This is a genomic window from Corallococcus sp. AS-1-6 (assembly GCF_020037015.1).
Classification (GTDB): Bacteria; Myxococcota; Myxococcia; order Myxococcales; family Myxococcaceae; genus Corallococcus.
Genome location: NZ_JAIQDE010000021.1, coordinates 1 through 168,478, shown reverse-complemented (window position 1 = coordinate 168,478; position 168,478 = coordinate 1). Strand labels below are relative to the sequence as shown.

Genomic DNA, 168,478 nt, shown 5'->3' with positions numbered 1-168,478 from the left:
AAAAAATTGACTGCGGTTTCCGCAATCCATTACTGCTTGGGCTTGCTATTTGGTTTTCAAAGACCGAGCCGCTTGTTTTGCTTCGCGACTTTTGCTACCGTCTACTTCGTTGCCGGTTTCGTTTCAACCGGCGGGGTTGCAGCTTCTATTTCAGTTCGCAGTCAGCGTCAACTTCGCTTTTGCGTCCTGCGGGCTGCTTCGAAGTTCGTCGGCGCCGTCCAGTGACTTCCGCCGCTTCTTTTCGAAGGGGAGCGGCTTCTACTTCAGCGCCGCGTTCCCTGTCAACCGCCTGCTGTCAGCTTCCTTCACCGCTTTGCGTCCGTCGTGTTGCCTTCCGGACCGCTGCTTCTTCGGTGGGGCGCGGCTTCTATCTCTTCGCCGCGTTCGCTGTCAACCTGCTCGTTGACTGCCCTATTTTCTTGTCGGTGCTGCTCTCTCCACGAAGTTCCTTCCGCACCAGTGCGCGGGCTTCGTAGCGAGGGGCGCGGCTTGTACCACCACCGCATCCGCGATCAACCATTTTGGTGGCGACCGTTTGCTGCTGTCCGCTCTCTGCGTTCCGACCTGCTGCCTTCGGTCCGGTTCGAGCGGGGCGCGGCTTCTACCTCTTTGCCGCGTTCGGGATCAACAACCTTCGTCGATCCTTTTCTTCCCCCCGCGCTGACTTTCCGAGGCCCGGGGGCCAGCGGTTCGTTGCGCGGGGGTCCAGTCTCTAACGCTTCGATTCGGCCGCGTCAAACCCTGATTGATCCGGGCCTGATCATTCGTCCTCAGCCGCCGGGGATATGGGCACGCCGTCCCAAGGTGTGAACCCCCGGCTCCGGCTTTCCTCCTTCCCCGTCACTTCCCTCGGCGTGCCGCCTGCCCCTCATCCAATGGGGCGCGCCATCGTGTCCCGAAGAGCCCGTCCGCCAGGGGGAAGGTGATGTTGAAGTTGTGCCGGCCCATCCGGCTGGGATCGTGGTGCACCTGGTGGTGGCGCCGGAGGAAGGAGACGCCGGGCAGCCGGGCGCTCCAGTGGTTGCCCGGCAGGTGCGTGGCGAAGTGCACCCACTCGTACGCCAGGTAATAGCCGAGCGCCGTGGCGATGAAGAGCCAGCCCGCGTTGGGGGAAATCAGCAGGAAGCAGAGCGCTCCGAGCGGGGCGGCGATGGCTCCCAGGAAGAAGAGGAGCAGCACCGGCGGGAAGAGCACCATCTTGAAGTCCCGGGGGGACTCGTACGCCATCGCCTCGTGAGTGAAGAAGCGGTGGTGCTGGGCGGTGTGCCGCTCGAACATCAGGCCCAGGCCCCGGGTGCGGTGGTGCATGGGGCCCCGGTGGCCGAGGAACTCGACCGTGTTCGCGAACGCGATGAGCGCGGGGACTCCGAGCAGCTCCCAGAGACGGGGGGCCGCCACCTGGCTCAGCGCCAGGGCGATTCCCCCCAGACAGACGAGGCTGGTGAAGGCGAAGTGGACCTGCCCCCGGTAGCCGGGCCGGATGACCCGGGCCCGGTACTCCTCACGGAAGGCCTGGACCTTCTGGGGGACGGGGCGCGGTTCCATGCGTCAGGAGCGCTTCGTCCCCTTGCCTTCCGCGGGCTCTTCCTTCCGGCGCGCGAGCGACTTCTGCAGCTTCTTCATGCGGTCCAGGATGAGGGTGCGCTTCAGACTGGAGAGGTGGTCCACGAAGACGTGGCCGTCCAGGTGGTCGATTTCGTGCTGGAGCACGTGCGCGAGCCGACCGTCCGCCTCCAGCTCGTGCCACTGGGCCGTCTTGTCCTGGTAGCGGACCTTCACGCGCTCGACGCGGGGGCACTTCTCCCAGACGTCCGGCACGGAGAGGCAGCCCTCCTCCAGCTTCACGCTCCCCTCCTTCGAGAGCATCTGGGGGTTCACGATCTCGAACTGGGTGCCGTCCTCGCGGCCGACGATGGCCACTCGAAGGGGGATGCCCACCTGGTTGGCCGCGATGCCGATGCCCTTGGCTTCCGCCATGGCCTCCGACATCTCCTGGAGGAGCGTTTCGAGCGCCGGGCCGAAGTCGGTCACGGGCTGGGTGGCGGTGGTGAGTACCTTGTGGGGCCAGATGACGATGTCGCGAGCCATGTGGCGGACTCTGCCACGCGGCCCCTTCCATTGCTCGGCAGTTCCGCTAGACCGGCGGCATGCACCCGCACTCCCAGCTCATCACTGACTTCTATTCGGCCTTCCAGCGGCGCGACGCGGACGGCATGGCCGCCTGCTACCACCCGGACGTGGAGTTCAACGACGCCGTGTTCCAGGGCCTGCGCTACGCGGGGGTCACCTCCATGTGGCGCATGCTGCTGGAGCGCGGAAAGGACCTGGAGCTCGACTTCAGCCAGGTCCAGGCCGATGACCGCACCGGCAGCGCGCACTGGGACGCGCGCTACACCTTCAGCCAGACGGGCCGGAAGGTGCTCAACCGCATCGACGCGACCTTCGAGTTCGCCGACGGGAAGATTGTCCGCCACACGGACCGGTTCCCCTTCTGGACCTGGTCGCGGCAGGCGCTGGGCCCGGTGGGATGGGCGCTCGGGTGGACGCCGCTCCTGCGGAACAAGGTGCGTGCCCAGGGCGCGGCGGGCCTGCGCAAGTACATGAAGGAGCGCGGCGTCACCGGAGCTTGAGGAAGCCTGCCTCACTCCCTGACGTCGAGCGTCTTCAGCGTCACGGGCTCCCTGGGGCCCCGGCGTGACAGCGTCGCCTCGCAGCGCACCTGGCCCATCCAGTCCGTGTAGCGCAGCGACGCCCTGCCGTCCGCGTGCAGCCACAGCGTCGCGTGACCGTGGTTGCCGCGGTCCTGGCGCACGCCCGTCCACTCCGGGAAGCGCGGCCGGGATTCGAAGAAGCGGACCGGCGCCACCGGGTACTCCGGTGCGTCCCGGCGCTCGGAGGGGAAGCCTCCGTGGCCCAGGCTGGCGCCGAGGAAGGGCAGGCCCGGTGCGCGGTCATAGAGCGCTCCGGCCTGGGCGCCTCCCCAGCACCAGAGGTCCACCCATTCGCGCTCCACGACCAGGGGGCGCAGGTCCTCCGTCACCAGCGGGCCGAGCCGCTCCGCATCCGGGCCGTAGGGCGCGGCGTGGGTCAGCAGGATGTTCATCGCGCCCCGCCGGCGTCCCTCCGACAGGCGCTGCTCCAGCCATTGCAGCAGCGCGGGCTCGCGGTGGCGGCCCGCTTCGAACCACGCGGTGTCCAGGCCGATGAGCTGGAAGCGCTCCGCGGCGAGGCAGAAGTAGCTGCCCTCCTGCGGGTGACGGGGGCTCGCGCCCCGCCGCTCGTCCAGGTAGCGGAAGTAGGCGCCCGCGCCCGAGCGCATCTCCGGCGGCGCGTTCAGCGTCAGCAGCGCCGTCGTCCCGAGCAGCGGCTCCAGCGGCTCCGCCACATGCGCGTCGAATTCGCCCTGGCGGCCCGCGTAGAAGACGCCGCCCAGATGCACCGCGCAGTCCAGGCGCTCCCCGCGCATCACCAACTGCCGGGCGATGTACCGGGAGGCGTATTCGCCCGTGCCGAAGTCCCCGAAGAGCGCCACCTCCACCGGGTGGCCGGGCTCCGGCTCTCTCAGCGGGTAGACGAAGCGGCTCTTCGCGCCGAAGTGCCAGCGGAAGGGGGCCTGCCGCGCCGCCGCGCCCTGCTCCAGCCACACGGGGCCGCTGAACAACAGCCAGCCGCGCAGGTCCGCTCGCGGCTCGAAGCGCGTGCGCGTGGGGTCGATGGGGATCTCCTCCGTCCTCAGCGGGAAGGTGAAGTCCGGGGGCAGACCTCCCGTCCCCTGACGGGCGTGGCGCTCCGTGGCGTCCAGTTGCTCCTGGAGCTGGCCGGGGTCCGTGAAGAGCAGCTCGAGCTCTCGCAGCGCCTCCACGAACGCGCCCACCGTGACCTTCGCGCCCAGGCCGCTCTCCGTCCAGCGCAGCACGTCCTCCGGCTCCCTCAGGAAGGCGGACTTGAGCGCCTCCAGCTCCTCCGGGCCAAGGAGCGGCAGGTCCGTGTCCTCTGGCGGAGGGGCTTCCGGCGGCACGGCCCTTCCGCTCGCGGGCGGCCGGTAGCCGAGCGATTCGTAGAGCGGATTCCACCTGCGTTCCATGCGTCCCCCGGGTGATGGCGTCGGATGCCCAGGGACGCATTCTCCCAGGCGTCCCCGACATTCCTGCTCACCCCGGGGTGCCGGGAGCGGCGTCCGCGCTCAGGGCGGAGCGCTGCCCGCGCCTTCCTTGCGGAAGGTGTAGAGCGTGTAGTGCGAGCCCGTGGCGAAGCCGGGCAGCTTGAGCGGGTTGAACACGCTCAGGTTCGTCATCACGCCGCCCACGAAGCCCGGGGGCACCTCCACCAGCTTGAGCGCGCCTCCCGCGAGCACCACGCCCGACTCGGGCTGGTCGTTGCTCACGAGCACGCACTCGCCCTGCGCGGTGAAGGCGCCCACCGGCAGGAGGAAGCGTGCATGGAACGGCACCCGCGTGCCCGGGGTGAAGGCCCGGTCCGTCAGCCGGAAGCAGGCCGTGGCCGAGCCCACCCTTTCGTAGCCGCCGTCACCCGCGGGCACGTACAGGCCCGCGCCCAGCTTCACGGTGGGCGTGAAGGGCGCCGCCGCGCACACCGCTTCATCCGGTGGCGTCGCGGCGTCCTCCTGCGAGCGAAAGGCATACACCCACTCCGTGCCGGCTTGCAGCCGCACCGTGGCTCCTGCCTGTTCCCGGGCCATGTCCAAACCCATCCTCCGTCGGGCACCGCGAGGGTCTTGCTCCGGTCACTGCCAGGACAGCGCGTACTCCGTGTCCACCGGGCCCGTCTGCCGGCCCTTCACCTGGACGCCTCGGGCGCCCAGGGCTTCGATGACCGCCTGGAGCACGCCTTCGTGGTACGCGGGCGGCATGAAGTCCCGCTTCATCAGGAGCTTGCCCGCGCGATCGCCGGACCACTCCACGCTGCGGTCGCCGTAGCTCACCGCCGCGCGGTAGCCCGTGGGCAGGTTCGTCACCAGCCGCTTGGGGCTGTCACCCGCGAGCAGGAGCAGCGTCTTGCCCGCCGCCGACGACAGGAAGTCCGTGGTGGCCTGCGTGCCCATCTTGCGCAGCATCGCGTCGAAGCCGCCCAACTGCGGGCCCATCAACTGCGCTCCCGTGAAGGACAGCTTCAGGAAGCCCGACACCGGGTAGTTGAAGAAGTCCACGAACTTCTTCTCCTGCACCGCCGCCAGGCACTTCTCCACCGCGGCGTCGCCGCCCAGGATGCGCACCGCGTTCAGCGCGCCGTTGAAGAACATGCCCCGGGCCGTGTCGTCGGGGGTGGCCAGGGCCAGACGCTTCTCCAGGTCCTGGGAAATGGCCGGCTCGAGGACCACGACTGCCTTGCGCTGCTCACTCATAGAGGGGGGAATCTCCGGGGGGGAGGAGATGAACACCCGTGCGCGCTACAGCCGCACGAGCTGGGCCCCATAATGGACGTTGGCACCGACAGCCGCCACCACCACCAGGTCCCCACTGCCGAGTGCAACACGACCCTGCTCCAGGTCGTCCGCCAGGAGAATCAACATCCCGGCCGCGGACGTATTGCCAATCCGGTCCACGTTGCAGGCCACCGCGTCCCTGGGCAGGCCCGCGCGGGCCACGAACGAGTCCATCACCCGCTTGTTGGGCTGGTGGAAGTAGTAGCGCCGCACCTGCTCACGCACCGCGGGCGTGAGCACCGCGTCCAGGCACTTCTGCATGTACTCCGGGTAGCTGCGCGCGACCTTGAAGCCGTCCACCACGAAGGCCATCTCGGCCGGGCGCGTGCGACCCGGCTGGTAGGGCAGCTTCAACATGCCGCCGCCCCGGCGCGACACGAGCTCCGCGTATGCGTTGCCGGAGAACGAGGAGAGGATGCCCGGACCGTCCTCGGGGACCTCCTGATTGCGCAGCACCACCGCGCCCGCGCCGTCTCCGAAGACATACATGGACAGATAGGCGTTGAGCGCCTTGGGGCGGCCCGGCGTGGGCGGCAGCTCGTCCGTGTAGACCTCCCGGTTGAGCAGCGGCGAGGTGAACGCCGAGGCCACCACCGCCACCGTGCGGAAGCGGCCGCCCTCCATCATCTTGCGCACCAGGTCCAGCACGTAGGGCGTGCCGCCGCAGCCGTCGTCCACCACCAGCGCGAAGGCGTCCTCGCGCAGGCCCAGCCGCTCGTGCAGCACCATGGCGTCGTGGTTGAAGTGCGGCGCGTCCGGGGTGCACGTCACCACGAAGAGCGCGTCCAGCTCCTTCGGGTCCACGCCGCCTCGGGAGAGGGCCTGGCGCAGCGACACCTCGCACATGTCCGTGTTCGTCGCCGGATAGAAGCGCCCCAGCACGTCGTCCGGCGGCGGGATGGCGCGGCCCGTCTCATCGTCGAAGTCCCAGAGGAAGCGGCGCTCCTTGATGCCAATCTTCTCTTCGATGCGGGCGGCCGACCAGCCGGGGATCGCCTTCGCGATCCGCTCGTTGGAGATGGTCCGTGCTGGGACGAACGAACCCGCTCCCACCACACACACCCGTTCGGTCATTTCCATGGCCTCGCGATTTCACAGCCTCGCCGGACGGGATGGATTCCCTGTCACGTGTGCGTAGAGCACGTTCCAGGCCACCTCCTAAGCCCTTGGAAAGACGGAGTTCCTGTTCCTGGACGCGTCATTCGTGAAGTACAGGCCAGGACAGAACTGTCCCGGATGCCTGTGAAATCCGCAGGATGCGGAATGTTTCAGAAATGAAGCCATCGACGTGGAATGAATCACACGCGACGTGTCAATTCACGGACAGTGGACGCCGGAAAGACCCACGGTGTCTGCCATTGCACCCAAGATGTCAATGGTCCGTGCGTCGCGCAGCGGGTCCCGCGGGCTCCCCCTCTATTGCGCGGGACTGGACCGATTGGATCTTCCCGCGGCCGCTTTTCCGCGAGCCGCGGGAGCTCCGAAGCGCCCCTCAGAAGGGGATGTTGTCGTCGTCGTTGGGGGGCGGGATGTCGCCGTCGTCCGGCGGGTTGCCGTAGCCGTAGCCACCGCCCCGGCCTCCACCGCCGCCGCGCGCGGGGGGCTCGCCACCGCCGCCGCCCTCACCGCGCTGCCGGGCGATCTCCGCCTCGATGGCGGCCAGGAGCTGGCGCTCCTTGTCGTGCCAGCGCGACTTGCTGGGGTCCGCCAGGGAGCGGCGCGCGCCGTTGGCGTAGAACTCCAGGTCCTGGAGGCTGGCGCCGTAGACGGGGGCGCCCTTGCTGCGGCCGTAGTTGGGCAGGAGCGTGCCGTCGCCGCCTCCGCCTCCGCCTCCGCCACCACCGGACGGGGCGCCCGAGGACGCGGGACGGCGATACGCCGGGGCCGACGCCGCGACGGGCGTGGCGCTCATGGACAGCTCGCCCAGTTGAAGCGTGAAGCCTTCGCCGTTCCTGTACGCCGTGCCCACCCGGACCTGCTCCACCGAACCGTCGGGACGGCGGACCGCGACGGTGACTGGATATTGCTCGCTCATGGGGCCGGGATTCACACCTCCACGGCCCGCATGTCAATGGAAGGAAGCAACCCGTGTCGGGCCTGAGGCACGCACGGCGGGCCGCTGGGGGCGACCCGCCACGCGGGGAGGCGCGCGGACGACGGACGGCGTCAGGTCAGCGACACCATGCCGCCGCTGGAGCCCTTCTTGCGCACCCACGCCTTGGGCTTGGGCGGCGCCGCGGGCGCGGCCGGCTTCGCCGCTTCCTTCAGCGCCTGGCTGCCCGCGCGGCCCCGCGGCAGCGTGACGTCCTGGACCGACTGCGGCTTCGCGCCATCCACCCACGCGTCCGGGCGGCGGCCGGTGCGGATGAGCAGGCGCAGCTTCTGGTAGTGCGCCGAGCAGTAGCCCTTGGAGCGGCTCTGGCGCTTGCAGCCGACGACGGCGCAGGCCTGGGTGTCTTCCGCGGCGGCGGCCTTGGGCGGGCGGCCCGGAGACTTCGCGGCGGGCGCCTTCACGGGCGCGGCCTTCGCGGCGGGCGCCTTCACGGGCGCGGCCTTCGCGGCGGGCGCGGCCTTCGGCGGGCGACCCGGACGGCGGCGGGCCACCGGCTCCGGCGCCAGCGTGGGCGTGCGCACGCCCGCCACGGCCCCCAGGCGGCTGGACAGCGGCGCCAGGCGGTCGGTCACCGCGCGCAACGCATCCAACGCATCCAGCCCCTTGGCCATCCGGGCCACGGCCTTCTGAACGGGAGCCAGTTGCAGTTGCAACTCGCGGCGGACCATGTCGCGAAGTTCGGTCTCAAGGGAAAGTGGAGCCATGTGGGGCAGGATATACACCCAACCGCCTGGGGAGGGATGGAAACATTCCCCGGGATGTTAAAGGAACCAACCATGACTCCGGTTCCCACTCCTGTTCGATTCCGCGGCACCGACTCCTACCTCACGAGCGAGGGCCTGCAGGCGGCCGTCAACTGCGCCCTCACGCTCCAGCGCCCCCTGCTGGTCAAGGGCGAGCCCGGCACGGGCAAGACGCTGCTGGCGGAAGCGATTGCCCAGGGGCTGGGATTGAAGCTGCTCACCTGGCACGTGAAGAGCACCACGCGCGCGCAGGATGGCTTGTATGTCTACGACACCGTGCAGCGGCTGTATGACTCGCGCTTCGGGGACGGGGACGTGCGAGACATCCGGCGATACATCCGCATGGGGCCGCTGGGCGAGGCGTTCGCCGCTCTGGAGCGCGTGGTGTTGCTCATCGACGAGGTGGACAAGGCGGACCTGGAGTTCCCCAACGACCTGCTCCACGAGCTGGACCGGATGCGCTTCCGCATCTCCGAGACGAACGACGAGGTGGTGGCGAAGCACCGCCCCGTGGTGCTCATCACCAGCAACAACGAGAAGGAATTGCCTGACGCGTTCCTGCGCCGGTGCGTGTTCCACTTCATCGACTTCCCGGAGCGCGAGCTCATGCAGCGCATCGTGGACGTGCACCACCCGGGGCTGGACGCCGCGCTGGCGGACCAGGCGCTCAAGGTCTTCTACGAGCTGCGCGCGATGACGCGCCTGCGCAAGCGGCCGTCCACCAGCGAGCTCATCGACTGGATTTCCGTGCTCAAGGCCAACGGCGTGGTGGAGCTGAAGCTGGAGGAGCAGTTGCCGTTCCTGGGCGCGCTGCTCAAGAAGGAGCAGGACCTGGTGGCGGTGGCGGAGGCCTTTGGCCGCGGCCGGCGGACGCGCGCTTAAGGGACACGGGGACCACGCCATGTTCCTGCCGTTCTTCTACGAGCTGCGAAGGCGCGGGGTGAAGGTGGGCGCGCAGGAGGCGCTCGCCCTGGCCGGGGCGCTGAAGGCCGGGCTGCATGACAGCAGCCTGGATGGGTTCTACCACGTGGCTCGCGCGCTCCTGGTGCACTCGGAGACGCAGTTGGATGCCTTTGACCAGGCGTTCCTCGCGCACTTCCAGGGCGTCGCCTCCGACGCGCTGAAGCTCACCGAGGAGCTCTTGTCCTGGCTGGAGGAGGCGAAGGAGCGCACCGACCTGAGCCCGGAGGAGATTGCGCTGCTGGAGCAGTGGGACCCGGAGGAGCTGCGGCGGCAGTTGGAGCAGCGCCTGAAGGAGCAGACCGAGCGCCACGACGGCGGAAGCCGCTGGGTGGGCACGGGCGGCGCGTCTGCCTTTGGCAACAACGGCCTGGCCCGGCAGGGCGTGCGCATTGGCGGCGCGGGCGGGCGTCAGGGCCAGGCGCTGTGGCAGGCCGGGGCGCGCAAGTACGCGGGCTACCGCGACGACCTGGTGCTGGACACGCGGCAACTGGCGGTGGCGCTGCGCAAGCTGCGGGCCTTCGCGCGCGAGGGCGTGGCGGAGGAGCTGGACGTGGACGAGAGCATCGCCGCCACCGCGAAGAACGCGGGGGAGCTGGAGGTGGTGACGCGTCCGCCGCGCCGGCCCAACACGCGCGTGGTGCTGTGCATGGACGTGGGCGGCTCCATGGACCCGTACGCGCACCTGGTGAGCCGGTTGTTCAGCGTCGCCAGCCAGGCCACGCACTTCAAGGAGCTGCGCACCTACTACTTCCACAACTGCGTCTACGGGAAGCTGTACGCCACGCCGCAGCTCACCGGCGGCATCACCGTGCCGGAGCTCACCGCGCAGGTGGGGAGGCATCACAAGCTGGTGATGGTGGGGGATGCGTCCATGGCCCCGTATGAGCTGGGCATCCGCACGGATGCCAATGGCCAGTACCGGCAGGAGGGGCTGGAGGGTCTCACGTGGCTGATGCAACTGGCGCAGCACTTCGAGCGCAACGTGTGGCTCAACCCGGAGCCTCGCGGGTCGTGGCGCTCGGGGACCATCGCGGTCATCGCCAACGTGTTCCCCATGTTCGCCCTCACCGTGGAGGGGCTGGGTGAGGCGGTGAACCACCTGACCCGGGGGAAGACGCCCCGGGGGGCGATGGCGCGGCGGTAGTCATTGCTCCGGGCCGGAGAGGGGCTCGTCCTCCTTCCGGCCCAGGCGCCGCTCGATGGCCTTGCGGTGCACGCCCAGCAGCCGCGCGGCGGCGCTCTTGTTGCCCTCGGCGAGCGACATGGCTTCGGTGATCATCGCCTGCTCCAGACGCTCCAGCTTGTCTCCCGCGTCGGGCATCCGCAGCACCGTTCGCACGAGGTCCTTCATGGGGTCCTCACGCGCGGCGCCCTGGCTGGGACGGCCCGGCAGCTCGGCGAGGACGTCGGGGGTGATTTCGTCCGTTTCGGCGAACACCGCCAACCGGTCCACGAGGTTGCGCAGTTGGCGGACGTTGCCGGGCCAGGCCATCCGCGTGAGCTGGTCCACGGCTTCGGAGGAGAAGCGCAGGGAGCGCCGCTGCTGCTGGACGAAGTGGGCGAGCAGCGCCGGGATGTCCTCGCGCCGCTCCTCCAAGGAGGGCACCCGGACCTCCAGCACGTTGAGCCGGAAGTAGAGGTCCTCGCGGAACTTCCGCTGCCGCACCAGCTCCTCCAGGTCCGCGTGCGTCGCGGCCGCCACCCGGCCCTGGAAGGCCTGCTCCGCCGTCGCACCGATGGGACGGAAGTGCCCGGCCTCCAGCACTCGCAGCAGCTTGGCCTGGAGGCTCAGTGGCAGCTCCGCGATCTCGTCCAGGAAGAGCGTCCCCTGCCCTACCGCCTTCAGCAGGCCGTCCTGCCGCCGGTCCGCTCCGGTGAAGGCCCCCCGCTCGTGGCCGAAGAGCTGTGATTCCATGAGCTGTTCGGGGATGGCGCCACAGTTGATCTCCAGGAGTGGCGCGTCCGGCCTGGGTCCCAGGGCGTGCAGCGCTCGGACGGCGCCTTCCTTTCCGGCGCCCGTGGGGCCCAGGACGAGGACGGGGCGGTCCGACAGCGCCACCCGGCGCACCAGGGACAACAGGCGCTGGTGCGCGGCGGAGCTTCCCACCATCCCTGGCATCCGCTGGGTGCCTTCGCGCGCGCGGAGGACCTGCACCTCCTGCTCCAACCTCCGCCGGTCCCGGAGCCCTTCGAGGATGGGGACGATGAGCTCCGCGCAGAGGTCGTCCTTGAGGACATAGTCGTAGGCGCCCAGGCGCATCGCGGTGCGGATCTCCGCCATCTCGCTGGAGGCGGTGACGACGATGGGGACCGCGCTCGTGCGCTTGCGGATCTCCTCGATGAGGACGAGCCCGTCGCGGTTGCGTGAGTCCGCGCTCAGGCGGATGTCCACCAGCGCCACGTCGATGGACTCCTCGGCAAGGCACCTTCGCGCCTCGTCGAGGCTGGCGGCCTCCCGGAGCTCCAGGCCCGCCATGGAGGAAAGCACCGTCGTGAGGACCCGCCGTGCGCTGCGCTGGTCGTCGATGATGAGGATCTTCATGCACTCTCCAGCGAACGGGGGTCCGCGAGGCGGCGGGCGTGGATGCGGAAGCAGGTGCGCCCCTGCTCGCGATGGACGGCGATGTTCCAGCCGAAGCGCCTCACGATGCGCTGGGTGACGGACAGCCCCAGGCCCAGCCCCTCCTTGCGCGTCGTCACCCAGGGGTCGAACAGCGTGTCCTTCGCGGCCTCTGGAATACCCGGGCCCGAGTCCCAGACCTCCAGGAGCTGCTCCGGGCCCTCCTCCCAGGCTCGCACGCCCATCTGTCCGCCGTCCCCCGCGGCCTGTACGGCGTTGCGCAGGAGGTTGGCGAAGAGCTGCACCATGGCATCCGGCTCCGCGAGCAGTTGAAGCGACTCGGGGATGTCGACCGTGACGTTGATGCGCCTTGCCTGGACCTGATCCCGGATGAGGTCCAGGGCGCGGCGGGCTCGGGGAAGTACCGCCACTGGTTCCACTCGCGGCGGTGGCAATGACAGGCGGCGCAGAGACCCGAGCATGCGCTCCAGCCGTTCGATCTCTTCCCGGCCGATGTCGACGTCCTCGGCTTCCAGTGGCTGGGACTGACCGCCCTGGCGGAGCAGGTGGCGGAAGAAGTTCAGCGGATAGGCAATCTCGTGGGAGATCTCCGCGCTCAACACCGCGAGGGCGAGCCGCTTCTCCTCGTGCGCCGCGCCCACCTGCGCCTGGCGGAGCACGTCGAGTTCCTGGAGGACCTGGGCGTTGTGCAGCGCCACGCCACCCAGGCTGGCGATGGTCTGGAGCAGCTCCAGGTCCGCGTTCGTGTAGAGCGCGGCCTGATGCTTGGGGGCCAGCAGCAAGACGCCCCGCAACTCGCCTGACGAGCGCATGGGGACGAGAAGCCTCCGGTGCCAGGGGCCCTCCTGCGTCCACAGGTGCGTGCCCGCTTGAAGGGTGGCCTGCGCATTCTCTGGCAGGTGCTCCACCATCGACCATTCTCCCAGGTCGAGGACCTGGACCTGCCCCGTGGGCAACCAGCGCCGGACGACTCGCTCCAGCGTGTCCCGGAGGGCACCGGGCTCACGCGGGGCGGACAGCTCGTCGCTGAGCTGTTCCACGGTGGGGCGGAACTGGAGGGTGGCGGGGAAGAAGAGTCGGACCACGAGCGGTCTGCCGAGCAAGACCAGGGCCAGGAAGGTGGCGAACGCGACCAGCAGCGGCAGCGCCTGCGACACCGTGGAGACATCCAGGAACCGCCGCGTCGCGAGCCATGCGAAGGAGGCCGCGAGCAGTCCCGCCAGCACGAGGGGAATGGCCAGCAGGCGCCGCGTGAGCACCGCGGTCACCGCCAGCACGTTGTGCCGGATGAGGCCGTAGCCGATGGACAAGGGCAGCAGCGCGATGAAGCAGGGCACCACCAGGTAGAAGCCCCGGCCGGAGAACACAATCACCGCGAGCACGACCGGGAGCGCGGCGAGCCCCCAGGCCGCCGCGAGCAGCTCCGCCCGCGCGCGTCCGGTGCTGCCTCGGAGCCGGACGAGGATGGCCACCCCGCAGACCAACAGCGAGCCCTGGGACGCGACGTCCACCCAGTGGCGGACCCGGGCCGTGCCCAGGCCCAGGCCTGGAGCGAGGAGGAGCCACGCCGCCGCGAGCACGGCCGCCACCGCCAGCAGCCACAGCGCGCTCAGCCAGAAGCGACGCAAGCGCACGGGCCGCTCCGGGAAGGCGTATCCCAACCACACGCTGCCCACCGCCGTCCCCAGGCGCGACAGGATGAAGAGCGGCATGAAGGTGGCTTGCGTGTGGTAGTCGAACAGCGTGAGCAGGAAGACATGGCTGGAGATGCACAGCACGCCGTAGGCCAACGCCCCGTCCCTCCGGCCCGCGAGCAGCAACACCAGCAGGCCGGACCACAGCAGGAAGCCGCCCACCAGGGCGTAGACCCCGAACAGGAAGAGGCCTTCTTCCGCTCCGAAGTGGCGCAGGGGTTGGTTCAGGGTGAGGCGTTCGCCGCCTCGCCGGAGGAACGTCAGCGCCACGTGCGTGCGGCCCTGGCGCGCCGCCTCCTGGACACAGGCGCGCAGTTGCGTTCCAGGCAGCCCCGACCTCGCGACGTCTCCGTCCATGGGAGTTCCCTCGCAGGCCACGAGGAGGTCCGGGTGGCGCAAGGGCATCCGGTGGCCCTCGCTCCACGTGGGCAGGTAGACGGAGGAGAAGGCTCCGTAGGGGTCCACCAGCAGCGACGCGAAGGGGGTGCCCAGCGTGGCCGACACCCGCCATGCCACTGTCGCGCTCAGCCCCACGCCCAGGACGGCGAGGAGGAGGACGGTCCACCACCGGCCGCGCGTCACGCCAGACGTCATGTCCCCGGGCTCCTTGCCCCTGCGGGTTCATGGGTTCGTGACGGCGGGCCCCCCATAGAGCTGTGTCACGGCCGCCACCAAGGCGAGAGCGCTCATCTCCGCCTGGAGTGACGACTTCCCGGCATGGGATTCATCCAGGGAACGTGCCCGGTCCGCAAGCCAGGCGCTCAGTTCGTGAAAGCCGCCTTCGCGCGCCACGGCCGCCCCGAGCCGGGCCACGCCGGGCGCGGTCCGCAGCAGGCCTCGGGGCGGATGGCCCAGGGCCTCCGGGAAGCCGATGCCGTGGAGCCGGGTGTCCTCGTCCGTGTCGAGGGCGTCATCGAGGCATTGGGAGCTGAGCAGGAGCAGGTCGAAGGCGCGGCGGAACACAGGCAGCCGCGCGGGGGCGCCGTGGGCGAGCAGGAGGCAGAAGGCGCTGGTCCCCAGCCAGGACACCTTCTGGCTCACGAGGCAGGCGTACTGGGCCATGGACAGCCTGCGGCGGGACAGCAGGGCCTTCTCGTTGGACACGGCCTCGGCCCAGTCCTCCAGGGCCGCCTTGATGGCCTCGGTCGCGAGGACCTCGTTGCCGGTCGCCTCCGTCAGGGATTGCAGCCACTGGTCGAACAGGGCCTGACGGAGCCGGGGCCACTCCGGGCGCGGTGGGACCTGACCGTCGTCGAGCCGGTCGATGAGGAGGCCAAAGAAGCCTCCGCGGTGGTGGGCGCGGAGGTAGCGGGATTGGAGCTCCGGGGCGAGCCCGGGGCCCGGGCACTCGGACGCGTAGGCCGGCAGGCGCTGGAAGGGGGCCAGGGCGCTGTAGTCGTCCCAGCCTCCTTCGGGATGGGTGGTCAGGCCCAGGTGGAAGGGGAGCTCCTTGGCGAAGGGCTGGAGGTCCTTGGGCAGCGCTTCGAGCGTGACGGCGTATTCGAGGTCGCTGGGGCCCATGGGTCAGTAGCAGATGTTGCCCTTGTCCAAGGGAGCGCCAATGACACATACGCCTCCTTCCTCGTAGGGCTCCAACTCCGACAGCTTCCTGTTCGCCAACAGCGAAGCCATCTGCGCGACAACCGCCTCGTCGATGTCGAGCGTGACAAGCCTGGGCACGGCTTGTCCCTGCTTGTTCACCCGTGGCCACACGAAGCCCGTGAAGGCTTCGTCATTGAAGAGCACTCCCAGCACGACCTCAATGGCCATTGGCCATTCAGCACGGGCGGCTCTCTTCAACGCATGGAGATAGTTGTGCGCCTGGTGGCTGTTCTCATGCCGGAACAACCAGTGGTAGAGAAGCGCCAGCTCGTACGAACCGAACTTGAGGACGCCATACTCGTCCGGCTCGTTGGGTTTCATCGCGTTCGGGACCTGGATGTCTTGCAACAGCGCATACCTGGGTGAGAACGCCTCTTTGAGGCCCTCCCACTGCCTCAGGCTCAAGGACGTATTCGACGCCGTGCCAAACCCGGAGGCGACATAGAACTCCTTGAGCCGGGTGTCTGCCCTTCCGCGAGCCACCGTGTCGTTCGCCACGCTCCCCCGCGCGGCCCTCACGATGCCGCACATCTCCTCGCGGGCCTGGATTCCCGGGTCCTGGTCGGTCGGATCCAGTTTGTCCGCCGGCACGGGCATTCGGAAGAGCTGGCTGTAGATACCTCTCAAGACGTCTCGGGGGGCTCCCTCAGTCACTTCCTCATCCTTCGGCTTCCCGATTCCTGACATGGCATCACTCCTCAGGCTGTTTTGCGTTGATCATCCAAGCAACAGGCGTGCCTTTGCGTCCAGTCACGGTCAGATGACTGCCTCCGGGTCGTAACGCCTGCCTGGAGTGGACGAATCCGTCCACCCTGGCCGGGCAGTTGGCCGGGTTCGTCCCATGCCTCGGGGCCTTGCCCTGGCGCACGGGCGGCATGTGTCTTGCTCAACAGCGATTCCTGTCAGGCCGACACCGGAATTCCTGGCTCCGCGTCCGGCCGGACCCGCCCTTGAGGATCGCCATGCACGAACGAACTGGCGGGGCCGTGCTGCCCCGACTCCTGGCTGTGTTGTGTCTGCTCAGCGCATTGAGCGCCTCCGCTCAGCCCTATGAATACCTGGCCGTCTATGAACCCACCGTGGAGTCAGCCAAGCCGCTTCGACTGGAGGTCAGCCGGAACGGACTGCTGCCCGATGGCGGCGAACAGCACCGGCTCGACCGGCTCGTGGTGCACTTCAAGACCGACGGCGTGTCCTTGAGCGCCCTGTCCCTCTTCACCCGGCTGCGCTTCAAGGCGGAAGTCGGCGCCATCCAGGCAGAGAGCGAGGTCTTCAAGGAAGACATCAGCAAGCTCCCCGACCAGGAACATGTCCTCATGCGCTGGCGGGGGGATGACCGGACCGAACCCGTCGCCAACGTCAAGATCACCGTCGAGGCCGTCTACACCGCGGAGTTCCTCTGCCTCCAGGAGGGCGCGCTCCTCCAGAGCGAATCCGGCGTGGAGACGTCCCAGGTCCCCCACTTCTCCAAGGCCCCCAAGGACAGGGATCCGAAGAACCCCGAGGCGCCTTCCCCTCCCAGGGACTTCTCGCGACGGCTCATCCGGGACGGCGAGTCGAGTCCGCTGCTGATCTACACGTTCTGTTACGACTCCGCGGACAAGGACCGTGGAGGGGTCGCCTGGAGCACGGCCATCAAGAATCCGCGCTTCCTGTTCGACGACCAGGCGCCGTCCGTCAGTGCCTTCCGCCAGGCCCACAAGCGGGCGCTGTCCGACCGCATCGTCCGGCGGCTCAATGACCGCTTCTCCAGCTTCGGGCGTTCGCTGGTGTCGGAGACCTCCGAACCGGACTACGACAACGTCCGCGTCGAGGTGAAGGACTCCCTCTCGCTCGCCATCGTCAAGAGCGTGGGCTCGCTGTTGCTCGTCGAGGAGGCGGGCGGCGCGGTGCAGCCCCTGGCCGACCTCATCGACCAGGACGCCGAGGTGGCCCTCCGGCTGGGCTACCCCCACTGCTACCAGTTCCCCTATGGCTCCATCATGAAGAGCCCCTGGGTCTTCGAGCTGGAGGTCCCCGACGGCAAGGACGGCAAGACGCGCAAGGCGAAGGTGGACCTGGGCTTCCAGGACGGGTGCACCCGGAAGCTGCTGGTCCCCTGGAAGGACTACCTCAACCAGCGCGTCACCTTCCGCGTCATCTACCGGGTCCCCGAGCGCGCGGACATCGTCGTCTTCAACGACTCCTTCAACGTCTACAACCTGGGGCTCATCACCACCGCGCCCATCATCACGGAGATCGTCTCCGCCGCGCAGAAGGCCTCGCCCCGCGACGTCGAGGCCACGTCCAGCATTCCCGTCTCCTTCGCCCTGCCCGTCAGCCCCAATCGCTCCGCCTCCGTGGCGGTCACCTTCCCCTTCACTGTCAGCTTCAACACGCGCACCTTTCCCAACCTGGCGGAATACTTCGCCGTGGCCCCCTCCATCTCCCTGGTCGCGGGAAGCGCCTCGACAAGCTCCGGGGAAGAGGATGCCAACGTCCGGCTGGCCCTGGGCGTGGGCGTCAACCTGGCCCGGGCCTTCCACTTCGGCTACGCGTGGGCTCCCTCCGATGGCGGCCGGTACGTGCTCCTGGGGATTTCCATCCCGGACCTGCTCCCGCTGTTGAAGAAGGGCGAGTAATAGCCCCCCGCCCGACCGTCGGTGTGCCTGCCGACGGACGGGCGTGTTTGGTGCGGCGCGGCGGCTTCAGTTACGGCATGGTGCGCCCGCGACGCAGTCCTGCGCGGGAGGCCGCATGACGACCGAGAAGATCGATACCCAGGCAATCAACACCATCCGCACGCTGTCCATGGACGCGGTGGAGAAGGCCCACTCGGGCCACCCGGGCGCGCCCATGGCGCTGGCTCCCGTGGCCTACCAGCTCTGGCAGCAGGAGCTGCGGTACGACCCGGCCACGCCGAACTGGCCGGACCGCGACCGCTTCATCCTGTCCAATGGCCACGCGTCCATGCTGCTCTACAGCCTGCTGCACCTGGCGGGCGTGAAGCGCGTGAAGGACGCCCAGGTCCTGGACGTGCCCGCCGTGTCCCTGGACGACATCCGCAACTTCCGCCAGTTGGACTCCGCCACGCCGGGCCACCCGGAGTACCACTGGACCACCGGCGTGGAGACCACCACCGGCCCCCTGGGCGCGGGCGTGTCCAACAGCGTGGGCATGGCCATCGCCAGCAAGTGGCTGGGCGCCCACTTCAACAAGCCCGGCTTCGACCTGTTCACCCATGACGTCTACGCCCTCTGCGGCGACGGCGACATGATGGAGGGCGTGGCGTCCGAGGCCGCGTCGCTCGCGGGCCACCTCCAGTTGCCCAACCTGTGCTGGATCTACGACAGCAACCACATCTCCATCGACGGCAGCACCGACCTGGCCTTCACCGAGGACGTGGGCCGCCGCTTCGAGGGCTACGGCTGGCGCGTGCTCAAGGTCACCGACGCCAACGACCTGGACGCGCTGTCCAAGGCCTACACGTCCTTCAAGGACGAGCGCGGCAAGCCCACGCTCATCATCGTCAACTCGTTCATCGGCTTCGGCTCGCCCAAGAAGCAGGGCTCCGCCAGCGCCCACGGCGAGCCCCTGGGCGCGGATGAAATCAAGGCCACCAAGAAGGCCTACGGCTGGCCCGAGGACGCGCAGTTCCTGGTCCCCGACGGCGTGCGCGAGCGCTTCCAGGAGCGCATGGGCGCCCGCGGCAAGGCGCTGCACGACGCGTGGGAGAAGTCCCTGGCGGACTACCGCAAGCAGCACCCGGAGCTGGCGCGCGAGCTGGACGCGCTGCTCAAGCGCGAGCTGCCCGAGGGCTGGGACAAGGAGCTGCCCGTGTTCCCCGCGGACGCGAAGGGCATGGCCACGCGTGAGTCCGGCGGCAAGGTGCTCAACGCGCTGGCGAAGAACTACCCGTGGCTCGTGGGCGGCTCCGCGGACCTGAACCCGTCCACGAAGACGTACATCTCCGCGTCCACGTCCATGAAGCCGGGGGAGTACTCGGGGCGCAACATCCACTTCGGCGTGCGCGAGCACGCGATGGGCTCCGTCGTCAACGGCCTCAACCTGAGCCACGTGCGCGGCTACGGCGCCACGTTCCTCATCTTCAGTGACTACGAGCGCCCCGCCATGCGCCTGTCGTCCCTGATGGAGATTCCGTCCATCCACATCTTCACGCACGACTCCATTGGCCTGGGCGAGGACGGCCCCACGCACCAGCCCGTGGAGCAGTTGATGTCCCTGCGCGCGGTGCCGGGCAACGTGGTGCTGCGCCCCGGCGACGCCAACGAGGTGACCGAGGCGTGGCGCTACATCGCGCAGCAGAAGCACCACCCGGTGGTGCTGGTGCTGTCGCGTCAGCCGGTGCCCACCCTGGACCGCACGAAGTTCGCTCCCGCGTCCGGCGTGGCCCAGGGCGCGTACACGCTGCTGGAGGCGGAGGGCGGCACGCCGGACGTCATCCTCATCGGCACGGGCACGGAGGTGGCGCTGGTGGTGGAGGCCGCGGAGAAGCTCAAGGCCGAGGGCGTGAAGGCGCGCGTGGTGAGCATGCCGTCGTGGGAGCTGTTCGAGCAGCAGCCCCAGGAGTACCAGGACCGCGTGCTGCCCCCGGGCGTGAAGGCGCGCGTCGCGGTGGAGAAGGGCGCGGCGTTCGGCTGGGAGCGCTGGGTGGGCCACACGGGCAGCGTCATCGGCATGCGCAGCTTCGGCGCGTCCGCCCCCATCAAGGCGCTGCAGCAGAAGTTCGGCTTCACCGTGGAGAACGTGGTGAAGGAGGCGCACGCCACCATCGCCAAGGCGAAGAAGCACTGAGACGCCTGTAGAAAAGAGAAGTGCCCCGGACCCTCCCCCGAAGGTCCGGGGCACTTCAGACTTCCAATCCCCCCTACGACTTCACCTCAGGCCGCGTAGAACACGGGGCGCGTGGGGCGCGGGTTGCTGACGAACTTCATCTCGTTGATCATCTTCTTGAAGTCCTTCGGGTCGATGCCCGTGGAGCCCTGGGCCTGCGCGCGGGTGGCGTACTTCTCGTAGGTGTCGACCACCTTCTTCGCCTCCGGCGTGAGGCGGTCGTAGTTCTGGCGCGCCCACTTCATCGTGTCGGTGAACTCGGTGCCGGCCGCCTGGCCGTCCAGGTCGCCCGCGCCCTTCTCGATGGCGGCGGTCAGGTCGTTGCCGGAGATCTTGCCCTTCTTGGCGTCCAGGCCCTCCAGCGCGTCGCGCATGGAGCTGTCGTGGAAGGTCTTGAAGCCCTCCATCTTCTTGAACATGGCGTCCGCCTCCTTCTGGGTCATGCCCTCCGGGCCGGCCTTCTTCGCGGCCTGCTGGTAGGTCTTCAGGACCTCCTTCGCTTCGGGCGTGAGGCGGCTCTCGTTCTTGGCGGCCCACTTCTCGAACTCCTTCAGCTCGGAGGTGGAGGAGTGGCCGTCCGTGTCGGAGATGCCGTCCTTGATGGCCTTGGCGAGGTCCTCGCCGGAGATGGGGCCGCTCTGCTTGTCGAGCGCCTCCGTGGCCTTGCGGGCGCTCACGTCACCGGCGCCCACCTGGCGCAGCTCCTTGTTCATGGCGGCGGTCTCCGCGCCGGTGAGGCCGGTGCGGCCCTGGGCCTGCGCCGCCTTCGTGTGCTTGCGGTAGACGTCCAGGACCTCCTTGGCCTCCGGGGACAGGCGGCTCTCGTTCTTGGAGGCCCACTTCTCGAACTCCTTCAGCTCCGCGCCGCCGGCCTGGCCGTCGTGGTCCGCGGTGCCGGCCTTGATGGCGCGGGCCATGTCCTGGCCGGACACCGTGCCGCCGTGGGTCTTGCTGTCCAGGTGGGCGAGCGCCTTCTTCGCGCTGGCGTCCCCCACGTCGCGCATCTCCGCGAGCATCTTCTTGAAGTCGCCCTGGGGGATGCCGGACTCGCCGCGCGCCTGGGAGAGCGCCGCGTACTTGCTGTAGATGTCCATCACCTGGCGGGCCTCCGGGGTGAGGCGCTCGCGGTTGTTGGCGGCCCAGTCCGCGACGGCGCGGTACTCACCGGAGGCGGCCTGACCGTCCAGGTCGCCGACGGCGGCCTCGATGCTGTCCGCGAACTGCTCCGCGCCGATGGAGCCGGAGGTCTGGTTCAGCTTGTTCATCTCCACCATGGCGCCCAGGTCCTTGGGCTGCCAGTTGTCACGCGGGCCCACGCAGCCGTGGCCGCGCGAGGAGAAGCGGTCACCCAGGTGCGCGTGGCGGGACTGCAGGTCGTGGAGCTGCGACTTCAGGCCTTCCATCTGCGACTTCATGTTGTTGAGGGTGGCCTTCATCTCCGCCGCCTGCTTCGCCGGGGACGAGGTGCCGCGCAGGACCGCGAGCTGCTTGTCGTTGACGGACGCCTTGTTGATGTTCGCGGTGACGGTGGACTTGATGGTCATTTTTGATCTCCGGGTGGAGCGGCTTCCGTTGCGGAAGCGGTCATGCCGGGACCTATTGCTCGCGTCGTGCCAGCCCGCCGGGCCAGCACACCCTGAAGGATTCCCTGGGGTTACGCGGCGATGACGCGAAAGCCGGGGTGGTGACAACAGTCACCAGCGGTGATGACTGTCACCATCCCCCCGCCCCCGGGGTGGTGACGAAAGGCATCACTTCCGGCGCGAGGGCTTGAGCGCCTTGCGCACGCGCTGCTTGCCGGCGGGGCGGGCCGCGACGTGGACGTAGCCCCGCTTGAGGAAGAACGGGAGCGTGCCCGTGTAGGCCATGCCGTTGCTGATACGCGCCGAGCCCCGGGGCGGTTTCACCGGATAGCCTTCGAGGGTGGTGGCGCCTTCACGACGCACCACGGCCTCCACGGCGGCGAGCAGCGCGGTGGCCACGCCCTGGTTGCGCCAGTTGCGGTGGATGAAGAAGCAGGGCACGGAGGTGACGGCGTCCGCGTCGTCACACTTGAAGCTGGGGGCGCGGTCCAGGCGCGAGAAGTGGCGGCGCGGGCCGAAGGTGGCCCAGCCCACCGGTTCGCCTTCCGCGTAGGCGAGGATGCCTCTGGCTTCTCCGCTCGCGACCAGGGCCTTGAAGCGGCGCTTTGCTTCGGGGCCTCGGACGTCGTCGTAGCGCTCGCCCTCCGGGATGCGCCAGTACATGCACCAGCAGCCGCCGCAGGCGCCGTTGGGGCCGAAGAGCTTCTCGAGGTCGGGCCAGAGCTCCGGGGTGAGCTCCACGGTCTTCAGGTCGGGTGGGGCCATGGGGCGCCCGTTCTAGACGCCGCCGCGCAGCTCTGTCTCGGGCCAGAGGGCTCCGTCCCGGAGGGTGAGCAGGAAGGTCAGCTTCCCCTGGTGGAAGCCGCGCACGGGGCCCGGGGGCTCCGGGTAGCCCGGGGGCAGGCGCCAGTCCGGGGGCTGGAGCGGCGTGGCGGCGATGGACTGGCCCTGGCGCAGGGCGCCCACGTCCTGATCCGTGAGGGCTCGCGAGGACGTCCAGGGGAGCAGGTCTCGGCCGTGCCGTTCGATGCGCGCACCACCGGGGCCCGGGTCCTTCCAGGGGCCGATGGCCGTGCGCTTCAGCGCGGAGAGGTGCGCGCCGCAGCCGAGCGCGCGTCCCAGGTCGCGGGCCAGGGAGCGGACGTAGTAGCCGCCCCGGCAGGTGAGCTCCAACGTGCTGGCCCCGGGCAGGTCGTGCGCGAGCCAGCGCGCGCTGTGCAGGTACACGCGCGACGGAGGCAGGACCACGGCTTCGCCCCGGTGGGCCTTGCGGTAGGCGGGCTCGCCTCCGAGCTTCTTCGCGCTGGTCGCGGGGGGCACCTGCTCCGTCCAGCCGAGGAACGGGCGCAGTGCCTCATCGAGGCGCTCGGGGGTGAGCGCGGTGGGGTCTCCCTGGTGCACGGGGCGGCCGTGCAGGTCTCCGGTGTCCGTCTCCGTGCCCCACTCCACGCGGGCCTCGTAGACCTTGGGCGCCGCGTGCAGGTGTTCGAAGAGGTGCGTGGCCGGGCCCACCAACATGAGCAGCAGCCCTTCCGCGAATGGATCCAACGTGCCGCCGTGGCACAGCGCCGTGCGGCGGCCGGGCCGCGTCGCCTGTGCTTCCTCCTGGAAGGCCCGGACGGTGGCGAAGCTGGTGGCGCCCACGGGCTTGTGCGTGAGGTAGAGGCCAGGGGTCATGCGTCGTTCCCGCTCCGCTTCACCGTCGTCGCGCCCGATTGCTTCTCCAGGTGCACGGGCGAGGTGCCGGTCTTGTCCGCGATGACGCGCGCCAGGGCCTCCGCGTGCGTCGTCACCCAGACCTGGCTGTGCTCGGAGGCGCGCACGATGAGCCGGCCCAGCGGCTCCAGCAGGTCCGGGTGCAGGCTGGTCTCCGGTTCGTTCAGCGCGAGGAACGGCGGCGGCCTGGGGCTGAGCAGCGCCGCCAGCAGGCAGAGGTAGCGCAGCGTCCCGTCCGACAGCTCCGGCGCGGACATGGGCCTCGACAGGCCGGGCATGTGCAGGAAGAGGCTGAAGCGGCCGTCCTCCGCGCGCACCTCCAGCCTGGAGCCGGGGAAGGCGTCGTCAATGCCCTGCTCCAGGGCGCGGTCATCGCCAATCTCCCAGACGGTTCGCAGCGCCGCCGCCAGGTCGCGCCCGTCCGGCGCGAGCACCGGCGTGCGCACGCCCACCTGCGGGTGGCGGGGCAGCGCGTCCGGGTCCGTGCGGAAGTGGTGGTAGAAGCGCCACGCGCTCAGCGTGCGCTGGACCTCGCCCAGCCTGGGGAAGCGGTGCGGTTCGGAGAGCTGATCCATCACCGACTCCGCGCCCCACAGCTCCGTGGGGAACGTGATGCGCTTGCCGTCCGCGTCGCGGATGAAGGCCGTGCGGTCCTTGCGCTCCATCAACACCAGACGCCGGCCTCCGGCGTGCGCCCAGAGGTGCTCCTCCTTCACCTCCGGATCCAGGGTGAACATCGTCTGGGGTGGCGACGTGGGCACCACGCCGCACTGCAGTTCGTAGGTGAGGTCGTCCAGGTCCACCGTCACGCGCAGGCGCACCGGCTTCTTCGGGTCTCGCGGGCCGGCCCACATCACGCTGGGTGTACCGCCCTCCTCCGCCAGCGTGCGCGCGAGCCGGCCCTCCGCCGCCGCCGCGAGCAGGTACAGCGCGCGGTACAGGTTCGTCTTGCCGCTGCCGTTGGGCCCCACCACCACGGTCACCGGCCCCAGCTCCAGGTGGAGCTGACGCACGGAGCGGTAGCCTGCGATGTCCAGACGCGTGAGGGCCATGAGGTGCGCGCGAGCCTATCCGGCCCGGGGTGCTTCCGGGGGGGTCACGCGGCCGCGGCCGCCCCTGAGCTAGACTCCCCCGCGGCTTCGCGTCGGCCGTGGACCGCGAAGCCTTCGCGCAGGAGCCTCCATCCCATGACGTCTTCCCTTCGCCTCCTGGGCACGGGCCTGTTCGCCTGCGCCCTGTCCCTGTCCGGCTGTAGCGACGCCAACCCTCCCGGGCCGGGACCGTCGGATCCGAAGCCGGCCGCCGAGCTCACCGACTACGTCGACGTGGTCCCCGACGAGCCCTGCATGGACGCGAGCTACGTGGAGCCCCGCGCGAACTGCTCCGACCCGGCCAGCTTCAACCTGACCGGCTGCGACCTGGCGGCGGTGCGCGCAGTGGAGCCCTCCGGCGTCTACCAGGCCCTGCTGCGCTACACGTCCGCGAGCGCGTTCGGCGCGGGCTTCCGCCTGGACACCACGCCCAGCTTCCTGGGCAGGCCCCTGGTGCGAAACGAGGTGGGCCCCCAGGGGTTCTTCATCACCGGGGAGTACGTCACCTCCGCCAACAAGCATCAGCGGTACGCGCTCGCGGGCTGCCGCGTGCCGGAGCCCGGCCGCATCACCGGCTGCTTCGTGCGCTGCACCGACGGCGTGCCGGATTACTCCGGCACCTTCGACGCCCGGCGGATGAACCTGGCCCACGAAGCGGACACCGGCGCCCGGCCCATGCGCCTCGTCTCCGAGACCGCCGTCCCGGTGGGCGACCCCGTGGACGTCTACGTCACCAAGGGCCACGCCTACGTGGTGTCCCTGCCGCGAGGCAAGGAGGAGCCCGGCGGCCTGAGCGTCATCGACGTGAGAGACCCGGCCCACCCCGTCCTCGTCACCCGCCTGAGCCAGCCCAACGACAACTACTGGAACGGGGTCTGGGCCAAGGGTGACGCGCTCTACGTCGCCAGCGGCGACTCCGGCGTCATCGTCTACGACATCACGAACCCGGCGGACCCGCGGTACGTGCGCGCGCTGCCCGGCGGCGCCATCGACGTGCACACCGTGTTCGTGGACGGCGACCGGCTGTACGCCATGTCCCCGTCCCCCGGCGGCGTGACGCTCGTGTTCGATGCGTTCCTGCCGCTGGAGCCCTCCCTGGCCGGCCGCATCAGCGTGCCCCACGAGCCGGGCGCCTACCCGCATGACGCGTTCGCCCATCGGGGGCGGCTCTACATCAACCACTCGACCACCGGCTATGTCGTCGTGGATGTCACCCGCACGGACGTGACGCCCGTGCTGGGCACGTACGCCTTCACCGGCCAGTACAGCCACGCGAACGCGGTGGGGACCTTCAACGGGCGCACCATCGCCTTCGAGGGCGGCGAGCGCCCGGGCGCGCACCTGCGCGTGCTGGACGTCACCGACCCGGCGCGCATCCGCCTCCTCGCGGAGGTGCGCAAGCGCCGGCAGACGTCCATCCACAACATGGTGCTGGTGGGCACGAAGCTGTACGTGGCCTGGTACCACGAGGGCGTGCGCGTCTTCGACGTGGCCGACCCCGAGCACCCGAAGGAGGTGGCCGCCTTCGACTCCTTCCAGGAGGCGCACCCGCGCAGCACCGACAGCCTCTACCAGGGGGCCATCGGCATCCGCGTGCCGGGCGACGGGTACGTGTACGCCGTGGACCTGTCGCGCGGGCTGCTGGTGCTGGCGGAGCCGTGACGCGCGGACGTCACTCCGTTTCGATGCGGTTCCGGCCGTTCTCCTTCGCCCGGTAGAGCCGGGCGTCCGCGGCGCGCAGCAGCTCGTCCAGGGTGGTGCCGTCCCGCGGCGCCACCGCGAGCCCCGCGCTGAAGGTGACGTGGAAGGTCTCGCCCGCGTCGCCCTCGAAGCTCATCGCCGCCAGCTCCTCCGCCGTGCGGGAGAGGATGTCCTTCGCGCTCTCGGCGGACTCGCCCAGCAGCGCGACGACGAACTCCTCGCCGCCCCAGCGGGCGCGCAGGTCCTCGCGGCGGAAGCGCGCCCCCAGGAGCCGCCCCAGCCGCATCAGCACGCGGTCCCCCGCGAGGTGGCCGTGCTGGTCGTTCACCTTCTTGAAGTGGTCCACGTCCAGGAAGCACAGCGCCAGCGGCTTGTCGCTCCGGCGCGCCTCCGACAGGCGCGTGCCCACCGCCTCCACGAAGGGGCGGCGCAGCATCAGGCCGGTGAGCGCGTCACGCTCCGTGCGCTCGCGCGACAGCCGCGCCCGCTCCAGCCGCGCGTGCACGCGGGCGCGCAGCTCCTCCTTCAGCACGGGCTTGGCCAGGTAGTCATCCGCGCCGGCCTGGAACGCGGCCAGCCGGAACTCCAGCCCCACCTGCGCGGTGATGAGCAGGATGGGCAGGTCCTGCCACTCCGGCGTCAGGCGCAGGATGCGGCACAAATCAAACCCGCTGGGCCCGGGCATCTGCACGTCCAGGAGCAGCAGGTCCGGGCGGTGCTGCGCGAGCGCGTCCAGGAGGCCGTACGCGTTCTCCAGCCCCACGACCTCCACGGCGTCGCTCACCAGCACCTGGGAGAGGGCGCGCACCGCCTCCGGGTCGTCATCCACCACCATCACCTTCGCGCGCTCCAGCCGGCGCGTGGCCACCAGCCGCTCCGCCGCGGTGGCGAAGTCCTGCTGGGTGAAGGGCCGGGGCAGGAACAGCGACGCGCCCGCGTGCGCCGCGTGCACGCGCTCCTGGAGCCCCCCTCCCGAGCTGGAGAAGGCCAGCGGCAGGGACTGGTGGCCCTCCATCGCGCGCAGGGCGCTCGCGGTGGCGAGCCCCGCCGGGCCCATGTGCAGGAGCGCGCCGTCCACCCACTGCCGCTCCGCCGCGGCGCAGGCCTCCTGGGGCGTGGCGGCCGTCACCACGCGCACCCCTTCGCGCTCGCCCATCTGGCGCGCGTCCGCGAGCACGGCCGCGTCCTCGTCCACCACGAGCAGCGTGCCCATGGCGGAGACGACGGCCTCCTCCGGCTCCGGCTCCGGGGTGAGGACCGGCAGCGACACCCGGTCCTCCAGCGCGCGGAAGCCCGCGTCCACCCGGGCCCAGTCCAGCGCGCCCCCGGCCTTCACCGGCCGGAGCGCGTCCTCCAGCGCGCCCGCCGCGATGCTCACGTCGCGGAAGCCGTAGCTGCCCGCGGTGCCGTGCAGCTTGTGCACGGCGTTGTAGGCCTCATCCAGGGCCGCCGCGTCGCCGTGGCGCCCCTTGCCGAGCAGGGCCTGGAGCGTGGCCAGCCGCTCCGGCAGCTTCGCGCCGTAGTCCGCGCTCAAGAGGGCCAGGCTCGCCGCGAAGTCGTCCGCGGGCGCGGGGGCATCCGCCTCCAGGGCCTCCTGCGGCGGGGGCGGCGGCCGGGCCACCGCGAAGAGCTGCTCCAGCCACACCGCCAGCTCCTCCGGCCGGTAGGGCTTGTGCACCACGCGCGCCACGCCCAACTGGCGCGTGAGCAGCTCGTGGCTCTTCAGGTCCTTCCAGAAGGCGGAGGCGAAGAGCACCGGCAGGTCCGGCTTCGTCTTGCGCAGCTCCCGGATGAAGTCCGCGCCCGTCATGCCCGGCAGCAGGCCGTCCACGATGGCGGCGTCCACCGGCCGGGACCGGAGCACCTCGCGCGCTTCGTCGGCGGTGCGCGCGGGGGTCACCTGGTAGCCCCGGTCCCGCAGGAAGGTGCAGACCAGGGCCTGGAGGTCGCGGTCGTCCTCCAGGAAGAGGAGCGTCTTGTCACTGCGCGCGGTGCTCATGGCATCGCCTTTCGAGGCGCGGCCGCGGCGTCGCGGCGGGCCAGCAGTCCGTTGAGCAGCTCCCGCACGGAGGCCACCAGCTCCTCCTCCGAGGCGCGGGCCTTCGTCAGGTGCCGGGTGATGCCCAGCGTGAGCTGGCGCTGGTCGGTGCGCGACAGCTCGCGGCCGGTGAAGACGATGAGCGGCGTGGCGCGGCCCTTGCCCTGGCGCAGGATGTCCACCACCTCGAAGCCGTCCAGCCGGGGCAGCCCCACGTCCAGCACGATGAGGTCCGGGGGCGTGTCCCGCGCGAGCGCCACCGCGCTCTCCCCGTCCGCCGCCTCGATGCACAGCGCGCCCAGCCGCTCGAACTGCGCGCACAGCACCCGGCGCGTGGTGGCGTCGTCGTCCACCACCAGCACGCGCGCCTGGCCCGGCTGGCGCATGGCGTATCTCAGGGTCTTCAGCAACCGGGCTTCCTCCACGGGCGTGGGCAGCCAGTCCACCACCAGCGCGGTGCCCATGTCCTTCGCGCCCGGCTGCGAGCGCCCGGACAGGGCCAGCACGGGCAGCTCGCGCGTGCGCGGGTGCTCCCGCAGGCGGCGCACCCAGTCCAGCACGGGGCCGTCTGGCATCCGCGTGTCCACCAGCAGCGCGTCCGGCGGCGCGTGCTCCACCGCCTGCATGGCCTCCGCGAGCGTGGCGGCGCGCACCGCCCGGTAGCCCTCGTGCGACAGCAGGCCGCGCAGGAGGGCGGACAGCTCCGCGTCCGCGGTGACGATGAGCACGTTGTGGCGCGACTCGTCCCGGGGCAGCGGCGCGGCGGCGGGCGCGCGCAGGGCCTCCAGGGTGAAGTGGAAGGTGGCGCCCTGGCCCGGGGGGCTCGACACCTCGATGCGGCCGCCGTGCTGCTCCACGATGGCCTGCGAGATGGCCAGCCCCAGGCCGGTGCCGCCCTTGGAGCGGGTGTCGGACGCGTCCAGTTGCTGGAAGCGGCCGAAGAGGCGGGGGAGCTTCTCCTCCGGGATGCCGGAGCCCTGGTCCGTGACGCTGAAGCGCACCCGGCCGTCCGCCGTGAAGCCGGCCGCCACCATCACGGAGGCGCCCTGGGGGGAGAACTTGATGGCGTTGGAGACCAGGTTGGTGAGCACCTGGATGAGCCGGTCGCGGTCGCCCTTCACCTGCGGCGCGCCCTCCACGTCCGAGCGCAGGGTGACGTGCGCCGCCTCCGCCATGCCCTGCACGCCCGCGAGCGTGGCCTCCACCAGGTCCTGCGCCGGCTGCGGCTGGAGCTTCAGCTCCAGCATCCCGGACTCCATCTTCTCCAGGTCCAGGATGTCGTTGATGAGGCGGATGAGCCGCTCGGTGTTGGTGCGCGCGATGCGGACCATGTCCAGCGCCTGCGCGGGCAGCTCCCCCACGATGCCGTTCTCCAGGAGGCCCAGCGAGCCCCGGATGGAGGTGAGCGGGGTGCGCAGCTCGTGGCTCACGGTGGAGACGAACTCGTTCTTCATCCGCTCCACGGCCTTGCGCTCCGTGAGGTCGCGCACGAAGACGGTGGTGCGCGGCGGGCCGTCCGCGTGCACGCGCGCGAAGGTGAGCTCCGCGGGGAACACGTCGCCGTCCGCGCGCAGGCACGGCGTCTCCAGGCGCGCCGCGCCGCCGTCCTGGAGGAGCGCGGCGTGCACGGCCTCCCGCCGCGCGGCCGGCAGCGACGCGGGCAGCGCCAGCGTCAGGAAGTCCGCGCCCACCGCCCGCGTGGACGGCAGGCGGAAGTGGGCCTGCGCGGCGGGGTTGAACTCCGCGACGCGGCCGGACTCGTCCAGCACCACGATGCCGTCCGGTGACGCCTCCAGGATGGCGGCCTTGCGCGCGTCGCTGGCCCGCGCCTCCGCGCTCGCGGCGGACAGGGCCTGGGTGCGCTCCGCCACGCGCGCCTCCAGCCCCCGGTTGAGCTCGCCCAGCGCCGCGGACGCCCGCGCCAGCCGCACCAGCACCACGAGCACGTAGCCCACGAGCAGGAGCGACACGCCGAAGAGGACGATGCGCGTGCGCTCCGCGCGGGCCTGGGACTGCGCCTGGAGCTGGAGGTAGGTGGTGATGAGGCGCTCGGCCTCGCCGGTGGCGCCGGGGTCCAAGAGCGCCTGGAAGGACGCGTCCGTGGCGCGCTGGAGCGCCATCAGCTCCCGCGTGCGGGCCTCCAGGGCGTCCAGCGCGGCGAGCGCGGGGGCGGCCAACGGCTGCTCCTCCCGCGCCCGGGCCAGGCGCGCGAGCGAGGCCTCCACGCGGGTGCCCGACGCCTCTCCCGGCGCGCGCGAGGCGAGCAGCACGTCCACGTCCATGGCCTCCACGTGCGCACGCGCCGGGCCCGGGGGCAGCGCGGCGGCGGTGGCGGCGACGGCGCTGGGATGGGCCTCGCGCAGTCCAGCGAGCCGCTGCTCCTTCTCACGGGCCGCGGCCAGCAGGACGCGCGAGCCCTCCAGCGTGCGCAGGTACGTGTCCAGGGAGGCGTTGAGCGAGCGCAGGCCCTCCGCCGGGAGGGAGCCGGGCGCGGCGCGCAGTTGGCGGGCGCGGGCGGCCAGCGCGTCGAAGTCCCGGCCGGAGGCGCCGTGCAGTTGGGCCATGCCCACGCGCTGGCGCAGCACGTCCTGCTCCAGCTCCGACGTGGCCACGCGCAACTGCCGCAGTTGGGTGCGGTAGCGGTCGTGGTCGGCGGTGGAGCCCGGGCGGCCCAGGACGAACAGGGCGCACAGCAGCACCAGGGCGCCGGCGGCCAGCGCGGCGGAGCGCTTGGACAGGCGCGGTTCCATCAAGGCACCAGGAGGCGGATTTCCCGTGGCAGGGTCATGGGGTCGAACGGCTTGCCGATGACGCCCACCGCGCCCAGCTCCAGGTAGCGCGCCACCTCCTGCTTCTGGACCTTGGCGGTCATGAAGATGATGGGCGTGTTCGCGGTGGCGGGCTGGGCGCGCAGCCGGCCGAACGTGGTGGGCCCGTCCATGCCGGGCATCATCACGTCCAGCAGGATGAGGTCGGGGCCCTCCTGGCCCGCCTTCTCCAGGGCCTCCGCGCCGGAGGACGCGAGCACCGTCTTCCAGCCCCCCACCCGGCTCAGGCTCAACTGCCCGATGGTGCGGATGTCGTCCTCGTCGTCCACGAGCAGGACCTTCTCGATTTTCGCCATGGGAGGGGGTGCTCCGGGAAGCGGGGTTTGGATCGCGTTACGGAAGGCGGGGCAAAGTGGATGTCCCTCAGGCGGCGTCGGGCCCGGGTTCGCACTCCGGCAGGTCGAAGGAGAAGCGGGTGCCTTCACCGGGGGAGGTGGTGAAGCGCAGGGTGCCGCCCATGCGGGCCACCAGCCCGTGGGCGATGGACAGCCCCAGGCCGGTGCCGGGGCGCTTGCGGGTGTCGGACGCGTCCGCCTGGGCGAACTTCTGGAAGACGCGGGCCTGGAAGGCCTCCGGGATGCCGGGGCCGCGGTCCTGCACGCCCACGCGCAGCACGCCGTCCTCGCGGGTGAGGAACAGGGTGACGCGCTCGCCCTGGGGGGAGAACTTGATGGCGTTGGAGAGGAGGTTCGCCAACACCTGGATGAAGCGGTCCTCGTCCACGCGGGCGCGGGCGTGGGGGACGGCCACCTCCGCCTCCAGGCGCACGCCGTATTCGTCCGCGTAGCCCTGGTGGGCCTGGAGCGCCTGGGCGAGCAGCGGCGCGACCTCCGTGGGCGCCAGGTTCAGGTCCAGCCGGCCGGACTCCATCTTCTCCAGGTCCAGGATGTCGTTGATGAGGCGCAGCAGCCGTTCGCTGTTCTTGTGGGCGATGCCCACCATCCGCGCCACCTGCGCGTCCAGCGGTCCGACGATGCCGCCGCTGAGCAGGCCCAGCGAGCCCCGGATGGAGGTGAGCGGCGTGCGCAGCTCGTGGCTCACGGTGGCGATGAACTCGTTCTTCATGCGCTCCACGCGCTGGCGCTCCGCCTCCAGGAGGCGGGCCTGGGTGACGTCGCGGGCGACGGCGTAGAGCAGCCCCTCCTCCGGGTCCGGCACGGCGTTCCACTGCAGCCAGCGCCAGGAGCCGTCGCGGCAGCGGGCGCGGTGCTCGAACTGGAGGACGGGGACGCCTTCGTGCGCGCGGGCCAGGTGCCGCGCGGTGGCGGCGCGGTCCTCCTCCAGGGCCAGGTCCACCAGGGACGTGGTGTAGAGCTCCGCGTCGGAGAAGCCCAGGGTGCGGCTCCACGCGCGGGACAGGCGCAGGAAGGTGCCGTCCATGGCGGCGATGCAGAGCATGTCCACGGAGACCTCGAAGAAGCGCTCCTGCTGCTCCAGCGCCGTGCGGGCCTCGCGCTCGTCCAGGGCGTTGAGCTCCCCTTCCGCCCAGGCGGCCATGTCCGCGAGCGCGGCGCGGTCCGCGTCCGGGAAGTCCCGGGGCCGGGAATCAATGAGGCACAGCGTGCCCACGCGGCTGCCGTCCGCGGCGCGCAGGGGGTGGCCCGCGTAGAAGCGGATGAAGGGGGCGCCCAGCACGAGCGGGTTGTCGTGGAAGCGCGGGTCCTTCAGCGCGTCCGGCACGATGAAGGTGGCCGGCGACAGGATGGCGTGGGCGCAGAAGGACTGCTCGCGAGGCGTCTCCAGGACGTCCAGGCCGTGGCGCGCCTTGAACCACTGGCGGTCCTCGTCCACCAGCGACACGAGCGCGATGGGCACGCGGAACAGGTGCGCCGCGGCGCGCACGATGCGGTCGAAGCGCTCGTGGGCGGGCGTGTCCAGCAGACACAGCGAACGCAGCGCCTGGAGGCGCCGCGGCTCATCCGCGGGCGTCGGAGGTGGAAGCATGGCTTACCTCGCGTGCTACTCCACTTGTCTGCCATTGGGGAGAGGGCCTCCCCCGAGGCCCGGTCCCCGGCTCAGGAGGACAGGCAGGCGGACAAACGATTGCAGTCCGGGAGGATTTGTCTGCCCATGGCGCCGGACTAACCGGCGCGGCGCCCGCGGGCGGCCTTCGGCTTCTTCCGGGGCGTAGGAGTGGGCGCGGACCCGGGCACCGGCCTTGGGGGCATGACGGACACCACGGTGCGCACCACGCGCGCCACGGCCTTGAGCTGGCGGGGCTCCAGGTCGCGCAGCGTGCGGACCAGGCGGCGCAGCTCCAGCGAGTCCTCGGGGCCGGGCGGGGCGCGGGGCGGCACCGGCGGCGTGCCGGGCCCCACGCCCAGCAGCGTGTCCGAGGACACGGCCAGCACGTCGCACAGCCGCCGCAGGGTCTGGGCGCGGGGCAGCATGCGGCCGCGCTCCATGCGGCTGTAGACCTCCATGGCGATGCCCACGCGCTCCGCCACGTCCGCCTGCGTGAGTCCCAAGCGCAGCCGCGCGTCTCGGGCGGCGGCTCCAAACACCGTGTTCAGCTTTTCATTCACCGGGGCGGGCACGCGGCAAAACCTTGCACCTCTCCTCCGGGGCGCAAGTTTTCGAAGGCCGCCGGTCAGCGCTCCCGCAGCGCGAGCGCGCCCTGGATGATGAGCCCCATGGCCTTCAACGCCTCTTCATCCAGGGGCCGCAGGGCGCGCACCAGCCGGCGCAGGGAGGGGGAGTCCTCCTCGCGGTCCGCCAGGGCCAGGGTGAGCGCCTCGTCCGGGGGCGAGGGCCCGTCCAACCCCAGCAGCGTGTCCGCGCGGATGCGCAACACCATGCACAGGCGGCGCAGGGTGGTGGAGCTGGGCAGCACCCGCCCGCGCTCCATGCGGCTGTAGACCTCCATGGCGATGCCCACCTGGCTGGCGACGTCGCCCTGGGTCAGCCCCTGCCGCTCGCGGGCCTGTCGCGCCGCGGTGCCCACCGTGATGGCCAGCTCCTCGTTCATTGCCGCTCACCACCCCTGGCCGGACCGTGTCTCCCATGAAGTCAGGTGTCCGGCATCCTACCTGACACGGCACCAACACTACCCCAAGGGGTGTCCGCCATGCTATGGACCCTGGAGGTCCCGGACCTCCTTTCGCGAATGCATCCTCTCAGCCACCCTTTCCCTCTGAGATTCAACCCTCCACGTCCCGGAGCATCCGGGCCTTCCCGCCGCGCGGGAGGCGCCACGCCATGAGCCTGGAGGGAGGACATCCGCTGCTGCTCCAGCCCCAGGAGGTGGTGGGCAGCTTCCGGCTGCTGAAGCGCCTGGCCACGGGGGGCTACGGCACCGTGTTCCTGGCGGAGACGGGGGGCTTCCGCGTGGCGCTGAAGTTCGCGCTCCAGGGGCCGCAGGACTCCGAGGAGGGCTCGCAGGTGGACGCGCGCACGCTCAAGGAGGTGAGCGTGCTGCACCGCATGACCCACCCCAACGTGGTGGCGCTGCGCGGCTACCACCGCTGGCCGCACCCGCGCACGGGCTACCTGTTCCTGGTCATGGACTACGTGGAGGGTCCCACGCTGTCCGACTGGGCGGTGGCGGCGAAGCCCACGGCGCGGCAGGTGGCGCGGCTGTTCTCGGAGCTGGCGCTGACGCTGGACTTCGTCCACCGCGCGGGGGTGCGCCACCGCGACATCAAGGGCAGCAACATCATCGTGCGCGCGTCGGACGCGCGGCCGGTGCTGGTGGACTTCGGCTCCAGCGACCACGCCTGCGCGCCGTCCATCACGGACGGGCGGCCGCCGCCGGGCACGCCCAGCTACCGCAGCCCGGAGCTGTTGCGCTACTGGCTGAGCCACCCCCGGGGCATGGCCCGCTACGTCTACCAGCCCACGGACGACCTCTATTCGCTGGGGCTCACGCTCTTCCAGGTGCTCACCGGGGACTTCCCCTATCCGCCGGACGTGCCGGCCGCGGCGCTGCTGGGGGGAATCCAGAGCATCAAGGGGCGGTCCGCGCGGTCCATCAACCCGCGCGTGCCCCGCGCCCTCAATGACATCTGCGAGCGGCTGCTGCGCCAGGACGCCAGCCAGCGCTACCAGATGGGCGCGGACCTCTACGCGGACCTGAGCGCGGCGCTGGAGCGCGCCCCGGACAGTTGGGACACGCCGCTGTTCAACGCGCCGCCGCTCCACGAGGCCGTCACGGAGGAGTCCGACGCGTACTTCGACGGCAACGAGGAGGCCCGCGAGCTGCGCCGCTGGGCCCGCGCCTGGGAGCGGCGCATCCCCGGCGCCGCGCCCCACTCCAGCGCGTCCACGCCGCCCGTGCCGCCTCCGCCCGGCCCGTCGCTGGGGCTGGCCGCGCCCCTGCCCCCGCCCATGCCCTGGTGGGTGGCCCGGCGGCTGGCGTTGCGGCGGCGGTGGGAGCGGTGGCTCCGGCGTCTGGGATTGCGCCGGGACGGGTGAACGCTCCAGGTCCACCGCCCTTCACACAACCCTGGAGGTTTTCCCCACGACAGGGTTTGTGCTACCTGCGGGGTGGAGCGATTTCCGCTCCACCTGGGAGGTAGGAAGGCAGGACATGAAGACGCCCGATACGACGACGGAGGAGAACCCCGGCGTGCCCCGCCGGCCGCGCGTGCTGTTCACGGTGGGAGGCACGGCCTTCGAGTTCGTGCGCAAGCTGGAGGTGCGCTCCACCGGGGAGCTGCTGATGCTGGCGCGGCGGCGCTACCGGGGCGGGATGGGCGGCCCGGTGGTCATCAAGCGGCTGCGCAACCCGTCTGGCTTCGTGGAGCGGCGGCGGCTGGTGGAGGAGGTGGAGCTGACGTTCCGGCTCAACCACCCGGGCATCGCGAAGGTCTACCACCTGAAGGCGTACCGGGGCGTGCCGCACGTGGTGATGGAGTACGTGGAGGGCCGGTCGCTGGACACGGTGCTCAACCTGGTGGCCATGCGGCGCAAGCCCATGTCCCCGGCGTTCGGCGCGTGGGTGGTCTCCGAGGTGGCGGAGGCGCTGCACCACGCGCACACGCTGCGCGACGAGTGGAACCGGCCGCTGGGCATCGTGCACCGGGACGTGAGCCCCCGGAACCTGCGCCTGGGCGTGCATGGCGAGGTGAAGCTCACGAACTTCACCGCCGCGTTCTCCACGCTGCCGGGGCGGGAGATCACCAGCCGCCCGCTGGTGAAGGGGGACGTGGCGTACGCCTCGCCGGAGGCGCTGCGGCGCGAGCCCCTGGACGCGCGCAGCGACCTGTTCTCGCTGGGGCTGGTGCTGCTGGAGGTGCTGACGGGGACGCACCCGCTGGCGCAGGAGGGGGACGTGGCGCTCCCGCCCCCGCCGGACCTGCCGCTGGTGCAGGCGCAGGGGCCCACGTGGATGCCGCTGACGGAGGTGGCGGCGCGGATGGCGCTGGTGGGGCCCGGGGAGGTGGAGCGCCTGGCGCGCGACGTGCCGGAGGGCCTGCGCGCGGTGGCGGTGCGGGCGCTGCGCCAGTCCCCGGCGGAGCGCTTCGGCACGGCGGCGGAGCTGGCGGCGGCGCTGCGGGAGTGGCTGCGGGACCACGCGCCCGCGTACGGGCGGCAGGCCGCGGCGGAGGAGGTGGAGGCGGCGGCGCGGGAGGCCACGGGCCGCCGCAACCAGGCGGAGCTGCTGGAGGGCGGGCTGCACCCGGAGGAGCTGACCGCCGAGGAGGCCGCGATGGCGTCCGAGGCCGCGAGCCTGGAGGTGCCGCCGCCGTTCCTCGGGGGCGACGACGTGACGCCGGACCTGAATGACGAGCCCCTGCCCCTCCAGGACATGGTCGAGGACCTGGATGAGCTGGCCGGCCCCGACGAGGAGGCGCCGGGAGACGACCTCGAGGACGACGACGACGGCCACCAACCGGTGTGAGCGGGTGCGCCGGGACTTCCGCCACCCGAGTCCCCGGGGACCAGCGGGCTCCCGGATGGCGGCGACGACTGTCTTTTCCGGATTTCATGCGGACCGTGAAGCATTGCAGTGTTTGGCAAAGCTTCCGTGACTTGCTTGAATCCTCTCACTCAGCAACCCGGTGCGTCACCCCGCCGGGCCGTTCCTCCAGGCGGGGCTCCGAGGGGAATGACAATTCCTGTCACCGCGCGGGTCCTCCGCGACTGACACGCCTTGCACCCGCCAGTCAGCGCAAACCCAGACATTGACAGACTTTCACAGAAGCCAATAAAAGGCGTGACAGCATTTTCGCCCGCTGGCACCGTGATTTGAGTTTCCAGCCGTAGCCCAGACATACGCCGAGGGCCGGGAGGTCCCCCCCGGGTCGGCGTAGGCCTGTCCATCTCCTCCGTTCTCCACGGTGTCCCCCGGCCGTGCTCGCTCCGAGCGCGGCACGGGAAGCGTGTCTCCGGGCCCCGCCCCGGGCACGTGAGGCCGGCGTGTGCCCGCTGTGAGTCATTGCCCCTTCCCTGTCTGTCTTCCCAAGGAGTGTCGAGTGAAGCGAACGTCTCCCCGTTGGTTCCGGTCGCGCGGCATGCTGGGCGCGCTGCTGCTGTCCCTGTCCTCGCCGTGGATGGCCGCGTGTAGCTCGGGCCCGGGTGCGCAGGAGCCCTCCGCGCCCGCCGAGCAGACGCAGTCCCAGGTCACCGTCTCCATCGGCGCTCAGGACCTCTACGCCCAGGCCGTGAAGGGCCGCGTCTCCGCCCAGGCCTTCGCCTACTCCGACGTGAAGAGCATCCGCGTCGATGTCTCCGAGCAGGGCACCGACGGCCTCGTCATCTTCAAGAACTTCGACCTCTTCACCTCCGCCGGGGCGTGGACCGGGAAGCTGCCCTTCCTCCCCAAGGCCAAGGCCCTGACCTTCTTCGCTCGTGCGCTCGACGCCTCCGGCAACCTCCTCTTCTCCGGCTCGCTCGACGCCACGCTGAACCTCGACTTCGAGACGGTCACCATTCCCCTGGCTCCGGCCAACAACAACGCCGTCATCTCCCTTCCGCGCATCCGGAAGATCAGCATCCCCAGCGCCTTCGCCTCTTCGCAGTCGGGCAACATCACCTTCGCGGTGGAGGCCACCAACGGCGAATCGCTCCGCTACGCCATCACCTCCGCCGTCGCGGGCAGTGGCACCTTCTCTCCGCTCAACGGCGCCATCACGTTGCAGAACACGGCGGGCGCCTTCGTCTCCCAGTACACGCCGCCGACCGTCTCCACCGAGACGACCTTCAGCCACACGGTCACGGTGACCAACCCGGCGGGCCACTCCATCAGCACCACCTTCACCACCAAGGTGAAGCCCCCGGAGACCTCCAGCGGCGTCATCGACACCTCCGTCGCCGTCCTCTTCAACCCCGTCATCAACGGCCTCAACGGCCTGCGGGTTCGTGACACGCAGAACGTCATCTTCACGGCGGACGTGAGCGACGACGGCGCGCAGGAGGCGCTCAGCTACGCCTGGAGCTTCACCCCCGCCACGGGCACCAACTTCGACCCCGTGCCCGCCTTCACCGGGGACACCAACCCCTCCACGCTCCAGAACTACACCACCGCGGTGCAGGGTGACCTGAAGCTCTCCGTCACGGACGCCAACAACGGCGTCACCACGCTCACCTACAAGCTCACCCCGGATCAGTTCCCGGACAACCCCGTCGCCGAAGGACCGCTGGATGGCATCAACAGTATCCGCAACGGCCGGGACCACACGTGCACCCTCTTCAACAACGGCTCGGTGCGGTGCTGGGGCTACGGGGCCTTCGGGCAGTTGGGCTACGAGAACACCCAGAACATCGGTGACAACGAGCTGCCGTACACGGCCGGCGAGGTGAAGCTGCTCGGCAAGGCCACGAAGATCGCGATGGGCGGCAACCACTCGTGCGCACTGATGGACACGGGCCTGGTGCGGTGCTGGGGCCTGAACAACTACGGGCAGCTCGGCTACAACAACACGGTCAACCTGGGTGACGGCGAGCCGGTGGCCAGCTTCGGCTACGTCAACCTGGGCGGCCCCGCCACCCGCATCACCGTGGGCGAGACGCACTCCTGCGCGCTGATGGCCACGGGCAAGGTGCGCTGCTGGGGACGCAACCAGTACGGCCAACTCGGCTACGGGAACACCAACAACATCGGTGACGACGAGCAGCCGTGGCAGGCCGGCGACGTGGACCTGGGCGGCGCCACCGCCACGGACGTCGTCGCGGGCAGCAACCACACCTGTGCCCTGCTCTCCAACGACAAGATGCTCTGCTGGGGCTACAACCTGGAGGGCCAGCTCGGCTACACCCACGCCACCACCATCGGCGACAACGAGGTGCCGGGCAGCCAGACCGCGGTCGAGCCGAGCGGTCCGATCGCGCAGCTCGCCCTGGGCAACAACCACACCTGCGCCCTGCTGAAGACGGGCACCGTGCGGTGCTGGGGCTCCAACGGCCTTGGCCAGTTGGGCACCGGGCAGTCCGGCGGCAACTTCCTGTTCAAGGACTCCGGCAGCATCGACCTGGGCACCGGCGCCCTGCAGGTCACCGCGGGCGTGAGCCACACCTGCGCCCTGCTCTCCACGGGCAGCGTGCGGTGCTGGGGTCAGGCGAACTTCGGCCAGACGGGCTACGGGACCACGACGGCGCGCAACACGCCGGGCCCGGCCGTGAACCTGGACGGCGCCACCGCGTACCAGGTCGCGGCCTCCTCCTCCGGCAACCACACCTGCGCGCTGCTCTCCACGGGCAAGGCGCGGTGCTGGGGCCAGGGCAACTCCGGTCAGCTCGGCTACGGCAACACCAACCACATCGGTGACAACGAGCAGCCCTCCGCCGCGGGCGACATCCAGCTCCTGCCTCCCGCGCCGTAGCCGCCGTCCCCATCGCGGGCGCCCTCAGGACCGGGCGCCCGCCTCCCTTCGTCTGTCATTCCCTTCGCCTTCAGGAGTCTTCCGTGCAGAGAGCATCCCCTCGTTGGTTCCGGTCGCGCGGCATGCTGGGCGCGCTGCTGCTGTCGTTGTCCTCGCCGTGGATGGCCGCGTGTAGCTCGGGCCCGGGTGCGCAGGAGCCCTCCGCTCCCGCGGACCAGACGCAGTCCCAGGTCACCGTCTCCATCGGCGCGCAGGACCTCTACGCCCAGGCCGTGAAGGGCCGTGTCTCCGCGCAGGCCTTCGCCTACTCCGACGTGAAGAGCATCCGCGTCGATGTCTCCGAGCAGGGCACCGACGGCCTCGTCATCTTCAAGAACTTCGACCTCTTCACCTCCGCCGGGGCGTGGACCGGGAAGCTGCCCTTCCTGCCCAAGGCCAAGGCCCTCACCTTCTTCGCCCGCGCGCTCGATGCCTCCGGGAACCTCCTCTTCTCCGGCTCGCTCGACGCCACGCTGAACCTCGACTTCGAGACCGTCACCATTCCCCTGGCCCCGGCCAACAACAACGCCGTCATCTCCCTGCCCCGCATCCGGAAGATCAGCATCCCCAGCGCCTTCGCTTCCTCGCAGTCGGGCAACATCACCTTCGCGGTGGAGGCCACCAACGGCGAGTCGCTCCGCTACGCCATCACCTCCGCCGTCGCGGGCAGTGGGACCTTCTCGCCTCTCAACGGCGCCATCACGTTGCAGAACACAGCCGGTGCCTTCGTCTCCCAGTACACGCCGCCGACCGTGAGCACGGAGACGACCTTCAGCCACACCGTCACGGTGACCAACCCTGCCGGGCACTCCATCAGCACCACCTTCACCACCAAGGTGAAGCCTCCGGAGACCTCCAGCGGCGTCATCGACACCTCCGTCGCCGTCCTCTTCAACCCCGTCATCAACGGCCTCAACGGCCTGCGGGTTCGTGACACGCAGAACGTCATCTTCACGGCGGACGTGAGCGACGACGGCGCGCAGGAGGCGCTCAGCTACGCCTGGAGCTTCACCCCCGCCACGGGCACCAACTTCGACCCCGTGCCCGCCTTCACCGGGGACACCAACCCCTCCACGCTCCAGAACTACACCACCGCGGTGCAGGGTGACCTGAAGCTCTCCGTCACGGACGCCAACAACGGCGTCACCACGCTCACCTACAAGCTCACCCCGGATCAGTTCCCGGACAACCCCGTCGCCGAGGGGCCGCTGGACGGCATCAACAGCATCCGCACGGGTTGGGACCATGCGTGCGCGCTGCTGAATGACGGCTCCGTGCGCTGCTGGGGCTACGGGGCCTTCGGGCAGTTGGGCTACGAGAACACCCAGAACATCGGTGACAACGATCTGCCGTACACGGCTGGCGCGGTGAAGATCCTCGGCAAGGGGACGAAGCTGGCGGCGGGCGGCAACCACTCGTGCGTGCTGATGGACACGGGCCTGGTGCGGTGCTGGGGCCTGAACACCTACGGACAGCTCGGTTACAACAACAAGGACAACCTGGGCGACGGCGAGCCGGTGGCCAGCTTCGGCTACGTCAACCTGGGCGGTCCGGCCACGCGCATCGCGGTGGGCGCGGAGCACTCGTGCGCGGTGATGGCCACGGGCAAGGTGCGCTGCTGGGGCCGCAACCAGTACGGCCAGTTGGGCTACGGGAACACCAACACCATCGGTGACGACGAGCAGCCCTGGAGCGCGGGCGACGTGGACCTGGGAGCTGTCACGGCCACGGACGTCGTCGCGGGTGACGACCACACCTGCGCCCTGCTCTCCAACGACAAGATGCTCTGCTGGGGCCGCAACGGCCTGGGCCAGCTCGGGTACCCCCACCGCAACAACATCGGTGACAACGAGCTGCCCAGCAGCCAGACGCCGTTCGAGCCCAAGGGCCCCGCCGCCCAGCTCACCGCCAGCAAGCACAGCACGTGCGCCCTGCTGAAGTCGGGCAGCGTCATCTGCTGGGGCGACAACTACAGCGGCCAGACGGGCAACAACATCTTCAATGACTACGTCTGGTACTGCGGCGAGCACCCGACGGCCTACTGCTACTTCAACTTCCTCGCCAACTCGACGACGGTGAACCTGGGCGGAGCGACCGCGTTGCAGGTGACCTCGGGGGGCGAGCACGCCTGCGCCCTGCTCTCCACGGGCAGCGTGCGGTGCTGGGGGCTCAACAGCACCGGTCAGTTGGGCTACGGCAACACGGCGACCCTGGTGGTCCCCGGCGGCCCCGTGGACCTGGGCGGCGCGACGACCGCCTATCAGATCAGCGCCTCGTCGGGTGGCACCTGCGCGCTGCTCTCCACGGGCAAGGCGCGCTGCTGGGGCAAGAACAACGCCGGGCAGTTGGGCCAGGGCAACACGACGATCATCGGTGACAACGAGCTGCCGTCCGCCGCGGGCGACATCCAGCTCCTGCCCCCGACGCCGTAGCCGCTGAACACTCGCGGGCGCCCGGCACACGCCGGGCGCCCGCTTCGCTTTCCCTCCGTGTGAGCCATGACGAAGCCCGCCGCCCTCGCGCTCCTGCTGTTGTGCACCGCCGCCGCGTGTACGTCGTCGCCCACGACGGAGCCGGCCACGCCGGAGCCCATCACCTCCGAGGTGACGTTCAACATCACGGCGGACACCGCCGGCCCCCAATCCCAGACACGGCGGGCGCTGGGCTTCTCCTTCGCGGACGTGGCGCGCATCCGCGTGGACGTGGAGGACGCGACCCGCCACAGCGCGCTGTTCACGAACTTCGACCTGGTGCCGTCCCCCTCGGGCTGGTCCGGCACCCTGCCGTCCCTGCCGCGCCATCAGGCCCTCACCTTCATCGCGCGGGCCCATGACGGGAGCGGCGCGCTCCTCTTCCAGGGCAGCACCACGCAGACGCTCATCGCGGACCGGGAGTCCGTGGCCATCACGCTGGCGCCCTCCAACGACGGCGCGCCCATCACCCTGCCGCGCATCCCCCGCATCCAGCTCCCCGGTGAGCTCGTCTTCGGCCAGCCCGCCACCGTCACCTTCTTCGTCGAGGCCACCTCCGGCGAGGCCCTCACCTTCGCGCTCACCGCCGCGAGCAACGGCGGCGCCTTCGTTCCCTCCAGCGGGACGTTCACGCTCACCGGGACCTCCGGCGCCTTCGTCGCCCGCTACCTGCCGCCCTTCGGCGTCCCCAGCCCCACCGACTACACGCACTCGCTCACCGTCACGAACCCGGCGGGGCACTCGGTCAGCACCACGTTCGTGACGCGCGTGCTCCCCGCGGATCAGTCCACGGACTCGCTGGGCACCACCGTGCGCATCCTCTTCGCGCCCGTCATCCAGGGCCTGGCCGCGTCGCGGCTCGCGGGCACCTCCGACGTCGCGTGGTCCGCCACCGTGTCGGATGATCAACCCGCCCGCACGCTCGACTACACGTGGAGCTTCACCCCGGACGCGCCCGTGACGCCCGCGCCGGGCTTCACCACCCAGGCCAACCCCACCGTCCTCCAGCACTACGCGCCCGCGCTCCAGGGCCGCCTGTCCCTCCAGGTCACCGACGCCGCCGGGGCCCGCACCACCGCCACCTACCGCCTGGGCGCGCAGCAGTTCCCCGACGCCCCCGTGCAGACCGGCGGCCCCACCGACGTCGCCCAGCTCCGCGCCGGGGACAGCCACACCTGCGCCCTGCTCAACGACGGCTCCGTGCGCTGCTTCGGCGGCGGCGCGCAGGGCCGGCTCGGCTACACCGGCACCGCCAACGTCGGTGACGACGAGACGCCCGCGTCGAAGGGCCCCGTGCCGCTCGCCCCGGGCGAGAAGGCCGTGCAGTTGGCCACCGGCCTGGGCCACACCTGCGCGCTGCTCTCCACCGGGCGCGTGCGCTGCTGGGGCGCCAACGCCTCCGGCCAGCTCGGCCTGGGCCACACGCGCGCCATCGGCGACGACGAGCCCATCGCCACCGTGGGCACCGTCGACCTGGGCGGCGCCCGCGCGCTGCGCGTCACGGCGGGTGACCGCCACACCTGCGCGCTGCTCACCTCCGGCCACGTGCGCTGCTGGGGCGACAACACCCACGGGCAACTGGGCCTGGGCCACACCGACACGCTGGGCGACGACGAGCCTCCGCCCACCACCGACGTCCCCGTCGGCGCCCCCGTGCAGGACCTGGTCGCGGGCGGGGACCACACGTGCGCCCTGCTCTTCTCCGGCCGTCCGCGCTGCTGGGGCGCGAACGCCTACGGACAACTGGGTTACAACCGTGACGACGATGTCGGTGACACCGAGTTGCCGTCGTCAGCGGGGGACGTGGACGTGGGCGGCACCGCCGTGCAGCTCGCCCTGGGCACCCAGCACACCTGCGCCCTGCTGGACACCGGCGCCCTGCGCTGCTGGGGCGCCAACGCCTGGGGCCAGGTGGGCAACGGCAACCCCGACTACGCCACGCCCCTCACCGCGGTGGCGTTGCGCGCGGGCCTGCGCGCGGTCCAGGTCGCGGCCGGCGCACAGCACACCTGCGCGCTGCTCGAGTCCGGCCAGCTCCAGTGCTGGGGCAACGGCGCCCGGGGACGGCTGGGGTACGCCAACACGCGCTCCCTCTCCGCGCCCGGCGCCGCCGTCATCGACGTGGGCGGCGCTCCCGCCACGTCCGTCACCGCGGGCGGCCAGCACACGTGCGCCGTGCTCTCCTCCGGCCGTGCGCTGTGCTGGGGCTTCAACGCCTCCGGGCAGCTCGGCTACGGGCACGTGCGCGCCATCGGCGATGACGAGGCACCCGCGCTCGCCGGGGGCATCCTCCTCGTGTCGCCCTGACACCGCGCACGGGAGGGCCTCGATACCCGGCCGCATGTCAGACGTGTGTCTTTTGCTCTCCCTGGGAGGTGTCACTCCCAGGAGGCGTGGATGCGAATGACTCGAAGTGGGGCTGTCTGGCTGTGGCTGCTGTTGCGGGTCAAGGGCTTCATCCAGGTGGCGTCCACCGTCATTTCCAACGGAGGCGCGGAGTTCGGCCTCAAGCTGGGCACGCCCATGCGGTTGCGCCTCTGGGGCTGTGGGGGGGACGCTGACCTCGTGCGACGCACGGACGGACACCGGCACTCCTGCTGGGGCCAACCCGGTGCGCGGACTCAGGCTGGGCCCGGACGCGGCGCCCGTGGTCGCATGGCGGTGCAGTTCCTGGAGCGCAGCCTGGAAGTGGCGGTGAAGGGGCTGGGCGTGGGCCTGGATGTGGACAATGCGCGCTGACGTCCTGCTCGGGTGCGTGGCCCTCCTCTTCACCGCCTGCGCATCCGTGCCGCACGCGCCCGGAAGGACGCTGAGCTACGCGTCCCCCACGGCCACGGATGCCCCTGGGGCGTGGGTATCGAACGACGAAGCCCCGCGTGCATCCGCTCCGGTGCCGAGCGTCACGCCCGATGAGGAAGCACCGCCGCTGTACCGCCGCAAGGCCGTGCGCGAAGTGGTGACGGGGGCAAGCCCTGTTCGCAGGGTGGCCATGGCGGACGTCACCTCCCCTGACGATTCGCAGCCGGACGTCTGGGAGCGGTTGCTGACGAACGCGGGCCTGGAAGCGCGGGACGAGCGGCCTCTGGCAGGGGGGCTGACGCCCGCGCAAGCCGCGCGTCTGATGGACGTGTTGTTGGGCAAGCCCGTCACGTTGAGCACCTTTCCGCCTCGCATGGCCGCGGGCTTCATCCTGCGCGAGGTGATGGAGGGTGGCGAAGTCACGCGGCGGGAACTGCTGCGGCGGGTGGAGCGCTTCTCCCGGGAGCAGGTAGCGGTGCTGCGACCGGATGGCGCTCTGGCGTGGGCCCTCACCGGGCGCACACAGCAGAAGGTGGCGACGGTCGAGTGGAAGGACGGCGCCTTCCGAGCGCATGGCTTCGAGCTGGGCCGCTTCTACAGCGGCAAGGGCGGTGTCTTCCGCGCAGTGGACGCGCGGCTCCAGGCCTCGGATTGGAGGCCCCTGGCGGAGGTGTACGACGACGCGGACGTCCTCAGCCGCACCCTGGATGGAGCGGAAGACGCGCTCGTGGAGCTGTACCACGCGCTGGGCCAATTGCTGACGCGTCCCGTGGACAGCATCGCGGGGCTGAGCCACCTCCCAACGGGTGTGGCGGCGCTCATCGCGGCTTCACCCATGTACTGGGAGCGCTTCCAGTCCATGACCCGTGGCGAGCAGATCCGCGAGGTGTCGCGGCTCACGACGGGCCTGCTGATGACCGGAGGCGCGGCGTCTGCCACGACGCGGACGTTGAAGGGGATGGCGCTGGGCGCGGAAGTCTCGGTGCCGGTGCTCTCGCTATCTGCGGAGGGCGCGCTGGCGTTGGAGCGTGTCGCGGTGCCAGCAGGGCGCGCGGCGGCGGTGTTGAACGGAGGCCCAGGGGCAGCCATCATCCTTCAGCGGGCCAATACGGCCTCGAAGGGAGGAGCGCCCGCCAAGGGACCTGGACAATGGGGGCCCGCGAACGAGTCGATGTCCCCGCGCGCCCGGCGCTACCAGGAGCAGATCACCGGGCACACGGCGGATGAGGCGTATTGGGTCGGAGGCATGGGCCAGAGCAGTGGAGGCGTGAAGTTCGATGGCTTCAAGGACGGCGCACTGCTGGAGGCAAAAGGCCCCGGGTATGCCAGGTTCTTCGATGAACTGGAGCCCAAGGATTGGTTCCGCCACTCTGGGGCCAAGGACCTTATCGAGCAGGCGGAGCGACAGACCAAGAAGGCGCGGGGCCTGGGTGTCTGGATCGAGTGGCATGTCGCGGAGGAGAAAGCCGCTGCTGCTCTACGCTCACTACTGCGGGAAGCGGGTGTTGAAGGCGTGAAGGTTCTTCACACTCCGGCGCTCTGAGGGAAAGGTCATCGTGTCCGACACAATGGAAACCTTCGCGGACAGTTACTACGTGGGGGCGTACTGGGGACCTCGGAAGGAGTCACCCAAAGAATGCGCCGAGCGAACGGCAACATTTCTCAACCTGTTGGCGCAGAGCGACCCATTCCTGTCGCGCTGGTACAAGCCCACAAGGTCAAAAAAGGATGCGCACCAGCATCCGATCATGCCTCCCGACCTGGCCACGCTCACGGAGTTGTTCCGAAGCGGAGTCAATCGAGAGAAGGGGGGACCTGTTTTCGAGGATCTCGGCTTCAGCTTCTGGTTCGGCAATGGGGGAACCGGAGCCGACAGCGCGGAGCTACGCATCAAGTGCGGGGACTACTGCGGGGCTACGCCCAATTCATGTGTCCTGAAATTGCCACGTAAGGGCCACAATGCGGACCGCCTCCTGACCGCACCCATGATGGCCGCTCTGCTCCGAATGATGGAGGCCGCATGGGCGCCTGATTGGGCCGTGGCTACTTCAACGAACTTTCGTGACGTTCTGTCAGAGGACGGCTCGACGGGAACCTTCGTGGGATGGGCCACGTACCTGTCGCGGCATCGCGGAACGGTGCCACCGCTCCCTGCCCCTGTTCGCGTCGAGCCTGTTGAGGACAGAGGCGCGCTCGTCATCCTGACCCCTGCGCATTTGACCGCGAGTGATCCCGAGCACATCGCGCTGGCGAGGCGCGTGAGTGAACTGCTGGCCAGGGCTGGGCTGTTGCGCCCCGTCCTCACCTGTTGAACGTCAAGGTGGCTCTGCCCGCGGGCCCAGGGCTGCCATGTGCTCCCATGACACAAGCAGCGCTCCAGCGGTCGCCGCATCAAGCCAACGGAGGGATGGCTGACCATCCGCACTGACAGCACACGTAGACCCCGCGCAGGGGCCGGTGTTCTTTCAGAACATCGACCATGTGTGCGGGGAGACCCGCTCCTTGCCCGTGGACCGTCAGCGGAGTTTCCAGGCCTGTGGCTCCTGCCGGTTTGGTAGTTTCGCGAGCGGAGGCCGCCCCGCTTGCCCTTCCCCTTCTCCGCGTTGAACCTGCCCCTCGTGCTCGGGGGACTGCTTCTCTTCACGGCGGCCCAGGCTCAGTCGGCATCATCGGTCCGCGAGCGCAGGGACAGGCGGGTGGTGCTCCCACGCCCTGGTGAGCCCGTCCTGGAGGTTCCAGTCGCGGCGGGCATCCTGACGACCCTTGTTCTCGATTCGGCGCTGGACCGGGCCTCCCTGGAGTTGGAGGGCCGCACTCGCTTCAAGCTCGTGGACGTGGGCGAGCGCGCCATCAACCTGGAGCCCGTGATGGAGTTGGGCGCGGGTGAGCATCTGATGCTCCGCGTGCGCTTCGCGGATGGGGCCTTCCCAGAGCATGCGGTCTTCGCGCTCGTGTCGCACCCGGCAGTGGTGGACACCCGCGTGGAAGTGTCCCGTCGGCCACTGGCTCCCGATGCACTTCAAGCGGAGCTGTCCGAGGTGCGCGCCCAGCTTGCGGCGAAGGACGCCGAACTTGCCGCGCTCCGCGCACGCGGCGATGCGGGTAGCCCTGCGGCTCTCGCGCTGGCGGGGCTTCTTGACGAGGATGGGGTATCGACTAGCAGGGTTGACCTTCAGTCCAAGACGGAGATGCAGTCGTCACTGCGTATCCTGGACGGCGTCAGCTTTCGGGCCAACGCATGGGCAGTGGTGTCCATGAAGGTGAAGAACTACGGCAAGACGCCCTGGACGCCTACGGAAGCGCGCCTCATCCGTTCAGCGGGCGGTGTGCCGGTGCAGGTGCTCGGCGTTCACATGAAGCAGCCGCGGATTGGGCCCGGAGAGGTTGGCACCGTCGTGCTGGAGACGGAGAAGCCTGCCTGGGTGCGGGGTACGTTGCTCCGCTTGGAATTGGTGGATGCCACGGGCACACGTCCTCTTCTCGTTCCGTCTGTTGCGCTGTAGAGGTCGGCCATGTTGACGGTCATCCACCACCCCGCGCAGCTCCCGCCCGGGTACATGATTCACGGCTGGCGCGTGGTGAAACTGCTGGGCGCTGGCACCTACGGTGCCGTCTACCGCGTGGAGATGAACGGCCGCCCCTTCGCGATGAAGATCGCGATGCACCGGCCCGGGAGCGGCGACGCGGAGCAGGCGGACGCACGGCTGAAGCGTGAGCTGGGCTGCCTCGTTCACCTGACGCACCCGAACATTGTCGGCGTGCACGGCCACGGTCGCTTCCCGGACTTCGAAACGGGGTGGCTCTACGTCCTGCTTTCCTTCGTAGAGGGCTACACCTTGGCGGAGTGGGTGGAGCGGATGCACCCCACGGCTCAGGAGGTGGTCCGCGTATTCGAGAAGCTCGCAGGCGCCATGGAGTACATGCATGGGCGCGGCGTCTTCCACCGCGACTTGAAGCTCGCCAACATCATGGTACGCGCCAAGGACGGCGAGCCCTCCATCCTCGACTTCAGCGCTGGCGATTACACGCACGCCGAGGACTTGACGGATGCGCCCCTGCCGCCCGGCACCCGCCGCTATCGCTCGCCCGAGGCTGCGCGCTTCTTCAAGGAGCATGGAGACGAGAAGGGGGCGCGCTACGAGTTCAAGGTGACGGATGACGTCTACGCGCTGGGCGTCTGCCTCTATGACGTGCTGACAACGGCGGAGCCCGCGAGCGGTTCCCCGAAGGCGGCCGTGGAGGGACGCTGGGTGCCCAGGTCCGCCCGGGAATTGAACGCGCGGGTGCCGGCGGGACTCAGTGACGTGGCGATGCGCTTCATCGCGCGCGAGCCCGAGCAGCGCCCACCCACGGCGGAGGTGATGCGGCGCGAACTGGCGGCACTGCTGGGGGAGGCGGGGCCGGAGTGGACCGTGCCCGTTCATGCCCCTTCGCTGAGGCCACCGGCTGCTCCCGCCTCCAACACGGATGAGGAAACGCCCCCCGCCCGCCGCGTGAGGAGGGCTCGGGTAGTGGATGCCGGAGTGGCGCTCCTCGTCGTGGCGGCCGTGGCGGGGGCCTTCCTGTGGCTGCGTCCCGCATCGCCTCCAGTCTCCAGTCAGGGTGTGGCGCACCCGACCGCGCCCACTTCGCCTGGGGACGCGGGAGTCGCCTCCCTCGTTCCAGCGCCCCTGTCCCTCCAGGATGCGGGCCCCTCGCCTGACACGGGCGACATGCTGGCTGCGTCGTCCCCTGGGGTAGCTTTACCCCCTCTTGCTCCTGTCCGGAAGGAAAGCTCCGCCGTGAAGCGTGCTCCCATCGTCGCAAGCCCGTCCAAAAAGGAATTCACCTCCAGCACCAGGGCGGAGTTCCTCGCGAAGTGTGCTGCGGCAAGCGCTGTCGTCGCCTTGCAGCTAGGCTGCCCCAGCAGCTCCCAGGTGCGTCCTGAATCAGGGGCGTGCCCCGAGGAAGCGCGCACCGCCATGTTTCGAGGAAAAGACGAAGGATGGCTCGGTATGGTGCCGAACCAATCTTCCGTGCAGGTCACCGTCGACAGGAGCCAGCCGGGCGATCCTGGTGATGAAGGGGTGTTCAGGGATGGCCCCGTGACAGGGGTTGTCTTCACGGCGAGCTATGCAATCCCCGAGGGAACGGTGTTCTCCGGCCGGTTGTGGACGGGAGATGGGACGTTCCTGTTGGCCCGCTACACCGAAGCGCACCTCCCGGACGGACGCACGCTGCCGGTGTGCTTTGCCGTTGGGTTGAAGGGCCCACATAAGGCTTGGGAGGGCTCCGAGCCGGGGGCAGTTCGCCAATCGCGTGTCCAGGTGGCGTATGCCGTGGACCGCTGGCCCTGAGACCGGAACGTAAAGGCTCGTTGCGTTTCCGTCGCTGCGGGGCCCATTCCGGGGATAGCAGGAAAATTTGAAATAGATGACCCGTGGCGTCGTTCACGTGTGGAGGCAGCCGGGGGTAGTTTCCCGTCTGCCTTTGCGCGGCTCCCTCGCGCGGGCATTCAGGAGCCCCCTTCATGTCCCGTGGTGCTGACTCCCGGCTCGCCGGGGGCACGGTCCTCTTTTCCCACGCGGGAATCGCTTACGAGTTCTTCCAAGAACTGGGCATCGGCCGCAATGGCGAGCGCGTCCTCTTCGCCCGGCCCCGGACGCCCTCCGGCTACAAGGGGAAGGTCCTCGTGAAGTGCGTGCCCCTGCCGGAAGGGGCCGTGCCAGAGAAGTTCCAGCGTGCGCGTGCGCGGCTGGAAGAGGAGGTGCGGCTGGCGCAATTCCTCCAGCACCCCAACATCGCCCGCGTCCATGGCCTCTTCGAGATGAAGTTCGGGGAGGCGCGGGGCCTGGGCGCCGTCATGGAGTGCGTGGAAGGCTTCAGTCTGAACACCCTCCTCACCATCGCCCAACTGCGTGGGCGCTACTTCTCCGAGGCCTTCGTCCTCTACGTGGGCGCGGAGGTGGCGGCGGCCCTCGCGCATGCGCACACCCGCACGGACGACGCGGGCAACTCGCTGGGCATCGTCAACCGTGACATCAACCCCGGCTGCATCCGCCTGCGGCCTGGCGGGGGCGTGGTGCTGACGGACTTCGGCGTCGCTTGCTCCAGGCTGCAAGGGCGCCTGGCCACGACGCTGCCGCGTCCTCCAGGGGAAGTCATCTACGCTTCTCCCGAGGCGCTGGTGGGGGCGGTGACGGATGCGAGAAGCGACCTCTTCTCCCTGGGACTGGTGCTGTTGGAATTCGCCACGGGGCGACACCTCTACTACCCGGGGAACCTCAAGGTGGAGGACGAGTCTCCGCGGCTCTCGCGGGAGCAGAGCCAACGCGTGCTCGCTGCACTGGCCACGACGATGGACATGCACCTGCCGCCCGTCGTGGAGGACGCCGTCCAGCGCGCCATGGTGTTCAGCGGGAAGGACGTGAAGGAGGCCGCGTTCGGACTGTCCACCTCGCTGCGCTCCGTCTTCCTCCGGCTGCTGTGCCGGGAGCCGGCGTCTCGCTACCCGACAGCGGCGGCGCTGGAGCTGGAGCTGCGCGGGCAGCTCGCGCGGTTGGGGCCGTACAGCGCCGCGGATGCGGTGAAGGAAGTAGAGACCGCCCTCTTCGAAGGCGGCGAGGCCCTGGAGGAGCTGAATGTGCTGGAGGACGAGGGGGGCATCGTCCCGGCCTTTCCGCCGCGGAGTCAGGACGCCATCCCCACGGAGCCACACCCGCCGCGCAGCGCGGACGAGACGACGACGGAGCCGGGACCGGGCGCCCTGCGACTGACACGGCCTTAGCAGTCAGCCGACCTTCCCCCCTTGGGCAGGGGTGCGCGGCTGGTGGGTGCCGGGCTGAATGTCAGACGTATGTCCTTTGGTCACCTTGGGAGGTGTCACTCCCAGGGGGCGTGGATGCGAATGACGCGAAGTGGGGCTGTCTGGCTGTGGCTGCTGTTGCCGGTCGCCGCATGGGCCGGGGCCGTTCCGCGGGTGCCGCCCGTGGAGGAGGAACGGCGCACATGGGACGAGGCCTGGCGCAACCTGCTGCGCGTGGAGGCGACAACGCTGGCCTTTCTGCCGCGCGTGGGCGTCGGCTCGAGCGAGGGCTTCCTCCAGGTGGAGCCGACACTCATTCTCGACGGAGGCGCGGAGTTCGGCCTCAACCTGGGCGCGCCCGTGCGGTTGCGGCTCTGGGGTGGCGGAGGGGACGCGGGCTTCGTGCGACGCGAGGACTGGGACAGCCTCTCTGATTGGGGCCAGCTCGTGCGCGGCCTCAAGCTGGGCTCGGACGCGGCGCCCGTCGGCGTGTGGCTCGGGGCCCTGGAGGACTACAGCCTGCTGTCGGCGCATCTGGTGCGCCGCTACTCCAACCGGACGAACCCGGACTACCACCCGGCCGGGGGATTCCTCACCGCAACCGTGGGGCCGCTCTACACGGAGGCCTTCGCCTCGGACGTGTTGGGCGCGCGGTTGATGGGGGCGGAGGTCGCGCTGGACGTGGGGCGCGTTCTCCTTGGCGCCGCGCAGCCACCGGGGCGTTATTCGCTCGCTGTTTCCGCCGTGCACGACTGGGGACGGGCCGGAGGCCACGCGCCGTCCGTGACGCTGGCGCACCTGGACGCAACGGCGGTGGTGCTGAGGCGTCCGGGGCTGGAAGCGCACCTGCTGGCGGGCTGGGGAGGACGGCCGGGCGTTGGAGGTACCTGGGGCGCGGTGCTGGGCATGGGGGCGGACGCGGTGGCCCCCGCGTGGGATGTGTCGTTGCGCCTGGAGGCGCGCAGGCAGCACGGCGGCTTCCGGCAGGGCTTCTTCGGCCCGGACTACGAGCTGGCGCGATTCCAGGCAGTGGGCCCGGAGGGCGTGCCGCTGGCGTCCGTTCCCCTTCCGGACGGGTCCTCGCTCCAGGCCGAGGCTCGCGTGGGATGGGATGCCGTAGGCTATCGCGGCCTGCAACGGCACCTGATGGTGTCGCTGAGCGCGGAGGCCTTCTCCTGGGGCCGCCTGGACGCGGACGGGCGCGTGGCGGTGCAGCTCCTGGAGCGCAGCCTGGAAGTGGCGGTGAAGGGGCTGGGCGTGGGCTTGGGTCAACCTGGGGCGCGCTACCTGGGCGCGGCGGAAGCGCGCTGGCGAGTCATGGAGGGGAAGCTCTACGCGGTGGCCACGGGTGGCACGCTGCTGTTCCCAGTAGGTGACGGGACGCTGCGGCCGGGGGCTTTCGCGTCGGTGGGCCTGGGGGTGGACAATGCGCGCTGAAGTCCTGCTCGGGTGCGTGGCCCTCTTCTTCACCGGATGCGCTTCAGTGCCGCACGCGCCTGGAAGGACGCTGAGCTACGCGTCCCCCACGGCCACGGATTCCCCTGGGGGATGGGTATCGAACGACGAGGCGCCGCGTGCATCCGCTCCGATGCCGAGCGTCACTTCCCATGAGGAAGCGCCGCCGCTGTACCGCCGCAAGGCCGTGCGCGAAGTGGTGACGAGGGCAAGCCCCGTTCGCATGGTGGCCACGGCGGACGTCACCCACCCTGACGATTCGCAGTCGGACATCTGGGAGCGGTTGCTGACGAACGCGGGCCTGGAAGCGCGGGACGAGCGCCCTCTGGGAGGGGGGCTGACGCCCGCACAAGCCGCGCGTCTGCTGGAGGTGCTGCTGGGAAAGCCCGTCACGTTGAGCACCTTCCCACCCCGCATGGCCGCGGGCTTCCTCCTGCGCGAGGTGATGGCAGGAGGCGACGTCACGCGGCAGGAGCTGCTGCGGCGGGTGGAGCGCTTCTCCCGGGAGCAGGTAGCGGTGCTGCGCCCGGACGGCTACCTGGCGTGGGCCCTCACCGGGCGCACGCAGCAGAAGGTGGCGACGGTTGAGTGGAAGGACGGCGCCTTCCGTGCGCATGGCTTCGAGTTGGGCCGCTTCTACAGCGGCAAGGGCGGTGTCTTCCGCGCAGTGGACACGCGGCTCCAGGCCTCGGATTGGCGGCCCCTGGCGGAGGTGTACGACGACGCGGACGTCCTCAGCCGCACCCTTGATGGAGCGGAAGACGCGCTCGTGGAGCTGTACCACGCGCTGGGACAACTGCTCACGCGTCCCGTGGACAGCCTCACGGGGCTGAGCCACCTCCCAACGGGTGTGGCGGCGCTCATCGCGTCCTCGCCCGTGTACTGGGAGCGCTTCCAGTCCATGACCCGTGGCGAGCAGATCCGCGAGGTGTCGCGGCTCACGACGGGCCTGCTCCTCACGGGGGGCGCGGCGTCTGCCACGACACGGACGCTGAAGGGGATGGCGCTGGGCGCGGAAGTCTCGGTGCCGGTGCTCTCGCTATCTGCGGAGGGCGCGCTGGCCCTGGAGCGCGTCGCGGTGCCGGCAGGGCGCGCGGCGGCGGTGTTGAACGGAGGCCCAGGGGCAGCCATCATCCTTCAGCGGGCCAATATGGCCTCGAAGGGAGGAGCGCCCGCCAAGGGACCTGGACAATGGGGGCCCGCGAACGAGTCGATGTCCCCGCGTGCCCGGCGCTACCAGGAGCAGATCACCGGGCACACGGCGGATGAGGCGTATTGGGTCGGAGGCACGAGCACGAAGGCCGGCGGCGTGAGGTTCGACGGCTTCAAGGAGGGCGTACTCCTGGAGGCCAAGGGGCCGGGTTATGCGAACAAGTTCATGGACAACTTGGATCCGAAATTCTGGTTCAAGAGTTCAGGCGCGAAGAGCCTCCTCGATCAGGCCGAGCGACAACTCAGGGCAGCAGGGGGCACGCCGATTCGGTGGCATGTCGCGGAAGAGAAGACAGCCAACGCCATCCGGAAGCTGCTGGACGCCAACGAGGTTGAGGGGATTGAAATTGTCTTCACCCTGCCTCTTCCATGAGGAGCAGTGGACCGTGAGCGAGAGTTACTACGCAGGAGCCTACTGGGGACCCAGGCGAGAGTCGCCCGAGGAATGTGCTCGGCGAATGGGCGCCCTGCTTGCGGGACTCCCCAGTGTGGATCCATCCCTGGCGAGTTGGTACCAGCAGGGAAAGTCTCGCAGGGATGCCTTGAAGAAACCGCTTCGTCCCGACCCTGCCGAATTGGAGTTGTTTGTCCGGCAGGGCAAGGATCGGATCTTTGAAGATCTTGGTTTCAGCGTTGGTGGCTGGAGTGGAGCAAGTGATGACTACGAAGTCAGCGGATTCCTCGTCCGATGCGGGGCGTACTCTGAAGGTGGAGGGAACCGCTGTGTCTTCACGTTGCCAAGCAAAGGCCCAAGCCAGGACAGGCTCGTGACGGCATCTGCGCTGACTGCACTCCTGGGCAAGACGGCTGCGGCTTGGGAACCCGATTGGGGCGTGGCGATTTCGGAGCAACACCGGGACTTGGCAAAGCCCCGCCGTGCCAAAGGGGCTCCGCACGTCGGCTGGGTCACCTATCTGTCAGCCCGTCGAGGCACGGTGCCTCCGCTCCCTGCCCCAGTGCGCATCGAACCCGTGGAGGACAAGGGCATGCTCATCGTCCTGACCCCCGAGCGCTTCACGGTCAGCAACACGGAACACGTAGCGCTGGCCGAGCGAGTGCGCGAGTTGTTGGACCGAGCGGGGTTGTTGAATCCTCTCCAGCCCCAAGAGTAGGCGCATGGGAGCCGAGCAGCGGACGACTCGGCCCCCCCATTGCACGGCTTCACGCCCTGCCAGAGGACCGCGCCCCATTGCCCCCATATCGCCCCTCCCCGGGGGAATCCGGTGGTCGGGGACGGAACAGCGCGGGGGCGGGTATGTCGGACGCCCCAAAACATCACGTGCTTTCGCAAGAGCACCGCGAATGGTTCGAGCAACGCGGCTTCAGGGGTGACATGGACATCGACCCATTCTGCGTCCGGTTGGAGCAGGCCCACCATGAGGCGATTCACGGCGGGGGGAACTGGAAGCTGGGGCGCACCTGGCCCGGTGAGTGGAATCGGCAGATCATGGAGGTACTGCGCGACCATGAGCGCGTCCGCGAACTCGGCTTCGACTCACTCACTGACCTTGCCGAGGCCCACCCTACTGCTTCGCTGGTGGCGCTGGCCGAGGAGACTGGTCGAGAGGACCTTGCCGGTGTGCAGGTCTTCAGAGGACTGGTGGCCGAGGCGGAGCGCAGCCATCGGGTCACACGCCTCGTTCGCGGGCAGTTCGTGCGAGAACTGTGCGCATATCTCCCAAACGGCTGGCCGACCGTGCTGGATACACCCCAGAAACCCATTAGGGGAGGGTTCGACTGGCCAGGGAGGCACTTCGTGCCAATCCCCCCGCTGGATGGCGCCCGCTCGGTCCTGATGACGAGGTTCTCCGGACGCTCCTCCCCGACGACGAAGCCTGACCGGGACTGGTAGCTCCCAACTCAGGGTTGGATTCACCCTGTGGGCTTGATCCGGCGGGCCAGGCTCGCTCCTCGTGTCGCCCTGACGCCGCGCACGGGAGGGCCTCGACGCTCGGCTGCCTGCCCTCCAGGCCCGGGCGGGTGCTTCCGGAGCAGGTTGCCGGACGCAGGGGGCGATGAAGAACCTCCTCCGACGGAGGGCATCCTTCATGGCCAGCACCGACACGCATCCCGTACCCCCGCAGCCCGCCGAGGACTTCTACGGGCGTCCGACCCACCCGCGCCAAGGCCAGGGCTCCGCGCCGCACGAGGACCCGACGCCCCAGCGCTCCCGCGAGGACGAGGAGGAGGAAGACGAGCGCAAGCCCCGCCGCGAGCTGACCGAGGCCGACGAGAAGGGCGTCCGCCCGCGCACCGAGGAGGACGACAGCGACACGCGCCACGCCAGCGGCGTGCATCCGTATGACCCGCGCGAGCGCGCCCCGGGGGCATCGCTCGACGAGATGCCGGACGGCGACGGCCCTCGCAGCGACGCGGGCACCAACCCGGTGTCCGACGTGTACCGCTACGGCCACCCGGACCGCATGCCGGACCGCGAGCGCTGAGCCGGCCGCCGCGCACGGCGCCTGGAAACAGCGAGGGCCAGGACCCGGGCATCCGTCCCGGCCTGGCCCTTCGTCACGTCCGACAGTGAGGCGTCAGCCCACGCGGCGCGGGGCGTGATCCAACCGGTGGGCGTCCACCCACGCCTCCGCCTGCGCCATCGTGTCCACGAAGACCGTGTCGAAGCTGGACGCGTGGCCGGTGAGCAGCATGGCCACGGACATCGCCTTGCCCACCACGCGCTGTGACAGGTCGGACCCCACGTACACCACCGAGCGCATCCACTCCGCGCGCACGTTGTTGGCCAGGTACTTGCGCGACTCGGCGGGCAGCTCCGACCCCGGCACCTCCGCCACCAGGTAGAACGGCCCCTGCGCCGCCATCTCCTCGTAGACGCGCAGCGCCCACTTCGCGTCCTGCAGCCCCACCACGCCCGTGTACTTCGTGTGCAACACGTCCGGCGCCGTCATGCGGATGCGGTGCGCGCCACACGTCCACTCGCGAATCTGTTGCTCCATGCGGTCCTCCCCCCGGCTACTGGAGGAAACCCTACGCCGGACCCCACCACCCCGGGGAAGTGCCCGGACGCGCTCCTGCCCTTTCGTACAAGGCATCCCTGTCCATTGGATGTCAGACCCCCTCTGTACTGTGTACCCATTCCGACAGCATTCCTGAGGGGGAAACACCATGACGGAAACCCGTGAACTGCCGCGCGTCTCGGTGAACAAGCTGGGCGAGTACCTGGTCGCCACGCCGGCCCGCCGCAAGCGCATCATCCACGACCAGAAGCACCCGCCGGAGGCCCAGTACCTGCGCTATCCGGAGGCGTCCCAGGCCATCACGGAGTTCCTCTGCCGGGGCCTGGACCTGAGCGTGCTGCGGGAGTCCCAGCGCCGGTTCGCCTGCGCGGTGCCGCAGACGGAGTTCGAGGCGCAGCGCATGCAACTGTGCTCGGAGGCGCTGGAGCGCTTCGCGGACCTGGTGCCGTGGTTGGATCTGGACGACGCCATCATCAGCGCGGTGGGCGCGGAGCCGCCCGTGCTGGAGATGGCCGGCGTCACCATCAGCGTGCGCCCGGAGGTGGTGGTGCAGCGGCTGGACAAGCAGGGCAACCCGCGCGTGGGGTTGATGAAGCTCTACTTCTCCAAGACGCACCCGCTGGACGAGCGCAGCGGCCAGTACATTGGCACGCTGTTGCAGCGCTTCGCGGAGCAGCACCTGTGCCGGCTGGGCCCGGCGGACCACCGGCTGATGACGGTGGTGGACGTGTTCGCGGGCTCGCTGTTCGTCGCGCCGCGCGCGCACATCCGCCGGCTGGGGGACGTGGTGCTCGCGTGCGAGGAGATCGCCGAGCGCTGGGCCGTCCACTGAGGCGAGCGCCCCAGGCGCGGCTTCAGCGCGGCGCCGCTTCGTGACGGCGCCGGTGGGACTCCAGCCACGCGCGGGCCTGGGCCTCCGAGTCCACGAACTCCGCCTCCAGCTTCGTGTCGCGGATGAAGTTGAGCGCCACCACGAGCGCGCGCAGCACCTCCCGGTGGGTGCGCTTGGCGCCGAAGAAGACGGCCGCGCGGAACCACGTGGTGCTCACATGTTCGGCCAGGTACTTGCGCGGCGCGACCGACAGCCCCTCGGAGCTGCTCAGGTCCACGACGAGGTACAGGGGCTTCTCCGGGCTCGCCCCCAGCTCGTGGAACACGTCCACCAGCGCCCGCACATCCGTCTCTGAGAACGCTCCCCGGACCTTGATCCAGAGGATGTCGGAGGACTCCAGCGAGACACGCTGTGTCCCGAAGACCCACTCCCGCATCACCACCATGCCCTCTCCCACGCAGAGGGCCGCAGGGTACCCAAAACCCGGGGGCCGTCACCAGTCCGTGACCCCTTCTTTCCCCCGGCGTCCGCCCGTCCAACCCCCCGGGTCACGCGTGCGCGCACGCCACGTGTCCCTCCGGGCCGGGTCATTCCTCGCACGTCGCGTCATGGCGTTTGTGCGTGGCCGTTGTGTCACGGCCGGGTCAGCGCGGCGAAGGGGTGCGGGGGGTCGTGGACGGAAAGCCGCTATGCTCGTGGAGCGGGCGGCCAGACGGACGGTCGCCCCTGGGCGCATCGCCGGCCGGTTGTCGGGACGCGCTTCCTTGCTCACCGTGAAGGGTCGCGCCGCTGGCGCGGAGGATGGGGGCGTGGTGCTGGAGTCCTTGTGGAACAGACGCGCCGTGCTCGTGTCGGGCAAGGGCGGCGTGGGCAAGACGACGCTCTCCGCCGCGCTGGCGGTGGCGGCGGCGCGCGCGGGCCGGCCGGTGCTGCTGGCGGAGCTGTCCCCGGACGAGGGCGGCCCGTCCGCGCTCTCGGGGCTGGTGGGCGTGAAGGAGGCCGGGCCGCGCGTGGTGCCCGCGGGGCCGAACCTGTCCTTCGTGCGCCTGTCCGCGCAGGAGGGGCACCGGCTGTTCCTGGAGGAGACGCTGCCCGTGAAGTGGCTGGCGGAGGCGGCGCTGCGCTCGCGGGCGCTGCGGCGCTTCCTGGAGGCGGGCCCGGCGCTCAAGGAGATGGGGCTGATGTTCCAGCTCCTGGCGCTCCTGCGCCTCTCGCACCCGGACGGCCGCCGGGTGCACCCGCTCACGGTGGTGGACCTGCCCGCCACGGGCCACGCGCTGGCGCTGGCCACGCTGCCCCGGAGCATCCTGTCGCTGATGCCGGGCGGGCCGGTGGGGCGCGCGGTGCGCGAGGGGCTGGACCTGCTCCAGGACCCCGCCCGCACGGGCGTGGTGCTCACCACGCTGCCGGAGCCCCTGCCGGTGAGCGAGACGCTGGCGCTGGTGGGCGAGCTCCGGGACGTGGGCCTGCCCCTGTCCGCCGCGGTGCTCAACCGCATGCCGGAGGACCCCTTCACGCCGGAGTCGCGCGCGGCGCTGGAGCGGCTGCTGGAGACGCACGGGCCGCACCAGGGGCAGCGGGCCCTGGAGCGGCTGGAGCGCGCGCGGCAGGCCCGCCAGCGCCTGGCGGCGGGCGTGGGCGTGCCCCACTGGGGCCTGCCGGAGCTGGCGCTGACGGGCATGGCGCTGGTGGAGCGGCTGGCGGAGCTGCTGGAGTCCACACTCGAAGGGGCCGCGCCACGCGGCCGGGAGGCCACGCCATGAACCTGGACGGCATGCTGCGCGACAAGCGGATCCTCGTGCTGTGCGGCGCGGGCGGCGTGGGCAAGACGACGACGGCGGCGGCGCTGGGCGTGGCCGCGGCGCGCGCGGGGCGCAAGGTGCTGGTGCTCACCATCGACCCGGCGCGGCGGCTGGCGGAGGCCATGGGGCTGAAGGAGAACGGCGCGGAGCCCACCTCCGTGCCTCCGGAGCGCCTGTACGCGGACGGGAAGCGCGGCGAGGGGCGGCTGGACGTGTGGATGCTGGAGCCGCGCGTCGTCTTCGAGCGCATGGTGCGCCGGATGTCCGCCACGGAGAGCGCCGCGCGCGCCATCCTGGAGCACCGCCTGTACCGCTTCCTGTCGGAGCTGGTCGCGGGCGTGCAGGAGTACGCCGCCGCGGAGGCGCTGGACGGCTTCATCGCGGAGGGCCACTACGACCTCATCATCCTGGACACCCCGCCCAGCCGCCACGCGCTGGACTTCCTGGACGCGCCGGGCCGCCTGTCGCGCTTCCTGGATGAGCGGGTCATCTCCCTCTTCGGGCAGGAGCAGGGCCGCGCGGGCAGGCTGTGGCAGGGCGCGCAGGCGCTGGTGGGCAAGGTGCTGGACGGCATCTTCGGCGGCGGCTTCGCGCAGGAGATGCGCAGCTTCGTCGCCGCCTTCGGGGGCCTGTTCGCCGGCATCCGCCTGCACGCGGACCGGCTGCGCGAGCACCTGTCGTCGAAGGACGCGGCGTTCCTGCTCGTCACGTCGCCGGAGGCCGCCGCGCTGCGCGAGGCCACCTTCTTCCAGGAGGCGCTCCAGGCCAAGGGGCTGCCCTTCGCGGGCTACGTGCTCAACCGGAGCTGGGCGCGGGACGAAGGCCTGGCCCCGGCCGCCGCGCTGAAGCCGCACGCGAGCAACGCCGCGGACACGGACGCCGTCAGCGCGCTGGAGCACCTGGCGGGCATGGAGGACGCGCGCGCGAAGGCCCACCGCTCGCTGCTGGCGAGGCTGGCGGAGGGGCTGCCCCGGGGCGCGCTGGCCATCGCCGCGCCGGACGCGGGCGCGGACCTGGAGGACTTCCGGGGGCTGGTGCACCTGGGGGACGCGCTCACCATCGCCTGACGCCCCGCCCGGGCGGGCCTGCGCGCCAGGGCGGACGGGCGAGCGGCGCCGCACCTGGCCGGCTGGAGCTTTGCGCGTCCGGGCCCGCTTCCCATGTTCGCAAGTCGAGGAGGCTTGCGACGCACATGGGCACCAAGGACTACAGCAACGGAAACGGCAGGCATGACCTGGGGCGCGCGGACATCTCCACGCCTCCCACCGAAGCGATGGCCACGCACCGCTCGCCGGACGTGGCGCCGCCGGGCTCGCGCGAGCGCTCCGAGTCCGACGTGAGCGGTTGGAGCCCCGGGCGCGACGAGCTCCCCGCCGACCGTCAGGGGCGCTTCCACCGCGCCGCCGCGTGGCGCCTGGGCCGCGTGCGCACGGACGTGGACGACACCGGCACCTGGCGCAGGGACCGCGAGGGCGAGCGCGACGGCGGCACCACCGGCCCCTACGGCCGCGACGACCGGGACCCGCGCTACGCCAACGGCGCCGGCCCCCTGCGCACCCAGGGCGAGGACACCGTCCAGGAGATGCAGCCCCAGCGCGCGGACTACCGAGAATGGGACCGCAGCGGCTACGGCGGCGAGGAGCCCCTGCTGCGAGACCGCTCGCGCCGCGCCGCCTCGCGCGAGGATGCGCGGCCGCGCGACCGGCTGGCCCCGCGGCGGGAGGAGACCTTCCCCCTGGACCCGAGGCTCCGCGAGTCCCGCGCCACCTCCACCGCGGCCGGGGCCTCGCGCCGCCGCTGGAGGCGCGAGCCGCTCACCGCGCGCGACATCATGACCCGCCAGGTGCGCACCGCCCGCCGGGACAGCTCCCTGCGCGAGGTGGCGCAGTTGATGCGGGACGAGGACTGCGGCGTGGTGCCCATCGTGGACGCGCAGGGGCGGCTCCTGGGGCTGGTCACGGACCGCGACCTGGCGCTGCGCGCCTTCACCGGCCAGCGCGCAGTGGACGGCCTGCGCGCCGCGGACGTGATGACGGAGGAGCTGGAGGCGGTGCTGCCGGAGGAGGACCTGCACGGCGTCATCGAGCTGATGGGCCGCCACCAGGTGCGCCGCATCCCCGTGGTGGAGCCCGACGACCGGCTCGTGGGCATCATCGCGCTGGGGGACATCGCGAGCCGCGCGGATCAGGACGAGGAGCTCCAGGAGGCGCTGGAGCGCATCTCGTCCCGGCGCTCGTTCTGGAGCCGGCTGCGCTGAGCGGGCCGGCCCGTGAGGACGGGAGGCATGGTGGGCCTCCCGTCCGGGCCTCCGGGACTCAGGCGATGGTGACGACCACGGCGGACGCGTCCGCGGTCACCGTGAACTTCTTCAGGTCGCTGGTGGCGGGGCCCTTCGTGACGACGCCCGTCTTGGTGAACGTGGACGCGTGGCAGGGGCAGAGCAGCTCGTCGATGCTCGCCTCGAAGCCCACCTCGCAGTGCTGATGCGGGCAGTCCGCGTCCACCGCCGAGTAGGAGCCGTCGTCCAGCTTGAAGACGAAGATGCGCTTGCCGTAGCCGCTGGGCTTGCCGCTCACCATGCCGCCCGCGTTCTGGAGGTCCGGGAACTGGGCGAAGGTCAGCGTCACCTTGCCGCTCTCCACTGCGGGGAAGGAGTCGTCACCGGCCTTGATGTTGATGCTCAGCACCTGCGTGCCCGCGTTGTACGTGCACACGTACGTCTTGAGCGGCACCGTGGCGGGCTCCTGCGTCACCTTGCCGTCGAGTGAGAACTTCGACAGGTGGCAGGGGCACACGGCCTCCGTCCCGTCGAACCCCATGGGGCAGCCCACGTGGGTGCACGTCGCGGACAGCACCGCGTAGGTGTTCGCCGTGGGGTGCACCACCAGCAGGTTCTCCTGCCCGGAGCCGCCCGGAAAGCGCAGCGTCACCGCGCCGCCCTCGCGGGACAGGTCCGGGTAGCGCTGCACCACCAGCGCCACGATGCCGTCGTCACCGGGCATGGGCACGTCCAGCACCGGCGCGGGGTCGATGTTGGGCGCGCACGCGGGCGGCAGGCCCGCGACCACCACGCCCGTGCCCAGCAGCTTCTTGAAGAAGTCCCGACGCGACGAGCTCACGTGCCCTCCGTGAAGACGAGGTGCGGCTCCAGCACCAGCTCGTCTTCCACCTTCACGAGCAGCAGCGTGGGCCGTTCGATGTTGTAGCCCTCCAGGCTGATCTTGAAGGAGCCGTCCGCCGTCACCTGCTTCTCGGAGTCGAACCTCACCGTCATGGGGATCTCCACGTCCTTCGTCACGCCGTGGAAGGTGAGCTTGCCCTTGAGGGTCACCGGCACGCTGCCGGGGAAGGTGGCGGGCGGCTTCACGCCCGTGCCCACGGCCTTCACCTCCACCAGCGGGAACTTGGAGGCCTCCGTCACCTCCAGCATGTGCGTGTCGCGGTTGGAGTTCTGCGAGTCGAAGTCCTTCACCTGCGCGCGCACGGCCACCTGGAGGGTGCCGTCCGGCTTCAGCACGGCCTTGCCCTCGCTGGGCGGCGCCTTGCCGGACACGGTGTGCATCTTGTGGATGAGCTTGTAGGTGAGGGAGCTGGCGTCCTTCTTCACCGAGTACATCTTCGCGTTCTGCGCGGCGGCGGGCAGCGCGAGCAGCAGGGCAGCGGACAGAACGAGTCGTCGAGCAATCACAGCGGCCTCCAGAGGGGATACGGCTTGCCTCCGCACAACGGCCGGCGCGCGGAGACATTCACGACAGGGGGATGAGGGTCAGAAGGTGAGCGTGACGATGCCCGCGGCGACGCAACCCAACGTGGCATAGCCCACCACCTGGTGCGCGGTTGCGTACTTCGGCTCCGTGATTTCACCGTAGCTGTGGGTGGCCAGGATGCCCAGGATGGCCTGGGTGATCATCCCGGCGGTGGCCAGGCTCATGAAGATCTTGTGGAACGTCACCGTGTCCCACTGGAACGGGCGCTCCACCGGATCCGGCGCCAGCAGGCCCAGCGTCCCCACCGTGGCGAACAGCACCGACGTGCCGATGATGACGCCCCGGTGCCAGGCGAGCAGCGTGCGGTTGTCCCCGCCGCCCCGGAACGACTCGTTGAACTGGAGCTGCCCCAGCACCGTGGCCGCGGTGAGGCCGCCCGCCATGGCCAGGCCCAGGCCCTGGTGCAGCTTGAGCATGGTGCGGCGCGTCTCCAGGTCCTTCTGGAGGTCTGGATCCAACAGGCCCTTGGACGCCTCCGCCTCCGGCGTGAGCAGGTCGAAGTCCAGGCTGGGCTCCTCCGGGGACGGCGTGCCGCTGCCGGTGTCCTGCGGCGCGGCGGCGCCCGTCGAGCCGGGCTCCGGCGTGGCGGACACGGGCGGTGTGACGTCCGGTGTCATGGGCGGCGCGGCGGCGGGGGACGCCGCGGGGGCGGTCTCCTGCACCGTGCCCGACACGGGACGCGCCGGCTTGCGCTTCACGGGCTTGCGCTTGGCCGCGGCGACGAGCACGGGGGCGTCCGGCGCGAAGGCCGCGCCAGCGGGGGAGGCCGCCAGGAGCAGGACAGCCAGGAGAGGGGAAATGACGCGAGTCATCATGGGGTTCCTGGGGGACAACGCGGCCCGTCAGAGAAGGGCGGGCCATGCCATTCCAGGCTACCCCGGCTCCCGGTCCGGGTGCACGGCAGTGCACACCGGGTCCGGGTGAACCTTGCGCCGTCAGCGGGTCCCTGGAGGGGCGGAACCATAAGAACCCCAGGGAGCGCCGGAAGTCGCGCTCGGGGGTCAGGCCGGTGTCGTCGAGGGCACCTGCGACCGGGCCGCGGTGCCGTGCGCGAGCTCCTGGCCCAGGGCGTGCGGGTCGAAGTAGGCGAAGAAGCGACGGACGCGGTCGCCGTCCCACTCGATGATGGAGACGCCCTCGTAGGCGATGGCGGCCCCGTTGCGCGCGGTGCCCTGCGTCTCCCATTCGAGGGCCACGCGGTCACCGGACTCAATCATGTTGCGGAAGGTGGACTTCACCTGCCCGAGGGTGCCCTTGTACTCGGTCCAGAAGCGGCGGGCGCCGTCGATGCCGGAGAAGACGTTGGGTGACGCGACGTTGCTCACCTGCGCGTCCTCGGTGAAGAGGGCGACCAGCGGCTCGAGGTCGCCGTGCTCCTCCAGTTTCAACAGTGCGTCCACGAACCGCTGCGCTCGTTCCATCGGCATCGGGTGTCCTCGCTCGTCGCGAAAGAGGAAGTCAGGGGTGTGCCCGGAAAGGGTGCGCACGCGAGGGGCGGGTGGCCTGTCACCGGAGGCCGCTCCCTTGGCCCCCGGACGGAGGTACCACCCCCTTGCTCCCGGGCCTCCGCCGGAGGATGACTGCCCTCCAGGAGCACCCATGTCCCAGCAAGCCCTCCGTTCCGCGCCGCCGCTCGCTTCCGTCGACGAGGTGCCCGGCGACGTCGCCGCGCCCATCGCGGCGGAGTCGTCCCCGCCGCTGGCGCTCCTGCTGGAGGAGGTGCGCTCGCCGGGGGTGGTGCGCGCGGACATCGACGCGCTCATCGTGGGCCTGGGCCGGCCGGCCGCGCCGGACGAACCGCCGAGGGAGCGGGCGGACCTGCTGCTGGGGCTGCTGGACCGGAGCAACCCGGTGGGGGACTCCACGGGGTCGGGCGGGGTGAAGGTGCGGCACGCGGCGAAGGAGGCACTGCTCGCCATGGGCTACCCGTACGCGCTGGAGCTGCCGCCCGAGCTGCTGGAGACGAAGGGCGCGGACGGCAGGGAGCCGGGGCTGAGCGTGGGCAACGCCGTCCTGGCGCTGGGGAGCGCGCTGTACCAGTCGGCGGGCCTGGGGGTGGTGTGGTTCTTCCTCAGCTACTTGCGGATACCGGCGGCGGCCGAGGTGTCGTTCGGCACGGGCGCGGTCCTCTGGCTCTTCACGCTGCTCTCCCTGGTGGGCCACCACTCCCGGTCGCGGGACCTGCAGTCCATCGGTTCGGTGGTGCTGTGGGTGGCGGCGGTGCTGTGGATCATCGTCGCGCTCCCGATGGCCGTGTTCTCCTATGGCGTGGCCCTGCTCTTCGTCCCGTGGCACCTGGCGCTGTGGACCGCCATCTCCCTGCGCCCGGAGGCCGAGTCAGAGGACGCGCCGGTGAAGGGCCCTCGCCTTCCGTGAGCCCACCGCCCACCCTCCGTGCCGCCACACGGGAGGACCGCGCCTCCATCGCGGCCATCTACAACGCGGCCTCGCCGAGCGCGCCTCCACCTTCGGAGGCGGAGGGCGCGGGCTTCCACAAGCTGACGTCGCGGGTCTTCGCCACCAACGTGCTCAGCCGCGCGCTGCTGAAGCGGCTGGGGTTCCGGGAGGTGGGCGTGCATGAGAAGCACGCCCCGCTCGATGGCGTGTGGCACGACGTGGTGGTGGTGGAGAAGCTGTTGCTGGCGAACGTGCGGTAGTCAGCGCCGCGCGTCCTGGGACCACTCCTCGCGCGTCCAGCCCTGCCGTTCATAGAGGGCGCGGCGCTCCGCGGGCAGGGCCTCCCAGGCGACGCCGGGGTCCAGGTCCCCGGGGCGGCTGAAGAGGCCGGGGACGTCACCGCGGACGGCCTGGGAGGCGCGCTCCGGGGTGAGGCCGCGCAGGCCGTAGCTCAGCTTGAGGCCCGCGTGGCTCTGGCTTTCCTGGTGGGAGGCTTCGAAGGAGACGCCGCCGCCGAACTCCGCGGTGCGAGGGTTGAGGGACGCGTGGGCGCGGGCGTGAGGGCCGGCGCCCAGGGACAGCTCCACCTTGCCCTCCGAGTCGCGGCTCACGCTGGCGATGCCCAGCTCCAGTTGGAGCTGGGCCTCCGTCTTGCCGTGCGCGTCCATCATCACCTCCAGGCCCAGAGGCCCGGCCTTGGAGGCGACGCCCGCCTGCGTCTGGACGTCGGTGGTGCCGCGCGCGGAGACGTGGGCCGTGCGCTTGAAGTGGAGCATCTCGAGGGACGCGCTCGCTTCGGCGGAGACGAAGGCCCCGGCGGGGCGTTCGCCGGAGAGGACCTGCGCGCGGGCGGTGACGGTCCCGTAGGCCTGGACGAGCGAGTGTCGGGGGCGTCCCAGGCCGGCCTTCCACTCGGACTCGTAGCGTTCGCGCTGGGGGTCGGACCAGGAGAGGCCGAGCGACGTCTCACGCAGGTCCAGCGACCGGGGAGGCCCGAGCGCGCGAAGGGCCTGGAGGCTGCCGGCCCGGGCCACGGCGTCGCCATAGCGTTGCAGGTAGGCGTCGTAGGCGACGACGGTGGCGCGGCCGGTGTCGGTGGCGTGGGCGTTCACCGCGTCGCGAAGGGCGGCGGGCAGCTTCGGATCATTGACGAAGGTCTCCGGGTGTCCGGGCATGCCGAGCGGTCCCTCCACGCCGCCCGGGCGCCGCGAGACGACGCCGTTGGACGCGGCCTGTTCGAGGAAGGCCTGGCGAGCCGGAGCATCCATCCGGGACACATAGGCGGCGAGCAGCCCGTCACGGTCCATGCGCTCCAGCGTGGCGCGGTATGCCTCGCGAGGCACGGAGCCGAGCGCATCGTGCGTGGCCTGCACATCGCCGCCGGTGAGGAAGGGGCTCGACAGGCTGCGCGTCAGGTGCGAGCGGACCGAGGCATAGACGTCCTCCGGCACGGGAGCGGAGGAGGGACGCAGCCGGCCCCCCAGGGCCGCGAGTTCGCGCGCGGACACGGCGGGGCCGTCCGCCAGCGTGGAGGGACGGGGCGCGGTGGGAGTGACGGAGGGACCGTCATACGGCCGCAGCTCGTTGCGAGAGGGCGAGGACGCGCTGCTCTCACTGACGGAGGTCCTGCGGGACGCGGTCGTGCCCACGCGGAGCTCCGGCGCGGGTGCATCAGATTCAGGAAGCGGGGGCTCAGGGGACAGGGGGCTGCTACCGGGCGCATCGATTCGGGACATCAGGCTCGCTCCGAGGAAGGAGGAGCCCGCGCCCTGTGCAGCCGGTGCGCCACGGTCAGGTGCCCGGAATCACAGGCACCTCTTCGCGTCCATGTGCCCGGGCGTGGGACCCGGGTCCCACGCGCCAGACGGGCTCAGCCCAGCACGTCCTGCGCGCGGCGGTAGTACATCTCGCGGCTCGCGAGGCCGTTGTAGCCGCCGTTGATGCGGCGGGTGACCTCGCGGAAGTTGCCCGCGTCCGCGTAGCTGTTCAGGTTGCGCGAGCCCCAGTACCAACCCGCGATGCGGAACGCGACGTCCGGATCCTTCGCGCGCTCCGGGTGCCCTTCCAGGTCGATGCCCAACGCCTTGCCCGCCGCGCGGTAGTTCGCGCGGCCCGTCAACTGGATGGGGCCTCGGCCCTTGTAGCGCTTGCCGTCGCCCGGCTGCGTGTTGCCCAGGTCCTTGCGGCCCTCGTACGCGGCGCCGGAGGCGATCTCCTCCATGTAGCGCAGCTCGCCGCTCTCATGCGCCAGTTGGGCCAGGAACATCTCCTTGCGCCGGGGCGTGTTGATGTTCGCCTCCGCCATCGCCTTGTTCAGGTGCGGCAGGTACTGCTCCGCCTTCGCCTGCGACAGGTTCGGCATGATCCGCCGCAACTGCGCCACCGTCACCCCGCCCTTCCCTCCCGACGTGCCCGGCGTCCCACCCACGCCCCCCGTCGACGGAGGCGGCTTCGACGCCCCGCCCGTCCCGCCCGTGCGGCCCGGGATCGTCAGCTTCTGCCCGACGTAGATCTTGTTCGGGTTCGCGATGTGGTTCGCCTGCTGCAACGCCCCCACCGTCGTGCCGTACCGCCCCGCGATGCCGCTCAGCGTGTCCCCGCTGCGCACCGTGTACGAAGCGCCTCCGGACGGCGGCGGCTTCGACGTCACCGGCGCCGCGCCCCCACCCGCGCCCGGAATCGTCAGCCGCTGGCCCACGTAGATTTTATTCGGGTTCGCGATGTGGTTCGCCTTCGCCAGCGCCCCCACCGTCGTGCCGTGCCGCCCCGCGATGCCGCTCAGCGTGTCCCCGCTGCGCACCGTGTAGCTGCCCGCCTTCGACGGCGCCGCCTGGAACCCGTCCGGGACCGTCAGCCGCTGCCCCACGCGGATGAGGTTCGCGTTCGCGATGTGGTTCGTCTTCTGGAGCGAAGACACCGACGTGTTGAAGCGCTGCGCGAGGCCGCTCAACGTGTCGCCGCTGCGAACGGAATAGGTCGTCACGGGTGAAACTCCGGGAAAAAGAGGTAATCAGTGCCCGGATTTTCGCGACGCCTGGGAATTAGTTTCCCAGGAAGACCTACTTTTCAGGTTGCTGCATCTATCCGCTATTCCTGCACCTTCGAGTCACGCAACCGTTGCTGGAGGTCGCGGGCGGCGCGGGTGTCGTGCATCACGACGAGGCTCTGCACGTAGTACGTGAGCGCCCAGAGGTTCTCCTCCGGGATGGCGCCCTTCCATGACGGCATGGCCGCGCCGCCGACGCCCGCGGCCATCACGCGGTAGAGGTCCTCGCGCTGGGCCTGCGCGGTGTACGGCTGGCCCTCCACGCGCGTGCCCTGGGGCCACACCGTGCGCAGGCGGTGGAAGAGGAAGTCCGGCGGCAGCACCTTGGCCATCTGCGTGGCTTCCCCCTTCGCGTCCACGGTGAGCGAGTAGTCCGAATCCCGCTGCAGCGCCGTGTATGGATCCGCGTTCGCCAGGTTCACCTTGCGGCCGGTGACGCTCTCCGTGAGCGCGGCGAGCTCCGCGCGGGGCAGGTACGCGACGTGGCAACTGGCGCAGCCCGCGTTGCCCTTGCCGGCCACGTGGTAGACGGTGCGGCCGCGCTCCACGGCCTCGGCTTCGCGGCCCTTCCACGGGTCGTCCGACACGGCGATGGCCGCGCCGGGGGACTCCTGCGTCCAGCGCGGGCTGAACGTCTTCAGGTACTGCACCACGGCGTCCACGTCCGCCGGGGGCACGTCCCACGCGAACATGGGCGTGCCGTGCAGGCCCCGCCGCAGCGTGCGCTTCAGCGCGTCGTCGGTGGGCAGCTCGCCCGCCGCCACGCCGCCGAACTTGTAGAGGCCCTGGTGGAAGTTGCGCGGAGGAGGCCGCATCCCGGAGCCCGCGGGGCCCTGACCGTCGCCCTTCTCGCCGTGACAGGACGCGCAGTAGTGCGTGTAGACGTCGTATCCGCGCGCCAGCGTCGCGGCGGGGATGACGGTGCCGTCCGCGAGCTTCAGGGGCTCGAAGGTGGGCGCCTCCTTGCGGCACGCGGGAGCGAGCGCCCCCAACGCGAGCACGGCGAACAGGCGGAGCGAGAAGCAGGGAGTGGGCTTCATGGGAGGTACACCACCGCGAAGAGGACGCCGTACATCATCGTCGAACACCACCAGCCGGGCAGGGCGCGCCGCACCGGAGCGCTCGCGTCCTGTCCGCGCAGGACGCGGAGCCCCGCGCGCAGCAGTCCCAGGAGCACGACCGCCAGGTGCGCGGCGTGCACCGCCGACAGGCCATACAGCGCGGAGGCGAAGACGCCGCTGTCGGGGATGCGCAGGTCCCGGTACCAGAACAGCACGTGCAGCCAGGCCGCCTGCGTCGCCAGGAACCCCGCCCCGGCGCCCAGCACGCCCGCCAATGTGAGCCGGTCCGGCCGGGGCCGCCGGAGCGCGACGTGCAGCAACACGGCCCCGATGACGAGGAGCCCCCCGGCCAGCGCGGGGACGAGGACTCCCGGGCGCGCGGACGCGGGAGGCCAGAAGCCGCGCAGCCGGTAGAAGCCCGCGGTGAAGGCCATGGCGCAGAAGAGCATCGCCGCCGCGCCGTGCGCGATGACGGCCCCGAACCAGAGGTTCCCTTCGTCATGATGAGGGGACGGCGAGGCCCGTTCGTTCGTGCTCACGGGGCCGGACTCTCGCATGCCTGGGCCCGGCGCGAAGCACCAGGAAGCCGGGCGGCCCCCCGTCCCTCGGAGCGGCGCCCATCGACCGAATCACCTCCGCGCATCACACCCGTGATGCCGCCCTGGGCCCGCCGGTAGTAGCCTGCCGCGCTGACTCCGATGGAACCCGCGCCCACTCCGTCCCCGCCCGTCCCTCCTCGCGCCGCGCGGAGCCTGGACCTCTGGCCGTTGATCATCGTGGCGCTGGGCGCCTGGGTGCTGCGCGCGATGGCGTTCTTCCATCGCTCCGGCGCCATGGGCTACCCCATGGACTACGACGAGGGCGTCTACTTCTCCGCCGCGTCGCTCCTGCTGCGCGGGGACCTGCCCTACCGCGACTTCATCTTCGTCCACCCGCCCGGCGGCCTCCTGCTCTGGGCCCCCGGCGCAGCGCTCACGCTGGGGCTCGACGCGGCCACCGCCTACGGCATCACCCGCTACCTCGCCGCCGCCGTGGGCGCCCTGTGCGTGTTCCTCGCCGGCCGGGTCGCTTGGCGCGCCTGGGGTCCTGTCGCGGGCTGCGTGGCCGCGCTCGCCTATGCCGCGTATCCGGAGGCCGCCCTCGTGGAGCGCGGCACCTTCCTCGAACCGCTGCTCAACGTCCTGTGCCTGGGCTTCGCGAACCTCTGGCTCGCCTCCGGCCCGCCCTCCCGAGCCCGCCGCATCGGCGCGGGCGTGCTCCTGGGCCTCGCCATCTCCGTGAAGCTCCCGGGCGGACTGTGGCTCGTCGCCGCGCTGCTCTCGCGCCCGGGGAGGGAGTCCTGGCGTCACGCCCTCCTGCCCGTGCTGGTCGCGTCCGCCACCTTCGTCGCCGTCGTGGGCCCGCTGGCCGCGCTCGCCCCTTCCGAGTTCCTCCGCGACGTCATCACCTTCCAGGCCACGCGCCCGCCGGACGGGGAGCTGGACCGCTGGCTGCGCCTGCGCGACATCTTCCACGAGCGCCGGTGGGGCGAGGTCCTCCTCGCCCTCGTGGGCCTGGGCACCGCGTGCGTGCGCGCCTTCCGTGCCGCGCCGGAGCACCGCCCCGCCGCGCGCTTCTTCGCCTGCGCGTTCGTCCTCAGCGTGGCCCTGTTCCTCGCGTCGCGGACCTACTGGAACCAGTACAACGCGCACCTCGCCGCGTCGGAGGCCGTGCTCGCGGGCCTGGGCGCCTCCGTGCTCCACGCCTTCAGCACCCGCTGGGGCCGCGCGGCCTCACGCGCCGTGGCCGCGCTCCTGTTCGCCGCCGCGTTCCTCCCCGGCGCGAGGCACGTCCACCAGAGCGCCCGGCTTCAGGCCCCGGACGTGGTGGCGCTCGCGAAGCACATCCGCGCGGACGTGCCCCCCGATGCGTGCCTCTACTCCTTCGAGCCCGGCTGGGCGCTCGCGGCGGGCCGGCTCCCCACGGGCGCCACGCCCATCGTGGACGGCTACGCCACCATGCTCCAGGACGCCATGAGCACCGGCGACCGCTTCGAGACCACCGACGAGGCCCTCTCCGCCGATGAGGCCCAGCAGGCCCTGCGCATCATGCTGGGCTCCTGCCGCTTCGTCGTCCTCGGCTGGCGCGGCGAGTGGCAGCTCACGCCGCAGAGCCGCCCCTGGTTCAAGCAGCGCTTCGTCCGCCGCTTCCCCCAGGGCGACGCCGGCGGCGTGGACCTCTGGGAGCACCGCTAGACGGCGCCCTCCACCCCGGGCACCGGCGGCGCCACCGGCTCCGCCACGGGCACGCCCGGGGACAGCGGCTCCGCCTGGCCAATCCAATCGCGACCCAGTTGCTCCTGCACTTCCGGTTGCGACAGCGCATGCGGCCCGCGCAGCACCACCGCGCCGGGCGCCGCGTCCGTCCACTCCAGCGTGCCCACCCGCCACGGGTTCGGCTCCGCGGCCCGGCCCCACCCGAGCGTCCGCACCAGGTTCACCACGAACACCAACTGCGCCGCGCCCAGCGCGAACGCGGCCCAACTGGTCCACCGGTTCAACGGGAGCAGGTGCTCGAGGAACGTGTACTGGTACGGGTCATAGAGCCGCCGCAACTGCCCCGCGTAGCCCGCCACCAACTGGCCGCCGAAGACGGCGATGAACAGCACCGCGCTCAGCAGCACGTGCACCTTCGCCAGCCGCTCGTCCAACGCGCGCCCGTACATGCGGGGGAACCAGAAGTAGAGCCCCGCGAACACCGCGAGGAAGCTGGCCGCGCCCATCGTCAGGTGGAAGTGGCCCACCACCCACATCGTCCCGTGCAGCGGCACGTCCGTCGCCACCGCGCCCAGCGCCAGCCCCGTGATGCCGCCCAGGCCGAAGACGACCATCGTCGCCAGCGCCGCGAGCATCGGCGACGTGAGCCGCACGCTGCCCCGCCACAGCGTCATCAGCCAGTTGAGGAACATCACCTCCGCGGGCAGGGAGATGAGCAGCGTCAGCACCATGAACGTGCGCCCCAGCACCGGCGCCATCCCGCTGGTGAACAGGTGGTGCGCGTACACCGCGCCGCTCAGCGCCGTCACCACGCCCATGGCCCCCGCCGTCAGCCGGTAGCCATGCGCGGGCTTGCGGCTGAAGAACGCGACGAAGTCCCCCACCATGCCCCACGCGGGCAGGATGAGGATGTAGACCTCCGGGTGGCCGAACAGCCAGAACAGGTGCTGGTACACCACCGGGTCGCCGCCCCCGCCCACCGCCGCCGCGCCCGCGATGAAGAACTGCGTGCCCGCCACCCGGTCCAACAACAGCAGCACCGTGGCCGCCGCCAGCACCGGCACGAACAGCACGTTGAGCACCGCGCCGTAGAACAGCCCCCACACCACCAGCGGCATCCGGCCCCACGTCATCCCCGGCGCGCGGCAGCGCACCACCGTGACGACGAAGTTGAGCCCGTACAGGAACGCGGACGCGCCCACGAACAGCACCGCCACCGTCACCAGCGTCTGCCCCAGCCCCGGCGTGAACGCGGGCGTCGCCAGCGGCGGATAGGACGTCCACCCCGCGCTCGCCGGCCCCAGCCGCACCACGAACGACACCAGCATCAGCGCGCCGCCCACCGCGTAGGCCCAGAAGCCGAACGGCGACAGCCGGGGGAACGCCATCTGCTTCGAGCCAATCGCCAGCGGCAGCACGAAGTGCCCCAGCGCGCCGAAGAGCAGCGGCGTCACCGCGAAGAAGATCATCAACAGGCCGTGCATCGTGAACACGGCCGTGTACGTGGGCGGCGTGAGCGCGCCCTTCGACTCGGGCAGCACCCACGCGAGCCCCGGCACCGGCTGCCCGGGCCACGCCCACTGGAAGCGGATGAGCATGGCCAGAAGGCCGCCTATCAGCAGGAACAGGAACCCGCCCCACAGGTACTGCCGCGCCACGCGCTGGGGGTCCGTCGTCCAGAGCGACTTCACGAGCGCCCCCGCCTTCATGGCGTCCTCCACACCCAGCCCCAGTGGGCCGCCGTGTCATCCGGGTCGTAGGCCTGCACCGCCTTGAGGCTCGCCTCGCGCAGCCACGCCGCGTACGCCTCCGGGGACAGCGCCGTCAGCATGCCGCGCATCCGGTAGTGGCTGGTGCCGCAGTGCTGGTAGCAGGCCACCTCCCACGCGCCCTCGCGAGCGGCCTGGAACCACGTCTGGTTCACCCGGCCCGGGATGGCGTCCAGCTTCACGCGGAAGGCCGGCAGCGTGAACCCGTGCACCACGTCCGTGGAGACCAGTTGCACCCAGACGGGCACGCCCGCCGGGACGCGCAGGTCGTTCCACGTCACCACGTCGTCCTTCGTGCCGAACGCCCCGTCCGCGCCCGCGTACCGCGCCTCCCACGACCACTGGTGCGCGTTGAGCTGGATGCGCACCGTGCGCGGGTCCTCCATGGGGACGCGGAAGTTCCAGAGCACGTCGTCCAGGTAGCCCTGCGAGCCCAGGAACAGCGTCCCGTCCACCACGCCGAACGCGCACACGGCCAGCCCCAGCACCCACGCCCGCGAGCGCCGCGTGCCCCCGTCCGGCGCCACCTTCCGCGCGTTCCGGAAGCGCGCCACCGCCAGCAACAACCACCCGAGCATCACCGCCGCCAGCGCCAGGTCGAAGCTGTGGCTCGTGGCCAGCAGCGCGTCGATGCGGTCGCCCGTCGCGCTCGCGTTCTCCGGGGGCGCCAGGCTCCAGGCGCCACGCGCGGGCGGCACCGCCAGGGGCGCCTGCGCATCCGGCGGCGCGACGTCGCTCACGGACGACGGGGACAACGCAGGGGACTCCGCCATCACGGATGCTCCTGTTCCACGGGGGCCGAAGCCCGCTCTGCTCCCGGCGACGCTCGCCCCGCCCGCCAGGCCGCCCAGAGCCCCACGCCCACCAGCGCGAAGGGCACCAGCATCAGCGCCAGCAGCAGCTCGCCCGCCCCCCCCGGGGACTCCGGCGCCCGGGCCGTGCACGAGGGGCACGCCAGCGCCGCCGCCGGCACCAGCCCCCCGGCGAGCCCGAGCCACGGCCCGGAGCGACGGGAAAGCCTCCCCGCCAGCGACCGGAAGCCTCCCCACCCGCCCGGCGAAGCGCGTCCACACGGGGGCTGGAAGAGGGCCTGGGACATGGCCTCCGGGCTAGCACGCACCCAACGTCCCCTCAAGGAGCACCCCGCCCTCCGCGAAGCGGCCACTCTCCCTCATGCCTCGCATGCGGCCAGCCCCTACCCCCGGCGGGCCCGGCGCTTGTGCGTCCCCCGCCGATGCCGTACGTGCCGACGCATGTCCGTCGAATCTCCGTCCGCCGCCCCCCGCTCCCGTCCCGTCCGCCGCTCCTGGGTCTGGGCGGGCATCGCCGTGGCGTCGCTCGGCTTCATGGGGGTGGCGGTCCACGACCTGGTGAAGGGCCGCGCCCAGCCGCCGCCCCGCCTGGGCGCGCTGCCGGACTTCACCTTCACGCGGCAGGACGGGCAGCCCTTCGGACTGAAGCAGCTCCGCGGCCACCCGTTCATCGCCAACTTCATCTTCACCCGCTGCCCCACCGTCTGCCCCGTCTTCACGCAGAAGATGGCGCGCGTGCAGGAGCACACCGCGGAGCTGGGGACGGACCTCCAACTGGTGTCCTTCTCCGTGGATCCCGCCTACGACACCCCGGAGCGGCTGGCCGAGTACGGGCGGAAGTACAAAGCGGACTTCACCCGCTGGAACTTCCTCACCGGCGACTACGCCACCCTCAAGGACACCATCGTCCAGGGCTTCAAGATCAGCATGGGCCGCGAGGCCGGCGCCCCCGAGGACGACCTGCTCTCCATCTTCCACGGCACCCACTTCGTGCTGGTGGACGGCACGGGGGAGATCCGCGGCTACTACGACAGCGCGGACCCCGAGGCGACCCAGAAGCTGGAGGCCGACGCCCTCCGCATCACCCGCGAAGAGGGCTGAGCCCCGCCGCTCCCTGATCGCGCCCACACTCCGGGTGCGACACGCCGGGTCACGTCCAACCCGCCTCCAGGCCCGGGCCAGAGCCCGGCGCGAAGCCCGCAAAGCCGAAGGGCCGGCCCCCACCTGACGGTGAGTACCGGCCCTCGTGCCTGAGTCACGCCAGCTTCAGCGGGGAGATCAGTTGATGAGCGCAGCCTGCGCGTGGGCGAACAGGTTCTGCACGTTCTGCTGCGCGGGCTGGGAGGCCAGCGCGCCGACCTGGTCCGCGCCCTGCTTCACGGTGGTCGCGATGTCCGCGATGGACTTCACGGTGGGGGCGAACTTGGTGAGCTGGGACAGACCGGCCAGGGGGCCCTTGGCGAGCAGGGACGCGCCGGAGTCGATGAACTTGTCCACGAACGGCTTGGCCAGCTTGCCCAGGCCGAACGGGAGCTTGTCCAGGAGGCCGCCCGCGATGCCCTTCAGGCCGCCCGCGATGGCGCCCATGGGGTTCTGAACGAAGTTCAGCGCCTTGCCCGCGATGTTCGCGACGCCGCCCGCGATGTTGGAGACCGTCTTCGCGACGCTGCTGACAACCTTGCCGATGCCGCCCATGGTGAAACCCCCTGCTTAAATTTGGTTTGGAGAGTGTGAGCCGGAGTGAAGCTGCAAAAGGATTCTCGGAAGGGGGAGGAAAATGTTTCCTCCGAATTTCCGATCAATTTCACGCAGATTCCGGGCGGCCTCAGCCGCGGGTTCCGCCGCCGCCCTTCTTGAGCTGGTCCATCAGCTCCTGGCGCTTGGCCTCGTCCTGGGGCGCCTTGGGGGTCTCGGCCGCGGGGTTCAGGCTCGGCTTGCCGGCGCCGGCGCTCTTGCCGGCCTCGAACTCGGACTTGGCGAAGGGGTTGCCCTGGCCGGGCAGCTCACCCTTGGCGCCCGCGACCAGGAACTCCCCGACCTCCTCCACCGTGTGCACGGGGAAGCCGTTCGCCTTCAGCTCCTCGTCGGACACGACGTTGAGCATGGGCTCCTTGTCCTTGTCCTGCGCGTACTCGAGCACCAGCTCGACGTAGTCCTCCAGCTTCATGCCCACGGCATCCGCGATGCGCTTCGTCTCGGGATCCTTGAGGAGCTCCGCGCGGACGACTTCCACGGGACGGGACAGACCACGCTTCTTGCCAGGGGCTTGCTGGGACATTGCGATTTCGCTCCGGTGAGGAGAGGAAAGACGGCTGGGAACAACTCTAGCCCATCTTTCCAGTAGTACCCATTCCCCACCCCGGAACGCGCCCGCCCCCTCTGGGGCGCCCGGGTTTCAGCGGACCGCGTTGCGGGGCGTGCCCTTGCGCACGGGGGCCGCGGGCTTGCGCTTGGGCAGGATGCGGGTGACGGAGCCGGGGCGGCGGGCCGCGGCGGCGGCGCGCTCCTTCTCCTCGGCGGCCTTCAGCGCCGCGGCGCGCGCGGCCAGCGCCTCCGCCTGCTGCGCCCAGCGGCGCTTGAGCGCGTCCCGCAGGCCCTCCGTCTGCAGGTCCACCTGCGCCTGGTGGAGCCGGTAGTGCAGGTCCTCGCGCAGCGTGCCCCGGGTGAGGGCGGCCATCGCGGTGCCGGACACGCCCACCACCACCTTGGGCCGCTCCTCCTGCATCTGGAGGCAGCGCAGGATGAGGCCCTGGGCGTCCAGCGGCAGCTTGCCCACGTCCGGGATGAACACCACGCCGTTGGGCTGACGGAGCGCTCCGGCCAGCTCCGGCGCCTGGCGCACCTCCGTGAGCGGGACGCCGAAGTTGCGGGCGGCTTCCTCCGCCCAGGCCCTGCGCTCGTCCTCGGTGCCTCCGTGGATGAGCAGCGACGCACGGTTGGAGACGAGGTCCTCTTCTCGATAACCGCGAAGAGCCACGGGATGCCCTACCCTTCTGGGAAAGCGGGTCCTCCCAAAGTCTAACGCCCTCCTGGGTCGCCTGTTCAATCCATTACGCGCGGGAAAAAGCAGGGACCCGCGCCGCGGGGAGCCCCGCACTGGACGCCCGTTCCCGGGTCAAACGGAGGGCACCACCATCACGGGCCGGCGGCAGCGCACCACCAGCTCGCGCGCCACCGCCTCCTCCAGCACGTCCGGCGCCACCTCGCGGTGGGGGGACGTGCCCACGCAGACCAGGTCCACGCCCTCGCGCTCCGTGGCCTGGCAGATGGCGACGGCGACGTCCTCTCCGCTGACGCCCTCCACGCTCCAGTGCACCGCCCGCGCGACCGTGTCCCCGGGCACCTGCGCCCAGAGCCGCTTCAGCACCCGGTCCCGCTCGCTGTCGGGCTCCGGGAGCACGCCGTGGAAGTCCCGGGGGCCCCGCTCGCGGCCCCGGAGCCGGTGCACGTGCAGCAGGTGCACGCGGCCGCCCGGCCCCACCAGCGAGCACGCCTGCGCGATGGCCTGTCCGGAGGCCTGCGTGAAGTCCACCGGCACCAGCGCGCTCCGGGGCGGCGGCAGCCGGCGCGGCTCGCGCGCTCCGGGCGGGATGCACGCCACGGAGCGCTCCGCGTGGCGCAGCACCCCTTCCGACACGGAGCCGTGCCACAGCCGCTGCACGCCGCCGCGCAGGTGCATGCCCACCACCGTCAGCTCCACGCTGCGCGCGTGGGCCACGTGCAGCAGGTGGTCCGCCGGGCGGCCATAGCCGGGCTCCAGCACCACCTCCACGCGGCCCTCGCCCTCCAGGTCGCCCAGGCGCTCGCGCACCTCGCGCTGGAGCACGCGCTCCACCAGCGGCTCCAGCCCCTCCATGGTGCGCTCGCGCGCGTCCAGCCGCTCCACGTGCACGGGGGTGTGGATGCCCAGCCGCTCGCGCTCCTCCAGCGGCGAGCACACGTACGTGGCCAGCACGTCGCACCCGCCCACGCGCCGCAGCTCCCGCAGGAAGGTGATGGCCGCGTCGGACGTGGCGGAGCGGGGGTCCACCCCCACCATCACCAGCAGCCTGCGCCGGCCCCGGGCCCAGTCCAGGAGCGCCGTGTCCCGGCGCACCGCCAGCACCGGGGCGCAGCCGTGGCGGGCCAGGCGCTCCGCCAGGGACGTCTTGCGCCAGGGGGACGTGCGCCAGCCCTCCGCGGCCACCACCACCAGCCGGGCGCTCCTGCACTCCTCCTCCCCCAGCAGCGTCTCCACGGAGGCGCCCCGCTGCATGCGCGGCTCCACGGTGCCCACGAACGCCCTCAGCCGCGCGGCCTCCGCGGCCAGCCCCCCTTCCGCCGTGGACAGGGCGTCGGGGGCCTCCGCGTCAGGGACCTCGTCATCCACCCCCAGGAGCAGCAGGGGCTCTCCCAGGCGGCCGGCGAGCGTCGCCGCGAGGGTGGCCGCGTGCGCGGCGTCGGCGGACAGGTTGGTTGCGCAGATGATGGCCATGGCGGGGCCCCCTCGGAGGAGGCGATGCCCGCTGGAGCCCCCCCTCGCCACGAAGGATGCGCACGCCGGACGCCGGTGACGCGCCGCCCGCGCATGCCGGCCTGCCTGCCTGGCGGGGTGGGGCGGCCCGGCGGCGGGGCCCTCCCTAGCGCAGGAGCTGCTGGTGCCCGTCGTGGTTGGTGTGGTCCTGGTTGTCCCCCACGCCGCCGCGCTGGTTCTCGCGGCCGAAGCTGGACAGGAACACGCCCTGGTCGCTGCTGGCGTAGTGGTACGGCCGGCCCCAGGGGTCCAGGGGCACGGCGGGGAGGTAGCGGGGCACCAGCAGCGCGTTCAGGTCCCCCTCCTCCGGCAGCTTCCCTCCGTGGTCCGCGCGGTAGCGCTCCAGCGCGTCCAGGATGAGGGCGAAGTCGGAGTGGATGTGCTGGGCCTGCTCGGGGTCGCGGCGGCGGAAGGCGGTGAGCACCAGGGCCACGACGAGCGCCACCGCGAACACCACCGCCACCCAGGGCAGCGGGGAGCGGCGGGACCTCTCGGAGGGGGCGGACGGAGCGGGGGTGGCGGCCATGGCCCACCCACCCTACCGCGTCAGAGGGCGCGGTAAAGCGGCACCGGCTGCTGCTTGCCCTTCAGGCGCACCGGCGGCAGGTCCTCGAAGGCGGTCTCGTTCGCGTCCACCAGCTCGCGCGTGCGCTCGCCCACCAGGATCTCCCCCGGCCCGGCCAGCGCGCACAGCCGCGCGGCCACGTTCACCGCGTCGCCAATGCAGGTGTACTCGGCCCGCATCGCGCCGCCGATGTTGCCGGACACCACCACGCCCGAGTTCAGCCCCACGCCCAGCTCCAGCACCAGGGGCCGGCCCTCGCGGCCGTGGGCCACCCACTCGGCCTCCGCCACGGCGCGCAGCTCCGCCACGGCCTCCATCATCATCTTGGCGCACTGCAGGCCCCGGAGCGCGTCGTCCGGGCGGCCCACCGGCGCGCCGAAGACGGCCATCAGCCCGTCCCCCAGGAACTTGTCCAGCGTGCCGCCGCAGGTGAGCACCGCGTCCGACAGGCGGCCCAGCACCTGGTTGAGCACCGCCACCACCTGCTCCGGAGGCAGGCTCTCCGCCAGGCCGGTGAAGTTGCGGATGTCCGCGAACAGCACCGTCACCTCGCGCTTCTCCCCGGCGAGCACCGCCGCGTCCGCGCTCTTGAGGATCTCCTCCACCACCGCGTCGGACGTGTAGCGCGCGAACAGCTTGCGCATGCGCTCCGTCTCGTCCGTGCGGCGCACCACGCTCTCGATGCGCGCCGCCAGCTCGTCCATGGACGCGGACTTGTTCACGTAGTCGTCCGCGCCCGCGCGCAGGCCGCGCACGCGCTCCGCCTCGCGGTCGTTGGCGGTGAGCATGATGACGGGGATGGCGCTGCGCGGGCCCTCCTTCAGCCGCCGGCACAGCTCCACGCCGTCCAGCCCCGGCATCTCCAGGTCGCTCAGCACGATGGCCGGCTGCAGCCGCCCCATGCCCTCCAGGGCCTCGTACGGGTCCTGGAAGCAGAGGACCTCGTAGCCCAGGGCCACCAGCCCCTCCTGCACGAACGCGCACGCCAGGGGGCTGTCGTCCACCACCACCACGCGGCGGCGCCCCTCCGTCGCGGGGCGCGGCAGGTCCTGCCGGCCCACGATGCGGTTCTGCACGCCCAGCGCCTCGTAGATCTGCTTGTACGTGCAGTGGCCCAGCTCGACGAGGATCTCCCCCAGCCGCCGCCCGTCGCGCCGCTGCCGCGCCAGCGCTTCGTCCAACTGCGCGAGCGTCACGTACTTGAGCCCCACCAGCAGCTCGCCCAGGGGCGGCTGCGAGGGCCCCTTCTCCTGGTTCAGGCCCAGAGCTTCTCCCAAGGCGTCCTGAATCTGTTCGCGCGACACGTAGCCCAACGAGATGAGCGCCTCCCCCACGCGCTGTCCGGTGAGGGCCTGGAGCGCGAGCGCCTCCTGCACCTGTCCCGGCGTGACGACGCCCAGCTTGAGCAGCAAATCACCGAAGAGGGGGTTCGATGCACTCACGCGGAAGCCTCCGTCACACGCCCGTCCACGGAGCGTAGCGCAACCCCGGCCGCCGCGAACCCCTCACCCCGCCTTCCCCCACCCCGGAGTCCCCCACCCGACGGGACCGTCGTCCCTTCGGGCGGGCCCGGGGGAGCGCCGTCAGTGCTCGAACACGCGGCTGAAGGCCATGACGATCTCCAGGATGATCAACGCGACGATCATCACCTCCAGGACGTGCGAGCGGTCGATGTCCACCTCGCCCTTGAGCAGGCCGTAGGTCTGCGCGAGCAACTGCTGCTTGCGCGTGACGGAGGCCTGCCACGCGGGGATGCGCAGGCGGCGCACGGCGGCCTCGTAGACCTTGGCCAGGTAGAAGTCGCCGATGATCTTCAGGCTGTTCTCCACCCGCTCCACGAACTCGTTGAGGTCCACGAGCGTGCCCAGCGTCTCCCGGGCGAGGTTGCGGTACGGGCTGCGGAACAGCGTGAGCCAGCCGGGCTTCTTCTTCTGCACCTCGTCGTGGATGCGCGCGATGTGCTTGTCCAGGCGCTCGTCGTAGTAGCGGAACTCCAGGAGCTGCGCGTTGGCGATCTCCAGGAGGTCCGGGATGTCGCGCGAGCCGGACGGCTCGTAGACGAACGCGCTGTTCCAGTCCACGACGACCAGGTCGTGGGCGGTGTAGCTGAAGCGCACCTGGGTGACGGCCTCGCGCTCGCGCGGCGCGAGCGGCGCGGTGGTGCTCTCTCCCAACAGCAGCCGCGCGATGTCCGCGCGCTGGAACAGCTCCTCCGCGGAGGGGTTGCCCTGGATGCGCTCGGCGAAGATGACGGTGTAGCTCTCGCTCTGGTCCCAGAGGTGCGGCCCCTGCACGGCGGCGGCGATGGTGCGGCGCACGCCCTCCACCAGCTCCCGCGCCAGGTCCTCCAGGGCCTGGCTGTCATAGAGCTCGTCCGCGACCTGGGTGAGCGTCTCCCAGGTGGTGCCGGGCGCGACGGGGACCCTCAGGATGATGGACGCGGCGCCGTGGTCGAACAGGCGCGCGGTGGCGTCCACGGTGACGGGGCCGCCGCGCAGCGCGAGCGGCCTGCGGCCCAGCTCATAGGCCACGGGCGGGTTGGGCAGTTGGATGTACTGGCTGTTCTCTCGCGACAGCTTCAAGCGGCGCGAGTCCTCCGAGAGCGCCTTGCGCGCGCGCTCCAGGTCGATCTCCTCCGCGATGTCGAACGTGCGGTAGCAGAGGATGTGGGCCTGTTCGAAGAGCAGCGTCACTCCGGCGGGCGCGGACATGGTGCGGAAGAGCCTACTCGACGTCCTCCCACAGGACCTTCAGTTCCAGGGGAAGCGCCTCGAAGGGTTCAGCATGGACGGTCTCCGCGTCCTGATGGGTCCCCACCAGGAGGTAGTGGGAGCCCTCCAGACGAAAGACCTCCAGGGTGTACTGGAGCGGGTCCACCAACCAGACGTGCCTGACCCCCTCCCGGGCGTAGACGGGCAGCTTCCGGAAGCGGTCCAGCCGGGACGTGGACGGGGACAGCACCTCGCACAGCCAATCCGGCGCCAGGGTGAAGCCCACGACGTCGGGCACCCTGGGCATCCGCTCCCGGCGCCAACCCGCGAGGTCCGGCACCAGGACGTCCTGGCCCAGGTGCAGCTCCGGCTCGGTGAGGATGATCCACCCTCCGGGTCCGCTACGGCCCCGGTCGAAGGGAGCATAGAGCTCGCCTCCCAGATGCGACGCCGCGACGGCATGCCGCGATGCCGGCCGGGGGCTGGCGTACAGCTCGCCATTCACGATCTCCCCCACCTGGTTCGAGGGGAGCGCTTCCAGGTCGGCGTAGGTGGCGGGCTTTCGGGTCATCTCTGGGACGAAGAACCTAGCAGGTAGGGACATGCCCGGACACTCTCATGCCCGTCTGACACGTGTACCCCGGTGGCCGGGAGCCCTGGAAGGGCCCCGGGCCTGAAACATTTCCGCCGAAACATTTCCGGATGTTTCACTCAGTCGCCGCCGCCCTCGGGCAGCTTGATGCCAATGCCACCCGGGCCCTCGCCGTGGTCCGGCAGGTTGCCAATGTGGCCGGGCGTGGGGATGGGGCGGTCTCCCGCCTGACGCTTGTTGTCCTGTTCGTCTTCCGGAAGCTGCGGTTCCTTCCGGGGGCTTTCGTGCTCACCCATGGTGGCTCCTTCGCGCGTTGAGAGGGTTTGACCTCTCCCAAGCTAGGGAGCCCGCGCCCCGGCTGGCACCCCGCCCCTGCCGGTCCGCGGGGCATGCGGGGACACGAGCGGGGCGGCCCGGGGGCTCAGGCGCCCCGGGGCTTCGCGGGCGGCGCCAGCGCCGTGCGCACGTCCCACAGCTCCGGGAAGAAGCGCAGGTCCAGCGCCTTGCGCAGGAAGCCCACGCCCGACGAGCCGCCCGTGCCCTGCTTGAAGCCGATGATTCGCATCACCGTCATCATGTGCCGGTAGCGCCAGAGCTGGAACCGCTCCTCCGTGTCCACCAGCTTCTCGCACATCTCATACGCGTCCCAGTGCTTCTCGGTGTCCTCGTAGATGCGGCGGAACACCTCCATCACCTGGGGGCTCTTCTCATACGGCTGACGCCAGTCGCGCTCCACGTGGCTTCTGGGGATGTCGTGGCCCTTGCGCGCCAGGTGACGCAGGAACTCGTCGTAGATGCCGGGCGACACCAGCAGGCGCTCCAGCTCCGCGTGCACGCCCTGCACGTGCTTGAAGGGCCCCAGCGCCGCGTCGTCCTTGTTGCCCAGCAGGAACTCCAGCGCCCGGTACTGGAAGCTCTGGAAGCCTGACGCGTGACCCAGCGTGTCGCGGAACTCCAGGTACTCGTTGGGGGTGAGCGTCTCCAGCACGCTCCACTGCTCGAAGAGCATCCGCTGGATGTGCGCGACGCGCGCGAAGATCTTGAAGGACGGCTCCAGCCGGTCCGCCTGGATGTAGCGGATGCAGGCGGACAGCTCGTGGATGAGCAGCTTCATCCACAGCTCGCTCGTCTGGTGCTGGACGATGAACAGCAGCTCGTCGTGATGGGGAGGCTGGGAACGGGGCACCTGCGCGGACAGAAGGCGGTCCAACTGCAGGTAATCGCCATAGGTCGTCCGGCCCGCGAGGTCCGTGACGATTCCAGGCTCCAGGTCGCGTTTGTTCATGGCCCGGGCACTCATGCACACCAACCCCCTCGCGGCGCAAGCACATCCTCCGCGCGGTCACTCCTGCCACGTGCTTCCAGCCGGAAGAACGCGGTCCACCTCTGCCCGGGCCGGGGCAACAAATACTGCTTAAGCGTTCTTCTGAGCGGCTTCCGCGAGCGCCTTGGAGGCGGCGCGGCCACGGGGCAGCTTGATGTCCTCCACGCTGTTGGGGTTGGCGTAGTCCGACCACTCGGAAGGACGGCGGTTGGTCTTCTCCAGCATGCGCAGCTTCTGGTAGTGCGCCGCGCAGTAGCCCTTGGTGCGGCTGGGCTTGCCGCAGCCCTTGATGGCGCACTCACGGGCGCCGCCCTCCGCCGCCGCCGGCTTGCGGCCCCGGCGCTTGCCACCCGCCGCCGCCACCGGCGCGCTCACCGCGGCCCGGCCCGCCGGACGACCCGCGGGGCGACGACCGGCCTTGCCAGCCGCGGGCGCGTTCGCGCCGAAGAGGGGGCCCACCACCTGCGCCAGGGGCGCCAGCCGCTCGGCCACGTTGCGCAGCGCATCCAGGTCCGCCGTGCCCGACTCCAGACGAGACACCACGTCGCGCAGGGGCTTGAGCTGGACTTCAATCTCGTTGCGAATCATCTCGCGGAACGCCTTGTCAACTGACATTTCGAACAATCCTCGGTTTAAGGGGGGAGCATTGCCTTGGCGTGAACCGGCACGCCGGACTACCAATACCTTCCAGAAAGGCAATTGTCGAAGGAAGCGATAAAAAGTTGTGACGCGGCTGCGTATCAGCAGGCGAGAAAGGCCCGGGAAATGGGGCGCGGAGACGCTTTCAGCCGCTTCTCACGCATCCCAATGCAGGGGTTCCAACAACGCGCCACGACCGGAGGCGGGGGGGTGCTGCGAGCGATCCAGCAGTTCCTCGTACGTCAGTGCCAGGTCGTGTCCCAGTTCCTCCAATTCATCCGCGTCCAGGGACGCGGACAGGCGGGGGAGCACCCCGTGTTCCATGGCCTGAACATGCGCCACGACCTGATCCTCCAGCGTGAAGAGGCGCGCCTGCCACTCGACGCCGCGAGGTGTCAGCTCCTGCAACTCCTCCATCAGCTCACGCAGGGTGAGGTGGTCCTCGGCCTCCTCGCGGGCGCGGGCGCGGCCCTCCACGCGCGTCACGAGCGGCTGGACGCAGCGCTCCTCCAGGCGGGAGTGCAGGCGCAGGAGGCGCGCCAGGGACTCCTGGGCGTGCGCCAGCTCCTCCGCGTCCGCCTCTGAAGCCAGCCGCTCCAGCAGGTCCTCCAGCTCATGGTGTTGGTGAAGGAGGATGTCGAACGGGCCGGCCATGCCCCCAAGCATCAGCACGGCTCCGGAAGCAGACAACCGCACCCCTTCCCCCGCCGTGAAAGGCAGCCTGCTGGCGTGCATGCCCTTTTCCGGTGATGGCGGCGGTGGAGCCCCTGCCCGGCCGCCTGGTCCCAGGGTGCCGGCGCGCGAGGGCGGCCGCATCTTGGCTCCACCGTGGAAAACGCACTCGCGAGTGTCCGGCAGGCCGTGTTCCGTTTCGCGGAGGGTGGCGCCGCCCTGTCCGCGCGCTACCACCGCGCCCGACTGGTGGGAGCTGAACATCTGCCCGGACAGGGGCCGTTGCTGCTCGTGGGCAACCACGGTGTCTGGGGATACGAGACCCCCGCCTTCTTCCACCTGCTGCACCAGGCCACGGGGCGCTATCCGCTGGGGCTGGCGGAGCGGGGGTTCTTCAAGATTCCCCTCGTGCGCACGGTGCTGCCCTGGCTGGGCGGGGTGGAGGGGACGCGGGAGAACGCGCTCCGCTCGCTCCAGGAGGGGCAGCTCGTCGTGTGTTATCCGGGCGGCGCGCGGGAGACCTTCAAACGCAGTCAGGGCCGCTACCGGCTGCGGTGGGAGCGCGCGCTGGGCTTCGTCCGGCTGGCCATGCAGGCCGGGGTGCCGGTGGTGCCCTTCGCCGGCTTCGGGGTGGATGATACCTTCTTCTGGCCCCCGGACGAGGACCGCTGGTGCGTGCGCCTGGCCGCGGAGGACAAATACCGCATGCCGTTGGTGATGGGATTGGGCCCCCTGCCGCTGCCCGTCCAGCTCACCTTCGCCGTGGGTGAACCCCATGAACCGCCGCCGTCGGGTGCGTCGGAGTCGCGCGTGCGAGCCTTCCGCGACCGCGTGGCCGCCAGCGTCCGGCGCCTGCTGCTGAGGGCCTGCCATGCTTGATACCGCCTCCACTCCCGTCCCCGCCCCGCCCCGCCCGCCGCCGCTGGTGCCGGACGTGGAAGACATCCAGCGCGGCTATGAGCGGCTGGACTGCGAGGAGCGCGTCGTCCGGGGCACGCCGGCGCGGCTGTTCACCTTTCCCGGGGGCAACAGGGATGTATCACGCACGGTGGTCTGTCTTCCGGGGCTGGGCGCCAGTGGCCGGTCCTTCGCGCCCATGGAGCCGCTGGCCCAGGCGTGGAACCTGCTGTTGTGGACACCGCCGCTGAAGACGCCCGCGACACATACACCGCTGCAGTGGAACCTGTCGGTGCTCAACCACCCGGAGGCCGGGCTGCCGGAGCGCTTCGCGTTGCTGGGGTCGTCCTACGGCAGCCTGCTGTCCATCGCGTATGCGTTGGAGCACCCCCAGCGGGTGAAGGCGCTGGTGCTGGTGTCACCGGTGGCCAGCGTGCGCAAGGTGCGGCGGCTGGCGTTGACGCTGTCCACGCTGGTGCGGGCGCCCCGGCCGCTGGCGTATGTGTTCGCGCCCACGGTGGCGCGCATCCTGGGGGGCCGGTGGCTGCCGCCGGAGGGGCGGGCGGAGATCGTCCGCGAGGCGCGGCGCATGTCGTCGGTGGAGCTGATGCGGCGGCTGCGCGACATCCTGGCCGCGGACTTCCTGCACCGGCTGCGGGAGCTGCGCGTGCCCACGCTCATCATCGAGGGCGGCAGGGACCTGCTGGTGCCGCCCGCGGCCGCGCGCGACGTGGCGGCGCACGTGCCGGGCGCCGAGCTGGAGTTCCTGGAGACGGCCAGTCACCTGCCGTACATGAGCCACCCGGAAGCGTTCAATGCACGCGTGTCCGACTTCCTGTCGCGGCACCCGGACTGAGCAGGCGTTATCTCTAGCGGCGGGGGAACACACTCAGATGACCACTGCCTCGGATCAGTTGTCCCGCTCCGCGCTGCTGTTCCTGTCGCGTCAGTCCAACCTGAAGGACGTGGCCACGCGGCTCAAACCCTTTCGCCAGCTCGCGTCCCGCTTCATCGCGGGAGAGACGCTGGAGGAGGCGGTGGACGCGGTGAAGGCCCTCACGGCGAAGGGGCTGATGGCCAGCTTCGACCACCTCAACGAAGCGGTGCGCTCCCCGCAGGAGACGCGCGACGAGGTGAAGCAGTACCTGCGGCTGCTGGCGCGCATCGACCAGGTGGGCGTGCGGGCCAATGTGTCGCTGAAGCTCACGCAGTGCGGTCTGTTGTTCGACCGGAACCTGGCGCTGCAAAACGCGCGGGCGGTGGCGGCGGACGCGGCGGCGCGGGACTCCTTCGTGCGCGTGGACATGGAGGAGAGCGCCGTCACGCAGACGACCCTGGACATCGTGCGGGACCTGCACTCGGAGTTCGGCGAGCGGCACGTGGGCGCGGTGCTCCAGAGCTACCTGCGGCGCACGGAGGCGGACGCGAAGGCCCTGTGCGCCGAGCGCGTCCGCGTCCGGCTGTGCAAGGGGGCCTACCTGGAGGGCCCTGGCGTGGCCTTCCCGGACAAGAAGGACGTGGACGCGAACTTCGTGCGTTGCATGCGCATCCTGCTGGACAGCGGCGTGTATCACGGTATCGCCACGCATGATGAGCGGATGATCGACGCCACGTTGGAATACGCCGCGCGCCAGCATCTGCCCAGGGGCGCCTTCGAATTCCAGATGCTGTATGGCATCCGGCGCGACCTCCAGGAGCAACTGGTGAAGGCTGGCCATCCGGTGCGTGTCTATGTCCCGTATGGGAAGCACTGGTATCCCTATTTCATGCGCCGGCTGGCGGAGCGTCCGGCCAACCTGTGGTTCGTGATGCGCAACCTGCTGAAGGGGTAGGCCATGAGGAATCCCTACGCCGCCGCGTATGTCGCCGGGGCCGTGGGCACGGGCGCCCTGGGGGTGCTGGTCACCTTGCGCAATGCCTGGCTGGGCCACCCGCCGCCCTACGCCGCGCGCAACATCGCCCGGCACGTGCTGAGCCGGCTGTTCGGACGCAAGCTGTCCAGGCGTGAGGCGTCGCAGTGGGCCTTCGCGCTGCGCGCGGGCTACGGGCCGCTCCTGGGGATGGGCTGGGGCCTGGTGCGCAGGCGCACGTCGAAGTGGACCCTGCTGCACAGCGGCGCGCTGCTGGGCCTGGGGGTGCTGGCGTTCGAGCGCGCGGCCTTCCCGGTGTTCAAGGCGACGGCCGCGGAAGGGTCCTGGTCGCGCGCGGAGCACGTCTGGCTGTTCGCGCAGACGGCCCTGTTCGGCGTCGTCACGGAGGCGACGATGCGCTGGCTGGTGAAAGAGGAGGCGCCCGCGTCCCCGTGAGACGCGGGCTGAAGGCGTCACGTCAGGACTTGTTGCCCTTGTGGGGGAGGAGCGTCTCCACCACCTCCTTCATGGACTGCTTGAGGAAGCCGCCCGCGTCCGCGTCGCCCTTCACCACGGCGGAGGCGAACATCTTCGCCTGCTCCACGGTGATGTGCGGCGGCAGGGGCGGCACGTCCGGGTCGGTATAGGCCTCGAAGACGACGGGCCGGTCCGCGGCCAGCGCGTCATCCCAGGCGGCGGCGAGCCGGTCCGGCCGGTCCACGCGCAGGCCCTTGAGCCCCAGGGACTCGGCGTACTTCGCGTAGGGGAAGTCCGGCAGGTCCTGGGACGCGGCGTACTTCGGGTCGCCGGCCATCACGCGCTGCTCCCACGTCACCTGGTTCAGGTCGCGGTTGTTGAGCACCAGGATGATGAGGCGCGGGTCCTTCCACTCCTTCCAGTACTTCGCCACGGTGATGAGCTCCGCGTTGCCATTCATCTGCATGGCGCCGTCGCCCACCACCGCGAGCACCGGGCGGTGCGGGAAGGCGAACTTCGCCCCCAGCGCGTACGGCACGCCGCAGCCCATGGTGGCCAGGTTGCCGGACAGGGACGCCAGCATCCCCTGGCGCACCTTCAGGTCGCGCGCGAACCAGTTGGTGGAGCTGCCGGAGTCCGCCGTGAGGATGACGTCCGCGGGCAGCTTCGGGGACAGCTCCCAGAACACGCGCTGCGGGTTGAGCGGGTTCGCGCCGCTCATGGCGCGCGCCTCCAGCACCTTCCACCAGCGCGCCATGCCCTTCTCCACGCCCTCGCGCCAGCTCCGGTCCTCCTTGCGCTGGAGCTGGGGGATGAGCGCGCGCAGCGTCTCCCTCGCGTCGCCCACCAGGCCCACCTCCATGGGGTAGCGGATGGAGAGCATCCGTCCGTCCAGGTCGATTTGGACGCCGCGCGCCTGGCCCTCCGGCGGCAGGAACTCCGAGTAGGGGAAGCTGGTCCCCACCATCAGCAGCGTGTCGCACTCCTGCATCAGGTCCCAACTGGGCTTCGTGCCCAACAGGCCGATGGGGCCCGTCACGAAGGGCAGCGCGTCCGGCAGCACCGCCTTGCCCAGCAGCGCCTTCGCCACGCCCGCGCCCAGCCGGTCCGCGACCTCCAGCACCTCGTCCGCCGCGTTCAGGGCGCCCGCGCCCACCAGCATCGCCACCTTCCTGCCCGCGTTGAGGACGTCCGCCGCGCGGCGCAGGTCCGCGTCCTGGGGAATCACGCGCGGGGACGCGTAGCCCACGCTGGAGTGCACGGTGCCGTGCTTGCGCGCGGGCGGCTCGTAGGGCAGCTCCTGCAGGTCATTGGGCAACACCAGACACGTCACGGTGCGCTCGCACCGGGCGATTCTCACGGCGCGGTCCAGCGCGTGCCGGACGGCGGAGGGCGCGGTCACCATGGTGATGTACTCGCTGGCCACGTCCTTGAAGAGCGTGGTGAGGTCCACCTCCTGCTGGTAGTGGCCCCCCAGGGCCGTGCGCGACTGCTGGCCCACGATGGCCACCACGGGCTGGTGGTCCAGCTTCGCGTCATAGAGGCCGTTGAGCAGGTGGACCGCCCCCGGGCCGGAGGTGGCCATGCACACGCCCACCTCGCCGGTGAACTTCGCGTGCGCGCAGGCGGCGAAGGCGGCCATCTCCTCGTGGCGGACCTGGACGAACTTCATCTCCGGGTTGCGCCCCAGCGCGCCCATCACGCCGTTGATGCCGTCGCCCGGGTAGCCGTAGACGCGGCGCACGCCCCACTGGATGAGGCGGTAGATGAGGTAGTCGCTGACGGTGGCGCTCATGCGCGAGGCTCCTGGACAGGGGTGGGTGGAGGTCCCTCGCGCATCAAGCTAGTGACCACGAAGGGCCCTGGAGCCCGGAGGCATCCGGGTGCCCGTGCCGCCTTTCCGTGAGCGGGCCTGCGTGCGGGCGGCTACTCCCGCTCGGGCTTCCCGGGCCCGGGCCGGTGCCGCTGGCCCTTGTCGTGGGCGAGCTCCGGGCGCTTCTCCGCCAGCCAGGCGATGGCGTGGGCGGAGCTGGGGATGGTGAGCATCAGGAACGCGGCGACGAGCAGCCCTCGCAAGAGGAGCCAGCCGTCCCCCGTCGCCAGCGTGGCGCCGATGATGACCAGCACCCCGCCGAAGGGCACCGCGCCCGCCGCATGCACGCGGGTGAGCACCGAGGGCAGCCGGTACAAGCCGATGATGGCGGCGGTGATGAAGAACAGGCCCAGCGCCACCAGGGCGTCGGCCACCCACTGCACCCCGGCGGACATCATCGGGAGTCCTCCTCGTCGTGGAAGGTGCGGCCGTGGTGCAGGAAGCGCGCGCCGGCCACGGTCTGCACGTAGGAGAGCAGGGCCAGCACCAGGGCCGCGTCCAGGTAGCCGGCCTCGCCGCGGGTGGCGCCGTACAGCGCCAGCACCGCGCAGATGACCAGGCCCAGGGTGTCCACGGACATGAGCATGTCCGCCGAGGAGCGCTGGCGCGAGGCCAGCAGCACCAGCGCGCCCAGCAGGCCCACCATCCACACGATGGCCAGGGTGAAGAAGGTCTCGTGCATCGCCGGGCCGCCTCCCTACGGGAACACCGCGCGCTGGTAGCGCTGGTAGAAGTGGTCCTGCTGCCGGATGAGCTTGTCCGGATCCGACGCGTCCAGCGCGTGCATGCGCATCACGCGCCGCTCCCAGTCCAGCTCCAGCAGCACCGTGCCCGGGGCCAGGGACATGGCCCACGAGGACACCTGCACGCCGCGCGCGGTGCGCTCGCCCATGGGGACCTCCACCACGCCCGCGAGGTCCGCGCGGCCGGCGGGGCCGAAGATGGTGGTGAGCACGTGGAAGCAGCTCCGCGTCACCAGCACGGCCAGGGCCCAGCCGAAGCGGGGCAGGTGCAGCGCGCGGCGCCAGTGCTCGCGCGCCCCCAGGACCGGCGGCGCGCCGGCCAGGGGGAACAGGCGCATCACGCCCAGGGCCAGCAGCGCGCCCAGCGCCAGGTCCACCGGGTGGAAGCTTCCCACCATCAGCGCGTACAGCAGCGCCAGGGCCAGCATGTTCACCAGGGTGCGCGGACTCACGGCAGCGTCCCCAGGCCCTGGATGGCGTCGCGTCCGGCGCGCAGCAGCGGCTCCGGCCAGAGGCCCGCGGCGATGAGCGCCAGGGACAGCGCGTACACCACCGCGCCGGTGCCCCGGTGCAGGGCCGCGCCCTCCCTCAGCCACCGCTCGCGCTGGTAGGCGCGGAAGAGGGCCAGCAGCGACAGGGTGCTCGCCAGCACCACCAGCCCCGCGAGCCAGGCGTGCCCCTGCTCCAGCGCCGCGCGCAACAGCCAGGCCTTGGACCAGAAGCCCGCGGTGGGCGGCACGCCCGCCGTGCTGAAGGCCGCCACCGAGTAGGCGCGGCGCGCCCGCTCGCCGCCCCGGTCCTGCGCCAGGAACAGCGCCGTCTTGTCCAGGGAGCCCGCCAGCGCCAGCGCCACCGCCGCGCACAGGCCCTCGCGGCCCGCCAGGCTCAGCGCGGCGATGATGAGCCCCGCGTGCGAGATGGACGCGTACGCGAGCACCTCGCGCGTGTCCCGCCGGGAGAGCGCCAGCACGGAGCCGTAGAGGATGCTCGCCGCGCCCAGCAGCTCCAGCAGCGGCCGGGCCTGCGCCAGCACCTGCGGCATCACGTCCACGCCGAAGCGCAGCAGGCCGTAGCTGCCGATGTTCGCCAGCGCTCCCGCGAGCAGCGCCGCCACCGTGGGGCCCGCGTCCCGGTACACCGCGGGCGCCCAGAAGTGGAACGGGAAGAAGCCCAGCTTCACCCCGAACGCGCACAAGAGCAGCGTGCCCGGCACCAGCAGCGCGAACGGCGGCCCCGCCTGGCCCCACGCGATGATGGACAGCATGTCCAGCGTGCCGGTGGTCAGGTACAGCATCACCACCGCCGTGAGGAACAGCGTGGACCCCATCAGGTTCACCACCACGAAGGTGAACGCGGCGCGCAGGTTGCGGGGCTTCTCGCCATACGACGCCAGCCCGAACGCGGCCGTCATCGCCAGCTCGAAGAAGACGTAGAAGTTGAACGCGTCCGACGTGAAGAACACCCCGGTGAGCCCCGCCCCCATGAAGACCACCAGCGCGGGGAAGCTGCGCGACGTGATGCCCCCCGCCACGTGCTCGTACACGAGCGTGCCCAGCAGCACCGCCGTGGACACCAGCGCGAACACGATGGAGAGCTGATCCGCCCGCAGGCGGATGCCCACGCCCACCGGCCAGTCCCCCGTGACGAACTGGGGCGCCTGCGCGCTCCAGGCCTGGGGCAACAGCCACGCCGTGCACACGAGCGTGCCCCCAAGCCCCGCGATGGCCAGCCACGCCACCCACGCGCGGCGCCCATCCAGGAACGCCAGCACCGTGCCCAGCACCCACGGCAGGAGCAGCGGCCCCCAGAGCGGCATCAGTGCTCCTCCTCCGGCTCCACGGCGTGGACGCGCTTCAGCTCCGCCTCCACCAGCCGGTCCGTGCGCAGCGAGCCGTGCGCCCGCTGCGTGCGGTGCACCAGCGTGAGCAGCAGCGCGGACACCGCGAAGCCGATGACGATGGCCGTGAGCGCCAGCGACTGGAGCACCGGATCCGTCACCGGCCAGCCGGGCCGCACGCTCAGCGCCTCGCCCCGCTCCGGGAAGGAGCCCGCGAGGATGAGCAGCACGCTGGAGTTGGTGATGAGCACCGTGCCGCACGCCACGCGCACCAGCTCGCGCTCCAGCACCATGCGCACGCCGCACGCGAACAGCAGGCCCACCACCAGGGACGCGATGAGGATCATGGTCCGGACTCCCCTTCCGTCCCGGTGCGCAGGGCGAAGCGGTCGATGACGGTGACCACCAGCCCGAAGACGATGAGCATCAGCCCCCCCTCGAAGATGAGCGCGGTGTGCAGGTGGAGCCCGCCCACGCCCAGCTCCTGCTGGTCCGGGCGGGGGAAGAGGCTCATGGGCGTGTAGCCCGCGAGCACGGGCAGGAACGCGGTGCCCACCACCAGCAGCAGCCCCACGCCCGCCAGCGGCGCCGCGTACCGCACCGCCGCGTAGCGCCGGGTCTGGTCCCGGCCTATCACCACGTACTGGAGCAGCACCGCGAGCCCCGCGAGCGCCCCGGCCGGGAAGCCGCCGCCCACCGACGCGCCGCCCTTCAGCCAGAGCGCCAGCGCGATGATCAACGACGGCCACAGCAGCAGGCGCGACAGGGGCGGGACGAAGGAGATCATGGCCTCACCGCCTCCCCTTCAGGCGCAGGAGGCTGGTGACGCCCAGCAGCGCCGCGACCACCACGGTCATCTCCCCCACCGTGTCCAGGCCCCGGAAGTCCGTGAGCACCGCCGCCACGACGTTGGGCGAGTGCGCGGCCTTCGCCAACTGCACCGTGCGCGCGCCCACGCGCTCGGCGTGCAGGTGGGACAGGGCGCTCCAGCTCAGGAGGAAGGCGCTCGCGCCCGCGACCGCCGCGGCCAGTCGGTCCCGGCCACGGGGGTTCTGGGCCTCGTGCTGGGCGCGCTCGAGCCGGTCGCGGGGGAGCAGCGCCAGCAGGCCCGCGAAGAGCAACGTGAAGGTGGTCTCCACCAGCACGGAGGTGAGGGCCACGTCGGGCGCGGCGGCGAAGGCGAACACCATGGCCAGGCTGAAGCCCACGCAGGAGATGAGCAGCACCAGCCGCAGGTGGCCCTTCGCGCGCAGCGTGGCCAGCGCGGCGGCGGACGCGAACGCGAGCGCCATCACCAGGGTGATGTCCGCCCAGTCCACGGTGCCCACCTTGAAGCGGTCGCGCAGCGGCGTCACGCCCAGCACCGTCAGGCCCAGCAGGCCCGTGGGCACCAGCACGGACGCCACGCGGTCGCGCAGGTCGCGCACCTCCTTCTCGTGCAGCCACGTGGACAGCCGGTCCAACTGGTGCAGCAGCAGGCGGTAGCCCCGCTCGGCGCCCACGTGGGACGCGGCCTCCAGCACGCGGGCGAGCGCGGGCGTCCACGCGAGCCGGGTGGCGAAGAGCAGCGCGCCCAGGGCCCAGGCCCCCACGGCGAGCAGGTTCTCCACGCGCGCGTCCAGGTGGTACGCGAGCTCCAGCGTGGAGGGCTCGCCGCGCATCGCCTCCGCGGCGGCGCGCGAGGGCGCGACCAGGAGCCCCGGCACCACGCCGCCCAAAAGGATGCTCGCGGCGAGCACGACCACGGGGGCCACGAGGAGCGTGGGCGCGGCGGGCACGTCCTGGCGCGGCCCGCCGAAGAGGCCCCACCACAGGCGCAGCGTGTACGCGAGCGTCAGGCCCGCGCCCACGAGCCCCGCCGCCATGAACGCGGGGCCCTCCTTCGCGAGCGCGTGGAAGAAGACCTCGTCCTTGAAGAAGCCCATGGTGAGGGGCAGCGCGGAGAGCCCCGCCGCGGCGACGGCGCTGGCGCCCGCGAGCACGGGGAGCGAGTGGCGCAGGCCGCCGACCTGGGACAGCTTCTTCTTCCCGGTGACCTGGGTGACGGCGCCCGCGGTGAGGAAGAGGGCGGCCTTGCACGGCGCGTGGGCGGCCACGTAGAGCGGCGCGCCCTCGGAGCCCAGCGCCACCAGCACCAGCGCGTAGCCGTACTGCGCGATGGTGGAGTACGCGAGCACGCGCTTGAACGGATCCGCCACCAGGGCCATCAGGCTGCCCATGCCCATGGACACGAAGCCGATGGCGAGCAGGCCGTGGCGCACGTCCGTGGCGGGGGCGAACAGCGGGTAGAGGCGCTGGAGCAGGAAGACGCCCGCGGCGACCATCGCGGCCGAGTGCAGGTACGAGGACACGGGCGTGGGCGCGGCCATGGCGCGCGGCAGCCAGAAGTGGAACGGCACCTGCGCGCTCTTGCCCAGCGCGCCCACGGCCAGGCACACCAGGGCGCCGGTGGACGCGGGGGACTGCGCGGCGAGCTCGAAGACGCGCGGCAGGGAGAAGGTGCCGTACTGGACGCCCAGCGCCATGGCGCCCGCGAAGAAGACGACGGAGGTGGCGCCGGTGAGCACCAGGGACAGGAGCGCGGCGGCGCGCGACTCGGGGTCCTCGCGGTCGAAGCCGATGAGCAGGTAGGAGATGATGGTGGTGAGGTCCAGCGCCACGAAGAGCAGCAGCAGGTCATCCACGGTGACGAGCAGCACCATGGCGGCCATGAACGCGAGGAGCAGCCCCTGGAAGCGCACCTCGTCGCCCGGGGGGCGCCGCTCCTGCGCCAGGTGGTGCGGCATGTACGCGCGCGAGTACAGGACCACGAGCGCGCCGACGCCCAGCGCCAGCGCGGCGTAGAGGCCGGACAGGCCGTCGCGCGTGAACTCCAGCGACAGGCCCCAGGAGGGGGCCCAGGGGAGCACGAGGCGCGTGGTCCCCTGCATCCATTCGTAGACCAGCGCCCCCATGGCGGCGAGCGCGCCCGCGGCGCCCATCCAGGCCGCGGCGCCCGGACGCCACCGGCCCGCGACATAGGCGAGCGGCGCGCACGCCAGGGCCAGGAGGATGGGCAGGAGGAGGGGCATGGGCGAAGGGCCCACGTTAGGAGTGGCCCGCCGACGCAGGCGCACAACCGTCAGCCCCGCGCGCGGAGCGTCACCCCCAGGTCACTCGTGGAGCCGGAGCCGTGCGCTGGTGGACACAGCTCAGGACAACAAGCCTTCCAGCACGGTGAACAGCCGCTCGCAGTGCACGGAGCGGGCGCGAACGCGCGCGGGGTCCACCTTTCCCAACAGGTCCGAGCAGTGCTCGATCTTGTGGTACCGGCCCTTCTGCGTCCCCTGGGTCGCCTTGTCCAGGGCGCTTTCGAGGGCGGTCTTGGGAATGGCCTCGATGTTGTTCGTCTTGGGGAGGCTCCCGAGCGCGAAGCCCTTTCCGTAGTAACCCTGGAGCGCTTCGGGGTCCGCCATGAGCCATGCCTCGGCGGTCTGGACCATCAGTTGGCAAGAGTCGTCCGAAGCGTTCTCGGGACGCTGCCACGGGTCCCGCGTCGCGAGATGGGCCCAGGGCGGCTTGCTCACCGGACCTTCTGAATCGACGAGCAGGATGTTGAACGCGGAAGGATGCTCCTTGAGCGCATGCCTGAAGCCATCGAAGGCAGCGTCGCGCGGACCGCAGAGAATGAGGCGCCAACGGACGTTTCGTTTCCTGGCGCGCTGGACGATCTCCTCGAAGAACTGACCGAATCCAGCTCTCAGGCGGGCCTTGCCGTAGTCGGTATTTCCGCCTCCCTCGATGTAGAGCCGGATCTCCTTCACCATCGGGTTCCGCCCAACTCGCCCATCCGCCAGACCTCCCCCAGGCTGTACCGCGACAACCACTCCGACAGCTTGTCCTTCTCCAGGCGCCGCAGCACCGTTCCACCCTGCTCCTGCTCACAGACGACGACGGACTCCGGCACCTCCGAGAGCGCGGAGATCAACGTGTCCGAGTGCGTGGTCACGATGAGCTGTGTGCGTGTGCTCGCTTCGCGCAGGAGCCTTCCGATGACCGGTAGGATGTCGGGATGCAACCCGAGCTCTGGCTCCTCGATGCAGACCAGTGGCGGCGGCGTCGGGTGGCACAGCAGGGTGAGCAGGCAGAGGTAGCGCAGCGTCCCGTCGGACAATCGGGTCGCGGGAATCGGCGCGTTCAGTCCCTCCTCATGGAAGTACACCTGAAGCGTGCCACCCTGAATCCTGACCGAGAAGTCCTCCACCCTCGCATAGAGGAGCTTGAGGTTCTCCAAGAGCGTCTTCTTCACTCCTGGCCGGGACATCAAGTCGTTGAGGACGAGCCCCAGATTGCTCGCGTCCTCCAACAGGAAGTCTCCAGGGAGGTCCGCTTGCTGAGGCCGACGCGGAGGTGTGAATCGGCCGATACTCCACTCACGATGCAGCGAGATGCCTTCCAGGAAGGAACTCACGTAGGTCAACTCAGGATACAGATCCGGATCGCGTCGCTGCGACAAGATGGACTGCTCCGAACTGATCCGGGCATTTTCCAAAAGTCTGAATTCACGCCCCTGCCCAGAGCCAGGCCTGGCGCTCAAATTCTTCCTGAGGCTGATAACGGGTTGGCCCGCGTTGTACCGGTAGAAGCCTGACGACGTTTCAGCCGGCTCCACGGGGGGCTCAATCGAAACAACTTCGTCAACCAGGCTGAGATGCTGTCCTGCGACCGTGAAGGCCAGCTCGTAGCGCAGCGGCATATCGCCTTCGGGATACTCCAGGAGGATCTCCAACTGAGCCGTAGGCGGCTTGGGGTCCTGCCCTCCTCTCCACAACCACTCCGTCACGCCCCCCCCCTCGCGAATCGGAGCAAGGAGATTGCGAGGGGTCGCCCGCAGGAGTCCCAAGGCCTCGATGAGGTTGGACTTTCCGGACGCGTTCGGGCCAATCAGGACGTTGAGTGCCCGAAGAGGGAAGAGTTCGGAACCAGGTCCGAATGAAAGAAGATTCCGGAGGCGGATGCTGCGCAGCATTCCACCACTCTACCTGGGACCCCATCACTCCGGACCCATTCCGCTTCCCTCCCGTCTCCGGAAGGACGCTGCCCCCCAGTGCTACAGCGTGTCCAGCAGCTCCCGGCACTCGCGGCGCCAGTGGAGCGCGGTGGCGGGCACGGGGCTCACGCGCACGGAGCCGTCCGCGGGCTCTCGCGACAACAGGCGCACCTCTTCCGGGCGCACGTGCTCCAGGAGGTCCGGCGAGTGCGTGGCCAGCACCACCTGCACCGGCTGGCCTCCCGTGGACTCGCCTCGCGTCATGGCGCGCAGCAGCTCCAGCACCTCGCGCACCAGGCCCGGGTGCAGGGCGCGCTCCGGCTCGTCCAGCGTGAGCAGCTCCGGCAGCGGGCGCTGGTAGGGCAGCACCAGGAACGCGAGCAGCCACAGCACCCCGTCCGACACGTCGTCGGGGCCGAACCACACGTCCGGGCTCCAGCGGTCGCGGAAGCGCAGCCGGAAGGCGCGGTCCTCCAGGTCCCGCGCCACGTCCACCTCCGACAGCGACGGCACCCGCTTCGCCAGCTCCCGGGAGATGACGTCCCGCGTGGACATGGGCAGCGCCGCGAAGACGCTCGCGAGGTTGCCGCCCTTGCGCTCCAGCCACGTCGCCTTCGCGGATGAGCCTCCCGCCCGCAGCGCCTCCATGCTCAACGTCAACTGCTGCGTGGAGTGCCCCTGCCCGGGCAGGGTGTCCATCACGCTGAACGGATACTCCACGCGCGTGCGGTCGCCGTGCGCGTACGTCCACTCAATCGAGAGCGGGCGGGACTCGTCCCGGCGCCAGAAGTCCGACGGCTCGTACGCGAGCTGGTGCTGGAGCCCCTCCAGCACGGCCGTCTTCCCCGACGCGGAGGGCCCCACCAGGACGGTCAACGGCTCCAGGGCGAGCTGCACGCGAAGCAGACACCGGTAGTGCTCGAAGCGGACGGAGGCAATCACAGCCGGAAGCCTAGCGGCCTCCCCCCAGGGGCCGTCCATGGCTCCAGTCGGACCCACGCTCCGCGTGTGGGGCCTTCAGGCCCTCCAGGAGACCAGCCCCGCGGCCATCAACACCCCGCCCACCGCCAGGGCCGCGGACAGGCGCGGCCGGGCGGGCGCTTCGTCCGGCACGTCCTCGCCGCGCCGCAGCGCCTTCCGCAGCACCTGCGCCAGGTGCAGCGGCTGACGCCCCGTGGCCTGGCGGATCTGCTCCCGGCAACTGAACCCGTCCGCGATGAGCAGCGTGTCACGCGGCGCGGCGCGCACCCTGGGGAGGATGACCCGCTCGCCGCAGGCCTGGGACACGCCGTACTTGTCGCGCTCGTAGCCGAACGCGCCCGCCATGCCGCAGCAGCCCGAGTCCGGCTTCTCCCAGTCCAGCCCCGTGCGGTCCAACCACTGCTTCTCGTCGTGGAACTTCATCACCGCCTGGTGGTGGCAGTGCGCCTGCACCAGCGCCTTCCCCTCCAGCTTCGGGAGCTGGAAGTCCGGCGCCCGCTTCCGCAACAGCTCGCTCAAGACATACGTCTGCGCGGCCAGCCGCTGCGCGTCCTCGTCATGTGGGAAGAGGTTGAGCAGCTCGTCGCGGAAGACCGCCGCGCAACTGGGCTCCAGCAGCACGAAGGGGACCCCCGCGCGGATGTCCTCGCGGAAGCGCGTCAGCGTGTGCCGCAGCAGCGCCTTCGCGGTGTCCAGCATCCCGTAGTCGTAGAGCGGCCGGCCGCAGCAGACGAAGCCCTGGGGCACGCGCACCTCGAAGCCCGCCGCCTCCAGCACCTCCAGCGCCGCGGAGGCCGTGTCCGCGTGGAAGAAGTTGTTGAAGGTGTCCGGGAAGAGCACCACCGGGCCTCGCGGCCCCACCGCCGGGCGCCTGCCGCGCACGCGCCGCTGGAAGGGCGTCGCGGTGAAGCGGGGGACCTCGCGCGCGGGGTGCACGCCCGCGGCCGCCTTCGCCAGCGTCCGCAGCCCCGGCGCGTGCGTGAGGAGGTTCGCCAGCCACGGCACCCTCCCGCCCACGCGGGCCCAGAACATCACCAGGCCAAAGGCATACGCGTGCCGGGGACGCAGGCGGCCCCGGTAGTGGTGGCTCAAGAACTCCGCCTTGTACGTGGCCATGTCCACGTTCACCGGGCAGTCGGACTTGCAGCCCTTGCACGCGAGGCACAGGTCCAGCGCGTCCTTCACCTGCGGGCTCCTCCAGCCCTTCCCCACCACGTCGCCGCGCAGCATCTCGAAGAGCAGGTGCGCGCGGCCTCGCGTGGAGTGCCGCTCCTCGTGCGTGACCATGTAGCTGGGGCACATGGTGCCGCCCCCGGTGCGCCGGCACTTGCCCACGCCCACGCAGCGCGTGGTGGCGCGCGAGAAGCTGCCCTGGTCCTCCGGGAACTGGAAGTGCGTGCGCGGCTCGGCGGGGGCGTAGCGCGTGCCCAGGCGCAGGTTCTCGTCCAGCCGGTACGGGTCCACGACCTTGCGCGGGTTCATCCCGCCCTCCGGGTCCCACAGCCGCTTGAACTCCCCGAAGGCGCGCACCAGCTCCGCTCCGAACATCTTCGGCAGCAGCTCCGCGCGGGACTGGCCGTCGCCGTGCTCGCCGGACAGCGAGCCGCCGTGGCGCACCACCAGGTCCGCCGCCTCCTCCACGAAGCGGCGGTAGCGCGCGATGCCCTCGCGCGTGCGCAGCTCGAAGCTGATGCGGCAGTGCAGGCAGCCCTGGCCGAAGTGGCCGTAGAGCGACGCCTTGTAGCCGAAGCGGTCCAGCAGCCCGCGGAAGTCCCGCAGGTACAGGCCGATGCGCTCCGGGGGCACCGCCGAGTCCTCCCACCCCGGCCACGTGTCCGCCTCTCCCGGGATGAACGCCGTGGCGCCCAGGCCGGACTCGCGGACCTCCCAGATGAGCTCCTCCTGCGCCTTGTCGTCGTAGAGGTGCATGGACGGCGCGTGGCCTCTCGCCTTCAGCCGGTCCATCAGCGCGTGCGCCTTCGCGTCCGAGTCCGCCTTGGAGTCCCCGCCGAACTCCACCACCAGCCAGCCCTCGCCGTCCGGCAGCAGCGGCAGGTCCTGCACGTGCAGGTGCTTGCGCCGCATCCCGTCGATGAGCTTCGCGTCCATGCCCTCCAGGCCGATGGGCCCCGCCTCCACCACCTCCGGGACGTCGTCCGCGGCGCGGAACACGTCCGGGTAGCCCAGCACCAGCAGGGAGCGCGCCCCGGGCTCCGGCACCAGCTTCAGCGTGGCCTCCAGCACGGTGACGCAGGTGCCCTCGGTGCCCACCAGGGCGCGCGCGACGTGGAAGCCGTTCTCCGGGAGCAGCTCGTCCAGGTTGAAGCCGGACACGCGGCGGGGGATGCGCGGGTATCTGGCGCGGATGAGGCCGGCGTAGCGGTCGCGCAGCGCCTTCATGCCCCGGTAGAGTTCGCCCACGCGGCCCGGCTCGCGCATCAGGCGCGCCAGCTCCGCGTCGGACGTGCGGCCCACGCGCAGGCGCACGCCGTCGTAGGTGAGCACGTCCAGGGACTCGGTGTTGTCCGCCACGCGGCCGGCCATCTGCGCGTGCACGCCGCAGGAGTTGTTGCCGAGCATCCCGCCCAGCGTGCAGCGGTTGTGGGTGGCGGGGTCCGGGCCGAAGGTGAGGCCGTGGCGCTTCACGGCCTCCACGCGGAGCACGTCCAGCACGGTGCCGGGCTGCACGCGGGCGAGCCGCCGCTCGGGGTCGATGTGCAGCACGCGGTCCAGGTGCCGGGAGAAGTCCAGCACCACCGCCACGTTGCACGTCTGGCCCGCGAGCGCGGTGCCGCCGCCCCGGGACATCAGGGGCGCGCCGAACCTCCGGCACAGCCGCACCGTCTCCTCCACGTCCTCCACGGTGCGGGGGCACACCACGCCCAGCGGCACCTGCCGGTAGTTGGACGCGTCCGTGGCGTACAGCGCGCGGTCGCCCGGGTCGAAGCGCACGTCGCCTCGCACCCGGCGGCGCAGCTCGCGCTCCAGGCCCGCCACGTCCACGGCCCTCCGCTCGCGCGGGGCGGCGGCGCGGGGGCGGCGCGCGTGGCGCAGGGTGTCCAGGAAGGTCGTTGTCATGGGGAGGTCTCCACGGCGAAGCGGGCGGCGTCCGCCCGTTTGAGCTCCAGCCCGAGTCCGGGCCGGGACAGGTCCGGCGCCATCGCGCCGTGCACGGGCGGAGGGACGCCGTCGAAGAGCATCCGCTCCAGCCGCGCGTGGTCATGGAAGTACTCCACGTGCACCAGCCGCCGGGCGGCGCAGGCCACGTGCAGGTGCAGGGCCGGGGCGCAGTGCGCGGACAGGGGGACGTGGAAGGCCTCCGCCAGCGCGTCCGCCTGGAGGAAGCCGGTGAAGCCCAGGCAGCGCGTGGCGTCCGCCTGGAGCACGTCCACCGCGCCCGCCTCCAGCATGCGGCGGAAGTAGGGGCCGCTGTCGCCGTACTCGCCCGCGGCGACGTCCAGGCCCGCGGGCCCGCGGTCGCGCACGAGGCGCAGGCCGGCCAGGTCGTCGCTGGAGACGGGCTCCTCGAACCAGGACACGCCGGCCTCGCGGAAGTCGCGCGCCAGGGCCAGCGCCTGCTTCACGGTGTACGCGCCGTTGGCGTCCACGAAGAGGGCGGGCCCGGGCCCCAGGGCCTCGCGCGCGCCGCGCACGCGGGCGGGGTCGGCGTCCGCGTGGGTGCCCACCTTCATCTTCACGCGAGGGATGCCCGCGTCCGCCCACCCCGTGAGCTGCGTCTGGAGCCGCCGGTCCGAGTCGCTGGTGAAGCCGCCGCTGCCGTAGAGGGGCGCGGCGGGGCGGGCCTGACCGAACAGCCGGGCGAGCGGCACGCCCAGCAGCTTCGCCTTCAGGTCCCAGAGGGCGGTGTCCACGGCGGACAGGGCCCGGGCCACGAGGCCGCGCGAGCCGGCGTTGCGCACCCGGCGCAGGAGCGACGCCATCCGCGCCGGGAGGTCCCAGGCGTCCTCGCTCACGAGCAGCGGGACGAGCATGTCGCGGATCAACGCGGCGCCGGCCGTGGCCGCGTACGTGTAGCCCAGCCCGCGCTGGCCTCCGGCCACGGGCTCCACGAGCAGCAGCGTGGTGGACGTCCAGGCGAAGGTGCCGTCGGACTCCGGCGGGTCCGTGGGCACGGTGTACGCGGAGACATCGACCCGCTCGATGGGCGCGGCGGCGCTGTCATGGCGGGTGGAGGATGGCATCGGGTTCCTTCGAGTTCCGAGGGCTTCACGGTGAAGCTAGGCGCTGGGTGCGGGATGGCAGTGCGGCGGGACCTCTCGCACGCACGCTGTCCGGGACGTGCGCCGGGCGCTCCGTGAGGCGCGTCCTCTTGGCGGGTGCCCGCGCGGGCCTCCGTCCCCAGGTTGAGGCCAGAGTGGATCCGGGGCGCGCAAGGCCAGGGCCCTCCGGGCCGCTCGGGAGGCTGGGCATGCGCAAGCAGCAGCGGACTCGGGCGGTGGACCTCGCGGTGGCGCCATGGAACCCGGTGCGCGATGTCGTGCTCCCGGGTGCGGGCGCGGGAGCGTTGGGCGCGTTCGTGATGGCGGTGCTCGCCTGCGCGTTCTCGGGCGTGCTGCACGGCGAGCCCTGGAGGCCCGCGCTCCTCGTGGCGGGGCTGTTCTTCCGCGATGGCGCGGCCCACGGGGTCTTCGCCGTGGTGCTCGGCCTGTTCATCCACTTCGCCGTGGCGGGCGGACTGGCCACGGGCTTCGCGCTGCTGCTGCCACGCCGGGGGACCGCCGTCGCGGCGCTCTGCCTGGGAGTGCTCTACGGCATGGGCCTGTGGACGGTGATGACCTGGTTGATGATTCCCTTCTCATCCCCCCCGCTCTCGCGCGCGGCCCCGACGTCGATGCTGTTCCTCCTGCACATCGCCTTCGGCGCGGCGCTGGGCACGGTGCCCGCCGCACGCGACGTCCTCACCCGCATAGACCGGCTGCGCCGTCAGCTCCGGCTCTTGAAGCACGAGGCCTGAGCCGCGCGTCCCGAGCCACCAGGCAGGCAGCCGCTCCCCGCGCGTGACGGACGCCCGGCGTGCATAACGTCCTCCTATGAGCCAAGGAGTGGTCCCGCGCGCCCTCACCCGGCTGCGCACCACACGTCTCGCGGAGAAGCTGGGCACGAGCTACTGGCTCATCCCCGCCTTCTGCGTGGCGGCGGCCGTCGCCCTGTCCTCCGGCGCCGAGGCGCTCGACGCGCGGCTGGTGCAGCGGGAGTCGGCCTGGTACCTCTTCCGCGGCGGACCGGAGGGGGCGCGCTCGGTGCTCAGCGCCGTGGCCTCTTCGATGATGACGTTCTCCGGCCTGGTCTTCTCCGTCACCATCCTCGTGCTCCAGCAGGCCAGCAACCAGTACTCGCCGCGCATCCTGCGCACGTTCCTGAGCGACCGGCAGAGCCAGCTCACCCTGGGCATCTTCGTGGGCACCTTCGTCTATGCCCTGCTGACCCTGCGGAGCGTGCGGGGCACCTCCGAGGAGCTGCACATCCAGGCCCACGTGCCGTCGTTGTCCGTCTGGCTGGCCCTGGTGCTGGTGCTCGCGTGCGTGGGCGCGTTCATCTTCTTCATCCACCACGTCGCCCAGTCCATCCGCGCCGTGGTCATCCTGGATCGCATCCGCGAGGAGACGTGCGCCACGCTGGAGCGGATGTACCCGGAGGGCGTGGGCCAGGACGCGCACGACCCGGCCCTCCAGCGGCCCCAGGCCCCGCCGTCGCTGGTGGTGCCCCACGGGGGCTCCTCCGGCGTGCTCGTCACCGTGGACGAGGAGCGGCTGCTGGCCTGCGCGAAGAAGGCCGGCGTACTGGTGGGGCTGGTCCCGATGATGGGCGACTTCGTGCCGCACGGCGCGCCCCTCTTCGAGGTCTGGGGCGACGGCGCGAAGCTCGACGTGAAGGACCTGACCGACGCGGTGGGCACGGGGCGGGAGCGCACGCTCCAGCAGGACACCGCCTTCGGCTTCCGCCAGCTCGTGGACGTGGCGGAGCGGGCCCTGTCTCCCGGCATCAACGACCCCACCACGGCGGTGCAGGCCATCGACCCGCTCCACGACCTGCTGCGCCGCATGGTCCACCGGCGCTTCCCGTCCCCGTCACGCCAGGACGACACCGGCGCGCTCCGGCTGCTGTGTCCCCGGCCGGACTGGGACACCTACGTGCGGCTCACCGTGGATGAGGTCCGCCTCTTCGGCGCGGGGGACCTCCAGGTGTCCCGGCGCCTGCGCTTCCTGGTGACGGACCTGCTCAGCGTGGCCCCGGCCTTCCGGCGCGAGGAGCTGGAGCGGCAACTGCGCCTGCTGGACGCCAGCATCGACCGGTCCTTCCAGGACGAACGCGACGCCGCCATGGCCCGCCGCCCCAGCGCCCAGGGCCACGGCCCGCGCTGAGCCCTACGGGTTCAGCGGCCCCGCCGGCTCCGGAGGCCTCGCGCTCCTCGGGTCGTTCATCGCGCCCGGCAGGGCCTCCACCGGGAACGGACCCGGCGGAATCGTGGGCCGGAAGCGCGTGCGCACCTCCAGCACGCACACCGCCAGCAGCACCGCCACGAACACCACCGAGGTGATCAACACCAGCCCGTTGCTCGCGCGCTGCTCGCGCAGGTGCATGTAGAACAGGGCGATGAGCAGCCCCTTCGCCGCCGCGATGAGCAGCGCCACCGGCAGCGACCACGCGCCGTGCGGCAGCTTGTGCAGCCCGTACGTCAGCGCCGTCAACGCGAGCAGCACCCCGCCCACGATGAGCACGCCGGCCACGCCCAACTGGCGCTCCGGCTTCTCCACCGCGTCCTCGGCCACGGGCCCGCTCCTCATGACAGGTACAGGATGGGGTAGACGAACAACCAGATGACATCCACCAGGTGCCAGTACATGCCGCCCAGCTCCACCGGCGTCGCGTACCCCGCGCCGAACGTCCCTGACGCGGACCGCACGCCCAGCACCGTCAGCACGCTCACGCCCACCGTCACGTGCAGCGCGTGGAAGCCCGTCAGCAGGTAGTACAGCGTGAAGAAGAGGCTCGCGCCCACGCGCGGCACCTCCGTGAACCGGTACGCGTCCCCCGGCAATCCCCCGTCCTCCACGTGGTGCGCGTACTCCACGCCCTTCACGACCAGGAACACCACGCCCAGCAGCGCCGCCACCAGCAGCAACGCCCCGCCCAGCCCCGGCCGGTTGCCTCGCACCGCGTGCACCGCGAGCGCCACCACGATGCTGCTCGTCACCAGGATGAACGTGTTCAGCGTGCCCAGCCCCACCTCCATCGTGAGCTGCGCGGCGCGGAACGCCTCCGGGTACACCGAGCGATACACGCCATAGGCCGTGAACAGCCCCGCGAACAGCAACACCTCCGTCGCGATGAAGACCCACATGCCCAGGTACGCCGCCTGCTTGCGCGCGTCCTCGGAGCCCCAGTGCTCGGTCACGGCCTCAGGCGGCATGCGGCACCTCCTCCCGCGCGTACTCGTGCGGCCCCGTGGGGTACTCGGGCGGCGTGGTGAAGTTGTGCGTGGGCGGCGGGGACGCGCTCCGCCACTCGAAGCCCTCGCTGCCCCAGGGGTTGTCCCCCGCGGCGGCGCCGTACCGCAGGCTCCACGCCAGGTACGCCGCGATGACCAGGAACCCGAACGCCAGCAGCGACGCGCCCGCCGTGGACGCCACGTGCAGCGACTGGAAGTGCGGCGGATAGTCCGCGTACCGCCGGGGCATCCCCAGGTTTCCCAGCAGGAACTGCGGCACGAACGTGGCGATGAAGCCGAAGATGATCAGCACCGCCGCGCCGTTGGCCAGCTTCTTGGGGAAGCACCGCCCGGACATCTTCGGGAACCAGTAGTGCAGCGCCGCCAGGAACGCCATCACCGTCGCCCCCACCATGATGAAGTGGAAGTGCGCCACCACCGAGTACGTGTCGTGCCAGTGCAGGTTCAACGACGTGGTCGCGTACGCCACGCCAATCATCCCCCCGAAGAAGAGGAAGAACATGAACCCCAGCGTGTAGATGAGCGGCGACTCGATGGCGATGGAGCCCCGGTAGAGCGTGCCCAGCCAGGAGAAGATCTTGATGGCCGTGAAGATGGCCACCAGCATCGACATGGCGCCGAACGCGCCCGAGCCGAAGGTGGACTGGCCGGACGCGAACATGTGGTGTCCCCAGGTGAAGAACCCCACGAACGCGATGCCCAGCGTGGAATAGACAATCATCCGGTAGCTGAAGGCGTTCTTGCGGCTGAAGGCGGACACCGCCTCGCTGATGACGCCCATGGACGGCAGCACCATGATGTAGACGGCCGGGTGGCTGTAGAACCAGAACAGGTGCTGGAAGAGAATGGGGTCGCCTCCGCGCGCGGGGTCGAAGATGCCCGCGCCCACCACGCGCTCCAGCGCCACCAGCAGCAGCACCATGCCCAGCACCGGCGTGGCCAGCACCTGGATGATGGACGTGCCGTAGATGGCCCAGACGAACAGCGGCACCTTCATCCACGTGAGGCCCGGCGCCCTCAGCGTGTGCACCGTGGCGATGAAGTTGAGCCCGGTGAGGATGGTGGAGAACCCGATGATGAACACGCCCACCAGCACCGGCAGCACCGCCGTGCCCGTGGTCGTGCTGTAGGGCGTGTAGAACGTCCAGCCCGTGTCCGCGCCGCCCTCGAACATGCCCCACAGCGCGACGCTGGCCCCCAGCACGTAGAGGTACACGGACGCCAGGTTGAGGCGGGGGAAGGCCACGTCCCGGGCGCCAATCATCAGCGGCACCAGGAAGTTGCCGAAGGCGGACGGGATGGCCGGAATCATGAACAGCCACACCATGGTGACGCCGTGGAGCGTGAACATCCGGTTGTACGCCAGGTGCCCCATCACGGTCCGGCCCGGCGTGAGCAGCTCGATGCGCAGCGCCAGCGCGAACAGGCCGCCCAGGAAGAAGAAGAAGAGCGTCAGCCCCAGGAACATCACCCCGATGCGCTTGTGGTCGTGCGTGGTGAGCCACGACCACACGGTGCGCCCGTCCGACAGGTAGGACTCAGCGGCCGGTGGGGACATAGACGGGCTCCTCGGCCGCGGTGACACCCGGGCGTGGGGGACGCAGGGACTTGATGAACTCCACGAGCGCGCCGGAGTCCTCCGCGCTCAGCCGGCCGTGGTAGCCCGGCATCACGGGCGCGTAGCCGGCCACCACCTTCGCCAAGGGGTCCATCATGGACTCGGTGAGGTACGCCTCGTCCGCGAGCACCACGCCGCCGCCCTCCAGCGGCTCCTTCCGGCCGTACAACCCCAGCCACGTGGGACCGATGTGCGGCGCGCCCGTCACCGTGTGGCATTGCAGGCAGCCCTGCGCGGCGGCGACGCGCTCTCCCCGCACGGCCATGGACTCCGGGGTGCGGGCGCCCGGCAGCGCGGCCACGGGGAGGTTGCGGCGCTGCGCATCCTGCCACGCCTCGAAGTCCGCGGGCGGCAGCACCACCACCTCGCCGCGCATCTGGGAGTGGTCCAGCCCGCAGTACTCGGCGCACAGCACCAGGTGGCGGCCGGGCCTGGGTGCTTCGAACCAGAGGTCGGTGTAGCGGCCGGGGATCGCGTCCCGCTTCATGCGGAAGTCCGGCACGTAGAACGAGTGGATGACGTCCCGCGAGGTGAGCAGCAGCCGCACGGGCCGGCCCGCGGGCACCACCAGCCTGTCGATGGCGCTGGGGCCTCCGGGATAGGTGAACTTCCACATCCACTGCTTGCCGGTGACGTACACGTCCAGCGAGTCCTGGGGCGGGCTCATCACCCAGACGAACTGCTTGAAGCCCAGGACGAACCAGAGCAGGAACAGCGACAGCGGCACGCCGATGAACAGCGCCTCCATCCACGGTGCGGCCACCACGCGCGGCGTGGGGTCCGACGCCGTGCGCCGGTGGTAGCGCACGAGGAAGAAGATGCCGACGGCGCCAATGCCCACCGCCACCGCGAACGTGGTGAGCAGCAGGACGTAGTGCAGGTGGTCCACCTTCACGGCGAAGGTGGAGCCCTGCTCCGGGAGGAAGAACAGGCGTCGCAGCAGCTCGTTCATCGCGCGCCCCCTTCACCCTCGGAGAGCACCTGCCGCATGGCCGCGTCGATGGGCTGGTGGATGACGCCCGCGTCCACGTCCACCCAGCCGTAGCCCTCCAGTTGCTCGCGCTGCCGGGCCTTCAGCGCGTCCGCTCTCCGGTCCAGCGAGAAGGGGGGCTGATCAATCATGCCGATCTGCTGGGTGCTCGCGGGCACCGGGAGGGGACGCTCGGTGCCGGGACGCCAGAGGACCCACAGCGCCCACGCCGCGACGCTGGCCGCCGCGAGCAGCGCCAGCGCCACGGCGCCGACGCGCAGCAGCCACGCGGTGGGCAGCCGCTCCAGCTCCGGAGGCGGTGGACGGGGTTCGCTCATGGCGGGCGCACCTGGAGCGAGTGGACGAGATACGGATCCGACACGGGCACGGGGTAGGTGCCACGCGCGAGCCAGAGGGCCGCCGCGACAGACATCCCGCCCACGCCCACCCACGCGGTGAGCGCCGTCCACGGGATGACGACGGCCTCCGGGTAGAGCGAGGGGAACAGCAGCCACGCCACGTCCACGGCGTGCATCGCGAGCATCCACAGCGACACGGCCCCCAGCAGCCGGGGGCGCGCCTTGAGCTCGCGTGACAGGAGGAGCGCGAAGGGGAGGACGAAGTGGCCCAGCAGCAGCACGAGCGACAGCACGCCCCAGCCGCCCTCCAGGCGGACGCGGTACCAGCTCACCTCCTCGGGCAGGCCGGCGATCCACATGAGCATGAGCTGCGAATAGGCGATGTAGGCCCAGAAGCAGACGAAGGCGAACAGCAGCGTGCCCAGCCGGTGGTAGTGGCCGGGGGACAGCAGGCTGCCGAAGTGCTGGGTGTCGCGCGTGGCCGCGCCCGCGATGATCATCAAGGCCAGCGCGCCCACGAACGCGCCGGAGAAGACGTGGACGGCGTAGACGGTGGACTGCCACGTCGCCTCCAGCGACATCATCCAGTCCAGCGTCATGAAGGAGAACGTGAGTCCCAGCGCGGGCAGCGAGCCGCCGCCCAGCCGCCGCTGCCACACCGTCCAGCGCAGGTCGCCCGTCGCGTCCTGGCTCACGGACCAGCGGTGCAGCAGGAGGCCCACGCCTCCCCAGACGAGGAAGTACAGCGCCGCGCGCACCAGGAAGAAGGGCACGTTGTTGTAGAGCCGCCGGTGTTCGAGCACATGCAGCGTGTGTTCGCCCAGGTCCGCGGACGGAGCGACCCACGGATACAGGTGCCGCATCCCCAGCGCGAGCGGCACGAACAGCACGAGGAACAGCGGCGCGGTGGCGGAGCAGACCTCCAGCGCGCGGCGCAGCACCACGGGCCAGCGCGCCTTCGACGCGTGGAAGGAGGCGAGCAGCAGCAGCGCGCCCAGGCACAGGCCCAGCCAATAGGTGAAGCCGAAGAGGTAGCCCGCCAACGCCTGACGCAGGTCGAGGACAGCACCGACGGCGGTGGCGGCGAGCCCCACGACACCCAGCGCCGCGCTGATGAGCAGCGCACGCCGTCCGCCTTCGAAGCGTGGGAGCACGGGAGGAGTCATCGCGCGCGAACCTCCTCATGGCCGAACCGCACACGGAGGGTGGCGCGCGCAGAGGTCGAGGCCCCCAGCCCTTCCGACCTGAAAACAGTCTTCATGAGTGAGAAGCTGAGAGTCCCGCCAGGCCCCCCCCCTCCGGCGGCGTGGCCCTGAAACCTGTCCGACTGTCCGACAGGTTTGAAGAAGACGAGCAGCCCGCCTGCGCTGAAGGCGCGAAGGTGGGAACCCAGTTGAGGCGCCCCTCCGGCGGCACGGCCCTGAAACCTGTCCGACTGTCGGACAGGTTTGAAGAAGACAGGCAGCCCGCCTGCGCTGACGATGCAGCGCGCGGAACCTGGTTGGCACTCGCCGTTCGTGACATGCCGCGAAAGCCGGTCCGACTGTCCGACAAGTGCTCCCACTGCGTTGCCGATGCGAACGTGGGAACCCGGCGGGGGCGCCCCGACAGCGGTGCTCCGCGAGAACCTGTCCGACTGTCGGACAGGTTTGCATCCTCGTGTCGTACGGGAGCTGTCGCCCCGCTCAGGCCACAGAGGACTGTCCGACTGTCCGACAGGTTTGGACCGCTACGCTGGGCGGGGACTGCTGCCCCATCTGCGCCTCGGAAACCTGTCCGACTGTCGGACAGGTTTGCATCCTCGTGCCGTACGGGAGCTGTCGCCTCGCTCAGGCCGCGGTGGCCTGTCCGACTGTCGGACAGGTTTGGACCGCTGCGCTGGACGGGGGCTGCTGCCCCATCTGCGCCTTGAGAACCTGTCCGACTGTCCGACAGGTTTGGACCGCTTCGGTCGCGGGGGCGGCTGCTCCACCTACGCCTTGAGAGCCTGTCCGACTGTCCGACAGGTTTGGACCGCTGTGTCGGACCGGGGGTGTACGAAATGGGGGTCGTCATCTTGCTCCGACCTCCTGGCGCAGCCGTGCCTGCACGTCGGATGGCGCGACGGTGAGCGGTGCGCGCTGGCTGCGGCCCAGGGCTCGCAGGTACGCGACCACGGCCCAGCGTTCATGCGGCGTGAGCTGCGGGCCGTATGCGGGCATCACGCCGAAGCCGTGGGAGATGACCGCGAAGTAGAAGCCCGGCGGGTGCGGCAGGTCTCCCGTCGTGGAGGGCTCGTTGAGACGCCCCTCCATCGCGAGGCCCCTCGGCCCCACTAGCGCCGCCTGCCGGGCCCTTGCCGTGCCCGCGTCACTCACCGCCACCTGCTCGCTCCCGGACTCCGGAGCCACACCGGACGTCGCCCACGCTCGGGGCCAGCCTGCATCGCTCGTCCACGCGACCTCGGCTCCGGGCCGCCCTGCATCGGCCGTCTCCCTCACGGCGCCCCACCCGTCCACCCTTTGGGGCAGCGGGAAGGCCCCTGGGCCCACCCTCGCGGTCACGGCCTGCGTCCCCGTGTATGGGGCTTCGCCCTCCACGACCCCGTAGACCACCTGGCTCGCGTGGTCGTGCGGCACGAACAGCCCGGGCGGCCGGCGCTGCTGCATCTTCCTGGCCACGATGGCGTCCCCGTCTCCCGTCAGCCCGTGGCACACCGCGCACCAGGTCTCATAGGCCGTGCGCCCCTCCTCCAGCAGCCTCCGCGTCACCGGCACCGGCACGGCCTGGAGCCATCGCCCGTCCGCCGTGAGCTCCCGCGTGTCCCCACGCGCGCGCCACTCCCGGGCCACCGTCCCCGGCACCAGGGGCCGCATGGCCCGGCCGTCGTCGAAGAACGTGCTCGCCTTGAACGCCTGCGCTCGCGGCTGCGACGCCATGGGGTCCGTGTCGTCGCACGCGGCCACTCCGCCCAGCAGCACCATGAGCGCCCAGCGCTTCATCGCGCGCCCTCCTCCACCACCGACACCTGCCGCGCTCCCAGCTCGAGCAGCGCCGCCTCCACCTTCGGCGCGTCCTCGCCGTCCACCGCCACGCTCGCCCAGAAGCCGTCCACGGAGGCGCTGCGGAAGGACTCCACGTCGAACACCGGGTGCGTCACGTGCGGGAAGCCGAAGAGCACCATCAGCGCGCCGAAGATGGTCAGCGCCGCGCTCAGCACGCCCAGCTCGAACGTGATGGGCAGGTTCGTGGGCACGCTGTGCAGCGGCCGTCCTCCCACGTCCAACGGATAGTCCACCGCGTTCGTGAACCACTGGGTCACGTACGCGAACACCGCCCCTCCCAGCCCCGCCCCCAGGGTCAGCACCGGCAGCCACGAGCGCTTCAGCCCCAGCGCCTCGAACGTCTCCTCCACCGGGAACGGCGTGTGCGCGTCCAGTTGCGCGAAGCCCCTGGCCCGCAGGTCCCTCAGCGCGGCCACCAGCGCGTCGCTGGACGCGAACTCTCCCAGCACCCAGTGGCGGCTCATGGCGCACCGCCTGGCGGTGTGCCCTGCTCGCGCCGGAACTCGAGCGACGCGTCCACCTCGCGCTGGAGCTCCTTCATCTCGCTCACGGACACGGGCGGCACGAACTTCAGGAACAGCAGGAACGCCGTGCCGAAGAACGCCACCGTGCCGCCCAGCAGGCTCCAGTCCACCCACGTGGGCCGGTACGCCGCCCAGGACGACGGCAGGAAGTCCATGCTCAACGACGCCACCACGATGAGGAAGCGCTCCGTCCACATCCCCACGTTGATGAGCAGCGCCGCCACCCACAGCACCGCCACGTTCGTGCGCAGCCGGGAGAACCAGAACACCTGCGGCACCCCCACGTTGCAGAACACCTGCATCCAGAACAGCGGCGCGTAGGGTCCGGAGAACTCCGCCTGCGTGGCGTGCATCTCGAAGGGGTTGCCGCTGAACCAGGCGAAGAAGTGCTCCTGGATGTAGCCGTAGGCCACCATCCACCCCGTGGCCATCAGCACCTTCGCCATGTTGTCCAGGTGCAGCGGCGTCACCACGTGCTCGATGCCCAGCGCCTTGCGCGCGGGGATGAGCAGCGTGAGCACCAGCGCGAAGCCGCTGAACACCGCGCCCGCGACGAAGTACGGCGGGAAGATGGTCGTGTGCCAGCCCGGCAACTGCGCCACCGCGAAGTCGAAGGACACGATGGTGTGCACGCTCACCACCAGCGGCGTGGCAAGCCCCGCCAGCAGCAGGTAGCCCGTGCGCCACTGCCGCCAGTGCTTCGCGGAGCCCCGCCACCCCAGGCTCGCCAGCCCGTACCAGAAGCGCGCCCGGGGCGTCCTCGCCGTGTCGCGCGCCGTGGCCAGGTCCGGAATCAGCCCCACGAACCAGAACAGCAGCGACACCGTGAGGTACGTCCCCACCGCCGCGATGTCCCACGTGAGCGGCGAGCGGAACTGCGGCCACGCCCGCAGGCTGCTGGGATAGGGCACCAGCCAGTAGAACTTCCACGGCCGCCCCAGGTGCAGCAGCGGAAAGAGCCCCGCGCACGTCACCGCGAAGAGCGTCATCGCCTCCGCGAAGCGGTTGATGGACCCGCGCCACTTCTCCTGGAACAACAGCAGGATGGCGCTGATGAGCGTCCCCGCGTGGCCAATTCCAATCCACCACACGAAGTTGGTGATGCCGAACGCCCACGCCACCGGGATGTTGTTGCCCCACGTCCCCACGCCCACGAAGAGCGTGACGCCCACCGCCACCGCCAGCAGCGCCGTCCCCGCGAGCCCCAGCCCCAGCAGCGTCCACCAGGTCCGGCCCGCGGGGCGGTGCACGTAGGCCAGCAGCGACTCGCTGTAGGCGCGGTCGGAGTGGCGCCCCTCCAGCAGCGGGTGCTCGGTGAGCGGGTCGCCGGGCGCGGGCACCTGCGGGTCGGCGGTGCTCATGCGCCTCCCTTCGGCGCCGGGTTCTTCAGGCGCACCAGGTGCACCGTGCGCGGCCGGGTGCCCAGCGAGTTGAGCAGCTTGTAGTGCCTCGGGTCCTCGTGCTCGCGGCGCACGCGCGACTCCGGCGCGCGCAGGTCCCCGAAGGTGATGGCCTCCGTGGGGCAGGCCTGCTGGCAGGCGGTGTGGACCTCGCCTTCACGCACGTCCCGGTGCTCCGAGCGCGCGACGGTGCGCGCCCGTTCGATGCGCTGCACGCAGTACGTGCACTTCTCCATCACCCCGCGCGAGCGCACCGTCACGTCCGGGTTCTGGCGCAGGCGCGCGAGGGGTTCTCGCCGCTGGTACTCCAGGTAGTTGAAGCGGCGGACCTTGTAGGGGCAGTTGTTGGAGCAGTACCGCGTGCCGATGCAGCGGTTGTAGACCATCTGGTTGAGGCCCTCGTCCGAGTGGACGGTGGCGTTCACCGGGCACACGTATTCGCAGGGCGCGGCCTCGCAGTGCACGCACGCCACGGGCTGGGTGATGAAGCCCGGGTCGTCCGGGTCGCCCAGGAAGTAGCGGTCGATTCGCAGCCAGTGCATCTCCCGGCTGCGCAGCACCCCGTCACGCCCCACCACCGGTACGTTGTTCTCCGACTGGCAGGCCACCATGCACGCGCTGCACCCCGTGCACCGGTGCAGGTCGATGGCCATGGCCCACTGGTGGCGGTCGCTCTTCAGCAGCGCGCCTGGCGGATAGAGCCGCTCGCCGTCCTCCTGGAGTGCGTGGAGCGCCTGGGGCTTCGCGTGGAAGGACGCCTGCGGGAGCTGGAGCGCCAGTTGGCGGCCCTCCATGCTCCAGTGCTCCTGCGTGAGCGCCAGCGCGTGGTGCCGGCCCGTGCGGGTGACGGTCGGAGTGCCGACGGCCCACGGGCGGTCCTGGAAGCGCAGCGCGTACGCGTTGACGCCGACGCCCTGGCCCACCGGGCCCACGCGCTCGCGGCCGTGGCCCAGCGCCAGCGTCACCGTGTCGTCCGGCTGGCCGGGCAGCACCAGCACGGACACGTCCACCCCCTGGCCGCGCACCTCGATGCGCGCGACGTCGCCCTTCTCCAGCGACAGGGCCCGCGCGGTGGCCGGGGAGAGCAGCGCCGCGTTGTCCCAGGTGAGCTTCGTCACCGGGTCCGGCAGCTCCTGGAGCCACGCGTTTCCCGCGAAGCGGCCGTCATACAGCCGCGAGTCCAGCACCAGGGACAGCTCCAGTCCCTGGGGCGCTTCCGGTCCCGTGCGCTCCCGCGCGCCCTTCATCACCGCGGCCTCATCCAGCGCGACGCGCGCGGGCGGGGCCTGGGTGCCGGGGATGACGCCGTCCGCGAGCCACTCTTCCCAGCGCGCCTCGAAGTCCGGCGGTGAGCCGGAGCGTTCACGCCACAGGGACTTGAGCAGGTCGTACGGGCTTTGGGACTCCAGGCCCGCGAAGACGGACAGGAGTTCCGCCTCGGAGACCGCGCCAGGAAACAGGGGCGCGATGAGCGGTTGCAGCACGGACGCGGTGCCGTCGGGGGCCTGGCCGTCGCGCCAGGACTCGAAGGGATGCGTCGCGGGGACGAAGGTGGGGCAGCGCGCCGCGGTCTCGTCCTCGTGGAGGCCGTGGTACAGGCGGAAGGGGACACGCTCCAGACGGCGCGTGAAGTCCGAGTCCACCGCCGCCGTCCAGGCCGGGTTCCACGCCGTGATGATCAGCGTGTCCACCCGTCCGTCGGACAGCTCGCCCAGGAGCGAGTTCAGCGCCTCCGGGTCTCCGTCCGGGAGCGCCACGGGTTCGAGCAGCCGGGGTGTGTTGCCCAGCGCCTCGTCCAGCGCGAACGCCAGCGCATGCACCAGCGGAGGCTGGCGCGGACCCACCGTCACCCGGCCCTGCCCCCGATGCGCGAGCAGGTCGCTCGCCGCGCCGCGCACCCAGGCGCGCTGTGCATCCGTGAGCGCGGTCGGTGGAACGCGCAGGCCCGCGAGTCCCGAGGCCAACGCGGGGGAGACACGCGGACGCGGCCCGCCTTCCGCGGAGGGGCCGGGCGCGGACGCTGATGGAGCGCGTGCATTCGAGCCCCTTCCATCAGCGTTCCTGTGGCGTGCGTTCGCGCTGCCTGCATCGGCGGAGCCTTGCGCGGGCGCTGTTGGAGCACGCGGTTCAGGCGCGGGCGCTGAGGGTGCTTGCATGTCGGCGCCCTGCCCCGCTGGCGCAGCTCCGCTCAACCCCGCGCCCACCTCCGCCGCCAGCGCGAGCATCAGCGCGATGCCCTGCGACGGACGCAGCCGCAGCCGTTCGTCGGCGAAGCCGCCCGTGACGGTCAACGTGCACTCCGCGACCCACAGCCGGTTCATCGCCTCCGGCTTGCGCGCGTTCACGAAGTCGCGCGCCGCGCGCAGGTTCCCGGGCTGCGTCGTCGCGAGGAAGTCGTCGTCCACCGCCACCACCACCGCGCGCCCGACGTCGTGCACCACGTCCAGCACCCTGCCGTATGCCAACCGGGTGCCCTCGCGGCGCCCGTCCGCCAGGGCCGCGCCACAGGGGATGATGCGCGCGGACGGGAAGCGCTGCTGGATGCGCGCGTACAGCGCCTGCACCAGCGGGCTGCTCGTGGGCTCCACCAGGAAGCGCAGCCCCGCGCCCTGGTCGTCGCGCTCGGCTTGCTTGCGCAGCGCATCCCTCACGGTGCTCCACGCGGCCTCCACGCCCTGCAACCGCGCGGTCTTCGCCCTCGCGGGGTCATAGAGCCCCAAGAGTGCCGCCTGCTCGAACACCCCCGCCGCGCCCAGGCTCGCCGGGTGCAGCGGGTTGCCCTCCACCTTCGTGGGCCGCCCCTCGTGGCTCTCCACCACCAGCCCCACCGTGCGGCCGCCCCACTCCAGCCCCGTGGCGAAGTGCAGCGGCACCCCCGGCGTCAGCCCCTCCGGCGGCGTCGAGTACGGGAGGATCTTCTCCGGCGGCTGACGGAAGCACCCGCTGAAGCCCGCCGCCGCCAGTGACGCCGTCGCGAGCTGCAGGAACGTACGCCGCGCCACGCCCTCCGGCGGGAGCATCGCGCCGGGGGGATGCTCGCGCGACAGGGCCTCGCGTCCGGGCCCTCCCGCGTGCCACTCCTCCAGGCTCCTCCACGCGCGCACCGGCTCCGTCCCGTCAGCGCCGGGCGTGTCGAGGACATCCGTCCGTGCGGGGTCGGTCAGAAGTGGCATGTGTTGCAATCCGTCCTCGGGTTCACGTCGAGCGCGGCCTGCACCGCGCGGCCCGTCTCCCTCGGGTCTCCGGGGGGACGCCACGTGAGGTTCGCGACCTCGGACACGGGGCGCAGCCACGGCGCCGGGTCGCGGTGACAGTCCAGGCACCAGCCCATGGTGAGCGGCGCCACCTGCTGCACCGCCGGCATCGTGTCCACGCGGCCGTGGCAGGTCACGCAGCCCACGCCCTTGTTCACGTGGATTTGATGGCTGAACCAGACGTAGTCCGGCAGCGCGTGCACCCGGTTCCACGGCAGCGCCGTCCCGTCGAAGCCGCTGGCGCGCACCGGCTCCAGCCGCTCGCTCTCGTTCCACACCTGCGCATGGCACCCCAGGCAGCGCTGCGTGGGCGGCACTCCCGCCACCGGCGAGCGCCACGCACCCTCATGGCAGTAGCCGCACGGGATGCCCTCGTCCCCCACGTGGTGCCGGTGGTCGAACGGGAGCGGCTGCTCGTGAGGCGTGAACGAGCCGCGCCCCAGCGGGTTGCGCGCGAGCAGCAGCAGCCCCGCCAGCGACGCCGCGGGCACACCCAGGGCCAGGGCGATGAACGCCCGCAGCACCGAGTCAGTCCCCGGGCGAAACAGCGGAGCCATGCCCCTCCCCCCATGCAGCGTGGGGCCTCCGCGGATGCACGGGCCGGAGGCGCGCGCGACAGTGGGCGCGGCCGCATGGCGGCCACCAGCCTCCCGTTCGCGTCCCGTCGCGTTTCACACGGCCAGGGCGCGCGGCGTTCTCCAGCCCACAGCAGGGCTGTCCCCACGTACAGCGCGCGATGCCGGTGCTCGCGAGCAAGCCCCCAGGCGCGACGTCCGCACGCGCCCGGGAGCGCCTGATAGAAATCCCTCCGGGGACGTGTCTCCACGGTGGAGGCGACCTCGCTCAGCGACGCGTTCAGCGCCTGCTCGAAGCGCGCTTCGTCACGCCTCCCTGCCCGTCGCATACCGTGCATGGCATGGACAGCCATGGTCATGTTGGCCAATGGTGTCTTCGCTCTTGCGCCCGGACCCTCCGGCCAGGACGACTGCGTTTGCAAACCAGGCGGCTCTCGTCCGCGGCAGGACGCGCACCCGGCCCATGCTCTGGCCCATGGCTTCCATCCACTTCATCTGCAAGAAGGACGATCACCTTCTTGGCGGGGCATGAGCCACACCCGCGCTTGGACCAGTGGCGTGATTGGCGACGACACCCAGGCTTGAGTGCCTGACAAGAGTTGAGCCTCCTCTCCAGATGAAGAGGCTCCCTTCCAAGTCCACGACAGCCGCGCGCTGAGCGGCCCCGCGCCTCAGGACGGCAGCGTGCGCCCGCGCACGGACGCGGAGGCCGTCATCACCGACGCCGCGCCCACGTACACGTCCACCGGAGACAGCGGCCCGGAGCCCGGCAGCGCCGCCAGCTCGCGCACCACCGAGTCCCGCCCGTGGCACTCCACGCCGTGCCCCAGGCAGTCGCGCAGCGCCCCCTGGAGCCCCACGGCGGAGTCCGCCCCGCGCGCCTCCAGCACCCCGCGCAGCACGTCCCGCAGCGCGGGCGACACCCCACCCAGCGCCGCGTCCACGCCCGCCGCGTCCTCGGGGACCACCGTGTTCCCGCAGACCAGCTCCACCAACACCCGCCCCAGCGCGCGCAGGTCCTCCCGCGCCTCCCCCGGCGAGCCCCCCGCGCCCTCGCGCACCGGCGGCTCCACCCCGTCCGGCCGCGTCGGCGACATGAAGCGGCGCAGCAGCGGACGCGCGGGCCCGAGCCCGAAGTCCGTCAGCGTCACCTCACCGCGCGGCCCCACGCGGACGCGGTGCGCATGCACGTCCCCGTGCACCACGCGCGCGCCATGCGCGGCCTGCAGCGCCCCCGCCACCTCCGCGCCCACGTGACACACGAACGCCTCCGACGGCCGCCCGCCCCGCCCCAGCACCCGCCGGCGCGCCGTGGCCAGCGAACAGCCCGGGACGTAGTCCGACACCACCGTCAGCGTGTCGCGCACGTCCACCTGGAAGCCATGGAGCCTCGCGATGCCCGGGTGCCGCAGCGGCAGCGCGCGCGCCAGCGCCTCCTCCAGCGGACGCCGCGTCTCCGGCGCCAGGCCCGACGCCAGCAGGAACGTCTTCACCACCAGCGGGCGCGCGTCCGAAGCGTCCGGCTCCAGCGGCCACACCAGGGACACCCACTCGCCCAGCGGCCCCCTCCCCAGCGGATGCAGGGGGGCGAACGCGGGCAGCCGGGTGGCGAACGGAAGCACGGACATGGCAACCTCCAACCCAACACATCCAACCCGTGACGTCAACGCATGGCGCCCTACGTCACGGGTCCTGCATTCCCCGACACCCGGGCACACGGCCCGGGGTGCCGGGGAAGGCCCGAGACTAGAAGTAGCCGCCGACCGTGGTGGTGATGCCCAGCGTCACGTCGTTGCCCGCGAAGTAGCCCTGCTCCGAGCCCAGGCTGCCCACGTCCTGGCTGATGATGGCGCGCACCTGCGGACCCGCGCCGATGAAGAAGTTCGGCGTGAGGTGGAAGAGCACGGGGGCGTTGAAGTCCAGGACGAAGTTCACGTCGCTGGCGCCCGGCACGTGGGCGAACTGCACGCCGAAGCCCGCCTTGGGCCAGAGCGACACGCGCTCGGCGAGCGGCAGGTGGTAGCCCACGCGGCCCAGCACGCCCAGGCCCACGACGGTGCTGTCACCGAAGCCGAAGGCCACCAGCGCGGACGCGCCCACCGACAGGTTCTGCTGGAGGAAGTAGTCCGCGGAGGGCTCCAGGCGGATCAGGAACACCTCGGAGGCGGTGTTGTAGCCCAGGAAGCCGTTGAGGTCCTGGCTGATGACCATCTGGCCCGCCTGGCCGAACGACGACGACCGGCCCGGGTTCGCGTTCAGGTTCGGCTCCTCGGCCGCCATCGCCGGCACCGACACCGCGAGACCCGCCGCGACCGCAAGACCCGTCCACTTGCTGTTTCCACGCATCGATGTTGCTCCCCTCGTTCGCGCCCGGCCGACCCTTCCCGGAGCGCATGCGGGGCCTCTTCTAGCCAAAGCCCGCCGCAACGCGAGGATGTTTTCCGACCCACCCAACACTTCGTTGACACGACACCATCAGCGCCGCGAACGGAAAAATCCTGATCGCGGCCCCTCCGGCGCCGGTGACGTCTGATCGCGGCCTGTCTCAGCGGACCGCGCGCATCAGGCCGCGCGTGCCCAGCACCGCGCCGCCCACCACCCCGCCCGTGAGCGCGGCCAGTCCCAGCGTCGCGGTGAAGCGCTTCCACGCGGGCGTCGGCGGCACGCTGCCCCGGGGCCCCACGCCCGCGGTCACGGGGGTGAAGAGGTTGCCCTCGGGCCGGTCCAGCGGGGTGTCCGTCGTCTGCATCCGCACGCCGAAGCGGGACAGCACCGCCTTGCCCACGGAGGGCGCCACGCCGTTGAGCCACAGCATCAGCCGCCCCTGGAGGAACGCCGGCACGGACGTGCGGCCCGGCCGCTTCGCCAGCCGCACCACCGCGCGGGCCACCAGGTCCACGTCGTACGTGGGGGGCACCGGCACGGGCTTCTTGCCCAGCATCGTGGGCGCGTGGTCGAACATGGGCGTGGACACGGACGGCACCATCACGTTGGAGACGTGGATGCCCGTGCCGGCCAGCTCCATCTCCAGCGCCTGCGCCCACCCCAGCGTCGCGTGCTTCGCGGACGCATACGCGGACAGCAGCGGCGCGGCCCCCGCCGCCAGCATGGACTGCACGTTGAGCACGTGGCCGTGGCCCTGCTTCCGGAAGTGCGGCAGCACCGCGCGCGCGAAGCGGAAGTAGCCGAAGCACGACACGTCGAACACGCGCGTGATGTGCTCCCAGGGCAACTGGTCGAAGTAGCCGTAGGACTGCACCGCCGCCGCGTTCACCAGCAGGTCCACGCGGCCGTAGTGCGCCACGCACTCGCGCACCACGCGCTCCACGTCCTCGGCCACCGTCACGTCGCCGTCGCTCACCAGGCACTCACCGCCGCGCTGGAGCACCTCCACGCGCAGCCGCTCCAGGGCCGACTGGCGCCGGGCGGTCACGCACAGCCGCACCCCGGCCTCCGCCAGCCGCAGCGCGGACTGCCACCCCACGCCGCTCGACGCGCCCGTGACGATGGCCACCTGTCCCCTCAAGTCCTCGTGACGCGCCATGCGCTTTCGCCCCTCCTCGGCCAGAGGTGGGCCTTCCGCCCTGGCTTCGCACGAGGCAAGCCAGCGGAATCCTCCGCGTCCCCGCCCGCTCGCACGGCCGTCCTCCGGCCAGGGAGCCGCCGCCTACGACCAGGAGACGTCGTAGTAGGCGTCCACCAGGGACTGGGCGTACCCGCGCACCTGCACGTCGTGCACGCCCGTCACCTCCAGCGCGGACTGGAGGATGCCCTCGTTGTAGGGCACCGGCATCAGCGAGCGCTTCATGATGACCCGGCCCGACGTGGGGCCCGTCCACTCCACGGAGCGCTCGCCGAAGTTCAGCGCCGTGCGGTAGCCGGAGTGCATCAGCTCCAGCAGCCGCTTCGGGTCACCGCCCGCCTGCTGCACGAAGTCGCGCGCGAACATGGAGTTGAGGAAGTCCAGCATCGCCTGCGTGCCAATCTGCCGCTGCGCCGCATCATGGCCGCCGACGAGCGGCGACAACTGCTCCGCCGCCACGTAGGACAGCCGCAGGAAGCGCGGGAACGGATAGGTCTGCATGGGGATGAAGTCCGCCGTCTCCTCCACCAGCTCCAGACAGCGCTTCACCGCGTCCGGCCCGCCCAGGAAGCGCACCGCGTCCAGCACGCCCAGGAAGAACAGGCCCCGGCTCGTCTCCTCCGGCGCCGTCGCGGCCAGACGCGCTTCCAGGTCGCGGGCGACGTCCTCGGGTAGATTCAGCGTGCCAGCCGGCATCTGCGTCGTCCTTTGAATGAGGGGGAATGGACCAGGCGGGGACCTGACGGGGCGCGAGGATTCCACAGGTCCCGCTCCATCGCGAGTCCTCGATGCGCACGCGCCGCGCCACGCGACACATGTTTCACGACGTGTGAGGTCCTTGCTGGCCTTCCCCGGATGGCGGAAGGAAGTGGCGCACCACCTCCATCAGCGACGCCACCGACACGGGTTTGCGCAGGTAGGCCGCCGCGCCCGGCGGATGGAAGGGGCTGCCGGACAGCACGATGATGGGCACGCCGTCCAGCATGCGCTCCTGGGACAGCCTCGCGAGGAAGGCCTGTCCGTCCATCACCGGCATCATCAGGTCCAGCAGGACCAGTCCCGGACGCGGGTGGGACTTCAGCCAGCTCCAGGCATCCGCACCGTGGATGCACTGCGCGACGCGATAACCTTCCAGCTCCAACAGCGTCGCGACCGCATCCCGGAGGTCTTCTTCGTCCTCGATCAACAGGATGAGAGGGGCACTGTCCGTCATGCGGTTTCTCCACTCGCTTTCCGCCACGCATCCGGCCGTCGCGTGGCTGTGTGGGGATTCCGGCTCCGCCTGGAGACCCGGAGGTCCGCGGGGGGGGAGGAGCAGGAAGAGGCATTGGCGCCGTGGAGCAATAACGGCTCGAACCCCCCGGCCTGATTTCTTTCACCGCGCGTTTTCGTGCCTGCCCGCCTGCTCTCGCGTCCGCTACTGGACGTGGCCACGGGGCCGGCGGCACTGGCCCTCGCCGCCGCGCGTCCCCATCTTCAGCCTGGGGAGACGCGTGCGCGTCCTGCGAGAGGAGCGGCCTTGAAGTTCCGCGACCTGTTGAATGGCTGGCCGGTGCTGCGTCAGTTCGCCCGGGGAGATGGCCGGGCGCTGGGCGACACGGCGATGTCGGCGCGAAGCCGCTCGCTGGCTCCGCGCACGAAGTCCGCTGATGCCATCGTGAAGTCCATCTGTCCGTACTGCGCGGTGGGCTGCGGGCAGGAGGTGCACGTGCGCGACGGGCGCATCCTCGACATCGAGGGGGACCCGCACTCGCCCATCTCCCGCGGCCGGCTGTGTCCCAAGGGGGCCGCGACCTTCCAGTGGGTCACGGGCACGCAACGCGTGCGGCAGGTCCTCTACCGCCGCCCCGGCGGCACGGAGTGGGAGCCCATCCCCCTGGAAGAGGCGATGGACAAGGTGGCCGAGCGCGTGAAGCGCACGCGCGACGCGACGTTCGAGGTGACGGACGCGAAGGGCCAGTGGGTGAACCGGACGCTGGGGATGGCGCACCTGGGCGGGGCGACGCTGGACAACGAGGAGAACTACCTCCTCAAGAAGCTCTTCAGCGCGCTGGGCGTCGTGCAGGTGGAGAACCAGGCTCGAATATGACACGCGTCCACGGTGCCCGGTCTGGGCATCACGTTCGGCCGCGGCGGAGCCACGACGTTCCAGCAGGACCTGCAGCACTCGGACTGCATCCTCATCCAGGGGTCCAACATGGCCGAGTGCCATCCGGTGGGCTTCCAGTGGGTGATGGAGGCGAAGGCCCGGGGCGCGAAGGTCATCCACGTGGATCCGCGCTACACGCGCACCAGCGCGGTGGCGGACGTGTACGCGCCCATCCGCGCGGGCACGGACATCGCGTTCCTGGGCGGGCTCATCCACTACGTGCTGGAGCACGAGCGCTACTTCCGTGACTACGTGGTGCAGTACACCAACGCGGCCACGCTCATCCGCGAGGGCTTCCAGGACACGGAGGACCTGGAGGGGCTCTTCAGCGGCTACCAGCCGGAGGACAACCGCTATGACATCGCGTCCTGGCAGTACCAGGGCGCGGCGGGCGCCATCCCGGCGGCGGGCCACAAGGAGCTGACGGACGAGCCGGGCGCGGGCGGCGGCGGGCACGACCACCGCGTGGACGTGCACGACGAGCACCGCGACGAGACGCTCCAGCATCCCCGGTGCGTGTTCCAGCTCCTGAAGCGCCACTTCTCCCGCTACACGCCGAAGGTGGTGTCGCAGGTGTGTGGCGTGGACGAGGCGCTGTTCCTCCAGGTGGCCCGGACGCTGTGTGACAACTCCAACCCGGAGCGCACCAGCGCGTTCTGCTACGCGGTGGGCTGGACGCAGCACTCGGTGGGCGTGCAGTACATCCGCACGGCGGCCATCCTCCAGTTGCTGCTGGGCAACATCGGCCGGCCCGGCGGCGGCATCCTCGCCCTGCGCGGGCACGCGTCCATCCAGGGCTCCACGGACATCCCCACGCTCTACAACCTGCTGCCCGGCTACCTGCCCATGCCGCGTTCGAACGCGCCCGCGGACGGCCTGGAGCACTACCTCCGGAACAACAAATCCGGCAGCGGCTGGTGGTCGGAGTTCCCCAAGTACGCGGTGTCGCTGCTCAAGGCGTGGTTCGGGGACAAGGCCACGCAGGACAACGGCTACCTGTTCCGCCACCTGCCCCGGCTGACGGGCAATCACTCGCACATGCAGACGGTGGCGGACATGGCGGACGGGAAGCTCCAGGGCTACTTCGTCATGGGGGAGAACCCCGCCGTGGGCAGCATGAACGGGGCGCTCCAGCGCAAGGGGCTGCGCCACCTGGACTGGCTGGTGGTGCGCGACTTCACCCTCATCGAGACCGCGGAGTTCTGGCGCACGGCGCCGGAGGTCCAGGCCGGGCAGGTGCGGCCGGAGGACATCCCGACGGAGGTCTTCTTCTTCCCCGCCGCCGCGCACACGGAGAAGGACGGCAGCTTCACCAACACGCAGCGGCTGCTGCAATGGCATCACAAGGCGGTGGAGCCGGCGGGGGACACGCGCAGCGAGTTGCACTTCGTCTACCACCTGGGGCGCAAGCTGCGGGAGCGCTACGCGGGATCCACGGACCCGAAGGACGCGCCGCTGCTGGATTTGACGTGGGACTACCCCACGCACGGGCCGCACGCGGAGCCCTCCGCGGAGGCGGTGCTGAAGGAGGTCAACGGCTACACGGTGGCGGACGGCAGGCCGGTGGACGGCTTCACGGCGCTGAAGGACGACGGCTCCACGGCGTGCGGCTGTTGGATCTACTCGGGCTGCTACAAGGACGGCGTCAACCAGACGGCGCGGCGCAAGCCGGGGCAGCAGCAGACGTGGGTGGCGCCGGAGTGGGGCTGGGCGTGGCCGTCCAACCGGCGCATCCTCTACAACCGCGCGTCCGCGGACGCGAGCGGCAGGCCCTGGAGCGAGCGCAAGCGCTACGTGTGGTGGGACGCGGAAGAGAAGAAGTGGACCGGCGAGGACGTGCCGGACTTCATCGCGGACCGGCCGCCGGAGTACCGGCCGCCCGAGGGCGCGACGGGGCTGGCGACCCTCGCGGGCAATGATCCGTTCCTGATGCAGGCGGACGGCAAGGGCTGGCTCTTCGCGCCCAGCGGGATGATGGACGGGCCGCTGCCCACGCACTACGAGCCCATGGAGTCGGTGGTGCCCAACCCGCTCTACGCGCAGCAGTGCAGCCCCACGCGCGAGGAGTGGCGGCGCAAGGACAATCCCTATCACCGGGCCTGGGGCGACCCGCGCTATCCGTACCTGGTCACCACGTACCGGCTCACCGAGCACCACACCGCGGGCGGCATGTCGCGCTGGCTGTCCTGGCTGAGCGAGCTGCAGCCGGAGATGTTCTGCGAAATCTCCCCGGAGCTGGCGCGCGAGAAGGGGCTGAAGAACGGGGACTGGTGCACGCTGGCCACGGCGCGCGGGGACCTGGAGTGCCGGGCGCTCGTCACGGAGCGCATCCGCCCGCTGAGGGTGAAGGGGCGCCAGGTGCACCAGATTGGCCTGCCGTACCACTGGGGCGTCACGGGGCGCGTGCGCGGCGAGGGGGCCAACGAGCTGACCGCGTTCGTCGCGGATCAGAACGTGGACATCCAGGAGTCGAAGGCGTTCACGGCGGACCTGCGGGCGGGGCGGATGCGCTCGGGGGAGCGGGCCGCGGCGGGAGCGGCGCCGCCTGCGCTCACGGTGCCGGAGGTGCCGCGCGACGTGACGCCCCAGGCGGACCACGCGGAGACGCAGGAACCCGAGGGGAAGGGATAGGCGCATGGGGAGCCGCAAGGGGTTCTTCACGGACACGACGCTCTGCATCGGCTGCAAGGCGTGCGAGGTCGCGTGCAAGCAGTGGAACCAGCTCCCGGACGACGGCTTCCACTTCACGGGGATGTCCTACGACCACACGGCGCACCTGGGCGCGTCGACGTGGCGGCACGTGGCGTTCGTGGAGCGGCCGGTGCCGTTGCAGGGGCAGACGTCGGGCGCGGGGGACTTCTCGTGGCTGATGATGTCGGACGTGTGCAAGCACTGCCAGCGCGCGGGGTGCCTGGAGGCGTGTCCCACGGGCGCCATCGTGCGCACGGAGTTCGACACGGTCTACGTGCAGCCGGACGTGTGCAACGGCTGCGGCTACTGCGTGTCGGCGTGTCCGTTCGGGGTGATTGACCGGCGCGAGGATGACGGGCGCGCGTGGAAGTGCACGCTCTGCTACGACCGCATTGGTGACGACCAGACGCCCGCGTGCGCGAAGGCGTGCCCCACGGCGTCCATCCAGTACGGCGACCTGGACGAGCTGCACGCGAGAGCGGAGTCGCGGGTGCGCGACCTGCATCAGCGAGGCATGACGGACGCGTACCTGTATGGGAAGGACGCGCAAGCCCAGCCGGGCACGGGCGGGCTCAACGCGTTCTTCCTGCTGCTGGACAGGCCGGAGGTCTACAACCTGCCGCCGGATCCGGTGGTGCCGACGAAGAAGGCGCTGCGCTCGTGGGCCTCGGTGGCGATGGGCGCGGTGGGCATGGTGGCGGTGGCGCTGGGCGCGGTGGCGTTCGGCCGGGAGGGGCGCGGATGAGCGACGACACGCTGTTGGATCGGCTCCAGCGCAAGGCGGACGGGCGGAACATCGACCCGCGCGCGGGCATCCTGGAGGGCGAGGGTGCACAGCAGCGGGTGAAGGATCCGGAGCCCGCGCGGCAGGGGATGGGCGTGCTGACCACGGTGCCATCGCGGTCCGGGCCGGACAGCGCGGGAGCTCCGAGCTACTACGGCCTGCCGGTGTTGAAGGAGCCGCTGTGGATCTGGACGGTCCCGGCGTACTTCTACGTGGGCGGGGTGGCGGGCGCGGCGAGCGTGCTCGGGGTGGCGCTGGAGCACCTGGGGGTACGGAGGCTGGAGCGGCTGGCGGAGCGCTGCCACGCGGTGGCCACGGCGGGAGACATGGTGAGCGCGGGGCTGTTGATCCACGACCTGGGCCGGCCGTCGCGCTTCCTGAACATGCTGCGCGTGTTCCGGCCCACGTCGCCCATGAGCATGGGTTCGTGGGTGCTGGCCGGTTCGGGCGCGGTGAACACGGCGGCCTTCGTGCTGCGGCGGATGCCCGGCGCGCTGGGAGTCATGGGGCGCGCAGCGGGGTGGATGGGCGCGGTGCTGGGCTTGCCGCTAGCGGGGTACACGGCGGTGCTGGTGAGCAACACGGCGGTGCCGCTGTGGCAGCAGGTGGGGCGCACGCTGCCGCTGTTCTTCATGGCCTCCGCGACGGCGAGCGCCGGGAGTCTGTTGTCCCTGTTCCCGCACACGGACGCGGAGGAGCGCGTGCTGCGCCGCTTCCGCATCGCGGGCAAGGTGGCGGAGGCGTTCACGCGCGAAGCCGTGGAGCTGGAGGCGCGGCAGGTGGCGGAGGTGGGGAAGCCGCTGCGCACGGGTGCATCGGGAGCGCTGTGGGCGCTGTCGCGGACATGCTCCCTGGCGGGCCTGGTGATGGACGTGCTGCCGGGACGGGCGAGGTGGAAGCAGGTGACGGCGGACGCGCTGACCACGGTGGGCGCGGTGACCGCGAGATACGCCGTCATCCAGGCGGGCAAGGCCTCCGCCAGGAACCCGCAGGCCACGTTCCAGGGACAGCGGCAGGGGCTGGGCGCGGCCCAGGTGGAGGGGAACACGGAGGCGTCGGACGGAAAGCCCCTGAGCTTCCCTTTGCCCGTGCTGGGTCAGGGCTCGGCGCCACGGGCCGGCATGCCCTACGCGCGGTTCATGGCGACTCGGCCGGAGCCGTGACGCCGCGCCTTGCCTTGTCCGCTACGTGCGAAGCATGAGTAAGGCGATGCCAGCCGGCCTCACTCCACTTCGCATTGCTCGACGCTCGCCACGAAGCGCGTATAGGAACCGCTCTTCGCCGCGGGCTTTCGCGCCAGTCCCATCTCACGCACCTTCTGGGCAATCGCTGGTGAGTCTGACTCCTGGTAGGTCTGGAAGTTCTTGCGCTTGTCCGGCTTGTTGTCCTTGGGAACCACCCGCTTCTGGAGCTGCTCCTTGGCGTCCTTGATCCTTCCCACGTCCTTGCCGACGTAGTCGTCAGGAGCGCGCCAGCTCTTGGGGCGGACAGCCTGGACAGCAGCAGGCCACATGAACCACCACGCCTCCAGTTCCCACGCAGGGACAACGGCGTGCGCCGGGCAGCCTGCCTGATTCATTGCCTCCTCTATTTTCCTGCAAGCCCCCTCATGCTTTGGCTCGAAGTCGTCGCAGTCCTCGTGAGCGAAGACGCAGACAATGTCGTGAGTGGCTCGGCCGATATCCACGGCGTCCGCGATTCTCTTCGCGCGCTCCGGGACGTCCTCGGGCCTTGCGTTCTTGATGAGGACCAGAGGTTCTCTTCGAGTCTGGACCTTGCCAGCGAGGTTCCCTCGAAGGGCCACGATGAGTTCCTTGAGCGACTTCGTGTCGTTCTCGCTCTCACCGAATACCAGTACCTGCTGAGGCCGCTTCCCCTTGGCCGTTTGACGAGAATCATTCTTGCGGCTCACCGGGGAACACCACCCAGAGAACCGGTGAACCACAGCTCTCCCAATCCCATCCGGCCATCGGCCCTTTCCTCCATGGCCCGGACATCCTCCGGATCCGCGGCAGGAATGATGGATGCTCCGGTCGCCGTGTCGCGCTCACAGACAATGAGTTCATCCGCGCTCAGCCTGTTGACGAGAGAGGGGGAATGGGTCGCGATGAGGAGTTGCGTGCGTTCCGAGGCCATCCGCAGGCGCTCCACGAGCCGATCGAATACGTAGGGATGGAAGCCGTGGTCAATCTCCTCCACGCAGGTGAGCATGGGAGGTTGAGGGTCGTAGAGCAGTGCGAGGAGCGCCAGCGCACGCACGGTGCCAAAAGAAGCTTCGGCCAGGGAAGTGTGTCCTCTCAGCCCCGACTCCTCTAGTTCGACCGCCACTGCCTCCTCGGCTCCAGCCACCTTGCGGAAATGGATACGCACGAGACCGGGGACGATGGCCCGAGCGTCTTCCTGGAGACGCTCGAAGCGCTCCTCGTCCTGGCTCAGGTAATTGAGAAATGCAGCGAGATTGCTGGCATCCGCCTGCAGAGTCGGAGCGGAGTTCACTGGCGAGGGGAGCCTCGCGGCGCGTGTATCCACATCGAAGACACGGAAAGTAGAGAACAGTTCCGCGACCTTTCGCACCTCGTCGCCTCCGGAGGAGGCTGCCAAGCGCGGGAGGGTGGATAGGCCGAGCGAGTCACTGCGGAGGGAGGGCCCACTCTTCGTGGTTATCTTCTCTCCACGGGTCTCGCTCAAGTCCACCTTGGAGCCGTTGATGGTGATGCGCCGTCCCCGGCCTTTGACCCGCTTGAAAGTGAACTGCTCACTTCGGCGCACGATGTATCGCGGTTGGGTGCCTGAGCCCTCACGAGTCCTGACGCGCTTTCCACCAACGCTAGAGATATTGAGGACGTACTCGTCTGGAGCATCCTCATGCGAATGAGTGGTCACATTGGCCTTCACATGGATGCGGATGCGCGGGCCAAAAGGAGGGCTCGCCGCGTCCCTCCCTCGGAAGCAGACCTGCTCTAGTCCCCCTCGTTTATCCAGCGCTGGCCCCAGGTCCTCTCGCACCGAGTCCCCCAGGAACTGGATGAGGTCCAGCAAGTTGGTCTTGCCGCTTCCATTGGGGCCCACCAGGACATTCAACGGCCCCAACCGCACGGTGACAGCCCGCAGGCTCTTGTAGTTCTTCGCGGAAAGTTCGAGGAGCGGCCTCATGCCGTGCGACTTGAGCATGATGCTCTCAGTGCCTCAAGCACAGGTACAAGTGCCTGTTGATGAAGCACTGGTGAACGCTACGACGAATGCAACACCTGGGCATCCAGGCCCAGTGCCCGAGGCGGCTGGGGGATCCACTGCGCCAACGCCCCATCCAGGATCCGCCCGGTCGCGGCCTCTCTGGCACGCGGCGCCCCCAACACAGCCAGATGGCTCGACAGCGGCGCCCTCGGAGCATCCTGCCCCACGTCCCGGACTCACCGCTCCGGCAGCGTGACGCCGTAGCGGACCAGGTCCTCCGGCGTGTTCACGTTCGCCAGGGCCCGCAGCTCCGGATCCACCGCGCGCAGTGCGTCCACGGGCAGCACCCGCGTGCGGAACCGCATCAGCAGCCGCCGCAGAGACGGATCCTCCACCAAGGCTTCACCCCAGCGTGACATCAGGTCCGTACGATACGCGGCGAACAGCGGCTCCCACCGTCCGTCCCGCTCGATGCACACCGCGTCCACGTCCCCACTCCGCGCGTCCAGCACCACCCGCGCCGCGGGCTCCGTCACGAACGGCATGTCGCACGCCACCGCGAACACCCACGGCGTTCGGGCCGCGCTCAACGCCGCATGGACACCCCCAGGCGCCCCCTTCCCCTTCACGACGTCCGCCACCGTGCGAAGCCCGAAGCGGTCGTACGGTTCCGGAACATTCGCCACCAGCAACACGTCCTCGAAATGCGACCCGAACGCCCGCAGCCGTTCCAGGGTCGTGAGGCCCTCCACGCTCAACAGCCCCTTGGCCACGCCTCCCAACCGGGTCCCCTGCCCCCCTGCCAGGATGGCCAGCGTCACGTCGGGAAAGGTCGCGGATCCGTCCATGTCCGCCGACCCTACACACCTCTCATCCTCCCGGAAAACGCTCCACATCCCGGATTTCGCCAAGCCCCAGGGGGAGGGAGCAACCGCCCACCCCACGCCCCCCGTGGACAAGGCACGCGCACCCCGTCGTAGAGTCCGGCCTCCCCTCCTGGACGCATGCCGCTGACTCCCCTCCCCGCCGCGCGACTGGCCGCGCTCGACGCCATCGCGCCCGCAGCGCCCGCCCGCCTTCCCTTGATGGAAGCCCATGGCCGGTTCCTCGCCGCTGGCATCGTCGCGTCACGCGCGCTGCCCGGCTGCGACAACTCCGCCATGGACGGCTGGGCCGTGCGCGCCGGAGAGACCCGGGGCGCCAACCGCGACCGCCCCGCGCGCCTGCGCATCGTCGACACCGTCTACGCCGGCCACCTCCCGCGCCGCGCCCTCCAGCCCGGCGAGGCCGCGCGCGTCTTCACCGGCGCCCCCCTCTCCCCCGGCGCCGACGCCGTCGTCCGCCAGGAGGCCGCGCGCCCCACCCCGGACGGCGCCCACGTGGACGTCTTCGTCTCCGTCGACCCCGGCCATGACCTGCGCCGCGCCGGCGAAGAGGTGATGCCCGGCACGCCGCTGTTCCCCGCCGGCCAGCGCGTGGACGCCACCGTGCTCGGCGTGCTCGCGTCGCTGGGCGAGTCCACCGCGCTCGTGCGCCCCGCGCCGCGCGTCGCCGTCGTCGCCACCGGGGATGAGCTCGTCCCCCCCGGCCAGCCCGCGGCGCCCCACCAGGTCTTCGAGAGCAACCGCGTCCTCGTGGCCGCCCTCGCCCGGGAGGCCGGCGCGGACGTCACGCACCTGGCCCGCTCGCGCGATGACGAAGCGGAGCTGCTCGCCCGGCTGGAGACGCTGGCGCCCCAGGTCGACGTGCTCATCACCACCGGCGGCGCGTCCGTGGGCGACAAGGACTGCGTGAAGCGCGTCCTCACCCGGATGGGCGCGCGCTTCCTCGTGGACGGCGTCGCGCTCAAGCCCGGCAAGCCCGTGGCCGTGGCCCGCCTGGGCTCCACCGCCGTCGTCGTGCTGCCCGGCAACCCCGGCGCCGCCACCGTCGCGTTCGACCAGCTCGCGCGTCCCCTCCTCTTCAAGCACCAGGGCGTCATCGAACAGCGCCGCGTCACCCGCGCCCGCCTCTCCGAACCCCGCCACAAGCAGGCCGGCCTCACCTACCTGGTCACCGTCGCGGCGCTCGAGCCGCGCGAGGACAGCGCCGAGCCGTGGGCCCGCCTGCGCCCCCAGGGCGCCGGACAAATCCTCCAGAACGTGGCGGCCCGGGGCTGGGCCGTGCTCCCCGCCGGCCGCGCCGACTTCGCCCAGGGCGAGTCCGTGGACGTGCAGCGCTTCGACTCGCCGGACTTCCACGCCGTGGAGGCCGGGTGAAGCCTCCTCCCGCGATGGCCCTCGTCGGCCACTCCGGCGCCGGCAAGACGACGCTCCTGGAGCGCCTGCTGCCGGAGCTGGCCTCGCGCGGCCTGCGCGTCGCGTTCGTGAAGCACTCCTCGGATGCGCACCCGCTCCACCGCCCGGGCAGCGACACCGCGCGCCTGGACGCCGCGGGCGCCGTCCTCACCGGCTTCGCCACGCCGGACGGCACGCAGCTCACCACCCGGCGGCCCCTGTCCCCCGCGCTCCTCGCGCGCGACGCGGACCGCGTGGACCTGGTGCTCGTGGAGGGCTGGAAGGACGGCCCCCTCCCGAAGCTGGAGGTGTGGCGCGAGGGCCTGGAGGCCCCGCTCGCGGCCTCGCGCCCCGACGTCCTGGCGCTGGTGACGGACGCGCCCGCGCTGCCCGCCGCCGTCGCCTCGCGCCCGCGCGTGCCGGCCACCGCCCCCGCCGTCGCGGACTTCCTCACCCGCTGGCTGGGCGAAGCCGCCGCGCGGCCGGACGCGCATGCATCGAACGCCCCCACGAGGCCTCCTCTCCCTGAACCTCGCGGCGTCACCCACCGCGCCGTGCGCCGCTTCGACGGAGACACGCTCCGTGCGACCGAGGATGACCGCGTGGCCGTGGAGGAGCCCCTGGAGATCCGCGTGAATGGCGACCCCGTCGCCACCACCATGCGAACCCCCGGGAATGATCGCGAGCTGGCGGTCGGCTTCCTCTTCGCCGAGGGCATCCTCGATGACCGCGACGACCTGGGCAGCCTCTTCCACTGCGGCCACCCCGGCGAGGAGGGCTACGGCAACGTGCTGGAGGTCGTCCCCGCCGCAGGTGCCGTGCTCGACCTGGAGCGCGTGGAGGCCACCCGCCGCGGCACCCTCACCACCTCCGCGTGCGGCGTGTGCGGCCGCCGAAACGTGGACGACCTGATGGCCACCTGCGCGAGCGTCGCCCCCGGCCCCGTCCTCTCCGCCCGCACCGTGGCCCGCGCCACCGAACAACTGCGCGCCCTCCAGCACACCTTCGAGCTCACCGGCGGAGTGCACGCCGCCGCCGCGCTGGACGCCCACGGCCAACTGCTCGCCGCCCACGAGGACGTGGGCCGCCACAACGCCGTGGACAAGGTGGTGGGCGCCCTGGTGCTGGCCGGCGCCGTGCGCGCCCCGCGCCGGTTGCCCACACCGCCCTTCCCCGCCGCCCCCACGGTGCTCGCCGTCAGCGGCCGCGCCAGCTTCGAAATCGTCCAGAAGGCCGCCCGCGCCCGCATCCCCGTCGTGGTCAGCGTGTCCGCCGCCAGCTCCCTGGCCATCGACCTGGCCCTGCGTGCCGGCGTAACGCTCGCCGCGTTCTCAAGGAACGGCCGCTGCAACGTCTACACGGCGACAGAACGCCTGGAGCCACACCCCCAACCCTCGGGAATTCCTCATGACTTCCGCCATGACTGAGCCCGGTGAAGGGGCAGCCAGCCGCCTGTCAGACCGGCATCGTACATGCAGTCGGCGGCCCCGCCGGGTCATGTGGGGGGCCAGGGGGGATCCAATGACCCCGTCCGACTTCAATGTCCACGCACGGGAACTCACACCCGACGGCTGGGATGGGTGTCCAAGTTTTCACCTGTTGTCATGTATTTCTTGCTGAGCAGTGGTTGCGCCGCGACGCACTATTTGGCAATCTTTCATTTCCTCCTGGTTAAACTTTTCTAGTCTAGACGGTATCCTCTGCAAGAGCCGGACGTGAGCAGAGGGGGGTGGACACGATGAGCAGTGCGACTGCAAGCGCCGAGGTCAAGGCTTCCGGGGCGACGGGGGTGACGGCCGCGGCCGAGGTCACCGATCCGCCGCGCCTGGCCCCTGGCTTCGCGGCGAAGCTGAACCTCACCGTGGACGTGGCGCTGCTGGTGGCGGTGCTGCTGGGCTCCGCCTGGATGCGCGGCGGGCTGACGTTCCCCATGAGCTGGGAGCTGCCCAGCATGGTGGTGACGGCGGTGCTGGTGTGGCTGATCACCGGCACGGCGCTGTGCCTGTATGACTCGCGCTTCGCGGAGCGCAGCAAGCTGGACCACGTGGCGCTGGTGTCCGTCACCACGCTGGCGGTGGTGACCATCCAGGCGGTGCTGGAGCTGGCGATGCCCATGGCGGCCCACGTGGGCCTGGCGCCGCTGCTCTTCATCTTCTGGCCGGTGGCGCTGCTGCTGCGCCTGGGCGTGTTCCGGCAGGTGGCCTCGCAGGAGGCCCCCACGGAGGAGGTGCTCATCGTGGGCACCGGCGCCATGGGCCGCTACACGGGCGAGGACCTGCTCAAGCGCGGCCGTCACAAGATTTTGGGCTACGTGCGCTTCCCGGAGGACCACGCCTCCGGCGACAGCCTGCCGGCGGACGTGCTGGGGCCCGCGGACGAGCTGGAGCGCCTGTTGCGCACGCTGCCCGTCAGCGAGGTCTACATCGCGGGCAACACGCTCAAGCAGGGCGAGTCCATGCAGGCGGCCATCAAGCTGGCGGAGCGCTTCGGCGTGCCGTTCGCGCTGCCGGCGCACTCGTTCCGCCTGGACCGCGCCCGCCCGGTGGAGTCCCGCGCGGTGGCGGACGGCTACCTGCACTTCGCCGCGGTGGCGCCCAAGCCGCACCAGATGGCCATGAAGCGCCTGTTCGACATCGCCGTGTCCGCGGTGGCGCTGTGGGCGCTCCTGCCGCTGTTCGCGGTGGTGGCGGCGGCCATCAAGCTCACCTCGCGCGGCCCCATCTTCTTCAAGCAGCTCCGCACCGGTCAGCACGGCAAGCCGTTCTACATGCTGAAGTTCCGCTCCATGGTGGTGAACGCGGAGGAGCTCAAGGAGCGGCTGGCCGCGCAGAACGAGCAGACCGGCCCCGTCTTCAAGATGAAGAACGACCCGCGCATCACCGGCATCGGTCGTTTCATCCGCAAGTTCTCCATCGACGAGCTGCCCCAGTTCCTCAACGTGCTCCGGGGTGAGATGAGCATCGTGGGCCCGCGCCCGCCGGTGCCCAGCGAGGTGGCGAAGTACGAGACGTGGCAGCGCCGCCGCCTGTCCGTGCGCCCGGGCCTCACCTGCATCTGGCAGGTGTCCGGCCGCAATCAAATCTCCTTCGAGCAGTGGATGTACCTGGACATGCAGTACATCGACCACTGGAGCCTGACCGGCGACCTGCGGCTGCTCCTGCAGACGGTCCCGGTGGTCATCACCGGCCGCGGGGCAAGCTAGCAACCGGCATCCGCTCGCGGGCCCGGCGTTGACGCGCCGGGCCCGTTCGTCTTTCCATGGGGCGGGCCTTCCTCCCCTGGCGTGCGCAGCCCCGAAGGCCCGCATCATCCATGACCGTGAACAGTCCGAACACCCCCTCCGCTGAAGCCGACGACGGCGCCCGTGCGAACGAAGTGCGCGGCGCGGTCCGCAGCACCCTGCAGCTCGGTGGCTCGCTGATGGTGACGTACGCCATCGCGCTGGGCATCCGCGCGCTGATGCCGCGCTACCTGGGGCCGGAGGCGTTCGGTTACTTCAACTGGTCGGAGGCGTTCGCCGCCACGTTCTTCGTGGCCACGAACCTGGGCCTGGAGACGTACATCCGCAAGGAGGTGCCCGTCCGCCCGGATCACGCGAGCGACTTCTTCGGCACCACCATGCTGCTGCGCCTGGGGATGACGCTCATCCTGATGGTGGCGCTGGCGCTGGTGCTCCACCACACCGGGGAGCCCCCGGAGGTGCAGCACCTGGTGCAGTGGTTCGCGGTGGCCCAGTCGCTCATCGTCATCAACGCGTCCATGGCCGCGCTGCTGCACTCCAAGGGCAAGGTCGCGGGCCTGTCCGTCTCCAACGTCATCACCAAGATTGTGTGGGGCGGCGGCCTGGCGCTGATGGCCGCGTTCGGCGTGGGCCTGCAGTGGCTGGCCGTGCCCATGGTGCTGTCGGAGGCGGTGAAGCTCATCATCAGTTGGAAGCTGGCGAAGGAGCACCTGGGGCTGAAGTTCCGCATCGACCTGGGCGAGACGAAGAAGGTGATGAAGGCGTGCCTGCCGTTCTTCCTCACCGCGGCGGCGCTGGCGTGCAACGGGCGCACGGACATGTCGCTGTTGGGCAAGCTCGCGTCGAAGGAGGAGGTGGGCTGGTACGGCGGCGCGTTCAGCATCGCGGGGCTCACGTTCCTCATCTCCCCCATCTTCGGCTGGGTGCTGATGCCCATGATGTCGCGCGCGGCGGCCCGGTCCCCGGAGGAGCTGTCGCACCTGACGCGCCGCTCGCTGGAGGGCGTGCTCGCGTTCACCGTGCCGGTGATGATGGCCATGGTGCTGGGCGCGGACCTGTGGGTGCGCCTGATGTGCGGCCCCGGCTTCGAGCCCGCGGCGCTGCCCCTGCGCGTGCTGTCCCCCATCTTCGTGATGGCCTACGTCACCATGGTCAGCAGCATCTGGCTGACCATGTCCAACAAGGAGTGGTGGGTGACGCTGGCGGCCACCATGGGCGCGGTGGTGAACCCGCTGCTGAACCTGGCGCTCATCCCGTGGCTGTACGGCCGCATCGGCCCGTCCGGCGGCGCCACCGCCACGGCGCTCTCCATGTTCCTCACGGAGGTCATCGTCACGGTGCTCTTCCTCGGCCGCATGGGAAGGAACTCCTTCGACCGGCGTTCCCTCCTCATGGTGGCGAAGACGGCCGGGGTGTGCGTGGGCTGCGTGGTGCTGGACCGGGTGCTCGCGGGCGCGGGCGTGCAGGCGTGGCCCCGGCTGGGGCTGACAGCGACCGCCTACGTGGTGGGCGTGCTGGGCACCGGCGCCGTGCGCCCCTCGGAGCTGCTCCAGGTGGTGCGCATGGCGAAGCAGCGCGGTGGTAATGGTGCGCAGGTGGCCGTGCCGGCCGCCCCCGCCGCGTGAGGAGCCTCCAGCCCATGCCTTCCCGCCCTTCCCGATTCCGCGGTCCCGTCTCCCGCGCGCTCGCGTGCGCCGGGCTGCTGCTCCTCCTCCCCGCGTGCGGCGGCCTGGGCAAGTACACCTGGGTGAACGACTACCAGGAGAAGCCCGTCGCCTCGGACGAGGCCTACCGCATCGTCCCCGGCGACGTGCTCAACGTGAAGGTCTTCGGCCAGGAGGCGCTCACCACGCGCGCCAGGGTGCGCGAGGACGGCCACATCAGCCTCACCTTCCTGGACGACGTGGAGGCCGCGGGCCACACGCCGGCCCTGCTGGCGCAGCAGATCCAGACGCGGCTCAAGGACTTCATCAACCACCCCGTCGTCACCGTGTCGCTGGAGGAGGCGCGCCCCATGTCCGTGACCATGCTGGGCGAGGTGGCCAACGTGGGCGCGCACGTGCTGGACCCGGGCGCGACGCTGCTCCAGGCGCTGGGCGCCGCCGGCAGCTTCACCGACTACGCCCACCGCGACCGCATCTTCGTGCTGCGCCGGGACGACCCGCAGGCGGAGCAGCCCACGCGCATCCGCGTGCGCTACGAGGACATCATCCGCGGCGAGGGCCGCGCTGCCGCCTTCCGCCTGCGCCCCGGCGACGTGGTGGTGGTGGAGTAACCGGATGCTGGACGCGGCCCTGGCGAGCGTGTGGCTGGAGGTGGCCGCCGCCTCCGTGACGTACGGCGCCGCGGCCCGCGTGGACACCCGCGCGCGCTCCATGGACGCCCAGGCCACCGGCGGGCCCGTGGCCCCCCTGGCGGCGGACATGGACATCGTCCCCACGGTGGGCCTGAAGTACGACGACGGCAGCGCGGTGGCGCAGGTGCAGTACGCGCCGCGCATCTCCTTCCGCGAGGCCACCACCGCCCCCCGCACGGAGGTGCAGCACGTGGGGCGGCTGTTGGGGGACTGGCGCCCCTCGCGCGGGCTCACCCTGCACGGCACCCAGGAGTTCGTGCTGGGCCAGGTGAACCTCTTCACCAACCTGCCCCTGGGCGGCAGCCTGGACGACGACCCGACGGCGCCCGGGGACACGCCGGCCACGGACATCCCCATCCAGCCGCTGCCGGAGGGCGTGGACACGGTGTTCTTCCTGTCCTCGCTGACGACGCTGGCGGCGGAGACGGTGTGGCTGGGCCCGGGCTGGCGGCTCTCGGGCAGCCTGGGCTTCTCCGCCAGCGGCGGCCTGGACGACACGGCGAAGGCGGCGGTGCCCTTCCAGTACGGGCCTCGGGCGCAGTTGTCCCTGGGCCACTCCCCCGCGCCCCGGAACACCCTCTCCACCACGCTGGCCTTCTCGGACTCGCGCTTCTCCACCGGGGCGCGCGCCTCCGTGACCACGTTCACCGGCGGCTGGACCCACCGGCTGGACCGGCGCACGTCGGTGGAGGCCGGGGTGGGCGTGGGCGTGGCGTACTCCGTGCGCGCGACCGCGGAGGACACCCCGGACGCCCCGGACGCCACCCCGTCAGGTGGCCGGCGGCTGACGACCCTCCAGGTCGGGGGCGCTCCGGTGGAGGACCCGGCGCAGCGCCTGGAGCTGCTCCCGGACCTGACGCTGGCGGTGTCCCACCGGGTGCCGTCGCGGACGGCGGACTTCAACGGCCGGCTGGCCGCGCGGGTGACGCCCTTCGTGGACCGGCTGACGGGGCTCGTCTACCCGCGCGCGGACCTGACGTTGAACGGCACCTGGGCGCTGAGTCCGCGATTCCGGTTCTCCGGGACGGGCGGCGGCGCCTTCGCGGTGGGTGGGGCGGTGGGGGACCGGCAGGTGGTGGGCGGTGTGGGCGCGGGTTGGACGGTGAACCGGTGGGTCACCCTGGAGGTGGATACGCGCGCGGCCTGGACTCGCTCGCCCGACGTGGAGGCGGCCCGCACGGCGTGGTCCGCGACGCTGGGACTGACGGTCCAGAAAACGGGTATCCTCTGAGCCTCCCGCCATGGCGAAGCTCATCCTCCTGTCCGTCCTGATTGCGACCATCGCGCTGCCCGGAGCGGCCGCGCGCGACCCGCATCCCTGGCGGGGGATGAAGAAGGCCATCCTGTGGGTGGCCCTCTTCAACATGGCGTACGCATATGGCGTGCTCGTCCTCGTGCCCAGGTACGGGTTCGGGTGAGGGAAGGAAAGGCGTCAGACGTGATGGAGCTCCAACAGCTCACCGTCCTCCTCGTGGAGGACTCTCCGATGTTCCGCGTCATGCTGCGTGACATGCTCCAGCAGATGGGCGTGAAGAACGTGGTGGAGCAGCCCAACGGCAAGGCCGCCATGGAGTACCTCGCGGCCGGCGAGCCCAAGCCGGACCTCGTGTGCCTGGACCTGACGTTGCCGGACGTGTCCGGCTACGACGTCTGCGAGCACATCCGCCGCACGCCCGCCATCGCGCACGTGCCGGTGCTGATGGTGTCCGCGCGCAACCTGCCGGAGGACAAGGCCTACGCGGAGGAGGCCGGCGCCAACGGCTACCTGGGCAAGCCCTTCACGCCCGAGGAGCTGGAGAAGCGCGTGCGGCAGGTGCTCAAGGCCGCCATGCCCCGGGGCAGCGCGTGACCACGCCCGCCCCGCGCACGCCGCGCTCCGCCCCGCCCCCGCCGCCGTATGTCCCCGAGCGCGAGGAGACGAACGCGCCGGCGGACCTCATCGACTGGGGCTTCCTGTTCGACGGGCTGGGCTTCGTGCGCAGGGCCATCTTCCGGCACTGGTTCCTGGGGCTGTGCATCATCGCGGTGATGGCGGGGCTGGGGTCGGCGGCGGCGAAGCTGATGCCGCGCAAGTACCACGTCGAGACGCGGATGCTGACGTACCGCAACCTCATCATCTCCTCGCTGGTGAACCCGGGCCGGTCCATCCCGGTGGAGGCGGATCAACCCACGCGCGCCGCGTGGGAGATGGTGCTCAGCCGCGGCAACCTCAAGTCCGTGGTGAAGAACGCGAAGCTCATCGAGTACTGGGACCACATGCGGTCCCCCTTGAGCCGCCTGAAGGAGCAGTACCTGAAGAAGGCGCCGCCTCCCCTGACGGACGAGGAGAAGGAGGAGGCGCTCATCGCGATGCTGGAGACCAGCCTCATCGTGATGGCGGAGGGCGGCAGCGGCACGGTCACCATCGGGGTGGACTGGAGCGACCCGCAGATGGCCTTCAACATCGTGGAGGCCGCGGCGCAGAACTTCCTGGACATGCGCCACGAGTCGGAGATGGGCGCCATCTCCGAGTCCGTGAACATCCTCCAGGGCCAGGTGGCCAACGAGGCCGCGAACATCAAGCAGGCCATCGCGGACCTGGAGCGCGCGGTGCGGGCCGCGGACGCGCGCCGCAAGAAGAAGGAAGCGGACCCCAAGCAGGCCAGCGCGCGGCAGGCGCTGCTCCAGACGGACCACGCGCTCGCGCAGTTGAAGTTCCTGGTGCAGGCCAAGCGCCGCGCCATCCGCGACGTGGAGGAGTTCCGCGGCCGCCGCCTCACGGAGCTGCGCGCGCAGTTGGCCGAGCAGCGCGTCGTCTTCTCCCCGCAGCACCCGGTGATCGTGGACCTGGAGCAGCGCGTGGCGACGATGCAGGCGGACTCGCCGCAACTGACGTCCCTGCGCGCCGAGGAGCAGTCGCTCATCCAGGAGTACCTGCGCATGGGCGGCACGGACGTGGACTCCGCGACGGAGGGCACCAGCCTGGCGGCGGGCTTCGGGCAGCCCCTGGCGGGCGCGATGCTGGGCACGCCGGATGATCCGGAGGTGGCGGTGGCCACGGACCGGATGCGCATGGTGGTGATGCGGCACCAGGAGAAGCTGCGCCGGTTGGACCAGGCGCAGACGGAGCTGGAGATTTCGAAGGTCTCCATGAAGCACCGCTACAGCGTGCTGTTGCCGGCGCTCTTCCCGGAGAAGCCGTCCAAGCCGAACCCGAAGCTCATCGCCATCGCGGGCGTGGTGGGCGGGGTGGCGCTGGCGGTGTTCGCGGCGGTGGCGCTGGACATCCTGCGCCGCCGGGTCCTGGAGAAGTGGCAGGTGGAGCGGCTGCTCAAGTTGCCGGTGCTGGCGGAGCTGGAGCGGCGCTGAAGGTTCATGCGTTTGGCCGTCCTGGGTGATGGCGCGAGCGCGGGGGTGACACTGTCGTGACGGTCTGGACCTGGGTGGACGTGGCGCTGTGCGTGGGACTGCTGCCGGTGGTGGTGGGCTGCGGCTACCTGCTGCTGCTGACGCTGATGTCGGGGCGCAAGGCGGCGCCGGTGCCGCCGTCGCCGGCGGCGCGGAAGTTCGACGTCATCATCCCCTCGCACAACGAGGAGCTGGGCATTGCCCGGACGGTGGCGAACCTGTCCGCGGTGGACTACCCGGCGCACCTGCGGCGCATCATCGTGGTGGCGGACAACTGCTCCGACGCCACGGCCCAGAAGGCGCGCGAGGCGGGCGCCACGGTGCTGGAGCGCCAGGACGCGGAGAAGCGCGGCAAGGGCTACGCGCTGGCGCACGCCTTCGAGCACAGCCAGCGGGACGGCTTCGCGGACGCGGTGGTGGTGGTGGACGCGGACACGGTGGTGTCCGCGAACCTGCTGCACGCGTTCTCCCGGCGCATCGAGGACGGGGCGCACGGCGTGCAGGCGCACTACGGCGTGATGAACCCCACGGCGTCGTGGCGCACGCGGCTGATGACCATCGCGCTGGGGATGTTCCACCGCGTGCGCTCCATGGGGCGCGAGCGGATGGGCGTGTCCTGCGGCCTGCGCGGCAACGGCATGTGCTTCACGCACGCGGTGCTGAAGCAGGTGCCGCACGACGCGTTCAGCGTGGTGGAGGACCTGGAGTACGGCATCCGCCTGGCGCGCGCGGGGCACCGCGTGCACTACGCCTGGGAGGCGGAGGTGCTGGGGGAGATGGTCACGGCGGAGAAGCAGAGCCGCTCGCAGCGCCAGCGCTGGGAGGGCGGCCGCGCGCAGATGCGCAAGCTGCACGGGTGGCCGCTCCTGAGCGACGCGCTGAAGCAGAAGAGCGGGCTGCTGCTGGATTTGTCCATGGACGTGCTGGTGCCGCCGCTGAGCCAGTTGGTGCTGGCGACGGTGGCGGGCTCGGTGCTGGCGGCCGGGGTGGCGTGGCTGTCCGGCGGCACGGCGGTGGCGGCGTCCGCGCTGGCGTCGTTCGGGCTGATGTCGCTGGCGCTGTACGTGCTGCGCGGCTGGTGGGTGTCCGGCGTGGGGCCGCGCGGCCTCTTGGACCTGGCGTGGGCGCCCATCTACGTGGTGTGGAAGGTGTGGCTGATGGTGCGCGGCCCCGGCGCGGAGAAGCGCGGCGAGTGGGTGCGCACCACCCGCGAGGCGGAGCGGCGGTAGCGCTCAGGCGCGGGGCTTCCGCTTCGGCGGAGGCTTCGGCGCTCCGAGCGACGCCTGGATGGGGCACACGGTGTCCGGCGGGCAGAAGCCCTCGGCCATCAGCGTGGTGATGGCGCGGCGCATGCGGCGCAGGTCGTCGATGCGCGCGTCGATGGCCTGGACCTTCGCCTCGGCGAAGCGGGTGACGTCGCGGGTGGGGGTGCCGCGCCGGTCCGTGAGGGCGAGCACGGCGGCCACCTCCTTCAGCGTGAAGCCCAGCTCCTGGGAGCGGCGGATGAAGCGCACGCGGATGGCGGCGTCCGGGCCGTAGAGGCGCTGGCCGCTCTCGCTGCGGTCCAGGGGCAGCAGCAGCTTGCGGCGCTCGTAGAAGCGCAGCGTGGACAGCTTCACGCCGGACTCCCGGGCGAGCGCGCCGATGCGCAAGGGGGCTGCTTCAGCGGGCCGTCGCGGGGATGCCACCACGCCACCTCCTGGCGCCGAGGATGACACCGCCCTGGGCGAACATCCACGCCAGCTCCAGCACGAGGAAGACGACGAGCACCCGCGTCGCGCCCTGGGTGAGCGACCACGCCATCCAGGTGGAGAACAGCGCCCGGCCCGCGGTGTCCACGGCGCCGTTGAACGCGGTGGGGTGCACGAGCCGCACCACGGACCACAGCGTCACGATGGTGCCGAACAGGGCCACGAAGAACAGGTGCGTGGACGTGAACGCGGGGAGCGGCTCACCGCCCAAGCCCAGCGCGAGGTGCGCGGACCGGATGCTCGCGAGCACGGCCTCCGCGGTCCACGGCGTGGCGAAGGGGACGGTGACGACGAAGTCGTACAGCGCGCTGGCGAAGACGACACGGCGAAGCAGGGACGGTTCAGGGTTCATGCGAAGGACGCTAACCCCTGCACCTTGGTGCAGAGGCAAGGGCCCTCTTGTTCAAGCGGGCGCGGCGACCCGCCGTGCGCCGAGCAGGAGCGCGCCCTGCACGACCATGCCCGCGACCTCCATCACGAGGAACACGCCGAGCACCTGGGATGCCCCCTGCGCGAGCGCCAGCACCATCCACGCGGAGACGAGCCCCCGGCCCACCGTGTCGATGGCGCCATGCAGCGCCGTGGGCTGGAGCACGCGGACCAGCGCCCAGATGACGGCGAGCACGCCGAAGAGGGCGACGAAGAACAGGTGCGTGGGCGTGAAGGCCGGCGTGGACTCACCGCCCAGCGCCAGGCCCTCGTGAGCCCAGCGCATGACGCCCAGCATCGCGTCCGCGGTCCACGGCGTGGCGAACGGGAGCGTGACGCACAGGTCGTACACCGCGAAGCCACGGACCGCGCGGGGGAGCAGGGCGGAGTTCATGCCGGGAAGGCTATCCCCCGCCGCCCACGGGAATCTCCTTGAAGAGGACGTCCATGGGGCCAAGGCCGCGCGCCACCTCCACGAAACGCTCGGTCGCGACAATCAACGTCACGGCATCCGTCAGCCGGAACACATCCAGGTCCGTTGGCAACGACGCGCCCTCCAGCCGGCATTCCTCCGGCACGTCCGCATCGACCCGGCCACAAGTCGCACAGGGTGGCGGCCCCAATGGGAACAACTGCCCACGGGCCGCGAGCTCCAGTTCATGGAGCGCCGGAATCGATGCGCCGCTTGAGGTCAGCTCCGCTCTCACCGGCACCAGGCCTTGAAGGCCGGCGGCCCGTAGCGCGGCCAGGGCATCGTCCTGAACCAGAAGCTTCCAGGGGTCCCTCAGGACGAGGGGGCCGAACGTCCCTTCAGCGGTTCCCACCAGTGGACCGAAAGTCGTTCCGGGCTCCACCTGAGCCCCAGGTGGCAACAGCGGTCGCACGTGCTCCAGAAGCCGTGCGTAACGCTCGAAGGGTTCAAGGCGCGGCGTCTTGAGTTCCGTCCGCAGCGGGTGCTGGGACAGGTCCACGGAGGGGTACGCCAGTGCGATGCCGCTCCAGGTCTCACCGCAGGTGGGGCACTCCACGCCTGGCAGCATCCAACGCGCCTCCGCTTGATAGGTCCCCGTCCACACACGAGGCGCGGCGTAGTGCGGCGTGCACAGTTCGAAGTAGCGCATCAGTCGTCCCTGGGAAACGGCCCCAGCTCGATGCTCTGCCAGTAGGTCGTCGTCAGCCCGAACAGGCCGAACTGCTGGATCATCTTCGAGGCCTGCTCGAAGTGCTGAGGCTTGGTCGCCCGGCCGTAGGTCCTCGAGAAGAACATGCGCCACTCGCCATTCCAGGGGCCGCCATCAGGGCCCCGGTGGATCCGCGAGTGCAGGTCCTTGTCGATGGCCATGACGTAGTCATGCACGTTGATGCCCTTGGAGAGGAAGTACGCCGTGTACTGCTGGGGGAAGAGGTGGTGTTTCTCCTTGGGACGCCGCGCCCATTCCTCCATGGCCTGCTGGCGGCGCACTTCGCTCGGAAGGCGCTCGCGCGGATACCAGCGGAACACCATGACCGGCTGCCGGTCTCCCGGCAGTTCCTGGGCACCGCCCCAATTCCGCTGCGCGGTGCTCCCAGGTGCCACGAACACGGGGGCACTTGCGCGAGCGCGGACGATCCCAGCGGGTGCGAGGGCTTCACAGAAGAAGAGCGCGCACTCCGCCTCGGTGCAGAGCGTGGCGACACAGCGGTCCTCTGCGTCCGGCTCGCAGCCCTGTCCGACTTCCGCCCGCGCCCAGACCTGGAGGGGAGCCCCCACGGGCGGCGCCCCCGAAGACGCACACCCGAGGGCTCCGCGAGGAGCCCCAGCGCCCACCTGCGCACGACAGCCACTTCCCGCGGACCTCAGTCCGCCAGCGGCATGCCGAAGTCCGGCTGGCCGCGCTCGCCGGACACCCAGCGATACACCTCCAGCACCTGCTCCGCCTTCGCCTTCCACGTGAAGTGCTTGAAGATGCGCGCCCGCGCGCGCTCGCCCATGGGGCCGATGACGGACGGATCCGCGACCAGCTTCTCCAGGACGCCTCGCACGCGCTCGACGATCTCCTGCGGGCTGCCCATGGGGATGGCGAAGCCCGTGGTCGGACTGACGATTTCACCCGGACCGCCGTAGTCCATCACGATGGGCACCAGCCCCAGCGCCATCGCCTCCGCCACCACCGCGCCGCCGAACTCGCGCACGCTCGGGAAGCCGAAGATGTGGTTCTTCGACAGGCGGCCCTGCAGCTCCTGGTGCTTCACCCAGCCCGCGAACGTCACGCCCTTCTCCAGGCCGCCCCTGGCCACCTGCGCGCGCAGGTTCTGCATCTCCGCGCCGTCGCCGATGAGCTCCACCTGCACCTTGCCCTCGCGCACCAGCGGCGCCGCCGCGTCGATGAGCATCGCCATGCCCTTGTACGGCACGAAGCGCCCCACGAACGCCACCCGCAGCGGCTCCCCCGGCTTCGGCGGCTCCGCCTTCGCGGACCCGAAGCGCCGCACGTCGATGGCGTTCTCCGGGATGTAGACCACCTTGTCCTGGTACTCCCGCGACAACTGCGCCCGCGTCGCCCGCGAGCCCATCATCAGCGCCGCCGCGTTCTTCCGCGTCGACTGGTAGAAGGGCATCAGCTTGTAGACGTCCCGGATGTAGCTCAGCCACTCGCGCTCGCGCAGGCGCGCGTCCCCGAAGCCCTTGGGCCACGGCAGGCCGCCGTTCATGGGGCCCATGATGAAGGGCACCCCCGCGTCCGCGCACCGCGCCGCCAGCGTGCTGGGCGTCGTGGGGCTGATGGGCGTGTAGCGGTGCACCACGTCGAACTCCTTCGCGCGGATGCGGTCCCCGAAGCGCCGCCAGAGCAGCTCCTCGAAGTAGTAGTACGGCAGCACGCTCAGCGCCGTGGCCGTCGTCCAGCCCACGCCCGCCTTGCCGCGCAGCACCTCGCCCACCTTCTCCAGCGGGCGCTCCACGGGCGTGGAGTCCAGGGCCGTGAAGTCCCGGCCCTCCACCAGCCCCTGCTTGAGGATGTTCTCGCGGTTGCGGACCTGGGTGACCAGGTGCACGTCCGCCACCTCGGAGAGCGCCCTGGCCAGGGACCAGCCCTCCAGGGGGACGCTCACCCAGTCTGGGTTGCACAGCTCAGCAATCAGGAGGACGCGGGGTCGGGTGCCAGCCATACGCCTTCCGCATCTATCCCAACCCGGGCCCGGGATATAGCCTCCCCCTCGCTCGAATGGCCTTCAAACCCTCGCTCGCCGCCTGGCTCCAGTACATCGTCATGGTCGTGGGCCTGGGCGCCGTCACCCTGGGGGCGGCCGCCGTGGGTAACGGGGACCCCATCGTCACCCTGGCGCCCGTGCTGGCCGTCACCGTGGTGTGGGTCATCCTGAAGGTGCCGCTGCGCTACCTGACGCTCACGGTGCTCTACCTGGTGCTGGCGGTGGACTACACCCCCGAGCGGCCCCAGTCGATGTTCTGGCCCTCCCCGCTGTTCCCCCTGGGGAAGCTGCTCTTCACGCAGATGCATGAGCTGGTGGGCATTGGCGCCCTGCGCTTCCCGCTCATCGACGGGCTCATCGTGGGGTCCATCGCGCTGGGCATCTACCGGCGGGCCACGAAGTCGACGATTGATCCGCCGGTGGTGCCCATCCCCCGGCCGCTGGTGGTGGTGCTGACGCTGTCGTTCTTCTCCATCATGTGGATGGAGGTGTGGGGCATCGCGCGGGGCGGGGACATCAAGAACTCGCTCTGGCAGTGGCACCAGGCGGCGGTGCTCCCGCTGGTGGGGATGATGTACCACTACAGCCTGCGAGGGCCGGAGGACTGGCCGGTGGTGGCGAAGACCATCATCGCGGCGGCGCTGACCAAGTCGGCGGTGAGCACGTACTTCGCGCTGGTCATCATCCCGTCCCAGCACCTGGAGGTGGAGTACACGACCTGCCACTCGGACTCGATGACGTTCATCTTCGCCATCACCGTGTGCATCGCGCGGTGGCTGGAGCGGCCCAAGTCGGGCCACGCCATCCGGGGCCTGCTCATCATCCTCCTGGTGTTCATCGGGATGTTCTTCAACGACCGCCGGCTCGCGTACGTGAGCCTCGTGGGCGGTCTGGCGGCGGCGTACCTGTTCAACCCGTGGACGCCGCTGAAGAAGCTCGTCACGCGGGGGCTCATCGCGTGCTCGCCGCTGCTGGTCGTGTACGTCCTGGTGGGGTGGAACTCCAGCAGCGGCGCGTTCAAGCCGGTGCAGACCTTCAAGTCCATCATCGAGGGGCAGCACGCCGAAGGAGAGCTGGACTACCGCGACATCGAGAACCTCAACCTCATCGCGACGTGGAACACGAACCCCGTGTTCGGCACGGGCTACGGGCACGAGTTCCTGGAGCCCTACCCGCTGCCCAACATCGCGTTCGTGTTCCCCACGTACCGCTTCCATCCGCACAACTCGCTGCTGGGCCTGTTGGCCTTCGGCGGGTGGTTCGGGTTCACGGGCGTGTGGATGTACCTGGTGGTGACGGTGTACCTGGCGGCGCGCGCGTACCACCGGGCGTACTCGGCGGAGCATCGAACCGCGTGCCTGGTCATCGTGGGCGTGGTGGCGTCCTACCTGAACCAGGTGTTCGGAGACATGGGCATCATCTCGTACATCTGCACGTTCCAGGTGGCGGTGTGCTCCATCCTCGCGGGCAAGCTGGCCATGGTCACCGGCGCGTGGCCGTGGCCGCAGCGGGAGAAGGTGCTGGGCCTGACGCGCGCGGCACCGGAAGAGGCGCCGCCCTCGGGAGCGACGGCGGCCTGAACGGCTTTCGGCGGGCCCGCGTCCTGGAGTGATAAGGACGACCAGGGACGAGACCGACGTTTGTCACGTCTTTCGACCTGACCTATACCCGCGCCCAGGACGGGGCCCCGTACCCGGAGAAGACATGCTCAAACGGCTGGAACTCCATCATGTCGGACCGGCCTCCCAGCTCGAATTCGAGCTGGCCCCACGACTGAACCTCCTTACGGGTGACAACGGGCTGGGGAAGACCTTCATCCTGGACGTGGCCTGGTGGGCCTTGACCCAGACCTGGGCGGGCTATCCCGCGTCGCCTCACCGCGGGGAGCACCTCACTCCGACCATCTCTTTCCGCCTCAAGAATGATCAAGGCGCCTTCGACTCCACCAGCGCATACGACTTCAGCAGCCAGTTCTGGAGCCCTCCCCAGAAAGCCTCGAAGAACTCCAGCCTTGTCATCTATGCCCGCATCGACGGTTCCTTCTCGGTCTGGGACCCGCTGAGGAACAGCCAGCGGCCGCACTCAACCTGGCCCGGCACGCCACCTCCACAGAGCGCGTATCATTTCGCGCCCCAGCAGGTCTGGGATGGACTGGAGCCGGATGGGAAGGTGCTCTGCAATGGCCTGGTTCGTGACTGGGCCACCTGGCAGGGGCGGAACGACGTGCCCTTCCATCATCTGCTACGGGCCCTGGAGGTGCTGTCGCCCTCCGAGCGAGAACGGTTGGCTCCCGGAGAGCTGACCCGGATCAGCCTGGAAGACGTTCGCGATATGCCGACGCTTCGGACCTCCTATGGACAGGAGGTTCCAGTGGTTCATGCCTCTGCGGGAGTCAAACGCATCATCGCCCTGGCATATCTCCTGGTCTGGTCGTGGCAGGAGCATGTCCAGGCGAACCGTCTGCTCCACCAGGGCGTGACGCGGCAGATCATCTTCCTCATCGATGAGCTCGAATCCCACCTACATCCCCGCTGGCAGCGGACCATCCTTCGCTCGATCCTGGGCGTCATGGGCGCGCTGACCCGCGAAAAGGTCGCGGTCCAGGTGCTCTCGGTGACTCACTCACCGCTGCTGCTCGCCTCGTTGGAACCGCTGTTCGACCCCGCGAAGGATGCTCTCTGGAACCTGGATCTGGAGGACCAGTCGGTGGTCCTGAAGAAGGAGCCCTGGCGGCGCCGGGGTGACGCGAACTCGTGGCTCACCTCGGACGTGTTCGACCTGACGGAGCCCCGCTCTTTGGAGGCGGAGGAGGCCCTCCAGCAGGCCAGGGCCCTCATGAGCCGCAAGGGCGTCACACACGAGGAGTTCAACGAAGTCCGTCAGAAGCTCCGGGCCAGTCTTTCGGACGTGGATCCGTTCTGGCTGCACTGGGGCTTCTGGGCGCAGGAGGCGGGACTCCAGAAATGATCCGGGTCGAGAAACAACCCGAACCGCGACCGCCCGGCTTCGACTTCGACAACCGGGTGCGCCAGCCGGGGCTTAGCGCACTGGCCGAACTTACTGGCCAATCTCCAACGGTCACGCGCCCAGGGCCACGCATTCAACAACGGGCATCCCGGGTCGAGGACCTGACGCACGACGATCTGCGCGACTACCCCTATTGGACGCGGGCGCTCGATGCCATGCACGATGCCTATCGAGGCATCTGCGCCTATTCGTGCTTCTACATGGAGCCCCTCTGCGGGCCCACGGTCGACCACTTCGTCGCCCTTTCACGCACGGGGGCGCCGCAGGCCTACGAGTGGGACAACTACCGGCTGGCGTGCTCGCTGATGAATGCGGCCAAGAACCAGTTCCCGGATGTACTCGACCCCTTCTTCATCCAGGACGGCTGGTTCACGCTCAATCTGGCCACCTTCCAGGTCGAAGCGGCGGAAGGCCTTGAGGAGCCGTTGAAGCAACAGGTGGATGCCACCATCACCCGCTTGGGGCTCGCCTCAAGGGATGTCAGCAACACCCATCGCACCTGGTTCGAGGCCTACTGGAGGCCCCAAGTACCTTCTCAGCCGCTCCCGCTGTGGTTCCTTGAAAGGCGAGCCCCATTCCTGGTCCGAGAGATGCGTCGCCAGGGGCGTATCCGGCCTGAAGATGCCGCGATCCTCCGGTGACGAGCCTGTTCTCCACGGTCAGGCGACCAGGGAGTCAGCGCTGGATGCCGAGGATGCGCCACTGGCGCGTGTCGATGGCGTACGTGGCGCTCGCGTCCGTCACGGGCCCTTCGGAGTTGCAGGCATCCTGCCGGGGCACGAAGCGCACGAACATCACGCCCTCCGGGCCGGGCGACGTCCACACGTCGAAGGAGTCCCGCCGGTAGAGGCACAGCTCGTCCGCGGTCGCGCCCTTGTGTGGCTTGAGGTCCAGCGGTCGGAAGTCATCCATCGCCAACTGCGTCGCCACCGCCACCAGGGCGGGCGTCTGCGCGCGCCCGTCCGCGGGCAGATCCAACGGGAACTGGAAGCGGGCCATCTCCGCGTCGGAGGCGCGCGGCGGGCGGATGGGCCGCCCGAAGAGGACGCAGCCGCAGAGGGGCAACGCCAGCAGCGCCACGAGCCCGCGTTTCACGAACAGCCCTGACGACCCCTGGCGCCCCATCTATTCCTCCACGGGAGTGATGAAGCCCGTGTCCTCTTGAGGAAGCAAGCCAGACTTGCCCTGTCGAATTGGACGTTCAGGGTCCAATGGCTTAGCTGACCCCAGCGGTCCTCCCAGGCTCACCCGGGCGCGGAGCTCCGCGGCCTCGGCGGCGGCGGCGGTCAGGTGCTCCAGCTCCAGGTCGATGTGCTTCGCCTGCGGGATGGCGCGGCGGACCTCCGCTTCGATGGCGTCGATCTCCTCGCTCAGCGTGCGGATGAGGTGCCGGGCCGCGTCCGTCAACGCGCGCTCCCGCTCCGCTCCCACCGGGGGCAGCCCCTGCGCGGGCAGGGCCTCCGCCAGCCGGGCCGCCACGAAGCTCTCGCTGAAGCGCAGCTCCGCCTTGAACTGGTAGGACTCCGGCGTGAGCTGCCGCGTCTTCACGTCGTGCAGGTCCGCCAGGCTTGCGCGCGCGCGCAGCAGGTCCTCGAAGCGCTGCTCCACGTCCGAGGGCACCGACCGGCCCAGCAACAGCTCCCGGTTCTCCACCATCAGGTACAGCGCGATGAGCCCCAGCAACACCCCCACCGTGAGCGACGCCAGCGCGTCCCACACCGGGTTGCCCGTCACGTGCGCCAGCCCGATGCCCGCCGTCGCCAGCACCAGGCCCAGCACCGCCGCGCCGTCCTCCAACAGGATGGCCACCGACGCCGGGTCGGCCTTCGTCCGCACGAAGCGGAAGAAGGGCTCGCCCGCCGCCTGCGTCAGCAGCCCCCGCACCGCGAACAACAACACGCCGCCCTCGATGAGGAACGACAACCCCAGCACCGCGAACGTCACCGGCCCCGTCTCCGCCACGTGCGGGTGCAGCAGCGACTGGATGCCGTGGTAGACCGTCACGCCGCAGCCCACGAAGAAGATGCCGGACGCGGACAGGATGCCGAAGATGAAGCGCTCGCCTCCGTAGCCGTACGGGTGCGAGTCGTCCTCCACGCGCGCCGCCCGCTTCAACCCCAGGAACAACAACACCTGGTTGCCCGTATCCGCCGCCGAGTGGATCGCCTCCGACAACATCGCCCCCGACCCCGACAGGAAGAAGGCGATGAACTTGATGAGCGTGACCAACACATTGCCGGACAGCGCGGCGATGACGGCCTTGAGCGACGAAGCAGGAGCAGACATGGAGGTGCGAAACCTACCATGACGCCATGACGCGACAGGGCCGTCGCCCTCCCGCCCGTCCGCACCGCGTCCGGGCCTTGGCCGTCCGCGTCATCCCCGCTGGACAGCCCCCGCCCGGGGTGATTGTTTGTTCTCAAATTACATACAAATCAGGAGAGTGCCGTGCGCCGTTTCGTGCCGCTGTGGGTGTTGCTGCTGTTGGGGCCGGTGGGGGCCTTCGCGTTGAACGCGGGGCTGCCTCCGCCTCCGCCGGAGGTGGACCGGAGCACGCCCACGGCGACGGCGGCGGGGTTCCTGGACGCGGCGCATGCCCGGGACGGGTTGCGGGCGCCGCACTACCTGGACCTGTCGCGGCTGCCTCCGGAGACGCAGGCGGAGGAGGGGCTGAAGCTGGCGCGGCGGCTGGTGGTGGTGATGGACCGGACGCTGTGGCTGGACTTCGCGCGCATCGGCAGGGAGCCGGCGGGCCCCGGGGAGCGCGCGCGCCGCGAGGTGCTGGGCCAGGTGGCCACGTCGCGAGGCCCCCAGGACATCGTGCTGGAGCGGGTGGACGCGGAAGGGGGCCCGGTGTGGGTCTTCAGCGCGGACACGGTGGGCGCCATCGACACGCTGTTCCAGGAGCACGGGTCGCCGCTGCTGGAGATGCTGCCGCCGGTGTTCTTCACGCGCCCGCTGTGGGTGCTGGAGACGTGGCAGTGGCTGGGGTTGGGGGTCGTGCTCGTGGGGGCGTGGGCGATGGGGCGGCTGGTGGAGGCGGTGGCGCTGCGGGTGGGTGCCCGGGCCGCGGGGCTGACGAAGTCCGGCTGGGATGACGAGCTGCTGGCCGCGGGCAAGGGGAGCATCCGCTTCGTGCTGGCGGGCATGCTGGCGGCGGCGGGGGCGCGCTTCCTCAAGCTGCCTCCGCCCGCGCAGGAGACGGTGGACCTGGCGGCGCGCTCGGTGATCATCGTGGCGGTGGCGCTGTTCGTGCTGCGCTTCCTCACCCGGGCCGCGCGCTTCCTGGAGGACAAGGTCGCGAAGTCGCCGGAGGGCACGGACGTGGCGCGGGTGCGCGGGCTGCGCACGCAGTTGGCCATCCTGCGGCGCGTGGTGGAGGTGGCGGTGGTGCTGGTGGCCGCGTCGCTGTTGCTCCTCCAGTTCGAGGCGGTGCGCAACGTGGGCGTGTCGCTGCTGGCGTCCGCGGGCATCGCGGGTCTGGCCATTGGCCTGGCCGCGCAGAAGTCGCTGTCCACGCTGTTCGCGGGCATCCAGTTGTCCATCACGCAGCCCATGCGCATTGGCGACACGGTCATCATCGAGAACGAGTGGGGGTGGATCGAGGAGATCACCCTCACCTACGTCGTGGTGAAGGTGTGGGACCTGCGCCGGCTGGTCATCCCCATCACGCAGTTCCTGGAGAAGCCGTTCCAGAACTGGAGCAAGGTGTCGCCGGAGATATTGGGCACGGCGGAGCTGTACGTGGACTTCCGCACGGACGTGCCGGCGGTGCGCGCGGAGCTCAAGCGCATCCTGGAGCAGGAGTCCAAGGGGCTGTGGGACGGAAAGGTGCAGGGGCTCCAGGTGACGGACCTGAGCGAGCGCACCATGAAGCTGCGCGCCCTGGTGAGCGCGGCGGACTCCGGCAAGGCCTTCGACCTGCGCTGCCTGGTGCGAGAGAAGCTGGTGGCCTACCTCCAGGCCCAGCCGCACGGACTGCCGCTGCTGCGCGCGGAGGCCACGCCCCTGCCCTTCCCGGAGGAGAAGGCCGCGGGACCGGCGCTGCTGGCCGCGCATGCGGGCAACAAGGCCCGGGTGGAACCGCAGCGCTGAATTGAAGTTTGGAGCAGGCGCACGCTCCCGCGGCCCAGGAGCGTGTGTCCCTACCGTTCAATCCGGCATAGCGCGACGTCGAAGCCCGCGAGACGAACGGTCTTCACGTGCTCCAGCAGATTGACGACGCTGAAGAAGAAGAGTGTGTCCGCAAGCGCCCCCTGCTTCCGGGTCGCGATGGCATAGACAACGCGCGGCGAGCCCTTCATCCCGTCGAAGTCCTTCGCGCTCCCGTAGTGGTCATGGAAGAACTTCCGGACCTTGTCCGCATGCGCGGGCACTGAGCGGAACAGGCGCGCGGACACGCTGCCCTGGCCGAACAGGTGGCTCAGCGTGGCGGAGTCCTTCATGCTCTTCACATGGATGAAGTCCCTGTTGGGGCTCAGCAGGTCGCAGACCTCCATCTTCCCTGTGTGGCCATCCGGGTAGAAGGGCTTCGCGTCCAGCACCAGCCAGTTCTTCGTCTTGCCCACGTGCTTGTTGTACGCCCCCTCCTTCTTGAAGGTCTGGCTCCACTTCGGGAGCTGCAACTTCGCCGTGACGTCAGCGATTTGTCGCACGCGCTCACGCACCTTCGAGATGTAGTCCGTGTCGACGCGGAACCATTGTCCCAGGGACAGCACATAGGTCGCGTGGGCGTGCTCCACCTGGGCCACCAGGTACCGGTGGAGGTTGTCGTTCGACGTCAGGACCTCCCCATCGTCGTTCAAGCCCCGCACACGGATCTTCTGGGGATCCCGCTGGATTTCGGGATGAGCCTCCAGGAAGTCGTAGACCCCTTCGATGTCCAGGTCCTCGAACTCCTGGGACTGATGCCCCTGCGACAGCCGCCACCGGGTGATGCGCTCGTCCGGCATCTCCGGGAACGCCACGGCGAGTTCCTCGTGCGAGCGGTCCTTCAAGAGCCCCACCAGGTGCTCTTCCAGTACGGGGATGAGCGGGTTCCGCGCCTTGAGCGGCCGAAGGTAGTCGATGAAGCCGAAGTGCTTCTTGTACTGCGTCTTCCGGTACTGCGTGAGGAACGTCTGGCAGTGCGCCCCCAGTTCCTCGACCGTGCACTTCATGGACAGCTTGAGGGAGTCCGCCCCTACCATCTTCTTCGTCAGCGCGGTGGAAAGCGGGCGGCCGCTGACCTTCTGGAGCCAATCCAGCTCCGTGCTGATGTCGAACTCGCCCACGTTCCGCCCCGCGTTGAGGTGCGTCCGGCGCTGACGGCTCACCCGGTCCACCCGGCGGGTGTCCACCATGTCCAGCGCGTCGGGGTCCACTTCGTTGAGGACCACTTTGAGCCCGAAGTCCGGCTCAATGAGCTTCCGATCGATGGCCCCCAGCCCGAATCCGAACGTGAGCGCGAAGACGCGCCCGTCCACCTGGAGGAACATCACAAAAGCGTTGGACTGGTTCTTCAACCGGAGGTCTTCCAGGTCGAAGGCCGTCCCCAGCCAGGGCATCCATTTGGGCGGAGTCGACCTGCTGGCCTGGACCCACGCGACACAGGGGAACGGGAGCGCCTCGTTGGGCTTCAGTTCACGATACCCCTCTTTGCGCTGAAGCTGGCCGAGTTCAGAGACGACGTCGCGAAGCAGGTAGACCGTCAGATTCATGGGGAGCCCTACCGGTGATCCTCGAAGTGAGGAACACCGACTCAACCCAGGGTCTGGCTCGCGAACCATGCCCCTGAAGAGGGACCCGTCATCCCCCTTTCGAGGGACTCAGTGCCACGTCCCCACGGAGGAGAGCCGGCGCTCCTCCGCGATGGGCTGGAGCCGCTCGCGCAGTTGTTCGCGCACCTGGTGCAGCCACCAGCCCACCGTGCCCGTGGAGCGGCCCACCTGGGCGCCGATGCTCACGTAGGAGCGCCCCTGCGCTCGCAGGTGGAAGACCTCCCGCTGCTGCGGCGGGAGGCGCGCCACCGCTTCGCGCAGGTCCTTCTCCTGGATGAACGTCCAGAGCTCGCCGGCCTCCACCTCCTCGGGGTCGTCCGCCAGCACCGTCACCCAGCCCGCGTTCACCGCCTTGCGCTGCTCCGCGCGGTGGTGGCGCAAGAGGCTGATGGCCCGCGTGTTGATGACCCGCCCCGTCCACGCCCGGAAGGCCTCCGGCCCCTGGAGGTGCAGCCGCTCCTTCCACGCCTCGTCCAGCGCGTGCTGCACCAGGTCCTCCGCGTCCGCCGCGTTCCCCAGGATGCGCTGGGCGTGCTTCAAGAGCCCTGAGCGGAACTGGATGACCAGCGCCGCGAACGTCTGCATCTCTTTGTCAGCCATGGAAGTGCCCCCCCGAGCCCTGTTTCCGTGCAGGGCCATCATGACCAAGCCAGCCAAGCCGGACAGAGCAAACTATCCATGAATTACCCAGAGTGTCTGGAAATCCCATCCCACCCGGCGATTTCCACCTCCAACGTCCCGAATGCATCCACTGTCTGTCTTTCGGGTGTCCATCCAGGGCAGGTGCGCCTGGGTTTCCGACAGAAGCACACCGGGGTGATCAGCAGTCGTCATCCCCGGCGAAGGCGCACGACGAAGGCCCTCCGGGGTGATTGACCCCGGGGCAAAACGCCCCGGTGTGGCGAGTCCCCCGGTGGGATGGGGCAGAACGCCCCGGCCCGTTGTGTGAAACACCGGTGAAGACACGGCAGGGTTCTTGCTGACACGCCCTCCATGCTCGACACACGGCGCCCGGAGTCGGCCGTCCGCGACGTGCTCCCCTACCGGAAGCCGAAGCTGGGACGGGACTACTGGATCAAGGACAACGCCCTGCCCAACGCGCTGGAGGTCTACGAGCGCAACCTGGCCCGCGAGGACTGGACCCTGGGCGCCCCGTGGAAGCCCGAAATCTGGCCCGGCATCCGCGCGCCCCACGCGCTCACCCCCGCGGAGCTGGCCCCCATCGAGCAATGGATCTGCGCACAGACCGGCGTGCGCGCCCTCAAGCAGGAGGCCCCGGCGCAGGGCTCGCTGTCCCACAACCACGTGCAGCTCGTGGGGGAGAAGGAGTCCACCGCGAAGCCGCACGTGGACTCGCTGGCGCTGTGCGACTTCGCGGGCGTCATCTACCTGCACCCCAAGCCGCCCGTGAAGCACGTGGGCACGTCCTTCTACCGGCTGCGCATGCCCGGCGGCGGCCTGGGCGGCAACACCTGCCCTCCCGGCTGCGTCAACCTCACCCAGGCCTTCGGCGTGACGAAGCTGCCCGCCAACGCGTGGACCCAGGACGTGGAGGTGGAGAACGTCTTCAACCGCCTCATCGTCTACCGGGCCGACTTCGTGCACTCGGCGACCGCGTACTTCGGACAGGGCGACAAGCGCAGCAAGCGCGCCACCGCCCTGTTCTTCTGGAAGGCCGTGCGCTGACGGCTACGCGAGCATCCGCGCCAGCATGTCCGCGCTGCGCTCGCTGCTGAACTGCTCCTCCACCTTGCGGCGGCCGGCCTCGCCCAGCCGCACCGCCTCGGCGGGGTCGCGCGCCAGCTTCTCCAGCTTCTCCGCCAGCACCGCGGGGGCCTGCGGCGGCACCAGCACGCCGTCCACGCCGTCGTCCACCAGCTCCTTCACGCCGCCCGCGCCCGTCACCACCACCGGCGCGCGCATGGCCATGGCCTCCATGATGGCCACGCCCAGCGGCTCCTGGAGGCTCGCCAGCGCGAACAGGTGCGAGCGCTGGATGCCGTCCTTCACCACGTCCTCGCTCACCGCGCCCAGGAGCGTCACCGCGTCCGTGAGGCCGTCCTGCGCGAGCTTCGCCTCCAGCACCTTGCGGTACGTGGTGCCGCCCGCCTCGTCCTCGCCCGCGATGGACAGCCGCGCGTCGATGCCCTTCTTGCGCAGCATCCCCACCGCGTCGATGAGGTCCGCGTGCCCCTTGCACGGGTTCAGCCGGCCGCACGCGAACAGCCGCAGGGGCCCCTCCCCGGACCACGGCTCGTAGGGCACCGTGCGCTGGAAGCGCGACAGCTCCACGCCCATGGGCGCCAGCTCGATGCGCTCCGGCAGGCTCCCCGCCAGCTCCTGGCGCACTTCGGCCAGCAGCTTCTTCGTGATGACGAAGGCGAACTTCGCGTGCCGCCACTTCTCCCGCTGGTTCGGCCCGTAGTCGTCCAGCGGCCCGTGCAGCGTCATGCTGTACGTGAGCCCGGACAACAGGTGCGCGAACATGGCCACGTGCGCCGCGTTGGCGCAGGAGTGCACGTGCACGTGCGTCCAGCCGCGCTCGCGCGCCAGCGACGCCAGCCGGCCGCCCATCACCGCGAACGCCACCAACTGCGCGCGGCCCTTCGCGTCCAGGCCCTCCGCCCGGGCGATGGAGGCCAGCACCCGCGCCCAGCCCGTGGGCAGGGCCCGGGCAATCTCCAGCGCGGCCCGCAGCACGCCCAGCGGAGGCGGCGGCGCCAGGTACTCCGTGCGCGACATGGCCTCGCGCGCCCAACTGTGGCTGATGATGCGCGCGGGCGGCGGACGGGTGGACACCAGCTCCGGCGACACGCCCTTCCCCTGCAGCGCCTGCAGCTCGCGCCAGAAGAAGATGTGGGTCTGTCCGGGGAACTCGGGAATCAGGTAGCCGATCTTCTGCACCCCTCTTCCATAACACGCCGCGTCCCCCAGGCTCCCCGTGCCCGGGCCGCGTCCAGAGGGGGTCAGCCGTGACAGCAGACCGGTGGCGCGCTCCTTCGCCTGCCCGCCCGCCCGGGTCGTTGGGTCATGACGCCTCATTGCGTTATACCGTCCGCGCTCCCATGTCCGCCGATTCGAGCCCCCCGTCACCCGCCGAGGAGACCCCGCCCGCCAGCGCCGTGCCCTCGCCGGAGCTGTCGCGGCTGTGGTTCGCGCTGGACCGCCGCGCCTGGAGCTACCTGGTCGTCGTCCCCGCCCACCCCGGCGCCCCCGCGCAGGACGCGGGCCAGGCCCTGATGGAGGCCGGCGCGCCCTACCCGGAGCCGCCCCTGCGCCTGGTGGACGCCACCGGCATCGAGCCCGCCGGCGCCCCGCGCATGGTCCAGGAGGTGCGCCGCCGCGTGGAGCAGGGCGAGCGGGTCATCGTGGTCATCGACTCGCTCGTCACCCACCCCGCGAGCCTCCCGCTGGCCCTGGCCGCGGACACCGCCCTGCTGGTCGTCACCCTGGGCGAGACGGACTTCGGCTCCGCGCAAAAGACCCTCAAGCTGGTGGGCGAGGACCGCTTCGCCGGCAGCGTCACCTTCCCGCGTCCCACGAAGAAGCAGAAGCGCGCCGACGCGGCCAAGAAGAAGAAGCCATGAGCCCTTCCGACTCCCCCGCTGCCCCGGCCCCCCGGCTCAGCGTCGTCATCGCCACGTACAACCGGCTGCCCCTCATCACCCGCCTGCTCCAGCAGTTGGCCGGCCAGACGCTGCCGCCCGAGGACTTCGAGGTGGTGGTGGTGGACGACGGCTCCGCCTCCGACGTGAAGGGCCCGCTGTCCGCGCTCAAGCTGCCCTACACCCTGCGCGTGGAGGTGCAGCAGAACGCGGGCGCCGCCGCCGCGCGGCACCGGGGCGTGCTGGCCGCGCGGGCCCCCACGGTGCTCGTCACGGATGACGACATGCAGGTGGCCTCCGACTTCCTCGCGCGCCACCTGGCCCACCACCCGCCCGGCTCGCGCAACGTGGTGCTGGGCCGCATCCGGCCGGACCCCGAAATCGGGGAGATGCCCCTCTTCGAGCGCTGGTACGCGCACCTCAACAACCGCATGGCCGAGGAGCTGTCCGTCCCCGGCGTGAAGGCGCGCGGCAACCACCTCTACACGGGCAACGTGTCCTTCCCCCGCGCGGACTACGTGAGCGTGGGCGGCTTCGACAAGACGCTGGGCCAGTCGGAGGACGTGGAGTTGGGCGTGCGGCTGGAGAAGGCCGGCTGCGCGTTCCTCTTCGCGCCGGACGCGTACGTGCTGCACGGCAGCGACCACGTCAGCTTCGAGAAGTGGATCCGCCGCGCCCACCGCTACGGCATGTTCGACACCCACGTCTCCGTGAAGCACCCGGACGTGAAGGGCGTGAACCCCTGGCGCCTCTTCTTCGAGACCAACCTGCTGTCCCGCCCGCTGCTCGCCTCGGCGGTGGTGGCGCCGGAGGCGTCGCGCAAGCTGACGGAGGCCGTGGTGAAGGCCTCCACCGTGGCGGACAAGCTGGGGCTCACGGGCGCCGCGTTCGCGGGCACGTCCGTGGCGTACGGCATGGAGTACCTGCGCGGTGCCCGCACGGAGGCCGGCGGCTGGGTGGGCGTCGCCAAGGGGCTCGCTCGCTACCTGCAGGGCCGGGGAAATCCCCAAGGATGAAAGCCATGTTCGGAGCCCTCATCTCGGACGCGTTGGAGATGGCCAAGGCGGCCACCGGGACGTCGGACGCGAAGTCCATCGCCAAGGTGGTGCTGACCAGCGACTCGTACCGCATCACCGCGCTCAACCGCGCGCGGGAGGCGGCGCTGGCCTTCCACATCCCGCTGGTGAACCACGTGCTGCGCGTGGCCCAGACGGCGGTGATGGGCATTGAAATCGGCAAGGACGTGACGCTGGGCAAGGGCGTGTACTTCGTGCACAGCCTGGGCGTCGTCATCGGCGGGGACGCGCGCATCGGCGACCGCGTGCGCTTCTACGGCAACAACACCGTGGGCACCGCCAAGGACAACGGCTACCCCACCATCGAGGACGACGTCTGGATTGGCGCGGGCGCCCGCATCCTGGGGCCCGTGCGCATCGGCGCCCGGTCTCGCATTGGCGCGAACGCCGTGGTGCTCCAGGACGTGCCGCCGGACAGCGTCGCGGTGGGCATCCCCGCGCGCATCTTCCCGCGCAAGGACCTGGACGAGGTCCCGCTGTAGCCGCTGTCGCTTGCTGATCCGCTGTGCCGGGTTCGTTCCGGGGGATGCGTTGAGGAAGGTCATGGCAGAGACGAAGCACGGCCGGTGGAAGCGGACCGTCATCCTCACCTGCGCGGTGCTGGGCGGCGGCGCGGGCGTGGCGATGGCGCAGCAAGGCGCCTCGAAGGACGCCGTGCCCGCCGCGCAGCCCGCCGCCACGGACGTGGTGGCCGTGTACGACGGGGGCCTCCAGGCCGGATGGAAGGACATCGGCTGGGCGCCTCGCGAGCTGCCCCGGGGCGCGCCCGCGCGCCTGCGGATGTTCAACTACGGCGGGTGGATCCTCTACCGGCCCAAGCTCCAGGGCGCGTACGGCGCGCTGAGCTTCCGCTTCACCGCGCCGGAGTCCTACGGCGAGTTCCTGGACGTGCGCCTGGACGCGCCCGGCGCCGCCACGTTCCCGCACGTGCGCATCAGCCCGGAGTTCATCGTCAAGAAGGACCGCGAGTGGGCGGAGGTCGTCGTGCCCATGGAGGTCCTCAACCCGCGCAGTGAGCCCTTCGACCGCCTGGTGCTGCGCGCGTCGAAGGAGGTGGGCCGGGACTGGGTCCTCTTCGACAAGGTGGCCCTGGTGCCGCTGTCTCCGGACGTGGCCGCCGCGCGCGCCGCGGGCGGTGGACGCATGGGCCGGGGTGACGGCCGCGAGTCGAAGATGGTCATCGACTGCACCGCGCCGTCCAGGCCCATCAGCCCGCTCATCTACGGCATCGCGCTGGACGGCAACAAGGAGACCACGGACACGCACCAGTGGAAGCTGGGCGCCACCATCCGCCGCTGGGGCGGCAACCCCACTTCCCGCTACAACTGGAAGCTGGGCCGCGCGTGGAACACCGGCAACGACTGGTACTTCCGCAACGTGCAGCTCGGCTTCGGCGCGGATGACTTCCTGGAGTCCAACCGGAAGAACAACGTCCAGTCCGCGCTCACGCTGCCGCTCATCGGCTGGGTGGCCAAGGACACGTCCTCCGTGGGCTTCCCGGTGTCCTCCTTCGGCCCGCAGCAGGCCCAGGACGACACGGAGCCCGCGGGCGGCAACGGCGTGCGCCGCGACGGCACGCCCCTGGTCCCCGGCGCGCCCACCACCACCAGCGTGCAGGCCCCGCCGGAGTTCATCGCCGAGTGGGTGAAGTCGCTCAAGGCCGCCAGGCGCGGCGTGAACATGTACATCCTGGACAACGAGCCCGCCCTCTGGAGCTCCACGCACCGGGACGTGCACCCCGAGCCGCTCACCTACGACGAGCTGCTCAAGCGCACCATCGAGTACGGCACCGCCGTGCGGAAGGCGGATCCGGAAGCCGTCATCGCCGGTCCCGCCGAGTGGGGCTGGACGAACTACTTCTGGTCCGCCGCGGACTTCGCCCCCGGCCGCCCGCCGTACACGGACCGCCGCGCGCACGGCGACGTGCCGCTGCTGGCCTGGTACCTGCGCGAGCTGCGCGACCACGAGAAGAAGACCGGCGTGCGCCTGCTGGACGTGGTGGACGTGCACTTCTACCCGCAGTCCAACGTGGGCCTGGGCCTGGAGGGCGCCACCGACCCGGAGACCAACGCGCGGCGGATCCGCTCCACCCGCGCGCTGTGGGACCCGACGTACAAGGACGAGTCGTGGATCTCCGAGCCCATCCAGTTGATTCCACGCGTGAAGCAGTGGATTTCGGAGAACTACCCCGGCCGGGGCATGTCCATTGGCGAGTACAACTTCGGCGCCATGAAGCACATGAGCGGGGGACTCGCGCAGGCGGAGGCCCTGGGCCGCTTCGGGCAGCAGGGGCTCACGTCCGCGTTCTTCTGGCAGTACCCCGCGGAGAACAGCCCCACGTTCTGGGCGTTCCGCGCGTACCGCGACTTCGACGGGCGCGGTGGCCGCTTCCAGGACAACGCCCTGTCCACCACCGCGGCGGAGGGCACCAGCCTCTTCGCGTCCCGCGACGCGTCCGGCAAGAAGCTCACCGCCGTGCTGCTCAACTTCGACCCCGAGCAGGCCGCCCAGGCCCAGGTGGAGTTCAAGGGCTGCGGCTCGCTCAACACCGTGCGCGTCATGGGGTACTCGGGCGCGCCGGGCGGTTTCACCGAACAGGCCACCGGCACCAAGGCCGAGCAGACCCTGTCGCAGCGCCTTCCCCCCTACTCCATCACCGTGCTGGACCTCACGGTGAAGTGAAGACGACGCCTTGACCACCGCACACGCCCCCGCCACCTCTCCCCGCCCGCGCCTGAACATCGGCCAGCTCACCATCGACCAGCTCACCTTCCCGGAGGCCGTCACGGCCATTGGCGAGCTGGTGGACGCGCACCAGGGCGGCTACGTCTTCACCGCCAACGTGGACCACGTCGTCCTCGCGGAGACGAACACGCGCTTCCGCGACGCGTACGCCAAGGCCACCATCTCCGTGGTGGACGGCATGCCCATCGTCTGGGCGTCGCGCATGCTGGACGTGTCCCTGCCGGAGCGCATCGCGGGCTCCGACCTCATCCTCCCGCTGGTGAAGCTGGGCGCCGAGCGCAAGTGGCGCATCTTCCTGCTGGGCGCGGGCCCCGGCGTCGCGGAGAAGGTGGGCAAGCAGTTCCAGGCGCAGTACCCCGGCATCGAGGTCGTGGGCTGGGACTCGCCCATGGTGAACCTGGACGCGGGCGACGCGCAGAACGACCCCATCGTCGCGCGCATCCGGGAGAAGGACCCGCACCTGCTCTTCGTCGCGCTGGGCAGCCCCAAGCAGGAGGTGTGGATTTCCCAGGTGGCCCAGAAGCTGGGGCCCACGGTGGCCATCGGCATCGGCGCGGGGTTCGACTTCATCGCCGGCACCGCCAAGCGCGCCCCGGAGTGGATCGCCAGGGCCGGCTTCGAGTGGCTCTACCGCCTCACCCACGAGCCCAAGCGCCTGTGGCGCCGGTACATCCTCAACGACTCCCAGTTCGGCGTGATTCTCCTGCGCGAGCTGTGGAAGCGCACCCGGGGTTCACAGGAAGGCTGAGTCTCAAAGGACTCGCCTGACTGGCTGCATGTCCTTGATTTCTAAGGCTCGGGTGCTTTTCCCCTCCCTGGACAGTTACAGCCAAACTTGAGTATTCTTGCCCCGCACGCCTTTCGCGGGGTGCACGGGCCATGGTGCCTGAGCCTCGCGTCCGGGTGTGCCCACCCGCAGGCCCCTGGACGTGCCCTCATGTCATCAGCCGTCTCCCGTTCGTCGCCCCGTTGGGCGGCGAGACTCCTCATGTTCGCGGCGGTGTTGTTGTCCGCCTTCAGCGTGCCGGCCGTCGCGGCCACCAACACGGAGGCCACGCAGAAGGCCATCCAGTTCCTGAGCGCGGACGTGGCCAACTGGACCACGTCGCAGAACTGCATCGCGTGCCACCGCCAGGGCGCGGCGGTGTTCGGCCTGTCGAGCGCCAAGGCCAATGGCTACAACATGGCGCAGGCCACCTCCAACGGCCGCACCATCCAGGGCAACCTGGACCTGCTGGGCGCGCGCATCAAGACGGACCAGAAGCCCGCGGGCAACTGGCTGCACGAGGGCACGCTGTACCCCAATGAGAAGACGAGCTGGGCGTCGTTCGGCCTGGCGGGCTTCGACCAGTACGTGTCCACGCAGTACAGCAGCGCGCTGGTGATGGCGGCCAACTGGGCCGTGAGCGTGCAGCAGGCCAGCGGCCGGTGGCCGGAGGACCACATCAACTTCCCGGTGGACCACGGCAGCGTGCCGCTGACGGCGCGCTTCCTGGTGACGCTGTCGCAGGCGAAGCAGCGCGTGGACCCGGCGAAGGCGGCGCAGTACCAGGCGGCCATCGACAAGGCGGCCGCGTACCTGCGCGCGAACCTCAACAACAACGACACGTCCGGCGCGGGCGACGGCATGCCGTACACGTTCCAGAAGTCGTGGGCCATCGTGGGCCTGAAGGCCGCGGGCCCGGGCCTGAACGACGTGAACGCCAACGCCATCCAGACGCTGGCCAACCAGCTCATCGCGATGCCGGCGGTGAGCGGCAAGGGCTGGGGCAACCTGCCCTCGGACGCGTCCAACGACTTCGCCACGGGCATTGGCGTGTACGCGCTGTGCCTCGCGGGCAAGGAGCCGGCGAGCAACGCGCGCCTGTTCAACGCGATTGAGTGGCTGAAGTCCCGCCAGGCGGCGGACGGGAGCTGGGGCTCGGGCACGGCGACGCCGGACATCCCGACGACGTTCGCGTCGCTGGGCCTGGCGTGCTTCGGCGACTTCAGCGTGGAGGTGTCCGTGGTGGGCGAGGACACGAAGATGTTCCCCATCTACGACCCGGCCGCGTCGGAGACGACCTACACGTTCAAGGTGAAGAACCACGGCTACCAGGCGGACACGTACACGCTGAGCGCCGCGGGCGGCCTGCCGGGCTGGACGGCCACGCTGAGCCGGCCCACGGTGTTCCTGGCCTCCGGCGCGGAGTCCACGGTGACGCTGACGGTGCGCGCTCCGGCGAACCTGCTGCCGTCGCTCCTGTCGGAGGTCACGGTGACGGCGGCCTCGGGTGGCGCGCCGGGCGTTTCGGCCTCCGCTCGCGCGAAGACGTATACGCCGCCGCCTCCTCCGGTGACGGGCCTGGCGACGACGACGGCCATCCTCACGCCGGCGGCGAACGCGAGCGTGACCATTGGCCAGGCGACGCTCCTGTCCGCGCGCGTGCGCAACGCGTCCACCAACGCGGTGGTGACGGGGCCGCTGAAGGGCGTGGTGACCTTCTTCGTGGCGGGCGTGGCGATTGGCGCGGATGACGACGCGGACGGCGACGGCGTGTTCTCCCTGCCGTGGAGCATCGCGACGGACTCGTGGACGGCCACGGGCGCGCAGGACTACCGCGCGGTGTACTCCGGCGTGACGCTGCAGCCGAACAGCCAGAACCTGCTAGGCAGCACGGCGGCGCAGACGCTGAACATCAACGCCTATCCGTTCACGCCGCCGGAGGTCATCATGGGCAACCAGCCCGCGTTCCTCCGCGAGACGACGCTGAACGCGTGGGGCTTCGTGAAGCCGGCCACCAACGGCGCGGTCATCACCTACGCGGCCTTCATCGTGAACGGCGGCGCCCCGGTGGTGGTGAACCCCGAGCTGAGCGGCGGTCTGGTCTACGTGCCGGTGGAGCTGGTGGAGGGGCCGAACATCATCCAGCTCACGGGCCGCGACAACCTGGGCGGTGTCACCACGAAGCAGATCAACCTGACGGTGGACCGCGTGCCGCCGGTCATCACCATCCAGTCGCCGGTGCAGGGCCAGGTGGTGGGGAGCCTGGTGGACGTCATCAGCCAGATTGACGAGCAGACGCCGACGCGCGTGGAGACGCAGTGGGTGAACACCACGCTGCTGGAGTTCGGCACCGGTTCGGTGACGCACCCGGTGAGCCTGCCGAACTTCGGCGAGCAGGGCATCCTGGTGCGCGCCACGGACTCGGCGAACAACGTGACGGAGGCGGTGGTGCACGTGTTCGTGGAGCCGGGCACGCCCACGGTGACGACGGACCCCGCGGACGGGGCCACGTTCGGGCCGCGCGCGAACCACTCGCTGCCGTATGTGATTCGCGTGTCGTCCGTGTCGGCCACGACGGTGAAGCTGGGCGCGCAGCAGTTCCAGTTGCCGCGCGGCGGCGGTGAAATCCAGACGTCGGTGACGCTGGCGTCGGGCGTGAACACGCTGACCATCGACGCGACGAACGAGGCCGGCCGCACGACGCGCGTGACGCGCACGGTGCGCTACGACACGCAGGCGCCCACGGCGACGCTGCTGACGCCGGCCCCGGGCAGCACGGTGGGCGGCGTGGTGACGCTGACGGCGCGGGTGACGGATGCGCTGAGCAGCATCAAGAACGTGGCGTTCACGCGGGACGGGTCGGGCATCCGCGCCGGCACGCTCCAGTCGAACGGCAACTGGACCGCGGAGCTGGACACGCGCGAGCTGCTGGATGGCACGCACACGGTGGACGTGTGGATGACGGACGCGGTGGACAACTTCGTCATCCAGAGCTTCAGCTTCACGGTGAAGAACAACTAGCCGTCTGTCATTGACGGCGGTGCCCCTGCGGGGCGGAGGGTCCTCCACGGGCCTTCCGCCCCGTTGTCTTTGAAGCGCATGCTGCACGGCATGCGTGCGCACAAGGCCGGCGTGTGGATGGTGTTGTTCGTGCTGCTCACGGGCTGCGCCAGCGGGCCCACGGTGCGGCTGCGCACGGAGCAGGGGACGCGGACGTACGCCCCGGTCACGTGGGACCGGAGGGTGCCGGTCAGTGCTCGGGAGTTCGAGGAGGCGCTGGCGCGGCTGTTATTGGAGGTCCCGCTGACGGTGCGGGCGCCGGAGGTGGTGCGCGCGGTGGCGAAGAAGGGGGCGCAGTTGGACCTGGGGTTCGGGTTCCTGCTGCGGGACGGGTACGGA

Annotated in this window: 150 protein-coding genes and 3 pseudogenes; 63 read left to right on the top strand and 90 right to left on the bottom strand. The window is 70.7% G+C overall.

What is annotated here, in order from left to right; genetic code table 11:
- Window positions 1-225: hypothetical protein (locus K8612_RS26470; RefSeq protein WP_223764345.1), on the top strand; the 225-nt coding region annotated here is incomplete at its 5' end.
- Between the two features lie 615 nt (window positions 226-840).
- Here K8612_RS26470 and K8612_RS26465 read toward each other — a convergent pair.
- Both K8612_RS26465 and def read right to left on the bottom strand, forming a co-directional pair.
- Window positions 841-1,545, bottom strand: a complete 705-nt coding sequence (locus K8612_RS26465; protein WP_223743211.1) for a sterol desaturase family protein — start codon at window positions 1,543-1,545, stop codon at window positions 841-843.
- A gap of 3 nt (window positions 1,546-1,548) precedes the next feature.
- A complete protein-coding gene (def, locus tag K8612_RS26460) occupies window positions 1,549-2,088 on the bottom strand; it encodes a peptide deformylase (protein ID WP_223743212.1) in 540 nt (179 codons plus the stop codon).
- 59 nt (window positions 2,089-2,147) lie between these two features.
- Here def and K8612_RS26455 point away from each other — a divergent pair, with 59 nt between their 5' ends.
- The gene (locus tag K8612_RS26455) at window positions 2,148-2,630 is read left to right on the top strand and encodes a nuclear transport factor 2 family protein (protein ID WP_223764344.1); all 483 of its coding nucleotides are present in this window, start codon (window positions 2,148-2,150) and stop codon (window positions 2,628-2,630) included.
- Window positions 2,631-2,641: 11 nt separating this feature from the next.
- Here the strand turns inward: K8612_RS26455 and K8612_RS26450 are convergent, their stop codons facing one another.
- From K8612_RS26450 to K8612_RS26425, 6 genes are all read right to left on the bottom strand, one after another.
- Complete coding sequence (locus K8612_RS26450; RefSeq protein WP_223764343.1) at window positions 2,642-4,084, bottom strand: hypothetical protein; 1,443 nt, start codon at window positions 4,082-4,084, stop codon at window positions 2,642-2,644.
- Between the two features lie 99 nt (window positions 4,085-4,183).
- Window positions 4,184-4,699 (bottom strand): hypothetical protein, encoded by a 516-nt coding sequence (locus K8612_RS26445; RefSeq protein ID WP_223764342.1) that lies wholly within the window; start codon window positions 4,697-4,699, stop codon window positions 4,184-4,186.
- A gap of 45 nt (window positions 4,700-4,744) precedes the next feature.
- The gene (locus K8612_RS26440) at window positions 4,745-5,362 is read right to left on the bottom strand and encodes a DUF2378 family protein (protein ID WP_223743216.1); all 618 of its coding nucleotides are present in this window, start codon (window positions 5,360-5,362) and stop codon (window positions 4,745-4,747) included.
- Window positions 5,363-5,407: 45 nt separating this feature from the next.
- The gene (locus K8612_RS26435) at window positions 5,408-6,517 is read right to left on the bottom strand and encodes a 3-oxoacyl-ACP synthase III family protein (protein ID WP_223764346.1); all 1,110 of its coding nucleotides are present in this window, start codon (window positions 6,515-6,517) and stop codon (window positions 5,408-5,410) included.
- A 418-nt stretch (window positions 6,518-6,935) separates the two neighbouring features.
- Window positions 6,936-7,478, bottom strand: a complete 543-nt coding sequence (locus K8612_RS26430) for a hypothetical protein (protein ID WP_223764341.1) — start codon at window positions 7,476-7,478, stop codon at window positions 6,936-6,938.
- Window positions 7,479-7,609: 131 nt separating this feature from the next.
- Window positions 7,610-8,224: a vegetative protein gene (locus K8612_RS26425; RefSeq protein WP_223764340.1), complete on the bottom strand. Its 615-nt coding sequence runs from the start codon at window positions 8,222-8,224 to the stop codon at window positions 7,610-7,612.
- A 108-nt stretch (window positions 8,225-8,332) separates the two neighbouring features.
- On the opposite strand from K8612_RS26425, the gene K8612_RS26420 reads away from it, so the two are divergent.
- Window positions 8,333-9,181 carry a MoxR family ATPase gene (locus K8612_RS26420; protein ID WP_223764339.1) on the top strand — a complete coding sequence of 283 codons (849 nt, stop codon included), beginning with the start codon at window positions 8,333-8,335 and terminating at the stop codon, window positions 9,179-9,181.
- Window positions 9,182-9,200: 19 nt separating this feature from the next.
- Entirely contained in the window at window positions 9,201-10,406 is a 1,206-nt protein-coding gene (locus K8612_RS26415) for a VWA domain-containing protein (RefSeq protein ID WP_223743220.1), read from the top strand.
- Here K8612_RS26415 and K8612_RS26410 read toward each other — a convergent pair whose 3' ends face one another.
- Genes K8612_RS26410 through K8612_RS26395 form a run of 4 tightly spaced genes read right to left on the bottom strand, consistent with a single transcriptional unit; the run spans window position 10,407 to window position 15,826 of the window.
- Window positions 10,407-11,804: a sigma-54 dependent transcriptional regulator gene (locus K8612_RS26410; RefSeq protein WP_223764338.1), complete on the bottom strand. Its 1,398-nt coding sequence runs from the start codon at window positions 11,802-11,804 to the stop codon at window positions 10,407-10,409.
- A complete protein-coding gene (locus tag K8612_RS26405) occupies window positions 11,801-14,131 on the bottom strand; it encodes an ATP-binding protein (protein WP_223764337.1) in 2,331 nt (776 codons plus the stop codon). Before K8612_RS26405 ends, K8612_RS26410 begins: the two co-directional genes overlap by 4 nt.
- A 27-nt stretch (window positions 14,132-14,158) precedes the next feature.
- Window positions 14,159-15,058 carry a hypothetical protein gene (locus K8612_RS26400; RefSeq protein WP_223764336.1) on the bottom strand — a complete coding sequence of 300 codons (900 nt, stop codon included), beginning with the start codon at window positions 15,056-15,058 and terminating at the stop codon, window positions 14,159-14,161.
- 3 nt (window positions 15,059-15,061) lie between these two features.
- On the bottom strand, window positions 15,062-15,826 hold the full coding sequence (locus K8612_RS26395; RefSeq protein ID WP_223764335.1) for a hypothetical protein: 765 nt from the start codon (window positions 15,824-15,826) through the stop codon (window positions 15,062-15,064).
- Between the two features lie 275 nt (window positions 15,827-16,101).
- Here K8612_RS26395 and K8612_RS26390 point away from each other — a divergent pair, with 275 nt between their 5' ends.
- Both K8612_RS26390 and tkt read left to right on the top strand, forming a co-directional pair.
- A complete protein-coding gene (locus K8612_RS26390) occupies window positions 16,102-17,760 on the top strand; it encodes a hypothetical protein (protein ID WP_223764334.1) in 1,659 nt (552 codons plus the stop codon).
- 115 nt (window positions 17,761-17,875) lie between these two features.
- Complete coding sequence (gene tkt, locus K8612_RS26385; protein WP_223764333.1) at window positions 17,876-19,933, top strand: transketolase; 2,058 nt, start codon at window positions 17,876-17,878, stop codon at window positions 19,931-19,933.
- 86 nt (window positions 19,934-20,019) lie between these two features.
- On the opposite strand, the gene K8612_RS26380 is transcribed toward tkt, so the two are convergent.
- The 4 genes from K8612_RS26380 to K8612_RS26365 form a co-directional block, all read right to left on the bottom strand.
- Complete coding sequence (locus K8612_RS26380; RefSeq protein ID WP_223764332.1) at window positions 20,020-21,516, bottom strand: hypothetical protein; 1,497 nt, start codon at window positions 21,514-21,516, stop codon at window positions 20,020-20,022.
- A gap of 207 nt (window positions 21,517-21,723) precedes the next feature.
- Window positions 21,724-22,320 (bottom strand): GNAT family N-acetyltransferase, encoded by a 597-nt coding sequence (locus tag K8612_RS26375; RefSeq protein ID WP_223743228.1) that lies wholly within the window; start codon window positions 22,318-22,320, stop codon window positions 21,724-21,726.
- 12 nt (window positions 22,321-22,332) lie between these two features.
- Complete coding sequence (gene truB, locus K8612_RS26370; RefSeq protein WP_223764331.1) at window positions 22,333-23,232, bottom strand: tRNA pseudouridine(55) synthase TruB; 900 nt, start codon at window positions 23,230-23,232, stop codon at window positions 22,333-22,335.
- Complete coding sequence (locus K8612_RS26365) at window positions 23,229-24,323, bottom strand: AAA family ATPase (protein WP_223764330.1); 1,095 nt, start codon at window positions 24,321-24,323, stop codon at window positions 23,229-23,231. The genes truB and K8612_RS26365 overlap by 4 nt, the downstream gene beginning before the upstream one ends.
- A gap of 135 nt (window positions 24,324-24,458) precedes the next feature.
- Between K8612_RS26365 and K8612_RS26360 the strand changes: the two genes are divergently transcribed.
- Window positions 24,459-26,024 (top strand): LVIVD repeat-containing protein, encoded by a 1,566-nt coding sequence (locus tag K8612_RS26360; RefSeq protein WP_223764329.1) that lies wholly within the window; start codon window positions 24,459-24,461, stop codon window positions 26,022-26,024.
- A 10-nt stretch (window positions 26,025-26,034) separates the two neighbouring features.
- On the opposite strand, the gene K8612_RS26355 is transcribed toward K8612_RS26360, so the two are convergent.
- The 6 genes from K8612_RS26355 to K8612_RS26330 form a co-directional block, all read right to left on the bottom strand.
- Entirely contained in the window at window positions 26,035-28,062 is a 2,028-nt protein-coding gene (locus K8612_RS26355) for a response regulator (protein WP_223764328.1), read from the bottom strand.
- Complete coding sequence (locus tag K8612_RS26350) at window positions 28,059-30,851, bottom strand: ATP-binding protein (RefSeq protein WP_223764327.1); 2,793 nt, start codon at window positions 30,849-30,851, stop codon at window positions 28,059-28,061. The genes K8612_RS26355 and K8612_RS26350 overlap by 4 nt, the downstream gene beginning before the upstream one ends.
- The gene (locus K8612_RS26345; RefSeq protein WP_223743234.1) at window positions 30,851-31,225 is read right to left on the bottom strand and encodes a response regulator; all 375 of its coding nucleotides are present in this window, start codon (window positions 31,223-31,225) and stop codon (window positions 30,851-30,853) included. The genes K8612_RS26350 and K8612_RS26345 overlap by 1 nt, the downstream gene beginning before the upstream one ends.
- A 67-nt stretch (window positions 31,226-31,292) precedes the next feature.
- Window positions 31,293-32,873: an ATP-binding protein gene (locus K8612_RS26340; protein WP_223764326.1), complete on the bottom strand. Its 1,581-nt coding sequence runs from the start codon at window positions 32,871-32,873 to the stop codon at window positions 31,293-31,295.
- Window positions 32,874-33,010: 137 nt separating this feature from the next.
- The gene (locus tag K8612_RS26335) at window positions 33,011-33,466 is read right to left on the bottom strand and encodes a helix-turn-helix transcriptional regulator (RefSeq protein WP_223764325.1); all 456 of its coding nucleotides are present in this window, start codon (window positions 33,464-33,466) and stop codon (window positions 33,011-33,013) included.
- Window positions 33,467-33,519: 53 nt separating this feature from the next.
- A complete protein-coding gene (locus K8612_RS26330; protein ID WP_223743236.1) occupies window positions 33,520-33,897 on the bottom strand; it encodes a helix-turn-helix domain-containing protein in 378 nt (125 codons plus the stop codon).
- 230 nt (window positions 33,898-34,127) lie between these two features.
- Between K8612_RS26330 and K8612_RS26325 the strand changes: the two genes are divergently transcribed.
- From K8612_RS26325 to K8612_RS26245, 17 genes and pseudogenes are all read left to right on the top strand, one after another.
- On the top strand, window positions 34,128-35,342 hold the full coding sequence (locus tag K8612_RS26325) for a serine/threonine-protein kinase (RefSeq protein ID WP_223743237.1): 1,215 nt from the start codon (window positions 34,128-34,130) through the stop codon (window positions 35,340-35,342).
- Window positions 35,343-35,457: 115 nt separating this feature from the next.
- A complete protein-coding gene (locus K8612_RS26320; RefSeq protein WP_223764324.1) occupies window positions 35,458-36,771 on the top strand; it encodes a serine/threonine-protein kinase in 1,314 nt (437 codons plus the stop codon).
- A gap of 613 nt (window positions 36,772-37,384) precedes the next feature.
- On the top strand, window positions 37,385-39,691 hold the full coding sequence (locus K8612_RS26315; RefSeq protein WP_255672232.1) for an RTX toxin: 2,307 nt from the start codon (window positions 37,385-37,387) through the stop codon (window positions 39,689-39,691).
- 83 nt (window positions 39,692-39,774) lie between these two features.
- Complete coding sequence (locus K8612_RS26310; protein WP_223764322.1) at window positions 39,775-42,162, top strand: RTX toxin; 2,388 nt, start codon at window positions 39,775-39,777, stop codon at window positions 42,160-42,162.
- A 66-nt stretch (window positions 42,163-42,228) separates the two neighbouring features.
- Complete coding sequence (locus K8612_RS26305) at window positions 42,229-44,508, top strand: RTX toxin (RefSeq protein WP_223764321.1); 2,280 nt, start codon at window positions 42,229-42,231, stop codon at window positions 44,506-44,508.
- A 90-nt stretch (window positions 44,509-44,598) separates the two neighbouring features.
- A complete protein-coding gene (locus K8612_RS26300; RefSeq protein WP_223764320.1) occupies window positions 44,599-44,940 on the top strand; it encodes a hypothetical protein in 342 nt (113 codons plus the stop codon).
- Entirely contained in the window at window positions 44,930-46,543 is a 1,614-nt protein-coding gene (locus K8612_RS39365; protein WP_223764319.1) for a restriction endonuclease fold toxin 5 domain-containing protein, read from the top strand. The genes K8612_RS26300 and K8612_RS39365 overlap by 11 nt, the downstream gene beginning before the upstream one ends.
- 13 nt (window positions 46,544-46,556) lie before the next feature.
- Complete coding sequence (locus K8612_RS26290) at window positions 46,557-47,312, top strand: immunity 52 family protein (protein WP_223764318.1); 756 nt, start codon at window positions 46,557-46,559, stop codon at window positions 47,310-47,312.
- Window positions 47,313-47,582: 270 nt separating this feature from the next.
- Window positions 47,583-48,503, top strand: coding sequence for a DUF2381 family protein (locus K8612_RS26285; protein WP_223764317.1), 921 nt, complete (start codon window positions 47,583-47,585; stop codon window positions 48,501-48,503).
- 9 nt (window positions 48,504-48,512) lie between these two features.
- Complete coding sequence (locus tag K8612_RS26280) at window positions 48,513-50,336, top strand: serine/threonine-protein kinase (RefSeq protein ID WP_223764316.1); 1,824 nt, start codon at window positions 48,513-48,515, stop codon at window positions 50,334-50,336.
- Window positions 50,337-50,509: 173 nt separating this feature from the next.
- Window positions 50,510-51,766, top strand: coding sequence for a protein kinase (locus tag K8612_RS26275; protein WP_223764315.1), 1,257 nt, complete (start codon window positions 50,510-50,512; stop codon window positions 51,764-51,766).
- A gap of 114 nt (window positions 51,767-51,880) precedes the next feature.
- A complete protein-coding gene (locus K8612_RS26270) occupies window positions 51,881-53,221 on the top strand; it encodes a hypothetical protein (RefSeq protein ID WP_223764314.1) in 1,341 nt (446 codons plus the stop codon).
- Between the two features lie 151 nt (window positions 53,222-53,372).
- A complete protein-coding gene (locus tag K8612_RS26265; RefSeq protein ID WP_223764313.1) occupies window positions 53,373-54,824 on the top strand; it encodes a Tox-REase-5 domain-containing protein in 1,452 nt (483 codons plus the stop codon).
- A 13-nt stretch (window positions 54,825-54,837) separates the two neighbouring features.
- Window positions 54,838-55,563: an immunity 52 family protein gene (locus tag K8612_RS26260; protein WP_373692139.1), complete on the top strand. Its 726-nt coding sequence runs from the start codon at window positions 54,838-54,840 to the stop codon at window positions 55,561-55,563.
- A gap of 131 nt (window positions 55,564-55,694) precedes the next feature.
- A pseudogene (locus K8612_RS26255) lies at window positions 55,695-55,922 on the top strand (DUF2380 domain-containing protein); the annotation flags it as partial.
- Window positions 55,899-56,290, top strand: a pseudogene (locus K8612_RS26250) (NUDIX hydrolase). The pseudogenes K8612_RS26255 and K8612_RS26250, both read left to right, overlap by 24 nt.
- A gap of 209 nt (window positions 56,291-56,499) precedes the next feature.
- Entirely contained in the window at window positions 56,500-56,895 is a 396-nt protein-coding gene (locus K8612_RS26245) for a hypothetical protein (RefSeq protein ID WP_223764311.1), read from the top strand.
- A gap of 93 nt (window positions 56,896-56,988) precedes the next feature.
- On the opposite strand, the gene K8612_RS26240 is transcribed toward K8612_RS26245, so the two are convergent.
- The gene (locus tag K8612_RS26240) at window positions 56,989-57,411 is read right to left on the bottom strand and encodes an STAS/SEC14 domain-containing protein (RefSeq protein WP_223743242.1); all 423 of its coding nucleotides are present in this window, start codon (window positions 57,409-57,411) and stop codon (window positions 56,989-56,991) included.
- 169 nt (window positions 57,412-57,580) lie between these two features.
- Between K8612_RS26240 and K8612_RS26235 the strand changes: the two genes are divergently transcribed.
- On the top strand, window positions 57,581-58,264 hold the full coding sequence (locus tag K8612_RS26235) for a hypothetical protein (protein WP_223764310.1): 684 nt from the start codon (window positions 57,581-57,583) through the stop codon (window positions 58,262-58,264).
- Window positions 58,265-58,286: 22 nt separating this feature from the next.
- On the opposite strand, the gene K8612_RS26230 is transcribed toward K8612_RS26235, so the two are convergent.
- Window positions 58,287-58,709, bottom strand: coding sequence for an STAS/SEC14 domain-containing protein (locus K8612_RS26230; RefSeq protein ID WP_223743244.1), 423 nt, complete (start codon window positions 58,707-58,709; stop codon window positions 58,287-58,289).
- Between the two features lie 367 nt (window positions 58,710-59,076).
- On the opposite strand from K8612_RS26230, the gene K8612_RS26225 reads away from it, so the two are divergent.
- From K8612_RS26225 to K8612_RS26215, 3 genes are all read left to right on the top strand, one after another.
- Window positions 59,077-60,027 carry an ArsA family ATPase gene (locus K8612_RS26225; RefSeq protein ID WP_370639981.1) on the top strand — a complete coding sequence of 317 codons (951 nt, stop codon included), beginning with the start codon at window positions 59,077-59,079 and terminating at the stop codon, window positions 60,025-60,027.
- Window positions 60,024-61,133, top strand: coding sequence for an ArsA-related P-loop ATPase (locus K8612_RS26220; protein WP_223764309.1), 1,110 nt, complete (start codon window positions 60,024-60,026; stop codon window positions 61,131-61,133). The genes K8612_RS26225 and K8612_RS26220 overlap by 4 nt, the downstream gene beginning before the upstream one ends.
- A 125-nt stretch (window positions 61,134-61,258) precedes the next feature.
- The gene (locus tag K8612_RS26215) at window positions 61,259-62,323 is read left to right on the top strand and encodes a CBS domain-containing protein (RefSeq protein WP_223764308.1); all 1,065 of its coding nucleotides are present in this window, start codon (window positions 61,259-61,261) and stop codon (window positions 62,321-62,323) included.
- A 58-nt stretch (window positions 62,324-62,381) separates the two neighbouring features.
- On the opposite strand, the gene K8612_RS26210 is transcribed toward K8612_RS26215, so the two are convergent.
- The 4 genes from K8612_RS26210 to K8612_RS26195 form a co-directional block, all read right to left on the bottom strand.
- Window positions 62,382-63,185 carry a Rieske 2Fe-2S domain-containing protein gene (locus K8612_RS26210; protein ID WP_223764307.1) on the bottom strand — a complete coding sequence of 268 codons (804 nt, stop codon included), beginning with the start codon at window positions 63,183-63,185 and terminating at the stop codon, window positions 62,382-62,384.
- Window positions 63,182-63,754: a YceI family protein gene (locus K8612_RS26205; protein WP_223743248.1), complete on the bottom strand. Its 573-nt coding sequence runs from the start codon at window positions 63,752-63,754 to the stop codon at window positions 63,182-63,184. Before K8612_RS26205 ends, K8612_RS26210 begins: the two co-directional genes overlap by 4 nt.
- A 78-nt stretch (window positions 63,755-63,832) precedes the next feature.
- A complete protein-coding gene (locus tag K8612_RS26200; RefSeq protein ID WP_223764306.1) occupies window positions 63,833-64,648 on the bottom strand; it encodes a hypothetical protein in 816 nt (271 codons plus the stop codon).
- Between the two features lie 186 nt (window positions 64,649-64,834).
- Window positions 64,835-65,260, bottom strand: coding sequence for a nuclear transport factor 2 family protein (locus K8612_RS26195; RefSeq protein WP_223743250.1), 426 nt, complete (start codon window positions 65,258-65,260; stop codon window positions 64,835-64,837).
- A 172-nt stretch (window positions 65,261-65,432) separates the two neighbouring features.
- On the opposite strand from K8612_RS26195, the gene K8612_RS26190 reads away from it, so the two are divergent.
- Together K8612_RS26190 and K8612_RS26185 are read left to right on the top strand one after the other, a co-directional pair.
- Entirely contained in the window at window positions 65,433-66,209 is a 777-nt protein-coding gene (locus K8612_RS26190) for a hypothetical protein (protein ID WP_223764305.1), read from the top strand.
- The gene (locus K8612_RS26185; protein WP_223764304.1) at window positions 66,206-66,490 is read left to right on the top strand and encodes a GNAT family N-acetyltransferase; all 285 of its coding nucleotides are present in this window, start codon (window positions 66,206-66,208) and stop codon (window positions 66,488-66,490) included. The genes K8612_RS26190 and K8612_RS26185 overlap by 4 nt, the downstream gene beginning before the upstream one ends.
- On the opposite strand, the gene K8612_RS26180 is transcribed toward K8612_RS26185, so the two are convergent.
- From K8612_RS26180 to K8612_RS26165, 4 genes are all read right to left on the bottom strand, one after another.
- On the bottom strand, window positions 66,491-67,879 hold the full coding sequence (locus tag K8612_RS26180) for a hypothetical protein (protein ID WP_223764303.1): 1,389 nt from the start codon (window positions 67,877-67,879) through the stop codon (window positions 66,491-66,493). It lies immediately after the preceding gene.
- A 221-nt stretch (window positions 67,880-68,100) separates the two neighbouring features.
- On the bottom strand, window positions 68,101-69,213 hold the full coding sequence (locus K8612_RS26175) for a LysM peptidoglycan-binding domain-containing protein (RefSeq protein ID WP_223743254.1): 1,113 nt from the start codon (window positions 69,211-69,213) through the stop codon (window positions 68,101-68,103).
- A gap of 104 nt (window positions 69,214-69,317) precedes the next feature.
- Window positions 69,318-70,316 (bottom strand): c-type cytochrome, encoded by a 999-nt coding sequence (locus K8612_RS26170; RefSeq protein ID WP_223764302.1) that lies wholly within the window; start codon window positions 70,314-70,316, stop codon window positions 69,318-69,320.
- The gene (locus K8612_RS26165; RefSeq protein ID WP_223743256.1) at window positions 70,313-70,876 is read right to left on the bottom strand and encodes a cytochrome C oxidase subunit III; all 564 of its coding nucleotides are present in this window, start codon (window positions 70,874-70,876) and stop codon (window positions 70,313-70,315) included. The genes K8612_RS26170 and K8612_RS26165 overlap by 4 nt, the downstream gene beginning before the upstream one ends.
- Window positions 70,877-71,035: 159 nt before the next feature.
- Here K8612_RS26165 and K8612_RS26160 point away from each other — a divergent pair, with 159 nt between their 5' ends.
- Window positions 71,036-72,571, top strand: a complete 1,536-nt coding sequence (locus K8612_RS26160) for a glycosyltransferase family 87 protein (protein ID WP_223764301.1) — start codon at window positions 71,036-71,038, stop codon at window positions 72,569-72,571.
- Here the strand turns inward: K8612_RS26160 and K8612_RS26155 are convergent.
- The 3 genes from K8612_RS26155 to K8612_RS26145 are packed head-to-tail and all read right to left on the bottom strand — an operon-like array spanning window position 72,568 to window position 75,460.
- Window positions 72,568-74,301, bottom strand: coding sequence for a cbb3-type cytochrome c oxidase subunit I (locus K8612_RS26155; protein WP_223764300.1), 1,734 nt, complete (start codon window positions 74,299-74,301; stop codon window positions 72,568-72,570). The two genes, K8612_RS26160 and K8612_RS26155, sit on opposite strands and share 4 nt — an antisense overlap.
- Complete coding sequence (locus K8612_RS26150; RefSeq protein WP_223764299.1) at window positions 74,298-75,134, bottom strand: cytochrome c oxidase subunit II; 837 nt, start codon at window positions 75,132-75,134, stop codon at window positions 74,298-74,300. Before K8612_RS26150 ends, K8612_RS26155 begins: the two co-directional genes overlap by 4 nt.
- Entirely contained in the window at window positions 75,134-75,460 is a 327-nt protein-coding gene (locus tag K8612_RS26145; RefSeq protein WP_223764298.1) for a hypothetical protein, read from the bottom strand. The genes K8612_RS26150 and K8612_RS26145 overlap by 1 nt, the downstream gene beginning before the upstream one ends.
- A 154-nt stretch (window positions 75,461-75,614) precedes the next feature.
- On the opposite strand from K8612_RS26145, the gene K8612_RS26140 reads away from it, so the two are divergent.
- Complete coding sequence (locus tag K8612_RS26140) at window positions 75,615-76,274, top strand: SCO family protein (RefSeq protein WP_223764297.1); 660 nt, start codon at window positions 75,615-75,617, stop codon at window positions 76,272-76,274.
- A 177-nt stretch (window positions 76,275-76,451) separates the two neighbouring features.
- On the opposite strand, the gene K8612_RS26135 is transcribed toward K8612_RS26140, so the two are convergent.
- From K8612_RS26135 to K8612_RS26080, 12 genes are all read right to left on the bottom strand, one after another.
- Window positions 76,452-76,868 (bottom strand): hypothetical protein, encoded by a 417-nt coding sequence (locus tag K8612_RS26135; protein ID WP_223743262.1) that lies wholly within the window; start codon window positions 76,866-76,868, stop codon window positions 76,452-76,454.
- A gap of 130 nt (window positions 76,869-76,998) precedes the next feature.
- A complete protein-coding gene (locus K8612_RS26130) occupies window positions 76,999-77,406 on the bottom strand; it encodes a hypothetical protein (protein ID WP_223743263.1) in 408 nt (135 codons plus the stop codon).
- A gap of 162 nt (window positions 77,407-77,568) precedes the next feature.
- Entirely contained in the window at window positions 77,569-78,150 is a 582-nt protein-coding gene (locus K8612_RS26125; protein WP_223743264.1) for a Fis family transcriptional regulator, read from the bottom strand.
- A 138-nt stretch (window positions 78,151-78,288) separates the two neighbouring features.
- Entirely contained in the window at window positions 78,289-79,647 is a 1,359-nt protein-coding gene (locus K8612_RS26120; protein WP_223764296.1) for a universal stress protein, read from the bottom strand.
- A gap of 145 nt (window positions 79,648-79,792) precedes the next feature.
- The gene (locus K8612_RS26115) at window positions 79,793-80,212 is read right to left on the bottom strand and encodes a type II secretion system protein GspG (protein ID WP_223743266.1); all 420 of its coding nucleotides are present in this window, start codon (window positions 80,210-80,212) and stop codon (window positions 79,793-79,795) included.
- 20 nt (window positions 80,213-80,232) lie between these two features.
- Window positions 80,233-81,693: a response regulator gene (locus tag K8612_RS26110; protein ID WP_223743267.1), complete on the bottom strand. Its 1,461-nt coding sequence runs from the start codon at window positions 81,691-81,693 to the stop codon at window positions 80,233-80,235.
- Window positions 81,694-81,834: 141 nt separating this feature from the next.
- Window positions 81,835-82,962 (bottom strand): hypothetical protein, encoded by a 1,128-nt coding sequence (locus K8612_RS26105; RefSeq protein WP_223764295.1) that lies wholly within the window; start codon window positions 82,960-82,962, stop codon window positions 81,835-81,837.
- 13 nt (window positions 82,963-82,975) lie between these two features.
- The gene (locus tag K8612_RS26100; protein ID WP_223764294.1) at window positions 82,976-83,533 is read right to left on the bottom strand and encodes a Uma2 family endonuclease; all 558 of its coding nucleotides are present in this window, start codon (window positions 83,531-83,533) and stop codon (window positions 82,976-82,978) included.
- A 140-nt stretch (window positions 83,534-83,673) separates the two neighbouring features.
- Window positions 83,674-83,850 (bottom strand): hypothetical protein, encoded by a 177-nt coding sequence (locus tag K8612_RS26095; RefSeq protein WP_158617790.1) that lies wholly within the window; start codon window positions 83,848-83,850, stop codon window positions 83,674-83,676.
- A gap of 125 nt (window positions 83,851-83,975) precedes the next feature.
- A complete protein-coding gene (locus K8612_RS26090) occupies window positions 83,976-84,839 on the bottom strand; it encodes a tryptophan 2,3-dioxygenase (RefSeq protein WP_120622620.1) in 864 nt (287 codons plus the stop codon).
- Window positions 84,840-84,968: 129 nt separating this feature from the next.
- Window positions 84,969-85,493 (bottom strand): cell wall protein, encoded by a 525-nt coding sequence (locus K8612_RS26085; protein ID WP_223743270.1) that lies wholly within the window; start codon window positions 85,491-85,493, stop codon window positions 84,969-84,971.
- A 180-nt stretch (window positions 85,494-85,673) separates the two neighbouring features.
- The gene (locus tag K8612_RS26080; RefSeq protein ID WP_223764293.1) at window positions 85,674-86,171 is read right to left on the bottom strand and encodes a hemerythrin domain-containing protein; all 498 of its coding nucleotides are present in this window, start codon (window positions 86,169-86,171) and stop codon (window positions 85,674-85,676) included.
- A 207-nt stretch (window positions 86,172-86,378) separates the two neighbouring features.
- Between K8612_RS26080 and K8612_RS26075 the strand changes: the two genes are divergently transcribed.
- From K8612_RS26075 to K8612_RS26060, 4 genes are read left to right on the top strand one after another with little or no spacing between them, the layout of a single operon-like run.
- Complete coding sequence (locus tag K8612_RS26075) at window positions 86,379-87,068, top strand: lysophospholipid acyltransferase family protein (RefSeq protein WP_223743272.1); 690 nt, start codon at window positions 86,379-86,381, stop codon at window positions 87,066-87,068.
- Window positions 87,061-87,942, top strand: a complete 882-nt coding sequence (locus K8612_RS26070) for an alpha/beta fold hydrolase (RefSeq protein ID WP_223743273.1) — start codon at window positions 87,061-87,063, stop codon at window positions 87,940-87,942. The genes K8612_RS26075 and K8612_RS26070 overlap by 8 nt, the downstream gene beginning before the upstream one ends.
- A 37-nt stretch (window positions 87,943-87,979) precedes the next feature.
- On the top strand, window positions 87,980-88,918 hold the full coding sequence (locus K8612_RS26065; protein ID WP_223764292.1) for a proline dehydrogenase family protein: 939 nt from the start codon (window positions 87,980-87,982) through the stop codon (window positions 88,916-88,918).
- Between the two features lie 3 nt (window positions 88,919-88,921).
- Complete coding sequence (locus K8612_RS26060; protein ID WP_223764291.1) at window positions 88,922-89,392, top strand: hypothetical protein; 471 nt, start codon at window positions 88,922-88,924, stop codon at window positions 89,390-89,392.
- A 22-nt stretch (window positions 89,393-89,414) separates the two neighbouring features.
- On the opposite strand, the gene K8612_RS26055 is transcribed toward K8612_RS26060, so the two are convergent.
- From K8612_RS26055 to K8612_RS25995, 13 genes are all read right to left on the bottom strand, one after another.
- Window positions 89,415-91,208 (bottom strand): thiamine pyrophosphate-requiring protein, encoded by a 1,794-nt coding sequence (locus tag K8612_RS26055; RefSeq protein ID WP_223764290.1) that lies wholly within the window; start codon window positions 91,206-91,208, stop codon window positions 89,415-89,417.
- Between the two features lie 131 nt (window positions 91,209-91,339).
- Complete coding sequence (locus tag K8612_RS26050) at window positions 91,340-91,684, bottom strand: monovalent cation/H(+) antiporter subunit G (RefSeq protein ID WP_223764289.1); 345 nt, start codon at window positions 91,682-91,684, stop codon at window positions 91,340-91,342.
- Entirely contained in the window at window positions 91,681-91,968 is a 288-nt protein-coding gene (locus K8612_RS26045; protein ID WP_120595362.1) for a monovalent cation/H+ antiporter complex subunit F, read from the bottom strand. The genes K8612_RS26050 and K8612_RS26045 overlap by 4 nt, the downstream gene beginning before the upstream one ends.
- A gap of 15 nt (window positions 91,969-91,983) precedes the next feature.
- Window positions 91,984-92,481, bottom strand: coding sequence for a Na+/H+ antiporter subunit E (locus tag K8612_RS26040; RefSeq protein ID WP_223764288.1), 498 nt, complete (start codon window positions 92,479-92,481; stop codon window positions 91,984-91,986).
- Entirely contained in the window at window positions 92,478-93,845 is a 1,368-nt protein-coding gene (locus K8612_RS26035) for a complex I subunit 5 family protein (protein ID WP_223764287.1), read from the bottom strand. The genes K8612_RS26040 and K8612_RS26035 overlap by 4 nt, the downstream gene beginning before the upstream one ends.
- Window positions 93,845-94,213 carry a sodium:proton antiporter gene (locus tag K8612_RS26030; protein WP_223743281.1) on the bottom strand — a complete coding sequence of 123 codons (369 nt, stop codon included), beginning with the start codon at window positions 94,211-94,213 and terminating at the stop codon, window positions 93,845-93,847. Before K8612_RS26030 ends, K8612_RS26035 begins: the two co-directional genes overlap by 1 nt.
- Window positions 94,210-94,653, bottom strand: a complete 444-nt coding sequence (locus K8612_RS26025) for an MnhB domain-containing protein (RefSeq protein ID WP_223764286.1) — start codon at window positions 94,651-94,653, stop codon at window positions 94,210-94,212. The genes K8612_RS26030 and K8612_RS26025 overlap by 4 nt, the downstream gene beginning before the upstream one ends.
- Before the next feature lie 4 nt (window positions 94,654-94,657).
- Window positions 94,658-96,937: a hydrogen gas-evolving membrane-bound hydrogenase subunit E gene (gene mbhE, locus K8612_RS26020; RefSeq protein ID WP_223764285.1), complete on the bottom strand. Its 2,280-nt coding sequence runs from the start codon at window positions 96,935-96,937 to the stop codon at window positions 94,658-94,660.
- Between the two features lie 120 nt (window positions 96,938-97,057).
- Window positions 97,058-97,672, bottom strand: a complete 615-nt coding sequence (locus K8612_RS26015) for a DUF4276 family protein (RefSeq protein ID WP_223764284.1) — start codon at window positions 97,670-97,672, stop codon at window positions 97,058-97,060.
- Window positions 97,666-98,874 (bottom strand): AAA family ATPase, encoded by a 1,209-nt coding sequence (locus K8612_RS26010; protein ID WP_223764283.1) that lies wholly within the window; start codon window positions 98,872-98,874, stop codon window positions 97,666-97,668. Before K8612_RS26010 ends, K8612_RS26015 begins: the two co-directional genes overlap by 7 nt.
- 81 nt (window positions 98,875-98,955) lie before the next feature.
- Window positions 98,956-99,837 (bottom strand): AAA family ATPase, encoded by an 882-nt coding sequence (locus K8612_RS26005; RefSeq protein WP_223764282.1) that lies wholly within the window; start codon window positions 99,835-99,837, stop codon window positions 98,956-98,958.
- A 75-nt stretch (window positions 99,838-99,912) separates the two neighbouring features.
- Complete coding sequence (locus K8612_RS26000; protein ID WP_223764281.1) at window positions 99,913-102,954, bottom strand: FAD-binding and (Fe-S)-binding domain-containing protein; 3,042 nt, start codon at window positions 102,952-102,954, stop codon at window positions 99,913-99,915.
- Window positions 102,951-104,078: an enolase C-terminal domain-like protein gene (locus tag K8612_RS25995; RefSeq protein WP_223764280.1), complete on the bottom strand. Its 1,128-nt coding sequence runs from the start codon at window positions 104,076-104,078 to the stop codon at window positions 102,951-102,953. The genes K8612_RS26000 and K8612_RS25995 overlap by 4 nt, the downstream gene beginning before the upstream one ends.
- Before the next feature lie 227 nt (window positions 104,079-104,305).
- Here K8612_RS25995 and K8612_RS25990 point away from each other — a divergent pair, with 227 nt between their 5' ends.
- Window positions 104,306-104,851: a hypothetical protein gene (locus tag K8612_RS25990; protein WP_223764279.1), complete on the top strand. Its 546-nt coding sequence runs from the start codon at window positions 104,306-104,308 to the stop codon at window positions 104,849-104,851.
- An 88-nt stretch (window positions 104,852-104,939) separates the two neighbouring features.
- Window positions 104,940-106,259, top strand: coding sequence for a DUF2254 domain-containing protein (locus K8612_RS25985; RefSeq protein ID WP_223764278.1), 1,320 nt, complete (start codon window positions 104,940-104,942; stop codon window positions 106,257-106,259).
- A 3-nt stretch (window positions 106,260-106,262) separates the two neighbouring features.
- Here the strand turns inward: K8612_RS25985 and K8612_RS25980 are convergent, their stop codons facing one another.
- The 16 genes from K8612_RS25980 to K8612_RS25905 form a co-directional block, all read right to left on the bottom strand.
- On the bottom strand, window positions 106,263-106,667 hold the full coding sequence (locus K8612_RS25980; protein ID WP_223764277.1) for a cytochrome C oxidase subunit IV family protein: 405 nt from the start codon (window positions 106,665-106,667) through the stop codon (window positions 106,263-106,265).
- Between the two features lie 11 nt (window positions 106,668-106,678).
- The gene (locus K8612_RS25975; protein WP_223743294.1) at window positions 106,679-107,308 is read right to left on the bottom strand and encodes a cytochrome c oxidase subunit 3; all 630 of its coding nucleotides are present in this window, start codon (window positions 107,306-107,308) and stop codon (window positions 106,679-106,681) included.
- Window positions 107,298-108,905: a cbb3-type cytochrome c oxidase subunit I gene (locus tag K8612_RS25970; protein WP_223764276.1), complete on the bottom strand. Its 1,608-nt coding sequence runs from the start codon at window positions 108,903-108,905 to the stop codon at window positions 107,298-107,300. The genes K8612_RS25975 and K8612_RS25970 overlap by 11 nt, the downstream gene beginning before the upstream one ends.
- Window positions 108,886-109,917, bottom strand: coding sequence for a cytochrome c oxidase subunit II (gene coxB, locus K8612_RS25965; protein WP_223764275.1), 1,032 nt, complete (start codon window positions 109,915-109,917; stop codon window positions 108,886-108,888). Before coxB ends, K8612_RS25970 begins: the two co-directional genes overlap by 20 nt.
- A complete protein-coding gene (locus tag K8612_RS25960; RefSeq protein ID WP_223743297.1) occupies window positions 109,914-110,273 on the bottom strand; it encodes a hypothetical protein in 360 nt (119 codons plus the stop codon). Before K8612_RS25960 ends, coxB begins: the two co-directional genes overlap by 4 nt.
- Window positions 110,270-111,460: a hypothetical protein gene (locus K8612_RS25955; protein ID WP_223764274.1), complete on the bottom strand. Its 1,191-nt coding sequence runs from the start codon at window positions 111,458-111,460 to the stop codon at window positions 110,270-110,272. The genes K8612_RS25960 and K8612_RS25955 overlap by 4 nt, the downstream gene beginning before the upstream one ends.
- 885 nt (window positions 111,461-112,345) lie before the next feature.
- The gene (locus tag K8612_RS25950; RefSeq protein WP_223764273.1) at window positions 112,346-113,275 is read right to left on the bottom strand and encodes a cytochrome c; all 930 of its coding nucleotides are present in this window, start codon (window positions 113,273-113,275) and stop codon (window positions 112,346-112,348) included.
- Window positions 113,272-113,802, bottom strand: a complete 531-nt coding sequence (locus K8612_RS25945; protein ID WP_223764272.1) for a DUF3341 domain-containing protein — start codon at window positions 113,800-113,802, stop codon at window positions 113,272-113,274. The genes K8612_RS25950 and K8612_RS25945 overlap by 4 nt, the downstream gene beginning before the upstream one ends.
- A complete protein-coding gene (gene nrfD, locus K8612_RS25940) occupies window positions 113,799-115,223 on the bottom strand; it encodes an NrfD/PsrC family molybdoenzyme membrane anchor subunit (RefSeq protein WP_223764271.1) in 1,425 nt (474 codons plus the stop codon). The genes K8612_RS25945 and nrfD (K8612_RS25940) overlap by 4 nt, the downstream gene beginning before the upstream one ends.
- Window positions 115,220-118,435: a TAT-variant-translocated molybdopterin oxidoreductase gene (locus K8612_RS25935; RefSeq protein ID WP_223764270.1), complete on the bottom strand. Its 3,216-nt coding sequence runs from the start codon at window positions 118,433-118,435 to the stop codon at window positions 115,220-115,222. The genes nrfD (K8612_RS25940) and K8612_RS25935 overlap by 4 nt, the downstream gene beginning before the upstream one ends.
- On the bottom strand, window positions 118,423-119,073 hold the full coding sequence (locus K8612_RS25930; RefSeq protein ID WP_223743303.1) for a cytochrome c3 family protein: 651 nt from the start codon (window positions 119,071-119,073) through the stop codon (window positions 118,423-118,425). The genes K8612_RS25935 and K8612_RS25930 overlap by 13 nt, the downstream gene beginning before the upstream one ends.
- A 689-nt stretch (window positions 119,074-119,762) precedes the next feature.
- A complete protein-coding gene (locus K8612_RS25925; RefSeq protein WP_223764269.1) occupies window positions 119,763-120,719 on the bottom strand; it encodes a protein kinase in 957 nt (318 codons plus the stop codon).
- A 118-nt stretch (window positions 120,720-120,837) separates the two neighbouring features.
- Window positions 120,838-121,437, bottom strand: coding sequence for a hypothetical protein (locus K8612_RS25920; RefSeq protein ID WP_223764268.1), 600 nt, complete (start codon window positions 121,435-121,437; stop codon window positions 120,838-120,840).
- Between the two features lie 199 nt (window positions 121,438-121,636).
- The gene (locus K8612_RS25915; protein ID WP_223764267.1) at window positions 121,637-122,635 is read right to left on the bottom strand and encodes an SDR family NAD(P)-dependent oxidoreductase; all 999 of its coding nucleotides are present in this window, start codon (window positions 122,633-122,635) and stop codon (window positions 121,637-121,639) included.
- Window positions 122,636-122,758: 123 nt separating this feature from the next.
- Window positions 122,759-123,370 (bottom strand): DUF2378 family protein, encoded by a 612-nt coding sequence (locus tag K8612_RS25910; protein ID WP_223743307.1) that lies wholly within the window; start codon window positions 123,368-123,370, stop codon window positions 122,759-122,761.
- A 124-nt stretch (window positions 123,371-123,494) separates the two neighbouring features.
- Window positions 123,495-123,887, bottom strand: coding sequence for a response regulator (locus tag K8612_RS25905; protein WP_223764266.1), 393 nt, complete (start codon window positions 123,885-123,887; stop codon window positions 123,495-123,497).
- Window positions 123,888-124,193: 306 nt separating this feature from the next.
- Here K8612_RS25905 and fdh point away from each other — a divergent pair, with 306 nt between their 5' ends.
- The 3 genes from fdh to nrfD (K8612_RS25890) are packed head-to-tail and all read left to right on the top strand — an operon-like array spanning window position 124,194 to window position 129,461.
- Window positions 124,194-127,454 carry a formate dehydrogenase gene (gene fdh / locus K8612_RS25900; RefSeq protein WP_255672168.1) on the top strand — a complete coding sequence of 1,087 codons (3,261 nt, stop codon included), beginning with the start codon at window positions 124,194-124,196 and terminating at the stop codon, window positions 127,452-127,454.
- 4 nt (window positions 127,455-127,458) lie between these two features.
- Window positions 127,459-128,259 (top strand): 4Fe-4S dicluster domain-containing protein, encoded by an 801-nt coding sequence (locus K8612_RS25895; protein WP_223764265.1) that lies wholly within the window; start codon window positions 127,459-127,461, stop codon window positions 128,257-128,259.
- Window positions 128,256-129,461 carry an NrfD/PsrC family molybdoenzyme membrane anchor subunit gene (nrfD, locus tag K8612_RS25890; RefSeq protein ID WP_223764264.1) on the top strand — a complete coding sequence of 402 codons (1,206 nt, stop codon included), beginning with the start codon at window positions 128,256-128,258 and terminating at the stop codon, window positions 129,459-129,461. The genes K8612_RS25895 and nrfD (K8612_RS25890) overlap by 4 nt, the downstream gene beginning before the upstream one ends.
- A 59-nt stretch (window positions 129,462-129,520) precedes the next feature.
- On the opposite strand, the gene K8612_RS25885 is transcribed toward nrfD (K8612_RS25890), so the two are convergent.
- The 3 genes from K8612_RS25885 to K8612_RS25875 form a co-directional block, all read right to left on the bottom strand.
- Window positions 129,521-130,210, bottom strand: a complete 690-nt coding sequence (locus K8612_RS25885; protein ID WP_223764263.1) for a hypothetical protein — start codon at window positions 130,208-130,210, stop codon at window positions 129,521-129,523.
- Window positions 130,207-131,469, bottom strand: a complete 1,263-nt coding sequence (locus tag K8612_RS25880) for an AAA family ATPase (RefSeq protein WP_223764262.1) — start codon at window positions 131,467-131,469, stop codon at window positions 130,207-130,209. The genes K8612_RS25885 and K8612_RS25880 overlap by 4 nt, the downstream gene beginning before the upstream one ends.
- A 239-nt stretch (window positions 131,470-131,708) precedes the next feature.
- Entirely contained in the window at window positions 131,709-132,320 is a 612-nt protein-coding gene (locus tag K8612_RS25875) for a molybdenum cofactor guanylyltransferase (RefSeq protein ID WP_223764261.1), read from the bottom strand.
- A gap of 156 nt (window positions 132,321-132,476) precedes the next feature.
- On the opposite strand from K8612_RS25875, the gene glp reads away from it, so the two are divergent.
- From glp to epsU, 10 genes are all read left to right on the top strand, one after another.
- The gene (glp, locus tag K8612_RS25870) at window positions 132,477-133,730 is read left to right on the top strand and encodes a gephyrin-like molybdotransferase Glp (protein ID WP_223764260.1); all 1,254 of its coding nucleotides are present in this window, start codon (window positions 132,477-132,479) and stop codon (window positions 133,728-133,730) included.
- Window positions 133,727-135,175, top strand: a complete 1,449-nt coding sequence (fdhD, locus tag K8612_RS25865; protein WP_223764259.1) for a formate dehydrogenase accessory sulfurtransferase FdhD — start codon at window positions 133,727-133,729, stop codon at window positions 135,173-135,175. The genes glp and fdhD overlap by 4 nt, the downstream gene beginning before the upstream one ends.
- Before the next feature lie 302 nt (window positions 135,176-135,477).
- Window positions 135,478-136,950, top strand: a complete 1,473-nt coding sequence (gene epsZ, locus K8612_RS25860; protein ID WP_223743316.1) for an exopolysaccharide biosynthesis polyisoprenyl-phosphate hexose-1-phosphate transferase EpsZ — start codon at window positions 135,478-135,480, stop codon at window positions 136,948-136,950.
- 110 nt (window positions 136,951-137,060) lie between these two features.
- A complete protein-coding gene (gene wzx / locus K8612_RS25855) occupies window positions 137,061-138,614 on the top strand; it encodes an exopolysaccharide biosynthesis flippase (protein ID WP_223764258.1) in 1,554 nt (517 codons plus the stop codon).
- 14 nt (window positions 138,615-138,628) lie between these two features.
- Window positions 138,629-139,264 carry an exopolysaccharide export protein EpsY gene (epsY, locus tag K8612_RS25850; RefSeq protein ID WP_223743318.1) on the top strand — a complete coding sequence of 212 codons (636 nt, stop codon included), beginning with the start codon at window positions 138,629-138,631 and terminating at the stop codon, window positions 139,262-139,264.
- A gap of 4 nt (window positions 139,265-139,268) precedes the next feature.
- Window positions 139,269-140,576, top strand: a complete 1,308-nt coding sequence (gene epsX / locus K8612_RS25845; protein WP_223764257.1) for an exopolysaccharide export protein EpsX — start codon at window positions 139,269-139,271, stop codon at window positions 140,574-140,576.
- 10 nt (window positions 140,577-140,586) lie between these two features.
- On the top strand, window positions 140,587-140,763 hold the full coding sequence (locus K8612_RS25840) for a hypothetical protein (RefSeq protein ID WP_223764256.1): 177 nt from the start codon (window positions 140,587-140,589) through the stop codon (window positions 140,761-140,763).
- A gap of 23 nt (window positions 140,764-140,786) precedes the next feature.
- The gene (gene epsW, locus K8612_RS25835; RefSeq protein ID WP_223743345.1) at window positions 140,787-141,194 is read left to right on the top strand and encodes an exopolysaccharide biosynthesis response regulator EpsW; all 408 of its coding nucleotides are present in this window, start codon (window positions 140,787-140,789) and stop codon (window positions 141,192-141,194) included.
- The gene (epsV, locus tag K8612_RS25830) at window positions 141,191-142,693 is read left to right on the top strand and encodes a PCP family exopolysaccharide biosynthesis protein EpsV (RefSeq protein ID WP_223764255.1); all 1,503 of its coding nucleotides are present in this window, start codon (window positions 141,191-141,193) and stop codon (window positions 142,691-142,693) included. Before epsW ends, epsV begins: the two co-directional genes overlap by 4 nt.
- Window positions 142,694-142,749: 56 nt before the next feature.
- Window positions 142,750-143,961 (top strand): exopolysaccharide biosynthesis GT2 family glycosyltransferase EpsU, encoded by a 1,212-nt coding sequence (gene epsU / locus K8612_RS25825; RefSeq protein WP_223764254.1) that lies wholly within the window; start codon window positions 142,750-142,752, stop codon window positions 143,959-143,961.
- Window positions 143,962-143,964: 3 nt separating this feature from the next.
- On the opposite strand, the gene K8612_RS25820 is transcribed toward epsU, so the two are convergent.
- The 6 genes from K8612_RS25820 to epsH all read right to left on the bottom strand — a co-directional run bounded on the left by K8612_RS25820 (window position 143,965) and on the right by epsH (window position 148,059).
- Window positions 143,965-144,420 (bottom strand): MerR family DNA-binding protein, encoded by a 456-nt coding sequence (locus K8612_RS25820; RefSeq protein ID WP_223743322.1) that lies wholly within the window; start codon window positions 144,418-144,420, stop codon window positions 143,965-143,967.
- A complete protein-coding gene (locus tag K8612_RS25815) occupies window positions 144,395-144,835 on the bottom strand; it encodes a hypothetical protein (protein WP_223743323.1) in 441 nt (146 codons plus the stop codon). The genes K8612_RS25820 and K8612_RS25815 overlap by 26 nt, the downstream gene beginning before the upstream one ends.
- 51 nt (window positions 144,836-144,886) lie before the next feature.
- Complete coding sequence (locus K8612_RS25810) at window positions 144,887-145,306, bottom strand: hypothetical protein (RefSeq protein ID WP_223764253.1); 420 nt, start codon at window positions 145,304-145,306, stop codon at window positions 144,887-144,889.
- A 10-nt stretch (window positions 145,307-145,316) separates the two neighbouring features.
- Window positions 145,317-146,033, bottom strand: a complete 717-nt coding sequence (locus K8612_RS25805) for a double-CXXCG motif protein (protein WP_223764252.1) — start codon at window positions 146,031-146,033, stop codon at window positions 145,317-145,319.
- Entirely contained in the window at window positions 146,033-146,662 is a 630-nt protein-coding gene (locus K8612_RS25800) for a TIGR02269 family lipoprotein (RefSeq protein ID WP_373692138.1), read from the bottom strand. Before K8612_RS25800 ends, K8612_RS25805 begins: the two co-directional genes overlap by 1 nt.
- 86 nt (window positions 146,663-146,748) lie before the next feature.
- Window positions 146,749-148,059, bottom strand: coding sequence for an exopolysaccharide biosynthesis glycosyltransferase EpsH (gene epsH / locus K8612_RS25795; protein ID WP_223764250.1), 1,311 nt, complete (start codon window positions 148,057-148,059; stop codon window positions 146,749-146,751).
- A 56-nt stretch (window positions 148,060-148,115) separates the two neighbouring features.
- Here epsH and wzy point away from each other — a divergent pair, with 56 nt between their 5' ends.
- The 3 genes from wzy to K8612_RS25780 all read left to right on the top strand — a co-directional run bounded on the left by wzy (window position 148,116) and on the right by K8612_RS25780 (window position 151,769).
- The gene (wzy, locus tag K8612_RS25790; RefSeq protein WP_223764249.1) at window positions 148,116-149,681 is read left to right on the top strand and encodes an exopolysaccharide repeat unit polymerase; all 1,566 of its coding nucleotides are present in this window, start codon (window positions 148,116-148,118) and stop codon (window positions 149,679-149,681) included.
- Between the two features lie 124 nt (window positions 149,682-149,805).
- On the top strand, window positions 149,806-151,068 hold the full coding sequence (locus K8612_RS25785) for an AAA family ATPase (protein ID WP_223764248.1): 1,263 nt from the start codon (window positions 149,806-149,808) through the stop codon (window positions 151,066-151,068).
- Complete coding sequence (locus K8612_RS25780) at window positions 151,065-151,769, top strand: hypothetical protein (protein ID WP_223764247.1); 705 nt, start codon at window positions 151,065-151,067, stop codon at window positions 151,767-151,769. The genes K8612_RS25785 and K8612_RS25780 overlap by 4 nt, the downstream gene beginning before the upstream one ends.
- 34 nt (window positions 151,770-151,803) lie before the next feature.
- Here K8612_RS25780 and K8612_RS25775 read toward each other — a convergent pair whose 3' ends face one another.
- The gene (locus K8612_RS25775; RefSeq protein WP_223764246.1) at window positions 151,804-152,253 is read right to left on the bottom strand and encodes a hypothetical protein; all 450 of its coding nucleotides are present in this window, start codon (window positions 152,251-152,253) and stop codon (window positions 151,804-151,806) included.
- Window positions 152,254-153,414 (bottom strand): cation diffusion facilitator family transporter, encoded by a 1,161-nt coding sequence (locus K8612_RS25770; RefSeq protein ID WP_223764245.1) that lies wholly within the window; start codon window positions 153,412-153,414, stop codon window positions 152,254-152,256.
- A 162-nt stretch (window positions 153,415-153,576) separates the two neighbouring features.
- On the opposite strand from K8612_RS25770, the gene K8612_RS25765 reads away from it, so the two are divergent.
- Complete coding sequence (locus K8612_RS25765; protein ID WP_223764244.1) at window positions 153,577-155,223, top strand: mechanosensitive ion channel domain-containing protein; 1,647 nt, start codon at window positions 153,577-153,579, stop codon at window positions 155,221-155,223.
- Between the two features lie 50 nt (window positions 155,224-155,273).
- On the opposite strand, the gene K8612_RS25760 is transcribed toward K8612_RS25765, so the two are convergent.
- Both K8612_RS25760 and K8612_RS25755 read right to left on the bottom strand, forming a co-directional pair.
- Window positions 155,274-156,827 carry a DUF6119 family protein gene (locus K8612_RS25760; RefSeq protein WP_223764243.1) on the bottom strand — a complete coding sequence of 518 codons (1,554 nt, stop codon included), beginning with the start codon at window positions 156,825-156,827 and terminating at the stop codon, window positions 155,274-155,276.
- Window positions 156,828-156,935: 108 nt separating this feature from the next.
- Window positions 156,936-157,487: an RNA polymerase sigma factor gene (locus K8612_RS25755; protein WP_223764242.1), complete on the bottom strand. Its 552-nt coding sequence runs from the start codon at window positions 157,485-157,487 to the stop codon at window positions 156,936-156,938.
- A 393-nt stretch (window positions 157,488-157,880) separates the two neighbouring features.
- Between K8612_RS25755 and K8612_RS25750 the strand changes: the two genes are divergently transcribed.
- Window positions 157,881-158,573, top strand: coding sequence for a DUF6445 family protein (locus K8612_RS25750; protein ID WP_223764241.1), 693 nt, complete (start codon window positions 157,881-157,883; stop codon window positions 158,571-158,573).
- 3 nt (window positions 158,574-158,576) lie between these two features.
- On the opposite strand, the gene epsE is transcribed toward K8612_RS25750, so the two are convergent.
- Window positions 158,577-159,791, bottom strand: a complete 1,215-nt coding sequence (gene epsE, locus K8612_RS25745; protein WP_223764240.1) for an exopolysaccharide biosynthesis GT4 family glycosyltransferase EpsE — start codon at window positions 159,789-159,791, stop codon at window positions 158,577-158,579.
- Window positions 159,792-159,952: 161 nt separating this feature from the next.
- Here epsE and K8612_RS25740 point away from each other — a divergent pair, with 161 nt between their 5' ends.
- From K8612_RS25740 to K8612_RS25710, 7 genes and pseudogenes are all read left to right on the top strand, one after another.
- Window positions 159,953-160,474 carry a hypothetical protein gene (locus tag K8612_RS25740; RefSeq protein ID WP_223743335.1) on the top strand — a complete coding sequence of 174 codons (522 nt, stop codon included), beginning with the start codon at window positions 159,953-159,955 and terminating at the stop codon, window positions 160,472-160,474.
- Window positions 160,471-161,508 (top strand): exopolysaccharide biosynthesis glycosyltransferase EpsD, encoded by a 1,038-nt coding sequence (gene epsD / locus K8612_RS25735; protein ID WP_223764239.1) that lies wholly within the window; start codon window positions 160,471-160,473, stop codon window positions 161,506-161,508. Before K8612_RS25740 ends, epsD begins: the two co-directional genes overlap by 4 nt.
- A 5-nt stretch (window positions 161,509-161,513) precedes the next feature.
- The gene (gene epsC, locus K8612_RS25730) at window positions 161,514-162,050 is read left to right on the top strand and encodes a serine O-acetyltransferase EpsC (RefSeq protein ID WP_014400828.1); all 537 of its coding nucleotides are present in this window, start codon (window positions 161,514-161,516) and stop codon (window positions 162,048-162,050) included.
- Between the two features lie 61 nt (window positions 162,051-162,111).
- Entirely contained in the window at window positions 162,112-164,250 is a 2,139-nt protein-coding gene (epsB, locus tag K8612_RS25725; RefSeq protein ID WP_223764238.1) for a GH44 family glycoside hydrolase EpsB, read from the top strand.
- A gap of 10 nt (window positions 164,251-164,260) precedes the next feature.
- The gene (gene epsA, locus K8612_RS25720; RefSeq protein ID WP_223743339.1) at window positions 164,261-165,061 is read left to right on the top strand and encodes an exopolysaccharide biosynthesis glycosyltransferase EpsA; all 801 of its coding nucleotides are present in this window, start codon (window positions 164,261-164,263) and stop codon (window positions 165,059-165,061) included.
- A 240-nt stretch (window positions 165,062-165,301) separates the two neighbouring features.
- A complete protein-coding gene (locus K8612_RS25715; RefSeq protein ID WP_223764237.1) occupies window positions 165,302-168,100 on the top strand; it encodes an Ig-like domain-containing protein in 2,799 nt (932 codons plus the stop codon).
- A 78-nt stretch (window positions 168,101-168,178) separates the two neighbouring features.
- Window positions 168,179-168,478: pseudogene (locus K8612_RS25710) on the top strand (hypothetical protein); the annotation flags it as partial.

Coding starts and splice junctions, on each gene's coding strand:
- K8612_RS25775 (WP_223764246.1), bottom strand. CDS start 152,253: ATGGGGCGCCAGGGGTCGTCAGGGCTGTTCGTGAAACGCGGGCTCGTG.
- K8612_RS26325 (WP_223743237.1), top strand. CDS start 34,128: ATGAGCCTGGAGGGAGGACATCCGCTGCTGCTCCAGCCCCAGGAGGTG.
- K8612_RS26440 (WP_223743216.1), bottom strand. CDS start 5,362: ATGAGTGAGCAGCGCAAGGCAGTCGTGGTCCTCGAGCCGGCCATTTCC.
- K8612_RS26025 (WP_223764286.1), bottom strand. CDS start 94,653: ATGATCTCCTTCGTCCCGCCCCTGTCGCGCCTGCTGCTGTGGCCGTCG.
- K8612_RS26035 (WP_223764287.1), bottom strand. CDS start 93,845: ATGCCGCTCTGGGGGCCGCTGCTCCTGCCGTGGGTGCTGGGCACGGTG.
- K8612_RS26115 (WP_223743266.1), bottom strand. CDS start 80,212: ATGGCCGCCACCCCCGCTCCGTCCGCCCCCTCCGAGAGGTCCCGCCGC.
- K8612_RS25715 (WP_223764237.1), top strand. CDS start 165,302: ATGTTCGCGGCGGTGTTGTTGTCCGCCTTCAGCGTGCCGGCCGTCGCG.
- epsB (WP_223764238.1), top strand. CDS start 162,112: ATGGCAGAGACGAAGCACGGCCGGTGGAAGCGGACCGTCATCCTCACC.
- K8612_RS26315 (WP_255672232.1), top strand. CDS start 37,385: ATGCTGGGCGCGCTGCTGCTGTCCCTGTCCTCGCCGTGGATGGCCGCG.
- K8612_RS26345 (WP_223743234.1), bottom strand. CDS start 31,225: ATGGCGAAAATCGAGAAGGTCCTGCTCGTGGACGACGAGGACGACATC.
- K8612_RS26105 (WP_223764295.1), bottom strand. CDS start 82,962: ATGTCCGCGCCCGCCGGAGTGACGCTGCTCTTCGAACAGGCCCACATC.
- K8612_RS26030 (WP_223743281.1), bottom strand. CDS start 94,213: ATGATCCTCATCGCGTCCCTGGTGGTGGGCCTGCTGTTCGCGTGCGGC.
- K8612_RS26400 (WP_223764336.1), bottom strand. CDS start 15,058: ATGGGCCCCAGCGACCTCGAATACGCCGTCACGCTCGAAGCGCTGCCC.
- K8612_RS26265 (WP_223764313.1), top strand. CDS start 53,373: ATGCCGAGCGTCACTTCCCATGAGGAAGCGCCGCCGCTGTACCGCCGC.
- K8612_RS26430 (WP_223764341.1), bottom strand. CDS start 7,478: ATGAGCGAGCAATATCCAGTCACCGTCGCGGTCCGCCGTCCCGACGGT.
- K8612_RS25910 (WP_223743307.1), bottom strand. CDS start 123,370: ATGCCGGCTGGCACGCTGAATCTACCCGAGGACGTCGCCCGCGACCTG.
- K8612_RS26055 (WP_223764290.1), bottom strand. CDS start 91,208: ATGAGCGCCACCGTCAGCGACTACCTCATCTACCGCCTCATCCAGTGG.
- K8612_RS26145 (WP_223764298.1), bottom strand. CDS start 75,460: ATGTCCCAGGCCCTCTTCCAGCCCCCGTGTGGACGCGCTTCGCCGGGC.
- K8612_RS26000 (WP_223764281.1), bottom strand. CDS start 102,954: ATGACAACGACCTTCCTGGACACCCTGCGCCACGCGCGCCGCCCCCGC.
- K8612_RS25970 (WP_223764276.1), bottom strand. CDS start 108,905: ATGTCCCCACCGGCCGCTGAGTCCTACCTGTCGGACGGGCGCACCGTG.
- K8612_RS26320 (WP_223764324.1), top strand. CDS start 35,458: ATGAAGACGCCCGATACGACGACGGAGGAGAACCCCGGCGTGCCCCGC.
- K8612_RS26215 (WP_223764308.1), top strand. CDS start 61,259: ATGGGCACCAAGGACTACAGCAACGGAAACGGCAGGCATGACCTGGGG.
- K8612_RS25920 (WP_223764268.1), bottom strand. CDS start 121,437: ATGCGTGGAAACAGCAAGTGGACGGGTCTTGCGGTCGCGGCGGGTCTC.
- K8612_RS25815 (WP_223743323.1), bottom strand. CDS start 144,835: ATGAACCCTGAACCGTCCCTGCTTCGCCGTGTCGTCTTCGCCAGCGCG.
- nrfD (WP_223764271.1), bottom strand. CDS start 115,223: ATGAGCACCGCCGACCCGCAGGTGCCCGCGCCCGGCGACCCGCTCACC.
- K8612_RS25740 (WP_223743335.1), top strand. CDS start 159,953: ATGTCCGCCGATTCGAGCCCCCCGTCACCCGCCGAGGAGACCCCGCCC.
- K8612_RS25950 (WP_223764273.1), bottom strand. CDS start 113,275: ATGAAGCGCTGGGCGCTCATGGTGCTGCTGGGCGGAGTGGCCGCGTGC.
- epsC (WP_014400828.1), top strand. CDS start 161,514: ATGTTCGGAGCCCTCATCTCGGACGCGTTGGAGATGGCCAAGGCGGCC.
- K8612_RS26140 (WP_223764297.1), top strand. CDS start 75,615: ATGTCCGTCGAATCTCCGTCCGCCGCCCCCCGCTCCCGTCCCGTCCGC.
- mbhE (WP_223764285.1), bottom strand. CDS start 96,937: ATGCCCCTCCTCCTGCCCATCCTCCTGGCCCTGGCGTGCGCGCCGCTC.
- K8612_RS26300 (WP_223764320.1), top strand. CDS start 44,599: ATGCGAATGACTCGAAGTGGGGCTGTCTGGCTGTGGCTGCTGTTGCGG.
- K8612_RS26465 (WP_223743211.1), bottom strand. CDS start 1,545: ATGGAACCGCGCCCCGTCCCCCAGAAGGTCCAGGCCTTCCGTGAGGAG.
- epsX (WP_223764257.1), top strand. CDS start 139,269: ATGCTGGACGCGGCCCTGGCGAGCGTGTGGCTGGAGGTGGCCGCCGCC.
- K8612_RS26240 (WP_223743242.1), bottom strand. CDS start 57,411: ATGGAGCAACAGATTCGCGAGTGGACGTGTGGCGCGCACCGCATCCGC.
- K8612_RS25755 (WP_223764242.1), bottom strand. CDS start 157,487: ATGGCTGACAAAGAGATGCAGACGTTCGCGGCGCTGGTCATCCAGTTC.
- K8612_RS26070 (WP_223743273.1), top strand. CDS start 87,061: ATGCTTGATACCGCCTCCACTCCCGTCCCCGCCCCGCCCCGCCCGCCG.
- K8612_RS26135 (WP_223743262.1), bottom strand. CDS start 76,868: ATGGGCGGCATCGGCAAGGTTGTCAGCAGCGTCGCGAAGACGGTCTCC.
- K8612_RS25780 (WP_223764247.1), top strand. CDS start 151,065: ATGATCCGGGTCGAGAAACAACCCGAACCGCGACCGCCCGGCTTCGAC.
- K8612_RS26375 (WP_223743228.1), bottom strand. CDS start 22,320: ATGGCCCCACCCGACCTGAAGACCGTGGAGCTCACCCCGGAGCTCTGG.
- K8612_RS26270 (WP_223764314.1), top strand. CDS start 51,881: ATGCGAATGACGCGAAGTGGGGCTGTCTGGCTGTGGCTGCTGTTGCCG.
- K8612_RS26395 (WP_223764335.1), bottom strand. CDS start 15,826: ATGTCAGGAATCGGGAAGCCGAAGGATGAGGAAGTGACTGAGGGAGCC.
- K8612_RS26085 (WP_223743270.1), bottom strand. CDS start 85,493: ATGTCAGTTGACAAGGCGTTCCGCGAGATGATTCGCAACGAGATTGAA.
- glp (WP_223764260.1), top strand. CDS start 132,477: ATGCCGCTGACTCCCCTCCCCGCCGCGCGACTGGCCGCGCTCGACGCC.
- K8612_RS25990 (WP_223764279.1), top strand. CDS start 104,306: ATGCGCAAGCAGCAGCGGACTCGGGCGGTGGACCTCGCGGTGGCGCCA.
- K8612_RS26420 (WP_223764339.1), top strand. CDS start 8,333: ATGACTCCGGTTCCCACTCCTGTTCGATTCCGCGGCACCGACTCCTAC.
- K8612_RS26200 (WP_223764306.1), bottom strand. CDS start 64,648: ATGATGACTCGCGTCATTTCCCCTCTCCTGGCTGTCCTGCTCCTGGCG.
- K8612_RS26340 (WP_223764326.1), bottom strand. CDS start 32,873: ATGCTTCCACCTCCGACGCCCGCGGATGAGCCGCGGCGCCTCCAGGCG.
- K8612_RS26080 (WP_223764293.1), bottom strand. CDS start 86,171: ATGGCCGGCCCGTTCGACATCCTCCTTCACCAACACCATGAGCTGGAG.
- K8612_RS25785 (WP_223764248.1), top strand. CDS start 149,806: ATGCTCAAACGGCTGGAACTCCATCATGTCGGACCGGCCTCCCAGCTC.
- K8612_RS25930 (WP_223743303.1), bottom strand. CDS start 119,073: ATGGCTCCGCTGTTTCGCCCGGGGACTGACTCGGTGCTGCGGGCGTTC.
- K8612_RS26445 (WP_223764342.1), bottom strand. CDS start 4,699: ATGGCCCGGGAACAGGCAGGAGCCACGGTGCGGCTGCAAGCCGGCACG.
- K8612_RS26350 (WP_223764327.1), bottom strand. CDS start 30,851: ATGGAACCGCGCCTGTCCAAGCGCTCCGCCGCGCTGGCCGCCGGCGCC.
- K8612_RS26060 (WP_223764291.1), top strand. CDS start 88,922: ATGAGGAATCCCTACGCCGCCGCGTATGTCGCCGGGGCCGTGGGCACG.
- K8612_RS26010 (WP_223764283.1), bottom strand. CDS start 98,874: ATGCTGCGCAGCATCCGCCTCCGGAATCTTCTTTCATTCGGACCTGGT.
- K8612_RS26090 (WP_120622620.1), bottom strand. CDS start 84,839: ATGAACAAACGCGACCTGGAGCCTGGAATCGTCACGGACCTCGCGGGC.
- nrfD (WP_223764264.1), top strand. CDS start 128,256: ATGAGCGACGACACGCTGTTGGATCGGCTCCAGCGCAAGGCGGACGGG.
- coxB (WP_223764275.1), bottom strand. CDS start 109,917: ATGAACGAGCTGCTGCGACGCCTGTTCTTCCTCCCGGAGCAGGGCTCC.
- K8612_RS26410 (WP_223764338.1), bottom strand. CDS start 11,804: ATGAAGATCCTCATCATCGACGACCAGCGCAGCGCACGGCGGGTCCTC.
- wzy (WP_223764249.1), top strand. CDS start 148,116: ATGGCCTTCAAACCCTCGCTCGCCGCCTGGCTCCAGTACATCGTCATG.
- K8612_RS26190 (WP_223764305.1), top strand. CDS start 65,433: ATGTCCCAGCAAGCCCTCCGTTCCGCGCCGCCGCTCGCTTCCGTCGAC.
- K8612_RS25925 (WP_223764269.1), bottom strand. CDS start 120,719: ATGTCCGTGCTTCCGTTCGCCACCCGGCTGCCCGCGTTCGCCCCCCTG.
- epsH (WP_223764250.1), bottom strand. CDS start 148,059: ATGGCTGGCACCCGACCCCGCGTCCTCCTGATTGCTGAGCTGTGCAAC.
- K8612_RS26015 (WP_223764284.1), bottom strand. CDS start 97,672: ATGGTGAAGGAGATCCGGCTCTACATCGAGGGAGGCGGAAATACCGAC.
- K8612_RS26305 (WP_223764321.1), top strand. CDS start 42,229: ATGACGAAGCCCGCCGCCCTCGCGCTCCTGCTGTTGTGCACCGCCGCC.
- K8612_RS25840 (WP_223764256.1), top strand. CDS start 140,587: ATGGCGAAGCTCATCCTCCTGTCCGTCCTGATTGCGACCATCGCGCTG.
- epsW (WP_223743345.1), top strand. CDS start 140,787: ATGGAGCTCCAACAGCTCACCGTCCTCCTCGTGGAGGACTCTCCGATG.
- K8612_RS26380 (WP_223764332.1), bottom strand. CDS start 21,516: ATGACCATCAAGTCCACCGTCACCGCGAACATCAACAAGGCGTCCGTC.
- K8612_RS25960 (WP_223743297.1), bottom strand. CDS start 110,273: ATGAGCGAACCCCGTCCACCGCCTCCGGAGCTGGAGCGGCTGCCCACC.
- K8612_RS26435 (WP_223764346.1), bottom strand. CDS start 6,517: ATGACCGAACGGGTGTGTGTGGTGGGAGCGGGTTCGTTCGTCCCAGCA.
- K8612_RS26415 (WP_223743220.1), top strand. CDS start 9,201: ATGTTCCTGCCGTTCTTCTACGAGCTGCGAAGGCGCGGGGTGAAGGTG.
- K8612_RS26155 (WP_223764300.1), bottom strand. CDS start 74,301: ATGAAGGCGGGGGCGCTCGTGAAGTCGCTCTGGACGACGGACCCCCAG.
- K8612_RS26405 (WP_223764337.1), bottom strand. CDS start 14,131: ATGACGTCTGGCGTGACGCGCGGCCGGTGGTGGACCGTCCTCCTCCTC.
- truB (WP_223764331.1), bottom strand. CDS start 23,232: ATGACCCCTGGCCTCTACCTCACGCACAAGCCCGTGGGCGCCACCAGC.
- K8612_RS26330 (WP_223743236.1), bottom strand. CDS start 33,897: ATGAACGAGGAGCTGGCCATCACGGTGGGCACCGCGGCGCGACAGGCC.
- K8612_RS26360 (WP_223764329.1), top strand. CDS start 24,459: ATGACGTCTTCCCTTCGCCTCCTGGGCACGGGCCTGTTCGCCTGCGCC.
- K8612_RS25750 (WP_223764241.1), top strand. CDS start 157,881: ATGCTCGACACACGGCGCCCGGAGTCGGCCGTCCGCGACGTGCTCCCC.
- K8612_RS26425 (WP_223764340.1), bottom strand. CDS start 8,224: ATGGTCCGCCGCGAGTTGCAACTGCAACTGGCTCCCGTTCAGAAGGCC.
- K8612_RS26100 (WP_223764294.1), bottom strand. CDS start 83,533: ATGACCCGAAAGCCCGCCACCTACGCCGACCTGGAAGCGCTCCCCTCG.
- K8612_RS25895 (WP_223764265.1), top strand. CDS start 127,459: ATGGGGAGCCGCAAGGGGTTCTTCACGGACACGACGCTCTGCATCGGC.
- epsY (WP_223743318.1), top strand. CDS start 138,629: ATGCCTTCCCGCCCTTCCCGATTCCGCGGTCCCGTCTCCCGCGCGCTC.
- K8612_RS26245 (WP_223764311.1), top strand. CDS start 56,500: ATGGCCAGCACCGACACGCATCCCGTACCCCCGCAGCCCGCCGAGGAC.
- K8612_RS25995 (WP_223764280.1), bottom strand. CDS start 104,078: ATGCCATCCTCCACCCGCCATGACAGCGCCGCCGCGCCCATCGAGCGG.
- K8612_RS25955 (WP_223764274.1), bottom strand. CDS start 111,460: ATGACTCCTCCCGTGCTCCCACGCTTCGAAGGCGGACGGCGTGCGCTG.
- K8612_RS25770 (WP_223764245.1), bottom strand. CDS start 153,414: ATGTCTGCTCCTGCTTCGTCGCTCAAGGCCGTCATCGCCGCGCTGTCC.
- K8612_RS26455 (WP_223764344.1), top strand. CDS start 2,148: ATGCACCCGCACTCCCAGCTCATCACTGACTTCTATTCGGCCTTCCAG.
- K8612_RS25805 (WP_223764252.1), bottom strand. CDS start 146,033: ATGCGCTACTTCGAACTGTGCACGCCGCACTACGCCGCGCCTCGTGTG.
- K8612_RS26355 (WP_223764328.1), bottom strand. CDS start 28,062: ATGAGCACCGCGCGCAGTGACAAGACGCTCCTCTTCCTGGAGGACGAC.
- K8612_RS26220 (WP_223764309.1), top strand. CDS start 60,024: ATGAACCTGGACGGCATGCTGCGCGACAAGCGGATCCTCGTGCTGTGC.
- K8612_RS39365 (WP_223764319.1), top strand. CDS start 44,930: ATGCGCGCTGACGTCCTGCTCGGGTGCGTGGCCCTCCTCTTCACCGCC.
- K8612_RS26280 (WP_223764316.1), top strand. CDS start 48,513: ATGTTGACGGTCATCCACCACCCCGCGCAGCTCCCGCCCGGGTACATG.
- K8612_RS26230 (WP_223743244.1), bottom strand. CDS start 58,709: ATGGTGGTGATGCGGGAGTGGGTCTTCGGGACACAGCGTGTCTCGCTG.
- K8612_RS26275 (WP_223764315.1), top strand. CDS start 50,510: ATGTCCCGTGGTGCTGACTCCCGGCTCGCCGGGGGCACGGTCCTCTTT.
- K8612_RS26045 (WP_120595362.1), bottom strand. CDS start 91,968: ATGCACGAGACCTTCTTCACCCTGGCCATCGTGTGGATGGTGGGCCTG.
- K8612_RS25975 (WP_223743294.1), bottom strand. CDS start 107,308: ATGCCGCCTGAGGCCGTGACCGAGCACTGGGGCTCCGAGGACGCGCGC.
- K8612_RS26235 (WP_223764310.1), top strand. CDS start 57,581: ATGACGGAAACCCGTGAACTGCCGCGCGTCTCGGTGAACAAGCTGGGC.
- K8612_RS26450 (WP_223764343.1), bottom strand. CDS start 4,084: ATGGAACGCAGGTGGAATCCGCTCTACGAATCGCTCGGCTACCGGCCG.
- K8612_RS26365 (WP_223764330.1), bottom strand. CDS start 24,323: ATGGCCCTCACGCGTCTGGACATCGCAGGCTACCGCTCCGTGCGTCAG.
- def (WP_223743212.1), bottom strand. CDS start 2,088: ATGGCTCGCGACATCGTCATCTGGCCCCACAAGGTACTCACCACCGCC.
- tkt (WP_223764333.1), top strand. CDS start 17,876: ATGACGACCGAGAAGATCGATACCCAGGCAATCAACACCATCCGCACG.
- K8612_RS26390 (WP_223764334.1), top strand. CDS start 16,102: ATGCACGAACGAACTGGCGGGGCCGTGCTGCCCCGACTCCTGGCTGTG.
- K8612_RS25880 (WP_223764262.1), bottom strand. CDS start 131,469: ATGCTCAAGTCGCACGGCATGAGGCCGCTCCTCGAACTTTCCGCGAAG.
- K8612_RS25810 (WP_223764253.1), bottom strand. CDS start 145,306: ATGAACTCCGCCCTGCTCCCCCGCGCGGTCCGTGGCTTCGCGGTGTAC.
- K8612_RS25935 (WP_223764270.1), bottom strand. CDS start 118,435: ATGCCACTTCTGACCGACCCCGCACGGACGGATGTCCTCGACACGCCC.
- K8612_RS26095 (WP_158617790.1), bottom strand. CDS start 83,850: ATGGGTGAGCACGAAAGCCCCCGGAAGGAACCGCAGCTTCCGGAAGAC.
- K8612_RS26195 (WP_223743250.1), bottom strand. CDS start 65,260: ATGCCGATGGAACGAGCGCAGCGGTTCGTGGACGCACTGTTGAAACTG.
- K8612_RS26150 (WP_223764299.1), bottom strand. CDS start 75,134: ATGGCGGAGTCCCCTGCGTTGTCCCCGTCGTCCGTGAGCGACGTCGCG.
- K8612_RS26160 (WP_223764301.1), top strand. CDS start 71,036: ATGGAACCCGCGCCCACTCCGTCCCCGCCCGTCCCTCCTCGCGCCGCG.
- K8612_RS25945 (WP_223764272.1), bottom strand. CDS start 113,802: ATGAGCCGCCACTGGGTGCTGGGAGAGTTCGCGTCCAGCGACGCGCTG.
- wzx (WP_223764258.1), top strand. CDS start 137,061: ATGACCGTGAACAGTCCGAACACCCCCTCCGCTGAAGCCGACGACGGC.
- K8612_RS26170 (WP_223764302.1), bottom strand. CDS start 70,316: ATGAAGCCCACTCCCTGCTTCTCGCTCCGCCTGTTCGCCGTGCTCGCG.
- K8612_RS26120 (WP_223764296.1), bottom strand. CDS start 79,647: ATGGCCATCATCTGCGCAACCAACCTGTCCGCCGACGCCGCGCACGCG.
- epsD (WP_223764239.1), top strand. CDS start 160,471: ATGAGCCCTTCCGACTCCCCCGCTGCCCCGGCCCCCCGGCTCAGCGTC.
- K8612_RS25905 (WP_223764266.1), bottom strand. CDS start 123,887: ATGACGGACAGTGCCCCTCTCATCCTGTTGATCGAGGACGAAGAAGAC.
- K8612_RS25760 (WP_223764243.1), bottom strand. CDS start 156,827: ATGAATCTGACGGTCTACCTGCTTCGCGACGTCGTCTCTGAACTCGGC.
- K8612_RS26065 (WP_223764292.1), top strand. CDS start 87,980: ATGACCACTGCCTCGGATCAGTTGTCCCGCTCCGCGCTGCTGTTCCTG.
- K8612_RS25915 (WP_223764267.1), bottom strand. CDS start 122,635: ATGGCGCGTCACGAGGACTTGAGGGGACAGGTGGCCATCGTCACGGGC.
- K8612_RS26050 (WP_223764289.1), bottom strand. CDS start 91,684: ATGATGTCCGCCGGGGTGCAGTGGGTGGCCGACGCCCTGGTGGCGCTG.
- K8612_RS25875 (WP_223764261.1), bottom strand. CDS start 132,320: ATGGACGGATCCGCGACCTTTCCCGACGTGACGCTGGCCATCCTGGCA.